Origin of the sequence: Pollutimonas bauzanensis, from assembly GCF_900129885.1 — a bacterium.
GTDB lineage: Bacteria > Pseudomonadota > Gammaproteobacteria > Burkholderiales > Burkholderiaceae_B > Pollutimonas > Pollutimonas bauzanensis.
This window is the reverse complement of record NZ_FQXE01000002.1, coordinates 57,672-287,599: the sequence shown is the minus strand read 5'-3', so window position 1 is coordinate 287,599 and position 229,928 is coordinate 57,672. Positions and strand designations below refer to the sequence as shown.

204 protein-coding genes, 2 tRNA genes, 8 pseudogenes and 2 riboswitches (2 of these 216 cut by a window edge) are annotated in these 229,928 nt (G+C 61.0%); of the genes and pseudogenes, 116 read left to right on the top strand and 98 right to left on the bottom strand.

Translation table 11 applies throughout. The features are described from left to right. Positions 1-1,246: the 3' portion of an argininosuccinate lyase gene (locus tag BUB23_RS04490; RefSeq protein WP_073101903.1), read on the top strand. 257 nt of this gene lie to the left of the window's left edge; 1,246 of the gene's 1,503 nt are visible here — the last part of the coding sequence; the start codon falls outside the window, past its left edge; it ends in the stop codon at positions 1,244-1,246. A 112-nt stretch (positions 1,247-1,358) separates the two neighbouring features. Here the strand turns inward: BUB23_RS04490 and BUB23_RS04485 are convergent, their stop codons facing one another. The 5 genes from BUB23_RS04485 to metC form a co-directional block, all read right to left on the bottom strand. Next, complete coding sequence (locus BUB23_RS04485) at positions 1,359-2,108, bottom strand: amino acid ABC transporter ATP-binding protein (RefSeq protein WP_073101901.1); 750 nt, start codon at positions 2,106-2,108, stop codon at positions 1,359-1,361. Then, a complete protein-coding gene (locus BUB23_RS04480) occupies positions 2,105-3,214 on the bottom strand; it encodes an amino acid ABC transporter permease (RefSeq protein ID WP_073101899.1) in 1,110 nt (369 codons plus the stop codon). The genes BUB23_RS04485 and BUB23_RS04480 overlap by 4 nt, the downstream gene beginning before the upstream one ends. Then, positions 3,211-4,383 carry an amino acid ABC transporter permease gene (locus tag BUB23_RS04475; protein ID WP_073101897.1) on the bottom strand — a complete coding sequence of 391 codons (1,173 nt, stop codon included), beginning with the start codon at positions 4,381-4,383 and terminating at the stop codon, positions 3,211-3,213. The genes BUB23_RS04480 and BUB23_RS04475 overlap by 4 nt, the downstream gene beginning before the upstream one ends. A 41-nt stretch (positions 4,384-4,424) precedes the next feature. Beyond that, a complete protein-coding gene (locus BUB23_RS04470) occupies positions 4,425-5,501 on the bottom strand; it encodes an amino acid ABC transporter substrate-binding protein (protein WP_073101896.1) in 1,077 nt (358 codons plus the stop codon). Between the two features lie 75 nt (positions 5,502-5,576). Then, positions 5,577-6,755 carry a cystathionine beta-lyase gene (metC, locus tag BUB23_RS04465; RefSeq protein WP_073101893.1) on the bottom strand — a complete coding sequence of 393 codons (1,179 nt, stop codon included), beginning with the start codon at positions 6,753-6,755 and terminating at the stop codon, positions 5,577-5,579. 107 nt (positions 6,756-6,862) lie between these two features. Between metC and BUB23_RS04460 the strand changes: the two genes are divergently transcribed. Then, the gene (locus tag BUB23_RS04460) at positions 6,863-7,744 is read left to right on the top strand and encodes a LysR substrate-binding domain-containing protein (protein WP_073101892.1); all 882 of its coding nucleotides are present in this window, start codon (positions 6,863-6,865) and stop codon (positions 7,742-7,744) included. Positions 7,745-7,825: 81 nt separating this feature from the next. On the opposite strand, the gene BUB23_RS04455 is transcribed toward BUB23_RS04460, so the two are convergent. The 4 genes from BUB23_RS04455 to BUB23_RS04440 all read right to left on the bottom strand — a co-directional run bounded on the left by BUB23_RS04455 (position 7,826) and on the right by BUB23_RS04440 (position 11,526). Then, a complete protein-coding gene (locus tag BUB23_RS04455) occupies positions 7,826-8,584 on the bottom strand; it encodes an iron ABC transporter ATP-binding protein (RefSeq protein WP_073101891.1) in 759 nt (252 codons plus the stop codon). Further along, positions 8,581-9,537: an iron chelate uptake ABC transporter family permease subunit gene (locus BUB23_RS04450; RefSeq protein ID WP_073101890.1), complete on the bottom strand. Its 957-nt coding sequence runs from the start codon at positions 9,535-9,537 to the stop codon at positions 8,581-8,583. The genes BUB23_RS04455 and BUB23_RS04450 overlap by 4 nt, the downstream gene beginning before the upstream one ends. Next, positions 9,530-10,498 (bottom strand): ABC transporter permease, encoded by a 969-nt coding sequence (locus BUB23_RS04445; RefSeq protein ID WP_073102168.1) that lies wholly within the window; start codon positions 10,496-10,498, stop codon positions 9,530-9,532. Before BUB23_RS04445 ends, BUB23_RS04450 begins: the two co-directional genes overlap by 8 nt. A gap of 92 nt (positions 10,499-10,590) precedes the next feature. Beyond that, positions 10,591-11,526, bottom strand: coding sequence for a siderophore ABC transporter substrate-binding protein (locus BUB23_RS04440; protein ID WP_073101888.1), 936 nt, complete (start codon positions 11,524-11,526; stop codon positions 10,591-10,593). A gap of 62 nt (positions 11,527-11,588) precedes the next feature. On the opposite strand from BUB23_RS04440, the gene BUB23_RS27550 reads away from it, so the two are divergent. Both BUB23_RS27550 and BUB23_RS27545 read left to right on the top strand, forming a co-directional pair. Beyond that, the gene (locus tag BUB23_RS27550; RefSeq protein ID WP_073101887.1) at positions 11,589-11,789 is read left to right on the top strand and encodes an NAD(P)-dependent oxidoreductase; all 201 of its coding nucleotides are present in this window, start codon (positions 11,589-11,591) and stop codon (positions 11,787-11,789) included. A 33-nt stretch (positions 11,790-11,822) separates the two neighbouring features. Further along, a pseudogene (locus BUB23_RS27545) lies at positions 11,823-12,017 on the top strand (NAD(P)-dependent oxidoreductase); the annotation flags it as partial. Between the two features lie 54 nt (positions 12,018-12,071). On the opposite strand, the gene BUB23_RS04425 reads toward BUB23_RS27545, so the two are convergent. Then, positions 12,072-12,578, bottom strand: coding sequence for a MarR family winged helix-turn-helix transcriptional regulator (locus BUB23_RS04425; protein ID WP_073101886.1), 507 nt, complete (start codon positions 12,576-12,578; stop codon positions 12,072-12,074). Between the two features lie 185 nt (positions 12,579-12,763). Here BUB23_RS04425 and BUB23_RS04420 point away from each other — a divergent pair, with 185 nt between their 5' ends. Both BUB23_RS04420 and BUB23_RS04415 read left to right on the top strand, forming a co-directional pair. Next, on the top strand, positions 12,764-13,696 hold the full coding sequence (locus BUB23_RS04420; RefSeq protein ID WP_245801154.1) for an alpha/beta fold hydrolase: 933 nt from the start codon (positions 12,764-12,766) through the stop codon (positions 13,694-13,696). A 37-nt stretch (positions 13,697-13,733) separates the two neighbouring features. Beyond that, positions 13,734-14,948, top strand: coding sequence for an ABC transporter substrate-binding protein (locus BUB23_RS04415; protein WP_143160880.1), 1,215 nt, complete (start codon positions 13,734-13,736; stop codon positions 14,946-14,948). Between the two features lie 33 nt (positions 14,949-14,981). Here BUB23_RS04415 and BUB23_RS04410 read toward each other — a convergent pair whose 3' ends face one another. The 3 genes from BUB23_RS04410 to BUB23_RS04400 form a co-directional block, all read right to left on the bottom strand. Next, a complete protein-coding gene (locus BUB23_RS04410; protein ID WP_084135729.1) occupies positions 14,982-17,477 on the bottom strand; it encodes a TonB-dependent siderophore receptor in 2,496 nt (831 codons plus the stop codon). Between the two features lie 131 nt (positions 17,478-17,608). Further along, positions 17,609-18,613, bottom strand: coding sequence for a FecR domain-containing protein (locus tag BUB23_RS04405; protein ID WP_073101885.1), 1,005 nt, complete (start codon positions 18,611-18,613; stop codon positions 17,609-17,611). Beyond that, positions 18,606-19,118 carry a sigma-70 family RNA polymerase sigma factor gene (locus tag BUB23_RS04400; protein ID WP_073101884.1) on the bottom strand — a complete coding sequence of 171 codons (513 nt, stop codon included), beginning with the start codon at positions 19,116-19,118 and terminating at the stop codon, positions 18,606-18,608. Before BUB23_RS04400 ends, BUB23_RS04405 begins: the two co-directional genes overlap by 8 nt. Positions 19,119-19,326: 208 nt before the next feature. Here BUB23_RS04400 and BUB23_RS04395 point away from each other — a divergent pair, with 208 nt between their 5' ends. Together BUB23_RS04395 and BUB23_RS04390 are read left to right on the top strand one after the other, a co-directional pair. After that, positions 19,327-20,208, top strand: a complete 882-nt coding sequence (locus tag BUB23_RS04395) for an isocitrate lyase/PEP mutase family protein (protein ID WP_073101883.1) — start codon at positions 19,327-19,329, stop codon at positions 20,206-20,208. Positions 20,209-20,257: 49 nt separating this feature from the next. After that, positions 20,258-21,235, top strand: coding sequence for a Bug family tripartite tricarboxylate transporter substrate binding protein (locus BUB23_RS04390; protein WP_178372264.1), 978 nt, complete (start codon positions 20,258-20,260; stop codon positions 21,233-21,235). A 13-nt stretch (positions 21,236-21,248) separates the two neighbouring features. Here BUB23_RS04390 and BUB23_RS04385 read toward each other — a convergent pair whose 3' ends face one another. From BUB23_RS04385 to BUB23_RS04370, 4 genes are all read right to left on the bottom strand, one after another. Further along, positions 21,249-22,169, bottom strand: a complete 921-nt coding sequence (locus tag BUB23_RS04385) for an NAD(P)-dependent oxidoreductase (RefSeq protein ID WP_073102164.1) — start codon at positions 22,167-22,169, stop codon at positions 21,249-21,251. A 50-nt stretch (positions 22,170-22,219) separates the two neighbouring features. Beyond that, positions 22,220-23,005, bottom strand: a complete 786-nt coding sequence (locus BUB23_RS04380; protein ID WP_073101881.1) for a 3-hydroxybutyrate dehydrogenase — start codon at positions 23,003-23,005, stop codon at positions 22,220-22,222. 27 nt (positions 23,006-23,032) lie between these two features. Further along, complete coding sequence (locus BUB23_RS04375) at positions 23,033-23,854, bottom strand: N-acyl homoserine lactonase family protein (RefSeq protein ID WP_073101880.1); 822 nt, start codon at positions 23,852-23,854, stop codon at positions 23,033-23,035. 113 nt (positions 23,855-23,967) lie between these two features. Further along, a complete protein-coding gene (locus tag BUB23_RS04370; RefSeq protein WP_143160879.1) occupies positions 23,968-24,957 on the bottom strand; it encodes a TRAP transporter substrate-binding protein in 990 nt (329 codons plus the stop codon). A gap of 282 nt (positions 24,958-25,239) precedes the next feature. Here BUB23_RS04370 and BUB23_RS04365 point away from each other — a divergent pair, with 282 nt between their 5' ends. Beyond that, positions 25,240-27,336 carry a TRAP transporter large permease subunit gene (locus BUB23_RS04365; protein ID WP_073101879.1) on the top strand — a complete coding sequence of 699 codons (2,097 nt, stop codon included), beginning with the start codon at positions 25,240-25,242 and terminating at the stop codon, positions 27,334-27,336. Between the two features lie 9 nt (positions 27,337-27,345). Here the strand turns inward: BUB23_RS04365 and BUB23_RS04360 are convergent, their stop codons facing one another. After that, positions 27,346-28,719, bottom strand: coding sequence for an MmgE/PrpD family protein (locus BUB23_RS04360; protein ID WP_073101878.1), 1,374 nt, complete (start codon positions 28,717-28,719; stop codon positions 27,346-27,348). A 155-nt stretch (positions 28,720-28,874) separates the two neighbouring features. Between BUB23_RS04360 and BUB23_RS04355 the strand changes: the two genes are divergently transcribed. The 7 genes from BUB23_RS04355 to nudC all read left to right on the top strand — a co-directional run bounded on the left by BUB23_RS04355 (position 28,875) and on the right by nudC (position 35,318). Continuing rightward, the gene (locus BUB23_RS04355; protein ID WP_073101877.1) at positions 28,875-29,288 is read left to right on the top strand and encodes a carboxymuconolactone decarboxylase family protein; all 414 of its coding nucleotides are present in this window, start codon (positions 28,875-28,877) and stop codon (positions 29,286-29,288) included. Beyond that, positions 29,288-30,202 (top strand): NAD(P)-dependent oxidoreductase, encoded by a 915-nt coding sequence (locus tag BUB23_RS04350; protein ID WP_073101876.1) that lies wholly within the window; start codon positions 29,288-29,290, stop codon positions 30,200-30,202. The genes BUB23_RS04355 and BUB23_RS04350 overlap by 1 nt, the downstream gene beginning before the upstream one ends. 74 nt (positions 30,203-30,276) lie before the next feature. After that, on the top strand, positions 30,277-31,278 hold the full coding sequence (locus BUB23_RS04345; RefSeq protein ID WP_073101875.1) for an ABC transporter substrate-binding protein: 1,002 nt from the start codon (positions 30,277-30,279) through the stop codon (positions 31,276-31,278). Between the two features lie 76 nt (positions 31,279-31,354). After that, complete coding sequence (locus BUB23_RS04340) at positions 31,355-32,143, top strand: ABC transporter ATP-binding protein (protein ID WP_073101874.1); 789 nt, start codon at positions 31,355-31,357, stop codon at positions 32,141-32,143. Beyond that, positions 32,136-33,014 (top strand): ABC transporter permease, encoded by an 879-nt coding sequence (locus BUB23_RS04335; protein WP_084135726.1) that lies wholly within the window; start codon positions 32,136-32,138, stop codon positions 33,012-33,014. The genes BUB23_RS04340 and BUB23_RS04335 overlap by 8 nt, the downstream gene beginning before the upstream one ends. Positions 33,015-33,022: 8 nt before the next feature. After that, on the top strand, positions 33,023-34,396 hold the full coding sequence (locus BUB23_RS04330; RefSeq protein WP_073101872.1) for an MmgE/PrpD family protein: 1,374 nt from the start codon (positions 33,023-33,025) through the stop codon (positions 34,394-34,396). A gap of 145 nt (positions 34,397-34,541) precedes the next feature. Further along, positions 34,542-35,318: an NAD(+) diphosphatase gene (gene nudC / locus BUB23_RS04325; protein ID WP_073101871.1), complete on the top strand. Its 777-nt coding sequence runs from the start codon at positions 34,542-34,544 to the stop codon at positions 35,316-35,318. Positions 35,319-35,369: 51 nt separating this feature from the next. On the opposite strand, the gene BUB23_RS04320 is transcribed toward nudC, so the two are convergent. The 11 genes from BUB23_RS04320 to BUB23_RS04270 form a co-directional block, all read right to left on the bottom strand. Further along, positions 35,370-35,762 (bottom strand): nucleotide pyrophosphohydrolase, encoded by a 393-nt coding sequence (locus tag BUB23_RS04320; RefSeq protein WP_425439521.1) that lies wholly within the window; start codon positions 35,760-35,762, stop codon positions 35,370-35,372. A 54-nt stretch (positions 35,763-35,816) separates the two neighbouring features. Continuing rightward, on the bottom strand, positions 35,817-36,971 hold the full coding sequence (locus tag BUB23_RS04315; RefSeq protein WP_073101870.1) for a Fic family protein: 1,155 nt from the start codon (positions 36,969-36,971) through the stop codon (positions 35,817-35,819). Positions 36,972-37,086: 115 nt separating this feature from the next. Further along, positions 37,087-38,064, bottom strand: coding sequence for a Bug family tripartite tricarboxylate transporter substrate binding protein (locus BUB23_RS04310; protein WP_073101869.1), 978 nt, complete (start codon positions 38,062-38,064; stop codon positions 37,087-37,089). A 21-nt stretch (positions 38,065-38,085) separates the two neighbouring features. Further along, positions 38,086-38,856 carry a 2-keto-4-pentenoate hydratase gene (locus tag BUB23_RS04305; protein ID WP_073101868.1) on the bottom strand — a complete coding sequence of 257 codons (771 nt, stop codon included), beginning with the start codon at positions 38,854-38,856 and terminating at the stop codon, positions 38,086-38,088. Beyond that, a complete protein-coding gene (locus tag BUB23_RS04300) occupies positions 38,853-39,830 on the bottom strand; it encodes an NAD(P)-dependent oxidoreductase (RefSeq protein ID WP_084135724.1) in 978 nt (325 codons plus the stop codon). Before BUB23_RS04300 ends, BUB23_RS04305 begins: the two co-directional genes overlap by 4 nt. 12 nt (positions 39,831-39,842) lie before the next feature. Then, complete coding sequence (locus tag BUB23_RS04295; protein WP_073101867.1) at positions 39,843-41,006, bottom strand: enolase C-terminal domain-like protein; 1,164 nt, start codon at positions 41,004-41,006, stop codon at positions 39,843-39,845. A gap of 14 nt (positions 41,007-41,020) precedes the next feature. Beyond that, a complete protein-coding gene (locus tag BUB23_RS04290; RefSeq protein WP_073101866.1) occupies positions 41,021-42,001 on the bottom strand; it encodes a D-2-hydroxyacid dehydrogenase family protein in 981 nt (326 codons plus the stop codon). A 259-nt stretch (positions 42,002-42,260) separates the two neighbouring features. Then, entirely contained in the window at positions 42,261-42,932 is a 672-nt protein-coding gene (locus BUB23_RS04285) for a GntR family transcriptional regulator (RefSeq protein ID WP_084135722.1), read from the bottom strand. A 244-nt stretch (positions 42,933-43,176) separates the two neighbouring features. Further along, on the bottom strand, positions 43,177-43,326 hold the full coding sequence (locus tag BUB23_RS27775; protein WP_425439520.1) for an HPP family protein: 150 nt from the start codon (positions 43,324-43,326) through the stop codon (positions 43,177-43,179). 69 nt (positions 43,327-43,395) lie between these two features. After that, complete coding sequence (locus BUB23_RS04275; protein ID WP_073101864.1) at positions 43,396-44,595, bottom strand: NAD-dependent formate dehydrogenase; 1,200 nt, start codon at positions 44,593-44,595, stop codon at positions 43,396-43,398. Between the two features lie 139 nt (positions 44,596-44,734). Next, positions 44,735-45,694, bottom strand: a complete 960-nt coding sequence (locus tag BUB23_RS04270; protein WP_073101863.1) for a LysR family transcriptional regulator — start codon at positions 45,692-45,694, stop codon at positions 44,735-44,737. 677 nt (positions 45,695-46,371) lie between these two features. Here BUB23_RS04270 and yghU point away from each other — a divergent pair. Both yghU and BUB23_RS04260 read left to right on the top strand, forming a co-directional pair. Then, positions 46,372-47,247, top strand: coding sequence for a glutathione-dependent disulfide-bond oxidoreductase (gene yghU, locus BUB23_RS04265; protein ID WP_073101862.1), 876 nt, complete (start codon positions 46,372-46,374; stop codon positions 47,245-47,247). A gap of 44 nt (positions 47,248-47,291) precedes the next feature. Next, positions 47,292-48,743: a DUF6880 family protein gene (locus BUB23_RS04260; protein ID WP_143160878.1), complete on the top strand. Its 1,452-nt coding sequence runs from the start codon at positions 47,292-47,294 to the stop codon at positions 48,741-48,743. 279 nt (positions 48,744-49,022) lie between these two features. Here the strand turns inward: BUB23_RS04260 and BUB23_RS04255 are convergent, their stop codons facing one another. The 3 genes from BUB23_RS04255 to BUB23_RS27540 all read right to left on the bottom strand — a co-directional run bounded on the left by BUB23_RS04255 (position 49,023) and on the right by BUB23_RS27540 (position 49,970). Continuing rightward, positions 49,023-49,358, bottom strand: a complete 336-nt coding sequence (locus tag BUB23_RS04255; protein ID WP_073101860.1) for a helix-turn-helix domain-containing protein — start codon at positions 49,356-49,358, stop codon at positions 49,023-49,025. Further along, a complete protein-coding gene (locus BUB23_RS04250; protein ID WP_073101859.1) occupies positions 49,351-49,719 on the bottom strand; it encodes a type II toxin-antitoxin system RelE/ParE family toxin in 369 nt (122 codons plus the stop codon). Before BUB23_RS04250 ends, BUB23_RS04255 begins: the two co-directional genes overlap by 8 nt. Before the next feature lie 128 nt (positions 49,720-49,847). After that, positions 49,848-49,970 (bottom strand): hypothetical protein, encoded by a 123-nt coding sequence (locus BUB23_RS27540; protein WP_281255537.1) that lies wholly within the window; start codon positions 49,968-49,970, stop codon positions 49,848-49,850. 751 nt (positions 49,971-50,721) lie between these two features. Here BUB23_RS27540 and BUB23_RS04245 point away from each other — a divergent pair. After that, positions 50,722-50,970: a type II toxin-antitoxin system RelE/ParE family toxin gene (locus BUB23_RS04245; RefSeq protein ID WP_073101858.1), complete on the top strand. Its 249-nt coding sequence runs from the start codon at positions 50,722-50,724 to the stop codon at positions 50,968-50,970. A gap of 17 nt (positions 50,971-50,987) precedes the next feature. Beyond that, a complete protein-coding gene (locus BUB23_RS04240) occupies positions 50,988-51,278 on the top strand; it encodes an addiction module antidote protein (protein WP_073101857.1) in 291 nt (96 codons plus the stop codon). A 159-nt stretch (positions 51,279-51,437) separates the two neighbouring features. Here BUB23_RS04240 and BUB23_RS04235 read toward each other — a convergent pair whose 3' ends face one another. Together BUB23_RS04235 and BUB23_RS04230 are read right to left on the bottom strand one after the other, a co-directional pair. After that, complete coding sequence (locus tag BUB23_RS04235) at positions 51,438-52,286, bottom strand: DUF2971 domain-containing protein (protein ID WP_073101856.1); 849 nt, start codon at positions 52,284-52,286, stop codon at positions 51,438-51,440. Positions 52,287-52,402: 116 nt separating this feature from the next. Continuing rightward, positions 52,403-53,671: an HNH endonuclease gene (locus BUB23_RS04230; RefSeq protein ID WP_073101855.1), complete on the bottom strand. Its 1,269-nt coding sequence runs from the start codon at positions 53,669-53,671 to the stop codon at positions 52,403-52,405. A gap of 828 nt (positions 53,672-54,499) precedes the next feature. Between BUB23_RS04230 and BUB23_RS04225 the strand changes: the two genes are divergently transcribed. The 6 genes from BUB23_RS04225 to BUB23_RS27655 all read left to right on the top strand — a co-directional run bounded on the left by BUB23_RS04225 (position 54,500) and on the right by BUB23_RS27655 (position 56,405). Next, positions 54,500-54,724: an STN domain-containing protein gene (locus BUB23_RS04225; RefSeq protein WP_073101854.1), complete on the top strand. Its 225-nt coding sequence runs from the start codon at positions 54,500-54,502 to the stop codon at positions 54,722-54,724. Then, the gene (locus BUB23_RS04220) at positions 54,721-55,071 is read left to right on the top strand and encodes a hypothetical protein (protein ID WP_143160877.1); all 351 of its coding nucleotides are present in this window, start codon (positions 54,721-54,723) and stop codon (positions 55,069-55,071) included. Before BUB23_RS04225 ends, BUB23_RS04220 begins: the two co-directional genes overlap by 4 nt. Positions 55,072-55,110: 39 nt before the next feature. Then, the gene (locus BUB23_RS04215) at positions 55,111-55,326 is read left to right on the top strand and encodes a sigma factor-like helix-turn-helix DNA-binding protein (protein WP_073101852.1); all 216 of its coding nucleotides are present in this window, start codon (positions 55,111-55,113) and stop codon (positions 55,324-55,326) included. Between the two features lie 145 nt (positions 55,327-55,471). Further along, a complete protein-coding gene (locus BUB23_RS04210; RefSeq protein ID WP_073101851.1) occupies positions 55,472-55,723 on the top strand; it encodes a type II toxin-antitoxin system prevent-host-death family antitoxin in 252 nt (83 codons plus the stop codon). Beyond that, positions 55,710-56,042, top strand: a complete 333-nt coding sequence (locus BUB23_RS04205) for a type II toxin-antitoxin system RelE family toxin (protein WP_073101850.1) — start codon at positions 55,710-55,712, stop codon at positions 56,040-56,042. Before BUB23_RS04210 ends, BUB23_RS04205 begins: the two co-directional genes overlap by 14 nt. A 243-nt stretch (positions 56,043-56,285) precedes the next feature. Continuing rightward, positions 56,286-56,405, top strand: a complete 120-nt coding sequence (locus BUB23_RS27655) for a DUF2274 domain-containing protein (RefSeq protein ID WP_073101849.1) — start codon at positions 56,286-56,288, stop codon at positions 56,403-56,405. 220 nt (positions 56,406-56,625) lie between these two features. Here BUB23_RS27655 and BUB23_RS04195 read toward each other — a convergent pair whose 3' ends face one another. After that, a complete protein-coding gene (locus tag BUB23_RS04195) occupies positions 56,626-57,525 on the bottom strand; it encodes a LysR family transcriptional regulator (RefSeq protein ID WP_073101848.1) in 900 nt (299 codons plus the stop codon). 90 nt (positions 57,526-57,615) lie between these two features. On the opposite strand from BUB23_RS04195, the gene BUB23_RS04190 reads away from it, so the two are divergent. The 4 genes from BUB23_RS04190 to BUB23_RS04175 are packed head-to-tail and all read left to right on the top strand — an operon-like array spanning position 57,616 to position 60,798. Continuing rightward, a complete protein-coding gene (locus BUB23_RS04190) occupies positions 57,616-58,410 on the top strand; it encodes an SDR family NAD(P)-dependent oxidoreductase (protein WP_073101847.1) in 795 nt (264 codons plus the stop codon). A gap of 16 nt (positions 58,411-58,426) precedes the next feature. Then, positions 58,427-59,245 (top strand): SDR family NAD(P)-dependent oxidoreductase, encoded by an 819-nt coding sequence (locus BUB23_RS04185; RefSeq protein WP_073101846.1) that lies wholly within the window; start codon positions 58,427-58,429, stop codon positions 59,243-59,245. Between the two features lie 21 nt (positions 59,246-59,266). Then, complete coding sequence (locus BUB23_RS04180) at positions 59,267-59,779, top strand: carboxymuconolactone decarboxylase family protein (RefSeq protein WP_073101845.1); 513 nt, start codon at positions 59,267-59,269, stop codon at positions 59,777-59,779. A 47-nt stretch (positions 59,780-59,826) separates the two neighbouring features. Continuing rightward, positions 59,827-60,798 (top strand): Bug family tripartite tricarboxylate transporter substrate binding protein, encoded by a 972-nt coding sequence (locus BUB23_RS04175; RefSeq protein WP_073101844.1) that lies wholly within the window; start codon positions 59,827-59,829, stop codon positions 60,796-60,798. Positions 60,799-60,856: 58 nt separating this feature from the next. Here BUB23_RS04175 and BUB23_RS04170 read toward each other — a convergent pair whose 3' ends face one another. The 6 genes from BUB23_RS04170 to BUB23_RS04145 form a co-directional block, all read right to left on the bottom strand. Continuing rightward, a complete protein-coding gene (locus tag BUB23_RS04170; protein WP_073101843.1) occupies positions 60,857-62,224 on the bottom strand; it encodes an MmgE/PrpD family protein in 1,368 nt (455 codons plus the stop codon). 73 nt (positions 62,225-62,297) lie between these two features. Then, on the bottom strand, positions 62,298-63,488 hold the full coding sequence (locus BUB23_RS04165) for an acyl-CoA dehydrogenase family protein (protein WP_073101842.1): 1,191 nt from the start codon (positions 63,486-63,488) through the stop codon (positions 62,298-62,300). Between the two features lie 122 nt (positions 63,489-63,610). Further along, a complete protein-coding gene (locus tag BUB23_RS04160) occupies positions 63,611-64,579 on the bottom strand; it encodes a hydroxymethylglutaryl-CoA lyase (RefSeq protein ID WP_073101841.1) in 969 nt (322 codons plus the stop codon). A 35-nt stretch (positions 64,580-64,614) separates the two neighbouring features. Next, positions 64,615-65,415: an enoyl-CoA hydratase-related protein gene (locus BUB23_RS04155; RefSeq protein ID WP_073101840.1), complete on the bottom strand. Its 801-nt coding sequence runs from the start codon at positions 65,413-65,415 to the stop codon at positions 64,615-64,617. Next, on the bottom strand, positions 65,412-66,590 hold the full coding sequence (locus BUB23_RS04150) for a CaiB/BaiF CoA transferase family protein (protein WP_073101839.1): 1,179 nt from the start codon (positions 66,588-66,590) through the stop codon (positions 65,412-65,414). The genes BUB23_RS04155 and BUB23_RS04150 overlap by 4 nt, the downstream gene beginning before the upstream one ends. Before the next feature lie 133 nt (positions 66,591-66,723). After that, positions 66,724-67,488 (bottom strand): GntR family transcriptional regulator, encoded by a 765-nt coding sequence (locus BUB23_RS04145; RefSeq protein WP_073101838.1) that lies wholly within the window; start codon positions 67,486-67,488, stop codon positions 66,724-66,726. Positions 67,489-67,742: 254 nt separating this feature from the next. On the opposite strand from BUB23_RS04145, the gene dctP (BUB23_RS04140) reads away from it, so the two are divergent. From dctP (BUB23_RS04140) to BUB23_RS04125, 4 genes are read left to right on the top strand one after another with little or no spacing between them, the layout of a single operon-like run. Then, positions 67,743-68,774 (top strand): TRAP transporter substrate-binding protein DctP, encoded by a 1,032-nt coding sequence (dctP, locus tag BUB23_RS04140; protein ID WP_084135714.1) that lies wholly within the window; start codon positions 67,743-67,745, stop codon positions 68,772-68,774. Between the two features lie 14 nt (positions 68,775-68,788). Next, positions 68,789-69,436, top strand: coding sequence for a TRAP transporter small permease (locus tag BUB23_RS04135; protein WP_178372263.1), 648 nt, complete (start codon positions 68,789-68,791; stop codon positions 69,434-69,436). 1 nt (position 69,437) lies between these two features. Next, positions 69,438-70,724, top strand: coding sequence for a TRAP transporter large permease (locus tag BUB23_RS04130; RefSeq protein WP_073101835.1), 1,287 nt, complete (start codon positions 69,438-69,440; stop codon positions 70,722-70,724). Position 70,725: 1 nt separating this feature from the next. Continuing rightward, entirely contained in the window at positions 70,726-72,303 is a 1,578-nt protein-coding gene (locus tag BUB23_RS04125; RefSeq protein ID WP_073101834.1) for a class I adenylate-forming enzyme family protein, read from the top strand. On the opposite strand, the gene BUB23_RS04120 is transcribed toward BUB23_RS04125, so the two are convergent. Genes BUB23_RS04120 through BUB23_RS04095 form a run of 6 tightly spaced genes read right to left on the bottom strand, consistent with a single transcriptional unit; the run spans position 72,297 to position 78,059 of the window. After that, a complete protein-coding gene (locus BUB23_RS04120) occupies positions 72,297-73,787 on the bottom strand; it encodes a class I adenylate-forming enzyme family protein (RefSeq protein ID WP_073101833.1) in 1,491 nt (496 codons plus the stop codon). The genes BUB23_RS04125 and BUB23_RS04120 overlap by 7 nt on opposite strands. Positions 73,788-73,796: 9 nt before the next feature. Further along, positions 73,797-74,531 (bottom strand): CoA-transferase subunit beta, encoded by a 735-nt coding sequence (locus BUB23_RS04115; protein ID WP_073101832.1) that lies wholly within the window; start codon positions 74,529-74,531, stop codon positions 73,797-73,799. Next, positions 74,528-75,364, bottom strand: coding sequence for a CoA transferase subunit A (locus BUB23_RS04110; protein ID WP_073101831.1), 837 nt, complete (start codon positions 75,362-75,364; stop codon positions 74,528-74,530). Before BUB23_RS04110 ends, BUB23_RS04115 begins: the two co-directional genes overlap by 4 nt. Positions 75,365-75,387: 23 nt before the next feature. Then, a complete protein-coding gene (locus BUB23_RS04105; RefSeq protein ID WP_073101830.1) occupies positions 75,388-76,107 on the bottom strand; it encodes an enoyl-CoA hydratase/isomerase family protein in 720 nt (239 codons plus the stop codon). A 6-nt stretch (positions 76,108-76,113) separates the two neighbouring features. Next, entirely contained in the window at positions 76,114-77,277 is a 1,164-nt protein-coding gene (locus BUB23_RS04100) for a CaiB/BaiF CoA transferase family protein (protein ID WP_073101829.1), read from the bottom strand. An 11-nt stretch (positions 77,278-77,288) separates the two neighbouring features. Further along, positions 77,289-78,059, bottom strand: a complete 771-nt coding sequence (locus tag BUB23_RS04095) for an IclR family transcriptional regulator (RefSeq protein WP_073101828.1) — start codon at positions 78,057-78,059, stop codon at positions 77,289-77,291. A gap of 225 nt (positions 78,060-78,284) precedes the next feature. Between BUB23_RS04095 and BUB23_RS04090 the strand changes: the two genes are divergently transcribed. After that, a complete protein-coding gene (locus tag BUB23_RS04090; RefSeq protein WP_073101827.1) occupies positions 78,285-79,253 on the top strand; it encodes a Bug family tripartite tricarboxylate transporter substrate binding protein in 969 nt (322 codons plus the stop codon). A gap of 162 nt (positions 79,254-79,415) precedes the next feature. Further along, on the top strand, positions 79,416-79,769 hold the full coding sequence (locus tag BUB23_RS04085) for a DUF1428 domain-containing protein (RefSeq protein WP_073101826.1): 354 nt from the start codon (positions 79,416-79,418) through the stop codon (positions 79,767-79,769). Positions 79,770-79,920: 151 nt separating this feature from the next. Here the strand turns inward: BUB23_RS04085 and BUB23_RS04080 are convergent, their stop codons facing one another. Genes BUB23_RS04080 through BUB23_RS04050 form a run of 7 tightly spaced genes read right to left on the bottom strand, consistent with a single transcriptional unit; the run spans position 79,921 to position 86,447 of the window. Further along, positions 79,921-80,667, bottom strand: coding sequence for an enoyl-CoA hydratase/isomerase family protein (locus BUB23_RS04080; RefSeq protein ID WP_073101825.1), 747 nt, complete (start codon positions 80,665-80,667; stop codon positions 79,921-79,923). Further along, positions 80,667-81,899, bottom strand: coding sequence for a CaiB/BaiF CoA transferase family protein (locus tag BUB23_RS04075; RefSeq protein ID WP_073101824.1), 1,233 nt, complete (start codon positions 81,897-81,899; stop codon positions 80,667-80,669). Before BUB23_RS04075 ends, BUB23_RS04080 begins: the two co-directional genes overlap by 1 nt. Then, entirely contained in the window at positions 81,896-82,600 is a 705-nt protein-coding gene (locus tag BUB23_RS04070) for an ABC transporter ATP-binding protein (RefSeq protein WP_073101823.1), read from the bottom strand. Before BUB23_RS04070 ends, BUB23_RS04075 begins: the two co-directional genes overlap by 4 nt. A 1-nt stretch (position 82,601) precedes the next feature. Continuing rightward, positions 82,602-83,360, bottom strand: coding sequence for an ABC transporter ATP-binding protein (locus tag BUB23_RS04065; RefSeq protein WP_073101822.1), 759 nt, complete (start codon positions 83,358-83,360; stop codon positions 82,602-82,604). After that, positions 83,357-84,316: a branched-chain amino acid ABC transporter permease gene (locus BUB23_RS04060; RefSeq protein WP_073101821.1), complete on the bottom strand. Its 960-nt coding sequence runs from the start codon at positions 84,314-84,316 to the stop codon at positions 83,357-83,359. The genes BUB23_RS04065 and BUB23_RS04060 overlap by 4 nt, the downstream gene beginning before the upstream one ends. Continuing rightward, positions 84,316-85,221, bottom strand: coding sequence for a branched-chain amino acid ABC transporter permease (locus BUB23_RS04055; protein ID WP_073101820.1), 906 nt, complete (start codon positions 85,219-85,221; stop codon positions 84,316-84,318). The genes BUB23_RS04060 and BUB23_RS04055 overlap by 1 nt, the downstream gene beginning before the upstream one ends. Before the next feature lie 26 nt (positions 85,222-85,247). Beyond that, positions 85,248-86,447, bottom strand: a complete 1,200-nt coding sequence (locus BUB23_RS04050) for an ABC transporter substrate-binding protein (protein ID WP_245801153.1) — start codon at positions 86,445-86,447, stop codon at positions 85,248-85,250. On the opposite strand from BUB23_RS04050, the gene BUB23_RS26965 reads away from it, so the two are divergent. Together BUB23_RS26965 and BUB23_RS04045 are read left to right on the top strand one after the other, a co-directional pair. Continuing rightward, complete coding sequence (locus tag BUB23_RS26965; protein WP_178372257.1) at positions 86,434-86,739, top strand: hypothetical protein; 306 nt, start codon at positions 86,434-86,436, stop codon at positions 86,737-86,739. The genes BUB23_RS04050 and BUB23_RS26965 overlap by 14 nt on opposite strands. Further along, positions 86,736-88,751 carry a helix-turn-helix domain-containing protein gene (locus tag BUB23_RS04045; protein WP_178372262.1) on the top strand — a complete coding sequence of 672 codons (2,016 nt, stop codon included), beginning with the start codon at positions 86,736-86,738 and terminating at the stop codon, positions 88,749-88,751. The genes BUB23_RS26965 and BUB23_RS04045 overlap by 4 nt, the downstream gene beginning before the upstream one ends. Positions 88,752-88,768: 17 nt before the next feature. Here BUB23_RS04045 and BUB23_RS04040 read toward each other — a convergent pair whose 3' ends face one another. Together BUB23_RS04040 and BUB23_RS04035 are read right to left on the bottom strand one after the other, a co-directional pair. Then, entirely contained in the window at positions 88,769-89,755 is a 987-nt protein-coding gene (locus BUB23_RS04040; RefSeq protein WP_073101817.1) for a Bug family tripartite tricarboxylate transporter substrate binding protein, read from the bottom strand. Between the two features lie 84 nt (positions 89,756-89,839). Further along, on the bottom strand, positions 89,840-90,514 hold the full coding sequence (locus BUB23_RS04035) for an RraA family protein (protein ID WP_073101816.1): 675 nt from the start codon (positions 90,512-90,514) through the stop codon (positions 89,840-89,842). Between the two features lie 173 nt (positions 90,515-90,687). Between BUB23_RS04035 and BUB23_RS04030 the strand changes: the two genes are divergently transcribed. The 8 genes from BUB23_RS04030 (at position 90,688) to BUB23_RS03990 (ending at position 96,651) form a co-directional block, all read left to right on the top strand. Further along, complete coding sequence (locus tag BUB23_RS04030) at positions 90,688-91,647, top strand: LysR substrate-binding domain-containing protein (protein ID WP_178372261.1); 960 nt, start codon at positions 90,688-90,690, stop codon at positions 91,645-91,647. 112 nt (positions 91,648-91,759) lie between these two features. After that, the gene (locus tag BUB23_RS04025) at positions 91,760-92,566 is read left to right on the top strand and encodes an aspartate dehydrogenase (protein ID WP_073101814.1); all 807 of its coding nucleotides are present in this window, start codon (positions 91,760-91,762) and stop codon (positions 92,564-92,566) included. A gap of 44 nt (positions 92,567-92,610) precedes the next feature. After that, positions 92,611-93,396, top strand: coding sequence for an SDR family oxidoreductase (locus BUB23_RS04020; RefSeq protein ID WP_073101813.1), 786 nt, complete (start codon positions 92,611-92,613; stop codon positions 93,394-93,396). Between the two features lie 81 nt (positions 93,397-93,477). Next, positions 93,478-94,086: an HD domain-containing protein gene (locus tag BUB23_RS04015; RefSeq protein WP_073101812.1), complete on the top strand. Its 609-nt coding sequence runs from the start codon at positions 93,478-93,480 to the stop codon at positions 94,084-94,086. Between the two features lie 230 nt (positions 94,087-94,316). Beyond that, entirely contained in the window at positions 94,317-94,904 is a 588-nt protein-coding gene (locus BUB23_RS04010; RefSeq protein ID WP_073101811.1) for a TetR/AcrR family transcriptional regulator, read from the top strand. 179 nt (positions 94,905-95,083) lie between these two features. Continuing rightward, positions 95,084-95,587 carry a hypothetical protein gene (locus BUB23_RS04005; protein WP_073102159.1) on the top strand — a complete coding sequence of 168 codons (504 nt, stop codon included), beginning with the start codon at positions 95,084-95,086 and terminating at the stop codon, positions 95,585-95,587. A 188-nt stretch (positions 95,588-95,775) separates the two neighbouring features. Beyond that, positions 95,776-96,309 carry a nuclear transport factor 2 family protein gene (locus BUB23_RS03995; RefSeq protein ID WP_073101809.1) on the top strand — a complete coding sequence of 178 codons (534 nt, stop codon included), beginning with the start codon at positions 95,776-95,778 and terminating at the stop codon, positions 96,307-96,309. A gap of 39 nt (positions 96,310-96,348) precedes the next feature. Next, on the top strand, positions 96,349-96,651 hold the full coding sequence (locus tag BUB23_RS03990) for a hypothetical protein (RefSeq protein ID WP_073101808.1): 303 nt from the start codon (positions 96,349-96,351) through the stop codon (positions 96,649-96,651). Between the two features lie 15 nt (positions 96,652-96,666). Here the strand turns inward: BUB23_RS03990 and BUB23_RS03985 are convergent, their stop codons facing one another. Further along, a complete protein-coding gene (locus BUB23_RS03985; RefSeq protein WP_073101807.1) occupies positions 96,667-97,500 on the bottom strand; it encodes an oxidoreductase in 834 nt (277 codons plus the stop codon). Between the two features lie 154 nt (positions 97,501-97,654). Between BUB23_RS03985 and BUB23_RS03980 the strand changes: the two genes are divergently transcribed. Continuing rightward, complete coding sequence (locus BUB23_RS03980; RefSeq protein WP_143160876.1) at positions 97,655-98,566, top strand: AraC family transcriptional regulator; 912 nt, start codon at positions 97,655-97,657, stop codon at positions 98,564-98,566. A gap of 115 nt (positions 98,567-98,681) precedes the next feature. Here the strand turns inward: BUB23_RS03980 and map are convergent, their stop codons facing one another. The 4 genes from map to BUB23_RS03960 all read right to left on the bottom strand — a co-directional run bounded on the left by map (position 98,682) and on the right by BUB23_RS03960 (position 100,645). After that, positions 98,682-99,470 carry a type I methionyl aminopeptidase gene (gene map / locus BUB23_RS03975; RefSeq protein WP_073101805.1) on the bottom strand — a complete coding sequence of 263 codons (789 nt, stop codon included), beginning with the start codon at positions 99,468-99,470 and terminating at the stop codon, positions 98,682-98,684. Continuing rightward, a complete protein-coding gene (locus tag BUB23_RS03970) occupies positions 99,467-99,679 on the bottom strand; it encodes a ParD-like family protein (protein ID WP_073102158.1) in 213 nt (70 codons plus the stop codon). Before BUB23_RS03970 ends, map begins: the two co-directional genes overlap by 4 nt. Before the next feature lie 75 nt (positions 99,680-99,754). Continuing rightward, complete coding sequence (locus BUB23_RS03965) at positions 99,755-99,898, bottom strand: hypothetical protein (protein WP_178372260.1); 144 nt, start codon at positions 99,896-99,898, stop codon at positions 99,755-99,757. A gap of 39 nt (positions 99,899-99,937) precedes the next feature. Continuing rightward, positions 99,938-100,645, bottom strand: a complete 708-nt coding sequence (locus BUB23_RS03960) for a TerC family protein (protein WP_073101804.1) — start codon at positions 100,643-100,645, stop codon at positions 99,938-99,940. Between the two features lie 341 nt (positions 100,646-100,986). Between BUB23_RS03960 and BUB23_RS03955 the strand changes: the two genes are divergently transcribed. Together BUB23_RS03955 and BUB23_RS03950 are read left to right on the top strand one after the other, a co-directional pair. Continuing rightward, the gene (locus tag BUB23_RS03955; RefSeq protein WP_073101803.1) at positions 100,987-101,616 is read left to right on the top strand and encodes a tRNA-uridine aminocarboxypropyltransferase; all 630 of its coding nucleotides are present in this window, start codon (positions 100,987-100,989) and stop codon (positions 101,614-101,616) included. Between the two features lie 516 nt (positions 101,617-102,132). Then, a complete protein-coding gene (locus BUB23_RS03950) occupies positions 102,133-102,666 on the top strand; it encodes a hypothetical protein (protein ID WP_143160875.1) in 534 nt (177 codons plus the stop codon). A gap of 271 nt (positions 102,667-102,937) precedes the next feature. On the opposite strand, the gene BUB23_RS27770 is transcribed toward BUB23_RS03950, so the two are convergent. The 5 genes from BUB23_RS27770 to BUB23_RS03925 form a co-directional block, all read right to left on the bottom strand. Then, positions 102,938-103,108, bottom strand: coding sequence for an ATP-binding cassette domain-containing protein (locus BUB23_RS27770; RefSeq protein ID WP_218598864.1), 171 nt, complete (start codon positions 103,106-103,108; stop codon positions 102,938-102,940). Positions 103,109-103,303: 195 nt separating this feature from the next. Then, positions 103,304-104,098: a hypothetical protein gene (locus BUB23_RS03940; protein WP_143160874.1), complete on the bottom strand. Its 795-nt coding sequence runs from the start codon at positions 104,096-104,098 to the stop codon at positions 103,304-103,306. Between the two features lie 513 nt (positions 104,099-104,611). Then, entirely contained in the window at positions 104,612-105,382 is a 771-nt protein-coding gene (locus BUB23_RS03935; protein WP_073101800.1) for a DeoR/GlpR family DNA-binding transcription regulator, read from the bottom strand. A gap of 18 nt (positions 105,383-105,400) precedes the next feature. Beyond that, positions 105,401-106,411 (bottom strand): 4-hydroxythreonine-4-phosphate dehydrogenase PdxA, encoded by a 1,011-nt coding sequence (gene pdxA, locus BUB23_RS03930; protein ID WP_073101799.1) that lies wholly within the window; start codon positions 106,409-106,411, stop codon positions 105,401-105,403. A gap of 18 nt (positions 106,412-106,429) precedes the next feature. After that, positions 106,430-107,662: a four-carbon acid sugar kinase family protein gene (locus BUB23_RS03925; RefSeq protein WP_073101798.1), complete on the bottom strand. Its 1,233-nt coding sequence runs from the start codon at positions 107,660-107,662 to the stop codon at positions 106,430-106,432. A 273-nt stretch (positions 107,663-107,935) separates the two neighbouring features. On the opposite strand from BUB23_RS03925, the gene dctP (BUB23_RS03920) reads away from it, so the two are divergent. From dctP (BUB23_RS03920) to BUB23_RS03905, 4 genes are read left to right on the top strand one after another with little or no spacing between them, the layout of a single operon-like run. Then, positions 107,936-108,937, top strand: coding sequence for a TRAP transporter substrate-binding protein DctP (gene dctP, locus BUB23_RS03920; RefSeq protein ID WP_143160871.1), 1,002 nt, complete (start codon positions 107,936-107,938; stop codon positions 108,935-108,937). Between the two features lie 19 nt (positions 108,938-108,956). After that, positions 108,957-109,517 (top strand): TRAP transporter small permease, encoded by a 561-nt coding sequence (locus tag BUB23_RS03915; protein WP_073101796.1) that lies wholly within the window; start codon positions 108,957-108,959, stop codon positions 109,515-109,517. Beyond that, the gene (locus BUB23_RS03910) at positions 109,514-110,821 is read left to right on the top strand and encodes a TRAP transporter large permease (protein WP_073101795.1); all 1,308 of its coding nucleotides are present in this window, start codon (positions 109,514-109,516) and stop codon (positions 110,819-110,821) included. The genes BUB23_RS03915 and BUB23_RS03910 overlap by 4 nt, the downstream gene beginning before the upstream one ends. Positions 110,822-110,825: 4 nt before the next feature. Then, the gene (locus BUB23_RS03905; protein ID WP_143160870.1) at positions 110,826-111,743 is read left to right on the top strand and encodes an SMP-30/gluconolactonase/LRE family protein; all 918 of its coding nucleotides are present in this window, start codon (positions 110,826-110,828) and stop codon (positions 111,741-111,743) included. Between the two features lie 349 nt (positions 111,744-112,092). Here the strand turns inward: BUB23_RS03905 and BUB23_RS03900 are convergent, their stop codons facing one another. Both BUB23_RS03900 and BUB23_RS03895 read right to left on the bottom strand, forming a co-directional pair. Further along, the gene (locus BUB23_RS03900) at positions 112,093-112,848 is read right to left on the bottom strand and encodes an SDR family oxidoreductase (protein ID WP_073101794.1); all 756 of its coding nucleotides are present in this window, start codon (positions 112,846-112,848) and stop codon (positions 112,093-112,095) included. Positions 112,849-113,399: 551 nt separating this feature from the next. Beyond that, entirely contained in the window at positions 113,400-114,263 is an 864-nt protein-coding gene (locus tag BUB23_RS03895; protein ID WP_073101793.1) for a helix-turn-helix transcriptional regulator, read from the bottom strand. Between the two features lie 156 nt (positions 114,264-114,419). Here BUB23_RS03895 and BUB23_RS27290 point away from each other — a divergent pair, with 156 nt between their 5' ends. The 4 genes and pseudogenes from BUB23_RS27290 to BUB23_RS27910 all read left to right on the top strand — a co-directional run. Further along, entirely contained in the window at positions 114,420-114,875 is a 456-nt protein-coding gene (locus BUB23_RS27290) for a PLP-dependent aminotransferase family protein (protein WP_245801152.1), read from the top strand. A gap of 69 nt (positions 114,876-114,944) precedes the next feature. Beyond that, a complete protein-coding gene (locus tag BUB23_RS03885; protein WP_073101792.1) occupies positions 114,945-116,144 on the top strand; it encodes an MFS transporter in 1,200 nt (399 codons plus the stop codon). Positions 116,145-116,179: 35 nt separating this feature from the next. Beyond that, a pseudogene (locus tag BUB23_RS03880) lies at positions 116,180-116,323 on the top strand (LysR family transcriptional regulator); the annotation flags it as partial. A 218-nt stretch (positions 116,324-116,541) separates the two neighbouring features. Next, positions 116,542-116,958, top strand: a pseudogene (locus BUB23_RS27910) (integrase); the annotation flags it as partial. An 18-nt stretch (positions 116,959-116,976) separates the two neighbouring features. Here the strand turns inward: BUB23_RS27910 and BUB23_RS03870 are convergent. Next, positions 116,977-117,156: pseudogene (locus BUB23_RS03870) on the bottom strand (transposase); the annotation flags it as partial. 83 nt (positions 117,157-117,239) lie between these two features. Between BUB23_RS03870 and BUB23_RS27285 the strand changes: the two are divergent. The 4 genes and pseudogenes from BUB23_RS27285 to BUB23_RS03855 form a co-directional block, all read left to right on the top strand. After that, positions 117,240-117,352 (top strand): annotated as a pseudogene (locus BUB23_RS27285) (DUF2274 domain-containing protein); the annotation flags it as partial. A gap of 258 nt (positions 117,353-117,610) precedes the next feature. Next, positions 117,611-118,429 (top strand): hypothetical protein, encoded by an 819-nt coding sequence (locus tag BUB23_RS03865; protein ID WP_073101791.1) that lies wholly within the window; start codon positions 117,611-117,613, stop codon positions 118,427-118,429. After that, the gene (locus BUB23_RS03860; protein WP_073101790.1) at positions 118,426-119,163 is read left to right on the top strand and encodes a hypothetical protein; all 738 of its coding nucleotides are present in this window, start codon (positions 118,426-118,428) and stop codon (positions 119,161-119,163) included. The genes BUB23_RS03865 and BUB23_RS03860 overlap by 4 nt, the downstream gene beginning before the upstream one ends. A 471-nt stretch (positions 119,164-119,634) precedes the next feature. Continuing rightward, entirely contained in the window at positions 119,635-122,790 is a 3,156-nt protein-coding gene (locus tag BUB23_RS03855; RefSeq protein WP_073101789.1) for an SIR2 family NAD-dependent protein deacylase, read from the top strand. Positions 122,791-123,218: 428 nt separating this feature from the next. Here BUB23_RS03855 and BUB23_RS26610 read toward each other — a convergent pair. Together BUB23_RS26610 and BUB23_RS03845 are read right to left on the bottom strand one after the other, a co-directional pair. Further along, positions 123,219-123,410, bottom strand: a pseudogene (locus tag BUB23_RS26610) (transposase); the annotation flags it as partial. Positions 123,411-123,612: 202 nt separating this feature from the next. Then, a tRNA-Leu gene (locus BUB23_RS03845) sits at positions 123,613-123,697 on the bottom strand. A 267-nt stretch (positions 123,698-123,964) separates the two neighbouring features. Here BUB23_RS03845 and htpG point away from each other — a divergent pair. Continuing rightward, positions 123,965-125,881, top strand: coding sequence for a molecular chaperone HtpG (gene htpG, locus BUB23_RS03840; RefSeq protein WP_073101787.1), 1,917 nt, complete (start codon positions 123,965-123,967; stop codon positions 125,879-125,881). Positions 125,882-126,287: 406 nt separating this feature from the next. Here htpG and ampD read toward each other — a convergent pair whose 3' ends face one another. Genes ampD through BUB23_RS03825 form a run of 3 tightly spaced genes read right to left on the bottom strand, consistent with a single transcriptional unit; the run spans position 126,288 to position 127,973 of the window. After that, positions 126,288-126,869, bottom strand: a complete 582-nt coding sequence (gene ampD / locus BUB23_RS03835; protein ID WP_073101786.1) for a 1,6-anhydro-N-acetylmuramyl-L-alanine amidase AmpD — start codon at positions 126,867-126,869, stop codon at positions 126,288-126,290. Beyond that, positions 126,866-127,129, bottom strand: coding sequence for a PP0621 family protein (locus BUB23_RS03830; protein WP_073101785.1), 264 nt, complete (start codon positions 127,127-127,129; stop codon positions 126,866-126,868). Before BUB23_RS03830 ends, ampD begins: the two co-directional genes overlap by 4 nt. A gap of 1 nt (position 127,130) precedes the next feature. Next, a complete protein-coding gene (locus tag BUB23_RS03825) occupies positions 127,131-127,973 on the bottom strand; it encodes a cytochrome C assembly family protein (RefSeq protein WP_073101784.1) in 843 nt (280 codons plus the stop codon). 99 nt (positions 127,974-128,072) lie between these two features. On the opposite strand from BUB23_RS03825, the gene ffh reads away from it, so the two are divergent. Next, the gene (gene ffh, locus BUB23_RS03820) at positions 128,073-129,488 is read left to right on the top strand and encodes a signal recognition particle protein (protein ID WP_073101783.1); all 1,416 of its coding nucleotides are present in this window, start codon (positions 128,073-128,075) and stop codon (positions 129,486-129,488) included. A gap of 45 nt (positions 129,489-129,533) precedes the next feature. Here ffh and thiS read toward each other — a convergent pair whose 3' ends face one another. The 3 genes from thiS to trmB all read right to left on the bottom strand — a co-directional run bounded on the left by thiS (position 129,534) and on the right by trmB (position 131,580). Beyond that, positions 129,534-129,734 (bottom strand): sulfur carrier protein ThiS, encoded by a 201-nt coding sequence (gene thiS / locus BUB23_RS03815; RefSeq protein WP_073101782.1) that lies wholly within the window; start codon positions 129,732-129,734, stop codon positions 129,534-129,536. 37 nt (positions 129,735-129,771) lie between these two features. Further along, a complete protein-coding gene (gene pip / locus BUB23_RS03810) occupies positions 129,772-130,728 on the bottom strand; it encodes a prolyl aminopeptidase (RefSeq protein ID WP_073101781.1) in 957 nt (318 codons plus the stop codon). Between the two features lie 66 nt (positions 130,729-130,794). Beyond that, positions 130,795-131,580: a tRNA (guanosine(46)-N7)-methyltransferase TrmB gene (gene trmB, locus BUB23_RS03805; RefSeq protein WP_073101780.1), complete on the bottom strand. Its 786-nt coding sequence runs from the start codon at positions 131,578-131,580 to the stop codon at positions 130,795-130,797. Positions 131,581-131,738: 158 nt separating this feature from the next. Between trmB and BUB23_RS03800 the strand changes: the two genes are divergently transcribed. The 5 genes and pseudogenes from BUB23_RS03800 (at position 131,739) to BUB23_RS27280 (ending at position 136,302) form a co-directional block, all read left to right on the top strand. Beyond that, positions 131,739-131,812: transfer RNA gene (locus BUB23_RS03800), tRNA-Gly, on the top strand. 260 nt (positions 131,813-132,072) lie between these two features. After that, positions 132,073-132,222, top strand: a pseudogene (locus BUB23_RS27765) (Arm DNA-binding domain-containing protein); the annotation flags it as partial. A gap of 9 nt (positions 132,223-132,231) precedes the next feature. Continuing rightward, positions 132,232-132,735 (top strand): annotated as a pseudogene (locus tag BUB23_RS03795) (tyrosine-type recombinase/integrase); the annotation flags it as partial. A gap of 517 nt (positions 132,736-133,252) precedes the next feature. Continuing rightward, a complete protein-coding gene (locus tag BUB23_RS03790; protein ID WP_073101778.1) occupies positions 133,253-135,043 on the top strand; it encodes an ATP-dependent nuclease in 1,791 nt (596 codons plus the stop codon). Next, positions 134,929-136,302 (top strand): ATP-binding domain-containing protein, encoded by a 1,374-nt coding sequence (locus BUB23_RS27280; protein ID WP_281255536.1) that lies wholly within the window; start codon positions 134,929-134,931, stop codon positions 136,300-136,302. Before BUB23_RS03790 ends, BUB23_RS27280 begins: the two co-directional genes overlap by 115 nt. A gap of 254 nt (positions 136,303-136,556) precedes the next feature. On the opposite strand, the gene BUB23_RS03780 is transcribed toward BUB23_RS27280, so the two are convergent. Together BUB23_RS03780 and BUB23_RS03775 are read right to left on the bottom strand one after the other, a co-directional pair. Further along, a complete protein-coding gene (locus tag BUB23_RS03780; protein ID WP_073101776.1) occupies positions 136,557-137,759 on the bottom strand; it encodes an MFS transporter in 1,203 nt (400 codons plus the stop codon). Positions 137,760-137,841: 82 nt separating this feature from the next. Then, positions 137,842-138,489, bottom strand: coding sequence for a cysteine hydrolase family protein (locus BUB23_RS03775; protein ID WP_073101775.1), 648 nt, complete (start codon positions 138,487-138,489; stop codon positions 137,842-137,844). A 169-nt stretch (positions 138,490-138,658) separates the two neighbouring features. Between BUB23_RS03775 and BUB23_RS03770 the strand changes: the two genes are divergently transcribed. Continuing rightward, positions 138,659-139,114: a MaoC family dehydratase gene (locus BUB23_RS03770; RefSeq protein ID WP_073102156.1), complete on the top strand. Its 456-nt coding sequence runs from the start codon at positions 138,659-138,661 to the stop codon at positions 139,112-139,114. Next, a complete protein-coding gene (locus BUB23_RS03765; protein WP_073101774.1) occupies positions 139,115-139,735 on the top strand; it encodes a TetR/AcrR family transcriptional regulator in 621 nt (206 codons plus the stop codon). It begins immediately after the preceding gene. A 182-nt stretch (positions 139,736-139,917) separates the two neighbouring features. Here BUB23_RS03765 and BUB23_RS03760 read toward each other — a convergent pair whose 3' ends face one another. Genes BUB23_RS03760 through BUB23_RS03755 form a run of 3 tightly spaced genes read right to left on the bottom strand, consistent with a single transcriptional unit; the run spans position 139,918 to position 141,525 of the window. Continuing rightward, positions 139,918-140,835, bottom strand: coding sequence for a type II toxin-antitoxin system HipA family toxin (locus tag BUB23_RS03760; RefSeq protein WP_245801150.1), 918 nt, complete (start codon positions 140,833-140,835; stop codon positions 139,918-139,920). Next, positions 140,777-141,163 carry a HipA N-terminal domain-containing protein gene (locus tag BUB23_RS27275; protein WP_245801149.1) on the bottom strand — a complete coding sequence of 129 codons (387 nt, stop codon included), beginning with the start codon at positions 141,161-141,163 and terminating at the stop codon, positions 140,777-140,779. The genes BUB23_RS03760 and BUB23_RS27275 overlap by 59 nt, the downstream gene beginning before the upstream one ends. Continuing rightward, positions 141,160-141,525, bottom strand: a complete 366-nt coding sequence (locus BUB23_RS03755; protein ID WP_084135798.1) for a helix-turn-helix domain-containing protein — start codon at positions 141,523-141,525, stop codon at positions 141,160-141,162. The genes BUB23_RS27275 and BUB23_RS03755 overlap by 4 nt, the downstream gene beginning before the upstream one ends. Positions 141,526-141,936: 411 nt before the next feature. Here BUB23_RS03755 and BUB23_RS03750 point away from each other — a divergent pair, with 411 nt between their 5' ends. Genes BUB23_RS03750 through BUB23_RS03740 form a run of 3 tightly spaced genes read left to right on the top strand, consistent with a single transcriptional unit; the run spans position 141,937 to position 161,753 of the window. Continuing rightward, entirely contained in the window at positions 141,937-142,683 is a 747-nt protein-coding gene (locus BUB23_RS03750; RefSeq protein ID WP_073101773.1) for a SapC family protein, read from the top strand. A 49-nt stretch (positions 142,684-142,732) separates the two neighbouring features. Further along, complete coding sequence (locus BUB23_RS03745) at positions 142,733-160,060, top strand: leukotoxin LktA family filamentous adhesin (protein ID WP_084135697.1); 17,328 nt, start codon at positions 142,733-142,735, stop codon at positions 160,058-160,060. Positions 160,061-160,067: 7 nt separating this feature from the next. Beyond that, positions 160,068-161,753: a ShlB/FhaC/HecB family hemolysin secretion/activation protein gene (locus BUB23_RS03740; RefSeq protein WP_073101771.1), complete on the top strand. Its 1,686-nt coding sequence runs from the start codon at positions 160,068-160,070 to the stop codon at positions 161,751-161,753. Positions 161,754-162,345: 592 nt separating this feature from the next. Here BUB23_RS03740 and BUB23_RS03735 read toward each other — a convergent pair. Then, a complete protein-coding gene (locus tag BUB23_RS03735; protein WP_073101770.1) occupies positions 162,346-162,672 on the bottom strand; it encodes a helix-turn-helix domain-containing protein in 327 nt (108 codons plus the stop codon). 157 nt (positions 162,673-162,829) lie between these two features. Then, the gene (locus tag BUB23_RS03730) at positions 162,830-166,441 is read right to left on the bottom strand and encodes an ABC transporter ATP-binding protein/permease (RefSeq protein ID WP_073101769.1); all 3,612 of its coding nucleotides are present in this window, start codon (positions 166,439-166,441) and stop codon (positions 162,830-162,832) included. Positions 166,442-166,661: 220 nt separating this feature from the next. Here BUB23_RS03730 and BUB23_RS03725 point away from each other — a divergent pair, with 220 nt between their 5' ends. Beyond that, positions 166,662-167,255 carry a hypothetical protein gene (locus BUB23_RS03725; protein ID WP_143160868.1) on the top strand — a complete coding sequence of 198 codons (594 nt, stop codon included), beginning with the start codon at positions 166,662-166,664 and terminating at the stop codon, positions 167,253-167,255. 36 nt (positions 167,256-167,291) lie between these two features. Here the strand turns inward: BUB23_RS03725 and BUB23_RS03720 are convergent, their stop codons facing one another. After that, positions 167,292-168,314 carry an LLM class flavin-dependent oxidoreductase gene (locus BUB23_RS03720; protein ID WP_073101767.1) on the bottom strand — a complete coding sequence of 341 codons (1,023 nt, stop codon included), beginning with the start codon at positions 168,312-168,314 and terminating at the stop codon, positions 167,292-167,294. A 230-nt stretch (positions 168,315-168,544) separates the two neighbouring features. Here BUB23_RS03720 and BUB23_RS03715 point away from each other — a divergent pair, with 230 nt between their 5' ends. Both BUB23_RS03715 and BUB23_RS03710 read left to right on the top strand, forming a co-directional pair. Next, a complete protein-coding gene (locus BUB23_RS03715) occupies positions 168,545-168,955 on the top strand; it encodes a DUF2231 domain-containing protein (protein ID WP_342743817.1) in 411 nt (136 codons plus the stop codon). After that, positions 168,948-170,264 carry a PQQ-dependent sugar dehydrogenase gene (locus BUB23_RS03710; protein ID WP_073101765.1) on the top strand — a complete coding sequence of 439 codons (1,317 nt, stop codon included), beginning with the start codon at positions 168,948-168,950 and terminating at the stop codon, positions 170,262-170,264. Before BUB23_RS03715 ends, BUB23_RS03710 begins: the two co-directional genes overlap by 8 nt. Before the next feature lie 21 nt (positions 170,265-170,285). Here the strand turns inward: BUB23_RS03710 and BUB23_RS03705 are convergent, their stop codons facing one another. The 5 genes from BUB23_RS03705 to BUB23_RS03685 are packed head-to-tail and all read right to left on the bottom strand — an operon-like array spanning position 170,286 to position 174,543. Then, positions 170,286-171,368, bottom strand: a complete 1,083-nt coding sequence (locus BUB23_RS03705) for a threonine aldolase family protein (protein ID WP_073101764.1) — start codon at positions 171,366-171,368, stop codon at positions 170,286-170,288. Between the two features lie 12 nt (positions 171,369-171,380). Further along, positions 171,381-172,115 (bottom strand): amino acid ABC transporter ATP-binding protein, encoded by a 735-nt coding sequence (locus tag BUB23_RS03700; RefSeq protein WP_073101763.1) that lies wholly within the window; start codon positions 172,113-172,115, stop codon positions 171,381-171,383. Positions 172,116-172,163: 48 nt separating this feature from the next. Continuing rightward, positions 172,164-172,853 (bottom strand): amino acid ABC transporter permease, encoded by a 690-nt coding sequence (locus BUB23_RS03695; protein WP_073101762.1) that lies wholly within the window; start codon positions 172,851-172,853, stop codon positions 172,164-172,166. Next, positions 172,846-173,622: an amino acid ABC transporter permease gene (locus tag BUB23_RS03690; protein WP_073101761.1), complete on the bottom strand. Its 777-nt coding sequence runs from the start codon at positions 173,620-173,622 to the stop codon at positions 172,846-172,848. The genes BUB23_RS03695 and BUB23_RS03690 overlap by 8 nt, the downstream gene beginning before the upstream one ends. A gap of 9 nt (positions 173,623-173,631) precedes the next feature. After that, the gene (locus BUB23_RS03685) at positions 173,632-174,543 is read right to left on the bottom strand and encodes an amino acid ABC transporter substrate-binding protein (RefSeq protein ID WP_073101760.1); all 912 of its coding nucleotides are present in this window, start codon (positions 174,541-174,543) and stop codon (positions 173,632-173,634) included. A 112-nt stretch (positions 174,544-174,655) separates the two neighbouring features. Here BUB23_RS03685 and BUB23_RS03680 point away from each other — a divergent pair, with 112 nt between their 5' ends. From BUB23_RS03680 to BUB23_RS03665, 4 genes are all read left to right on the top strand, one after another. Then, positions 174,656-175,585, top strand: a complete 930-nt coding sequence (locus BUB23_RS03680) for a LysR substrate-binding domain-containing protein (RefSeq protein WP_143160867.1) — start codon at positions 174,656-174,658, stop codon at positions 175,583-175,585. A gap of 154 nt (positions 175,586-175,739) precedes the next feature. Continuing rightward, on the top strand, positions 175,740-178,199 hold the full coding sequence (locus BUB23_RS03675) for a membrane-bound PQQ-dependent dehydrogenase, glucose/quinate/shikimate family (RefSeq protein ID WP_073101758.1): 2,460 nt from the start codon (positions 175,740-175,742) through the stop codon (positions 178,197-178,199). 267 nt (positions 178,200-178,466) lie between these two features. Next, the gene (locus BUB23_RS03670; RefSeq protein ID WP_073101757.1) at positions 178,467-178,835 is read left to right on the top strand and encodes a type II toxin-antitoxin system prevent-host-death family antitoxin; all 369 of its coding nucleotides are present in this window, start codon (positions 178,467-178,469) and stop codon (positions 178,833-178,835) included. Continuing rightward, positions 178,835-179,482: an ATPase gene (locus tag BUB23_RS03665; protein ID WP_073101756.1), complete on the top strand. Its 648-nt coding sequence runs from the start codon at positions 178,835-178,837 to the stop codon at positions 179,480-179,482. The genes BUB23_RS03670 and BUB23_RS03665 overlap by 1 nt, the downstream gene beginning before the upstream one ends. A 118-nt stretch (positions 179,483-179,600) precedes the next feature. Here the strand turns inward: BUB23_RS03665 and BUB23_RS03655 are convergent, their stop codons facing one another. The 3 genes from BUB23_RS03655 to BUB23_RS03645 form a co-directional block, all read right to left on the bottom strand. Next, on the bottom strand, positions 179,601-180,470 hold the full coding sequence (locus BUB23_RS03655) for a cation diffusion facilitator family transporter (protein WP_084135796.1): 870 nt from the start codon (positions 180,468-180,470) through the stop codon (positions 179,601-179,603). Between the two features lie 60 nt (positions 180,471-180,530). Beyond that, complete coding sequence (gene metG, locus BUB23_RS03650; protein WP_073101754.1) at positions 180,531-182,603, bottom strand: methionine--tRNA ligase; 2,073 nt, start codon at positions 182,601-182,603, stop codon at positions 180,531-180,533. A gap of 295 nt (positions 182,604-182,898) precedes the next feature. Then, on the bottom strand, positions 182,899-183,147 hold the full coding sequence (locus tag BUB23_RS03645; RefSeq protein WP_073101753.1) for a hypothetical protein: 249 nt from the start codon (positions 183,145-183,147) through the stop codon (positions 182,899-182,901). Positions 183,148-183,240: 93 nt separating this feature from the next. On the opposite strand from BUB23_RS03645, the gene apbC reads away from it, so the two are divergent. From apbC to BUB23_RS03545, 20 genes are all read left to right on the top strand, one after another. Further along, the gene (gene apbC, locus BUB23_RS03640) at positions 183,241-184,326 is read left to right on the top strand and encodes an iron-sulfur cluster carrier protein ApbC (protein WP_073101752.1); all 1,086 of its coding nucleotides are present in this window, start codon (positions 183,241-183,243) and stop codon (positions 184,324-184,326) included. A 4-nt stretch (positions 184,327-184,330) separates the two neighbouring features. After that, positions 184,331-186,103 (top strand): autotransporter assembly complex protein TamA, encoded by a 1,773-nt coding sequence (locus tag BUB23_RS03635; protein WP_073101751.1) that lies wholly within the window; start codon positions 184,331-184,333, stop codon positions 186,101-186,103. Further along, the gene (locus BUB23_RS27270) at positions 186,100-189,996 is read left to right on the top strand and encodes a translocation/assembly module TamB domain-containing protein (RefSeq protein WP_073101750.1); all 3,897 of its coding nucleotides are present in this window, start codon (positions 186,100-186,102) and stop codon (positions 189,994-189,996) included. Before BUB23_RS03635 ends, BUB23_RS27270 begins: the two co-directional genes overlap by 4 nt. A gap of 234 nt (positions 189,997-190,230) precedes the next feature. Then, positions 190,231-190,794 carry a dCTP deaminase gene (gene dcd / locus BUB23_RS03625; protein WP_073101749.1) on the top strand — a complete coding sequence of 188 codons (564 nt, stop codon included), beginning with the start codon at positions 190,231-190,233 and terminating at the stop codon, positions 190,792-190,794. Positions 190,795-190,807: 13 nt separating this feature from the next. Next, entirely contained in the window at positions 190,808-193,069 is a 2,262-nt protein-coding gene (locus tag BUB23_RS03620) for an arginine/lysine/ornithine decarboxylase (RefSeq protein ID WP_073101748.1), read from the top strand. Between the two features lie 53 nt (positions 193,070-193,122). Next, on the top strand, positions 193,123-194,382 hold the full coding sequence (locus BUB23_RS03615) for a BaiN/RdsA family NAD(P)/FAD-dependent oxidoreductase (protein WP_143160892.1): 1,260 nt from the start codon (positions 193,123-193,125) through the stop codon (positions 194,380-194,382). Between the two features lie 78 nt (positions 194,383-194,460). Continuing rightward, a riboswitch (glycine riboswitch) is annotated at positions 194,461-194,549 on the top strand. A gap of 22 nt (positions 194,550-194,571) precedes the next feature. Further along, a riboswitch (glycine riboswitch) is annotated at positions 194,572-194,680 on the top strand. Between the two features lie 53 nt (positions 194,681-194,733). Next, positions 194,734-195,828, top strand: a complete 1,095-nt coding sequence (gene gcvT, locus BUB23_RS03610) for a glycine cleavage system aminomethyltransferase GcvT (protein WP_073101746.1) — start codon at positions 194,734-194,736, stop codon at positions 195,826-195,828. Positions 195,829-195,871: 43 nt separating this feature from the next. Then, positions 195,872-196,252, top strand: a complete 381-nt coding sequence (gene gcvH / locus BUB23_RS03605; RefSeq protein WP_073101745.1) for a glycine cleavage system protein GcvH — start codon at positions 195,872-195,874, stop codon at positions 196,250-196,252. 46 nt (positions 196,253-196,298) lie between these two features. Further along, entirely contained in the window at positions 196,299-199,202 is a 2,904-nt protein-coding gene (gene gcvP, locus BUB23_RS03600) for an aminomethyl-transferring glycine dehydrogenase (protein ID WP_073101744.1), read from the top strand. Positions 199,203-199,419: 217 nt separating this feature from the next. Then, a complete protein-coding gene (locus BUB23_RS03595; protein WP_073101743.1) occupies positions 199,420-199,803 on the top strand; it encodes a hypothetical protein in 384 nt (127 codons plus the stop codon). Beyond that, the gene (locus BUB23_RS03590; protein WP_073101742.1) at positions 199,800-200,648 is read left to right on the top strand and encodes an alpha/beta fold hydrolase; all 849 of its coding nucleotides are present in this window, start codon (positions 199,800-199,802) and stop codon (positions 200,646-200,648) included. Before BUB23_RS03595 ends, BUB23_RS03590 begins: the two co-directional genes overlap by 4 nt. A 45-nt stretch (positions 200,649-200,693) precedes the next feature. Beyond that, positions 200,694-201,863 carry an ABC transporter substrate-binding protein gene (locus BUB23_RS03585; RefSeq protein ID WP_073101741.1) on the top strand — a complete coding sequence of 390 codons (1,170 nt, stop codon included), beginning with the start codon at positions 200,694-200,696 and terminating at the stop codon, positions 201,861-201,863. Positions 201,864-201,878: 15 nt separating this feature from the next. Beyond that, positions 201,879-202,748 (top strand): branched-chain amino acid ABC transporter permease, encoded by an 870-nt coding sequence (locus BUB23_RS03580; protein WP_073101740.1) that lies wholly within the window; start codon positions 201,879-201,881, stop codon positions 202,746-202,748. 2 nt (positions 202,749-202,750) lie between these two features. Then, entirely contained in the window at positions 202,751-203,725 is a 975-nt protein-coding gene (locus BUB23_RS03575) for a branched-chain amino acid ABC transporter permease (protein ID WP_073101739.1), read from the top strand. Beyond that, positions 203,722-204,504, top strand: coding sequence for an ABC transporter ATP-binding protein (locus tag BUB23_RS03570; protein ID WP_073101738.1), 783 nt, complete (start codon positions 203,722-203,724; stop codon positions 204,502-204,504). Before BUB23_RS03575 ends, BUB23_RS03570 begins: the two co-directional genes overlap by 4 nt. Beyond that, entirely contained in the window at positions 204,491-205,204 is a 714-nt protein-coding gene (locus BUB23_RS03565; protein WP_073101737.1) for an ABC transporter ATP-binding protein, read from the top strand. Before BUB23_RS03570 ends, BUB23_RS03565 begins: the two co-directional genes overlap by 14 nt. A 67-nt stretch (positions 205,205-205,271) precedes the next feature. Then, complete coding sequence (locus tag BUB23_RS03560) at positions 205,272-206,024, top strand: N-acyl homoserine lactonase family protein (protein WP_073102154.1); 753 nt, start codon at positions 205,272-205,274, stop codon at positions 206,022-206,024. 297 nt (positions 206,025-206,321) lie between these two features. Then, on the top strand, positions 206,322-207,809 hold the full coding sequence (locus BUB23_RS03555) for an aldehyde dehydrogenase (protein ID WP_073101736.1): 1,488 nt from the start codon (positions 206,322-206,324) through the stop codon (positions 207,807-207,809). Positions 207,810-207,833: 24 nt separating this feature from the next. After that, positions 207,834-208,727, top strand: a complete 894-nt coding sequence (locus BUB23_RS03550; protein ID WP_084135690.1) for an NAD(P)-dependent oxidoreductase — start codon at positions 207,834-207,836, stop codon at positions 208,725-208,727. 121 nt (positions 208,728-208,848) lie between these two features. Next, positions 208,849-209,559 carry an IclR family transcriptional regulator gene (locus tag BUB23_RS03545; RefSeq protein WP_073101735.1) on the top strand — a complete coding sequence of 237 codons (711 nt, stop codon included), beginning with the start codon at positions 208,849-208,851 and terminating at the stop codon, positions 209,557-209,559. A 55-nt stretch (positions 209,560-209,614) separates the two neighbouring features. On the opposite strand, the gene aptA is transcribed toward BUB23_RS03545, so the two are convergent. Then, on the bottom strand, positions 209,615-210,940 hold the full coding sequence (gene aptA, locus BUB23_RS03540) for an omega-aminotransferase AptA (RefSeq protein WP_073101734.1): 1,326 nt from the start codon (positions 210,938-210,940) through the stop codon (positions 209,615-209,617). Positions 210,941-211,079: 139 nt separating this feature from the next. Between aptA and BUB23_RS03535 the strand changes: the two genes are divergently transcribed. After that, positions 211,080-212,069 (top strand): cation diffusion facilitator family transporter, encoded by a 990-nt coding sequence (locus tag BUB23_RS03535; RefSeq protein ID WP_073101733.1) that lies wholly within the window; start codon positions 211,080-211,082, stop codon positions 212,067-212,069. Between the two features lie 104 nt (positions 212,070-212,173). After that, entirely contained in the window at positions 212,174-212,734 is a 561-nt protein-coding gene (locus tag BUB23_RS03530) for a DsbA family protein (protein ID WP_073101732.1), read from the top strand. A gap of 27 nt (positions 212,735-212,761) precedes the next feature. Here the strand turns inward: BUB23_RS03530 and BUB23_RS03525 are convergent, their stop codons facing one another. Together BUB23_RS03525 and BUB23_RS03520 are read right to left on the bottom strand one after the other, a co-directional pair. Further along, positions 212,762-213,256 carry a dihydrofolate reductase gene (locus BUB23_RS03525; RefSeq protein WP_073101731.1) on the bottom strand — a complete coding sequence of 165 codons (495 nt, stop codon included), beginning with the start codon at positions 213,254-213,256 and terminating at the stop codon, positions 212,762-212,764. A 49-nt stretch (positions 213,257-213,305) separates the two neighbouring features. After that, positions 213,306-214,229: a LysR family transcriptional regulator gene (locus BUB23_RS03520; RefSeq protein ID WP_073101730.1), complete on the bottom strand. Its 924-nt coding sequence runs from the start codon at positions 214,227-214,229 to the stop codon at positions 213,306-213,308. Between the two features lie 202 nt (positions 214,230-214,431). On the opposite strand from BUB23_RS03520, the gene BUB23_RS03515 reads away from it, so the two are divergent. The 3 genes from BUB23_RS03515 to BUB23_RS03505 all read left to right on the top strand — a co-directional run bounded on the left by BUB23_RS03515 (position 214,432) and on the right by BUB23_RS03505 (position 217,720). After that, positions 214,432-215,427: an HpcH/HpaI aldolase/citrate lyase family protein gene (locus BUB23_RS03515; RefSeq protein ID WP_073101729.1), complete on the top strand. Its 996-nt coding sequence runs from the start codon at positions 214,432-214,434 to the stop codon at positions 215,425-215,427. After that, complete coding sequence (locus BUB23_RS03510) at positions 215,414-216,658, top strand: CaiB/BaiF CoA transferase family protein (protein WP_073101728.1); 1,245 nt, start codon at positions 215,414-215,416, stop codon at positions 216,656-216,658. The genes BUB23_RS03515 and BUB23_RS03510 overlap by 14 nt, the downstream gene beginning before the upstream one ends. Positions 216,659-216,742: 84 nt before the next feature. Further along, positions 216,743-217,720 (top strand): Bug family tripartite tricarboxylate transporter substrate binding protein, encoded by a 978-nt coding sequence (locus BUB23_RS03505; RefSeq protein WP_073101727.1) that lies wholly within the window; start codon positions 216,743-216,745, stop codon positions 217,718-217,720. A gap of 1 nt (position 217,721) precedes the next feature. Here the strand turns inward: BUB23_RS03505 and BUB23_RS03500 are convergent, their stop codons facing one another. Together BUB23_RS03500 and BUB23_RS03495 are read right to left on the bottom strand one after the other, a co-directional pair. Next, entirely contained in the window at positions 217,722-218,516 is a 795-nt protein-coding gene (locus tag BUB23_RS03500) for a thymidylate synthase (RefSeq protein ID WP_073101726.1), read from the bottom strand. A 14-nt stretch (positions 218,517-218,530) separates the two neighbouring features. Then, complete coding sequence (locus BUB23_RS03495; protein WP_073101725.1) at positions 218,531-218,953, bottom strand: OsmC family protein; 423 nt, start codon at positions 218,951-218,953, stop codon at positions 218,531-218,533. A 196-nt stretch (positions 218,954-219,149) separates the two neighbouring features. Between BUB23_RS03495 and BUB23_RS03490 the strand changes: the two genes are divergently transcribed. The 11 genes from BUB23_RS03490 to BUB23_RS03440 all read left to right on the top strand — a co-directional run. Beyond that, on the top strand, positions 219,150-220,817 hold the full coding sequence (locus BUB23_RS03490) for a cbb3-type cytochrome c oxidase subunit I (RefSeq protein ID WP_073101724.1): 1,668 nt from the start codon (positions 219,150-219,152) through the stop codon (positions 220,815-220,817). Positions 220,818-220,819: 2 nt separating this feature from the next. Then, positions 220,820-221,413: a cbb3-type cytochrome c oxidase subunit II gene (locus tag BUB23_RS03485; protein ID WP_073101723.1), complete on the top strand. Its 594-nt coding sequence runs from the start codon at positions 220,820-220,822 to the stop codon at positions 221,411-221,413. A gap of 56 nt (positions 221,414-221,469) precedes the next feature. Continuing rightward, positions 221,470-222,066: a c-type cytochrome gene (locus BUB23_RS03480; RefSeq protein WP_073101722.1), complete on the top strand. Its 597-nt coding sequence runs from the start codon at positions 221,470-221,472 to the stop codon at positions 222,064-222,066. Positions 222,067-222,079: 13 nt separating this feature from the next. Next, the gene (locus BUB23_RS03475) at positions 222,080-222,706 is read left to right on the top strand and encodes an SCO family protein (protein ID WP_073101721.1); all 627 of its coding nucleotides are present in this window, start codon (positions 222,080-222,082) and stop codon (positions 222,704-222,706) included. Continuing rightward, entirely contained in the window at positions 222,703-223,323 is a 621-nt protein-coding gene (locus tag BUB23_RS03470; RefSeq protein ID WP_073101720.1) for a hypothetical protein, read from the top strand. The genes BUB23_RS03475 and BUB23_RS03470 overlap by 4 nt, the downstream gene beginning before the upstream one ends. 105 nt (positions 223,324-223,428) lie before the next feature. Next, positions 223,429-224,124: a 2-polyprenyl-3-methyl-6-methoxy-1,4-benzoquinone monooxygenase gene (gene coq7, locus BUB23_RS03465; protein WP_073101719.1), complete on the top strand. Its 696-nt coding sequence runs from the start codon at positions 223,429-223,431 to the stop codon at positions 224,122-224,124. 711 nt (positions 224,125-224,835) lie between these two features. Then, positions 224,836-225,915 (top strand): MraY family glycosyltransferase, encoded by a 1,080-nt coding sequence (locus BUB23_RS03460; protein ID WP_073101718.1) that lies wholly within the window; start codon positions 224,836-224,838, stop codon positions 225,913-225,915. Positions 225,916-225,969: 54 nt separating this feature from the next. Beyond that, complete coding sequence (gene tviB, locus BUB23_RS03455; RefSeq protein WP_073101717.1) at positions 225,970-227,244, top strand: Vi polysaccharide biosynthesis UDP-N-acetylglucosamine C-6 dehydrogenase TviB; 1,275 nt, start codon at positions 225,970-225,972, stop codon at positions 227,242-227,244. Between the two features lie 23 nt (positions 227,245-227,267). Further along, entirely contained in the window at positions 227,268-228,293 is a 1,026-nt protein-coding gene (locus tag BUB23_RS03450) for an SDR family oxidoreductase (protein ID WP_073101716.1), read from the top strand. 1 nt (position 228,294) lies between these two features. Then, positions 228,295-229,644, top strand: coding sequence for a murein biosynthesis integral membrane protein MurJ (gene murJ, locus BUB23_RS03445; protein WP_073101715.1), 1,350 nt, complete (start codon positions 228,295-228,297; stop codon positions 229,642-229,644). Between the two features lie 52 nt (positions 229,645-229,696). Then, positions 229,697-229,928, top strand: the beginning of a protein-coding gene (locus BUB23_RS03440) for a glycosyltransferase family 4 protein (protein ID WP_073101714.1). 863 nt of this gene lie beyond the right edge of the window; the window shows 232 of its 1,095 coding nt (coding positions 1-232); the start codon lies at positions 229,697-229,699; its stop codon lies off the right edge, out of view.

Below are 229,928 nucleotides of genomic sequence, written 5' to 3'. Positions count from 1 at the left end.
GCTGATAGCCGCGGCCGGGCCTGAAATAACGCTGTTGCACGCGGGCCGCTCCAGCCAGGACATGCATGCCACTTATCGCGCGGCCATCCTGCGGGATGACCTGCTCAGGCTTGCGCAACAGCTGCACAAGACGAGCTCCACATTGGTGGCTCTGGCGGATCGCCACAAGGAAACGATCGTGCCCAATTACACGAATGGCGTTGCGGCGCAGCCCAACAGCTATGGCCATTATCTGCTCGCTCATGCCGCCGGACTGCAACGCGACGCCCAGCGAATACAGGAAAGCTATGCGCGCATAGACCGCTGCGCAATGGGCACCACCGTGCTGAACGGGACGAGCTGGCCGCTCAATCGCCAGCGCATGGCCGATTATCTGGGCTTTTCGGGTATCGTCGACAACGCCTACGATGCGTCCCAGATTGCTTCGATGGAACATCCCGTCGAGGTCGGCGCGGTGGTGACCAGCATCGCATTGCACACCGGCCATTTCGTAGAAGACCTGCTGACGCAGTACGCCCAGCCGCGGCCATGGATATTGCTGGAAGAGGGCGGCGAAAATACCTACGTATCCAGCGCCATGCCGCAAAAGCGCAATCCCGGGCTTCTCAACGATACGCGCAGCAGCGCCTCCACGGCCCTGACGCTCGCATTCGGTCCGGCGATCCAGGCGCACAACATCACGCCGGGCATGTCCGATCCCAAAAGCTCAAAGGCCAATAGCGCGATGGTGGACAGCGCCATCAAGGCGCTGTCGAACTGGGACCATGTCCTGAAGGCGCTGGTCGTGAGCCCCGATCGCGCGCTCGAAGAACTGAATAGCGACTGGACGGCATCGCAGGAGCTGGCGGACGCGTTGATGCGCAATCATGGGCTGCCTTTCCGCATCGGCCATCATTTTGCCTCTGAAGTCGTAAGCTATGCCAGGAAGAACAACATCAAGCCGCTCGAGTTTCCATATGCCGAGGCGCAGCGCATCTATACCGTAACGGTTAAAGACACGGACTACCCGCAGACGCTTCCAATGAGCGAGGCGCAGTTCAAGGAGAACCTGGACCCCGTCATGATAGTCAAGAACCGCAAGACAGTCGGCGGCCCGCAGCCAGCCGAAATGCAGCGCATGATCGCCGCGGCCAACGAGGACCTTGCCGCCCGGCAAAACTGGATCGACAGCCAGCGCGGGAAGATCGCCGCGGCGCTAGGCCAGCTGGATGCGGATTTCGACAAATTGTTGAAGCCCGGGCAGTAGGGCGGCGCAGCGGCTCCGCGTTCAACGATAGGCACTGTTCGCGCATCCGGGAAGGCCCGAAGCCAAAGCGTCGAGGCCGAGGTGTCGGGCGAGCCGCGGCAGGGTCCGCCGGCTAGGACAGAATGCGGCCCAGAAAATCCCGCGTGCGCGGATGCGTCGGGTTTTCAAAGAACGTCTGCGGCGCTCCCCGCTCCAGAATACTGCCCGCATCCATGAATACGATGCTATCGGCCACTTGGCGCGCAAACCCCATTTCGTGGGTCACGCACAGCATGGTCATGCCCTCTTCGGCCAGCGACGTCATCGTATCCAGCACCTCTTTCACCATCTCGGGGTCAAGCGCCGACGTTGGTTCGTCAAAAAGCATGATGCGCGGCGTCATGCAGAGCGAACGGGCGATCGCCACCCGCTGCTGCTGCCCGCCGGATAGCTGGCCGGGGTACTTGCCGGCCTGTTCGGGAATGCGTACCCGCTCCAGGTAGGTCATCGCGATGTCCACGGCCTCGGCGCGCGATTTCCGGCGCACGTGCATAGGAGCCAGGATGCAGTTTTCCAGCACGGTGAGATGGGGGAAAAGATTGAAGTGCTGGAAAACCATGCCGGCTTCGCTGCGGACTTCGTCTATGGTGCGCAGGTCATCGTTCAATGTGATGCCGTTGACGACTATCGTGCCCTGTTCATGGCGCTCGAGGCGATTGATGCAGCGGATCAAGGTAGACTTCCCCGAGCCCGAGGGGCCGCAGATCACGATGCGCTCCCCTTGTCCAATGGAAAGGGAAATGTCGTTTAACGCGTGGAAATCGCCGTACCATTTGTGCATGCCGGAAATATGGATGGCATCAGTGCTGAGCGGTGTCGTCATGCTCGTTTTCCTCTTTGGTAGCGCCGCTCCAGCCACATGGCATAGCGCGACAGGCTGAAACAGATCACAAAGTAGATTGCCGCGATAAAGAAATATGTTTCGGCAAAAGGCGACGGCCAGGCCGGGTCTGTCAGCGCGGCGCGGGCGGCGCTCAGCAGGTCGAACAGGCCGACGATGAACACCAGGCTGGTGTTCTTGACCATGACAATGGCGGTATTGGTCAGCGGTGCGATTACATAACGCAGCGCCTGCGGCAGCACGACCAGGCGCATCATCTTCCACCACGACAGTCCCAGAGCGCGCGAGGCCTCCATCTGGCCGGGCGGAATCGCCTGCAGCCCGCCGCGGACGACTTCTGCCAGATAGGCTGCCGAGAACACGGTGAGCGCCACGCCCGCGCGCAGCAGACTGTCTATGGTGATGCCTGCCGGCAATAGCAGCGGCAACAGGATCGATGCCATAAACAGCAGACTGATGAGCGGCAGGCCCCGTATCAGTTCGATGACGAGCACAGACAGGAAGCGGCAGACCGGCAGGTCGCTGCGGCGTCCCAATGCCAGCACCACTGCGAACGGAAAACCTGCGCCGAGCGCGCATACCGCCAGCAGCAGCGTCACGGGCAAGCCGCCCCATGCGGATGGGGGCACCAGCGCCAGGCCAAGCCAGCGGCCGTGCATCAACGCAATAGCGCCGACGATGCCTGCCACCCAGGCCAGGGCGGTGCCGCGGCGCCAGTGCGACGGACTGAGCGAATACACCGTCATCGCCGCGATGAATATACACACGGCGATGGGCCGCCACTGTTCTTCGGGCGGGTAGATGCCAAACAGAATCAGGCGGAATTTTTCGGCCAGAAATGCCCAGCAGGCGCCGCTTGCCTGCCTGCACACATCTGCCGAACTGCCCGGCCACACCGCATTCAGCAGGCCCCAATCGATTATTCGCCGCAAGGCGTACAGGGCGATCCCCAGGGTCGCCAGCGTGGCGGCGGCGCTGAAAATATCACCGAACAGTTTGTGAGCCAGCGTATCCCTCGGATCGCGCGGCGGCCTGGCCATGGCCATATTGACCGGCGGGATGGCGGTTGAAGTGACTATCGTGCTCATGGCCGCTGCGTCCGTGTGATGCGACGGTTATAGACATTCATGAAGATCGAGATGGCAAGGCTGATGCTCAGGTAGACCGCCATCAGGATGGCGATGCCTTCCACGGCCTGGCCCGTCTGGTTGATGGTGGTCGCGATGACGAATGACAAGTCGGGATAGCCCACCGCCAGCGCCAGCGTCGTATTCTTGATGATGGAAAGAAACTGGGTGGTCATGGGCGGCACGATGACGCGCATGGCCTGCGGCACGATGATCTGGCGCAGCGTCGGCCAGGGGCGCAGGCCCAGCGACCGCGCGGCTTCCCATTGGCCGTTGTCGACCGCGTCGATGCCGCCCCGGATAATCTCGCCTGAAAACGCCGTCGAATAAAGTATCAGACCGATCAGCAGCGATGTGAACTCCGGGGTGAACACGGATCCGCCCACGAAGTTGAATCCCTGGAGCACCGGTTTCTCAATATGCATCTGTATGCCTCCGGCAAGCGCGCCGAAGATCACAATGAAGGCTGCCGCGCTCCACGCGCCGCGGCGCCAGGCGTATCGGGACCCGGAACCCGCCCCCGGTCCGGAACGGACGATACGCCGGCCAAGGGCGGGGCCCGCCATGACTACAAGCAGGGCGACGACTGTGGATGTCCAGAACAGCGCCGTGTTGCCTTCGAGCGATACAGCGGGAAAGAAGAGGCCTCGGATCGAAAGAAAGAACCCGGACACGGGCTCATAGGCCTGGCGCGCGGCCGGCAGATTGAGCGTCAGTACGCTGTACCAGAAAAGCAGCTGCAGTACGAGCGGCGTGTTGCGCATGGCCTCCACGTATACGGCCGCCAGGGCTGACACGAGAGGGTGCCGGCTGCGCCTGGCCAGGGCCAGCAGAAAGCCCAGCACGGTCGATGCGCCGATGACCAGAAGCGAAATGTAGAGCGTGTTGACCAGGCCGACCAGAAAGGCCCGGCCGTAGCTGTCGACCGGCGTATAGGCCAGCAGGCTTTCGGAGATCGGGAAGCGGGCCGTCTCGGCCAGAAAGCCGAAGCCCATGGCGATCCCCCGCGCCGCGAGGTTATGCTGCGCATTCCATACCAGCCAGCCGAGGCCACCCATTACGACGGCAATCGCCGCGCCCTGGAGCAGCCACGCCCGCGCGCGGCTGTCATACCATAGATATCTGAACATGATGTATGCCCTCTGTTGCGCGGACTCGCCTGCCAACCGGATCAATTGAAAACGTACGGGTACATGAGGCCGCCGTCGGTATACAGGCGGTTCAAGCCGCGATCGAGCTTGAGCGGGCTGTCCTTGCCGACGTTGCGTTCAAAAATTTCGCCGTAATTGCCCAGCTGCTTGACAATGTTGTAGGCCCATTTCTCGTCGAGGCCCAAAGCCTGGCCATTGCCTGGCTCGGTGCCCAGGAAGCGCGCGACCCGCGGCGCCGTGCTCTTGAGCATCTCATCGATATTGGCCTGGGTGATGCCCATGGCCTCGGCGGCGATGGGTGCCTGAATGGCGTACTTGACGATATCGAACCAGCGGTCGTCGCCATGGCGCACGGCGGGCGTCAGCGCTTCGCTGTCGCCACTGGCCGGGAAGATGATGTAGTCGTCGGGGTTCGACACCTGCGTGGCCCGCATGGCCGCCAAGGCGGATCCGTCGGTTATGTACGCATCGCATCGGTTCGAGTAGAACGCCTGCCTTGCGGCCGTGGAGTTATCGAACAGCACCAGCTTCAGGTTCAGGTCATACTTGCGCGACAGGTCCGCCACAGTCACTTCATTGGTTGAACCGGATTGCACGCACACCGTTGCGCCCTTCATCTCCTGCGTCTTGGTGACGCCGAGATCCTTGCGCAGCATGAAGGCATCATGTTCATAGTAGTTGGGATAAGTGAAGTTGATGCCGTTCGCATCCCGGCGCAGCGTCCAGCTTGTAGTGCGCGGCAGCACATCGATCTGCCCCGTTTGCAAGGCGGTCAGGCGCTGCTGGCCGGTGAGCGGCACGAACCGCGCCTTGCTTGCGTCGCCCAGTACGGCGATGGCAATTGCGCGGCAGGTATCGGCGTCAAGGCCTTTCCAGACGCCGTTCTTGTCGGGCGCCGAAAAACCCGTGGTGGCGTGGCCGGAACCGCAGATCAGATAGCCGCGGTCCAGTATTGCCTTGACGGTCGGGCTGGCCTTGGCGGCCGCAGCGGCGGGGGCCCCCGCGACCGGAGAGGGCTGCGCCCATAGGCTCGTGGCAGAAAACCCGAGCACAAGAGCGCTGGCGGCTGCTGAGAGTGTTTTGGCGGATAGATACATAGTTGTCTCCTGATTGGATGGTTCCGCGGTGTGTCCCGCGGTCAAATGGCGCGCTCGCTAGATATGCAAGCCGCGCTATGCCGCAATGTCTGCCGAGATCAGCCGCTCCAGCAGGCCCAGCAAGTCTTCACGCAGGTCTTCCGGGTCTTCCAGGCCGATGCTTACGCGCAGAATGACGCTCGAGGCGCTCCAGGTGGACAGGGTTCTGTCCTTCGCAATGGACATCGGGGCGATCAGGCTGTGCGTGCCCCCCCAGGAGGCTCCTATCCTGAACACCCGCAGACCGTTCAGGGCCTGCTCGATCGCCAGGTCGCGCCCGTCCTCGAGCACGATGCTGAAGACGCCGCTGGACCCGGTGAAGTCCCGCTTCCACAGGGCATGGCCCGGGCAGGACGGCAGTCCCGGGTGCAGCATGCATGCCACCGCGGGGTGGGTGGACAGTTCTTCGGCCAGGGCAAGCGCTGTCTTGCCGGCATGGGCCAGGCGCACGCCCATGGTTTCAAGCCCGCGCAACGCGAGAAAGCAGTCATCAGGCGATACGCCCATGCCCAGCATGCGCATGGTGGCCTTCAATCGCCGGTGCATTTCTATCGTGGCAACGGAAACCGAACCCATGAGCAGGTCGGAATGGCCGCCGACGTACTTGGTGATCGCCTCGATGGAGAAATCCGCGCCGTGCGCCAGCGGCTTGAAGTAGAGCGGCGTCGCCCACGTGTTGTCGCAGCCCACCAGGGCGCCTTTCGCTTTGGCCGCGGCGACAATGGCCGGAAGATCCTGGATTTCCATGGTGGTCGATCCCGGCGACTCCACCCATACCAGCCGCGTGTGCTCGTCGATGAGGCCGGCGATGCCCGCGCCTATGCACGGGTCATACACACGATAATGGATACCGAAATCGTTCAGAAAATTCTCTGCGAGCCCCCGCACTGGCGGATAAGCCGTGTCGGGAATAAGCACCGAGTCGCCCGGGCGCAGGACGGTGAGCAGCACGACGGCGATGGCGGCTTGTCCCGAAGGCATCAATGCCGTGCGTACGCCTCCTTCCAGCGCCGTGATGCGCGCCTCGAGCGCGCGGGTGGTGGGGGTGCCATGCAGGCCATAGGTGTAGCCATCGGGGCCCCGCTTGCCCCGTTCCGCATACTGTTGCGCGTTGTCGAACACGATCGTGGAGGCCCTGAAGGTAGGGACTGAAAGGCTGGCGAAGCCAGCATGCTCTATAGGGGGGGTAACAACGCATTGGGTCAATTCACGCATATCTGCTCCTTGCTGATGGAGGCAGTATATGGAGCCGATATGTAAATAACAATGACAAAAACGGTGTACTCTATGCTGAGAATTTATAGGTTGAGAGAAGCTACACAATGAACTTCAGGCAGCTCGAGGCCTTCCAGGCCATCATGAAAACCGGCTCGGCCTCCCTGGCGGCCGAACTTCTTCAACTGACTCAGCCGGCCATCAGCCGCTCCCTGCAGGAGCTGGAAAAAGCTATCGGCTTCGCCCTTTTCGATCGCGTGCGCGGGCGGCTGGTACCCACCGCGGAAGGCCAGCTGTTCTATCGTGATGTCTCGGAATCCTTTATCGGGCTGGACAGCCTGCGCGCCAGCGCGGCCCGCATCCGGGACTTCGGTTCCGGCGAGATCCGCTTGGCGTCCCTTTCAGCGCTTGGCCAGAACCTGGTGCCGCGCGCCCTGGGCCTGTTCTACAAGCAACACCCCGATATCGCGATCACTCTCGAGATCATGTCGTCCTCCGCCGTCCGGGACCGGGTGGCGACGGGACAGTTCGACCTCGGCCTGGCGGCTGACGAGATCGACACGACGGGCGTCGATCACCAGACCTTCTCCACGCCCCGGGCGGTGTGCGCGGTGCCTGCCGGTCATGCGCTTGCGGCGCGCGACGTCATACATGTGCGCGACCTGCACGGCCAACCCTTTATTGCGCTGGCTCCCGAAGACACTACGCGACGCCGCCTCGATGCCTTGCTGGCCGATTCGGGCGTGCAGCCCAAGGTGGTGGTGGAAACGCCTCACTCGGCCACGGTATGCGCGCTGGCTGCAGAAGGCATAGGGATAGGGCTCATCAACCCCTATGGCATTGCCGTCCCGCCAGACCCGCGCGTGCGGATCAAGCCATTCATGCCCGCGCTTCATTTCAAGGCCTTGCTGATATTCCGGCCGGACATGCAGAAGTCCCGCATTGTTCACGCGCTCGTAAAGACGCTGCTCCAGGCGCGCTTATCCTGAGGCCACTGCAAAGCGCATGGCGCCGCGCGCTCCGGCACGCTGTTCTTGCCCGCCGGCAAAGAGAGCGGACCAGGCCGCCGCTCAGGTGTAATGCACGCAGATGCGCTGGCCGTCGAGGTCGTGGATGGCGACATCCAGGCCGTACAGCGCCTTCAGCGTCTGCGGCGTAATGAGCGCCTGTGGCGGTCCTTCGCACAAGACCTTGCCGTCGCGCATGCCGATGATGCAGTCCGAATAGCAGGAGGCGAAATTGATGTCATGCAGCACGACCACGACGGTTTTACCCAATTCATCCGCCGCGCGCCGTAGAACCTTCATGATATCGACGGCGTTTTTCATGTCCAGGCTGTTCAAAGGCTCGTCGAGCAGCACATATTCGGTATCCTGGCACAGGACCATGGCCACGAAAGCGCGCTGGCGCTGGCCGCCCGATAATTCATCCAGGTATCGGCCGGCCAGTCCTTCCAGATTCAGGTACCGGATCGCCTGCTCGACATGTCGTCCATCCTGGACGGTCATGCGCCCGCGGGTATGCGGGTAGCGTCCGAAGGCGACCACGTCTTTGACAGTGAGCCGCAGCGGCAGGTGGTTATCCTGGCGCAGGATGGACAAATGCCTGGCCAATTCCGCGCTGTCGCTGCGGGTAATGTCCAGGCCTCCCACCGTCACGCTTCCGGCGGACATGGGCGCGAGCCGGCTGATCATGGCAAGCAGCGTGGATTTGCCCGCGCCATTGGGGCCCACGATGGATGTCAGGCCGCCGGCGGGAATCCGCAGCGTTACATCGTCCACCACTAAGGTTTGCGCATAGCGCTTGCTGACGCCGGTGACCTCTATCATCGCTGCGCCTTCCGCAGCACCAGGGCGATGAACATCAGGCCGCCGATGAATTCGATCACGACGCTGACGGCGGTATTGAGCTGCAGCACCCGCTCCAGTATGGTCTGGCCGCCCACCAGAAAAATGATGGCCAGCAGCACGGCCGCGGGCACGGTGAAGGTATGCTTGTCGGATTTCATGATCATATAAGCCAGGTTGCTGACGAGCAGTCCAAAGAAGGTCACGGGCCCCACCAGGGCGGTGGAGACCGAAACCAGCACCGCGATGAGAACCAGGGTAAGCATCAATACCTTGCGGTAGGCGACGCCCAGATTGATGGCCGTGTCGCGGCCCAGGGCCAGCACATCGTAGACGCTGCGCAGCCGCCAGCCGATGATGGACACGGCGGCGACCGTCACCGCCGAGACGGCAAAGAGTCCGGTCCGTATGCTGTTGAAACTGGCGAACATGCGGTCCTGCAGAACGATGAACTCGTTGGGGTCGATCAGCCGGATCATGAAGCTGGACAAGCTGCGGAACAGCAGCCCGAATACGATGCCCACCAGCATGACCAAGTGCAGGCTTTGCGCCGCCCCGGAAAAAAGCCACTGGAACAGCAAGCTGGCGAAGGCCGACATGACGGCGACTTCGAACAGGAATTTCCAGGCCGGGCTCCATTCCGCCACGCCGTTCATGCCGAAGGTGAATACCACGATGGCCTGGATGAGGATATACAAGGCGTCGAAACCCATGATAGCCGGTGTCAGGATGCGATTGTGAGTAATGGTCTGGAACAGCACCGAAGAGACCGCGATCGCATAGGCAACCAGCACCATGGCCGCCAGCTTGAGGCCCCGGAACGGAAGCACGAAGGACCATAGTCCGTTGGCGCCCAGGACCATGAAAGCGGTCACCGCGGCGGCGGCCAGCAGTGCCAGAATGGCGAGGCGCGCGGCAGGCGTGAAATCAGGCATAGCGGCTGCGCCTATTCAGCAGCAGATACAGAAACAAGCCGCTGCCAACAATGCCCACGACAGTGCCCAGCGGAATTTCATGAGGGTAATACACGAGGCGGCCGATAATATCGCAAGCCAGCACGAAAATCGCGCCCAGAAAGGCCACCCACGGCAGCGATTTGCGCACATTGTCGCCAAACAGCATGCTGACCACATTGGGCACCAGCAAGCCCAGGAAGGGAATACTGCCCGCCGTGACCACCACGACCGCGCTGATCGCCGACACAATGACCAGGCCCACCACGGTCAGGCGCCGATGATTCAAGCCCAGATTGGTGGTGAACTGTTCTCCCATGCCGGCCACTGTAAAACGGTCGGCCGCCGCATAAGCGGCGCAGGCCAGCAAAAATCCGCCCCACAGCAATTCATAGCGGCCGCGCAGCACGCCGGAGAAGTCGCCGGTGGTCCAGGCGTGCAGCGATTGCATCAAGTCGTGCTGATAGGCGAAGAAAGTGGTAATGGCCTGCACCACGCCGCCCAGCACCAATCCCAGCACCGGGACCAGGAAAGGCGAGCGCAAGGGAATGCGGCGCAGGATCGTCAAAAAAAGCCCTGTTCCGGCCAGCGCGAACGCCGCCGCCACCAGCATCTTGCCGAACACCGGCGTATCGGGAGCGACGAGCGTAACGGCCAGTATGCCCAGGGTGGCGGATTCCACGGTGCCCGCCGTGGACGGTTCGACATAGCGGTTGCGCACCAGCATTTGCATGATCAGGCCGGCGACCGCCATGGATGTGCCGGCGAGCATCAGGGCCAGGGTGCGCGGCAGGCGGCTGATGAGCATGAGCTGCCAGGCTTCGGCGCGCGTCGAAGGGTTCCATAGGCTGGACAGCGTTACATCGCCCACGCCCAGGAACAGGCTGACCGCGCATAGCGCCGCCAACAGTGCGAACAGCAGCAACAGCAGGGCGGGGCGCATCGGCGCCGCGCGCCTGTAAGGCAGGCCGGGCGTGCTCATGCCGGCCGCCAGCCATGCCGGGCGGCGGCCCCGCGGCATAGACATCCGCTCATTTATTGCTGCCCGTCTAGCGCCCGTGAAACCTGCTCGACATTCTGCTGCAGGGCCGTGAGGCCGGCGCTGCCCAGCAAGTACCAGTTCATTGCGTCCAGGTAGACGATCTGGTTCTTCCGCCAGGCGGTGGTCTTGTGCATGAGTTCATTGTCCAGCAGCTGCCGGGCGGACGCGCCCTCCCTGCCTATGGCGGCATCGCGGTCGATCACGAACAGCCATTCCGGATTCGTTTTGTGTATGAACTCGAACGACACTGCCTGCCCGTGGGTGGTGGTGGCCAGGTCGCGCATGGCGGCAGGGACGCCGAAGCCGTCGTGGATCACACCGAAGCGCGAGCCCGGACCGTAGGCGCTGATCTTGCCGCCGACGGTAAGAATCACCAGGCCGGAGCCCGCCTTGGCCGCTTTTTCGCGCAAGACCTGAATCGAATCATCGAGCCGGCCCAGCGCGGCCTCGGCCTGCTCTTGCTTGCCGTAGATGGCCGCCAGCTTGCGGGTGTTGCGCGCCACGCTGCCCGGCAGGTCATTGGCATCCACTGTCAGGTCGATGGTGGGCGCGAGGCGGGCCAGATCGCCGTATTTGGCGCCAGAGCGGCCCCCGACCACGATAAGATCCGGCGATATGGCGTGAACCGCCTCGTAGTCGGGCTCAAATAGCGTTCCCACTTTGGGGTAGGAGTCCTGGGCATAGTCCGACAGGTAATCCGGGAAACGCGCGCCGGCCACAGCCGCCGCCCGCACGCCCAGCGCCTGCATGATATCGAGCGCGGCCAGATCGAAGACCACGGTTTTTTGCGGCTCGGCGGCAATCACTGTCTGACCCTGGGCGTGCCTGACCGTCACTGCGCCGGCGGGCGCGGCGACCGCGGCCGCTGCAAACGCCGCCCCCACGGCCAGCGCCGCTCCCAGGCGGCGCCCAGCCCGCAATACATTCATCGCCAATTCGAAACTCCTTGTTGATGCCACGATCAAAAACAACTAAATGAGAATTATTCCTAATGATAGCCTGTTCAGCTTGTTTTCAGCAAACGAGGCCGGATGAGGCCGTTGCGGCAGGCGGCGCTCCTGGCCTTTTCCGGGCGCCCGGGTCCGGCTTATGGCGCGATGAGACCCGGCACTTGGTTGCGGAGCGGCATTTCCAGCGCATGAAGCCATCGGCGCGCCTGGTCGACGTCTCTCGCGGAGGCGTCGTGGACTAGAGGCTTTGCTCGCCGCGCTGCAAGGAGGCGCATTGTCTGGGCGCCTGCCTGGATGTTTTCGAAACGGAGCCGTTGCCGGCGGATTCGCCGTTCTGGACGCTGCCCAACACCATTGTCACCCCGCATTCCGCAGGGGATTCCGCAGGCCGGGGCAGAAAGTTGACATACCTTTTCATCAGGAACCTGGAAAGGTATGTCGCTGGAGATTCCCTCATCAATGAAAAATAATTGCCAGGAGACCGAAGTTGATTTCCCGCAGCTATAAGTTTTTGATTGCAGCGCTCATCGCTGTTCCCGCCGTCGCGGGGGCCGCTCCAGCGCCAGGGGGCGCGAATTCCAGGCGGGCGCATGCGCGCATAGTTTGCGCAACAAGGTCGCCAGCTGCTCTTGTTCATCGCCGGACAGGCACGCGACCATGTCGCGCTCGCGGGATACCAGCCCGGGCATGAAAAGATCATGCATCTTCCGGCCTTCCCCCGTGATGTACAGGAGCTGCCGGCGCTGGTCGTCCAGGTGTGGTTTCCGGGTGATCAGCTTCTTCTTTTCCAGGGCCGTCACCGCGCGGCTGATATTGGTTTTCAGGTGTCCCGAGAAATCGCAAATGTCAGCGGCGGCGATTCCGTCCCTGAAGTAAAGAAATATCAGAGACAGGATCTCGGAGCGCGTGAGGCCGTACTCGGCCTCGATGGCCCTGAAGGACGGCTCCCTATAGCTGTTGATCATGTATCCCAGCTTATAGGCCATCGGGATCGCCACTCCGTCGAGGATATCGCTCAAATTGTGTGCCATTCTTAACCAAGCATGAGGGTCGGGCATTGAGTATAGCCACCCGGCGGCGGCTCCAGCAATCCGCGAGGCTGGTCCATGGCCGGTGCGATCCGTATCGATGATTCCTGTTGGATTCCTGTTGGACTTCCCTTTGAAAATTAGTTGCATATGATACTAGTTGTGGATAAACTGACTGGTGTCACGATATGAACATATTGCGCGAACAGGGCGCGGAGACATTGACGATGATGTGTTTTTATTCCGGCACGGCGGAGCACCCCGTCTATGTGGACTTTCTGGCGCCTGCGCCCGCGGCCAGGCCCAGGAGGCCTATCGTCATGCTGCACGGCGGTTTCCACACCGGCTCCGCCTATCTTGCGACGCCCGACGGGCGCCAGGGCTGGGCGCCATATTTTGCGCGGCTTGGACACCCCGTCCATGTCGCCGATTGGCCTGGCCACGGCCGGTCGCCGGCAAACCGCAATTTCGCCACGCTGTCCCTGGCCGAAATCGGGGAGTCGCTGGCCGTGCTGGTCGATGAAGTCGGCCCGGCGATCATCATGGCGCATTCCGCCGCAGGCCCCTTGGCGTGGTGGATTGCCGAGAAGCTGCCCGAGCGGGTGGCGGCCATCGTCGGTATCGCCCCAGGCCCGCCGGCCAATATTCAGAAGGCGCTGCCGGACGATCCGCAGGCCATCGAGGCGCTCGGATCCGACGAAAGCCTGGGCTGCCCCGTGTATTCCCCTTTGGGCGCCCCTGTTTATGTCGACATTGATTTTGTCCGTCGATTCTGGGCCAACGGCAGGCGTTTTCCCAAGGACGCTATCGAACCATACGCCAAGTCCATCGTCCCTGAAAGCGCAAAAGTGCTGAATCAGCGTTTCAACATCGGCGGCGCCGGGCTCGGCCTTGCCGGGCCGGACGTCGTGGCGGGACGCCCCATTCTGGTGGTGACCGGTGACAGCGACCCCCGCCATCCCAGGGCGGTGGACGATGCCGTTGCGGCATATTTCGGCGCGGACCGGCTTTGGCTGGCCGACGCGGGCATAAGCGGCAATGGCCATATGTTGATGATGGAAGACAACAGTGAAGAAATTGCCGGGCTGATCGCCCAATGGCTTGCCGGCAAAGGTCTGTAAGTCGGCCGGGCGCCAAAAAAATATACAGGAGACACACATGTTCAAGAAACTGAGTTTGCTCGCCGCCGCGGGCGGCGCCTGCCTTTGCATGCAGGCCCGGGCGCAGCTTAGTGATGATGTCGTCAAGATCGGCGTTTTGACCGACATGGCCGGTGTGACGGCCGACATCACGGGGAAAGGCTCCGTGGTGGCTGCGCAGATGGCTGTCGAGGAGTTCGGCGGGAAGGTCATGGGAAAACCGGTACAGCTCATCTATGGCGACCACCAGCATCGCACCGACCTGGGGGCGTCGATGGCGCGCCAGTGGTACGACAGGGATCAAGTGGACGTCATCGTCGACATACCGAATTCCTCCATCGCGCTGGCCGTGCAGCGCATCGCGATGAGCAGCAAAAAGCTGGTATTGATTTCCGGGGCGGGCACCACGGCCTTGACCAATGATCAGTGTTCACCCTATGGCTTCCACTGGACCTATGACACCTATGCCATGGCTCATGGCACGGCATCGGCCGTCGTCGCCAATGGCGGAAAGTCCTGGTTCATCCTGGCTTCCGATTACGCCTTTGGCGCCCAGCTTGCGCGGGATACCTCGGAAGTGGTGGTCAGCGAAGGCGGAAAAATCCTGGGGTCCGTCAAGCACCCGCTGAACGTCGCCGATTTCGCGTCCTTTCTTCTGCAGGCCCAGTCCTCGGGCGCCCAGGTGATCGGCATTGCGAATGCCGGCAACGACACGATCAATGCCATCAAGCAGGCCGGCGAGTTCGGCATTACGCAAGGCGGCCAGAGCCTGGCGGCGATGATCCTGATGATCAATGATGTGCACAGCCTGGGTCTGGATAAAGCGCAGGGCACCTACCTGACCACCTCCTCCTATTGGGACATGAACGACAAGACACGGGCGTGGTCCAAAACCTTCATGGAGAGAACGGGCGCCATGCCGTCCATGCTGCAAGCCGGGGTCTATGGATCCGTTCTGCATTATCTGAAAGCGGTGGACAAGGCCGGCAGCGATGACGCCGGCAAGGTCGCGGCCGCCATGCGCGCCATGCCGATCAATGACGCGTTCACCGATGGCGCGCGGATACGCGAAGACGGAAGAGTGCTGCGCGACATGTATCTTGCCAAGGTCAAGACGCCGGCGGCATCCAGATATCCGTGGGACTACTTCGAGATTGTCCGCAAGATACCGCTGGATCAAACGGTGATGCCGCTGTCGGAGAGCACCTGCCGGCTGGTGGCAAAGCAGGGGTAGCCGCGGGCGCCGCCAGGTTCGAGGCGCATCCGCCTACCATTGCTTGCGCAGGCCCAGCAGCACCGTCCGGCCCTGCCCATAGAAACATTGCAGCTCGTTCAGGCAGTAGTTTACGTAGTTGCGGTCTGTCAGGTTCGATGCCGTCAGCGAAAGCTTGTACCCGCTCAACTGCGTGCCGGCCCTGCCCAGATCGTAATGGACGCCGGCATCCCACAGTGTGTTGCCCGGCAAGCGTATGGTGGCCGGCGAGTCGGCATAGTTGGCGCCGATGTAGCGCACGCCTGCGCCGACCGATAGCCCATTGAGGAACGCTGCGCCGAATTCGTGGTTGATCCACAGCGAAGCCATGTGGCGCGGGACCCTGGGCAAGGGCAGCCCCTCCAGTGAAAGCCCGGCGGCGCTGGGGTTGGCTTTGGTGATCTCGGAGCGCGTATAGGCGTAAGCGCCGATTATGTCGGTGCCATCCCGGAGCTCGGCCCTGGCCTCGATGTTGATGCCTCGCGATTTCACTTCGCCAGCCTGCGTATTGAAAGAGGCGCGCCCCGGCGTATTGTCGGGCGTCAGCATGTTCTCCTGCGTGAGCTGGAATGCGGATAAGGTAAGGAGAGTCTCCGATCCTTCGGGCTGGTACTTCACGCCCACTTCGACCTGTTTGCCCTTCATGGGCTCGAAAGGCTTGCCTGCGTAGTCGGTGCCGCCGACGGGTTCGAAGGAGGTGGAATAGCTGGCATAAGGCGCTATTCCCGTATCGAACACATAATTGACGCCCAGCCGGCCGGTGAATGCCTCGTCCCGCCTCGGCGTTCCGGTCTGATTCATCCGGTCGGTGGTCTCCGCCTCGGAGCGATCAAAACGCCCGCCCGCCGTGAACACCCAGCCGCCGGCGCGTGCCTGGTCCTGCATGTACAAACCTGTCTGCCGCATGGTCTGGAGCGTGCTCAGGCGCGGTATCAAGTCCGGAATCGCAACGTTGTACACGGGATCGTACAAGTCTATCGACGGAGCCGGGGCTGAGGCAAAGCGATAGTCATCGCGCTGTTTCACATAATCCAGGCCCATGATCAGCGTGTGGTTCAGGGCGCCAGTGGCGAACGGGGCTTGCGCCTGTGTATCGATGCCCAGGATGCTGCCTTTACCCAGCCCTTGCGTGGCCACCCGGCTCAAGCTGCGGCCATCCGCCGCCAAGGCATAGCCGGGCGTGCCGCGCGCGTCGATGTCGACGCTGGTGTAGCGCAGGTTCTGGCGCACCGACCATATGTCATCGAGGCGGTGTTCGAATGCATAGCCGACCGCGTATTGTTCGCGGTCCATCCGCTCGTAGGAGGGTTCGCCGGCGAAGCGCGTGCGCGGCAGCGTGCCGTTGGGGTTGTAGCGCAGCGTGCCGCTGGCAGGCAGGCCCTGGTACTGCGGTATGACTCTATCGCGCTGATAATGGCTGAGCAGGGTCAGCGAGGTGTCCGCCGAAGGGCGCCAGGTAAAGCTGGGGGCGATCAACGTGCGCTTTTCGTTGGAATGGTCGGCCACGCCGTCGCTGCTCTTTACCAGGCCGGTAATGCGATACAGCAGCTTTTCATCGGCATCCAGCGGTCCGGTCGAGTCCAAGGCAAGCTTGCCCGCATCCAGGTTTCCGCCCTGCAGCCACAACTCATGCCGCGGATCGGCCTGCGGCCTGCGGCTCACCATATTCAGGATGCCGCCCGGGCTCGTCTGGCCGAACAGCCCCGAAGAGGGGCCTTGCAGCACCTCGATGCGTTCCAGCATATAGGGATCGAACTGGGGGACCGCAACGCTGTAGGCGCTGAACGGAAGAACGATGCCATCCAGATACTGGCGGACGAACAGGCCCCCGCGCGCCATGACGACATCGTAGCGGCTGTCGGTTCCCCCAAAGGCCGGCAGGACGCCAGACGTATATCCCAAGGCTTGGTTTACCGTCTGCGCGCCTTGCATCTCGACCTGGCCGCGCGTAATCACGCTGATGGTTTGCGGCGCCTCCAGTATTGGCGTATCGGTTTTGGTGGCCGTGGCGCTGCGCCGCGCAACCAGGCCTGATACCGGCCCATACGGATTCTCGCGCTGCGCCTTGACGGTGACCGGAGCCAGGGTGGAGACGTCGGCGCGGTTCAGGGATGAAGGCGGCGCCGCCCGGAGGGAGTAGGCGCCGCTGGGCCCCCGCAGGACTTGCAGCCCTTGCCCCTGCACAATCTGCAGGAATCCGTCCTGTACAGAATATCTTCCATGCAGCCCGGGGCTGTGTTTGCCTTGCGTCAATGCGGACGCGGCCGACAACTCCACACCCGCGCCCTGCGCGAACTGATTGAGCACGGAGCCCAGCGGCCCGGCGGGAATATCGTAGTCGCGTTGTGATTGCGCCTGCTGCCGCGCCTGGGCCCGTGACGGCGGCGCCGCGGTCAGGGTGCCCAGCGCCAGTCCCGCGCACAGCGCTATCCGGACAAGAGGCGGAAGGCGGCGAGCTGCGGCCGTGCGCGGGAGGAGGCGTGGTAGCGTTGGCGCCAAAGGCAAAGCCATGGGAGGGTCCTTTTCTGTTCGGAGTTGATTGTTCTGCTTATTGAGTTCTCCGAACGAAGACGCCTTTCCCTCAAGGCCGTTTCCGCCTATTTTGTAACAGCGCCGCGGCCAGCGGGCAGGCGCCCGGGCGTCTACCTCGCCTGCACGGTGACCCAGTAGCGTGTCCGGTAGGCCAGCTCGACAGGCAGTGCAAGCTTCAGGTTCGCCAGCGCGCGGTCGGTGTCGGCGAGGGGAAACACGCCTGTTATCCGCATATCGGCGACTTCCGGGCTGCAGCGCAGCAGGCCCTGCCGGTAGCGCCCCACCTCGCGCAGAAAGTCCTGCACCCGCATGTTTTCGGCGATGAGCAGCCCTTGCGACCAGGCCAGGTCGCGTTCCAGTGCCGCCCGCCGGGGATGGACATGAGTATCCGAAAAACTGGTGCCTTCGCCCGCATCCAGGCGCAGCGGGGCTTCCAGGGCATGCGCGGGAAGGACCTCGACCGCGCCATGGAACACGGCGACGTGCGATACATCATCGTCCTGGCGCAGCATGAAACGTGTGCCCAGGGCGCGCACCGCCCCCTGGCGGCTGCGCATCGTGAAGGGGCGGGCGGGCGCCGCGGAGTCGCGGCCCGTGGTGACCAGCGCTTCGCCCGAGCGCAGAATCACGTCGCGCGCCGCGCCGTCGAACCGCACATCGATGGCGCTGGCCGTATTGAGCACCACGCGCGTGCCATCGGCCAATACGACCTCCCGGATCTCGCCCACCTTCGTGCTGTAGTCCGACGACAGTATCCGCCAGCTTTCACTATTGCGCGCCGTATGAATGGCGCCCGTGGCAATGGCGGCCAGCCCCAGGACCTGGAGCGCGCGGCGCCGCGACAGGGTGTTCGTGGCGGCGGGGTCCAGAACGCGGGCGGCATGTTGCGGCACATCCTGCAGCTTATCGTCCAGCGCTTGAAGGCGGCGCCAGGCCCGCTCATGATCCGGATGCGCCGCGCGCCATTGAGCGCAGGCGGCGTGTTCCGCCGTGCTGGCATCGTCCGCCCACAGGCGCGCCATCCATTGAGCCGCCTTTTGCACGATGGCCGCGTCGATAGGCGCTTGCGCGGGGCCGCGTTGCACCGGCGCGGTTCGCGCTGCGGGCTTACTCATGGGTGTACAGCGTCTGGTAACAGGCCTGAAGGCCGCGGGCGATATATTTTTCCACCGATGACACCGAAACATTCAGCCGCGACGCGATTTCACGGTAGCTCAAGCCGTCCAGCTTGCAGAGCAGCAGGGCGCGCCGCGTCTTCTCGGGCAGGCGGTGAAGAAGGGCATCGATTTCAATCAGCGCTTCGAGCACCAGCGCGCGGGCTTCTTCGGACGGCGCCTCGGGTTCGGGCAGGAGGCTGAGCGTTTGCAGATAAGCGGCCTCGATGCGGCGCCGGCGATACAGATCGATGAGCAAGCCATTGGCCACCTGGGCAAGGTAGCGCCGCGATTGTTCAGGCTCGGGCGGCTGGCCGCAGGACAGGATGCGCACGTAGGTGTCATGCGCCAGGTCCGCGGCATCGAATGCGTTGCCCAGCTTCTTGCGCAGCCAGCCTCGCAGCCAGCCATGATGATCGCTGTAGAAGGCGGCTATTTTCTGCGACGGAAGGTCGGCGGTGGGCATAGGGCGAGGCGGCCGATAATAATCGATCAATAATGAGAACTAGTCGCATTATAAATTGAAAGATTACCGTTGTCTGTCCGAAGATGCCATCCGCCAGAACCCTGCTTGCATTGCCTATTCGTATACTATACGATTGTATTATTGACTGCTTATCTTGTCGGTCCCTGGCAAGGCGGCGGGCAGGCCTACCAACAATGCAGGAGACAACATGAATCCACGCTCGGTCAAATTCCGGGAACTCTTCAATAATGGCCCATTCGTCTGCATGGGCGCGCATGACGCCGTTACGGCCAAGCTTGCCGAGCAGGCGGGGGCGCCCGCCATCTTCGTCAGCGGTTTCGCGGCGTCCGCCATCATCACCGGCAAGGCGGATATCGGCCTGTTGACCCAGACAGAAATGTTCGAGCATATCCGCCGCATATGCCGGGTCTCCACCGTTCCGGTTTTCGCCGATGCCGACACCGGCTACGGCGGCATCCTGGATGTGCAAAGAACCATGGAACTGTGGGAAGAGGCGGGCGCTTCCTGCCTCCACATCGAAGACCAGGCTTTGCCCAAGAAATGCGGGCACTTCGCTGGCAAGCAATTGATCACGAAACGGGAAATGCAGCTGAAGCTTCGCGCCATGCTGCAGGCGCGGCGCGATCCGAACTTCTTCATCGTGGCGCGCACCGATGCGGTGGCCGTGACCGGCCTGGAGGATGCGCTCGACCGGCTCGAAGCTTACGCGGAGGAGGGCGCCGACGGGCTGTACGTGGATGCCCCGGAAAGCATGGAGCAGTTGCGGGAAATCGGCCGCCGGCTCAAGCCATTGGGCAAGCCCATCCTCTTCAATATGGCCCGTTCCGGCAAAACGCCTTTTCTGTCCTTGAACGAGGTGCATGAACTGGGCTTTTCATTCGCGATTTGCCCGATAGAGCCCATGTTCGCCATGCACAAGGCCGTGAAAGAAATGATGGAGACCTTTATGCGAGAGGGCTGCTCCACGAATGCCATCGCGGACCGGATCACGTCGTTTCAGGACTTCAACCGATTTGTGGGCCTTGAAGAATCCATCGCGACGGAGCGCAGATTCGCCGACGCCGATTGAGGCCCGGGCAATGCTTCATCAACGATTACGTACAAAACAGGAGAGACAAATGAAGTTATCAAGACTGGTCCTGGGCTCATGCCTCATGTTTGTGATGGGAGCGGGCGCGCAGGCCGACGAGACAAAATTTCCGGAAAAACCCGTCGTCGTCATCGTGCCGTATTCACCCGGCGGAGGTAGCGACAATGTATCTCGTGCGATGGCCCGATACCTCACCGAGCAGTGGGGGAAGACTGTCGTGGTGGAGAACAAACCGGGCGCGGACGGCCTGATCGCCACCAATGAAACGATCAGGGCCAAGCCCGATGGCTATACCTTGCTGGTTTCCATCCCCGCCATCGCCATGCTCAAGTACACCAACAAATCGATCAAGACCGACCCGCTGACGCAACTGACGCCAGTGAGCATGATGGCGACCGGCCCGACCGCGATCGTGGTGAAAGGCAAGACCGACATAAAGACGGTGGCGGACTACAAGCGCTACTGCGCCAACGAGGCGAACAACTGCAGCTGGGCCAGCGGCGAGCCGTTCACGCTAATGGTGGGAACCGGCCTGATGTCCGAGCTGGCCTTGACCGGCAAAGTGACCAATGTGCGCTACGCCGGCACTTCCGCGGCGGTAAGCGACGTCATCGGCGGGCACGTCACCTCGCTGGTTACCGGCACGTCTTCGGTCCTGTCGGCCCATAAATCCGGAGACCTCAGAATACTCGCCGTGAGCGCCGACAAACGCCTTGTGGAGCTGCCCGACGTTCCGACCTATGCGGAAGCCGGCCTGGGCGACGTAAAGTTCACCAATAATTGGTACGGCATATTCGCGCCGGCCGGAACGCCGGAACCCATCAAGAAAAAAATCGCCGACGGTTTCAACAAGGCCGCCAATGCTCCCGAAGTCTTGAAAGTGCTGAAGCCTTTGCTGTTGTCGCCGGTGGGCAGTTCGCCGGAAGAGTTTGCCAGGCAGCTGGCGCAGGATCAAAAGGTAATCGATGCGTCGGCCGCATCGGTGTTCAGCGAGAAGGTCAACTAAGCCCGGCGGCCCGTCATTTGGGCGCGGCCGCCTTGCCGCGGACCTCGACTCCCACCTGATCTTCGATCACGCGGATCATTTCGGTCATATCGGCCTGGTAGCCCAGCTTATCGGCCGCGGAATTCAGGAAGGCGCGTACGGATTGCCCGACAGGCATGGGTATGCCCAGGCTGTCCGCCTCTTCCATGCACAGGCGCACATCTTTGGCGGACAAGCCCACGGAAAAGCCGAAATCGAAAGTGCGCGACAGGACGAAATTGGGTATCTTCACTTCAGAGGCGTTGGATCGGCCCGATCCGGCGTTGATCACTTCGGTCATGGTGTCGGCGTCCAGCCCCGCCTTGGCGCCCATCACCAGCGCTTCCGACGTGACGACCAGGGCGGTGACCGAAATCAGATTGTTGATGACTTTCATGGTTTGCGCCATGCCGGGCTCGACGCCGACATAGATCTGCTTGCCCAGATGGTCGAGAATCGGCTGGACCTCTTGAATGCGGTCCTTGTCGCCGGCCACCATCAGGGCGAGCGTGCCCTTCGTCGCTCCGGCCACGCCGCCGCTGACCGGGCAGTCTATGGTGGCGATGGACCGTCCGGCCAGGCCTTGGGCCAGTTTCTTGGCGGCGCCGGGGCCGGTCGTCGACAGGTCGATGACGGTGCGCACGGCGCCGCCTTCTATCAGGCCGTTTTCCCCCAGGCCGACCAAGGCCACTACGTCGGGCGTGGGCAGGGAAATCAGAACGATGGGCGCCTGGTCCGCAACGGCTTTCGGCGAGGCCGCGCGGATCGCGCCCTTGTTCAACAGCGGGGTCAGCGCTTCCTGATTGGCGTCGCAGATGACCAGCTCGTATCCGGCGTCGATCAGGCGGCTGGCAATGGGACCGCCCATTCTTCCTATGCCCACGAAACCCAGCCGCTTGTTTTGTACTTCGCTCATGTATGCTCCTTGCGTTTTCTGATTCGATTTGTTGGTGATCAAGACTGGGCTCATGCGGCCGTCCATCCCCCGTCTATGGGCAAGACGGCGCCGGTGATGTCCCGCCCCGCGTCGCCGCATAGAAAACGGACCATGGCGGCGACGCTTTCCATTGCGACGAACCTGCCGGTGGGCTGGCGCTCGGCCAGGTAATCGCGGGTGGCCTGTTCCTGCGATATGCCCGCTTTGGCCGCGATGCCCGCGATGCGTTCCAGAATGGCCGGCGTGGGAACCGTGCCGGGGCATACCGCATTGCAGGTGATGCCGCTGGCCGCCGTTTCCAGGGCTATGGCGCGGGTCATGCCGATAAGCCCGGTCTTGGTCGTGACGTAGCCTACGCGGTTGACCGCCGCCGATGAGCCATAGACGGAAGACATGTTTATGATGCGCCCCCAGGCGCGCGCCCGCATTCCCGGTATGGCGAGCCTGGAGGTATGGAACGCGGCGGACAGGTTCACGGCGATGGACTCGTCCCAATGCAAGGCAGGCAATTCCTCGGCGGGAGCGAAGTGCCTGACCACGGCATTGTTGACGACGATATCGACATTGCCGAACTGCTGGCGCGCCGCATGCATCAGTTCCTCGATCTGTTCCACGCGGGCAAGATCCGCGCGGCTAAGCAGCACCGTGCGCCCCGATGTCCGGCGCAGCGTGTCGGCGGCGTCCTGCGCCAGGCCTTCCGGTTCCAGTCCGTGAAGCACGATATGGCAGCCGGCCCGGGCCAGGTCTGCGGCAATGGCGTATCCGAGCCCGCGGACGGACCCGGTTATCAGGGCGCATTTGTTTTCAAGCGTCATGGTGGACAGGGCAGGCGCGGCGCCTGCTTATTCGGCGGGGTTGTTGGGAGGCACATCGAGGCGCACCACTTTTCCTTCAGTCTCCGGCGACAGCGCGGGGTAGCGCCGCATGACCTGCGGGTCGTGCCCGGGGATGATATGCCGGGGCGTATCGGCCAGGCTGCGCACCAGCTTGTGGCCTTCCAGCATGTCGCCCACGTTATAGACGGCGGGGAAGGGGATCTGGCGCTCGATGTTGCCGTACAGGTGGGTGGCGTCGGACGCAATGACCACCCATCCGCGCCTGGTCCAGACCCGGACGACCTGCAGGCCCGGCGTATGGCCTCCGACCAGATGCAGCGTCAAGCCTGGCGCCAGTTCCGCGGTGCCGCGATGAAACTCCACCTGGCCCCCATAGAGCTTGCGCACGAAACCGACAATGTCTTCCACATTGAAGGGGTGGCGTAAGGCGGGATGGCACATGCAGCGGCCTGTCGCATAGGCGGGCTCCGCATCCTGGATGTGGAACGTCGCCTTGGGAAACTCGCCCAGCGTGCCGGCGTGGTCGTAATGCAAATGCGTAAGGATGACGTGGTCGACGTTTTCCGCGGCCACGCCTACAAGGGCCAGGCCGTCCTTGACGGGCATGAGCAGCTCGCGCCCGCGTTCCCGGGCCGACTGTTCTTCAAAGCCTGTGTCGATGACGTATACCTCGGCGCCGCGCCGCGCCACCCATACGTAATACTCGAGGTCCGAGTCCGCGTCATGGAAGTCCACGGCGCCTATATAGTTGTCCTGCGCCTTGCGGCCGCCATGGCGCGCATACCTGATGGCGTAGAGTTCGAATGGGGCAATGCCTTGAGCATCCATGGGGTCGTCTCCGTATCGTGTTCATGCGCGGGCCGGCGGGCCGGCCCGCCGGTCATTTCGCAAAGTTTCCGTTCCGGCAGACGGTCCCCGGGGTGAGAACGGCCGGACGCGTTTCAGCCACCCGAGGGTTTTCCAAGAACGGCGCGCACCTTCTCTATATATGCCTTGCCATCGAAGCCGACTTCTTTGGCGCGCTTGTACCATGCGTCGTAGGACGGGCCTATGTACTTGGCCTGCATCAGCCGGTCGCGCTCGGCATCGGGCGCAACCCAGAAGGTCACGCCTTCGGATTCCATTTTCTTCATTGCATTGCCGACGAATTCATCGTAGCGGGAGAATGCCTCTTCCTGGATCTGGGCCATGACGCCCGCGACCTGTTGCTGAACCTCGGGCGGCAGACTGTTCCAGCTGGCCGGATTGGCCAGTATCGCCCAGCCGTTCAGGGGACCGAGGCTCCAGTTTTGCACGTTCTTGGCGAGCCTCCAGTATTCCAGGGCATTGCCCACGCAGGTGGAGGTAAACAGGCCGTCGATCACGCCGCGCTCGAGGGCCGGGTAGATTTCGGGAACGGGCAGGGGAACCGGCTTGCCGCCCAGGGCGTTGACCACCTCCGCGGTTTGTGGATTGTGCACGCGCAGGCGCTTGCCCTTGAAGTCTTCCAGTGTCTTGATGGGTTCTTTCGAGAACAGCTGCTGCGTGCACCAGACGCCGTTGGCCAGCACGATGGCGCCCCACTTTTCCTGCCAGATCTTCTTGGTGTCCTCGAACCAGAAGGCATCCCCGACCTTCTTGTACTCTTGGGCGGTATTGATCAGCCCGGGCAAATTGAATATGCCCATGCGCGGTTCATCGGCGGCCAGGTAGGTGTGCAAGGCGGCGCTCATGTCGACACGGCCTTCGCGGATGGCCGTCGCAATCTGGGCGGGGGGAACGAGCGAATCGCTGACGGTAACCTTGACCTTTCCATTGGTGGCTTTGGCGACGCGTTCCGGCACGGACTGGGTCAGTATTGAATAGCCGTCGCCCGGCGAGACGATGACCGACATCGTCAGGTCGTATTCCTGCGCCGACGCCGGCGACGCTGCGAAAAAAAGGCCGCCCATGCAAAGCGCGGCGCCTGCGAGCTTGCGGACAAATCCCTCCTTGCGAGCCTTTGACAGTGTCCGCGGTACAGCTGGATGCTGATAAGAGCGCTTCATTGTCTTCTCCGTATTGAATTCGTTTTGATTCTGAATGATATGCGGCTGGCGTTGACTGAAGGCCGTGACGGGGCCAGCTATGGGGGCGGGTATAAAAAAAACGAATATTTTTGTCATTCAGTGATTCAATAATACAATATGCTCATAAATAGAGCAACGGCCCACGAGCCCGGCAGACAAGGAGACATGATGATCGCCACGAATTCAAGCGGCAAGGCCATGCCGGACCGCGCGCCGGCAACTGCGGCGCTGTACCCCTTGTCCGGCCATAATGATTTCATCGCGGTTCGCGCCGCCGGCCATTTGGTTCGGGCGGGCGGCGTATTGGCCGGCCTGGCCCTGCTGGCCATGGCGCTGATCATGTGCTTCGAGATCGGTTCCCGTTCACTGTTCAATTCGCCGACTTCCTGGGCGACGGAGATCTCGACCTACCTGCTGGTGGCAGTGGTGTTTCTGGGCCTGGGCGTTGCGCAAAGCAATAACAGCCATGTCCAGGTGGAGCTGTGGGTAGACCGGCTTTCTACCGAAGCCAGGCGCAAGGTGGAGCTCATCTGCCAATGGAGCGGCCTGTTCTTCGTGATGATGTCCGTCTGGCAGATGGCTGCGTTCAATGCCAGGGAATATTTCAATGACACGCGCGACTGGGGGCTGCTGTCGACGCCCCAATGGATACCGCAGTTGCCGGTTTCCGTGGGGCTGCTGGTCTACGCGCTGGCCATTCTCATCGATATATATCGTTTGAAGCCGCCGCCCGGCAATGCGCGCCGCTGGGCGCTGCCGCTATTGGCCCTGGCATTGCTGGCGGCGCTGGTTTCGCTGGGGCGGCATAGCGTGTTGGTGTCCGCCGGCCGTTTTGACTGGGGCACCATTGCCATCGCCGCCTTCATGGTGCTGGGAATGCTGGCCTGGAGCGGGCTGCGCACTGCGCTTCACGTCGTGGTCCTGCTGGGGGCCTTGTCCTTGCTGTATTGGGCGATGCGCGGGCAATCGCTGGCCTTGGTCGGGACATTGCTGGTGGCGTCCATGATATTTCTATTGCTGTTCGGCGTCCGGATAGCCCTTGCGCTGGGGCTGGTCGGAATGTTCGGGGTTTACTTTCTTCTGCCGCGGCCGCAGTTGTCCCTGCTCGCGGAGCGGGCGTGGAGCAGCACCAACACCTTCACGCTGTCGGCGGTGCCGATGTTCATCTTCATGGGCGGATTGCTGCTCAAAAGCGGCATAGTGTCGGGCATGTTCGACTCGCTGGTCCGCTGGTTCGGGCGCACGCCGGGGGGGCTGGCGCATGCCAGCGCCGGCGCGTCGGCCATATTCGCCGCCGTGTCCGGATCGAGCATCGCAACGGCGGCCACGCTGGGCAAAGTGGCGTGCCCCGAAATGATAGAGCGGGGGTACAGCCCCCGTCTTACGTACGGCATTACCGGCGCCGGCGCAACCCTGGGCATTTTGATACCGCCCAGCATTCCCATGATTATCTACGGCACGACGGTCGGAGCGTCCGTGACCCACCTGTTCATGGGCGGTGTGTTGCCCGGACTGTTGCTGATGTTCATGTTCATGCTGACCGCCTTCGTGTGGGCCTTGGGATGGCGCGGTTCGGCTCCCGCCGCGCGCGCCTACACCATGAAGGAGAAGCTCGTCAGCTCGACGGGCATGGTGCCGTTCGTCGCCATCATATTCGTCGTGCTGGGCTCCATGTATGCGGGCATCGCCACGCCGACCGAGGCGGCCGCCATCGGCGCGCTCGCCGCGTATATCCTGTGCCTGGTACGCAAGAAGATCGACGTCCAGGGGCTTTTCGCCGTCGCCCTGGATACCGCCAGGGTGAGCGCGATGCTGCTGCTCATCGTTGTCGGCGCGTCGATTTTCAGCTGGGTATTCGATTACATCCGCTTGCCGCGCGAGATCGTCGCCTTGATTACCCACGCCGGGCTGGACCCGTGGATAGTGGTGGCCTTGATGACGCTGATCTACCTGGTGCTGGGCATGTTCATCGAATCCATCGCCATGATGCTGATGACCCTCCCTGTCACGTTTCCTATTGCGATGGCTCTGGGCATGGACCCGATCTGGTTCGGCATTTTTCTCGTGCTGATGATAGAGATCGGCCTGATCACGCCGCCCATGGGCATGGTGCTGTTCGTCCTGAGCAGCATGAGCGGGAAGGTGACCTTTGTCCAGATTGCATTGGGCGTGCTTCCCTTTGTCGCCGTCATGCTGGTTTTCCTGGTGCTGCTGTATACGTTTCCGGATATCGTGCTGTGGCTTCCGCAACAGATAAAATGACGCGGATGTTCAGGCGGGCGCCGCGGCGAGTTCAGCCAGGCGCCCCATGTCTTTGCCGTCCTCCATGTCCCAGACGGCCCCGATCAGCCGGCCGGCATCGCATCCGGAACGCCCGTAGCGGCACAGGTCGCGCAGCTTGGTTTCCAGTTCGGCATCGGTCAGCGGCCGCTCCAGGGAGCCTCGCGCCACCCGGACGAACTCCTGTTCGGGCGGCTGGTCGTGGAATCGCAGCACCACCTTGGCGCTGTCGATGGAATACGTTTCATCGTCATGGAATCGCACCAGCGGCCCCAGCGCCCGCAGCGCCGGGTCGTTGACGGCTTCGTCCGAGAACGCTTCCAGGCCGGCGGCGCCGCGCAGCAAGGCCACCGGCACGGCATGCTGGGCGCTTACTTGCGATTCGCGTCCCGTCCTGACGTTGGGGCGGTCGGTGCGCTGGCGCAACAGCGGGTGGCTGGTCAGTTCAATGGATGCGATCGCCTCGAGCCGGCGCATGCCGATGCGCGCGGACAGCGCCAGGCAGGCATCCAGGACTGGGTTGAGCACCACGCCGCAGGGATATGGCTTATAGGCGACCTTGCCGATTTCCCATTCCTTGCCCAGCTCCCGGGTCACGGCGTCGAAATCCGGCGCGTCGCCGAAAACCCGGAGAAAGCCGTGAGCGCCTTCCAGCGGCCGGGCCGGCCCATCGAAGTCGTCCTCGGCCAGCAGCGCGGCCAGCATGCCGTTGCGGGCCGCGTTGCCCACGCTCACGCTCTTGGACATGGTGCCCAGGGACTCCACCAGCCCTCCCGCCTGGCAAGCCGCCGAGCCCAGGGCCCAGCGGAGCCGGGCGGGCGTCAGCCGCCGCGTCTTGCCCACGGCCATGGCAGAGCCGAAAACACCGCAGGTGGAGGTAATGTGCCAGCCCTTGTCATAATGAAACGGCGATATGGCAAGGCCGATGCGGCATTGCGCTTCCACGCCAAGAAGAAAGGCCAGCATGAAGTCCTTGCCGGCAACCGGCTGGGTCTGGCTCAACGCGAACAAGGCGGAAGCGACCGGCGCCGTCGGGTGAATGATGGTGGGAATATGCGTGTCGTCGTAGTCATACACATTTGCGCCCATGGCGTTTATTGCGGCGGCGTTGAGCATATCCATGCGTTCGCCCCGGCCTATCAGCGCGGCCGCCGGCCCGGAGGAAAAGCGCGCGTAAGTTCGCACGGCCTTGTCCAAAGTAGGATCGCTGCATCCCGCCAGCGCCACCGCGAAATAATTCAGGACCGACCGTTTTATCTCATGGCGGATGGGGCCGGGGATCTGTTCCCACGAGGCGGCGTGGATAAAGTCGGCGAGAAGGGCGGAGATCGGGCCGCACTGGGTTGTCTGCTTTGCGTTTTTCATGGGTAGGTGGCATTCCGGGGAAAGTTAATCGCTAGCGTGGCAGGAAGATGATACCTGGTCTCAAAAACAATATTGTATGACGATATGATTGACAGATTGATAGTTTGGATATCATACTAGCCACGTATCCCCTCTATTCAGGAGTCAGAAAGACCATGCGTGAAGAATTCAATACAGAGCTGTTTGCCAAAGGCTTGAAAAATCGTCAGGAGGTGCTCGGCGCGGAGCATGTGCAAAAGTCCCTCGATGCGGCGGACGATTTCACTGCCGACATGCAGAAGCTGGTCACCGAATGGTGTTGGGGAGAGCTATGGGGGCGTCCCGGCCTGGATCGGCGCACGCGCAGCATCATCAACCTGTCGATGCTGGCCGCCCTGAACCGGCCGCACGAGATCCGCCTGCACGTGCGCGGCGCGCTCAATAACGGCCTGACCCAGGATGACATCAAAGAAATCTTCCTGCAGGTGGCCATTTATTGCGGCGTGCCGGCAGCCCTGGATGGCATGAAGGTCGCGGCCGAAGTCATCGCGGAAGAAAAAGCCAAGAACGCAAAGGCGGGGGCCAAATAATGGCCTCGACCAAGCCGAGTATCGGCTTCGTGGGCGTGGGCGCCATGGGGGCTCCCATGGCCGGGTGCCTGATCAAGGCCGGCTATCCGCTCGCCGTGTTCGACAGCAACCCCGATCGCACAGCCGCCTTTGCCCGGGGACACGGCGTCGAACCCGCCGCAACGCTTGCCGCCTTGGGCAGGGACGCGGACGTGATCATAACGATTTTGCCCAATAGCGCCATCGTGCGGGACGTGCTGTTCGGCGAGCAAGGCCTTGCTTCCAGCATGCGGCCCGGGACTGTCGTCATCGAGATGACCTCGGGTATTCCAAGCCAGACAGTGGCGTTCAGCGAACGGCTTGCCGCCCAGGGCGTCGTCCTGTTCGACGCGCCGGTCTCGGGCGGGGTGCCACGGGCGCGCACGGGCGAACTGACCATCATGGCCGGCGGCGAAAAGGCCGACATCGATGCCGCGATGCCCATCCTGAATGCGCTGGGCAGCGTCATCAACACAGGGGAAGTGGGCACCGGCCATGCAATGAAGGCGCTCAACAACCTGGTATCGTCCGCCGGGTTTCTTATCGGGGTGGAGGCGCTCATCATCGGGTCGCGCTTCGGCATCGACCCGGAAACCATGGTCGATGTGCTCAACGTTTCGACGGGCATGAACAACAGCACGCAAAAGAAGTTGAAGCAGTACGTGCTTTCGCGCAAGTTCGATTCGGGCTTTGCCATGAGCCTCATGGTCAAGGACCTGACCATCGCCCTGGGTATCGCGCACGAGAACAACGTGAATGCGCCATTCTCGGATCTGTGCCGCAACCTGTGGGCGGGGGCCAATGCGGTCCTGGGGCAGCAGGCCGACCATACCGCCATCGCCTTGCTCAGCGAGCAGCTGGCCGGCATGCAGATCGGCAAACCTCCAAAGCAATAACACTCCGCCTGGTCAGCGGCCCGCGACCGGCGGACAGTTCAGGAGGCGCAGTACCACCACCAAAGGAGAAGACAATGAAGAAGCACGTAACCATGGTTTTACTTGCCGCCGCGGGGCTCATGCCGCTCGGCGCGCACGCGGAAGTCAGCAAGCTCAATATCCCGCTCGGAGCAGGCGGCTTCGGGTTCTTGCCCCTGCACATGATGAAGGAGCACAAGCTTATCGAAAAACATGCCGAGAAGGCCGGCCAAAAAGTCACCATCAACTGGGCCAACATCGGCGGTCCTTCCGTAATGATCGATGCCTTGCTGTCAGGCTCGGCCGATTTCATTTCGGCCGGCCCTCCGTCTTTCCTGCTGCTGTGGGATCGCACCAAGGGCACGGCCAACGTCAAGGGCGTGGCGGCCATCAGCTCCATGCCCATGTACCTGAACGCGCGCGCGCCGCACCTCAAGTCCATCGATGACCTGAAGGAAGGCGACAAAATCGCGGTGACCTCGGTCAAGTCGTCGATCCCGTCCATCGTCATGCAGATGTACGCGGTCGAAAAATACGGCAAGGACCAGGCCTTCCGGTTCGACCCCTATACCGTCAGCATGAACCACGGCGATGCCGCTGCGGCGCTCATATCCGGCGGTGGAAGCATCGCGGCGCATTACGCGTCGTCGCCGCTGGCGGAGCGCGAGATAAAAACGGAAGGCATACGCACGATCCAGAACTCGGACGACGTCATGGGCGGGTCCACCACGTTCACCATGGTGTCCACCACCACCCGCTTTCATGACGACAACCCCAAAGTCTACGCCGCGTTCGTCGCCGCGCTTCAAGAGGCGCAGGACATGATCAAGGCAGACAAAGAAGGCGCGGCCAAAGTGCTCATTGCCTCCATGGGCGGCAGCGGCAAGGTCGAGGACATGGTCGAGATCCTGAACGACCCGTCCCTCAAGTACACGGCCAAGCCAGAGAACGTCATGAAGTACGCGACATTCATGAACGACATCAAGTCCCTCAAGAACCGGCCCGAGAAGATCGAAGAATTATTCTTCCCGGGTCCCGCTGTTTCCGCCGGCAACTGACCGCGAACCCGGCCGCCGCATCCGGTCGCGCCCGGATGCGGCACGCCTCAGAAAGAAAGTTTGGAGACAGTCTTCTATGCGTCCATCCCCAGCACCTTTGCTGTCGGTCCAGGGGGTCACCCTGCGCTATCGCACCAAAGATCACCTCATTACGGCGACCTACCGCGTCAGCTTCGACGTTTACCGCTCCGACCGGTTTGTTATCGTGGGGCCGTCGGGCTGCGGCAAATCCACGCTATTGAAGGCCGTGGGCGGCTATCTGCCCACCGTCGAAGGCCAGATCAGGCTGAACAACCAGGAAATCGCCAGGCCGGGGCCGGATCGTGTCATGGTGTTCCAGGAATTCGATCAGCTTCTGCCCTGGAAGACCGTCAAGGAAAACGTCGTATTCGCGCTGACCGCCAGCGGCCGCCTGGAGCGCAAAGCCGCTGAAGAAAAAGCCATGCACTACATCGACAAAGTCAATCTGTCCGGCTTTGCCGACAGCCTGCCGCATACCCTTTCAGGCGGCATGAAGCAGCGCGTGGCCATAGCCCGCGGCATGGCCATGGAGCCGGAGATCCTGCTGATGGATGAACCTTTCGCGGCGCTGGATGCCCTTACGCGCGCAAAAATGCAGGAGGAGCTCTTGCAGTTGTGGGAAGACACCCGGTTCACCGTGTTGTTCGTCACCCACTCCATTCCCGAGGCGGTCCGTATAGGCAGCCGGATTTTGCTGCTCAGTCCGCATCCCGGCCAGGTAAGGGCCGAGCTCAACAGCGATGGCATCGACGCCAGGGGGCCTGACGGCAAGCTGCTGACGCAGCGCATCGAAGAGCTGCTGTTCCAGGAAAATGCAACGCAGGGGAGAATGGCGCATGTCTGAAGCAATTCCGAATGCCACGGTTTATCGTGAAGAAATCATCAACACCGTCGAGGACAAGGGCTTTGGCATAATCGAAAAGCCGCTGGGTGTCTGGGAACGCCTGCTCGACAACGACCCATTCCGCAAGAGCATCATGCTGCTCGCCCTGGCCATCGTCTGGGAAGCGTATGCCCGGTGGTCCGGCAACCCCTTGCTGTTTCCCACTTTTGTGGCCACGATCCAGGCGTTTTTCTCGGGCATTTTGTCGGGCACGCTGCTGCGCGCGACCTGGACGTCGATCTCCCTGCTGCTGCAAGGATATGCGGCGGGCTTGCTCATCGCCGCGCTGTTCACTGCCTTTGCCAGCGCGACGCGCGTGGGGGCCGATCTGCTGGAAACGCTGACTTCCATGTTCAACCCCTTGCCTTCCATTGCCTTGCTGCCGCTGTCTATGGTCTGGTTCGGGCTGGGCAACGCCAGCATCATTTTCGTGCTCATCCACGCCGTGCTGTGGGCCGTCGCCCTCAACACCCATTCGGGCTTCCGCTCGGTCAGCCCGACCTGGCGCATGGTGGGCCGCAATTACGGCCTGACCCGCATGGGGTATGTATGCAAGATCCTGATCCCCGGCGCATTTCCCAGCATACTCACCGGCATGAAAATAGGCTGGGCCTTTGCGTGGCGCACCCTGATCGCCGCGGAACTCGTGTTCGGCTCCAGCTCCGGCTCGGGCGGCCTGGGCTGGTACATCTTCCAGAACAAGAACATGCTCGACATACCCAACGTATTCGCCGGGCTGCTCACCGTGATCCTGTTCGGCCTGCTGGTGGAAAACCTGATCTTCCGGGTGGTCGAGCGGCGCACCATCGGGCGCTGGGGGATGCAGACCTGAACCGCGACATGACGACTCTTGCCCGGACACTGGCCGAATTCGCGACAGGCACACCCGCCAGCGGCATCCCCGCGGCGGCCATCGAGCGCGCCAAAATGAGCCTGGCCAGCACCATCGCCAGCGCGGCCATGGGCCACGACATAGACTCCGCCCGCATTGTGCGCGGCCTGGAACTGGAAGAGGGCGGCGCCGGGCAGGCCACCGCATGGTTTCACGGAACCCGCCTGCCCCTGACCCGGGCGGTCCGGGTCAACGCCGTAGCCAGCGACGCGGCGGCTTCCGACGACAGCGACCTGCGCAGCATTGCCCATATCGGCACCATCGTTTCCACTACCGCCATCGCTCTGGGCGAGCATATGGGCGCGCCGGGCCGCGATCTTCTGGCCGCCATGGTGCTGGGCTACGAAGTGGCCGGACGCATCGATGAATCGCTTACGCCGGGCCGCATGCAGCGTGGCTTTCATGGCTCGGTGTCGACGGTGTTCGGCGCGGCGGTGACCGCGGGCCGGCTGCTTGGCCTGGACGCGGGCCGCATGGCCCACGCCATCGCGCTTGCCGCCACGTCCATCGGCGGCATGGCCGTTGCCGCCGATACAAGCTGCGCGCGCGAGTACCATGCCGGCAACGCGGCCATGGCGGGCGTACAGGCCGCGCTGGCAGCCCGGCAGGGCTTCCAGGCCGACCTGGCTATTCTTGAAACGCCACGGGGATTCCTTAGCGCGATGAACGGCCAAGCCATGGACGACATCGCGCGGGGCCTGGGTGAAGACTGGGACATCGTCACCGACATGGCCATCAAGCTCATGCCCGGCGCCCATCCGTTTCATGCCACCGCCGAAGCGGCCGCCGATGCGGCCAGCGCCGGCGATGTAAGCCCCGACGACATCGAGCGCGTCACCATTTCCGCGGCGGTGCAATGGACCAATTTCAAAGGCGAGCCGCACCCGCGCAACCTCGTCGATGCCGCGCACAGCCTGGTGTATTTCGTGGCGGCCTCCATCGTCGACCGGGAATTCGGCTGGGATGCCATGACCTTGGCCAAAATGACCGACCCCGTCATCGCCCGCGTCCAGGACAAAATCGTTTTCGATCCATCCCCCGCGCCCTTGCCCGACCGGTTTCCGCATCGCCATGGCGGCAGCGTCGCCATTCTGCTCAAGGACGGCCGCGAATTCTCCAGCACCTGCGTGTCCCCGCGCGGCTCGGGCCCGCGTGGCGCGTGTTGGGATGACATCGACGCCAAGTACCGGCGCCTGGTTCCCATGGCGGGATTGCGGCCGGAGCAGGTGGAGGCCAGCCTGGCGTTGTTGCATGGCTTTGAAGAGCAGGCGGATGCCGGCGCGCTGACCCGCACGCTGACGCGCGAGGCGCCGCGGGCGTAGACTCCTGCCGCGGCATCGGGTATTGGCGCATGCTGGTGTCCGGTTGTTTCTTAGGGCGGGACGGCGTAGAAAAGCAGATAACGGCGGATAACGGTGTGGACGGTTGCGGGAGTATGATGTTTCGCACAGATAATTGGGAGACAACATGAATTTGATTTTCCGGGGCGACGAGCTCCTCTTGTGCGAATCCCGCATCGACTTTCCCGATGCTGATGTCTGCGCCCTCATCGGCCTGGGGGCCGACGCGCTTCAGCCGGTATGGCTTTCCGCCGGCTCCAGCCACCGTACCTGTCATGTCGCGCGCGATGTCGAGGCGCCTTCCGGCTTTGCGTTCCGCAAGCTGCGGGCCGTCATGGCCGAGCTTGGCGAACACGGCGCGCTGGCCAGCCGCGCGTTTCAAGTGGCGGAGTGGGTGCGCACCCACCGTTATTGCGGCGTTTGCGCGACGCCCATGCGCAAGTCGGAAAAAGAACTCTGCTTCCATTGCCCCGCCTGCGGCTTTTCCGCCTACCCGCGCATCTCGCCCGCAATGATGGTGCTCATCAAGCGGGGCGACGAGATCCTGCTGGCGCGCCACGCGACATACGCCACCGCGCGTTACACCGCGCTGGCCGGCTTTGTCGAGGCGGGGGAAAGCATAGAAGAGGCCATCCACCGCGAGGTGCTCGAGGAAGTAGGCCTGCGGGTCAAAGACCTGCGCTATTTCGGCAGCCAGTCATGGCCGTTCCCGCATTCGCTCATGATCGCCTACACCGCCGAGTATGCCGGCGGCGAACTTCGTATCCAGGAGGACGAAATCGCCGATGCGCTCTGGTTCGGCCCTGGCGACGCCTTGCCCGATATTCCCATGGTCGAGTCCATCGCCGGCCGCCTGCTGCGGGCAAATCTGCCGCCGGATGTTGCCAGGCGCGCCTCGGTCTGAGGCGTCGCCGGCATGTCGGTTCGGCATGCCGGTTTGTTGAAGCCGCCCGGATCAGAGTTCGGTGTATTTCTTGTTCGAACCCCTGGCCTTGTCGACAGGGTATTTTTCGGCATTCACTTGAAGCTTGTGCTGCGCCGCTACGTTCAGGTCGACGCCAAGTACGGATGCCAGGCGGACAAGGTAAAGCAGTATATCGGCGAGTTCTTCTTTGACGGCTTGTGAAGTGCCTGGGCTGCCCCCGGCGGCATGCGACTGTTCTTCGGTCATCCATTGGAAAATTTCTGCCAGCTCGCCGACTTCCCCGGTGAGCGCCATGACCAGGTTTTTGGGGGAGTGAAACTGCGCCCACTCGCGCTCAGTGGCAAACTTTTCCAGCGCGGCGGCTAGCGGCGCCACATCAACGAGATGTTCGCCCGATTTTGTTTTACTGGTATTGATCTCCACCGTTCTTCCACGTCAGTATTAGTACGTAGACCATCTTACTTGTTTTTAATAGATTTATTGTTTGAGTTCGGAGTGCGAAACGTGTTCGTGAGTTTCTACGAGATTATTTATTTCGTAGTTGGTGCTACGACCGCTGGCTGCGGATTTTTGCAGTACCCCTCGTTGCACCAGCTCGTTGACATCCCGAAGCGCCGTGTCCGTTGAACACTTCGCCAATGCCGCCCACTTGCTGGTCGTCAGCTTGCCTTCAAAGCCGTCGAGCAGCCGGTCAAGCACTTTAATCTGCCTCTCATTCATGGGAATGGCGGCCACCCGCTGCCAGAATCGCGCTTTGGCAAGCACACGATCCAGCGTTTGATGTGCTTGTTGTACGGCGTAGTGCAAGGTTGCCAAGAACCACGCAAGCCATTCGGTCACGTCCAGACTCCCCTTCTGGGTGCGTTCCAGGATGCCGTAATAAGCTTTGCGTTCACGCTGGATCTGCGCCGAGAGGCTGTAGAAGCGCTGCGATCTGCCATCGGCGCGGGCGAGCAGCAGGTCACCGATGGCGCGGGCAATGCGGCCGTTACCATCATCGAAGGGGTGTAGCGTGACGAACCATAGGTGGCCGATGCCGGCTTTGATCAGCGCTGGCTCTCGGGATGTGCCGTTGAGCCAACTGAGGAACTGCTCCATTTCTGCGTCGAGCCGCCCGGCGGGCGGCGCTTCGTAGTGCACATGCTGACGACCGATGGGACCCGAGACGACCTGCATGGGGCCACCGGCATCGTTGCGCCAGGCGCCTGCCCGGATGCGGCTCATGCCAGAGTAGCCGGTCGGGAACAGGGCCGCATGCCAACCGGACAATCTATCCCTCGAGACCGGCAGATGGGCGTTGCCCGTGGCATCGATCGCCATGTCCACCACGCCTTCTATGTGTCGATCTACAGGCGCCAACGCACCGATATCCACGCCGAGCCGACGCGCCACCGAAGAACGCGCTGAGACCATGTTGAGGAGTTCGCCCTCGATGGCGCTGGTCTGGATTACGTCTTCGGTCAGCGCGGCAAGGCTGGCTTCATTTTGAAGGGCAAGGCCCACATCAGTGAGCCGCCCTATCAACAGACCCTGGGCGCGACTGGCCACAGCCATTGGCTCCGCCAAGGAATTAAGATCGTACTGCCACCGGGGCCAGTGCGGGGATTGCCAAATGTATTCGCCGCTATTCATGCGGTGATTGTGGGGATGATTCACCACAATGTCAATGTCCAGCTCAAATCTTGGCGGCCATGGACCGGTTTGGGCCTGCGTTCAGGGCCGCTGAAATCCTGGCTGCGGAGCGATGTCAGTTGGGTTTGATGCCGGCAGCCTCAACGATCTGGGTCATCTTGGTGATTTCCTGGTCCAGGAATTCCTTGAACTCTGCGGGTGAGCTGGGCGTGGGAATTGCGCCGAGCTTGGTGATCTTCTCGGCCACTTGCGGATCGCGAAGGACGGCCTGGACGCTTTCGGAGATCGTGTCGACGATCTCCGGCGGCGTGCCGGCCGGCGCCATGAGGGCGCTCCAGCCGGAAAGCTCATAGTCCGTGACGCCGCTTTCCGCCAGCGTGCTCACGTCCGGTAATTGCGCAGCGCGGTCGCGGGTGCTGACCGCCGTTGCGCGAACCCTTCCGCCGGCGATGTGCGGCAGGCCCGAAGGCAGCCCCACGAATCCGACGGGTACTGTGCCGCTCATGATGGCAGTGATGATGTCGGAGTCACCCTTGTAGGGCACGGGCGTCAGGTTATCCATGCCGCTGGCCTTGAATTTGAGCCACTGCGCCGCCATGTTGGGCGTGCTCGATGCGCCCGGCCCGCCATAGTAGACGGGTCCGCTGCTTGCGCGAATATAGTCGAGCAGCTGTTTGCCGTTCATCAGATTCAGCTTGGGATCAGTGAGCACGAGCACTGGAAAGATCGCGATCCGGGACAGGGGCGCCAAGTCTTTTTTCAGGTCATAGCCCGCATTGGGAAACAGTGCGGGATGGCTGGACAACACGGACGGCGCCACAAGCAGGGTATAGCCGTCGGCCGGGGCGGCAGCCACCGCCCTAGCGCCTATGATGGCGCTGCCGCCGGGTTTGTTTTCCACGACGACGCTGGTGTTCCAGCGTTTGCCGAGCCCGTCGGCGAGTATGCGCGCCACGATGTCGTTAACGCCTCCGGGCGGGAAAGGAATGATCATCCTGACTGCGTGGTTGGGATAGGTGGCGGGGGCAGCCTGCGTTCCATGTAGAGTGAACAGGGCGGCGGCGGCCAGCAGAATCGAAGGTAGCCTGCGCATGGAATGTCTCCTCGGATTGAATTATTCAGTGAGTGTGTCGACCGACACTGTTCCCAGGCCCTGGATGCTCGCCGTGATCCGCTGCCCGGGCCTGACAAAACGCAGCGGTGTGTAGGTGCCTGTTGTGACGATATGTCCCGCCTTGATGCGTCCCTCTGTGCGCAATGAGTTCGCCAGCACGAGAGCCGGCAGCAGAGGGTTGCCGCACTTGGCGTTTCCGACGCCGGCGCCCAGCTCCTGGCCGTCGGCGCAGATGCGCGCCTGCGCGTGGCCCAGGTCCAGGTCGCGCCAGCGCAGTTCGGGCCGGCCCCTGACCAGTATGCCGAAGGAGGAATGGTCGGCCACCCGGTCCAGCTTGGGCGTTGTGTGGTAGTCGGTGTATCGCGAATCGACGATCTCGATCGCCGGCAGGGCGGTCACCATGTCCGCCAGCTCGTCCTCGCTGTAGGGCTCGCTACGTGGCGGCAGGTCGCGATTGAAAACGAAGGCGACCTCGATCTCCACGCCCAGCAAGGGTACGGCCGAGCTTGCGACTCGGGCGGGACTCGGGAAAATCCTGGATGCGAACATGGCGCCACGCGATGCGCGGCCGTCCTTGTCGACGGCGACCTTCCAGCCTCCCACCGTTTCCCCCAAAGCATGGGTGACGGCGTCCTGAATATCGAGCGCCTGCTCCAGGCTGGCGGGCCGGCCCGCCTCGGGCAGCGCCACGAGACGCACGCCGCTGCGGCGGCTGGCGGCCAGCAGGTCCGCCGATTCCTGGAGGGCTGGGGACAAAGTCGGGATGTTCATGGCGGGAGTTGCGATGAAAATGCAAGTTGACGGGCCGACACGCGCGACAGCGGCTCCTGGCCGTGGGCGTATCGCTGGATATTCTCTGCAATGAAGTCAGCCAGCGCGTCGTGGCTGCCGCCTGCCGCCACATGAGGCGTCAGGATCAGATTCGGCGCGGACCAGAGCGGGTGCCGGGGCGGCAATGGCTCCGGATCGACCACGTCCAGGCCCGCCGCGCCGATCTGCCCGGTGCGCAGGGCGTCATCGAGCGCGAGCGTGTCGACGATCGCGCCGCGCGACACATTGATCAAGATCGGTTTCCGGGCGCAGGCCGCGAAGCGCCGCGCATTGAACAGCCGGGTGGTTGCGGTCGTCAGCGGCAGGGTCAGCACGATGGCGTCCGCCTGGGCCAGCGCATTGTCGATGTCGTCCATCGCAACAGACGCATCGGCCATGGGTTCCGGTCCGCCATTGCGGGTGATGGCGATGATGCGGCACCTCAACGGCCGCAGCAGGGAACCCAGGCTTTGGCCGATGGCGCCGAAGCCCACGATAACCACTGTCGCGCCATGCAGCGAGCGCAGTTTGCCCTTGCGGCTGGCTTCCCAAAGCATGTTGGTCCTGGCCGCAACGAAACTGTCCAGGCCCCGGCCAAGAGCCAGCAGCAGCGACAATGCGTGTTCGGCCACTGTGGGGGCCAGGGCAGCGCTCGCATTGCACAGGATCTGTGTGTCGCGCAGCAGCCCAGGCGGAATCTTTTCGACGCCGGCGTTGAGCAGTTGCAGCCACCGCAGCATTGGCGCGCGGCCTATGCAGGCCAGCGCGTCTTCATCCAGCAGAGGCGTGCCGACGATAAGCGCCTCGGCCGTCTCCAGGGACCGCGCCAATTGACGCCTGTCGTCGATCCAGTCGAACTCGATGCCAGGTATGGTTGCCAGCCGGGCCCGCAGGGCAGGCCGGGATAGCGCAGTGGGCAGCAAGGTGATGCGCATGCTGTGGCCTCCTCAGTTCGGCAACGGCGCCAGCGACGACGGCGAGATTTCGAAGCCGAATCCCGGGGCATCCGAAGGCACCAACTTGCCATTCACCGGAACGGCCGCGCCGGGATACGGCGTGGCCTTTTCCAGGGGCACGCCCGGATCGGAATTCATCCAGTACTCGGCCATCGTTGCCTCGGGCAGCGCAAAGGAGAAATGCTGGGCATAGGGGATATTGCCGCCGGCATGGGGGATGGTCGGAATCCCGGCCGCTTCGCCTATGGCATAGATTTTCAGCGCTTCGGTCAGTCCGCCGCAGATGCGCAGGTCGGGCTGGAATATATCCACGCAATGGCGTCGAGCCATCTCGAAAAAAACATGCCGGCCCTGGTGATCTTCGCCGGTCGCCAGCGGAATCGTCGGGATGGCGGCCTTGATCCTGGCCAGGCCGTCGATATCATGCGGCATCAGGGGCTCTTCGAACCAACTGAGGCGGTATGGGCGCAGGCGCTCCATGACCCGGATCGCATATTCGACATTGAAGGACATCACGGGGTTGTACATAAGTTGCGCCGTCGGACCGACTGTCTCGCGCGCCTTGGCAACCTTTTCCTCGATGATATCGATACCGGCCGGACCTTCGGTGTGGTGCACCGGATTGCTGATTTTGAACGCCTTGAAGCCCAGCTCCATGGACCAGTCAAGGTCGTCGCTGGTGCAATACACATCGATGGATTCGCGCGCGGGTCCTCCCAGCAACTTGTAGACCGGCTGTTCCAGCAGCTTGCCCTTGAGATCCCACAGAGCCAGGTCCAGCGCGCTGCGCACGACAGTGCCCAGCCCCCCTGCGCCAAAGCGCATAGTGGATCGCCACATCAGGTCGTTGATCATTTCGATGGCGAAGCAGTCCCGTCCAATCAGCAACGGTGCGAAGTGTTGCGTGATCAATGGTCCCACCAGATTGGACCAGCGGCAATTGCCCAGTCCATAAGTGCCGTCTTCGGCGGTGACGCGTATCCAGACTTCCTCGAACGACTGTCCAGGAGTGCGGCCGATCGCACGGGGAAATTCGGGATACTTGTGGATGGGAAACGCCCGCCGCGCTGTGTGGTTGTAGCAGGGGCGGCGCGACTGGGATCGGTCCAGAGGCGGCTGCACTAGTGTGAACGGTTCGATGGCAATGATTTTCATGGATTCGATATGTGTCAGTGGCGGCGCGCATTCGGATCGGCGCTAATGACGCGGATGGGGGCGCCGTCAAGAAATGCCAGCACGTTCTCGATGCTTTGCCGGTAGTAGGTCTGCAGCGTCTCGACCGACCCATACCCCAGATGCGGAGTCAGCACGGTGTTGCGCGCGCTGCGGATGGGATCGGCGGGGTCCAGCGGCTCGGTGTCATAGACGTCGATGGCAGCGATGATGCGCTGCGCATTGGTCGCTTCCAGCAGCGCCGCCTGGTCGATCAGGCCTGAACGCGAGGTATTGACCAGCACCGCCCCTTGCTTCATGGCGGCAATCTCGGCGCGGCCGATGAGCCTGCGAGTCTCGTCCGAGAGGACCACATGCAGGGTGACAATGTCCGATGTGCGCAGCAATTCGTCCCGGGAGGCAAAGCGGGCGCCGGCGGCCTGAGCCCGCTCCGGCGTCAGGTTGCGGCTCCACGCGAGAACCTGCATGCCCAGGGCGGCCCCGTAGCCGGCAACGAGCGAGCCGATCCGGCCCAGGCCAATCACCCCCAGCGTCTTGCCCTTTAGCGTGAAGCCGGGCGAGACGCCTTCCTGGAACCGGCCGCCGCGCAGTGCCGCGTCGCCGGCCGGAATGCGGCGCACGGCAGACAGCATGAGCCCAAGCGCAAGCTCCGCCGTGGGCTCGCCGCCGCTGCCGTCCGTACAAGCAATGGTGATGCCGCGCGCCAACAGCGCCGCGAAATCGATCTTGCCGCCTCGCGCCCCAGTGAATGCAAACAGCTGCAGCCTGGGCAGTCGGGAAACCAGCGTAGCGGGAAAGGGCGTGCGTTCACGCATGGCCACAATGATGTCGAATTCAGCCAGGGCCGCGGCAGCCTCGTCTTCGTCGCGGAATGGCGAATGAAAGAACTGCAATGAGGCGCGCGATTCGAGAGGGGCCCAGTCGGCAGCGATCCGGGCAAACCGTTGCCAGTCGTCGAGTATGGCGATACGGGTCATGGGGAAACTCTGCGCGCGAAAATCATGGTGTCTCCTTTAGCGGAATATCGTTGCCGGCAGGCTTGCCGCTCGCCGTGAGGCCAGTCCGAAGTGGCTTCGTCTGCAGTTTAGGGGAAAATTGATATTTGATCAAATTTTTGATTCGTCACCGGAAGTCGGCGAGATTGCGTATGTCGCGCATGAGCAAAGGCGGGGAGGGGGGCTTGCCCAGAGGGGTTGGCAGCCGCGGGCGCTTAGCCCGGCGGCAAGCTCGGGTATGTCAGTCGGGCAACAGTTTCAGCACGTCTTCGCGCGCATGGACGGAATGCTGGCGTGCGATTTCTTCCGCCGCCGCCCCATCGTGAGCGTCGATGGCCGCGACCAGGCTGGCATGTTCCTGCATGATCTGCTTGAGACGGGTTGCCGTGGGTCCGTGGCGCAGGCGGAAGCCAAAGATGAGCTCCCATCCGTGATCGAGCAGGCGCAGGGCATGCGCATTCTCCGCGAACAGCGTAATCTGCCTGTGAAACTGCCGGTTCGCCTGGACCATGGCAGGCAGGTCGCCGCGGGCCGCGGCTTCCGCATAGGCCTCGGCCAGCGCTCGCAGCGCCGCGGCCTGGACAGGAGTGGCTTTTTCGGCGCACCGGCGCGCCAGCAGCCCTTCCAGCGCGCCGCGAACGTCGTATATATCGTCTATGAACTGCCGGTCTACGGGCCGCACCGACGCTCCTTTGTTCGGATGCAGGATGATCAGGCCCTCGGCGCTCAACTGGCCAAGCGCCTCGCGCACCGGCATATGGCTGACGTTGAAACGTTGCGCGATCTCGGCCAGTTTCATGCGCACGCCCGGCTTCATCTTGCCGGCCGCGATCTCGGCTCGTATTCGTTGCTTGAGGCGATTGACCGTCGTGTCGGACAAGTTGTCGGGTGAATCGACAGGCAACGCATCCATTCCGTTCTCATACAGGTTCTGGATTTGCGGCAATTTTTTCAAGGGCGGGAGGCATGTTGTGTTGCGGCAGCATCAAGCTGCGGCCGGCCTGCGATGCATGGCCGGTGCGGACAGTTAGGCAGTTTAGTACATTCAGCTTTGTAAAGCCTCTGAACTGTTATCGCTATTGTCGGGAAAGCGCAACCTCCCATGGGATTGCTGCCCGCGGGAGCATGAACCGTGCGGGTTGCCATCATCAGCATCGTCACCGCGGCGCATGCCGATGCCATGGGAAGCCAAACAGCAGTAAGCAACTTGCGCCAAGCGACGCAATAATCCATGGCTGATGCGAGTGGAACGCCAGCGCGCCAACACCGGCGATTGCGAAGAAGGTTCCCTGGCCAGCCAGCGCCATGCTTCCAGGCCAGGATAGCGCCTTCTTTTCCCCGGTCCGCAAGGGAATGCCGGATATGGGCCGCATGGACTATTTATTGAAGCGGGCGGCTTCCTCCGAACCTCCTGTCGCGTCGCCGGCGCTATAGGAATGCGCCCCGACCCCCGCCAAGTGTCCTCCCTGCACGATCAGGTATTCATCGCGGATCGGGCGATTCTCGAAGTAGCACTCGAGGATTTCGCGCGTCCCCGCCGCATAGCGCGTTTGCGCGGACAGCGTGCTGCCCGAAATATGGGGCGTCATGCCATGGTTGGGCATCGTGCGCCACGGGTGGTCTTTCGGCGCGGGCTGGGGGAACCAGACATCGCCCGCATAGCCAGCCAGTTGCCCGCTTTCCAGTGCCTTCACGATTGCGTTTGTGTCGCACAGCTTGCCGCGGGCCGTATTGATAAGATAAGCGCCGCGCTTGAAATTCGCCAAGGCTTTTTCATCGATCATGTGCTCTGTTTCAGGATGCAGCGGGCAGTTCAACGTAAGCACATCGCAAACCCTGGTCAGGCTTTCCAGGCTGGTGTGGTGGGTCAGGCCCAGCTCTTTTTCCACGGCATCGGGCAGGCGGTGGCGGTCCAGGTAATGCAGCTTGACACCGAAGGGCTTGAGCAGGCGCAGCACTCGCGATCCGATGCGGCCTGCGGCCACCGTGCCGACGTTCATGCCTTCCAGGTCATAGGAGCGCGCCACGCAATCCGCAATATTCCAGCCGCCTTTGACGACCCAGTTATAAGAAGGAATATAGTTCCTGACCAATGAAAGAATCATCATCAGCACGTGTTCCGCAACACTGTGGCTATTGCAATAGGTGACTTCCGTCACTGTGATGCCGCGGTCCATTGCCGCTTGCAAGTCTGTGTGGTCCGAGCCAATACCCGCTGTTATGATCATCTTCAGCTTGGGCGCCTTCGCCATGCGCTCCGCGGTCATGTAGGCCGGCCAGAATGGCTGGGAGATCACAATTTCCGCATCGTGCAATTCACGATCCAGCACACTGTCTTCGCCATCCTTGCTGGAGGTCACGATCAGCTCGTGGCCATTTGATTCCAGGTAGTTGCGCAAGCCCAGTTCTCCTGAAACGCTGCCCAGCAAACTGCCCGGCTCGAAATCGATCGCCCTGGGCGTAGGCAGCGTCTGTCCATTCGGATAGCCGTCGATGTGCGGAAGGCCATCGCGCGGGTAGGATGCGGGATAGCCGGTCACCGGGTCGTCATATAGTACGCATATGATCTTTGCCATGATTGATACCTCCTCTGTGAATGATTTTGATGGTGCGTCTGTCATTGCACCGCCGTGCTTTCGTGGTGCTTGTCGCTACGGCAAAGGGATGGTGGCATAGAACATCTGGTACTTCTAATCGTTTGCGCTGATGACCCGATCAAGCAGGCTTATCGTCATTTCTGACGGCGGCGCCATAATCGAAGATGTCGTATTGACCCAGGCCCGCCACCCGGCTGCGCAGATCCATGCCAAGGAAATGCTCGGTCGCGGCCTTCAGCACCGGGCTGCGCTGCCTCTGCTTGAGCAGAATCAGCCCCACCTCCCGCCGCAGCGTCGGAGACAGCGGCACGGCCGATAGTTCCTGGCGCATTTCCTCCAGGCAAAGAATGCTATGGGGCACGATGCTGCAGAGACCAGCGCAACGCACATGGGCATACAGCGCAAAGATGGAATCCGTTTCTACGACAGGGGCAATGGAAATGCCGAAGCTCTGGAAAAAAGCGTCCACGCTGCGGCGCGCATGCATGTCGGACGTCAGCATGCATAATGGTTGCGCAGCGGCGTCTTGCACGCTGATTTCGCTGCGGCCCTCCAGCAGCGCTTCGTCGCGTGTGATGAAAACATAGTGCTCGGAGAATAAAGAAATGCCATCGAAATTATTGCCGTGGCTGCCGTCAAGATAACTGATGCCCAGGTCCAGCTCAAAGGACTCCAGGCGTTTCAGTATTTCCGTGGTCGAAAGGGAATGCACCTGATGGCGGACCCGCGGCAAATGCCGCACACATTCTTGCGTGAACAGGGGTATCAGGGAAATGGTCGTGGGAATCGCTCCTATGCGCAGCGTGCCTTGCGGGCTGCCCGCTTCCTGGCGTAGTTCCTGCCGCATGCCTTCGCAATCCGCCAGCATGCGCCGGGCCCAGGCCAGCACCTTCTCTCCTTCCGGCGTAAAGCCTTCAAAGCGTTGCCCTCTGCGTACAATAGTCAGTTCCAGTTCCTGTTCTACAGAGCGGATGGCTCCCGACAACGCCGGCTGCGATATATTGCACGCCAGCGCAGCGCGCCCGAAATGTTTTTCGCGGGATAAAGTGACCAAGTAGCCTAATTGTTTAAGTAGCATGCGTAGCCGCCTCCGTTCAGATCTCCTTCGTTATGTTTCTGTATATATAGAGCAATGATAATCAACTCCAAGGATTTCACGAAGCAGTAGTTGCAATCTCCTCTCCCACCCTTGAGGCATGACAAGGCAGGCTGCCCATTGTGACGTCGCGGCGCGGCTATTACTTGTTTTTTGTTTGATCAGTGTTGGCACGGAATTAGATGGCCCGAGGGCCTTCCTTTGGGTATTGCGGCTGTCAAATTCTGGACACGCAATCAATACAAGGCGGCTAATGCGCCCTGGCGCCAAATCGATCCGGCCCGTGTACCGGTCCGCAGGTCCATTAGCAAGCTCTCGCCGAAGCTTGCCCTTGCCCGAGTTTCTTGACGATCTGCGCGCCCGGCGGCAGATCGCCGCCATATTGGTTGACGCTGAAACAAGGTAGGCTGACTATGAAACAAGGTAGGCTGAATAATTGCTTGGGTGGATTGCTAATACAATAGTCATGCAGGCCAGGATATTGGAGTCGGTTCGGGTGTGCCTGTCATCAATTCGTCTATTTAAACAAGGCAGAGAGGTCGTCATTTTCCCGCGTTCGAGCAGCCTGAAATCTTCACCCGTGACGTCCGGCTCCGGTTCGAAATTTCCGGCGAGCGGATTCGGCTACATCTCCCATGAATGCAAGGAGCGTCTCAAGAATGACCGATACACCCGACTATGTGCCGCCAAAAGTCTGGACCTGGAACACCGCGAGCGGCGGCCGCTTCGCGAACATCAACCGCCCAGTGTCGGGGCCTACGCAGGACAAGGAATTGCCGGTCGGGCGCCATCCTCTCCAGCTCTACTCGCTGGCGACGCCGAATGGTGTGAAGGTCACCGTGCTGTTGGAGGAGTTGCTCGGCCTCGGCCATCAGGGCGCGGAGTACGACGCCTGGCTGATCAGGATCGGCGACGGCGATCAATTCGGCAGCGGCTTTGTGGCGGTGAACCCGAACTCCAAGATCCCGGCGCTGGTGGACCGCAGCGGCCCGCAGCCGATCCGGGTCTTCGAATCCGGCGCGATTTTGCTGTACCTGGCCGAGAAGTTCGGGGCTTTCCTGCCGGTCGAGGCCAGCGCCCGCGCCGAATGCCTGTCGTGGCTGTTCTGGCAGATGGGCAGCGCTCCCTACCTGGGAGGCGGCTTCGGCCATTTCTATGCCTACGCTCCTACGAAAATCGAGTATGCGATCGACCGCTACGCAATGGAAACGAAGCGCCAGCTCGATGTGCTCGACAAGCAGCTCGCGGCCCATGAATACGTGTCCGGCAACGAATACACGATCGCCGACATGGCTATCTGGCCCTGGTACGGCGGTCTGGTCAAGGGCTGGCTGTACGAGGCGGCCGAGTTCCTGTCGGTGCAGGATTACAAGCATGTCCAACGCTGGGCGGACGCCATAGGCGAACGCCCGGCCGTTCAGCGCGGAAGAATGGTCAACCGTACCTTCGGCGAACTCTCAAGCCAGCTGCATGAACGCCATGATGCAACTGACTTTGAAATCAGAACGCAGGACAAGTTGACCGACGACAAATAGAGGTCCTTTATAAATTTCGGTCAGGCGCGCGGCAGGCGTCAGCGATGCGCGAGACTGGGAACGCCCAGGTTCCGTCGCACAATGCGTTCCGTTTTAAACTCGCTCATTGGAGTGGCGTGCGACCGCTAGTCAATGATGATGACGCTATGATGGATGACAGGAAAACCAGATTATGCGGCCTGGGCGCCGATGTGCTGGCCGATGCCATATTGGACCTTTCCAGCCAGTATGAAGAGGCCGAAAAACTCGTGGACCGCCTTCTGGCCCCGGCGGATAAGGCGGAATCCCGGATCAAGAGCGAACTCGATGCGCTGAAACGGGAATGCAGGCACTATGATTGGGACTCCGCCAGGGCGCTCGCCACCAAGATTCACATGTTGCTAAGCGATATCGCGTCGTCCATCCACGACGCGCAGACTGGCGCGGATTTGGTGCTTGGGTTCTATGAGACCGATGGTTCTGTGTTCGAGCATTGCGATGATTCAGATGGATACGTCGGCGACGTTTACCGCAACGAGGCGCCTGAACTGTTCGCACGCTATGCAAAAGAATTTCCCGACAGGGCAGGCCTGCTGTCACGGATCAAAGCGTTGATATCGGCTGATGAATACGGTGTGCGCGACAGTATCCTCGATGGTGCGCACGAATGGCTGACCTCGCTGGAAATGCGGTCGCTGGCAGCCGACGGCCTGGCATGCGCCCAGATGGAAAATGATAACTACCGCCGCTTTCGCTGGTTCCACATGGCAGAGACCATGGCTCGCCTGCTGAAGGATGGCGCCTTGTTCGAGCAACTGCGGCGGGCCGCGTCAGATGAACTGGGAGCCGCGGCAAGGACGGATATGGCCGAAGTCTATTTGGCCAGCGGCGACCTCGACAGGGCGCTGCATCATCTGGAACAGGTGGCGCCCGACGACCTCTTCCAGCAGGGGCGGCGCGACGAACTGCGTATGAAAATCTATCAGCAGACGGGCAGGGAAGTGGACGCCCATGCTTTGGCATGGACCATTTTCCATCGCTGCCGAGGCATGACGGCGCTTGAAAATCTACTGAAGGTCATCGGGGCACACCGGCGGGAAGAGGTCATCGCCCAGGAAATCGAGCGCATCCAGGCAAGCCCAACGTTTTCAACCGATGATGCCGATCTTATGGTCCAGACCGGCCATGCGGGCGAATGCGCCCGATATGTCGAGCATCACGCCGCCCAGATCGATGGGCGGAATTATTATTGCCTTCCGACGCTGGCCCATACCCTGCAAACCCACGGGCATCTGCCGGCGGCAACCATTATTTATAGAGCCCTGCTGGTGTCTTTGCTCGAACGCGGCTATACCAAAGCATATCCCCATGGTGCCGGGTATTTGCACCAGCTGCAAATAATGGCGCCTAACATTGTTGATTGGCAAAAGAGGCCGGATCATGCGGCGTTCTGCCAGCATCTGCGCGACAAGCACGGCCGCAAGCGCTCGTTCTGGGCGCAAGTGCAGGGGGCGTGATTACGCTGCGTTTCATGCTCCAGTGGTCGGGTCTTGGCAAGCGCATCGGCCAACGCTATATGACATAAACGATGCGCCATATCATGGCGGTCTCGGGCGGGACCCGGGCATAATATTCGCCATCTCGACTTCTGCCTGAAGATGTCATGAATAACGAGGCGCAGTTTATTCATTTTGCGAAGAAATATCGTGGCAAATTCCGACGTATTGCCGCAGCTACTCGTCGTGAGTTTGAGCCCGATGATGTAGAAGGCGAAGCATGGTGGCTAGACTATCGCCTTAGGCGTGAGTCAACACCAGATGGCCGACTGGCTCCGTCGTTTCGCGCACGCGAATTTCAATGTCATAGCCCAGACGGTTCAGACAGTCCATGAGTTTACGCTCGGAGAAGTTCGAGAATTCTCCGCGCAGCAGGCTCGATACCTTGGGCTGTGTCAGGCCCATCCGGTTTGCTGCCTCGGCCTGGGTTAATCCTTGCTCGCAGATGGCCTTGGCAATCTGAACAGTCAGCCCAGATTTGATCTTGAGCTTGTCGGCGTCGGGCAGGTCCAGATCGGCAAATACATTGCTGGAACCCACCTCGACTTCAATGCCTTCAATGATGCGTTTATTCATTTCTCAACTCCTGCGCGACGATCGCGGCGACCTTCAAGCACTGGCGGATAATCTCCATCTCTGTTTTCGGCGTTTCAATTCCGTATTTACTCTTCTTTTGAAAGACGTGCAAAACAAAGACGGCTTCGGCGAAACGCACGGTGTAGACGGCCCGGTATGTGCCGCCCGTGTCGTTTTCGACAATTTCTAATACACCGGCTCCGCCAAACCCTTTCAGCACCTTTGCTGCTTCGTGTTGTTCGCCGTGTTGGGCGGCATTAAGCGCATGGCCGAAAAACTTGCGTACGGCAATCGGCAGGGCTAACAGATTTTTCTTGCTGCTACCGAGCCAGACTAGCGGCCTTTCTGGGAATGAATTCATGTTCAATATACCATTTCTGGGATGTTTTGAGGAGTAGTGTTCCCTTCGTTTGGGGATTCAGGCTTGTGCTCCGCTTGAACAACACGACGTTTTCGCCAAGCTTGGCATCTTGCCCGCTTGACGGTCGTTCAGGAATCGGCCCCTTGCTGCGCCATTTCCTTGCGCAGGGCCGGAAAGATGGCGCGGTCGTAGCTGCCGCCCTGTTCGTCCTTGGACACACGCAGGTAGAGGCCATCGCTGTCGTTAAGCAAGTATTCCTTGTTGCGTGGAATAGAAGATTGGACTTGTAAGTCGATTAGTAATCACATTGGTGCACCCCCAATAAAACTCAAAGTGCTCCAAGTTTAGGGTACGCCTCGGAGGACACGCAACGTCGGGATCTACTGAAACCGTGTGGAACATCATTGGCTAGGTTTTTAATCTAACCTATTGATTCTAAAATAAATTTAGTGTTATCTGACCTGTCTGAGACAAGCCTCAAGTGGGCCCAGAGACCTTACTGCTGGAAAATTACATTCTGTCTCAATTGGAATCTCATGGTAAATTGTATTCGCATGCCTAGCTAACTGAGGGAGGGCGGCAATGACAATATTGCAAGAAATTCTGGTGTGGACCCAAGGGCTGCCGGCATGGCAAAGCGATGCCGCTTCCCGATTGATCGCTAAACAGGTATTGACGCCGGAGGATCTTGAAGATGTGTGAAAACTCTTCGAGTGAACATTTTCAGGGTTGCTTGAACCCTTGCCGGAATCAGGAAAATAGATTCTGAAGCGATCTGAGAGGTCGAGTCTGAAAGAGAGGCAATTCGATAAACGTTTTCGCACAGCCTCGGTCGGTGGAAGTCACTCGCCCTTCCGCCCGGAACGAAACACGCTGATTCGTCGAAGGCATAGTCGTCCATGATAGTAGGGCGAAGTGCTACCCAGTAAGTATCTTTTAAGATACTATTGTGATAACGCCGAGAATCTATCAGACGGTGGATGGTAGAGCACCGTTGAGTGGTTGACCAATTTGAAGGATGTGCAAGCCCGTGCTCGTATCCGGGCACGGCTGGCGCGTGTCCAAGCTGGCAATTTTGGTGACTGCAGGCCTCTGCGTGATGGTGTGCAGGAACTACGCATCGATCACGGTCCGGGCTACCGCGTCTATTTGAGTCGTCAGGGGCCGGTTGTCGTTCTGCTGCTTTGTGGCAGCGACAAGTCTGGTCAACGCGGGGCGATCAACAGCGCCTTGGCGTATTTAAATGATTAGCGTGAACGAGGTGAACCATGAAAGCACGTGATAAAAGCTACGAAGCATCGACCATCGCGGCAATGCGAAATCCTGTCGAGGCCGCCGCCTATCTGGAAGCGGTTATTGAGTTGGATGATCCGGCGCCCCTACTGGTGGCTTTGCGGCAGATTGCCAAGGCGCATGGCATGGCGGAAGTCGCCCGACGGGCGGAGTTGGGTGAGAAGACGCTATTTCGGGCCTTGTCTGGCAAGGGGAACCCGACGCTTGCAACAGTGTATAAATTACTTCATGCGGTCGGATTGCGTCTTAGCGTGACGCCAGCCTGAACATTATCCTGCACTAGCATCCTACTGGATACCGGCTTCGGCTTGTTTGAGGATCGCCATAATCTGGCTGTCGGTAAATCGGGATTGCTTCATTTCTTGAATTTCCTTGTTGTGGGAAATTCTATTTCGGTTCACTGTGATTTTATGGGGGATTACCATTCAGCGAGTTACTAGCCTGCTACCGACTATCTCGGCTCGAGGCGCGTATCGCTCAACCGCTTGGGTCACCAAATCACGATCCTCCTCTGTGATGTTGGACCCCAAAGTAACGACAAGACTGTCCAGTGCTGCTGCTGTAATTGGTAGATCAATGGACATTATCGCTGGAGGCGGCATAGGGCGGGCTGCGATGGCATTAGCCTCGATAAGGTCATACAGAGCTATCCGATAGTCACTAGGAGATTCTACGTAGCTTAACTGGGGCCCTGCGATCGCCATAAGTACAAACCGATACTCAGCCTGATCTTCCCATGGAGTTGATTTGATGCGCGCCAACTGGGCCCCCCCTACTATGGTCGTACCGTCGGCATTGTTAGATATAAACCTTTTCACATGCGCAGCTGGGTCAGGGACATAGACAACTTTCCCTCCAAAGTCATCCTGTATATTGCCGCTGCAAGGAGACAGCACATAACCGTCACCGAACATGCTAGACACAGAGTACGGTAGTGCTACATCTTTGACCTGAATGCCGAATTTCTTGCCTGCAAACTCACCTCTTCTGCTTTCTCGGTAGAAATCTATATTGACATTCTGAAACTCGAACGGTGGGCTCGGCATTGTGATTCTCACGCCAGCGTGAGCGTCAGCATATCGGTACCATTGGCCAGATTGCTCACTGGCCTTGTGAGTCCAAGAGCTGACAAAGAAATTCCGTGGGTCGATGTGCATGGTCTTAAATGGCATCTCACTTTTATCATCAAGACAGTCCGCACGCGTGAAACGGATTTTTCCGCTTTTAAGGATAAGAGGAAGAGTGGCTGCTTTAGTGTAGTGATGAATATCCATGCGAACTCTTGGCAGTTGAAATAATCATAATTCGGGGACTGACCGCATTTGGCCGATTGTAGCCAAAGACAGATGTCCAAATCCGACCCGGAGCGGACGGTCAGCGAACCGCCTTTTTATACCTTTCTGATTTGCTCTCGGCTCATTTCCAGTGCGATGACCCGATACATATTTCCTGACCCAACCGACTTTACATAGTATTCTTGAATCTCATCGAACCAGAATACTTCAATCTGCCAATTTTCGTCTTTTCGTGATTGGCAAACGCTTCTTTCCAATAGCTGATGAGCAAGAAATGGGTATCTTTCACCATTCTTCTTATATAGAGGAATCTCGGCTTTATCATTTCCTTCGTAACGATACCCCGGAGAATTGACTTCTGGCTCGCCCTTGGCTCTCTCATGTTCGTCGTGAAAGTAATAGCAGAACCTAGTGTGCACCGGTCCCATACATTCGTTTATGAGATCAGGTATGCGAAGCTTGCGAAAGCTTCGACCGTCAATGTCATTCACGCCAATAACGGTTTCAGTGAAGTCCAGAAATTTTCTCTTGGATAGAACAATACCGATAGAGAAAAGGTTGTGGAGCTTAACTAGACACAACAAACCGAACTTAGCGGGGGTTAGCACCAAATAGTGTTTTCTGCTTGAAAGGTCTAAGTAATTGACGAATGGTTCAAAAATTTCTGGTTGCAAGCCAGAACCGATTTTTGCATACTCCTTAGCGCCCTCATAGTTAGCATTTTTCAGAATCTCGGATATTTTTATGGCATCAACATCAGAGAAAAATTCCGGAATTGAGTCAACTGCAAACTCATAGGCGATCTTCAGCAGGCCTATTTTGAATTTAAGAATATCTATTTCCCAACGTCCACCAACTCCGCCAGTCCTTATCTCACGCCGCCGTTCTCCTTTGATGATTGCAGATTCAGGAATTCCCTTACGCGTTACGATTTTCTGAAGAATCCCGTCAATCCTCCCCTCATCTTTCGAGTCCACGGCAATTTCAATGGACTGAACCACTCCGGCATCCTCCGTCAACTTGATGGCCGGGTGATACAGAACTTCTAGCTTCCCTTCCTTATTAATATCCACCCTGGCTTTGACGTCAGGATTCCCTTCTTCTAAAAAAATACCGGAGAAAGGATTGGGAACAATGCCTTTTTTACCTTCTATCTCTTGGGCAAATCTGTACAGCTCTGTCAACTTATGATTAACCAGTGGGGAATCGACTTTCTCGCCCATTTTTGAGTTGCAAGTCTCGCAAACATTGAATATGTGATAGTAGCCGCCCAGAGAATCGGGGATCACGTGTTCATCACTCATATCGTCTTTATCTTTTCGACAGATAATGCACAGCATAAATTCTTCACTCCATTTGTACATGAGGCTTCCATTGACATGATTATGCAATTTTGTATTTCCGAGGGAAGCCTGACAGTTTTTAAGACGCAAACGCCTGAGCATTAGCGATCATGCGGACAGGCCAGCGTCCGTATTGGGGATGACTACTTGACCGGCTGCTCTTGGCCGATAGTACGCGTTGAAAGCTCCAATTTATTCAGCTTTTCCACCAAATCCTCAGCCCTAAGATGGGATACCGCTTCAACATCTGCATAGACTTATGCCTGCTGATCGCCGCAACCTCCTGATCCGATTGCCCCAGGCCTGCCGATAACCGCGCAACAAGTCGCCATGCTGCCACGGGACGCGACGGACTGGATGTCTTGGCCAGCCCTATATAGATAGCACGGTATCTGGGCAAAAAAAAAGCGGTCCCAATGTGCCCGGGGCGATTGGCCCTTCGTTGTTGGCTGACGGCACGAGGGCTGGCAGCGCCAGGATCAGACCCTTCAAAAACGAGGGCTGTCGGAGGAAAGGTAATAGCGATCTGGTCAAGTAAGACGATCGACGCAGGTGTAGAAGCATGAATGTCATAGCCGTGTCATGTAATAAATATATAATATATGCTTGCCACTCCCTTCGGGAAGTCGATTGGGATGAACCGCGCTTCCCGCGATGTATACCGACACCAATAATGCGATGAGTTGATGTGCGACAGCCAGCAGTGATCCAGGCAACAGTCGGTCGTACGGTGATGGCCTGTGTTCTGGCGTGTTTTCTGCTTGCATTGGCGCATCGCGAAGGGGTTGCGCAGCCGTTGCCGACGCACGATCCCGGTGCCGCCGATCTTGTGACTTCGATATTCCAGCAATGCCCCTGAGCGACGCACTGGAGCGTTTTGCGCATCTGACGGGGATTTCGATGGCGGTGGACGTGGTGCACATGTTCCGTCAGGTCTCGCCCGTGCAGGGTCGTATGGCGCCGGATCAGGCGCTGGCGCAGTTGCTGCGTGGCACGGGGTTGAACATGCGCAGCGTGGGGTCAGGGTCGATCCCGCACATCGCCAGTATGCGACGCGATTGCAGGCGATTGTGATCGCCGCCCTGTGCGGGTCGGCCTTGACGCGGCCTGGGGCTTACCGCCTGGCCATGCAATTGCGGGTCGGTAATCAGGGGCAGGTCACGCATTACAAGCGGCTCGACACCTCCGGCAGCCAGGCGCGCGATCAGCGCATCGATCAACTGCTGTCCGGGCTGCGCGTCGGCTCGGCCCCGCCGGCGGGGCTGGCGCAACCCATACTGATCCTGGTCTTGCCTGCCATCGGCCACGTGGCCAGTCCCGGCCCCTACATCCTGCGCATGGCCTATCACCGGGCCATCGACCAGTTGCGCGCGGATACCCGGCACAGCGCCGTGCAATGGGGGGAGGACTCAGCCCTGTAAGACCAGCCCGATCTTGCGCCCGGCCCGGAAGCCATCGCCGTGGGCCGCTCGGTGCTGTCCCTGCTGATCCGCGCCATCGAATGCCTGCCGCGCCAGCGCCGCGCCATTTTTCTGGCCGCGCGCGTGGAGCAGCTTAGCGCCCAGGAAGTGGCCTGTCGCTACGGCGTCACGCCCGCCAAGGTGCGCAACGAACTGCGCAAGGCGCATGCGTATTGCGAGCAGGAATTGCTGCATGCGCATGCGGGCGCGTCGTAGCTCTTCTATGCGTGATTACCAGCGCCTGCGGGTGCCAACACAATGGTTAGCGATCGGAAAAAAATGATTGTTGCTCCTTGATTGATGTCAAATTTAGCGCTATATTTAGAGTTGTATTTGTAGCCTAAAAAAAGGAGTGCGCATCATGGATGCTATTTACGCTGATTTTTCTATCAGCATGTCCGAGTTCAAGAAAAACCCGGCGCAAGTGTTACGCACGGCGGGTGAAAAGCCGGTGGCTGTGCTGAACCATAATCGGCCTGCTTTTTATATGGTGACACCCAAACTATTTGAAGCGCTAGTAGAAGAGCTGGCTGATCGGGATCTCATTGACATCGCACGCCAGCGCCTGGCGCTAAAGGACACCGCCGTCGAGGTGGACCTTGAGCAAATCTGAGGCGATTGCAGGCAACGCAAAATATCGCCTTAAATTCATTCCTGAGGCGCTTGCTGAATGGAATGAGTTAGACGGTAGCGTTAAAGAACCCTTGCGTAAGGCGCTTCGCAAACGTTTGGAGCAGCCTCACATGCCAGGTTCGGAGTTGCACGGCGATCTGCAGCACTGCTACAGAATCAAGCTGCGTAAGCAAGGTTACCGGCTGGTTTACAGCGTGGAAGATGATGCGCTTGTTGTTCTGGTGCTGGCCGTTGACAAACGTGAAGGCCTTGCCGCTTATCGCTCTGCACTCAATCGGCTTTTGACACCACGAAACTAGCGCCTTTTTCCGAGTCACGGTAGTCCCCCTTGAACGATGTTTATCCAAGGTCGGCCTGCGGGTTTCTTACGTACCGTAGAGGGCATCACAGCGATTTCCCCGTGAGACTTCGCTCGGTGCTCCTCTAGTAGCGTGCCGCGTTCGATCGGCTGACCGCACAGCATACAAAACGAGGAAGGCTTTTTGCTGAGTGTGGCGTTTATGGGTGGGGGAGCGTAGGCTCGTGGTTTTTTCTTTTGACGCGTGGATTTAGCTGCCGCACATAGCCGGTTGTATGGGGGGCAGATGGATTCCGTGGCGCTTGTTCCGCATATGTTGGAACGGTTCATGGCGACGGATCGAGGGCTTCGTCGGACGAGATAACAGCCACTGTTTCCATACGGATGTATTGATCGGTGGCTATGTAGAGGATGGTCACCGTGCTGGTGGATCGCAGCGGCCCGCAGCCGATCCGGGTCTTCGAGTCCGGCGCGATTTTTCTGTAGCTGGCCGAGAAGTTATTCCGCAGGCTGCGGCTGAGTGAAGTGTGAGGTAATCATCAACGCCTGTTTTTTTTATTTCCCCCAGACATTATGTACTTAGCCTAGGGCTCTACCCTGTCTTTTCCGAGGGCCAATAATTCAGACAAAGCCAATTGAACCAGCTCTTTTGGCGGAAGGTCCCTCGGAGTAAACATTCCGACCGAGCGCGACAATGCCCCATGCAGCTTTGTCTTGCTGATGCCGATCTGCGATGTATGGTCGAACGAGGATTCAGGCAACAAGGCAATGCCGCAATTGCTTTGCACGAAACGTGCCACGGTATTCAGGTCGCGCAGCGAATAGATCGGCGAGAATGTCTGTGATTCACTTTGAAATGCGGTTTCTGTCAATGCCCTGACATTGGTTCCAGGCGGCATGCTTATAAGCGGTAGGCGAGACAGTTCAGCGACATTCCAATGCTTTATTTCAGGAGTAATGCTGCTGCTGTGAAACAAAACAAATTGTTCGTTGAACAGTTCCTGATATAAAAGGTCTGACGGTCTGTCGCAACCTATCGCCGTTACGGCAATATCGACCTTGCGCAATCGCAGCAAATCCAATACTTCGTTGGCGACAGGATCATAAACCTGAATCCTTGCATCCGGATTGGTCTTCTTCAAATTATGAATCAGCTTGGGAATTAAGGAGGCGGCCAGAGTAGGCAAAGCAGCGATTGCCATCCGGTTGTTTTTCTCTCTCAGCCTCTCGGATATATCGCACATTCCTTGCTCATACATCGCTGTTATATTTTTGGCGGATTGCAGCAGATCCTGTCCGTCCCTGGAAAGTCTTACAACCCGCGTACTTCTTTCGAATAATTGAATGCCGAGAGACTCCTCGATCTCCTTCAGCAACTTGCTTAATGTCGGTTGGGTTACATGGAGAATTTCCGCCGCCTTGTGGAAACTGAGGGTTTCCGCCAATAGCACGAATATCCTGAGCTGTCTGATCGAAAGATTCATTCGTTTTGTCTATCAATAAGTTTTAAATTGGAACTTAACTTCTTCCGCGGGCCCCGTTACTCTTGATTCCAGAAAACTTCTGGAGGTCAAATGTTTCGTCTTAATGGAAAAGTCGCCATCGTAACCGGCTGTGGAACGATCGGTGATGGCTGGGGGAACGGCAAGGCTGCGGCGGCTGTCCTGGCCAGGCAAGGCGCATCAATATACGGCTGCGATCTGAGCATCGAAGCGGCTCAGCAATCCGCCAAAGTCATTAGTGACGAGGGAGGGAAGATTCACGTTCGGCAGTGCGATGTCACAGACTCCCGGCAAGTCGCGGCCCTGGTCAAAGCCTGCATGGATGCCTATGGGCGCATAGACATCCTCGTAAACAATGTTGGCAGATCGGAGCCGGGCGACCCGGTCACCATGTCCGAGGAAACCTGGAATGATCAGTTGCAGGTGAATTTGACTTCCTCATTTCTTTGCTGCAAGCATGTCATCCCCCTGATGCAAGCCGCTGGTGGCGGCTCGATCATCAACATATCATCCATAGCCGGCCTGAGGTATGCGGGAAAGCCCCAGGTGGGATATGCCGCGGCAAAGGCCGCGCTGATGCAGATGACCGCGACCACCGCTGTCATTTACGCAAAAGATGGCATCCGCCTGAATTCTGTCGTGCCGGGCCTGATGTTCACTCCTCTGGTCGAGCGCCTGGCAACTAAATACGCGGGCGGCGATTTCGAAGGCTTTGTTGCCCATCGCCACAATCAAGTGCCCACCGGCAAGATGGGAGACAGCTGGGATGTTGCCAATGCGGTGGCTTTCTTGGCGAGCGACGAAAGCAAATACATCACAGGCCAGCAGTTGATCGTGGACGGCGGCATCACCATGGCTACACGCTAGCCGGCAAGGAAGCAATATGAACAATCCAAGCGCAGGCTCCGGGCGGCTGGCGAATAAAGTGGCGATCATCATGGGGGCTGGCTGCGTTGGCCCTGGATGGGGAAACGGCCGTGCCATTGCCGTCCGATTTGCCCAAGAAGGCGCGACGGTGATCGCGGTAGACAAAAATCCCGAATCGCTTCCGGAGACGTTGGAAATGGCCGGCGGGTCCAGATCCCGCATCGAGCCCCAAATATGCGACGTTACCGATTCAAGTCAGGTCGAAGAATTGATCCAGAAAGTCCTTCAGTCCCACGGAAGGATCGACATCCTCGTCAATAACGTAGGGGCTCCAATTCCAGGCGGGGCTACCGAACTCTCCGAAGATGACTGGCGCAAACAGCTCGAGATCAACCTCTCATCGGTTTTCCTCACATGCAGACAAGTTCTTCCCGTGATGGAAAAGCAAGGGCGCGGCGCGATCGTCAACGTGTCATCGACATCCGGCATACGCTGGACGGGCGCCGCTCAAGTGGGATATGCCGCGGCAAAGGCCGGTGTGATCCAGTACGGGAAAGTTGCCGCCGTCGAATTCGCGAAGAAAGGCATACGCATTAATTCTGTCTTGCCTGGCCAATTGCACACGCCGCTCGTCGATGCATTTCTGGCAAAACAGCAATCACGGGGCGACGTCGAGGCTTTGCTGCAGATACGGCAGAAGCGAATTCCTCTGCCATTCATGGGGGACGGCACCGACACGGCCAATGCGGTTTTGTTCTTGGCGTCGGATGAAGCCCGGTTCATCACCGGAACCGAATTGGTGGTGGATGGCGGCATGAGCGCCCGTTGCGATTAGTTTTGAAAAAGGAAGATAAGCATGGCACGAATCAATTATGCGGATATTACAAATCCAGTCATCAAGCCCCTGGTCGAGCGAATCCAGAATGAGCGCTCGAGCGTACCCAATCTCTACAAAATGCTGCTCAATAGCACGCCTGTGGCTGAAGGCTGGCTCAACTACCTTACCGCCATCCGCCAGAAAAGCGGCCTCTCGCCGAAGATCCGCGAACTTCTGATAATGCGTGTGGCTGTATTGAATAAAGCCGACTACGAATTTGAACAGCACCTTCCCATTGCAATCAAGGAAGGCTGCACACAAGCGCAAGTCGATGGACTGAAAGCGGATGACTTGCGCCTGTTCGATGAACAGGAACGCGCCACGATCCTCTATTGCGATGAAATGACACGCGACATCCGTGTCAAAGACACAACGTTCGCGGCTATCAGGAAATTTTTCAACGACAAGGAAATTGTCGAAATCACGGCGACCATCGCCGCATACAACATGGTTTCCCGTTTCCTGGAGGCCATCCAAGTCGATCACGAATAGCAAGCGCTGGTCAATCACGCAACCACTATAACGATTAGGAGACAACTATGCGTAACTTCATTGGTTCTGCTGCCGCTACCCTTATTATCAGCTTGACGTTCAGCTCACCGGCACCTGCCGACGAGGCCTATCCCGCCAAGCCTATTCAGCTGGTTATTCCATTTGCTCCTGGGGATACCGACACGATGCTGCGCCCTATCACGAACCAGATGGGGCAGTATCTGGGCCACACGATAGTGATGAACTACAAGCCCGGAGCCGGCGGCGGCGTGGGCGCGGGCTTCACGGCATCGTCTCCGGCTGACGGCTACACCATTGTGGGCAGTTCACCTGGCGCAACGGTGATCGTCCCCCTGGCCAACAAAGAGGTTAAATATTCTTTGTCCTCCTTCGAGCCCGTGGCCGGCATCTCGCTCGGCGGAATGATGATAGTCGTCCCGGCCAAGTCGAAATACAAAACGCTGGCCGACGTTGTTGCGGCGGCCAAGGAAAAGCCGGCCTCTATTTCTTACGGTACTTCCGGCGCCCTGGGCATCAGCCACCTTCTGGGCGAGAGCTTCGCGGATGCGGCAAAGATCGAATTGCTGCATATCCCTTTTCAGGGCAGCGCGCCTGCGATTACGGCATTGCTGGGGGGCCATACTGAGATGGCTGTATCGGCGGTAGGCCCCGCCCAGGCCCACATCGAGTCAGGCTCCCTCCGTGCGCTGGCCATCTTCAGCGACAAGCGCCTCTCGGTCTATCCGGACGTTCCGACTTTGCGCGAGCAGGGTTTCGACGTTGGCAGCCCGACCATCTATGGCCTGATGGCGCCGAAAGGCACGCCACCCCAAGTGATCGAAACGATCTACCAAGCCGCCGCGAAGGCGGTGGCGGAACATGGCGCGGAGATCACCGCGGCCATGACTACACTGGGAGCCGAAGTCAGCGTAATGAGCCCCAAGGACTACGGCGACTACCTAAGCAAACAAAACCAGCTATTCACCAAGGCTATCGGTTCCATCAAGGGCAAGCAATAGGCGATAGCCGCAGGGTTGTCGCGCTGCTCAGCATTGCAACCCTCTGCGGCGGCCATTTTCAGACAGTGGTCAGTTCGCTGAAGACTGCTAATTCCCGAATGCTCTTGAGAGTCTCCAGGCTGTTCAGCCGAGTGTACAGCTGGTCGGCATCCAATTCCGCACTTGCGCAACAATCCAGGAATTTGGCTTTAAGCTCATGGTCTTGCAGAGGTAGCAACGCATTTCCCCGCGCAAATCGGATGTCGCCCGATTCGAGCCGTCTGCCATCTTTCAAGGTAATAGTGACCTGATCGCTCAGGGCAAAGACGGGTTCGATGGGGCAACTGGATTCGCTGGTGTGGATGCGCACTTTACCCATGAGTTCACGTACATCGGATCGGCGCACATAATTGTCTGTCAGTTCTGTCAGCCCCACTTTCTGCGAGATCAGGGCGGCCGCCACGGAAAACTCCAGGCTGAACTTCGCTTCCAGTCCGGTTGCCGGAGAATGATTTCGCAACATCGACGCCTGGCTGACTCCGATGGTGGCGTCCACCGTTTCCACGTCGGCCGGCCGGATGCCGTGCTTCTCTACGAGGTCCAGGACTCCGTCAACCACGCGGTGGGTCGAGTAACACATGGGATACTTCTTTATGGAGAGACCGGATTCGAGAATGCGCAGCCGTTCTCCGAGCTCAACAGCGTCGGACAAATCGGCAGCCCCTTTGGGTGAAAGCGCTGCAAGATAACCGGCGTGACGCTCAATCGCGTCCGGTGCGGCAGTGAGGCCGGCGCTGGCCAGCCTTACGGCATCAACGGCGCTGGACGCCGCCCTGCCTGCATGTAGGGGCTTGGTCATCGTGCCGAAGTTGGCCACCAGGCCGCAGGCCATGCTCGCGGCAAGGGAAATGGCATGGCGGCAATGTTCGGGAGATAGCCTGTTAAGCCAGGCCACAGCGCCGGCGGCCCCGACTGTGCCCAGCACCGCGGTGGGATGCCAGCCTTTCAGGTGGTAGGGGTCGGGCTCGCGCCGAGAAAGTTCAGCCCAGATCTCGTAACCCACGAGGTAAGCGCGCATGACATCCGCGCCGCAGGCGTCCAGACGCTCGGCCTCCGCCAAAATGGCGGGTACAAGCACCGTGCTGGGATGGCCGCCCAGCGCCACGTCATCATAGTCGAGCGCGTGGGCGGCGGTACCATTGATGAGTGCCGCATCGTTGCTGGCGACTTGCTCGCCAATGAAAAGCACCTGCGCTTCGCTGGCGCTGGACTGCCGCTGACGTACGAATTCGCGCAAGATTTGGACAACTTCTGTATCGCGCCCCGCAATCATGGTGGCAATCGTGTCAGTGAAGCCGGTCTTGATGACTGCGCTTGCCGAGCCGGGAAGCGTGGCGAAGCCAGGGTTGGAAGCAAAGCGGGAGAGACTGTCTGTCAAGCCGGCCATGGTGAGCTCCTTTGAACAAAACTGAGGTGACGCCGCCCGGTGCGGGGCGACAGTGTTAATGCCTTGCTACTTCCTAATAGGACCTTGGCATACCGAGGATATGTTCTCCGATGTAGGCCAGGATGAGATTCGTTGAGATAGGGGCGATTTGCATCAGCCGGGTTTCCCGCCACTTTCTTTCAACGTCGTATTCACGCGCGTAACCAAAGCCTCCATGGGTTTGCAGGCAGGCCTCGGCCGCATGCCAGGACGCTTCAGAGGCTAGCATCTTCCCCATGTTGGCCGCTGCTCCGCACGGCAGCCCGGCGGCGAACAGGGCGGCGGCCTTGCGCAACATCAGGTCGGCGGCCTCGATCTCGGCATGCGCGCGCGCGATGGGAAACTGTATGCCCTGATTCTGTCCGATGGGACGGTCGAAGACAACTCGCTGGCAGGCATAGTTGGAGGCGGTCTTGATGAACCAGCGGCCATCGCCTAGTGCCTCTGATGAAACCAGGATGCGTTCTGCGTTCATGCCATCCAGGATGTATCGAAAGCCTTTCCCTTCTTCTCCGATGAGGTTCTCAACAGGCACGCGCGCGCCGTCGAAGAAGACCTCGGTCGTGTTGTGGTTGATCATTGCGGCCAAGGGCTTGATTTCCAATCCATTGCCGCGCGTCTCGCGCAGGTCGACCAGGAATACCGACAGGCCCTCTGTTTTCTTGGTGACATCCTCCAAGGGCGTTGTCCTTGCAAGAACCAGCATGAGATCAGAGTGTAGCGCGCGCGACGTCCAAACCTTCTGACCATAAAGCCGATAGCAGTCGCCCTCGCGCACTGCGCGAGTCTTGAGCTTGGTGGTGTCCGTGCCGCTAGTGGGCTCTGTCACGCCGAACGCCTGCAGGCGAAGCGCTCCGCTTGCGATACTCGGCAAGTATTTCTGTTTCTGCTCTTCGCTGCCATGGCGTAGCAAGGTGCCCATGATGTACATCTGCGCATGGCACGCGCCCGCGTTGCAGCCGGAAGCGTGAATTTCTTCGAGGATCACGGCCGCCGCACGTAGCGGCAGGCCAGCTCCACCATACTCTTCTGGAATCAGCGCAGCCAAATAGCCGGCATTGGTGAGCGCCTGGACGAATTCGGTGGGGTAAGCTTCCTCGGCTTCTAGCTGACGCCAATAGGCGCCGGGGTAGTCGGCGCAAATTCGCCTCACGCTTTCGCGAATCTCAAGAAAGTCCTCGCCCAGGGGGACATGGACGTCTTCATACCGGGTTGCGGTGCTCATGAATGCAAGCCTCTCGTCGTGTGATGGGACAGGGTGGAAATCGGCGACCTCTATCGTGTTCCATGGCAGCGCATCGTTGTGGCGTATCCGACGCGCGCCCGAATACCAGCAGGCGCAGCCGGCTACTGGGCGACAAGTTGCCGTTCGGAGTCGGCTTGGCGTTGTGCGGCGCTGCGATAGTTCCGGGGCAGGCCTGCTCGCGCGAGCGCGCCCTGCATGGGAATGTCCGGCAAGGTTTCACTAACGATTTGTCGCACTGCGAGCAGTTTTTCGAGATCGACACCGGTGCGCAGGCCCATGGAATCCAACATGAAGCACAGATCGTCCATAACGATATTTCCTGTGGCGCCCGGCGCAAAAGGACAGCCGCCGATGCCGGCCAGCGACGCATCAAAGCTGCGCACGCCGCAATCGAGGGCGGCGCTTACATTGGCGAGCCCGAGCCCGCGCGTGTCATGGAAGTGGGCTGCGACCGGAAGGTTTCCTACTGCGGCCAGCACCGCCTTGAAGACTTGTCGTACCTGGTTTGGATCGGCATATCCGACGGTGTCGGGTACGACGATCTCGTCCGCCCCCGCTTCGGCGAGCGCCACGGCATACTTGACGACATCATCGACCGGCACCCGGCCCTCATAGGAACAACCCAGCGCAGTAGCCAGGCCGCCCACAATGACAGGGCGGCTTTCCGCCGGTTGTGAGCGGGCGAGAGCGACTATGCGTTTGAAATCGGCCAAAGACTCTTCCCGTTCGCGGCGCACATTCTTCAAATTATGTGTTCGGCTGACCGACATCACGAAGTTCAGCTTGTGTACGCCCAGCTCTATACCGCGTTCCGCGCCGCGCAGATTAGGGATGAGCGCGGCCACGGTGAGGCCGGGAACTTGCAAGGCTTTGACGGTGACTTCTTCCGCATCGGCGAACTGGGGGATGAGTGTCCGCGGCACATAAGAGGTGACCTCGATCTCGGCCACCCCGGCAGCGGCCTCCTGACGGATCCACTCGAGTTTGCGTTCCGTGGGCATGAAGGTGGGATGGATTTGAAGGCCGTCCCTTAGTCCGACTTCGCGAACGAATACGTCTATGTTTTGCATGGTGTCTCCTCGGCTTTTTAGGTTGCGGCGAGGGTTTACCGCCCTTTGAACACGGGCGCGCGCTTCTCGTTGAATGCGCGCACGCCTTCGTAGCGGTCTTCCGTTTCAACGAGATGGTTGTACGCCTCCACCTCGAAACGGTAGGCCGTCTTGATTTCCATCTGCATGCCGTAGCGCACTGACTTCTTCACTTGACGGATCGAGAGCGGCGCGTTCCGGGCAATGGCGCGGGCGGTATCGAACGCGCGGGGCATCAGGTCTGAAGCAGCGCAGACTTCGTTCAGCACACCCCACTCGAGCGCCTGCTTGGCGCTTATGGGCCTGGCGGTCATCAGCATCTCCTTGGCGCGCCGTTCGCCAATGGCGCGTGGCAGGTTCTGTGTTCCTCCTGCCCCGGGCATAATGCCAAGCGAAACTTCAGTGAGCGCAAAGCGCGCTGTATCGACGGCGTAGGCAAAGTCGCAGGACAACGCCATCTCGAAGCCCCCTGCGTAGGCATGGCCGTTGATGGCGCCGATAACAGGCAGAGGAAGGTCGGCAAGCGTCCAGTACTGGCGCTCGAAAAGCTCATGCTGGCGCTGCCATTGTTCGCGCGTCATGCCATTGCGTTCCTTGAGGTCTCCCCCGGCGCAGAAGATCCGATCGCCGGCGCCCGTGAGGATGATGCAGCGGATGTCGCCGGAATCCTCGGTGAGGCGGGTCCATAGATCGAGCAGATCCCGGCCCATTTGTGTGTTGATGGCGTTGGCGACCTGAGGGCGATTGAGCGTGACCACGAGTATGTGCGGCTCGGTGGTGTCGTCGGTCTCCAGCGTTTCGTATGGGGGCAGGCTCATGTTTCGGTACGCTCCATGTTTTTGAATAGGCATTCGGTATGTTCGCCCAAGGCAGGGGGCGCGCCCACAGGCGTGGGCCGCCGGCGGTCGAAACTCAGCGGAAGCCCGAGAAACTTCATGTCGGTGCCGGGGATGCGCTGAAGCAGGTCGAGTGCGGCAGTTTGTGGATGGGCCAGCATCTGGGCGATGTTTTGCACCGGGGAGCAAGGAATGCCGGCCTCGTCCATGCGCGCAACCCAATGCTCGACGGTGCCGGCCATGAAGATTTCGTCGAGCATCCGGTAAAGCGCTGCCTGGTTCGCAACCCGGGATGGATTGTCGATGTAGCGGGGGTCCGACGCCCATTCCGGCCTTCCCAGTTCATTCACAAGCCTTTGGAACAAACCGTCGCTTCCCGCAGCGACCACGATTTCACCGCCATCCTGAGTGGCATAGGCCTTGTACGGGACGATGCTGCTTGCGCCCGACCCTTGCTTAGTCGGCACTTCTCCCGAAATGAGGTACTGGGAAGCCAACAGTGAAACCCAGCATGCCGCTGTTTCGAAAAGAGACACATCCACCGTGCGGCCTCGGCCGGTGAGCTGCCGTTCGTGTAGCGCCGATAGAATGCCGATGACCGCCCACATGCCAGTGCCCATGTCGATGATGGACGGGCCTACACGCACGGAAGCGTTGCCCGGATGCCCGGTGGTACTCATGATGCCGCCGAACGCCTGCATCAGGGGATCGTAGCCAGGCTTGTCGGCAAGGGGGCCGGCGTGCCCAAAAGATCCCATATTGCAGTAGATGAGGCGAGGGTTCAGGCTTGCGAGGCTGTCAGCATCCAGTCCAAGCTTGCTGACTTGCCCGGGGCGAAGATTCTGCAGGACGACATCAGCGTTCTCCGCGATGAACTGTTTGAGCCCCGCACGCTCTTGAGGCGAGCGCAAGTCGCATACGACCGATTCTTTATTGCGGTTCAGCGCCTGGAAAATGCTGGAAGCCCCGTCCACGAAGGGCGGTCCCCATTTCCGGGCGTCGTCTCCGCCTGGCTTCTCGATCTTGATGACGCGGGCACCCAGTTCGCCAAGAATCTGTCCGGCAAAAGGAGCGGCAACGCTATGTCCGAGCTCGACCACCACGAGGCCGGTGAACGGCCTTGCGCTTGGCGTTTCCTTGTTTGCTTGTTCTGGCATGTTGAACGGGCCCGCTATAGCTGCGTTTTAAATGTGCGTACATTAATTGTACGTACACATGGTAGAGGGCATGACGCGGGATGTCAATAACCCGCCGGCGGCCACGGGCGAACCTGGAGAGGCGGGACCGCGGTCAGGCGTCTTTTCTCTTCCCGCCGCGCGTCCAGGAAGTGCGGAGCTCGAATCTCCCGGCCGGGTATAAATTGGACGACACGGCGAGCAGGCGATCGCTTTTGTCCAGATAGGAGCGCTTCAAGTGCAGGGCAGGTCCGCGTGGCTTTAGCCCGAGCAGTCGCGCGGCCGGTGCCGAAAGCAGGGAAGCGGCGATCTCCTGCCGTACGGTGTGGATGGTCTGGCCATACACTTCTTCGAGCATGCTGTAGATGCTGGGATGATTACCCCGCAGTCTCTCGCGAATGCCAGAGAACTCTGGCCGGAGGTAGATCCGGGTGTAGGAAATGGGTATGTCTTTTCCCCTGGCGTAGCGGCGGGCCGTCAGCTCGACCCATTCAGACCCTTCCTCGCATTCGAGCGCGTCGGCGAGGGCGGCGTCGGCGACGATATTGCTGCTTTTGTGCACTTCCACCCGCGTAGTGTGTGTGTACTCGAAAAGCTCCGGCAAGGAGCCGAGGGCCGCCACGTAGACGGGTTTTTCTTTACGAGAGCACACGATGGTGCCAATGCCGGGATGTCTGGAGATCAATCCGTCGTCGGCCAATTTGCGTGACGCTTCGCGCACGGTATGACGGCTTACGCCGTAAATGGAGGTCAGCTCATTTTCGGCGGGCAGAAGGCTGCCCACCGGGTACTTGCCCTGCATGATGTCGTTGAGCAGGCATTTCCGCAGCCATAAATAACGTGGCTGCGAGGGAGGCGCTGTCTTTTTGTTTGTGCTCATTTCGTCGTTCCTGTCTTCCGCTTGATGTATTCAAAGAGATGGTAGTGGCCTGCTTTTCGCGCTTATTGTCGTGTACTCGGTGGCGTGCCGCAACTGCCATGATGCCCTGACTTTTTCTGGCATCCCGCCAATGTCCAAGAAAATTCGCGGACGGTTTCCTTTACAAGAAAATCAAATGTAGGTACATTTAAAAAAAAGCCTGGCCAGCAACATGCCAAGGCACGAATTAATCAAGTCAATTCCAGGAGACAAAGATGAAAATTCGTATGGCGCTGGCCTGCATCGGATATGCAGCCGCATTCACCTCCGTGCTGGCTACAGGCCCGGCATTCGCCCAAGAAAAATTCCGCATCTCGCTCGACACCAATCCAAGTCATGTACGCAACCAGGGTGTAGAGATCTTTGTCGAAGAACTGAAGAAACGGGTGGGCGACAAACTTGCGATCGAGGTTTACCCCAGTGGCCAAGTGTATCGCGACCGGGATGTCCCCAAGGCGCTGCGGCAGAACGCGATCGAGATGGGAGTGCCGGGAACCTGGCAACTCGACGGACTGGTGCCTACCGTCGCGCTCCAGACATTGCCGATGTTTTATGGCGTCGATGCAGATGTCGTGCACACCGTCGTCGACGGCAAACTGGGCGATTTCCTCAACAAGCGTCTGGAAGATCGCCTCAAGGTAAAGGTCCTGGGGAAGTGGTCCGATTTGGGCATGCAGCACTTCTACAGCACCACCAAGGAAATCGCCTCTTACGACGATTTGAAGGGCATGAAAATCCGCTTCTCCGGAGGCACCGCCAACGCCGAGCGGCTCAAATTCCAGCATGTGGTTCCAACCTTGATTCCCTATCCAGATCTTCCTATGGCCATGAGCCAGGGTGTAGTCCAGGGTGTAGCCACTACGCACGAAAGCGCGGCCACTGCAAAGTTGTATGACTCCGGCTTGAAGTATAGCTTCGAGGACAACCAGTTCATGGGCCAGTATGTGCCCATGATCCGCCTGTCGTTCTGGGAAGAACAACCCAAGGAAGTCCAGGACGCCATTCTGCAGTCCTGGGAGATCTCGGTGACGAAGCAACGCGAAATGGCCGCTGCAGCGCAGCAGAAAGCGCGACAGGTTCTGATCGATCACGGCGTGAAGATGGCGCAGCCATCCCCCGAGAGCATCACTGAGATGCGCAAAGCGCTCATGAGCATTCAGTCTCGAGTGGTCAAGGAAATGAAGATAGACCAAGAGACGGTGGACGTCGCGAAAGAGGAGTTGCGCAACGCGAAGGTGGAATTCTAATGTCCAGGAATCACTTGGCGGCCATCCCGCGGCACAAGCTAAACGCTACAGCCATGTCTTCCCAGGCGGGGCCCGACGAAGAGCAGCCTGACCGCCGAGCCGAAGCGCCCTCCGATCGGGGGGATTCCCCCGAGGGCGCTTCGCTTTACGGTGGGCTGGCCGAGAAGGCGGCCGCAGAGCTCGACAAGACCAGTTCCGCATCTCGATTCAAGGTCGAGCAAACCATTGTCGGCCTGCTCGGTCTTGCTACGTTGTCGGTCTGCCTCTATAACATTGTGGTGCGTTTCGTTGCGCCAAGCCTCACGCTCGAGTGGAGCGACGAAGTCCAGGTCTACATCACTGTCTGGGCTATTTTCCTTGTACTGGGCGTCGTCACGGCCGCAGATCGCCATGTCAAGGCCGACCTTTTCGTGGGCATGTTCAGCGGCACCGTTCAAAAGCGGCTGCATATCTTCAGTGATGTGCTTGGCCTGGCGTTTTCTTTGCTGCTTGTCTATTACGGCGCGCTCATCACCTGGCAATCGTACGCTTTTGACGATTTGTCCATCAGTTCGCTGCGTTTCCCGCTATGGATATATATGGCCGCGCTGCCTGTCGGCTTCTCTCTGGCAGCCGTTCATTACGTTTTCCGCATCGTCGGTCACTTTCGCTTGAGGGGCTAACATGAGCGCTCTGTTTCTTGGCTCTTTCCTGGTCCTGCTGGTCTTGGGCGTCCCGATTTACCTGGCGCTCGGGGTGACCGGCGCGGCGCTGTTCAGCGCCGACGGCAGCATGATGTCTTATGCGCAGAAGCTGACTGACGAGCTGAACTCGACGACGCTGCTGGCCGTTCCGTACTTCGTGATTGCCGCCACCTTCATGGAGCGCGGCGGCGTGGCACGGGCGCTTATCGATGCGGCGGCAAGCTGGATAGGACGGGTGCATGGCGGGCTCGGCCTGGTTTCGGTGCTGTCTTGCGCAGTTTTTGCGGCGATGTGCGGGTCCTCGGTGGCAACCGCTATTGCCATGGGCACGATTCTCATACCCGCCATGCACCGAGGGGGCTACAGCCGCTCATTTTCAGCGGGGGTCGTGGGCGCGTCCGGTACGCTCGGGATTTTGATTCCGCCATCACTTGCCTTTGTGGTGTTCGGCGTTCTTTCAGATACGTCCATTCCCCGGCTCTTTCTCGCGGGTGTCATCCCCGGTCTGCTTCAGGTGGCTTTCCTGGGCGCCTACATCGTCTGGTTCAGCCGTCGCAAGGGATATAAGGGAACACAGGGCGTTTCGATGCGCGAGAAGGTCCATCAGACAGTGCTCGCTCTTCCGGCTCTGTCGATTCCCGTCATCGTGCTGGGCGGGCTGTACGGAGGGGTCGTCACCCTGACCGAATCAGCGGCGCTCTCAGCCATTGTCGCGGCGCTGCTTTCGCTATTTGTCTACCGCGGCATCACGGTTTCCCAGGTGCTTCCCTTACTGGCGGAAGGAATCCGCAACGCGGCTTCCATCCTCATCATTGTTGCCGTGGCACTGGCATTCGGACACTGGATCACTGAAAGCGGGATTGCCGCCTGGCTGGTCGCCCTGGTTGAGGAATCGAATATCTCCGGCTGGCAGTTTCTGATCGCCATCAATGTGCTGCTGTTGTTTCTCGGCATGTTTCTCGAGGTGTACTCGGTGATGCTGATCTGCTTGCCGCTGATACTGCCTATGCTCGGTCCGCTGGACATCGATCCTATTCACTTCGCCGTCATCATAGTGGTCAATATGGAAATTGCGCTCCTTACGCCGCCGGTGGGACTGAACCTTTTCGTGATCGCGAATATTTCCAAGACGCCACTGCTCGAGGTTACGCGGGGCACAGCTCCTTTTGTGGTTGTGATGCTCGTGTTGCTCGCCGTCATCACTTATGTACCGTCGGTTTCGCTTTGGCTGCCCCAGGTATGGATGCCCATTAGCGGGGGCGGCTGAAATGAGTTCGATGAATAGTGGCCGGTTCCTATCGCCGGCTATACCTTGGTCACAGGCGCTGCGTACGCTGGCCAGTCGCTTTGGCGGCGCCGCCGCCTTCAACGATGGAGCGAACGTGCTCGGATACGGCGAGCTCAGTGTACGGGCACATGCGCTTGCCCACCTCCTATACGAGCGCGGCATTGGCCACGGAACCGAGGTGGCCACTCTGCTGCCCAACGGCCTGGCCGCGGCCTGGGTGTCTTACGGTTTGAAGTTGGCGGGGCTGGCCGAAACGCCCATGAATTTCGGCTATACCGGTCAGGAGATCGCATGGAGCGCGCGGGTTGCCCGATTCCGCCTGGTGATCACCAATCGCCAGCGGGAAAGTGATGTGCGTGAGCAGAACCTGGATGCGCTACGGGTAGAGGACGTCGCGCCTGCTGATCCCGGCAGGAATTTCGATCCCGTTCCAGCGGACGTGCCAGGCCGGATTCTGTTTACCTCCGGTACGACAGGCTTTCCCAAGGCCGCCGTCTACACCCATGGCCGCCGGTGGGTCGGTGAACAGCTGCTTAAAGCAACCTTGCCATTTGTGCCAAAACGGGGCGAGCGCATTCTGTTGATGACGCCTTTCACTCATGGCGCATCATTGCTGGCGTTTGCCTGGTGCGACTATGGGGGCGAAGTGCTTTTGCTAAATGGCGTGTACGCGGAGCCGATCCGAAATTGGCTGGGCTCCGGCAGTGTATCGGCCATTTTTGCGCCGCCGACCATGTTGGCAAAACTGGCGACCGTGCTCGAGCGCCGCCGGTACCAGGGCGTGCGCTGCGTCTTTACCGGCACACAGCCGCTTACTGCCTCCGTGTACGAGACGGCGGCGGCGATGTTCGGGCCTGTTGTACGAGTCACCTTTGGCAAGACCGAGTGCATCAATCCCATTACCGTGCTCGACGGCCACGAGTCGGCAGAACTGTACTCGCGACTGTTGTCCGGACTCGGCACCTGCGTCGGTTGGCCGGCGCCCGGCGTCGAGGTTCATATAGACGGCAGAGCGGGCGAGCAGGATGATGCAGGCGCCGCCGAGGGCGAGGTCTGGCTGAGAGCCCAGCAGATGTCCAACGGTATGCTTTCCGTAGAGGGATTCACGCCCCATGAACCGCAGGGCTGGCACCGGACGGGCGATCAGGGATACATCGACGCCCAAGGCCGATTGTGGCTGACCGGACGCTTGGCCGACGTCATCAAGACAGGCGGATATCGGGTCAACCCCGACGAAATCGAATGGGTGCTGGCAGAGGGCAGCGCAGCCGGTGGCATAGTCGTCACTTCGATTCCATCGGATTACTGGGGAGAAGTCATTGTTGCGGTCGCTGAAAACCCCGATCCCGGTTGGGAAGATGCCGCGCGCGCATGTGCCCGGAAGCTGTCTCGCCACAAGCAGCCGCGCATCTATGCCATCCTGCGGGATTTTCCGCGCAATGCGCAAGGCAAGGTCAATCGTCGCAAGCTGCGCGAGCTCGTTCTCGCGACCGGTACATATAAAGACGGCCCATATCCAGAGTTGGTGCCGGACCATGAGGTCACTTCAGGTCAGTAGGATGCAGGCAAGGATTTCGCCAGTGCCTTGCGGTCTATCTTGCCGACCGAGTTTTCCGGCAAGGCGTCCACGAAGAAGACGTCTTCCAGATGGTGGATGCGCGACAGGCGCTCGCGCACCAGCGCCTGGATGGCCGCCTTGTCGCATCGCGCGGAATCGGCGGGAACGACAAAAGCGACGGGGACTTCGCCAAGGTCGGGATCGGGGCGGCCTAGGACGCAACAACTGCGCACTTCGGGGCTGGCGCTGATGGCCTGCTCGATGATGGCCGGGGAGATATTTTCGCCGCCACGGATGATGACATCCTTGATCCGGCCTGTGATGTAAAAGTACCCCGCCTCGTCCATGCGTCCGAGATCGCCGGTGCGCAACACCATGTCGGGTGGTTCGAGCACGCCGTCTCCCTGTGTTCCCAGGTAGCCGAGCATCAGGTTCTCGCCTTCGATGCATATTTCGCCATCGATGCCCGGTTCGCGTATGGTGCTGCCATCGCTGGCGCACAGGTAGATGTTCTGGAAGGGCAGGGCCTTGCCGATGGAGCCGATCTTGCGCTGGCCAGGCGGGTTCATGGTGGACGTGCACGTCGCTTCGGACAGGCCGTAGGACACGATCAGCGGCCGCTGCAGCAGCGCTTCGATCTTGACGTGCAGTTCCTGGGTGATGGGCGCCGAACCGCAGCGCGCAAAGCGCAAGGCGGCGAGGCTTTCCGGCGTGAACGACAGTTCGAGCATGCGGGAGTACATCGTGGGCACCCCGGTGATGATGGTGGGGCGATGAAAATCCATCAGCCGCGGCATATCCGTGGCGCGGAAACGGTCTGCCAGCACCACGTGCGCGCCCACCAGCAAAGGGCTGAATAGCTGGTTGTTCAAGCCGTTGGTGTGGTATAGCGGCATGACGTGCAGCAGCTTGTCGAACTGATTCAATTCCGTCAGGGGAATGACGCCCCTGGCGTTATTGAGCAGCCCCCTATGGCTGAGCAGGACGCCCTTGGGCCGGCCGGTGCTTCCGGAAGTGAATAGCAACAGACCCGGATCCTCAGGCTGGATTTCTTCAGACCAGTATGCTTGCGCGGCAGGCAGCGTATCGGCACGCAATACCCGCAAGCCACTCGCAGGCGCTACAACGGCTTCGTTGGCCGCATCGACCAATACGGTGCCGGCGCCGACGGCCTGCAGGCGGTCATGGATCTCCGCGGGTGCCAGCCGGGGTTCGAGCGGGCAGGGGCAGGCGCCTGCCGCCATGAGGCCGAGCAAGGCAAGCACGTTGTCGATGGACCGCTCCATCGACAGCGCCACCAGTTGCCGCGGCTTTACGCCCGCGTGGCGCAGCCGCCCGGCCATACCGCTGACACGCTCGTACAGGGCGCCGTAAGAAAGGGTCGTTTCGCCCTTCGCGTCGGTCAAGGCGGGGCGCGGCGCCCATGCTTCCGAGCGCCAAAGCGATGGGTAGGCGCCCGGCAAACTGGTCTCCTCTTTACGCACGCGTCTCTCCTATCGCAGACTTACGGCGGCATCGCGCTCGAAGGCGCGGTCCGGATCGAGCGCGGCCAGCGCTTGAATTTCGCCTTGTGTGGGCGGCGCGGTCGGTTTGGCCCCTTCGTGATCGAACTGGAAGCCGGTGCGCGCCTTGACTTCATCAAGGCTGGATTGCGGATGCCAGGATTGCAGGGCCAGGCGGTCGTTCTTCTTCACGAATACGGCGATGGGCGTCACGACGCCGTGGAAGCCGCCCCAGGAGGTGCGGAAATCCAGTTGCTCGACAAAGGTACGGGGCGAGTGTTCGGTTCGCCACGTGCACGCGCGCCTTGCGGTGGGCAGCATGACAGCGCCGCCGCCTCCGCCGGGCAGCCGCACTTTGGGTTGATGCCAGTCTCCAATGCAGGAGTTATTGGCATTGCCTTCGCCGTCGATCTGCGCGGCGCCAAGAAAGGTCAGGTCCATCCGGCCGCGGCAGCACAGATCATAGAAGTCTTCATTGGCGAAGATCGAGGCCGTGTGCTCGGCGAGCACAGGGTCAGAGCTTGAGATGGGGATCTTCGAGGGGCGCGGGTCCACGCCGCCGGCCACATTGATATAGATAAAGTCCCACTCGTAGGCTTGTTTGGCCATCAGGCACGCCAGCATGGGCATGGTGGAGTTGACGCCGCTGAAGGTAATCTCGTTGGGCCGGATGAACCGGGCCAGGTTGGTCACGATGTAGGAAAAGGGGGTCCAGTCGGCGCTCATTCAACATGCTCCTGCAAGGCTTCGGGGGCGGTATCGAGATGGGCCTGCAAGGCCTCGGGACCCGGCTTCAGGTACTTTTCGACCGCCGGGTAATCGATCTCGTAATCCGGCCAGCATGATCCCGGCCACGCCCCTTGGGGCACCACAGCATAGGCTTGCACGAGAAAATAAGGGATCAAGGTCACTTCGGGCTGTTGCTCGAAGATCTCGGTGTCGACCACGCGTTCGGCCACGACCAGCACGCGCTTGGCCGAGCGGCTCATGATGCGGTCCCAATGCGAGGTTCCCAACACGCGAACATTGCCGCGGGCGTCGACCTCGTTGGCATGGATCACGGCAAAGTCGGGCTGGATGGCCGGGATTACCCAGACGGGGTCGCCTTTCCCGTAGGGATCGTCCAGTTTCTTCCAGCCGTTGATCTCGATGAGATGGCTGCCATCGATGCCGGCGCAGGGCTGGAAGGGGGTGCCGAAAGCGGCCGCGCGCAGGCCGGCGGTCAGGGTGGCGCATGCATGCTCTTCCAGGCGCAGCGCGCCGGTCTCGACGGCTTTCCGATAGTGGGGCGCCAGTCCGAAATTGCCTTCCATGGCCACGATTCCGGTGCGGGCGCGGGTTGCGACGCCGGCCCGGCACAGCAGGTCGATGTCGTAGCCCGGCGATTGCTTCACGATTTCGAGATCGGATTTTTTCTGACGCACGAGTTCGCGCACCAGGGCGAAGGGGCCCCGATGCAGAAAGCTGCCACCGAGGGCCACCGAGGCGCCGTCGGGAATGAGCGCGGCCAGCGCTTCAATGGACACCTGCTTGTCCAGATTATTGAATCCAGATGACATGTATTTCTCCTAGACAGCGGGGATCATCCCGCCAAGTATTGTCGAATGCGCTGCTTGAACCCCGGCCGGGACGCCGAGCGCGCCAGTGCCGCCATGTCGCTGTCGGCCTCATCTGCATTCAGCGCGGCATACAGGGAGGCGCGCGTGCAGGGATCGAGCGCAACGGCCGCCGATTCCGCGTCCGACAGCAGTCCGGCCCACTCGTTCTCCACGACGGCGGATGTCGCGAAGCCGATGCGCAGGGCCTCGTCGGCGTCGAAAGGCCTGGCGGCGCCCAGGATAGCCATGGCGTTGGCCGCGCCGACGATATTGCGAAATCGCCTCGTGCCCAGCACCAGTCCGAACTTGAGTCCGGGCATGCGGAAGCTGGCATCAGGCGTGCAGTAGCGCAGCTTGCACGCCGCAAACAAATCCACCCCCGCCCCGAAGTTCCTGCCGCGCGCAAGGCCGACGGTAAGAGCCGGAGAGCCCGCCACGAGCTGCAGGAGCGTTTCTATGCGGACCATGCGCAGGACGAGGTCGCCCTCGCTCTGCTCTTCGTAGCCGGTGAAGTCGAAGCCCGCGCTCAGATTCCTGCCCGCCCCGCCGAAAACCAGCAGGGGCGCCCCTTCGCGGTGTGCCGCCTCGACGCCTTCGATGAGTGCCTCCACGATTTCCCGCGAGAGCGCGTTGCGCTTCTCGGGGCGGTCCAGGGTGAAGGTCCAGCGGCTCTGCTGACGGTCGATGATCAATTGCTCGGACATGGGTGGCTACTCTGCGGTTTGTCGTTTCAATAGCTCGGCCAGCACTTCTTCATTATGTTCGCCGAGCGCCGGCGGGCGAAGCCGCAGCTCGGCGCTGCGGGAGTCGAAGCGGACAGGCGAGACGAAAGTGCGGGTGCGCGCGCCGTTCGGCAGTTCGAGGTCCCGCACCCATTCCATGTGCTCGACCTGCGGGTCCGCGAGCACGTCGGAATAATCGTTGATCGGCGCGCACGGCACGCCGGCACCGCGGAAATGTTTCAGCCACGTTTCGGCATCGGCCGCCGCGAAGATTTCTTCCAGTATCTCCCGCAGCGCGTCCTGATTGGCGGCTCTATCGGTCGGATTGACAAAGCGGGCATCCAGGACCAGCTCTTCGCGTTCTACCACCGTGCATACGGCTTTCCATAAGGAGTTGTTGCCGGCCGCCATGCCGAAATAGCCGCCCTCGCACCTGAACACTTGATAGGGGGCGTTGCGAGGGTGCGCCGAGCCGAGCTTGACCGGGTCAATGCCGGTGCCGAAATATTGCGATGTCTGCAAGGCTGCGATGCCCAGGGTCGCGCCCAGCATGGATACATCGATATGCGTGCCTTGCCCGTCAAGCGCTACGCTGCGCAGCGCCGTCGCGATGGAGAAGGCGGCATACAGGCCGGCCGTAAAATCGCAGACGGGAACCCCGCATTTGATCGGCGCGCCCCCGGGTTCGCCCGTGACGCTCATCAGCCCGCTCATGGCCTGAAGAGTCAGGTCGAACCCGCCTTCCTGGCTGCGCGGGCCGCTTTGGCCATATGCCGAAATCGAGCAATAAACCAGGGCCGGGTTTTGCTCGCGCATCGCGGCATAACCCAGCCCCAGGCGGTCCATGACCCCGGGGCGATTGTTTTCAATGAGGACATCGGCCTGCGCGATGAGTCTGGCCGCCACTTGCTGGTCTTGCTCGTTCTTGAGGTTAAGGGCGACTGACCGTTTGTTGCGGTTGAGGGATGCGAAGTTTTCGCTGTAGCCGTCGGTGATCGGCGCCCAACTGCGCAGCGTGTCGCCGCTGCCGGGCTGCTCGATCTTGACGAGGTCCGCCCCCATGTCGGCGAGCAGCATGCCGCAGAACGGCCCCGCGGCCACGTTGCAGATCTCGATGACGCGTATGCCCTTGAGCGTTGACTCTTGTTGCATTGATTCTCCCATCACGCGGCCAGGCCGAAATAGCCGCCGCGATAACCCATGTGCGCGGATAATTCCCGCGCGGTTTGTTGGACGAGGGGCGCGAATTGCGCCATCTTCTGATTGGTGAGCCGCTCGAGCGGACCGGATATGCCCAGCGCGGCGACGACCTTGTCGAGCCCGTTGAAGACCGGCGCCGCGATACCGCCTATGCCGGGGCGCCATTCACCCCGATTCATGGCATAGCCGATACGGGCGATGTCCGCGAGCTCTTGTTTGAGCGCCGAAATCGAGACATGCGTGTTCTCGGTGTGCTTGCGGACGGAATTGCTGTAATGCTCGATGTAGTCGGGCGCCTGGAAGGCGAGCAGCGCCTTTCCGGTGGCGACGGCATAGGCGGGCGCGCGTCCGCCGACCGTGGAGTAGGCGACTAGCGGCTGCGCGCTGTCGATCTTGTCCACGTAGACCACATCCAGATCGTCCAGCACGGACAGGTGCACCGTTTCCCCCGTCTTGCGGGCCAGTTCACGCATGAAGGGCGGGGCCAGCCGGCGAGCGTCCATGCCGGCGAGCTGGCGGGCGCCAAGCTCGAACATTTTCAAGGTGCACCGGTAAGCGCCGGTTTCGGTGTCCCGCCGCAAATAGCCCGCATGGGCCAGCGTTTGCAGAGTCCGATGCGTATTGCTGCGCGTAAGGCCGACCTCTGCCGCGACCTGATCGAGCGTATGGGCCTCGCCGTCGAGCCGGCTGATGGTCTCGAGCACCATCAGGCCTTTCAATAAGGTTTTATCCATTCCGTCCCATCATTTAGGAACCTAAAAATACGCATTCTACACGCCTTATTCTTTTCGGGCGACGGCCTTATTCCATAAATGTCGTAGGGCAATCATCCGTAAGAACCTATGATTCGGTGCAAACACTTATCGCTGTAAGCGCTAAAAACATGCTATATATCCATCCATAAAAAATCAAGGTTTGAGAACTAAATCCTATTATTTAGGAAATCAAGGGAGACATGAATGCCTAATGCCATCACACGATTCCTCGCCGCGGCGGCGCTGGCCGCTACGGCCACCTTGGCGGCCGCTGCGCCTTGGCCCGAGGCGCCTGTGCGAATGATCGTGCCTTATCCGCCGGGCGGGGCGACCGATTTTTCGGCGCGGGTTTATGCCGAGCAGCTCGGCAAGATTCTTGGGACGTCTATCGTCGTCGAAAACAAAGCCGGCGCGGCCGGCGAGATCGGCGCGCAGTCCGTGGCAAGCGCCGCGCCCGATGGCTACACGGTATTGCTCGGCGCTCTGGGCAGCATGGCGATCAACTCGCTGCTGCCCTCCAAGCAGCAGCAATACAAATTCCCCGATGCCTTCGAAGGCGTGTCCATGGCCACATCCACGCCCCTGGCCGTGGTGGTGCGCGCCAGCCTCCCGGTGAAGAACATTCAGGAACTCATTGCCCTGGCCAAAGAGCGCAATGGAGAACTCAGCTTTGCCTCCGCGGGCTATGGTTCCTCGCAGCACATGACGGGAGAGAAATTCCAGCTGGCCACGGGGATCAAGCTGCTGCACGTTCCCTACAAAGGCAGCGGGCCCGCTCTCACCGACCTGATCGGCGGGCAGGTCGACATGGTGTTCGACACCATGCCCACGCTCATGGGGCATGTCCATAACGAGAAGCTGCGCTTCCTGGCCGTCACGACCAAAGAGCGCGCGAAATCCTTGCCCGATGTCCCAACCCTGCAGGAAGAGGGCGTGAAGGATTTCGACGTCAGTACACGGTATGTGCTTCTTGCGCCCAAGGGCACGCCGGAAGCGATACGCGCAAAACTGTACGAAGCCATGAAGCAGGCCGCGCTGGCGCCCTCTGTGCAGAAAGCCATGGCCAGCCAAGGCGCCGATGCGGTACCGAGCGCTCCGGCTGAAACCTATGAGGCGCTTTCAAAAGAGGTCGCCATCTGGAGCGACGTTGTCAAAAACGCCGACCTGAAGTAGGGAAGCCGCCAGCAGCTGCATCGCCGACCCCTACGGCGGCCAGGCTGCCGAGTGGTCGATGGCCATCGCGGCTGCGGGCTCGTCCGAAACATATGGAAAAACAGGGATCAGACTTTCAGGTCTATAGTTTTCATTGCCGTACCCTTTCACAGGAGAACGATAATGAACTATGTAGAAGGATTCGTTGTAGCCGTGCCCGCCGCGAACAAGGAAGCGTACAGAAAGCAAGCCGAGGAGGCGTCACATCTGTTCAAGGAATTCGGCGCGACCCGCTTTGTCGAATGCTGGGGCGACGATGTGCCCGACGGCAAGCTCACGGACTTTCGTGGAGCGGTAAAAGCCAAAGAGGATGAAGTCGTCGTCTTTAGCTGGCTGGAATACCCGTCCAAAGAGGTGCGCGACGCGGCGAACCAGAAAATGATGTCCGACCCGCGCATGAAGGCCATGGGCGAGCAGATGTGCTTCGATGGCAAACGCATGATTTTCGGCGGCTTTGCGCCGATACTGGACGTGTGAAAAGCTGCATGCCCATGGCTCGACTGCGCAGGCACTGGATGTATTGCGTGTTGAGATCAGGAGCAGCCGTCGCAGCGAAGGCTATCGCCCTGGGACGGCGAGTCCCAGTGCCTCTTCCAACCAGCGCGCCAGCGTAACGAGTCTGTCGGCATCAGCGCGCTAGAAAGCGCTGCAGGCCCGCCCTGGCTTCATCGCTGGTGAATGCGCGCTGGCCCAGCTTTGCCTCGCGCGCGAAGGCCTCCTGAAAGGAAAGGTGGCCCAGGGTCAGGGCCGCTTCTTTGATCACGGATATGGCTACCCGGCCCTTCTGGGCGATGCCTTCGGCATATGCCAATGCGACCTGCGCCAGTTCGGCCGCGGGCACGACACGGTTCAGCAGGCCCATTTCCGCCAGCCGGCTGGCCGGAAAGCGCTCCGCGGTCATCATCAGCTCCATCGCGTAGGCATAGGGAATCTGGCGCGTCAGCCGCACCAGCGTGCCGCCCGCGGGCGTGAAGCCCAGCGAGGCTTCGGGCAACGCGAAAATCGCGCTGTCGGCGGCGACGCGAATATCGGCCGCCAGCATGATCTCGAAGCCGCCGCCCATGCACAAGCCATTGATGGCCGCCACCACGGGTTTGTAGAAGCCAGGCTGCTTGATGTGCGCGCCGTCCCATTCGGAAATATCGAAGCGTCCTTCCGCCAATGCGGGTATGGACTCGGTCAGATCCGCCCCCACGCAGAAGGCGCGGTCGCCCGCGCCGGTAAGCAGCACGACGCGCACGCCGTCGTCGTCGTTGGCGCGGACAAAGGCCCGGGCAAGCTGCTCATACATGTCCAGCGTCAGGGCGTTGAGCTTCTCCGGGCGGTCGAAGCAAATATGCGCGATCTGCTTGCGCACCTCATAGCTGATGCTCATCAGATCACTCCCTCCGCGCACAGGCGCCCCAGCTCCCCGGCGCTCAGGCCCGCCCATAGTCTGAATACCAGCGTATTGTGCTCGCCGAAGGAAGGCGCCGCTCCCGAAGCATTGACGGGCGTTTTCGAGAGTTTCATGGGGCTGCCGAACGCTTTCACCTGCACGCCATCCATGACCACGGGCACAAACATCTCCCGCGCGGCCAGGTGGGGATCCTCCACCACTTCGGCCATGGTTTTAATCGGCGTGAGCGGAATCACGTCACCGGCCATGTCCTCCAGCTCGGCCTTGGTCCGATGCGCGCACCATCGCCTGACGATGGGCGCCACACGGCGCTCATAGACCTGCGGATCAAAGCGCTTTTCCATGGTGTCGATCTCGGGGTCCGCGATCAGTCCGGGTTCGCCGAAGATCCTGCATGCCTCGCGCCAGAACTTGTCGGTGTAGGCGCCAAAGAAGACAAACCCGTCCTTGCAGGCAAGCTGGCCATAAGGGCGGACAAAGGGATGATCGTTTCCCAAAGGCTCGGCAACGATTTGATCGACGGTGTAGTTGACCACCGCATGTTCGGTCAGCGTCACCACGGAATCCTGCTGGGCGACATCCACCAGTTGCCCTTCCCCGGTCTGCCTGGCGTGCATGATTGCGGCCAGGGCCGCGATCGTGGCGTAGAAGGATGCCGACAGGTCTCCGATGATCGTGCCCACCCGCACGGGAGGCCGCCCCTTTTCCCCGTTGAAAGACCAGAGCCCGCCGGTTGCCTGCGCGCTGTTGTCATAGGCGGGACGAAGCGAATGGGGGCCCGTCTGCCCGAACCCGCTGATGGAGACATAGACAAGGCGCGGATTTTCTGCTTTCAGCGCCTCATAATCGAGCCCCATTTTCGCCATTGTTCCAGGGCGGAAGTTCTCCACCAGCATGTCGGCCTTGCCGATCAGTTTGCGCAGCAATGCCTGGCCCTGGCTGGTTTTGAGATTGAGGCTGATGCCAAGCTTGTGGCGGTTGTACTGCGCGAAAAAGGCGCTGGCGCGACCATGGTCGCCCTGAACGAAAGGCGGAAAGCTGCGCACGTAGTCGGGCTCCGCCGGGTTCTCGACCTTGATCACGGTAGCGCCCAGGTCGGCCAGCATCATCGTGCAGTACGGCCCGGCCACCACTCGCGTCACATCGATCACAACCAGCCCCCTGAGCGGGCCTTCGCCCAGAGGTAACCCCGCCTCTTCAGCATTCATTCACTTTCTCCCGATTGTGCATGGCCCTTGGGCCATGCTTGTTGATCCGTGGCCACATAGCCCCGCTCGATAAACAGCGTGAGGCTCTGCACACCATCGAGCAGGGATGCGTTCGACTCGGTGATGACCACGCAAAGCTGCGGGTGCGACTGACGCAATGCCCTGAGCGAGTCTCCATATTGCCTGGCCAGTACGGGCGCCAACCCCTGGAATGGTTCGTCCAGCAGAACGAACCGGGTTCCCACCATCAGCGCCCGCGCCAGCGCAACCATCTTGCCCTGGCCGCCCGACAGCGCGGCCCCCGAGCGCGGCAACATGGGCTTGAGCTGCGGCATCGCTGCAAGCACCGCCTCGACCCTTTGCTCGATTTCGCGTCTGGGCACACGCTGCACCTCGCAAGGCAAGGCAATGTTCTGGGCCACGCTCAATGCGGGGAAGATGACCCTGTCCTCGGGCGCGTAGCCGAACCCGGCGGCGGCCCGCAAGTGCGCGGGCTCCGCGCAGAGATCCCGGCCGTCGAGCAGCATGAGGCCCGATGCCGGTTTCACCAGGCCCATGATGCTGCGCAGCAGCGTGGTCTTGCCCGCGCCATTGCGCCCGACCACCGCCACCGTCTCGCCGCCCGGCAGGCTGATGCTCACATTGCGCAGCACCGTATTGCCGCCGAGGTCGACGCGCATGGATTCGATGTGCAAGCTCATCTCAACGCTCCCCCAGCACTTCGCGCCGAATGGCCGGGTCGCTGAAGACAGCCTCGGGCGCGCCATCCGCCGCCACCCGGCCGTCGATCCAGGCCGCCACGCGCGTGGCGTAGGCCAGCACGATGTCGACGTCGTGCTCGACAAACCAACTGGTGACATTGCGCTGGCGCAACGCCGCCATGATGGTGCGCATCACCGCATGCTTGTCCTCCGAGGCGACGCCGCTGGTAGGCTCGTCCATGATCATGAGCCGCGGCTCCAGCATCAGCGCAATGGCCACATCCAGCAGCTTGCGGCGCCCCTCCGGCAGCGCCGCCGCCGGCTCGTTCCGATAGGGCGTCAATTCCACCAGCTCCAGCATTTCCGCAACCGCAGTGCCATTGGCGTTCTGCGCCAGCGGGATCCAGCGGGAAATCTTCCGGTCGCGCGCGACCGATGCCAGTTGCAGGCATTCCTGCACGGTATGCTCGAGAAACAGCTGCGGAAGCTGGAAGGAACGCCCGACCCCCAGCCGGGCAATCTGCCTGGGGCCTTTGAGGGTAATGTCCCGCCCGGCGAATAAGACGGTGCCGCTGCTGGGCTTGATGTAGCCGGTGCAGATGTTGATGAACGTGGTCTTGCCCGCGCCATTGGCGCCGATCACCGCCAGGTGCTCGCCCTGGCGCAAGGTGAAGTCAATGTTGTCCGCAGCGTTGATGGCGCCAAAGCGCAGGGTCAGCCCCCTGGTTTCCAACAGCAGATCGCCCGGGGCGCTGTTCATGATTTCCCGCCCTCCATCCCCTTGTCCAGGCGTGATTGCCGAAACCGCCCGACCAATCCGGAGGGCGCAAAGAAAATCACGATCAGCAAGGTCACGCCCAGCACGATTTGCCAGATATTGGTGAAGTACGCCGCCCCCACCAGCAGAATCAGTTCGAATGCCGCCGCGCCCAGGAATGCGCCGATCGCGTGGTCCGCCCCGCCCAGAATGGCAATAAAGACATATTCGCCGGAACGAAGCCAATAGCCGCCTTCCGGGGTCATCAGGCCTTGAGCGAGCGCAAGCAGGGCGCCGCCGATCCCGACCAGCGCGGATGACAGCACATAGGCCTCCATCAAGGCGGCGCGGGCCGAGAGGCCTATGTATTCAAGCCGGGTTTCGTTGCTGCGTATCGCGACCGCGATCTGGCCCGCGGACGACCTGAAATAGCGCTGCACCGCCCAGCCGCACAACATGGCCAGCACGAGCGCCAGCAGCATCATGCCCCATTCAAACCCGCTGCGATCGAGCGCCATGCCAAACAGGCGGGGCCGGTCAAAGCGCAGGCCGTCCGTTCCGCCCGTCCAGGTATAGAGCTTCCCGGCCAGGGAATAAAACACCATGGAGATGCCCAGATTGAGCATGCCGAAGAAAATTCCGCGATAGCGGGAAACAAAGGCAGCCACCACGGCGCCTGCGATGACGGCGCTCAATACACCCGCTGCCAGCGCCGCCAGCGCATCCGCGCCGGGGAAAGCTCTTACGGTATATGCCGCGCCATACCCGGAGATCAGGGCGTACATGGCATGGCCAAAAGACACCTGCCCCGCCCGCATCAATACCGACAGGCCAAGCGCAGCCATGCCGTAGCTCAGAAAGGTGATGACAGGCATCCTGGTCCATGGCCAGATCCACGCCATCGCCAATATGGCCGCGCATGCGCACCCAAGGCCCAGAATGAAAGCCGAATGCCTCATCAAATCCTCCTGGCCGCGGCCACGGTAAACAGACCGCTGGGCCGCAGCAGCAGGACGACGACCATCATGAGATAAGGCATGACCACTTCAAGCTCCGGGAAGGTATAAATCGCCAACGCGCGGGCCAGTCCTATCAGGATGGACGCAATCAAGGCGCCGGTGATCTGGCCCAGGCCCGCGGTGGCGATCACGGCAAAGGAGGTGACAACCATGTCGGCCGCCACGCCAGGCACGAACGTTGTCATGGGAACCGCCAACGCCCCGCCCACCGCGCCCAGCGCGCCGGCCAGCGCAAATGTCATCAGCCCCACGCGCGCCGCGTCAATGCCCAGCGCAGTTGCCACTTCGCGATGGTGAATGACTGCAACGAGTTTTCGGCCGGCGACGGAATAGCGCAGCAGGCACTGCAGCCCCGCAAAGGAAACCAGCGCGATGCCTGGCACCATCAGCAACTGGTATTTCATGAAGGTCACGCCCAGCAGCTCGATGGTCCCCATGCGGCTGGCCAGCTCGCCCGCGTTGACGGGCGTGGCGCCCCAGATCATGCGCTGCAGGTTCTCGAGAATCATGAAGGCCGCGAACGTCACCAGCAACTGCAGCACCGGGTCGCGATCCTGGAAACGCCGCATGAGGCCTTTTTCAAGCGCCGCGCCCAACACGCCGCCGACCAGCACCGCCGTGCCCAATAGCGCCAATAGCAGAACTGCCGTCGACGCATCGCGAGGCAGCAGCCAGGCCACCACCGTGGCCGCGCTATAGCCGCCGAACGCATAGAAACTGCCATGAGCGACATTGATGACACCGAACACGCCGCAAATCAGCGTCAGCCCCAGCGCGATCATGAATAACAGGCTTGCGTACGACAGCCCGTCGACTGCGGCCAGCAGCAATAAATGGAGATTCATTTCCAGCCCTTCGCGGCAACAGCCAGCTATTTGCCTACACGCTGGATCAGCTTGCTTTGCACCAGATCAGGCCGAAGCGTCTTGACCCATGCGTCCGATATCGCGCCTACGGGCGGCGCCACCAGTTCAGCGGGATAGAACATCAGCTCTCCGACCTGCGGAAACGGATAGTCGGAGCGCTTCTGCGTGACGCCATAGAGCTGCCCCTGCATCGCCTGGCCGTCTTCACGCATCCGTATGGGCCGGGACAAGCCGCGGTATTCCAGCGAGCGCAAGGTGGAAGCCAGCTGCTCGGTGGTCGGCCACTTGCCCGCGTTGGCCTGCAGCGACTTTTTATAGGCTCCCGTAAGGGCCTCGAGCGCCTGGACCATGTGGTAGACCGCAAAGTTCGGATAGGCGCCGGTTTTTTCCTTGAACTTCTTTACGAAATCCCTGGCCTTCGGATCATTGACGAACTCCGGATCGGCAAAGTAGCCATCGCCGACAAAACCCACAAGCACACCCGGCGGCACCGCGCTGCCCAGTCGCTCGAGCGAAGAATCGGCCAGCGGAAGCACGAATTGCGAAGACTTGAGCAGGCCGCGCTGAGACGCCTGGCGCAAGAAGGTATCCAGATCGCCGCCCCAGGCAGTGGACAGCACTACGTCGGGCCGCAAGGCTTGCAGGCGCGTCACTTCAGCGGAAAAGTCGGGCGCGCCGAATTTCGGGAACATCTCGGCGACGATTTTCACATCCGGCTTGAGCGCCAGCAGAGTGTTGCGGAACAAGTCCCAGGAATCGCGGCCCCAGGCATAATCCTGGTTGACCACCGCCAGGGTCTTGAAATCCGGCTTGACCTGGAGCAGATGCAGCACTGCCGCCACCATCTCCAGGGTGCCATTGGGTCCCGTCCTGAAAACATAGCGGTACTTTTTCCCTTCAAGCACCTTTTCCGAAGAGCACTCCCACAGGATATTGATGACCTTCAGATCTTCCGCGACCGGCGCAAGCGCCCCGCAGTAGCCGCTGGAAATGGCGGAGAGCATCGCTTTCTCGCCGGGCTCCTGCGCCAGCCGCCGATACTCCGTCAGGAATTTGTCGGCGCCCTGTCCCTCATCGATCCAGGTCTGCCTGAGCTTGACACCATCAACGCCGCCTTGGGCATTGAAATCTTCGATCCACATGTCGGCCGCGGCCTTGGCCGGCGCCCCCAGCACGGCCGCCGAGCCTGTCATGAAGGTGCTCATCCCAAGCTTGATTTCCGCAGGCCGTTCCGTCTGGGCCAGGGCGCAAGCTGCAACCATCCAAAGACTCAAAACAGCGGCCAAAGGCCTTGTCAAGGTTTTCATCTTGTCTCCTTTATTGGTAATTGATGGAGATGATGAATCCGAAACCGCGCAGCGACAATGTTTAATTTATCCGCTTGAGCGTCATATTTATGTATATTTGTCACGATCCTGGTCCGGCCTAGGGTTTACGATATGGACGAACGAGCCATATGTTCCCGTCGACTTCTTATTGTTTTTACACTCACCATGACAATCGCTCAATCCACCACATCGGCCTCGGCCGATGCGCCATCCACTATTCAAGCCATGGACACCATCCGGTTTCAGGCCGAGTTGTTCGGGCTGCTGCGCAATGGCGCCGGGACTGGGGAATTGCTGCAGCTGCAGAAGCATGGCGAGGAGGTCGTGCGCGAACCGGAGCAACGGCGATTGCTGGCCGAAAGCGTTCAAGCGGCGTTTTCCATCCAGAAACTGCAAGCGATCCAATTGCAGCGCGAGAAGGGCCTGCTGGCGGTACTGGAGACGGCGCAGGATCTCACCGCGATCAGGGACCTGGAACTGGTGCTTCAGGCCATCGTGCGGCGCGCCCGGCAGATTTTCGCTACGGACATAGGCTATCTGACCAACTATGATCGTGTTCGCAACGACTTCTATATCCGCGCCACAGATGGAGCGACCTCCGACCGTTTCAGGAATGTCCGCGTCCCCCCCGAGCACGGCATTTGCGGCCATGTTCTCAAGCACAAGACACCGTATCACTGCACTAATTACATGCAGGACCAAGGCTTCATACATGACAATGGCATCGACCTTGCCATTGCCGAAGAGGGGGTCTGCTCCCTGCTGGGCGCGCCGCTGATGGTCGGCAACCATTGCATAGGCATTCTTTGTGTCTGCGACCGGCAGCCGCGCAGCCATGAGCCATGGGAAATCTCCATGCTGGCGACATTGGCGGCGCAGGCAGCCATTGCCATAGAAAATGCCCGTCTCTTTCAAGAGACACAAGTCGCCCTCCAGCAGGTCAGCCAGGCCAACGCCATGCTGCACCAGCAAACGACCGAGATCGCGGACGCCGCCGAAGCGCATGAGCAGATGACCAAGCTCGCAGCGCGTGGAGGCACGGTCACCGATATCCTGCAAATGGTCGCATCGCTGCTTGGAGGAGAGGTTGCGCTATTGAACGAGGCCGAGCAGCTGAGCTATCACGCGAGCGCGCCGCAGGTCGCCATCGCACCGCCATTGTCCAAGCTGTTTCAGGACATAGCGGTGCAGGACCTCGTGCATAAAGCCTTGACCCAAAGCCGCTTGTCCGGACAATCGCAAACCGTGGAGCCGGCGCCGGGCCTCGTCCTGAAAATCGCCGCCATCACCGGCGCCAATGGCCTGCTGGGCGCAATGTTGATGCTTTCCCGCGGCGCAATCTCCGATACTCAGGTTCGCACCTTCGAACGCGGAGCGCTGGTTGCAGGCGTAGCCCTGCTTTCCGAGGAACGCAGCAAACACGCGCTGAGCAGCCGGAGCATCGCTACGATCCGTTCGCTGGTGACCTGGCAGCAAGAGCCCGCGAGCGTGTTGCAGGCCCTGACCGAACCGCTAGGCCTGGACCTGAACTCTCCCGTGCGCATGATGGTGCTTCATATTGAAAGCAACCATCTGGAATACGCGCTGCGCCGCCTGCGGCCCCGTTTGCCAAGCTCCGCTCTGATGGAGCCGCTCGACGGCCTCATTGTGGCCGTTTACGCCGCCCGCCACGCGGAAGAGACAGAAACGGCAGTCAGGTCTACGCTGATGCAAGGCTCGCGCCTCAGCGTAGTAGGCGTTTGTTCGGACACCATCAGTCAGGTCGACACGCTGCCGCAATGCTTCCGCTCGCTCAAACGATGCATCGACGTGCTTCGCGCCCTGAAGCGCGACAACGAACTGGTTTCCGAACCCCTGTTTTCCATGTATGCGCTGTTGTTCGAGCAGCGCGGCACCAAGGATCTCAACTCATTCATCCAGGCCAGCGTGGGAGAACTCATCTCCCATGACCTGCGCCGCAATACCAATTTATGCGGAACGCTTCTGGCCTACCTGGACGAATCGCAAAGTTTCAAGATTGCCGCGGCCTCTTTGGACATTCACGTCAATACATTGCGCCAGCGGCTCGAGACCATCGATCACCTGCTTGGAAACTGGCGCAACGGCAGCAAAACGCTGGAGATCCACATGGCGTTGCGCATGCACAGCCTCAACGGTTCGATGTCGAGGGTAACGGATTGATCCCCGGCGTTTAAAGACTACTGGGCCGGTATCCCCGCCTTTTGGATCACATCGCCCCAGAGCTTGATCTCGGCGGTGACGAATTCCTTGAACTGCCCGGGCGAGCCGCTGTAGGTGACCAGCCCGCGCTTTTCAAGGTCCTGCTTCACGGCATCGCGCGCAAAGACGCGTTGCAGGGCGTCGCCTATCTTCCTGGCGATCTCGCCGTCCACGCCGGCGGGCGCAAACACCCCGAACCACAGCGTGGCGTCGAAGCCGCCGATGCCTTGTTCATCAAAGGATTTGACGTCGGGCAGCACGGCGGCGCGCTGCAGTGTGGTGACGCCCAGCGCCTTGACGCGACCGGACTCCACATAGGGCAGGGCGGTGGGCAGGGGCTCCAGCAGGAAGTCGATTTGCCCGCCCATCAAGTCGGTCATGGCGGGCGCGCCGCCCCGATAGGGAATATGCACCCACTTTGCGCCGGTGCGCAGCTTGAGCATTTCGGTTTTTATGTGGTGGCTGGTGCCGGCGCCGGCCGAACCGTAGTTGATCGTGCCGGGATCTTTCTTGTCGGCTTCGACCAGTTCGCTCAGGCTGTTCCATTTGGAATTCGACCCGACGACCAGCAGGCTGGTGGCCGAGCCGATGCCGCCGAGGGCCACCAGGTCTTTTTCGGGGGCATAGCCCAGTTTCTTGTACAGGCTGGGCGCGACGGCAACGGTGCTGCTGGCGCCCAGCAGGATGGTATAGCCGTCTGCCGGGCTGCTGGCGGCGGCCATGGTGCCTATGGTGCCGCCCGCGCCTGCCCGGTTCTCCACCACGATGGTGGCGCCCAGTTCTTCGCCCAGGTGGGTGGCGGTCAGCCGCGCCACGGTGTCGTTAATCCCGCCCGCGGGGAAGGGGACTATCATTTTCAGGGCGCGGTCGGGCCACGCGTGGGCAGCGCCGGCAACGCCGAGCGCCAGGGCGATCAGGCCGCCCTTGAGCAGGGTTTTCAGCTGTGTGTTGGATCGTGCTTGCATGTTCTCTGTCTCCTCCGTTGGGTGTGGCTTGGCCGGACCGGCGTCGGCATATGCTTGCCGCTCGCGGTCCGGTCAGGTTTGGGCTCAGACGTGGCCGTATTTTTCAAGGGCTGCCGCCAGCGACATGCCTTCGCTAAGGCTCTGGCGGATGGCGATTTCCTGCTGGGTGAGCCGCTCCGATCTTTCCAGCACTTCCCGCAAAATGGCTTGCGGGATCACCAGGGCGCCGTCGTCGTCGCCCAGGATGAAGTCGCCCGGTTCGACCGCTACGCGCCGGCCTGTGGCGCCTTCCATGTAGACGGGCACATTCCAGGCATTGACTTTCCAGCGGCTGATGGATTGCACCGGAGTGCGAAAGCGGCCGAAGACCGTGAAGCCCAGCGCATTGATCCAACTTGTATCGCGCAGTCCGCCGTCGACGATGGCGCCGACGCTGCCTTTTTCCTTCATGCCGATGGAGATCAGTTCGCCGAAGTAGCAGATGCCGTCCCCGTCGCCCGACCAGACCGATACGTCGCCTTCGGACAGCGCCGCGCAGGCTTTCATTTTGTCGGCGTCGCCGCCGAAGCCGTAGGGCGTCATTTGCCCGCGTATGGTGTAAGCCCAACCCGCCAGGCGCTCCGAGCCGGTCTGGCGCTGGAACGCCGACGCCAGGCCCTGGTCCGGGTAGCCCATTTCATCCAGTACGTCGGCCACGTTGGACGTGTCGACCTTTAGAAATCGTTCGCGGATCGAACTTTTCTCTTCCTTGCTAACCATCGCTTGACTCCTGTTTGCCGTGAACCTCGGCAATGGCCCGATGCCGGGCATTGCTGGTGTGTGTTTCATCTTAGTAAGGAGGGGAAGGGGAGACAAACGATTTAAAGTATGCGAAGCTATTAGCTTTGCTAATGGCAGATTTGCATGCCCCTTGCGGCATTACCCAGGGACCGATGAGCAGACGTCTTCCTCCTTTGCTTGCCACGCGCTATTTCGAAGCGGCGGCCCGGCATCTTTCTTTTACGCAGGCGGCCGAAGAGCTGTTCGTCACACAGGGCGCGATCAGTTTGCAGATCCGCAAGCTGGAAGAGTTCGTGGGGACGCCGCTGTTCATCCGGCATGCGCGCCATATCGAGCTGACCGGCGCGGGCCAGCAGTTCTATGAGGCCTGCCATGTGCTGCTGGAGGGCCTGGAAAAGGCCATGCGCGACCTGACCAGCCCGCAGCATCAGCAAACGCTTACCGTCAGCACCATACCCACGATCGGCACGCTCTGGCTGATGCCCAGGCTGGCGTCGTTCACATCGCGGCACCCCGATATCGAGGTCCGCGTCGTGTCGGACATCCGGCCGGCCGACATGCAGTCCGACAACATCGATGTCGCGCTGCGGGTGGGGAAGCTGCCGGGCCAGCGCTACCCGGAACATTTTCCGGCCGTCAATCTCGTCATGCTGGAAAAATGGACCGACATCGAAGCCGACCTGCTGTTTCACGACGTGATGGTGCCGGTGGCGTCCAAGGCCTGGTGCGACACGCAGCCGGCCATCCGGCATGTGGCCGACTTCAAGACGGCCTCGCTGGTGCATACGGCAAGCCGGCCCCACGCATGGCGGGAGTGGCTGAAGGCCTACGGGGTGGAGTACAAACCGCCGGGGCACGAACCGGAATACGGACATTTTTATATCTCGCTGGGGGCCGCGCAGGACCATAAAGGCATTGCGCTGATTCCCGAAGTCCTGCTGCGCGGCTACCCGGGGCGCAACGAGCTCGATGTTTTGCTGCCCGGCATAGAGCCTGTGCGCAGCGCCGGCGACTACTACCTGCTGACGCGCGCTTCGTCGCCCAAGCGCGCGGCCATACAAAAGTTCCGCGCCTGGGTGCTCGATGAGGTCGAGGCGGCAAGCAGCCATTAGTTGCGCTAATCGCTGCGGCGATAACAAATCGTTTGTTCCTTTTGCATCCCTTTCCTAGAATGATGTTGACCAATTGGACCCAACGATATTTTGTGGAACAGGAATGCGACAGATGGAAGACTTACGTGTAGGGGTGGCCGGCTTTGGCGCCATAGGCCGTTCAATTGCAAGCCAGCTTGCCCAAGGCGTCGAAGGCATACGGCTTGCCGCGGTGGGGGTCAGAAACCCCGACGCCCCGCCTGAGTTCGACTGGCAGGGCCGGACACCGCCCCGGTTCGTGCTGCTGGAAGAGCTGGAGCCGCACTGCGACATCGTGATCGAATGCGCGCCCGCCCACCTGCTGCCCCGCATTGCCACGCCATTCCTGAAGGCGGGGAAGAAAGTCGTCAGCCTGAGCAGCGGAGCGCTGCTGGGGCATCCCGAACTGGTGGACCTGGCCCGGGCGCATAATGGCCAGATTCTCGTGCCGTCGGGCGCGATCCTGGGGCTGGACGCCATACTGGCCGCGGCCGAAGGCACCATCCAGTCGGTCAAGATGACATCGCGCAAGCCGCTCAAGGGGTTCGTGGGCGCGCCCTTCCTGGAAAAGCGGAACATCGACGTCATGAGCCTGAAAGAGCCCACGCTGATCTTCTCGGGCACGGCGCGCGAGGCGGCGTCCGGGTTCCCCGCCAATCTCAACGTGGCCGTCAGCGTGTCGCTGGCCGGTGTGGGGCCCGACAAGACCTTGCTTGAAGTCTGGGCCGATCCCGGGCTGGAACGCAATACCCACCATATCGAGGTGGTGTCCGATTCGGCGCTGCTGTCGATGGAAATCCAGAACATTCCTTCGGAAAACCCCAAGACAGGGCGGATCACGGCCCAGAGCGCGATTGCCCTGCTGCGCAAATTGCGCGCGCCCCTGAGCGTCGGCACCTGACCCATCCTATATATACATCAAGCAAGCAAGAAGGAAGACGGACAATGGAACTCGGATTGAATCAGAAAGTGGCGCTCGTTCATGGCGCCGGAGGCGGGCTGGGTGGCGCGATTGCGCGCGCGCTGGCCGCCGAGGGCGCCACGGTCGTGGTGTGCGACATCAATGAAGACTCCTTGCGGGACACCTGCCGGGACATCGAATCGGCCGGCGGCAAGGCAGTCGGCAAGCAATGGGATCTGGCGCAGATCGACCGTTACGAACAATCGCACCGCGAGGTGGTCGAAACGGTCGGGTCTATCGATATCCTGTGCAACAACACGGGCGGTCCGCCACCCAGCCTGGTGCAGAACGTCGAGCGCGACGTCTGGCTGCGGCATTTCTCCGAAATGGTGTTGTCGGTGGTGACGATGACCGACCTGGTCCTGCCGGGCATGAAAGCGCGCAACTGGGGCCGCATTATCACCAGCGCCTCGTCCGGCGTGGTGGCGCCCATTGCCAATCTGGGCTTGTCCAATTCCTTGCGCAGCGCCCTGGTGGGGTGGTCCAAGACACTGGCGCGCGAAGTGGGGCCGGATGGCGTCACCAGCAATGTATTGGTGCCGGGCCGCATTGCGACCCGGCGTATCGTGGCGCTGGACCAGGCCAAAGCCGCCCGGGAAAACCGCAGCTACGACAGCGTGGTCCAGGAAAGCGTGGGCGCCATACCGGTCAAGCGCTACGGCGACCCCGCAGAATACGGCGCGGCGGCGGCCTTCCTGGCCAGCCGCCAGGCGTCATACATAACCGGGTCCATCATCCGGGTGGACGGCGGCTTGATCGCGAACGTATAGAACCGCTACGCTACATCGGTCCGGGCGCATGGCGCACGCGCCGCCCGCATACTATGTGATCCCTTTTAGACGTAGAAAATCATGCAATTGACGGCATTGGAAAAGCAACTGAGCTTTCTGAGAGAAATAGACCGGTTGAAAACCGTCATACGGCAATCACCGCTGCTTGACCAAAGCCGCAGGGAAAATTCCGCCGAGCATTCCTGGCACTTGGCGATGTACGCCTTGATACTGAGCGAGCATGCCCGCGGGCCTGTGAACACAAATCGGGTCATACAGATGCTTTTGCTGCATGACGTCGTCGAGATAGATGTCGGCGATTTTCCGATTCACGGCGGGTCTTCAAGTGAATTGCAGGCCGAACAAGAATCCAGAGCAGCGGCGCGGTTGTTTGGCTTATTGCCAGAGCCGCAACGCAAGGAATTTCTCAGCCTGTGGCAAGAATTCGAACATGCAGAAACAGAGGACGCGAAGTTCGCGAAAGCGCTCGATCGTTTTCAGCCCCTTCTCATCAATATATTCACCGGCGGAGGGACCTGGACAGAGAACGGCGTTTCACTTGAACAGGTCTTTTCCAGGTATGGTCCTGTCATCAAAAGAGGCGCGCCTGAGCTATGGGCAGTGTGCGAGCGATGGGTAAGCCAGCATTTTTCCGGGCAAGCGGCAGGGATACCGAAGCAAGCGGATTGAGCGCACCGCAGGCATTTCATTGCGTGCTGGCGCCCGGCGATACGTACATATCGGGCCGCGGCCCGCGGCCAATTCATGTTGGATGGAATTCGAAAAATGCTGCTGAAGGGCTTGACAGTCAACCAACCAACTAGTAGATTGGCAACATCGTGCACGCAATGGACAGCGCCCGGCATATTGGGCGAATGTCGTTTTGCATGCGTATTCAACAATCCGAGTGAATTTTTCCTATGAGCGTGGAACTGTCTCCCAGAGCAGTTGAAATTGCTGAGCAAACCAAACTATTGCTCGCCGCTGGCGGTTATAACGGGTTCAGCTATGCCGATGTGTCCGATCGCGTGCATATTGGCAAGGCGAGCATTCATCATCATTTTCCGAGCAAGGCAGAGCTGGTTCAGACCGTGGTCGCGCGACACCGCGAGCAGGCCCGGGAAGGCATGGCCGCCCTCGACCGGCAACTCGATGATCCCCTGGCACGCCTCGAGGCCTACACCGGCTATTGGTCGATGTGTATACGCGAACGTACGATGTCCATCTGCATCTGCGCGATGCTGGCTGCCGAATTGCCCATAATCCCGAAAGAGATCGCGCAGGAGGTGCACGGCTACTTCGAGGACTTGACGGCCTGGCTCGCAACAGTCCTGGAAGAAGGTGCGACAAAGGGGCAATTCAATTTGCGCGACAGTGCTTTCATCGAGGCACAAACCTTTATGTCCACAATTCATGGCGCGATGCTGACCGCGCGGGCCTTCGATAAACCGGAGGTCTTCGAGACCATCTCGCGGGCGGCTATCAGCCAGCTGAGCGCGTCCGCCTGAACGCTTTATCCCGCGAATGGGGAAGCGTTCCATTTTTTTGATTCATCTACCTACCAACTAGTTGATCGTTTAATGTGGATTTCATCGTGGACCTGCAGGCGCATGTCCTTATCCATATCGCCGGCACCGCCGGCATCACATTGACGCAAGTCAGTGTTTTCACAAGGAGTCGTTGTCCTATGCCTCATCCTATTTCCGCCCTGGGCGCCTTTCATACCATCGCAAGCCTGGTGCCGCTTGGCGCGGGACTCTATGGCTTCATCCGCTACCGCAAGATCGATAGCGGCACGCAGTCCGGCAAGGTCTACCTGGCCGGACTGGCGGTGTCGGTGTTCACGTCATTCGCGCTGTCCAGCAACGGCGGCTTCAATGCCGGCCATGCTCTGGGCATCCTGGCGCTGCTAGCGATATCCGGCGCGCTATCGGTTTCACGTATATCCGTCCTGGGGCGCGCGCGGCCATATCTGTCCCAGTTCGGGTTCACATTCAGCTTCTTTCTGCTGTTGGTCCCCGGGATCAATGAAACCCTGACGCGGCTGCCTGTTGCCCATCCCCTTGCGGATGGCCCTGAATCCGACATCGTGCGCGGCACGCTGGCGGCGTGGCTGGGCATCTTTGTGCTGGGATCCGCATTGCAGTTCTGGCGGATCCGTTCGCAACGCAGGAGCGCGCGACCTGTTTAGCACGGCTCCACACCAACTGACTGGGTACAAGCACGCCAAGTATTTGATGCGGCTGGAAGTCGTCTCCGCATTCGACACCTTATGGGGTGGCCGAGGCGGCTATTGGGAAGATCGCGGATATGAGTGGTATGCGGGTATCTGACGCCGCAGGTCAGTCTCAACTTAATGAACATGAAGAGAGGTGAAATATGAGCTCCCCTGACCTGCCCGAACTAGCGCATAGGCTGCGCATTGTCGAGGACAAGCTCGCCATTTACGAGCTTATCGCATCACATCCGCCAAGCGCTGATACTGGCGCTGCCGGATACACGATGTCGGTCTATCGTGAGGACGGCGTGTTCGATCGTGGTCCGGCGTTGGACGGCGCCAAAGGCGCGGCGGAGATCGCGGCGTTCATACAGCGGCCCGAGCATGATGAAGCTATCCGCGGCGGGTTGGCTCACTTCGCCGGCCTGCCTCTTGTCGACTTGCGGGGCGATGTCGCCGTCGTAACTTCCTACCTCATGATTGTTCACGTCGACCATGAGGGCGAACCCCGCGATTTGCCCAACCATGGCGTATCGACGGGATATCGGATCCATCGCGCCGTTGTGAATCGCTGGGAACTCGAACGGTGCGATAGCCGGTGGATCATTAAAAAACGGACGCTTCTGCCTGCCGATGGATCGAACATCCACCAGGAACTGCTACGCAAGGGATTGAACGAGCTGCATTTTCCCTAGCTTGAAGAATTGCAACGAACACTTTAGGAGCACATACATATGCACACCAACACCAATCCCGAGTCCACCGTCCTCTCCAATCCCGGCGCAGCGAGCGGGCCGATGACGCAAGCGTGCAACGTTCCGATAGACCGCCGGCAGGGCCTCGGGGAGTTGGAAAGTATGCTTGACGACGATGAAGCCCTGGAAGGTGTCGAGGCGTGGCTGAACCAGCAGGAACTTGGGATCAATATGGGTTCGCGCGGCTCTGAGATCAACGCTGACATGTTCATGGAGTCGTCGGCGGGCTGGTTGCTACGCCTGGTCCGGCATGCCCGCGCTGCGCTGGCCGCCTGGTCATGACAGCGCTGATCCCCTTCAGTCGTCCGTCGAGACCGTGACAGCCTCCCACGCTCCGATTTCGCTCTCCAGCGCCGACAATTTTTCCCGCACGAGCCGGAGCGCATCGCTACCGAGCAGAAGATGCGCGGGCGGGCGATCCGAAGCAATGGCGGCGAGCATCGCGCGCGCCGCTTTGCGGGGGTCTCCCAATTGCTTGCCGCTTTTCTCCTCGCGGGCTTTGCGAATAGGGTCGAAGATATCGTCATAATCTGAAATCGAGCGGGGCGTGCGCTTCATCGAGCGGCCCGCCCAGTCGGTGCGGAACGAGCCCGGGGCCACGGCAGTCACGGCGATGCCGAAGCGGCCGACCTCCTTGCCTAGCGCCTCTGAAATGCCTTCCAGCGCGAATTTACTCCCGCAGTAATAAGCGATACCGGGCATGGTGATATAAGCGCCCATCGACGTGATATTCAGGATGTGGCCACGTCGGCGCGCGCGCATGAAGGGCAGGACGGCCTTCATCATGGCGACCGCGCCAAATACATTCACATCGAACTGTCGGCGCATTTCCGGCAAAGGGGATTCTTCCATGATGCCCTCGTGCCCGTAGCCGGCATTATTGACCAGGACATCGATGGGGCCCACACTCGCCTCGATTTCCGCCACCACGCGGTCGATGGCGTCGAAGTCGGTGACGTCAAGCGCGCGACCAAAGGCACTATCCGCAGACAAGGACTCGAAATCATGCTTTGCCCGAGCGCTCCTCACAGTGCCTACGACTTTGTGACCTGCCGCCAGCGCTTCTTGCGCGAGTGCGCGGCCCAAGCCGCTGCTGACGCCAGTAATGAGCAGGGTTTTTCCGGATGCCATTGAAGTTTCTCCCATATCTTGATACTGGAGTGCATACTAATCTTATAATCCAGGCTGGATAAGCCATATTTCGCTGATTTTCTTGCATAAAACTATGATCACCGGGTGCGCCTCCATTCGGGATCGGGATCTGCCATCTCGCAGCCAGCAACGCATGGCTGCGCTGCTGCGCGCATTGGCTCCCGAGGAGGGCTACAACCTGACAGCACTGCCGGGCGTTCGCATCCTGCGTTCGAACCGGGCGCTGTCGCGCACGCCGGTTCTGTACGATCCCGGCGTCGTGATCGTATGCCAGGGCCGCAAGCGAGGCTACTTCGGCGATCAGCTCTATCTTTACGACGAGCGTCACTATCTCGCCGTGTCCGTGCCCGTGCCGTTCAGCATGGAAACCGACGCAACGCCAGAGTGTCCGCTGCTGGCACTGTATCTGCACCTTGATTTCACGATAGCCGCCGAACTGGCGGAGCAGATCGACCGCGTAGGCATGGCGGAGCACATGCAGGCGCCTCAGAGCATGATGTCCACGCCGATGGATGATGCGATGCAGGCATCCGTATTGCGCTTCCTCGAGGCGATGCATCGACCGCTTGAAGCCGCTGTGCTGGGCCCAGGGCTGCTGCGCGAACTGTATTTCCGTGTACTCTCCGGAGCCCAGGGAAGCTCGATGAGGCAAGCTTTGGCGATGCGAGGACAGTTCGGCCGGATAGGGAAATCAATACGCCTCATCCATGCCGGCTACACGCAGCACCTGGATGTAGCGCAACTGGCCGAAGAAGCAGGCATGAGCGTTCCAAGCTTCCACAGCCACTTCAAAGCGGTTACGCACGTGTCGCCGATGCAGTACGTGAAGTCGACGCGTCTGCACCAGGCGCGCCTGTTGATGGTGCGCCAGGACCTGACTGCGGAGGCGGCGAGTCACGCCGTGGGTTACACGAGCCCGTCACAATTCAGCAGGGAATTCAAGCGTCTGTTTGGTTTGACGCCGGCGGCGGAGGCGAACCGCATGCGCGAAAGCTTCGCCATCCCGGCGGTATTCCCCGATGCAACTTTTGTCTCGTCGCACTGATCCCGCCGTACTGCGTTTGGCGCGTTTTATGCTGCCATGGCCGCTTTTGTCAACGGCACGCTCTGACCTGCCGCGCGACGACGCATCGATTACTTGATTGGTATGGATGCTGACTCTATGTTGGCGCCTTCATCTTGCTGATCATGCCTGATTCGTCGGGACGTAAGGTCAATACGGATACGCCGGAAGCTGTAACCGCAACGGTGTGCTCGAACTGTGCGGAAAGGGACCCGTCTCTCGTCACAACAGTCCAACCATCGGCCTCAGTTCTTACGCTGCGCCCGCCTTGATTGAGCATAGGCTCGATCGTGAAAACCATGCCCTCACGAAGCGCGAGGCCAGTTCTAGGCTTTCCATAGTGCAGAACCTGTGGTTCCTCGTGCATCTCCCGGCCGATACCGTGTCCAGTATATTCACGCACCACGGAATAGCCATTTCGCTTGGCATGGCGTTCGATCGCATAGCCAACGTCCCCGAGCCGCGCCCCCGGGCGAACCGCCAGTATGCCCTTCCACATGGCTTCGTAGGTGGTCTGGACCAGCCTCCTGGCGGCCAGGTTTACTTCGCCAACGAGATAAGTTTTGCTGGAGTCTGCGATATAGCCGTTCTTTTCGAGCGTGATGTCGAAATTAACGATGTCGCCATTCCGCAGGACTTTGGATTGCGATGGAACGCCATGGCAGACCACATCATTCACTGAAGAATTCAAGGAAAACGCGTAGCCATACTGGCCTTTGCTTGCTGGTCGTGACTGGAGATCGTGGATGATGAATTCCTCGATCATTTCATTGATCTGGAGTGTCGACATGCCGGCGAGTGAGATTTTATCCAATAGCCCGAATGCGGACGCCAGCAGCCGGCCGGATTCGGCGAGCAACGCGAGCTCCTGCGCTTGCTTGATCATGCCTCACTCATAGCCACTGGCTGAGCGGAAACACCCGCGGAACTAAGTTCAAGCTTCATGATTTCATTGAAACTGAGCGTTGGATTGGTCTCGCACAGCATGCCGATCTTGATCCAATAGCCGGCCTGCGCATTGATTGAACGGCACGATACTTTAATGGCTCTGCGCACCTGCTCGTGCAAATCATCATCGATGTTTACGATACCCATCAGTTTCTCCGTATATGATATGTATATGGTCAGTATACTCTCCATATAGAAAAAGGAAAGGGGGGGCCACCTATGCTACGCCGGGAACTCGGTAAAGCATGGCAACAGATCAGTCAGCGGATGAATGGCATCCTCCCGCGCGGGCGCGCCGCGGGTTTCGTCCAGAATCGCATCAATCAAGGTCAGGGCGCGATCGTAGGCCGCCTCATCGGGCGGCAAGGGGCTGCGCGCCCGCCTGCCGCCGTTGCAACGCTGCCGTTATGCCTCGGCCATCGTAGCGCGCTTGCGTTGCGCGAACCAGCGGCCGGCGGCCACGATCAGCAAGGCTCCGATCACTTCCGCAGCGAGCTTCATGCCGCCGGAGGGCTGACCGAACTGCTCGACGATGTAGATGTCGGTAATGAGCATGCCCCCCGCAATCCAGCCCAGCAGCGCCGCGCCGAAGGTGACGACCAATGGGAAGCGATCAATCAGCTTCAGCACCAGGGTGCTGCCCCACACAATGATGGGCACGCTGATGAGCAGGCCGAATATGACCAGGCCCATCTGATGCTCCGGGTCCGCCGACTGAGCCGCGCCGGCAATGGCGATGACGTTGTCCAGGCTCATGACAAAGTCAGCCACGATGATGGTTTTTACAGCGGCGAACACTGAAGCGCCGCCGCTGATATTGCCGTGCGCGTCGTCGTCCGGGATCAACAGTTTGATACCGACCCACAGCAGCAATATAGCGCCTACGATCTTCAGGAACGGCACGGCAAGCAGCGTCATGGCAAAGGCGATAAGCGCAACGCGCAGACCGATGGCGCCAGCCGTGCCCCACAAAATGCCTTGCATGCGCTGCTTGCGCGGCAAGTTCCGGCAGGCCAGCGCGATCACTACCGCATTGTCGCCACCCAGCAATATGTCGATCAGAATAATCTGAAAGACCGCCGCCCAGCTTAGTGTTTGCAAAAATTCAAGCATCAGTTACCCTCTGGATAGAAAAGACATTAGTACAGGGAAACGGATCTGGCCGGTTTTTGAGCCTTGCCCGCATGGCGTCCGGAGCTTGGCCGGCGCGGCGAAGACACAATAAAAATGGCCTGTTCCGTCAGGACACAGGCCACAGCTATTGCTGGAGATTCACCTTGCCCTTGATGGCAAGGTCTTGCTTGCAACATGTGATGTTGCCCGGGCACCGGGCGCTTGCGATGTAATGCAAGACTGCCGTAATGACGATGCGTCGGAAGAAAGCTACTCCCCTTGATAGGCGCTAGTATAAAAGCACCCGGTATAAAGTCAAGCCAGGCAGTATCATCCAAGCCATGTCAGAACAGAAATCTTTATCCCGGCCCCGTTGCGCTCGCTGTCTAAGGCCTATGTCACATTGCCTGTGCGCTCATATAACCGTGGCGCCCAACCGCACGCGGATTCTGATCCTGCAGCATCCCGACGAGCAAAAACACCCGTTGAATACGGCGCGCTTGGCGGTGTTGGGATTGGCGCATGCCGAGTTGTTGGTGGGCGAGCACTTTCCGCAATTGAACGGCATCATTTCAGCGGCAGCCTCCGTGTTCCTGTTGTTTCCGACAAAGAACGCGGCCCTGTCGCAGCCGCTGCTTGCTTCCCGGGCGGGCGAGTCATCGCTGTTGATCGTGCCCGACGGAACATGGCGCAAGGCGCGCAAGATCATGCATGCGAATCCTGTATTGGGCGCTCTGCCGCGCCTGAGCCTGCCTATCGGCGAGCCATCTGAATATCGGGTGCGCAGGGCTCGCGAACCCGCGGCGGTATCCACCATTGAAGCCATCGTTCGTGCGTTGACGGTGCTGGAGCCCGAGCGCGATTTCCAGCCGGTCTTGAAACCGTTCAAGGCGCTTGTCGATCGGCAAATTCAGGCCATGGGGGCGGATCTGTACCGGCGTAATTATTCGGATCGATCGCCTGTGCGCTGATGCAGGTCCATGCGTTGGGCAACAGCCGCACGCCAGAAATAGGTCCCGCTTATAGACAGCGCCACAGTTTTTCTTGAGATCGATATATGCTGCCCGCTCCATCGGGCAGATCAGGCCGTACTGCCGAAGCTTATCCTGGAGAGCATGGCTTGCCCCGGGTCTTTCACCTGCCGACACGGAAGCTCATGGATGAAGCGATGCTCCATGAGCACCTACTCTTTTGGATAGGTGTCAATTTGTGCCTCTGAAGCCCCGGATCGATGGAAATAGCAGTGCGAAGACGCCTCAATTCATAATATCGCTGCAGGTGCAACGGTGTAGCATCAGAAAAAATTCAACCCCATGGAGCTTATAACATGCACAACACCATGTATTTAGTGCATCGAGCCATTCGCTGGGGATCGTCGTTTCCGACTGTATTCGTGAATGGCGACGTTGTGGTCTGGTTTGCTCTTCCCGCTCCATAAATAGGATTTTCAACACTAGCCGAAGGCACCAAGCATTTTAAGGAAAGTCATGAGTTCATCCATTCAATCGATATCGTCTGCCACGCTGCCATCCATTAGCCAAAATAGTAAAAAGGCTCCGACTTCGCGTTTTACTATTCCGGAAATACGCCCCCAACAACAGAATGGTGCAGAATCAACGGTTGTCAATATTTCCACAAAAAGCCAACAAAACTCGACAAGCGTGGCGCTGCAAAACGGCAGCTTCTCGCCGGAGATGATGGCGCATATGAAAGGAAATGATAATCTGGGCAAATACTTGAAAGACGTGGTCTATAACGATGATGCGTCGGATGCCCTCGTGGATTTAACAGACTATATGAACGGAGGCCCGATACGCTACACAAAAACTGGCGAACCGGTTACCGCCGAAAGCGAGGCATATTTCAATAAGACCGGGCAACTGTACAGGTCGCAAAAAATCGCGCTTTACGAGACCGAAATGAAGAAAGGTACAGCTTTGGATGAGATATACCAAAAATTGGCCGATTTGACGGCACAGCAACCAGAGCGATTTCTTGGAATGAAAGGTTATATCGGCTAAGGCAGGGTATGAGCGTGTCAGCGCATTTTTACATGGTTGCTGCGATCTACCGCAGCGAATGATTGCAGTCTGGCTTTGCCGTGAAAAACACGGGCAAACTGGTTGACCTTTTATGCAAGCAATGGGAAATTGCGCCCCGTCAGAACCTGAACCGCTATCCCTAGTAGCGATACAGAGCTTTCTGGAAGTGCATGGCGCCTCCGCGCAGAAGCGGTAGCTTTCAAGAAGTAATTTATCGATCGCCGAGCAGGCTCGGTCAAGGGCTCTCCGACTATAGAGCCCGCGCAATAGCGACACGCTGACGTTGTCCGCCAGACAAGTCAGCGGGCAAGTAATGGGTACGGTCAGACAGTCCTACGCGCTCCAATTGGTTATGCGCAGCCTCGTGCGTTGACCCATGGGAATTGACAATGAAACGTCGTGTAGAACTGGTAGCGAGCACGCACCTGTATCATAGGCATGCGTGATGTCTTGTAATTGAATCAGGTCCTTGCTTGGTTCATCACGGTTGATGTCTTTACCCATGCTTTCGGTTTCCGGGGTCCTTTCCTTCAGGCTCACCATAGCGGTGAATGCTGAGTAGCGTCGGGCATTGCGAAAACAATTGGCAACTTAATCAAGCTTCCAGGTTATTCCATTACGCATTGAAAGACGATTTGAGTGTGGCGTTAGCGTCCTTGCTTTGGCTTATCTGCTTGAAGTCCAGTTCAGCCCCCAGCCCCAATATAGAAGAAAGCTCTTCCAGCGATTCGGAACTGCCGCCAGCGAGAATTCTAGATCGCAGTTGTGCTTCATAATCTGCTGGGAATTGCATGGCCTGATCTATAGCAGGCAAGGACTTATAAAATTTAAGTACATCAAGAAGCGAATCGACAACCTTACCGGTGCGATTGTATTCATCTACTATTTTGGCGCAGAGTATTCTTCTCTGTGCTTCGTCTTGGTCATAGGCCTCGCACCAGGCGGCCCGGCGCTCATTCACTGTGAAGGTGCCGCTCTCGTCGTAAGCGATAAGAGAGAGTTGCTCACGGTTCATGCCCTTGAACGGATTGGGGCCTTCAAGATTGGCGAAAGCGGTTGCTTGCTGTGCACGTGCCAGGTGGAGAGGATCATCGGTCTTGGGGACTTCAGCGTCGTGAATTGTCTTTTTGGCCCAGTAATCGGGCCCGACTATGATGTCAGTGAGGGCCTTGCCCTTCGTTGCAAGCTCCTGACGAGTCATGCTGGTGTCTCTTGCAGCAGCCCGACTCGCCGCCTCGCTCAATTGTTGTGCCAATGATGAAAACGCTACTGTTTGCTTGCCTGGACTAACAGCCTCGTTTGCAGCGTGAACAGGTGCCGGCATACCATCTGCGGCCCGCTGCATGGTGTCGGCTGTGCGCGAATTGCTTCGCGTTTCAGTCATTGGATTCGGAATATTAATGGTAGTCATAGCAAATCATCCACTTGAAACTCTTGCAACGTCTTTTAAATTTAAGCTCTTGACTTTTCGTGCCAAACTCTCGGGTCATAGGTTGATGGTGTATCACATTTGGCATTATTTTGTTATAGGCTGCAGATACTTCACCGTGTGCACACCATGAAGTATCGCTTGAACATTGAATAGCGTAATGGACAAGTTAGGCGCTAACTACTGCATGGTGAACTCAACCGCCCAAGCATGAGTAGTGACGTTGGTGGGGATGTAATCGTTGCCGCGCAAATTGCGCCGCCAGATCCAGTAGCGCTCTTGGTCCAATTGCGCACTAGAGCGGCGAGAAGTCATAGCTGCACAGGTGGCGAGGGTCATTGCTCTCAGCCACCCGTTTGTGTCGCCACCTGCTTACAGGTATCCCGCGCCGTCAACTGAGCATGTGCGTCAGGCCAGTATCCCCTTTGCGCATGGCGTCGCGCTAGGCAGGCTGCTTGCCGATGCGTTCCTGCATGTGGCGCCTGGCATTCAGCATCAAGCGACCAACACCGACACATTTTCCAGTTCTCGGAAGGCGGCCAACTGCTCCGGGCTGGCGTCGGCATCGGTAATCAGCGTCCAGGGCCGGCTTAGTGGCGTCCAGGCTTGCTGGCCGGCGAAGTTCAGCTTCGATGAATCGGCCAGCACGAATACAGCGTCGCCCTGTTCCATCATCTTTTCTTTCAGATACGCTTGATCCTGGCTGGCTTCGCAAAGGCCGCGACTGGCAACAATACCGTCGGCACCCAGAAAGACTTTATCGGCGCTAAGGCGGCCCAGCGCCAGCTCGGCAAGCGGACCCACCGCGCCCATGCTCAATTTGCGTACCTCGCCGCCCAGCATCGTCAAGCGGATGTCAGGATCTTTGGCAAGGATGGTCAGCACTTCGATGTTATTGGTGATTACATGCAGGTCGCCGCGCCCGATGAGCAGTCGCGCCAGCGCGGCGGTCGTTGTGCCGGCGTCCAGGATCAGGGTGTCGCCGTCCTCGATCTGCTGGGCCGCCAGTGCCGCTATGGCTTCCTTTTGCGGCCGCTGAATATGCATGCGCTCGTTCAGCGTATGTTCCTTGCGCTCATGGCTGACGAAGGCGGCACCGCCATAGGTGCGCAGCAATCTGCCTTCGGCGGCCAGTTTATTCAGGTCGCGCCGCGCGGTCGAAACGGACACACCCAGGTGGCGGCTTAATTCGTCGACATCGACAACGTCCTTGTGGACCAGATCTAGGATGCGCTGCTGGCGCTCACGGGTTTTTGACGACGACATGGCTGTATTCCGCTACCTTCATGCTTTGTTTTCAGCGATTTTACCGGCCGCCAGTTCTGTGGCGATACGCAGCGCTTCCAGCATGCTGCGCTCGTCGGCGATCCCTTTGCCGGCAATATCGAAAGCGGTGCCATGGTCGACGGAGGAGCGTATTACCGGAAGCCCGACGGTGACGTTGACACCGCTTTCCAGGCCCATGACCTTCACGGGACTATGTCCTTGATCGTGGTACATCGCAACGACCAGATCGAAGTCTCCGCGCGCGGCCCGGAAGAACAAGGTGTCGGCGGGCAGCGGGCCCTGTACATCGCGCCCCAGCGCCTGCTGCTCCAGGATCGCGGGAATGATTTTCTGCTCTTCTTCGCCGTTGCCGAACAGGCCGTTTTCCCCCGCATGAGGATTGATGCCGCATACGCCAATGCGCGGCTGCGCTATGCCTGCGCTGAGCAGCGTGTTGTACCCCCGCTCTATCGTGCGGCTTACCAGGCCGGGCTCGATCTTGCGGATGGCATCGAGCAGGCCGATATGGGTGGTGACATGTATGACGCGGAGTGTGGGGGCGACGAGCATCATCGATACTTCCGGTGTGCCGGTAAGCTGCGCCAACAGTTCGGTATGCCCCGGATAGATATGCCCGGCCGCATGCAGTGCCTCTTTATTCAGCGGCGCGGTGCAGATGGCGTCGATTTTGTGGCGCATCGCCAATTCGACTGCGCAAGCAATATAGCGATAGGCGGCGTCGCCGCATAAGGCGGAGAGCTCGCCGAAAGGAAGGTCTTTTGGAATCAGGCCGAGGTCCATGCAGTCGACCGTGCCATGTGTGTATGCGGCATCTTCGATTTGCTTGATGGCGCGAAACTGCAGGGGGCTGTCCGTTAGCTGAGCCGCTGTTTGCAGCCGCTCCAGATCGCCGATGACCAGGGGGCGGCAGTTTCGGTACAGGTCTGCGTGGGCCAGGCTTTTGACGATGACTTCCGGGCCGACGCCCGCGGCGTCTCCCATGGTGATGGCAATAATCGGTCGGTGCATAAGAATCCTTTGTAATGTTTAGTGGCGCAGTGCGTCGTAGCAGCGAACCAATGTTTGTGTGTCGCCGAAAGCGCCGGCCTTGGTGATGACCGCCAGCGGCCGCGCGCCGGTGCCCAGCGATATCGGCACGCCTTCTTCGACTTCGCCGGCAAGGCGCAGCGCTGTGATTCCGACGGCGTCGAGTACAGCCCTGGCCGTCTCGCCGCCGGTGGCAATGATGGCGGCCAGCCCGGCCGCATGAGGAGCGATCAGGCGGCCCAGGGCCAGGCACAGCAGCGAGCCTGCGGCGGGGTTCAGGCGACTGTCGCCGCACACGGCTATCATCACATCACCGCTGCGCAAGGCGGCAGTCAAGCTATCGCGCAGCGTGAGCCAATCGGGATGGGCTTCGCCCGCGGCCAGCGTGTCGGAAGAGGCGCTTACAAGCTGCACAGGCCGTTGATCATTCAGTTGCCGGACTTGATTTGCGCTGATATCAGACATGCTGCCCACCACCGTCAGAACCCGGCCGGTTGCCGCCGGCAACGCAATATCGGATGCCTTGCCTGCTTGTATTAGCGTAGCGGCAACATATTCCATCAAGCCGGCGGAGCCGGCCCAGAAGTGTGGCGCAGGCAGCCTGGAGGATGCCCGGGCAATGGCTTGCAGATCGCTGGCTGCTTCGGCGTCGCACACCAGCACCTGCGTCCCCGCGCGGGCGCTTGCCAGGAACTGTTCCCGCAGCGATGCCGTCGACTGGCGAACGCAGGACAGCGGAATACCGACGGCCTGCAAACCTTCGGCGCGCATCATCTGCACGATATCGGCCGTTCCGCTCAAGCCTATGTTTCGCCAGATCTCGGTTTCCGACACGGCAGTGCCGTGTACTTGTTGTTGTCCGGCTACGGTTCGTCGGCCAGTTGCGGGAAATGCAGGTGCCAGGATAGCCATGCCGGCCAGGCGTATCGTGGCGGCGATCTCGGCACCGATGTTGCCCCGCAGGGTAGAGTCCACCTTTTTGTACAGCGGGGTGGACGGTGTGAGATGGCGCCGCAGTATTCGCCGATGGAGATCCGCCGCCAGGGCGGGCCGCAGGTTGCGTGAATTGGCGTCCAGAGCCACGGCCTGCATATTTCCCCCTGCGTTACTGAGGCAGCCCATGCCGGCCAGGGGATTCAGCAGGGCGGACGCCGGCATTCCCAGGCGGCGGCAGGCATTGGCGCAGTCGGCCGCGCCCGTCAAGTCGTCTGCCAGGATCAACAGGGACGTCATGGATGCATCTTCCTTGGCCGCAGATACGGTGAGGTGGGAATCCCATTCAAGGCAGGATATGGCCGCGAGGCCCTGGATGAAAAATTCAAAATTAGGCGTTCTGGTGATAGGTAATGACCGATACGAGCAATTATAGGGCAGGAGTTTAGCGATATGTTCAATTATTGACCGAAACAGTCAAAACTTATTGACACTGGAAAGGCGGTCGTGCGACGATGCGCAAAACGCTATTTGTATAGCGCCATCCCCGAAGATGGCCGCAAGGAGACACGCATGACCATTTCACCCCGCTTGCTATCGCTGGGTGCCGCCGCTGCGGCGCTCACGTTCTCCGCGGCCGTTGCGGCCGCAGACTTCAATTGGAAGTTCTACACTTACTTCGCGCCGAATGACAAGCCGACCTTGTTGCACAAGGCCTTTGCCGAAGATGTCAGCAAGGCCAGCAACGATCGCCTGCGCATCCAGGTTTACGCCTCTGGCGAATTGCCTTACAAGGCATCAGACGTATTGCGTTCCGTGGCACGCAATCAAGTTCAAATCGGCGATGTGGCCTTCGGGTTTGTGGCCGGCGACGTGCCGCAGCTTAATGCGCTGTCGATGCCGTTTTCCTGCACCTCCATCGACAAGTTCTACGACAATGCCGCTCCCAACATGGAAAAGGACATCAACGAAGTGTTGGGCGGCAAATTCAAGACTCAATCCATCATGCAATGGGTGATGCCGCCTCAGCAACTCTGGCTGACCAATCCTGTTTCGGGCATCGATGGGCTGAAGAATCTTAAAGTAAGGGCCTGGAACCGCGAGCAGGTAGATATGATGGCCGCCCTGGGCGGCGCCGGTGTAACGGTTACGCCGGCTGAAGTCATCCCGTCGCTGCAGCGCGGCGTTGTGAATGGCGCCTTTACGGCGGCGGTTCCGGCGCTGGATTGGAAATTCTACGAAGTGACCAAAATGGGCTATATGCTCAACCTTACCCTGGCACACCAGGCCATGGTGGTCAACCAGAAGGCCATGCACGAACTGCCTGGCGACCTGCAGAAACTGCTGCTGGATAAAGCGCAAGAGTGGGCGCCGAAATACCGGGCCGCCATGATCGAGGCCGACCGCGAGGCCCGCAAGCAGCTGCAGGAAAAAGGCATGACGCTCATGGATGTCAGCCCGGCCGACATGGAAAAGCTGCGCGCTGCCACCCAGCCCATAGGCGAGGCGTGGGCGGCCAAGAACGGCCCGATGGCCAGCAAGATGTTGGCCGGTGCCATAGATGCCTGCAAATAAGCACGGCCAACAGGCAGGCATGGCTTCTGTCTTGCACACGCTGGGCAGGTGGCTGGACCAGCTTGGCCAGGGTGCCATCTGGATGGCCGCCTACCTGTTGCTCGCCATGGTCGCATTGATGTGCACCGAGATAGGCACCCGTCTTTTTCTAAAGATGTCCATCCAGATCTCCGAAGAGTACAGCGGCTACTTGTTTACCTGGGTGACGATGGGCGGCTTTCTTTACGCGCAGCGCTCCGATCGCTTGTTGCGTGTGGATGCGCTGCGCAACGTCTTGCCGGTACGCGTGCGCGCGGCCATCGATGGCCTGGCTTCGCTGGCAGGAGCCGCGCTGTCGCTGATTTTGCTGGATGCTACCGCAGACACCTTCTATAGCAGCGTTCTGTTCGGGACCACGTCCATGCAATATTCCGAGACGCCTCTGTATTTACCGCAGGTGATCATGCCTGTCGGCTTTGTCCTGTTGACCATCGCTTTCCTGCATACTGCCGCCATGCAATTGCGGGCTGCCTGCGGACGCGGACCGCTGCCCATCTATCTCCAGCTTCCCGGCGACACCGGCCAGGCGAGGCACGAATGAGCTGGCAACTGGCGCTGACCATCTACGGCATTGTGTTGCTGGCCTGCCTGTCGGGGGGTGTGGGCATAGGAACCAGTATCGGGCTGGTAGGCATTCTCGGGATCACCTTGGTGGCGGGCACAGACCTGTGGCTGTCGCTGGGCGATATCGTTTGGAACACCACCAATAACTTCACGCTCGTTTCCATTCCACTGTTTGTCCTCATGGGCGAAATCATCCTGCGCAGCGGCATTGCGGGTCGCTTCTATTCCGGCGTGGCGATCTTGTTGCGCTGGCTGCCAGGTGGCTTGGCCCAGACCAATATTTTTGGCTGCGCTGTTTTTTCGGCGATTTCCGGGTCTTCGGTCGCCACGGCCATGACGGTAGGATCCGTGGCGATTCCCGAGATGCGCAAGCGCGGCTATGACGACAAGCTTACCTTGGGAACCCTTACGGGCGGTGGCTGTCTGGGCATTTTGATTCCGCCTTCCATTCCCCTGATCGTCTATGCGTCCATGACGCAGGTTTCCCTGCTCGATCTGTTCATGGCGGGCGTGATACCCGGCGTGACGCTTGCCGCGATCTTCATGATTTATGTAGGCATACGGGTAGCGATCACTCCGGCGCTGGCGCCACGCATCGACGTAAAGCCGACACCGAAACAGCTGCTGCGCGCATCGCTCGATTCTTTGCCCGTCATCGGTTTGATTGCGGCCATCATCGGCAGCATGTATTTCGGCATCGTCACGCCGACCGAGGCGGCGGCGCTGGGCTGCTTGTTTGCGCTGATACTGGCGTGCGCCTACAGAGAATTGACCAAAGGCCGCCTGAAGCAAGCCCTGGTCAATGCCGCCATTACCAGCGGTGTTGTCATGTTCATTACCGTCAATGCCCAGATCCTGAATTTCGCGGTCGTCACATCCGGAATTGGAGAAGGACTGGCCAGCAGCCTGGTGGATCTTGGGCTGTCGCCCTTTATGTTCTTCCTGCTGTTGCTGTTCGTCTACCTGGTGGTGGGCATGTTCATTGATGGCTTGTCCATCATGCTGCTAACCGTGCCCTTGTTGTATTCCTCGTTCATGACCATGGGTTTCGACGGGGTATGGACAGGCATCATTATTGTGGTCTTTATCGAACTGGGTGCCTTGACGCCGCCTATGGGCCTGAACCTGTTTGCGGTACAGTCCATAGCCAGCGACGCCAGCCTTGGCAAGGTGGCAATGGCCTCCATGCCTTTTGCGTTGATGATAGTGTTGTTCGCCTTCCTGATGTACTTCTTTCCCGAGATCGCGTTGTGGCTGCCATCGGCCATGAAAGGAGCTTGATCCCATGCTGTTCGAAACGCCGCCTGTTATCCCCACCCGCGTATTCGCCCGCTTGCCAGACGCGCTGCGAAAAAAGGGCGCTGATACGGAGTGGCACCGAAACCAGCCGGGCGCGCTCCCCGAGCATTCATTGCTGGAAGGCCCCGCATTTGATCGCGACGGAACCTTGTGGTGCGTCGACATCCCCTATGGCCGGATTTTCAAGGTATCGCCCTCAGGGGAATTTTCGGTGGCGCTGGAGTACGACGGCGAGCCCAACGGCTTGGCCATCCATCAGGACGGCCGTATTTTTATCGCTGATTACGCGCACGGCATTATGGTGTTCGACCCGCGCAGCGGCAAGCTTAGCCCCTACCTGACGCGCGTCCGGCTCGAACGCCTGAAAGCCGTAAACGACCTTACCTTTGCGGATAACGGCGACCTTTACTTCACCGACCAGGGCCTTACCGGCCTGCACGATCCTACCGGGCGCGTATTCCGCGTGCGGGCCGACGGCCATGTCGATTGCCTGCTGGATAACGTTCCCAGTCCCAACGGCATCGTCCTGGACCCCTCGGGAACCATGCTTTACGTAGCGGTCACCCGTGCCAATGCCATATGGCGGGTCCCGTTGATGAAAGACGGCACCGTGGCGAAGGTCGCGAATTTCATTCAATTGTCGGGCGGCGGCGGGCCCGATGGCTTGGCCATGGACAGCCAGGGCGGACTGGCCGTCGCGCACATCGGGCTGGGCATTGTTTGGTTGTTTGACCGTCGCGGGCTGCCGGTCGGCCGGGTGCAGTCGACACAAGGCGATCACACCACCAACATGGCTTTCGGCGGCCCCGAGGGCAAAACGCTATACATCACCGAATCAGAAAGCGGACAGATTCTGCAGGCGGATATGCCGCAAGCGGGCTTGCGGCTTTATTCGGGGGTTTGATTTTTGAGTTACCTCCAGCCCACCCGACAGCTCGGCGGGGTATGCGTTTTCTTTGCACGACAGCGATGGGAGGCCCAAGGTGGAGCTTTCCGCAGCGTTCGAACCGAATCGACCCATGTTTTCCATTCTGGCTGCTCTATTTCGTTGGCGCACAGCAAAGCGTGCGGCGCCCATGGCGACATTGACCGGGATCGACACAAGGGGGGAAACAGCGGTGTCGACGGGCGGCTTGTAATGATTGACCCGGGCGACAACGGCGAGACAGGCTGGAATGCGAGCGCCTGCATCAAGCACGAGCTTGATGGCATGACCGCGGCCAGGCCGTCATGGACGGGTGGCCTGCCGCGCCTCAGCCCGGGTTCATGGCAGCGAACGTGGCGTCGTAGCAGCCATCGCGTTCAGCCCAGCGACGGGCGAAATCCCGCTCGAGCAGAACCTCGCCGCGTGGTGTATCGCCCGCGTCCAGAATCCGGAGCACCTCAGCCACATAGTCGGTCAGCGGCATGGCCCGCGGGTCGCTGGCTTGTTGCGCGCCGGTGAGTTCGGTCTGCACGTAAGGCGGAGAGAGCTCCAGCACCTCCACCGGGATAGAGCGAAGCTGATGCCTCAGCGACTGCAGCCAGGAATGCAGAAAGGCTTTGCTGGCGCAATAGGTCGGGAAGTCCGCGCGCGGTACGAAGGCCAGGGCAGAGCTGGTGGCAAGGAAGGCCGCATGCGGCTTGCCCTTGATCAGCGGCAGGAGCGCCGCAGCCATGCGCACGACGCCCAGAATGTTCGTCTGCACAATGGCTTCCGCGTCATCGGCGGCCCAGGCATCGGACGCCATGTCTTCGGTGCGCGAAATGCCGGCGTTGGCAAACAGCGCGTTCAGCTCGGGGAAGCGGTCCCGTAGCAGTATGGACAGCCGCGACAACGAAGCCGCGTCGTTGACATCGAGTTGCAGGCCCACAAGGCCAGGCCTGGCTCTCATGATTTCATCCAGCAGGGGCTGGCGGCGGCCCGTGACGATGACGCGGTTGCCGAGGTCGTGCAGGGCCTCGGCCAGCGCGCGGCCAATGCCGCTGGTGCCGCCCGTCACGAGGATGGTGTTTCCGGCGAGTTTCATAAAGTGTATTTCCTGGTAGCTTGGGTTGCTTCGAAGCCGCAACACAGACCAACGGGTTCTTGCTGCCCCCGCCCCCTGGTTCCCGCAAGAAGCGGGCAAGGCGATACCCGTCCGGCCCTGGTCAGCCAAAGACATGCGCGCACGACAGCAAATTGCCGGCAGCAATGCAAAGGCCGTCCGGGAACAGCCGGGGAGAGATGCTGGAGAGCGGGGATCCCGGACAAGCGTGAGCCCGGGAAGACAGAACATGATGTGGTCATCGAAACGGCGCGTCGTGAATCATCGAGAACTGCCCTGCTGGGCTCCTCTCGGCAAAGGACGCGTTGGATGACGGTAACGCCTACGGCAGTGCTTGGGAGCAACTGCGAGAACAAGTCTATATGCCCGCCGAGGCTGGTGTCAAGGCCCTGATTCGTGTTCCAGTCGGGTTTTTCCGCTGTGGTCCAGGCTCAGCAGCCCGGTCCATGAGGGCGGGGGGCTTGCCTATGGTGCTGGAGGATTTCAGATTGTCAGGTCTTGTGCACGATCGCTAGGCATGAAAAGGCGGGAACTCACGGCGCCAGCTCGGTATTCGCCCCGGATTTCAGCCATTGCACGAATCTTTGGTCTTCATCCCTGGCGTCCAAGACCGCGTAGTACACCAACCGCAAATGACGATCTGCATCGATTGTCAGTTCCGTGTACTCGAAGGAAATATGACCCGGTCCTTCGATGAAGAGTCGCCGCAATCCATGATCAGGGCCATGAATATCGTGCTCCTGCCACCATTTTTTGAAGTCCGGGCAAACTTTTTCCAGATCCTTTATCAAGGCGCAAATATCGGGTTCTTGCGTCGCTCTGACGAAGTCCCGCCTGAAATGGGAAAGCAGCTGGAGCGCTTGCTCCTCCCATGGATCAAATAGTGCATGGGTGGCGGGGTCTGTGAACAGCATCCAGAGAAGGTTGCGACGGTCGGGTGCATAGGAGGAAAAATGGAATACGCGGTCGGCCGCTTCATTCCATGCCAGCACATCCCATCGCAGATTGATCACATAGGCGGGGCTCTGCGCCAAGTCACTCATGAGCCGGTGGATCAGGGGAGGGACCACGCACCAGGTTTTGCCAGGTTCGGCTGGCAGGCGCTGTTGGGTTAACAGATAAAGGTATCGGCGTTCAGCCGCATCCAGCTTCAAAACACGCGACAGGCTGTCGAGAAAAGTCGAGGACACGCCGATCTCGCGTCCTTGTTCCAGCCAGGTGTACCAGGTGAGTCCAACTCCGGACAGCGCCGCCACTTCTTCGCGGCGCAGGCCCGGGGTGCGGCGGCGCCCACCGGCGGGCAAGCCCACATCCGTAGGAGCCAATCGCTCGCGGCGACTCTTTAGGAATTCGGCCAATTCCTTCCGTGTGCGCTCCATATTGCGAACAATACTCATTCAATCACTATTGCTAATAGCATAAACAGTTAGATTGTAATACCTAAAATGTGCGCCCACAATGGTCGCAGTTTTCCCCATTCGAGCCACAGTGGGCTTCAAGAGACGTCCGGTAGAGCGTATGGGGTGTGTGATCAAAGCGCAGGAGAAATGACCATGTACCAGCGTTTGCTGAGCGAGAAGCTGAGTGGGTTGAAGGCATCCGGTCAGTACCGGACTTTCGTGACGTTGAATCGGATATGCGGCCAGTATCCACTGGCTCGGCTCGAAGGGGAGGAGCGGCCCGTCGTTGTCTGGTGCAGTAATGACTATCTTGGGATGTCACAGCATCCGGTCGTGCTCGCGGCCATGCATGAGGCCATTGACACCTACGGCGCGGGATCGGGTGGCTCTCGCAACATCGGGGGAACTCACGGGCTTTATGGCCAGTTGGAGCAGAGCTTGGCCGACCCGGCGGCGCCCGTGCTGTCGCTGCTCGACCGGGACCGCGTCAGGCAGGCCATGGACAGGCCGCTTGGCAGTCTGTCGCCCATGTACGACCGCATGGGCATGGAACTGGCCATCGGTCTGAATACCTGGCTTGCTGAGTACGACGTGTCGCTCACCCTCTGAGAGGTCGCCGAGGAGCACACGATCGCCCGCGTACCTTCGCGTTCATCTTTCATTTCCTGGAAAAACATCATGTCTCGTACTCGTAGTGCGAACTCCCCGGTTTATCTCATCGCTCTTGGCGCATTTGCCTTAGGGATGGCCTCCTATGTCACCGCCGGATTGATCCCGATGATCGAGACGGCCTTCTCAGTGCCCGTTGCAATTGCGGCACAACTAGTCACCGCATTCACGCTGGCGTACGGATTAGGATCGCCCATTTTCGTCGCGATGCTGCCGGCCCATCTGCAGCGAGCAGGCTTGCTGTTCGCACTTGGGATATTCGCGCTGGCCAATGCGGCCAGTGCCTTGTCTACCGATTTCACGACGCTCCTGGTCTTCCGCGCCATCGCTGGCATCGGTGCGGGTGTCTACCTTGCCATGGGCATTGCCGCCTCGACCGCACTTTCGCAGCCTGACCAGCGCGGTAAATCCATTGCGGTGATCATGGGAGGTATGGCTAGCGGAACCGTGTTGGGCGTGCCATCGAGCCTGCTACTGGCCGAGCGTCTTGGCTGGGCGTTCGCGCTGTGGCTGGTCGCCGCGCTGGGCGCTATCGCACTGGCGGGTCTGATCTTCCGGCTCCCGCCACTCCCCGCCGTGCGCGCGACCTCGCTTAAGGCCAAGCTGGCGCTGCTCGCGGATCGGCACGTGGTCATCATTCTGCTGGTGTCGTTGCTGGCGGCGGTTGCCAGCCTGGGCATGTATACCTTCATCGCGCCCCTGCTGGCCGCCACATGGCAGGGCGCTTCCCATTCAGTCACGCCATACCTCTGGGTTTGGGGTATTGGCGGCGTGCTCGGCAGTTTTCTGATTGGGCCTCTGGTGGACCGTATCAAGGGCCCGGTGTTGACCTTATGGATCATGATGATCCTGGCTGCGGCGTTGTTCTTGCTGTCGACCGCATCGTCGGCGGGTACCTGGCTGGTAATGCTCCCGATCGTCATTTGGGGTGCGGTAGGTTGGGCGCTCCAGGTTCCCCAGAACAACGAGTTGCTCAAGGCGCGTGAACGGCAAGGCGACGGCAATCTCGCCGTGGCGCTCAACGAATCGGCGCTGTACCTCGGTAGCGCGATTGGGGCGGCGCTGGGTGGTTTGCTGCTGCTTCAACAATGGCCCGCATGGATATTGGCTGGTAGCGCTGGCGGGATTGCTGCAGTCGGGGCGTTGCTGCAGTTACTGAGTCTCCGCAGGGGCGCCTCGGTAGAGTGCTGTGGGGTCAGATCACGCTGATACGCCAACGAGGACTGAGAAAAGGACGAGTCTGGATGGAACTTCGGTATTTACGCTGCTTTCTTGATATTGCTGAAGAGTTGCACTTTTTTGCGCATGCAACTGAGCGGCTGCATATCGAGAAATCACCAATGTCGGGGGCGATCAAGGAGCTGGAAGAAGAGCTGGTCGTAGTGTTGCCCGTTGAGGTTGTTGTTGTACCCGAACCGCTGGCATTGCACGCCTAGTTAAAGCCGTTGCCAACCGGGGCGGACTCCATGATCTCAACCGACCGCCTTCACTAACGCTCGATAATCTCATGGGTACCGACCCGATGGGCTATGCCGGCCTGGAGGACGGAGTGGATTGACATTGGGATCGCATTGTTGCTGGTACCGTGATGCAGCGATAATCACATATCCCCTCTACGACCAATCGGAGGTTTGCCTGCTTACGCAAAATGCTGAACATGGTAGAGGTATGGGGTTATCGTCCCGACGGATCGAATCCTTGCCGTCATGTCCCGATGTATCCCGAGAAAGGCACAACGCGATTCATCACTGATGAAGAGTTGGGGCGCATCTACGAGTATCTGGATCGAGCCGACGCGGAAGGCCTGGAGCATCGGCTGCTGACATTGGGCATTCGCCTGCTGTTTTCGTTTGCTGCCCGAATGTTCGAGATTTGGCTGTTGGAATGGGCATGGGTGGATTTTGAAAATCGCCGCATCGCTTGGCCGGACAGTAAGCCGGGGAAGATGTCCAAGCCCACAGGTGAAGACGCTTATCAGCTTCTTTCGTCGGCCCCACGCATTGAAGGGTCGCCCTATTGTTGCGGATTGCCGGGCCGAGTATTCGAGTTCCTTCATGCGCGTCATCATGGAGGTGTCCATGCCGCCGTATTTGGCGCGCCACTTGTAAAACGAGGCGCTGCTCATGCCGTGCTCGCGGCACAACTCTGGCACGGGCGTACCGGCTTCGGCTTGTTTCAGGATCGCCATGATCTGGCTGTCGGTGAATCGGGATTGCTTCATTGCGAATTTCCTTGTTATGGAAATTCTACCTTCGATCACTGCGGTTTTACGGGGGGATTACCCTTCAACAGCGGGACTTCGCGATGAGTACGACCAAGAAGCTGCAGCTGGGGCCACTGCCTAAGACCGAGATCGTCAAGTTCTCCTTTGCATGTCAAGCGAGCCTGAAACCGGCTTCGTCCGCTACGCCACGCTGTAAGCGCAAACCTGCGACGAGGCAGTTGATGCAGCCACACTGATTGCACCCATACAAAAAAATCGCCTTGGAAACGAAAGTGTGGTGGCTGCATGGAAAAAGCGAAGACGCCCGTAGCGCCTGATCTTCATCGAGCTTGATTCAGGTGCCATTCGAGGGGTAGGCGACGTACGTCTATTCATAAATTGATACTTATAGTATAAGTACCAATTATTGCCAATCTGCTAACCAAGCTTACATGTCTTCTCGGAACCTTCCATGTCGCTCAATTTCGATGCCGTAATAAACACTCCAGAATATTCGGTGGATATGAAGGCCGGACTGACCTCATTGTTAGGGACGTCTGACGCTATCCGATGTATCGCTGAAACCACCCTGACCGGAGAGGTGCCAGAACGCCAATCACATAAAGGAAGCGTAAGAACACAGCTTAAGAATACGTTTTCAGGTTCATATGGGCAGATATTTAGCTTAGAGATCGCCGACGATGGGCTTACGCGAAAATTCAACGCTATAGGGCATCAGGCATTTGCGGAGATTATTTCTTATTATTTTAGCGACGCGATATATGGAGAGCTCAAGCCTTTAAGCGACAAAGCGCAGCGCGTGATAGACAAGCTTGGCGATACTTCTGAGGCTCTGACGGAACAGCTCAGGAAATCCGCTATAAAGAACGCCCACGAGGTCTCAAAATTCAAGCATGAAATAAAGATCAGATATAGAAAAAATAGAGATGATCAAACGATATTAGCCACGTTCAACTCCGACACGGCGAAGACCCTTGAGGCCAAAAAGTCTAAGGAGACCGTTGAACTGACTGCAAGCATTACGAGACTTAACATTCACACGGGTAACGGGCGCCTTCAGATCCAAGGCGAGGAGGAAACAACAGCCTTTGGGTTTGCCTCAAAATATAAAGAGGTAAAAATTGAAGCCAAAAAGATGTTCTCTACGAACCTTGACCATAACAATGGAATCGAGAAGTCGGATTGGAAATATGTGAGAATAATCGCGGCTCCCATAACACTTCGTGATGGCAAAGTAATAAAGTACATTGTGAGTGGATTCTACAAATGATTAATGGGACCCTTTGTGCCGCCGTTTTCGCGATCTTTCTAACTACAGCGGCTTACCTGGTTCATTTTTTCCTTGGGTTAGGCTATAAAATATCTAGCGAGTCCTCTGACTGGGGCCAATTTGGCGACTATTTCGGTGGTGTCCTTAATCCAATTCTAAGCTTTATAGCTATCATTCTGCTCATCAAATCACTGAATTTTCAGAATGAAGCGAATATAAGTCTGAGGGATCAGCTCAAGAACAATGAAAAAGTAGAGATGGTTAGGACCTTCAGTGTGCTCTTCTTTAATGTTATAGTTTCTCAAAAAACTCTACTGAAAGACTTGCAAGTCAACTTAGGGAGCGAAAGTTCCCCAATAGAAGTGACGGGAACCGCGGCCATATTAAAAGTAGAGCGGGAGGTAGAGGACCTCAGGAATCGAGGGGCTGATAATGCCGGAGTAACTCGTTACCTCGAACAAATTGATAACCTTGATCATATATTTGGCATGCTGCGATCTTTCTACGTCGCAGTTAAGCTCGTATCGGACCGGCTAAGCGACGAAAATGGATTCGATATATCAGACAGGCAAAGCCAATATCTCGCCCTCGTCAATCTGACTGATTTTGCACAGATTCGTCTAATCCTAATGGGTATTCAGTTTATGAAATGCCATTATTCTTCCTACATGAAAGGCAATCATGAATTTTTAGAAACGCTAGAAAGCGTCAACTTGCGAACCGATCTTTATTAGTCCAGTATGAATAAATCCATTTTTCAGGAACGGGCAGCGCCGTTATCGCGCGGCGCTGCGTCGTTGTTCCCCGGACGGATACCAAAAAATCCCACGTCTTGTAAAATAGAGTTACCTAAACCAGGGGAGAGCCCATGGCTGAGAAGGGTACGCACGGGGTAGAACCAAATAAAACACTATCCGATGCCGAGCGTAGCCGGCGTGAAGCGGCAGTTAACTACGCACGAGCATCAGTCAGTTTGGAAGGGTTCTCGCTGAGTCCATCGGATGACGAACATGCCTAGCGCTTCATCAATGGGGACATCAGCCTCAACGAATTTGTGCAACTCTGACCTGATGCTTTGGCGTGCCCAAAGCTTAGTCATGACGAAGGAATATTAGGCGTTAGAAGCTGGTGCAGGATAGGCTGTCGCCAGTTTTTGTACTTCATATTGACCCAATGATCTAACATCGCACTGCAGGCGGAAATCAATGCAAAACAAAATTCCCGGACCGATTAAAACAGCAATCGAGTCAGGTAACGCGATTTTATTCTTAGGTGCAGGCGCATCATTTGATGCTTTGGTCGAAGGCAAGGAAACTAGGATTTACGCCACGACACTACGGGACATGCTCGCAGATAAGTTCCTTGGCGGAGCACATAAAAATAAAAATCTATTAACAGTGGCTGACTATGCACGAAATGAAGCCTCTCTTGCAAAGGTACAAAGTTTCGTCCGAGACACATTTCTTCCCCTTAGCCCTGCACCATTCCATTTAAAAATACCCAAATTTCGATGGAAAGCCATCGTAACCACAAACTATGACCTCATCATCGAGCGGGCATATACGGAGTCGTCTGACGCTCTTCAAACTCTTTCTCCTGTCACAAAAGATGGTGAAGAATTAGAGCGCGCCCTAGCAGGGCAAAATAGCGTTCCATATCTGAAACTTCACGGTTCTATCACCAACTACGCCGACACGTCAGTACCAATTGTTCTCGACTCTCAGGAATATGCCAAATTTAAGTACGGTCGCGAAAATTTAGTAAAAGCGTTCACTGAATGGGCGACACAGTGCCCCATTGTATTTTGTGGCTATAGTCTCAGTGATGAGAATATAAAACAAATATTATTTGACATAGGCGACGAAAGCCAAATCCGCGATCCTTATCTATATCTCAACCTTGAGTTTGACGATATTGAACAACGCTATTGGTATGCAAGACGAATCCTTCCCTATACAGGGACATTTTCGGACTTTATTGACGCTATCGACAGCCAAATTCATGAAAAAAATAGGCTGTTAGCGACATTGTTTGACAAAGATAAATTGTCGATTTCAAAGTGGATCCCGTCACACAATCAGCCTTCTGACGCATTAGTACAGTACCTGTATGAGGAACTGCTACATATCGAGCCATTAGCTCCCGCTATGGCAAAGCCTATACCGCGTGATTTCTATAGCGGTCTAGATACGTCATTTTCACCAATTTACGCCGAGTTCGACGTAACTAGAGCAATAACCAACGAAATCCTTAATACAGCAGTCATAAATACTCTAGAAAGCACTGAGCCAAAGCTCTTTGTCATTAAGGGATATGCCGGCTGCGGAAAATCCGTATTAGCTAAGCGAGTCGCAATTGAAACGAGCAAACTACTAGACTCGCCTTTAGTTGTTTGGCTAAAAGAAGGCTCAATAATTCGCAGCCAACAAATCATAGAGCTACAGCAATTAGTAAAATCGCGTCTTTATTTCTTTGTAGACGACGCCATCGAGCAACAAGAAGAACTGACTGCACTGCTTCAGACTCTATTTACAAGAAAAATACGGATTACTGTAATAGCGTGCGGAAGAACCAATGAATTCAATATTTACGGAGAAACACTCAGTAAGAAAATTTCGAAAACCTTCGAACTGCATGACCTAGACGATAGTGAAGTATCTCCCCTACTTGGCAAACTTTCAGAACATAAAATTCTAGGACCACTCGATCAATACACACAGATTGAGCAAAAGCTCTTTATAGAGAAACTATACAGCCAACAGCTTCTAGTCGCGCTTCACGAAATAACTTTTGGTGATAGCTTTGAGAACATTCTAGTAAGTGAATTTGAGAAAATTACGCCACGCGAAGTTCAACAAATCTATCTAGATATTTGTACTCTTCATCAAGCAGAAGTCGGAGTCCGCGCAGGTCTGCTATCAAGAATTAGTGGCGTTGAAATTACAAAACTTAATGATCTGCTGATTGGTCCGTTAGCACGCGTAGTCAGAAGCAATTATGAAAGACGGTACCGAGACATAACCTACCAAAGCCGCCACTCTGAAATCGCAAAACTAGTTTTTTCGTTAGCCATTACTGATCCAAAACAACGTGCTTACCAGCTAATTCGCATTCTTGATAAAATTGATTTAAATTATTCCAGTGACAATAAGTCATTTTTTGAACTTGTCAGAGGGAAGCGTCTAGCGGAACTTTTTGAAGAGAAAAATCTCGCAATCTCAGTATTTGATGCAGCCGATAAAAATGGTGCGCCAGAAGCATTCATTTTTCATCAACGCGCGATCCTTGAAATAAATCATCGCTTGGGAAATCTCGATGTAGCATCAGACTATGTTAAGAAGGCCGAGATCGCAAACCGGGAAACAGGCTACAAAGACTCTAGCATCCAGCATACAAAGGCTAATCTGCTGCGAAAAAAAGCACTCAAAGCAACTACACTTGTAGAGAGAGAAAGATACCGAGCTGATGCGCGAAGCATTTTAAAGCCCCAACTTTCGACCAAAGGAAATTCATATCCTGAGCACCTTCTAGGACAAGTGCTGCTCGATGAACTAAAAGAGTTTTTTACTGCACCAAAAACAGATCCAAAATCTGACTCTACGCAAGACGCCCGTGAGCAATCTATCGTACGTGTCACTTCGGAGCTTTCATCGTTAATTGAGAGCTATCTACTCAAACACCCAGATGATTCTCCTATGACTCTTTTGCGTACGGATTTCCTTAAAACACTCGGAAATCAACCCAAGGCACTAGAAATACTTGAAAGATTTCATGCGAAAAACCCGGATAATATATCAATTTCTAGGGTTTATGGAGATGCACTGGTAACTGGGGGAGGGCAAGGATTAGACGATGGCATAGCCGTATTACGTGGCGCAGTCCTCTCCGCCCCTAGCGATAAAAGTGCCAATCTGTCTTTAGCAAAAGCTTTAATTAAAAAGGATGAATTCGGGAATGCGGAATCCATTCTTTCTTTTCTTAGACGTAGTTTCTCCGACGGAGACAGCCATTACGAGGCTCGCTATTTTTTTGCACGATGCAACCTTCTCTACGGAGACGTCGACAAAGGAAACAATGAATTTAAACAACTTCGCGATGCATATCTAACTGAGAGAGATAGAATTAGCTTTCCCGTCTGCGAGCTAGATGGCCAACCCAAACGTTTTAAAGGGCTAGTTATTACTAGGCAGGCAGGCTATGGGTTTATCAAATGCGCAGAGCTTCGATTTAACACTTTCTTTAAGCGAGGAAAAATTTCGATAGATACTTGGCAATCCATACAAAACCAATCGGAAATCGAATTCCTACTCTACTTCAACTATCGAGGGCCAATCGCAATTGATATACGACCGCAGCAATAAATAGCACAAAACGATTGGGTGAGAAGGAGCACTCTCCAATACTTTGGTCCGCTGGTATTTGCTCGCTGGTTTATGCGGTGGGCTATTATAAGACTATGGCAATTGCGGATTCAGGTGAAGATGACCGCCGATTCCGGTCTATCGTGATCGCTGCGCATTCGATGATGTCACCCGTTCAGATTGTATGTAAGGGCCCGCCCTGTCTTCCAATTACCGACAATTTCAAATGGATATATGATCTAATCAAAGTAAATTCTAGATAATTGGTGTCAACGGCAATTGAATTTTGACCCCTTGGGGGTGCGGACAAAATCTTGGACTACTTGGGGAGTAGTTCATGTATTCGTATGAGGATCGTTTACGTGCAGTAAAGCTGTACTTGAAGCTAGGCCGCCGAATGAATGCCACGTTGCGCCAGCTGGGATATTCCTGGCATTCTCCCCTTCCAACGCTTTGAGCCGTTTGACTTCGTCGGTCTCCATGCTGCCGAACTTCTTGCGCCACGCATAGATCGTCGCCTCGCTCACGCCGTGGCGCTTGGCCACCTCGGCAACGGTGTCTTTGTCGGTCTCGCGCAGGATCCGCACGATCTGCTCGTCGCTGTATCGCGTCTTCTTCATTTGCCTCTCGCTATCGAAGAGGCCATTATCTCAAGTTACCTTGGATCGAAAAAGCCGGGACAGGTCATGAATTACCGCATGAGAGTCTTGGCCCAATGCGGTTGGAATGGTGTAATTAACTGAGTGTAATGAGTGCCCATCCCCCGTTAATGGGGAAGAGCCCAGTATTTGGTGCGTCTTGAACCTGTTTGGAACAAGCAGTTGGTGCCCGGGGCCGGAATCGAACCGGCACGCCTTGCGGCGGGGGATTTTGAGTCCCCTGCGTCTACCAATTTCACCACCCGGGCATTCAAGCAGATCGCCCTGTGTTGCACAGGACGTGGCAGAAAGGCGTAATTATACGCACACTTGAAAATTTCCGCATCGGCCCCATTATGTTGGGACTTCCAGCTTGGCGCCGGCGCTGCCGGGTCGCTGTTTGCGCCGATGTCTTCGTTGCCGCCAGGCGGCGCGAATGGCCGGGCGCCGCTGGCCGGATTTCCTGCGATTTCCCTTGGGGATGATCCAGGGATTTGTTTTTATTGAATAATTATCTTTTTTTGCGTGGTCTAACAATGAGTCAAACTGATACGCCCGTCTCCTCGTCAGAAACCTTGGGCTTTCAAGCCGAAGTGAAGCAGTTGCTGCATCTGATGATTCATTCCCTGTACAGCAACAAAGAAATATTCCTGCGCGAATTGGTCTCGAATGCGTCGGACGCCTGCGACAAGCTGCGTTTCGAGGCGATTGATCATCCCGAGCTTTTCCAGGGTGACACCGATCTGCGAATCCGCGTCGAATTCGACAAGGATCAGCGCACGATCACGATTTCAGATAATGGCATCGGCATGACGCGCGATGAAGCGGTGGACCATCTGGGCACGATCGCCCGTTCGGGCACCCGGGAATTCTTTTCCAAGCTTACTGGCGATAGCCAGAAAGACGCCCAGCTTATCGGCCAGTTCGGGGTGGGCTTTTATTCGGCCTTTATCGTGGCCAAGAAGGTGTCGGTGCTGAGCCGCCGCGCGGGTGTGGCGGAAACGGAAGCCGTGATGTGGGAGTCCGAAGGCGAGGGCGATTTTACGGTGGCGCCGGTGGAGAAGGCGGATCGCGGTACGTCCGTGACCCTGTATCTACGCGATGGCGAGGATGAGTTCCTGAATGGCTGGAAGCTGCGCGAAGTGCTGCGTCATTATTCCGACCATATTTCTCTGCCTATCCAGATGCAGAAGGAGGAGTGGGACGCCGAAAAGGCGGAGCAGGTCAAGAAGAATGAATGGGAGACGGTGAACCAGGCGAGCGCCTTGTGGACGCGGTCCAAGTCGGACATCACGGATGAGCAGTACAAGGAGTTCTACAAGCATATCGCCCACGATTACGATGATCCGCTGGCGTGGACGCACAACCGGGTGGAAGGGCGCAGCGAATATACGCAGCTGCTGTATATCCCCAAGCATGCTCCCATGGATCTCTGGGACCGCGACGGGCGCCGCGGCGTCAAGCTGTATGTGAAGCGTGTCTTCATCATGGATGATGCGGAGCAATTGCTGCCGAATTATCTGCGTTTTGTGCGCGGGGTGATCGATACGGCCGATCTGCCTTTGAATGTGTCGCGGGAAATCCTGCAGGAAAGCCGCGATGTGCGCGTCATCCGCGAGGGTTCGTCCAAGCGCATTCTGTCCTTGCTTGAGGACCTGGCTGAGAACCAGCCGGAGCAGTACGCGGAGTTCTGGACGCAGTTCGGCCAGGTGCTCAAGGAGGGCGCGGGCGAGGACGCGGCGAACAAGGACCGCATCGCCAAGCTGCTGCGCTTTGCGTCGACGCATGGCGATAGCGCGGCGCAGACGGTGTCGTTCGCCGATTATGTGGGGCGCATGAAGGAAGGGCAGGACAAGATTTATTATGTCAGCGGCGAATCGTACGCGGCGGCCAGCAACAGTCCTCACCTCGAGATTTTCCGCAAGAAGGGGCTGGAAGTCCTGGTGCTGTCGGACCGCGTGGATGAATGGATGCTGTCCTATCTGCGCGACTTCGAGGGCAAGGCGCTGACGTCTATCGCCAAGGGCGGGCTGGATCTGGATCAGCTGGCCGACGAGGACGAGAAGAAGCACCAGGCTGAAATCGCCGAAACCTTCAAGCCTCTGGTGGAGCGCCTGAAGACGGCGCTGGGCGAGCGGGTGAAAGAGGTGCGCGTAACGGGCCGCCTGGTGGATTCCCCGGCCTGCGTGGTGGTGGATCAGAATGAGCTCAGCCCGCACCTGATGCGCATGCTGCAGGCGGCGGGGCAGGCGGCGCCGGAGGTCAAGCCTATTCTGGAGATCAATCCGGAACACGCGCTCATCGGCCGCATGCAGGATGCGCCGGAAGCCGATTTCAATGAGTGGGCCTTGCTGCTGCTGGATCAGGCCATGCTGGCCGAAGGCGGCAATCTGGCCGACCCGGCGGCTTTCGTCAAGCGCCTGAACCGGCTGTTGTTGAACGCGGGCGCTTAAGGGCCACGCTTCGCCGCTAATGCGGTCGCCGCTCGCCTGGCGCCTGCATGCCGCTCGGATTCGCCAGGCGCAGAACAGTCCGCAGGGGACTGTTCTGTGTCCGGGCTCTGCCCACCTCGCGGCCTGCATGCCGCTCGGATTCGCCAGGCGCAGAACAGTCCGCAGGGGACTGTTCTGTGTCCGGGCTCATCCCACCTCGCGGCTTGCATGCCGCTCGGATTCGCCAGGCGCAGAACAGTCCGCAGGGGACTGTTCTGTGTCCGGGCTCATCCCAAGGGACGGTTTTTGCCTTGGGGCGGCCCGGCGGCAAAAAGGCCTGTCAAATCAAAAGGTTGAACGGCACTTCTTGAGGGCGCCAACGGCGCGCAATCCGGTATATTCCTCTGCGCCAGTAACAGCCTCGACCCTAAGCCGGCGGCAGTTGCCGCCGGAACCAGCCGTTCTCCCGTCCGAAGCGCTCCCAGTCGAATGAGGGGCCGGGGTCGGTCTTGCGGCCGGGGGCGATGTGCTCGTGGCCCCTGACGGCCCGGAGTGGATGCTGCTGGCGCAGCGCCGGCAGCAGGGCGGCCAGGGCCCGGTACTGTTCCGGGGTGTAGGGCGCGGTGTCCGTGCCTTCCATTTCTATGCCTATCGAGAAGTCGTTGCAGCGCTCGCGCCCGGCGAACGCCGAGACGCCGGCGTGCCAGGCGCGCTTGTAGGTGGAGACGAACTGCACGATGCCGCCGTCGCGGCGCACCAGGAAGTGGGCCGATACCTTGAGGCCGCGCAGGCGCGGCAGCCAGGGATGGGCGTCGTAGTCCAGCCGGTTCAGGAAAAGGTCGACGATTTCCGTGCCGCCGAAGACGCCGGGGGGCAGGCTGATGTTGTGCATGACGAGCAGGAAGGCGTCGTCGCCGGCCGCCCGCGCGTCGTGGTTGGGGGACGGCGCGCGCGTCACGCCGGGATGGGCTTTAAGCCAGCCGTGCCGGTCCAGGACCAGCGCGGTCACTTGCGCACGCCCAGCTTGGCGTGCTCCGTGCTGCACCAGATATGGCCGTTGCTGAGGACGGCTTCCGAGCGGGGCATGTGGATGCCGCAATGTTCGCAGCGGACCATGGGCTCGGCGTGTTCCACCGGCGGCGCGCCGCGCCTGGGCGCCTGTTTGGGCTGGCGGCCGCCGGCCTGGCCTCTTTCGTTCTGGCGGGCCACGATGCGGGCGAGCATCAAGGCGCCGATGATGAGCACCACCCAGAATAATACTTTTCCCACATTAGCCTCGTTGCAGAATGACGTCGAGCACAAAACGGCTGCCGCTGTAGGACAGCAGCAGGAATGCGAAGCCCACCAGGGTCCAGCGCAAGGCGAGGCGCCCGCGCCAGCCGCGCATGTAGCGGCCCAGCAGCAGGATGCCGAAGGTGAACCACGACAGCAGGGTGAAGACGGTTTTGTGGTCCATGGGCGCCAGTTCGCTGGTCAGGCGCATGGACACGATGGCTCCGGTGACGACGGTCAGCGTCAGGATCGCGAAGCCTATCCAGATCAGGCGGAACAGCAGGACTTCCTGCAGCAGCAGGGGAGGCATGGTGTCCAGCGCGCGGCCCAGGATGCTGCGGTTGGATTCCTGTTCTATGGGCTTGTGCAGTTGGCGGTCGAGGGCGGTCATGAGCATGGCCTGCAGGGCGGCGACGGTGATCAGGCCGTAGGCGGTGAGGGCGATGATCAGGTGTACGCGCAGCCATTCGTTATTGGCGTGGGCCACAATATGCCCGTGGGGAAACAGGCCGGCCAGCAGGGCGGCGACGGTGGCCGCGGGGAGTAGAATGAGCAGCAGCCCGTCTATGCGCATGACCAGGTGTTCCAGCCAGAATATGACCATGCCCAGCCAGATGGCGGCCGACAGGGCCAGCGCCCAGCCCAGATGCAGGCTATGCTGTGGAAGTATGGCCTGGGCCAGGGCGATGCCGTGCAGCACGATCGCGCTGGCCAGGCAGACCCGGCGCACTTTGCCGGTGGCGACCTGCGAGCCGCCCTTGCTCAGCGGCCGCCAAAGCGAGATGGCCAGCACGGCGTAAGCCAGTGCGGCCAGCAAGTGAAATACAATGCCTGCAGACATAGTCCCTTGAGTTCTGGTTATACAGTACAGGGCAAGCCCCAACCGGATTATTTTAGTCCGGATACCGAAAGTTCAACTAGTTTAAGCGAAACCATCGTTATGCTCGACAATCTTACTCAACGACTTTCCCGCGTCGTCAAGACCATGCGCGGCCAGGCACGCCTGACCGAGGCCAATACGCAGGATATGCTGCGCGAGGTGCGCATGGCCTTGCTCGAGGCCGACGTGGCGCTGCCCGTGGTGCGCGATTTCATCGCCCGCGTCAAGGAACGCTCGCTGGGCCAGGATGTCGCCGGCAGCCTGAATCCCGGCCAGGCGCTGGTGGGCATAGTCCACAAGGAGCTCACCGCCCTGATGGGGGGCGACCTCGGCGCGGACGCCAGCGAGCTGTCCCTGGCGACGCAGCCGCCCGCCGTGATATTGATGGCGGGCCTGCAGGGGGCCGGCAAGACGACGACGACCGGCAAGCTGGCCAAGTGGCTGAGCGAAGGCGGCCATGTACAGAACGGCAAGAAGACCGGCAAGAAGAAAGTGCTGGTCGTCAGCGCCGACGTGTATCGCCCGGCGGCCATTGAACAGCTCAAGGCGGTGGCGGACCAGGTCAAGGTCGATTTCCTGCCCTCGGACGCGTCGCAGAAGCCGGAAGACATCGCGCGCGCGGCCCTGGACCACGCCAGGCGTCATCACTACGAAGTGCTTATCGTCGACACGGCCGGGCGCCTGGGCATAGACGAAGCCATGATGCGCGAAATCCGCGCCCTGCATGATCTGCTCAAGCCTATCGAAACGCTCTTCGTGGTCGACGCCATGCAGGGACAGGACGCGGTCAATGTGGCGCGGGCTTTTGCCGACGCCTTGCCCTTGACGGGCGTGGTGCTCACCAAGATGGACGGGGATGCGCGCGGCGGGGCGGCCCTGTCGGTGCGCCACGTCACCGGCAAGCCGCTGAAGTTCGTCGGTCTGTCCGAAAAGCTCGACGGCCTGGAGCCCTTCCACCCGGAACGCATGGCGCAGCGCGTGCTGGGCATGGGCGATATCGTGTCGCTGGTGGAGCAGGCGCAAAAGAATATCGACATGGCCGACGCCGAAAAGCTGGCGGCCAAGATGAAGTCGGGCAATCGCTTCGATCTCAACGATTTCCGCGATCAGCTGCAGCAGGTCAAGAAAATGGGCGACATGAGCTCGCTGCTCGAGAAACTGCCGGCCCAGTTCGCCCAGGCGGCGGGCCAGTTGCAGGGCGGCCAGGCGGAAAAGCAGCTGCGCCGCACCGAGGGCATCCTGAATTCGATGACGCCGGCCGAGCGCGCCAAGCCCGAACTGTTGAAGGCGTCGCGCAAGCGCCGCATCGCGGCGGGAGCGGGAGTGGCCGTGCAGGAAGTCAACCGCATGCTGGCGCAGTACGATCAGATGCAGGGCATGATGAAGCAGATGAAGAAGGGCGGCATGGCGAAGATGATGCGCGCCATGGGCGGCCTCAAAGGCATGGGCAAGGGCGGTTTCGGCGGCCTGCGCTAGCGGCCGGCGGGAAGCACGGGGCTGCCCGCACTTCCGGGCGGCAGCCTAGCCGCCCCCCACTGCCACCACGATTTCAATCTCGTCGCCGTCGGCCAGCGCGGTGTCGCCGTGCCGGCTTTTGGGGACGATGTCGCCGTTGGCTTCCACGGCGATGCGCTTGCCCTGGTAGCCCAGGAATGCGATCAGCTCGGCAATGGTATTTACCTGCTCAAGATGCCGAGGTGTGCCATTGAGGGTGATGTTCATATCCAGATCCTGAAAAACAAAAGAAACGCGGCCGCCGTCACAGGACGACTCTAGCGGGGGCGGTGCTGAACCTGTCGGTCGCGGCGATCAGCCTGGCCAGTATTCCGGGTTCGTCGAAGGCGTGGCCGGCGGCGTCGACCAGGTGGAATTCGGCCTGCGGCCAGGCCCTGTGCAGTTCCCAGGCGGTTTTTGCGGGCGTGCAGACGTCGTAGCGGCCCTGGATGATGACCCCCGGAATGGCGTGCAGCAGATGGGCGTTGCGCAGCAGCTGGCCTTCCTCCATGAAGCCATTATGCACAAAATAGTGGTTCTCGATGCGGGCGAAGGCCAGGGCCGAATCATCGGCGGCGTGTTCCAGCAGGTGGGCCGCGTTGGGCAGCAGCGTGATGGTGTGGCTTTCCCATTGGGTCCAGGCCTGCGCCGCTTCCAGCTGGACCTTGCGGTCGTCGCCGGTGAGCCGCTTGCGGTAGGCCGCCATCAGGTCGTGGCGCTCGTTTTCGGGGATGGGCGCCAGATAGTCTTCCCATTGGTCGGGAAAAAGCCACGACGCGCCTTCCTGGTAGAACCAGCGCAGTTCCTCGCGCCGGATCGTGAAGATGCCGCGCACGATGAGTTCGCTGACGCGCCGCGGGTGGGTCTGGGCATAGGCCAGCGCCAGCGTCGAGCCCCAGGAACCGCCGAACACCAGGGCTTTTTCGGTTTGCAGCACTTCCGCGCGCAGGCGTTCCATGTCGGCCACCAGGTCCCAGGTGCTGTTGTTTTCCAGGCTGGCGTGCGGGGTGGACCTGCCGCAGCCGCGCTGATCGAACAGCAGGATGTTGTAGCGTTCCGGGTTGAAAAGCCGCCGGTGGGCCGGAGAGCAGCCGCCGCCGGGGCCGCCATGCAGGAAAATCGCCGGCTTGCCTTCGGGGTTGCCGCAAAGTTCCCAATACACGCGGTGGCCGTCTTCGGTATGCAAAAAGCCTTGGGAATAGGGTTGAATTTCCGGATACACGTCAACATTCCTTATGTCTATGTCGGGCCGGCCACGGGAGGCCGGCTGGTGGTCGGCATCTTGCCATTACTTGCGGGTGAAAATCAGGTCCCAGACGCCGTGCCCCAGGCGCAGGCCGCGCGTCTCGAATTTCGTCTGGGGACGGAAGTCGGGCCGCAGGGCGTAGCCTTCGGACGAGGTGTTGGCCAGGCTGGGCTCGCCGCCCAGCACCGCCAGCATCTGCTCGGCGTAGTTTTCCCAGTCGGTGGCGCAATGGATATAGCCTCCCGGCGCGATGCGGCTGGCCAGCAGCGCGATGAAGGGCGGCTGGATCAGGCGGCGCTTGTGATGGCGGTTCTTGGGCCATGGGTCGGGAAAATAGATGTGCACGCCGGCCAGAGAGTCCGGCGCGATCATGTCGCGGGCGACTTCGACCGCGTCGTGCTGGATGATGCGGATATTGGTCTGGCCGGTTTCTTCGATGAGCTTGAGCATGGCGCCTACGCCCGCATTGAACACCTCGACCCCCAGGAAATTGTCCTCCGGCCGGGCGGCCGCGATTTTCTGGGTGGTTTCGCCCATGCCGAAGCCGATTTCCAGGACGGTGGGCGCGGAGCGCCCGAACGCCTTGGAAAAATCCAGTGTGGCGCGGCGGTAGGGCAGGGACCACTGCGGCAACAGGCGGTCCAGGGCTTCTTTCTGCCCCGGCGTGATGTGGGCGCGCCTGTGCACGAAGCTGCGGATGTGGCTGGTGCCCGATGGCGCGGTGGAGGTGGCGGCATTGCCGGCCGCCGGGGCCGCGCTTGCGGGCGCTTGAAGACCGCCGTCCGGGTCGGACGGCAAGTCGGGATTTTGTGGGGAAGTCATATTCATAGCCATGATTGTAGTGATTGCCGAAAGCTCTTTCACGCGAGGGCGGCAAAAATGTATTCTTGCGCGGCAAGAATGCCAAGGTAGCGCTATAATTCGTCGCCTGCAATTATGGCAGGCGCCAGGCAGGCCGGCGTCATCGCCGCCCGCAGCCGGGGCAGGCGGGTGTATCTCAATGGTAGAGAAGATGCTTCCCAAGCATAAGACGAGGGTTCGATTCCCTTCACCCGCTCCATCCATGGACGGCCAAGGAAAGCCATGGACGCCCATTGAGGGATCAAGTTTTTGATCCAAAAGGGAATTTCCTTCTGAGGGATGTCCACTGACATCCAGGGAAATCCACCTACAGCCACTCCAAATAAGTACATTTTTTAGTCCATCAATAGGGTGGGCTGGCGTACCGCATTGTTGCTGTCAGAGCGCCGCTGGAACAGTCACCATGACTCCTGTCCTGTCTAATCTGGGATTTGGAGTTGAAGCACGGCGCTCACTGATTTGCATGTTCGTAACGCGAAGGCGACAGGGGAAACATACACCTTGGGCGACTACGATGGCTTGTCGCTGTTCGTTTCGGCAAAAGGCAGCAAGGCGTGGCATTTCCGTTACCACTGGCTGGGCAAGCAGTCACGGATGTCCTTGGGCATGTATCCCGAACTAAGACAGCACAAGATGCTGATTCGCAGGAAGTGTGTGCGGGTGGATGACCTGCCTCCGTATATTGTGCCGTTATCGATCCAGGCACAGGCGGTCGTTCGGGAGTTGTTGGATGATTTCAAGCCTGCGCAGAAGTACCTGTTTGCGAGCGTGGTGCGATGGACGAATCGTATGAGTGAAAACACCGTCAACTTTGCGTTGAAGCGCATGGGGTATGACAGGCGGCTCACCGGGCATGGGCTGCGCGCGACGATGTCAACGGCGTTGAATGAGATTGGGTATCCGCGAGTATGGGTAGATGCGCAGTTGTCGCATGCGGATCCGAATCGGATCAGTGCGATTTACAACCACGCCCAGTATGTGGAGCAGGGACGGGTGATGATGCAGGATTGGGCGAATCGGTTGGATTTTCTTGAGCAGAGTGAGGTGGAGGCTGCGAGTCGGCATCTGATTGTGCATTTGCAGGGAGTGTCGGAGATGGCTTGGCAGGGGGATCGAACTCCACAGCGGTTGGGAGCTTATGCGTCACATCCCATGGAGGCTTGTTGGCAACAAGCCATGCTGGGTCCGACGGCGGACAGGAATGTTCGCATTGCTATGCATGCGGGTTCCGACATGGCATGCAGCCTCTGAGGCCTTCGTCTATTATTATTGAGCAGTGTGCTCTTTCTTGAGCGGATCTAGGTTGAGGGCCAAGACTCTCAGTAATGAGAGTCGGCTTCCGGCCAGGAGCCGCCATTGGTGGATCCGATTGAGGCAACGGGCAGTTCCGACTTCGTCCGCAGTTGCAGCGGCGAGAATGGCCTTTGCCCATGCCCGCCCTCGTCTCCTGACTGCGCGTCACGGAGGCCATCGTCGCTGGACTGTTGAGCCGTAGCCGAAGAGCCAAGACAGAAATGTCGCACTAGATCGCACTTGGCGCCAGCTTGTCTCGATAGGAGGCGCTGGAAGTCTCCTAGCAGGTAAGGGCACTTGGCGGACGGGGCTCGTGGTCTGAATACTCACAAAAAGGAAGAGAAGGATGCGAATAGCCAACTTGAGAATCGAGAACTTTCGGGGCGTCAAAAGGGGCTTTGTGCAGTTCGGCAAACATTCAGTTCTTGTCGGAGACAACAACACCGGCAAAACTACCCTGATCGAAGCTTTGACTCTCGTGCTTGGTAGAGATCGCCTTGTTCGCGAACTGACCGAGCATGATTTCTTCGGGTCCAACCCACAGGCAGCTGATAGGATCAAAGTTGTAGCAACGGTCACTGATTTTCCTGGTGACGACCCAGAACAGAGTAGCCAGTGGTTTCGTGATGGGAGAGCGGTTGTCAAATGGCTTGACGAAGCGACAGGCCACGTGCATCCTACACGCAACAACCCTGCCTGGAAGCTGTGCTGTCAGCTCGGCGTTCAAGCGCGCTTCGACCAAGACAGCTTGGCCGTGGAGACCATGCGCTACTTCCATGACCACGATGAACCCATCGATCCGTTCGCTGATGAGGCACCGGCCTCCGTCCCAGGTAAGCTCATACAGGAACTGAGTTTCTATCTCGTGCGCGCGAGCCGGACCTGGGACAAAGTCTTTTCATGGGGGAACGAGCTCTTCAAGCGCACCGTGTTGGCGGCAGCTGCTCAGCCAGCAGATGCACTGCTCGCCGAACGAGACCGCTTGCGGGCACCGGCTCAGCCAATCGATGCTGATCCCGGTATTCAACCGCTGATCCAGAATCTGAACAACGAGCTTGCGCTCTCATTCCCGAATGCTCCGAAAGTCCAGTTGAGGCTCACGAACACCGACAGCCGGTCTGTGATGGAGGCAGTTTCAGCCCACTTTGCTGGAACGGATGGCTTCAGTATTCCTGCTGCGAGACAGGGTAGCGGCCTGGTGTCCATGCAGGGCCTACTACTGCTGCTTGAGCTCGGTCGCGCCCGCGCTGCAAGTGGTGGTGAGTTTCTGATGGCATTGGAGGAGCCGGAAGTTCATCTACCACCGTCTGCGCAGCAGCGGTTGGTTCAACGGATTCAAGCTCTCTCCACCCAAACTTTTGTCACGACCCACTCGCCGCTTGTGGCTAGCATGGCAGATCCGACCTCTGTGCTGATCTTGAAAAAGCACGACGGCGTTCTTTCAGCCGAACCATTCCTGGCAAGCCCGCTTACTGCAACGGCCCCAAACTGGATGCGTAAGTTCTTCCAGCACAGCCGGATTGACGTGCTGAGTTCCCTGATGCAGCCAGCACTCCTCGTTCCAGAGGGCCGTGCCGATTTCCAACTGCTGCGTTGTATCCTCCGGCCGTTGATGATGACCGAAGGATGGATCGAAACAATGAGGCGCCCCTTCGGCATCGAAGTCGGCGTGGTTCCTACAGAAGACGCAAATGTCATCGAAACCCACAGGCTGATGAAGCGCCTCCACAAACGTGTGTGCTGCCTTGTCGACGGCGATGCAGCCGGGCTGGAGTACGTAGATCAACTGCGGCAGGACGCCGAACCGCCCAGCTCAATCATCCGTTGGAACGATGGGGCAATGATTGAGGATGCCGTCGGTTGGATTCTCAATGCGGACGAGGCTACAGTGGTGGCCAAGCTTGCGGAGATATCCCCGCAGCCTCCTACCTCGAGCGCCGATGTCGTGGCGTATCTGAAAGGCAAGAAGATGGACATCATCGCTTATGAAAGTATCACGGAAGCCATCTCTACGACGCCAGCATGTCGAGAGCGGGCAGCAGATATCCTGAGCGGTCTGGCCTGTGCTTGTGCTGGCGACGACGCTACACAGCGGTTTGTTCGTGGAGCCCATGGGGTGTGGGTGTTTCAGCCGTGACGGTCCGCGCGTTTACTGGCGGTGCTGGTTGCGGCAAGACCCACATGCTCATGGAGTCCCTGTCTGCATATCTGGAAGTAACGCCTCTCCAAAGCGGTCAGAAAGTCCTGGCTCTCACTTTCATGCATGGATCTCGTAGGCGCTTGGAAGAGCGTCTGGGGATTCTTCAAAACCTGAAGGGCAAGACGGAATGCACGACCATCGACAGCTTCGCATGGCGTTTGTTCCGGCGTTGGCGTTCGCTTGCCTCCGCTCTCGGCTATTCAAACATCCAACCGAGTGAGTACGAACGCGTATGTGAAGCTGCCAGTGCACTCGCACAGGTCAAGGAGATCCAAAGCTGGGTGGCGGCGACATTTCCTATCCTTGTCGTGGACGAAGCCCAAGACATGACCGTGAATCGCCTCGGCATGGTGGCAGGCCTGGCCAACAGGTTGGAGGTGTTCGTAGCTGCTGACGAGTTTCAATGCTTGAACGAAGAGCTTCGACCCAACCCGGCATGCGCTTGGCTCTCTCAGGTATGCGCCCCTGAAGAACTCACGCAACCCCGTCGGACCAACGTTGATGAGCTGCTCAATGCAGCTAGGGCGATTCGTGCTGGGGAAGCGGCTAAGTCAGAGAAATTCTTCGTGGTAGCGCAGACGTCGACACCACCCTTGGCTGGGGCATGGATCAACTCTAATTTGAGCTGGTACGGCGGAGGCAAGAGTGTTGCGATTATCACACCGACCCTTGGAGCGTTCGCCAAAGGTGCGTTGACCTGGGCTGCTGCCAATAAGACCAAGAGGGGGGCAGGTCCGTACAGCATCGCATGGGAACAGTCAGAGGCTAAAGCTGCAACCGAATACCTCGCCACGATCGAACTTGCGGACCAAGCCGACGGCCCCTCCATCATGGCCGTCCTCGCGGCTGCCGGTGACGCTAGGACAGCCAGGGATGTCACCGAATGGCTGGAGATTCAACGTCGAACCCGGGCGAAGTTGGAGTTCTCAAAGCAAGAGGTCATGAAGTTGGTCGAGCAGTCGTTCTCCCAGCGCCGCCAATCTCGAAGAAGCGAAGTTCGCGGATGGAAGGGGATGACGGTTCACGGTGCCAAAAACCGTGAGTTCGACAACGTCATTGTTCTCTGGCCGGCAGCGGTCGGTGGCAGCGACGACCAGAAGAGGCGTTTGCTCTATAACGCAGTCACACGTGCTAAAGAGCGATGCGTTGTCCTTGTGCAGGCATCTGCCCATATGAGCCGGCCCCCCTTCGCATGAAGCACTGAACCGCCCCACGTTTCGAGGCGTTCGATGAGTCTGATTAAGCAGACGAACGGCAGGATTGGGTCGGTTTCGGCCCTCAGGGTTTGGCTATAACCGGCCCACTGACCTTCGCAACCTTCTATTTGCTGATTTAGCAAAACGTCATATTTATCGGTGCCAAGGCCAACCCGCCTTGGCGCTAGCCATGGAAATCAAAAGCACGATCGCTGCAACAGTACAGGCAGCTAAAGTAAGCCAAGCCTTGCATATCATGTTTGCACCCCTTGAAGGCGAGCCACCGCCTGTTCCCGTATGGGCCAATTCAGCGCGGCGGCCACCACGCTAAGCACGATGGAAATCTGCCAGACCAAGTCGTAGTTCCCGGTCTGATCAAACACATAGCCACCCAGCCATCCGCCAAGGAACGAGCCAATCTGGTGAAAAAGAAATACGATGCCGCCCAACATGGACAGATTACGCACGCCAAACATCGTGGCGATCGTGCCATTGGTCAGCGGTACGGTGGAAAGCCACAGCAAGCCCATGACAATGCCAAAGGCATAGGCCGTCCAGGCGCTTACGGGGAACGTAATGAATAAGGTGATCACTACACCTCGTGCCAGGTACAGCACGCTGAGCAAACGCGGCTTGGAGCGGTATTCGCCCAGCCAACCCGCGATGTAGGTACCGAATACATTGAACAATCCCACCAATGCCAGCACCGTGGTGCCGACCATTACTGGCAAGTTCTTATCGACCAAATAGGCGGGCAGGTGTACGCCTATGAATACCACTTGAAAGCCGCAGACAAAAAAGCCGAAAGCCAATAGCCGAAAGCCCGAATGACTACATGCCTCACGCAGCGCTTCGCCTAGTGTTTGCTTTGGCTCTTTGGAAGCGTGGGGCCGATCTTTGATCATGGCGGCTAGGGGCACCACCAAAGCTGCCATCATGCCAAGTGCGATCAGCGCAGCAGACCAGCCGAGCCACTCGATCAGTCCCAGCGAGCCAGGCAACATGGCGAACTGGCCGAACGAACCGGCCGCTGCCGCGATGCCCATGGCCATGCTACGTTTTTCCGGCGGCACGGCACGGCCGACAACACCGAGAATTACCGAAAACGAGGTTCCCGACAGGCCGATTCCAATTAGCAGTCCTGCGCTCAGGGACAAAGACAGCGCAGAATCCGCAAACCCCATCAACACCAGGCCAACTGTGTACAGGATCCCGCCAATAGCAACTGTTTGTCGCGCGCCAAGCCGATCGGCCAGGGCGCCAGCGAAGGGTTGAGCAACGCCCCATGCCAGGTTCTGCAATGCCATGGCGAAGGCAAACACCTCGCGGCCCCAGCCGAACTCGTTGCTCATCGGCGTGAGAAACAAGCCAAAGCCGTGGCGGATGCCTAACGAAAAGAAAAGCACCAACGAGGCACCCAGCATCAGCCAAAAGCTCTTGCGCCATACAGAAGTCATTGCACGTCCTTGTGATGCTAGGTTGGAACCAGGGTGTGGAAATGGATTGAGAGCGACAGGCCGCTCACAGTGGCGCAGAGACTTAAACGGCCGAAGCGCTGGCCGACGCCGAGGCATTGATCGCGGCTACAAGCTCGGCAGTCGTCAATACTTCATGGGCATACGTCGGCCCGTCGATATCGAGCGCGGCATGGAGCGCTTCATGCGAGCGGGCCGACGTGGCATCGCGCACCAGCGTCACATGAAAGCCCAGTTCCATGCCGATACGCGCTGTAGCTTCCAGGCATGTGTTGGCCAGTAGCCCAACGCAAATGATCTTCTCCTTGCCATAGCGCTTGAGCTGATGCTCCAGGTCGGTGTTGGGAAATCCGCTCGATCCCCAATGCTCGGTCGCCACGATGTCGCCGGGCTGGACCTGGAAGTCGTCATGGAAGGTGCCTCCCCAGGTGTCCTTGGCAAAGGCTTGGCGCTCGGCGGCGCCTAACTGGTAGGGTGACGGATACTTCCAGTTCACGTAGTCGCCCGGCTCCCAACGGTGGTGTGGCACATGGTAGACGGTGATATCGGCTTGCCGCGCCGTCTTGATGATCGTACGCAGGTTCTCGTGCATATTGTTCTCTTTCGCAATGTCTCTGATCCAGGGGAACAACTTTCCGCCCTCACTCAGGAAGTCGTTGTATAGGTCGACGCATAGCAAGGCCGCGATCTTCGGCTCGTAGGGGGTTGTCATTGTTGACTCCTTATTGGTATTACGCCTGCTAGACTCGTGGCAGTGATCTGCCGGCAGGGAAAAGAGTGTCTTTGCTATAATAGATTACGATCATAATCTATTTTGAAGTATGCTTGCAATACCGGCCTGCAAGTACGGGCATCACAGCCACTTCAAGGAGAACCTTGGCATGACGCAGCACGATCCTTTGTTTCTCGACGACCTTGCAGTTGGCGCGGAGTACCGTAGCGCAGAGCAACAACTCGATGTGGAGCAGATCTTCGATTTTGCCCGACAGTTCGACCCCCAGCCTTTCCACCTAGATGAAGAGGCGGCGAAAGACTCCCTATTCCAGGGGCTCGCGGCGAGCGGCTGGCACACCGCGGCGATTACGATGAAGTTGCTCGTGAGCAGTTTTCCGTTAGGCAATGGCGTCATTGGCGCGGGTGGAGAAATCGAGTGGCCTCGGCCTACTCGGCCAGGCGATACCCTTCACGTCGTCAGCAAGATTCTCGACATCGTTCCCTCCCGTTCCAAACCGGATCGCGGTATGGTCACGCTGGAATGTCGCACGGTGAACCAGCACGGCGACACCTGTCAGCGCCTGGTCGCGAAGTTGGTCGTCATGCGTAAGCAGGAGCAGTAGATGGGTAGAGCATCACAAGAGCAAGCCGAGCGCAACCGTGAGCGCGTGGTGGAAACCGCCTGCCGGCTGTTTCGCATGCATGGCGTGGAGAACGTGTCGATTGCGGACATTATGACGGAAGCGGGCCTGACGCCCGGGGGGTTTTACAAGCAGTTTGCATCGAAAGAAGCACTCATCGATGAAGCGTTCGCGCTTGCCTTCAGGCAATCATCTGGATCATGGGAAGCGATCAGAAAGTGCCATGATGCCAACGCGTCTCAGGCGCTTACTGCGCTGGTGCAGCATTACTTCAAGCAACGCCCGCTGGAGCAAAACTGCCCCATGCTAGCGTTCTCTTCACTGGTGAGTAATTTGTCACCGAAAGCTCAAGCTACAGATGTTTACTATGACGGTGTTGAGGAGTTATTCGGTCAATTTCGCGAAGAAGTCCTGAAGGCGCCAAAACAGGGAAGCGCTAAGAAAATGTCGGAGGCTGACGCCCTGACCCTCTTTGCCGCGATGATCGGCACTGGGCTTTTGAGCAGAGCAATCGGCCATACCCCTTGGATTCGCCAGATGCAGTCTGCCGTCCTCAGTGCGCTTCCTGAGGCTGAACTGGGCGCCAAAACCGACACTAAATAACGCTGTATCGACAGACTGCTTAGGGTCCGGTTGATACATTTACGAAAGACCGGCTTCGGCCGATGCCAGCCATTCATCCTGAAGTCGCAGAAATCAGTGTTCGCCGTGGATTCCAAAGGCGTAGGCCTCTCTCTTTTAATAGTTTTGGGGAAACATAGTGATCCGCTATTTTTCTTGTCCTCCTATGTCATGTGCGCCGAGAACGCCCCTGTGGTCAAATCAATATCCGCATTGCTAATACGCATCCGACGAGCAGTATCCTGCCAGTGTTCGACAGCCGCGACTATCTCATCCGCAATTTGCTGGCCTCGCTCATCGTCGAGCCCATAAAAAGCGGCGGTGTTCAACACAGTCTCCAGGCTAGGCCGGTTGTCGATATCATCGATGTTCAAGACATGCTCCGCCTTGTCGATATTCGGATTGACGTCAAACGCTGGTGCGAGTCTCCACCCTATCTTGCCCAGCACAAATCCGTGATTGCGAAGGTGATCATCGCGGTTGCCTACTGCGACGTTGAACGCTACGCGTCGGAATAGTTGTTTCAAATCCGCATCCGCATGCTCGGCATCTCCCTGAGCCCGAATGAACTGCGCCAATTCCAGGTAGCTCGTGCCTTCGCTTTGGGTCTTCCGAAGCAGTGTCATTGCCGAGGCATAGAGGCGTCGCGCACCATTCACGCGATCGAACCTCTGTACGCAGAAAGTGTGGAAGTCGTTGTTGAGCTTGATCAGCCTCGCAGGCGGTACGTCTATCCCGGCTTTTTGGGCGAGCTGGTGAACGGCATACTCCCAGGCGCCAACGTCCCGATCGTCATCCTGGGCGGGGAATTTTCCGATCCAGAGTGAACCGTCCGCCTCCGTAAAGTTGGCCTTCGGTCTTGCACCGCCTAGAGACGCGCCAGGCGCAACGAGCACGGCTAGCCATTTGCGCAGGGCGTCAAGGTCGTCGATGCGCCGGCTGCTGAGCTGATAGGCAACGGCTTCCAGTTCGCGCAGGGTGGTCACCGGCGGCGCGGCCATTTTCTCGTCATCAAGGAACGTTTCAGTGCCTGGGCGGCAAAAGCGCAGGGCGCCTTGGGCGGGTGAGGTCTTGCACGCCAATTAGAAAGTCCCAGGCGTAGAGGGTGCGGGGAGGCCGTTTTTCGTCCTTGGCCTGCAGCGCCTCGCGCCGCTTCATCAGGGTTTGTCCCCAATGGTCGGGCGATGAGTCCAGGAAAATGCCGAAGTTGCCTAGCTCCGGTTTTGGAAAGAAGGGGTGTTCGTCCAGCGAGAGGTCGGGGTCCAGAGCGAAGGCGCGAGGGTCTTGCAGCCAATCGCGTTCGTAATAGAAGCGGATCTGGCCGCGATCGTGGGCGAGTGTGCCGACTAGACGTGCAGGACCGAGGCCATCATTCAACCAGACCTCCAAGGTGTTGTCCTGCGTGCTCATGTGGGTTCCTCATTGTTTGAGGCTGTCGAGGGTTTGACCGCTTTGGCATGAGTGGCCGTGTGGCGCTTGGGAGCTGGTTCAAGCGCCAGGTCCTGCAATTTCCGACCGACCCTATCGTCGGCCCCAAGTTGATTGAGGTCGCCCTCAAGACCAAGCACGGCCAGAACCCGGACATAAGATCCTAGCGTAGCCCCAGGATCACCCGCCTCGACCTTGTACAAGGTGGTTCTGGAAATTCCAGCCCGCTGGGCTACGATGGCATTGCTTAGTTTGCGGCGCTTGCGGGCAAGGCGCAGCCGCTCTCCCAGTGCGGAGAGCAGGCGCTGCTCTTGAGGAAAAATGACCGGCGGTTTGCGTGGCATGTTCTCTATTATGGACAATATAAATTAATTTTGTCCATAATAGCTTCAAATTTGCTTGGCGGCTACAGTTTTCATCCAGGGATGTTTGGGAGGGTCTGAAGGACGCCAGCGACTGGCTCAGGCACTGGGAAGGATTTTGGACCGATCGCCTCGATGACGCGACGCAGGGCAATTCCGGGCAGGCCGAAGGCGGATGGCAATGCCTTCCATGTGCCAACCAAACGCTTTAAGCCGTTCGTCGGATTTGCACAACGATGAGGGCGGAATTTTGCAAAAAAATTGACGGATTTTATTACATGCCTACTTATAATCGTCTCCTCATATATTATGAACCTCAAACATTTGCTGAATCCAGCCGTAACCATGCGGCCCAGGGCAATCGCCGGATGGGAGTAGAACGCTTTGCCGACCATGATTTTTTATGACACGCCCATGGCGCTCAATCGCGAACGCCACCGCCGGCTGAAACTCGATAAACAGGCGGGCGACTATTCTTACGCGCGTCAAACTAATTCCGTGCTGCTTGCCGCCACCGAAATGATAGAAGCCGCCAAGGATTACCCCCTGGTTTTCGTCGGCAAGCCGGGCGGCGATTTTACCGTTGCGGGGCTGGTGGGCCTGCGGGATCGCGAAAACCTTTTTCTGGACGATAGCGGGCAGTGGGCCACAGGCCGCTATCTGCCGGCCTTCGTGCGGCGCTATCCTTTCGTGCTGGCCGAAGAAGACGGCAACCCCAACCTGACGGTCTGCATCGACGAGAAGTTTTCCGGCTTCGGCGAGGAAAAAGGCGAATTGCTGTTCGACCCGGAAGGCAACGAGACCGAACTGCTCAAGAGCCAGGTCGCCTTCCTGCAGTTGTTCCACGCCGAAATGCAGCGGACCCGCGCCTTTGCCGCGCGGCTGGCCGAACTGGACCTGCTGGTGGCCCGGACCATCCGCGTCGAACACGATGGCAGGCAGGAAGTGCTGGACAGCCTATTCGTGATCGATGAACAGAAGCTGCGCGATTTGGACGACGCACAGGCGCTAGGCCTGTATCGCGACGGTTACATGCCATGGATTTATGCGCATCTGCAATCGCTGGGCAACATCGAGCGGCTGGCATTGATTCAGGCGCAATCTCAACCGCAATCGTCGGCATCGCCCGGTATGCGCTAGGCCGTTCCTCTTCATTATTCTTTCTGCGAGCTTCGCCTTGAAACACGCCATGCAACGAACCGCAGTGCTGCGCCCGACCGTTCTTGCCATGAGCCTGGCGGCTCTGTTCGGCTCGGCCTCGGCCGCGCGGGCGGGCGGAATCGTGCCGACGGGGCAGACGGCCACGCAATTGCAGGTCAACGGCGACGTCACCAACATCACGACCGGCACAATCAAGGGCGGCGCCGGCGTCAACGCGTTTTCGCATTTCGACGTCCATCGCGGCCAGACCGCGAACCTGGTCGTGCCCGACGCGGCCAAGGCGCTGCTCAACCTGGTCTACGACGCGCCAGTCAATATCAATGGCACGGTCAACGCGCTGAAGAATGGCCGCGTGGGCGGCAACGTGATCTTCGCCGATCCGCACGGCATGTTGGTGGGTGCGCATGGCGTGTTGAACGTGGGCAGCTTGACCGTGCTGACGCCGACCAAGCGCTTCATGGACGGCGTGATCGACGTCGCGGGCAATGTCAGCGAGGTCGCCGTCAGCCAATTGCTGAGCGGCCAGGTCGAACGCGCGCCCGACTCGGTGATCCATATCGACGGCGTGGTCAACGCGCTGGAAAAAATCAGCCTGCAAGCGGCAAAGGTCAATGTTTCCGGCAAGCTCAAGGCCGGACCTGACGTGCTGCATCAGGCGGCGTTCTATGGTTCGGTCAACACCTCGGACATCAGCCAGGCCGCCGGCATGGTGGTTAGCAACGGTGAGATCGAGATTGTCGGCGATGAGTCGGCGGTGGTTTCCGGCACGCTGGACGTGTCGCGCCGGATGGCGGCGGTGAACACGGTCGATGCGGCGCCCGACTCGAGCGCCTCTGTTGCCGGCGCCGAAAAGCGCGGCAAGATCAGCGTGATGGGCGGCGCGGTGCAACTGACCAAGACCGCGCGTCTGGATGCCAGCGGCCAATTGGGCGGCGGCAGCATACAGGTGGGCATGGCGACCGGCGCGAGCGGCGCCGTCGTGCATGCGCTCGACACCAAGGTCGAGGCGGGGGCTTCGATTGCGGCCGATGCGATCGAGCGTGGCGATGGCGGCGACATCCGCATCTGGGGCGATGCGTCCAATCAGATGCACGGCGATGTCAGCGCGCGGGGCGGCGCATACGCGGGCGACGGCGGTTTCGTCGAAGTCTCGGCCAAGCAAGGGCTGCGCGTCACCGGCAAGGTCAATACGTCGGCCCAGGCCGGACGCGCCGGCATGCTGTTGATCGACCCGGACGATTTGCAGATCGTCGAGGGCGACGCCGGCAGCCAGACCGCCAATTCGATAACCGTGGGATATCTGCAAAGCCTGGGCGACACCAACATCACCCTGGCCGCCGATAAATCGCTGACTGTCGGCGACAGCGCGACGGGCGGCGCGGCCGACGTCGACCTGACCCAATCGTTGCTGACATCCAGCAACAGCCTGACGCTGTCGGCGGCCAGCATTCTCATGAATCAGGGCTCCCAGATCCGCACCGGCGGCGGCAGCGTCGTGATGAAGGGCACGACGATCGAAGTCGGCGCAGGCGCGGCCATCGACACGGTAACGGCCGCGCAAGCCGCCGGGCGCGGGGCCGGCGACATCACTCTGGCGGCCAGCCAGACGAGATCGGTCGCCAGCGACGTGGTGGCATGGGTCACGGCCGACGCCAGCGTGGACGTGTACGGCAGCCTGAAAGGCAACAACGTCAATCTGACGGCCGACGCCAACGCATCGAATTCGAATGCCGACCGCACGCTGACGGGCATCTTCAACAACGTGACGACGATGAACCTTGCTGATAACGACAGCAATCTGAAGTTCAGCACTGTCATTCCCGTATCCCTGATTTTCAATGGCGCGGGCGCGGGGGTTGCCGTCGCGTCGGCCAACGCCTCTGTGACCGTGCATGACGGCGCCAGCATAGCGGCCTTGGGGGATGTGAACCTTGCATCGCACGCGGCCCAGACCTCCTCGATCAAGATGACGCTGGGCGGCAAGAACCAGAATGGCACCGAAGATCTGTCGTTCGCCGCCGCGCTGATCTACAGCTCGCTGGGAGGCGGCGCCACGGCGACCATCGCTTCGGGCGCCGCCGTGGATGTCGGCCGCAATCTGAGCGTGAAGGCCGTCAACGATTCCAAGCTTTCCGCGGTCGTCAAGACCGTCAGCGCGACCGGCAATGCCGGTTTCACCGCGGTCATCGGCACGACCGACCTGAATGTCGCCGCGTCCATCGACAAGGGCGCCGTCATCAACCTGGCGCCAGGGGGCACGGTTGACGTGGTGGCGCGCAACAATGGTTCCTATGCCGTCAGCGCCACTGCCGATACCAGCGGCAGCCCGGATGCGCGCGCCGGCGTTGCGTTCGCGCTGAGCAATCTGGTCGCCAACGTATCGGCCAATCTGGGCGCGGACATCGGCGTTGCGGGGAAGCAGGCCGGCAATGTGCGGGTGCAGGCGGAAAATCTCGTCAGCGCCAATAGCGTCAGCGCTTCGACCGGCGTCAGCAAGGACACGACCAAGATAGACAGTCCCGTGCAGCCTGCCCTGTCGGGCATGAATAACACGTCGCTGGCCAGCTTTCTGTCTGGCGCGACGGCGGCGGCCGGCGCCCCTGCGGATCTGAACGCCGGCTTCAAGCTTGGCGCGGCGGTCGCGATCGGCAACAACGAACTGGGGGCGAGGGCGGGAATCGGCGCGGGCGCCAACATCCAGTCGTCGGGCGATGTGGCCGTGGTCGCGCACTTGGTCGATGCAGGAATAGGCAATAGCGCCACCAGCACGGTCGCGTCGGCCAACGCGGCCGGCGCGCACCCTTCGACCGACGCGTCGATCAGCGCGGCGCTGGCGGTAGGCCAGTATGCGCACACGGCGAGCGCGACGATAGGCGCCGATGCGGGCGTCCAGGCGGCGCACATCGCGGTGGACAGCGCGATCGAAGTGCCATTCAGCTTTCCGCTGCAGGACGAGGTGGACCAGTTCTCGTGGAACAAGCTTTCCAGCTATGGCGCCGTGCTGGGCGCCGTGCAAGGCTTGTTCGCCACGCCGACCAGCGTGTTCACCAGCTATGCCGGCGCCTCCGGCGCCGCCGTGAAAGGGGCGCTGGCCGGCGCGCTGAGTTATTTCAGCGTCGCCAACGACAGCACGGCATGGGTGGGCCAGAATGCGCGGCTGACCACCATCGGAACGACCGACGCATTCAAGGTGAACCTGCAGACCGACGCCGTCGACAAGAACGGCGCGCCTGTCCTGGGGCTGGAGCGCAGTTATGCGAATGCCGTATCGGTAATGGCCAGCAGCGACGCGCAGGCCATTACCGATACGGGCAACATCAACAGCAAGGGCGGCAACGTATCGGTGGGCGGCGCCGGCAATCTGGTCATCTACGCCAACAAGACGCTGGCGGGCGTGGACGACGGGGTGCGCATCGCCACCGCCACGGGCACGGGCGTGAATGTGCGGGCCGACAGTACGGACCGCAGCATTGCGATCGCCCCATCCTCGGGAGCGGGCGCCGATTATGGCGTCAACGGCACCCTGGCATTGACCCAGTATGACAATCAGACCCGGGCCATTGTCAGCAAGTTGGCCACGATAAACGCCGCGTCGCTGACCGTGAATGCCGCCGAACATCTGTTGGTCGTCGGCATCGCCGGTGCGCTGGTGTCCAGCGAAAGCGTAGCCGTGGGCGCCGGTGTGGCCATCAACAGTATTTCGGGCAAAACCGCTGCCGGCATCGGCGATGTGGCGGCGCTGCGGCCCGACGGCATGACTTCGGGCGTCGGCGCGGCCGGCGGAGATGGCGTGACCGCCGACGCCGTGACGGTACGGGGCGAGACCAGCGGCCAGATAATCGCCGTGTCGGCCGCAGGCACCAAGAGCAGCGCCAGCGACACCGAATCCGAACCCGATCCCGTCAAGCAGGGCAAAGCGCCGAGCCAGTTCGACAGCCTGTTCGCCACTGCGGTCACTGCAGCGAATATCGTCGGCGGGCCGCTGAAGTCGTCTCTGAACGCCGCCAAGGACGTGAAAGGGGTCTACGACAAGGTCTCGGGCCTGTTCGAGAAAAAAGACGCGCCGCCGGCCGCCGACAAGAAGATCACGGCCGATTTCGGCCTGACCGTGTCAGGCAGCGTGGCGATGAATACCTCCGCGCTGGCGACCTCGGGCACCATCGACGGGGCGGTCGTCAACACTAGGCGATTGGATGTCACCGCGGGCAACGACACCGATATCGTGGCCGCCAGCGGCTCGTCCGCGCGCGTGCTCGCCGGCGCCAAGGACGAGGGCAATGCCCATTCCAGCGGCGCAATCGCGGGCGCGGTGGCGCTGAGCATCGAAGGCAACTCGACCACAGCCGGCATCGATCACAGTACCGTCAATGGCGCCAACCATGTCGCCATCCAGGCGCTGAACACCGGCCAGCACTATTCGCTGGCGGCTGGCTACGGCAGCAATACCAAGGAGGCGAAGGCTGCGAACGTCGCCGGATCGGTGTCGCTGGCTTCCATCGAGAACAGCGCGTCGGCGTATTTGCGCAACAGCACGGTGCATGGCGACGCATTGGCCGCCAACAACGACGTGACGGTGCTGGCGCTGGACGGCGTCACCTCGTTCGTCGGCGGCGGGGCCATGGTGCGCGGCGGCAGCGCCGGCGCGGGCGTGAGCGTGAGTTACGCATCCTCGGCCAGCACGGTGCTGGCCGAAGTCGACAATAGCATGGTCGATTCGATCAACAGCATGTCAGTGCTGGCGCTGGATCCGACACGCCTGATCACCGCTGCGGCCCAGGTCGCTTCCAATGGCAGCGAGAGCGGCATGGCGGGGGGCGGAAGCTTCGTCTACAACGGCATCGACAACGTGGTCACGGCGCGAATCGGCGGCGGTTCGTCGATCGCGGCAAGCGGCGCGGTCAAGGTTGTGGCGACCGACGATGCCGCCGCCGAAGGCCTGACGGCGCCCGTGGGCCGGACGCCGACGCTGCAGGTCGATGGCCAGGAACTGATCGATTTCAACCAGACCTACGTCGATGGCCAGGGCTTGCCCTCGGGATCGTCCGTATATGGCGTGGCGGGCGCTCTCGAGACGGGGAAAACCGCGATCGGGATTTCTTTCGTGCGTAATTCGCTGCAGACCGTCCACGATGCAAGCATCGCCAACGCAACGGTCAGCGCCGATACGGTGGCTGTGACGGCGGCCGATCATTCCAGCGTGCTGGGCATCTCGGCCGGCGTGGGCGCGGGCACATCGGACGGCGGCTTCGCCGGCATGGGCTCCGGCACCTGGAACACGCTGGGCAACATCACCATCGCCAGCGTGGGCAGTGCTGGCGCGCAGGACGGAACGACGACGATCACGACCAGCTCGGCCGGGCCCGACGCGCTGCTGGTCAAGGCCTATAACGACGGATCGATTTTCGCGCTGGCCGGCAGTGCCGGAGTAGGCAGATCGACGGCCAACACCGCCGGCCTCGCGGTCGCCTGGAATTCCCTGAGCGGGGAGACGACGGCATCGATCAGCAACGCCGCCGTCACCACCGCCGGCTCGAATGCATCCGTACAGGCGCTGGGGCTGCACAGCATCAGCGCAATCGCGGCCAGCCTGGCGATGAGCCCGGGTTCGTTGTCGCTGGGCGGCTCGTTCACGATCAACGATATTTCCGACACGCTGACGGCGTCGGTCGATACCGGCAGCAGCATCAAGGGCGGCCTGACCGTCCGGGCCGGCGACTCGTCGGGCGGCCGCAGCGCCCAGATTACCGCGCTGGCGGGCGGCTTCGGCGTATCGGGCAACGGGACCGCGGTCGGCGCCGGCGTGTCGGTCAATAATATTTCCTCTACCTACCTGGCACGCGTGGCGGCCAGCACGGTCACTTTGTCCGATAAGGCGTCGCTTTCCGTGACTGCCGACAATTCGGCCAGGATTTTCGCCGCCGCGCTGGGCGGCGTGATCGCGCAGGAGTATGCCGCCGGCGCATCGACCACCACGAACAACATCGGCGATACCGTGATGGCGGAAATCGACGGCGTGACCGTGGATCTCGCCGCGCCCGAGGCGGCGACGTCGCTGCGGGTCTCGGCCAACAACAACGCGCTGATCCAGGCGCTGGCCGGCGGCGTGGGCGTCTCCCTGGGCAATGCCGGCCTGGGCGCGGCCGTTGCCGTCAACCGGATCGCGAACGCGGTCACTGCGGCGATCCGCAGCAGCACCATCGATGCGGGCGACGTGCTGGTATCGGCGCAATCGCGCGCCGAGATCGACAGCCTCGCGCTGGGCGTCGCCTCGGCTACGCAGACGGGATCCGCGGCGGGATCGGTGGCCGTCAATCTGATCGACACCACCGTCGACGCGCTGATCGACAACTCGGGCGCGGGCGCGGCAAATTCGCACGTCAAGGCGCGCAGCAACGTCGGCGTACTGGCGGCCAGCCTGGACGCCATCAAGAGCCTGGCCGGCGCGGTCAGCCTGGGCCTGGGCAGCACCTACGTCAGCGGCGGGGCCAGCACGACGGTCAATAACATCAATGGCCACACGCGGGCCGTCATCGCCGGCGCGTCGGTCGACGCGCTGGGCTATGGCGATGGCTTGAGCGTCAACAACGGCCAACTGAAGGACGGCGATGTGTCGCTGGACCTGAGCGGCGTGACCGGCTATGTGGCGCCCACCGCGACGAATAACACGCTGAGCGGCTTCATGGCGCCCGCGGTAGCCGCCGATACCAAGCTAGTGCACGGCGTCGCCGTGAACGCGGCCTCGCAGCGCACGCTCGGCAGCATCTCCGTCACTGGCGCGTTGAACGTCAACCCCGATCCCAATGCGCCGTCGCTGGCCTTGAGCGCAACCACCACGGTCGATTACACCGGCGGCGACACCAGCGCCCTCGTCAAGAACGCCAGCATCAATCAAGGCGCCGGCCTGGCCGGTGACGCTGCCCAGCAGGTCGACATATCGGCCAGCAATCATTCGTACGGCCGGACCATCGTGGGCGCCGGAGCCGGTGCGCTCTGGGGCGGCGCGGGCGCCGCGGTCGGCGTAGAAACCATCGAACTGCAAACCATCGCGCAGATCGCCGACAGCGCGGTCGCCGCGGCCAGCGGCGTTCGCGTGGACGCGCGCTCGACCGCGGGCGCCAGCTTCATCGGCGTCGGCTTCGCGGCCGGCACGGGTGCCTTTGTCGGCACCGGCAGCGTCGTGAATTTCGACGGCAAGACGCTGGCTGCCGTCGACGGCGGCACGATTACAGGCGGCGGTCTGGACGTCAACGCCAACAGCGCGAACCGCGCGCTGCTGATCGCCGGCGGCGCGTCGCTGGGTCCGACCGTCGGGGCCTCCGGTTCTTTCGCCATCGTCAATTCGAATCAGGACACGCGCGCGCGCATCGGCAAGAGCGCGGCCGGCAAGGTCAGCACGGCGGACGTCGGCGGCACGGTCAACGTGCAGGCCGGCTCGAACAGCAACAACAGCCTTTACGCGGCATCGGGAACTCTGAGCGCCAGCTTCGGGCTGGGCCTGGCCGCGGGCGTGGCTGTGATATCGAACACCACATCCGCCAGCATAGAAAATGGCAGCGAAGTCAACGCCGGGGGCAAGGTGACCGTGGCGGCGGCGGACACCGGCGATCTGGCGCTGGGCGGCGGCACCCTGGGCATAGGCCTTTCGGGCGCCGGCGCCGGCGCCACCGCCGCGGTGTCTGTCGTGCGCAGCCAGGTCACGGCTGCGATAGACAACGCCGCGGTGACGGGCAAGGGCGTCGAGGTGGATGCCAGGAACAGCCAGCACGCCGCGCATACGGTGGTGGCGGTCGGGGTGGGCGGCGCGGCCGGCGTATCGGGCACGGTTTCCGTCATACGCGTGGGCACAGGCGACAATGACAGCGCCGATACCGACGACACCGACGTGAACTCGATATTGAGCCGCGCCAACGCGTTCGCGAGCAGCGACAAGGCCGGGGCCACCAATGGCGCCTTGAGCGACGAGGAACTGGCGAGCGTTTCCAGCGCGACGCAGCATGGCATAGGCACGGACCTGCTCAGCGGCGGCGGCAGCGGCAGTGGCTCGGAAAGCGTTGCGATGCGCAGCGGCAAGGCCAATTCGGCGCATGCCTATATTTCCGGAAACAGCCACGTCACGACGACCGGCGCCGGCGATCTGAACGTGGCGGCGACCTCGGCAACCTCGACGACGAACAATGTCGGCGCCATTGGCGGCGGCGGCACGGTGGGCGTCGGCGTCGCGGTCGGCGTCACCCAGGTCTATAACGATGTGGGGGCGGTCATCGGGCCGAACACCCATAGCGATGTCGCGGGCGCGCTGAACGTGGCCGCCGAAGCCAAGGACGGCGCGACCGGCAAGGCGGTCGACACGCTTATCGTCGCCGGCGCGGGCGCCGGGGTGGCCACGGTCGCTGTCAATGTGGGTGTCGGCTGGATTTCCGACAATGTGATCGCCAATGTGGGCGGCGTTGCGAATGTGGACGGCGCGGTTTCGGTCAAGGCCAGCGACAGCACCACACTGGACGCCAGGAACGCCAACGTCTCGATAGGCGGCACGGCGGGTGTGGGCGTTGTCGTGCTGTCGGCGGGCAAGTCGGGCTCGACCTGGGCGGCGCTGAATGCCGACAACCGTCCATCGGCCGTGCTCAATGCCAACTCCGTGGCGGTGGACGCATCGAGCAGCGGCAGGATTTTCACCGCGGTATACGCGGCGTCCGGCGGCCTGTACGGCGCCGTGGGCGTGAACCGCGCCAGCAGTTCAGACTCCATGAACGTCACGGCGTCGATAGGCGACGGTACGATGGTGGGCGCATACGGCGGTGTGACTGTCCAGGCGAGCCGGACACCGCAGGTGGTCGCCGAAGGCTATGGCGTCGGGCTGTCGGGCGGTCTCCAGGTCGGCGCGACCGAGACCGAGGCCAATGTGTCCGGCGCGACCCGCGCCACGGTGGGCAGCAACGCCGTTTTTGGCGGCATCGGGCTGGACGCGGACAATCAACTGACGTTCGGCACGCTGGATGTGATTGCGCGCAATCTGGTCGCCGCCAACAGCTACAGCGCCAGTTCGACCTCCTTTGCTTCCGGTGGCGCGCTGGTGGCCAGCATCAATGGGTCCAGCGCCACGGCCGGCAACACCGGCTCGGTCACGGCCGAGGTGCTGGATAACGTCGTATTGCCCATGAGCGATGTGACGATTTCCGCCGAAGGCAATTCCTCGCAATATGCCAGTGCGTCGGGCGTGTCGGTGGGGGCCCTGGGCGCAGGCGGCAACGTCGCCCGCGCCACCTCCGACACGACGACGACCGCCCGCCTGGGCCAGGGCGCAATCAGCGCTATCCTGGTCGACAGCAACAACCAGGCGCTGGCGGTGCGCGGCGGCGCAATCAAGGTCCTGGCCGCCGGCACGGAAAGCAATACGGCGTGGGCCATCAGCGGGTCGGGCGGCCTGATCGCGGGCGCCGCGGCCGACGCCACTACAACAAGCAGAGGCACGACGACCGCGGAGATAGCGTCCGGCGCCAGCCAATATGCGGCGACGCTGCGCACCGACGGCCTGTTGACCAAGGTTGCGCTGGACTATGGCGTGACGCAGCCGCTGATGGCGGGCGAAGTCGTGGTCGACGCCCGGCACACGGGGCGGTTCTTCAGCCACTCCAATTCGATACAGGGGTCTATCGCGGGTTCCAGCGGCGCGTCGTCCTACGGCGCCGTCAACTACAAGGTCAACGCCAGAATCGGCGACAACGTCCGGCTGCACGCGGCGGACATCGATATCGACGCACTGAACGTGGTCATCGAGAGCGGCACCGAACCCAATGCGGAAGGCGGCAGCGGCGGCGTGTTGGCGGGATCGGGCGTCTCCAGTGTCAACGTCATCGAAACGCAAAGCAATGTGTCGGTCGGCGCGAACAGCGAACTCGCGGTCGTCGGCGACCCCATCACCTCGCCCGGCCGTTTCTCGGCCATCGCGGCCACGCATATCGCGGCCTCGGATCAGACCAGCAGCAGCGGCGGCGGCGCAGTCACGGGCATGTCCAGCGATTCCAAGACCACGGTGACCGCGACCAATACGTTGAAGATCGGCAAGGGCGCCGCGCTGGACAGCGTGGGCGACCTGGACCTGGGCACCTATAGCCTGATCGACGTATCGAACAATTCGTACGCGCATGGCTACGGCCTGGCCGGCGCGTCCAGCGGCAGCGCGGTCAGCACGATCACATCGAATCAAAGCATTCTCGTGGACGACAACGCCACGGTGAACGCCTGGGGCGATCTGAGCATCGCGACCGGCCGCGGCGACCAGGCCGCGTACCAGAACAGCCTCAAGGCCAACGCCATCAACGCGGTGTACTCGGATGGCGCAATCACCGATGCCACGCCTTACGCCCGCGCGATCATCGACAATATCGGCAGTGTGGTGGTGAATGCCGGCGCCAAGCTGACCAGCGTGCGCGACACGCTGCTCGGCGCCTTGGCCGGCGTGGTGAAAACCAACGCGCAGGGCGATGGCCACTATCGCATCGTCGGCATAGGCACTACAAACAGCGACAGCGCGACAAGCGAGTCCGGGTCGCAATCGGTAACGATGAACGGCTCGGCGGTGGCCGGCTCGCGGCATCTGGCCAGCCTGCACATCGATGCGAATGGCAATGTCACCGCGGACAATGTTTCGTACACCGACATGGCATCGTATATGCCGGTAGGCCAGTTGCAAGACCAGATCTCGCGGCTGACGGCATTGTTGGATCAATCCACAGACGAACAAACCAGGCTGGAAATCCGCGGCAGCATCGACGCGCTGACTGCGCTGTCCAATACGCTGCAAGGACGCGGCCTGGCGCCCACCACATCGGTGCAGGCGGTCGAGGTCGGCGATACGATGGCGGCCGCGGGCAACATCGAGGTCAACGCCGGAACATTTTCCGGTTCGGGCAGCCTGTCGGCCTATGGCGGGCCGCAGATACTGCTGACGAACGACAGTTCCAAATTCCTGATCGTCGACAAGCTGTTTATACCGAACGCGACGGGCGGCAATATCAAGTTCACCGGCAGCGCCAAGCCCACGGCGTCCTACCAGGCGAACAACATGCAGCAGGTGGGTCGGGACCAGGCGCCGTCGATCCAGATCGTGAACAACTTCGATGCCGCGCAGTCGTCCGGCGTCGTACCGTCGATCTTTCTGACCGACACGCTGGAAAACCGCGGCGGCTCGCTCTATATCGCCAACAAGTACGGCGACCTGGGCCAGTTCGGCGCGATCAGCGTCAACCAGCAGACGATTCTGCTGCCCAACGGCGCCTATATCGTCGATACGCCGCTGGCTGGCAAATTCCTGGGCGGCGCGCCGGAAAACGAATACGTTTCGTCCGACGGCACTATCTATCAGCTGACGCCCGGGAATCTGCTCGGCGGCGGCATCCTGGGTACAGGCCTGCCCGCGACGGCCAACGAGGCCGTGACCTACGTCGTGAATTACCTGGCCGGCGAGTACGGTTGTGCGGGCCTGAGCTCGGCCGCGTTCAGCGCGTGCCTGGCGGGCAACCCGCCTGCCGGCAACGCCAGCGGCCAGACGGGCACGGGCTATATGTACTTCTACCCTTCGAATTTTGTCAAAGGCGATTACGGCTCGTCCAGCGATTACATCCGCGACTACGGCCCCGACATCAACTTCTATAACGGGCGCTATCAATATCCGACGGTGGGCGTGCGGTCCACGACCAACAACATCCAGACGCTGTCGCCGCAGAATCCGTCGAACACAGTGACCAAGGTGGGAACCACCGCGGTGATCAACGCCAAGTTCATCAATATGAACGGCACGCTGAAGGTTGGCCTGGATACCGATTTTTCGGCCAGCATCGCCCCGGTGATGATCAACGCGGGCGTGGACGCGAACGGCACGCCGGTGTCGGTCGATCTGATCGCGTGTATCGACGACGTGACGTGCCGGCCCTACGCGGCGCAGTATCGCGCCAGCGACGGCACCTACAAATATCCGAGCAACGCCGTGATTGCAAGCGACGACACGCTGATCGACGTCTATTACAATCCCAACACCAAGAAACTGGTGATGGACAACGTCTCCGGCGGCGGCGGTGGGTCCGTGTCGCTGCAAGGCGCGATCATCAACACCAATCCCGGCGGCACTGCCAATATTTCGGTCAGCGACGGCTATGCGCACGTGACCGTTCGCAACGATACGGACACCGCGCTGGTGACGCGCGACATCAACACCGGCAACGGCAACGTTGGCGTCGTCAAGATCACCGACACGCTGAAGACGGACGATGAGGGCCGCGCGCTGACGACATGGTATGTGTACAAGCTGGGCGAAGGCACACAGACCTACACCAGCGCCACGGCCGCCGATTACGCCGGCCTGACGGCGGATGTCAGCAGCGCCGGCAACACCGCGACCTACAATCCCAAGACGGGCGAGCGCTACTGGTGGACATACTCCGCCGAATTGGCGCGCTCGTTCCTGAACGAAAACGGCGCGTCCGGCTATTTCGAAAACAAGGTTGGCGACTGGAGCTTTGTCCCACTGCCGCAGAATCAGCCCAACACCTATGCGGACATCTGGTCGCTGACCTCGGGGCTGATGAATGATCTGTCGTTGAAAGATACCGCGTTCCAGGAGAAGATCACCGGCTCTTCCATCGGCGACACCTACCAGGAAGGCTATTCGGCGAACGGCGCCCTGACGTGGAACTGGTACGTACCCACGCAGGTCAGCATCCAGGCCACCAGCAGCGTCAAGGCCGATTACCCGATCAACATCGCCTTCACCGGCGCCAACACCAGCGGATTGGTCGATATCGCGTCCAAGGGATCGGTGGTCGTTGGCGGGAATATCCGGAACGGCAACGGCCTGACCACAATCGCCGCCACTGGCGCGGGGGCGACCATCACCGCCACCAGCGACGGCTCGATCCAGACCCAGTCGCTGGTCTTGAACGCCGATGCCGGCATCGGCGACATTGCCTCGCCGCTGCGCGCCACCTTGACCCTGCCGGCCGAGGGCGCGCCGAACGCCAACAGCGTCAGCGCGGTCACGCGCACTGGCGACATCGGGCTGTCGCTGGACGGCGCCGATGCGTATCTGTCGCGGATCGCCACGGATGCGGGCAGCGACGTGATGCTGCGCAGCGCCAACAGCATGCTGGCGCTGGACCCGGGCTCCACGCTGCCCGTCGTCAGCGGCCGCAATATCACGCTGGCCAGCGACGACGGCAGCATCGGCGCGCTGAACGCGCCACTGCGGCTGAACGCAATGTCGACCCGCTTGCAGAGCGGCGCGATCGCCGGCGGCATCATTAACGCGGCGGCCTATGGCGACATTGCGCTGACCCAGATCGATGGCGATATGTATATAGGCCACGTCAAATCGGACGATGGCGACGTGAGCCTGGAAGCGCGGCTGGGCTCCATACGCGACGGCCGCGGCATGGCGGCGTCCGACCGCAGTGCGGAACTGGCCGAGGAGTGGGACAAGCTGAATCTGCTGGACAAGCGCACGGGCAGCAGCGCGGACGATATCACCCAGTCAGCCGGCTATGCATCTACCGTGGCGCCTTATCAGGATGGCGTCAACGCGCAGTACGCCAATTACTGGTCACTGTTGGCCATGGGCTCGCTATCGGCCGATGGCGAGGCCTTCACTTTGTCCAGCGACGGCGCGCGCATGATGCAGCCCCAGGCCGACGCGGCGGGCATGACGGTACAGGCGTTTGCGCAGAACCGTTATCAGACGCTGCGCGACTATCTCTCGCAAGCGCTGGACGGCACGGAGCCGGGTTGGCAGAACGGCTACGACCAGAATTTCTCGTATACCGCCAGCGCCGGGCAGATCGATGGCATGACGCGCGGCCAATACTGGACGAGCGACGCGCTGCTCTACTCGATCAATAATGCCGCGCTTGCGCCGGCCAGCGGCTCTGTTACCGTGGTGGACGATGTCAACGTGTCGGGCAAGAAAGTGATCCTGAACGCCGCCAACGCCAGCGCCAGCGTCGGCGAACTGGCCGACGCCGTGCACTTCGATCTGTCGTCGGGCGGAGCGTCCAGCTTGAGCGCCGAACAGAAAGCGGCGCTGGCCGGTGCGAGTTCAGCGGGCGATATCATCAACCAGGTGTTCGAACGCAACGGCGAGGTCGACGCCAGCTGTTCGACGATGGATGCGGCATGCCGCCTGGTTGCGTTCGATGTGAAGCAGACCGCGCCGATATTCGTCAACGTGCTGGGCGGCTTGTCCGCCAGCGCGGGCACCGACATCTACATCCAGGCCAAGGACAGTCTGCCCATTGCCGGGTTGAATGCCGGCCGGGACATCCATCTGACCAGCATGACCGGCATGTCCAACGTCGCGGCCGAAGGCGCCGATGCGATCACCACGGGCAACAACCTGGTGCTGCAGAACGGCGTCGGTTCCATAGGAAGCGCCGATCGCGCCATGAGCCTGGCTATCGGCGGCTTGCTGGAAGCTGCGCGCAGCGGCGACGCCAGTGGCATGGGCGATATGTATTTGTCGGCCCTGCGCGGCGACCTGAGCTTCTACGATCTGTATGCCTCGCGGGTGCTGTCGCTGACGACATCGGATACGGCGCCGGGCATGGGCAATGTGTATAGCCGCAATGCCATCGGCGGCGCCGGCGTGGCGTCGCTGGCCGCGCAGTACCTGCAATTCAATACCACGGGCTCGGTGTACGGCTTCGACCCGTCGCAGCCCTTGCTGGTCAATGTTGGCGGGCCGGCGCAGGCGGGCTACGTCAGTGGCATCGTGGGCGGCGATCTTTATCTGGGCAATGCGTTCCAGCTGGGCGTGGGCCGCAATGCCGTGGATCAGCCGGGCGCCGCCGCATATCTGCCGGCCGAAGGCCTGCGTGTGGGGGGCAATGCGCATCTGGACAGCAGCGGCTCGGGACTGGTGTTCACGGGTGCGGCGCAGGTCGACGGCGATCTGACCGTGGACCACACCACACACGTAGCCTTCGATGCGGCAGGCAGCCTGAAGGTCAACGGAGACATGTCGATCGATGCAGGCAGCATCGCGATGCAGGCCGGCAGCCGCGCCGGCGCGGACGGCTCGGCGACATGGCGCGCCCGCAGCGGCGATATCTCCGTGGCCTACCTGAGCGGCGCCAATGTGGCGCTGACCGCGGCAAATGGCAAGATCCTTGGCGTCAGCGGATCGCCGTTCGGCATGGGCGAAAATGTGTATGCCCGGGATGCGCTGGTGATCAACGGCGGCGCTTCGGGAGCCATGTCCGATGGAAGCGGAATCGGCGGCGAGCCGGGCGGCCGTTTCATCGTCGCGGCCGGCAGCATCGACGCCGCGACGCGCCTGGGCGATATCGCGCTGGGCCTGGTGGCGGCCGGCGATGTTGCCGCGAGCAGCGTGAGCGCGGCCACCCCGGCCGGAACTATCGATATTCTGTCTTCCGTCGACTTCACCGCGCGGCGGCTTGTTTCCAACGGCGGCGCGCAATCAGGCACGGACGGCGACACCGGCAGTGACATCCGCCTGACGGCGACCGGCGCCGCGGCAATGACGTTGAACGACATCAACGCCGGCCGCGACCTCATCGCCACCGCGGCCAACGGCGCAATCCTGGTCGCCGATAACGGCGGCCTCAGGGCCGCGCGCGATGTGCGCCTGACAGTGAGCGACGGCGACTTGCGGGCGGGCACAGGCAGCGCGATCAATGGTGGGCGCGACGCCATTCTTAATATCGGCGGCGCGCTGACCGCTGACAGCATTCTCGCGGGCGGCAGCGCGACATTGAATGCCGGCGGCGCGCTGGCGGCGGCGCGGCTTTCGGCGAACGGCGGCATTATCGTCAACGCCGGCGCAGCCGCGCTGGGACAAGTCTCCACCGCTGCTTTCGCCTCCCTGGCCGCCAAGCGCGGCGGCCTGTCGGTGGACGACCTGAAAACCATCGGCGCTACGGCCATCTTCGCCAGCGGCGATGCCCGCATCGGCACGCTGCAGGTCGGCAACGCCGCCATCGATTCCGACATGACCGCACACGCCGGCGGCGAGCTCTCGATGGGCACGGGCGATATCTGGGGCGGGCTGGATGCGCGCAGCGGATCGCTGGACATCGGCGCCGTCCGTATCCACCGCGGGATGTCCGCCGCCACGGACGGCGATATGCGCATTGGCGCGCTGGACGTCGGCGGCAATCTCAACCTGCAAGCCGGCGGCGCGCTGACCCTGCAGAGCGGCACCGCCGGAGGCGCCGGCACCCTGAGCGCGGCGAACATGCGGCTCGGAACCATGCAGACCGGCGGCGACACCACGCTGACCGCGTCGGGCGATATCGACTATCTGAATCTTCGTAGCGGCGGCAGCATCAACGCACGCCTGGCCGGCGGCCTTTCGGGCGCCGGCGGCGGCGTATTCACCGGCGCCAACGACATCAACGTCACCGCCGGCCAGATCTCTTTCGACACCATGGTGAGCGGCCGCAATACCACGCTGACCGCCGGGGGCGATGTGCGGGCCAATACGCTGGCAACCGAGGGGAGCTTGGCCATCAACAGCGGCGGCTTCGCCGGCCTGGGCGAGGTGAACGTCGGGGGAGCGATGACGCTGGAATCGGCAAGTGGCATGTCGATCCAGCGCGGCACGCTCAATGTTTTCAACATCCGTTCGCGGGGCAACGTGGAATTGGGGGACGTCGGCATCGGCTCGTCGCTGACCGTGCAAGCCGATTCGTTCACCGGCAAACTCAGGCCTACCGCCGGCCGCAGGCTGACCCTGGATGTCACCGGATACGACGCCGGCGAGGGCGGGCATCCCATGGCATCGAACGTCGACCTGAAGATCGACGCCCCCGAGGCCGTGGATTTCACCCGCCTGTGGACCAAGAATGCCATGATCGAGACTAACGCGTATCACAATGGCATCGCCGACGGCTACATCAGCAATGTGATGCGCTATGACACGCCCGCGGGCCGCATCCTGATGAACGGCCGCGACATCACCTCGGTGCCCAATGTCGCCATGCAACTGTACGAGCCTAACCAAAGCTTCTTGCTGGGACAGGACGGCAACCAATTCTATACCAGCGCCCTCGTGACGCAGTTCGGTCCGCATGCACGCAACTCCACGGACTCGCTGGGCGGAAGCCGCGGCGTTACGGTATACGATACCAGTGCGGATCGGGAGATCGGAAGCCAGTTGCCGTGGTTCGCGACCGACAGCCTGCGCTATCTGCGCAAGGTGTTGCACGGCTCGATGCCCACCGGCGTCCATCCCGCCGTGGCGGGCGACCCCGATCGTCCCGAAGACTATCGCGACGGCCGCGGCATCGTCAATACCGTGCGCGATGTCTCCATGGCGGATCCAGCAAGCGAGCCATACGCGCAATGAATCAAGCATGAAGATGGAAAACCGTTCCAGCCGCGCGCACGCGGCATCATCGAAGCCGCGTGCCGCAGCGCTATTGCTGCCGCTGCTGGCCGCCACGGTCATTACGGCTTCCGCCGCGCATGCGCAAGCCGTGCCCGGCGCGATCGACATATTCCCCGACGCCGGCGCGCTGCAGCGCAGTCAGGAAATGCAGCGCGGCTATCTCGAAGAGCGTGTTCCCGCGCCCGAGACGCCCGAGCCCGTGATCCGCGACGAACAGTCCAAGCCTCCCGCGGCAAGTTCGCGCGCCACCGCCAGCTTCGAGCTCAAGCGTCTGGACTTCGATCCCAGCAGCTACTTGAGCGACCAGGACCTGGACGCCATCCGCGCGCGCTATGTGGGCCAGCCCATCAACTACGACGGCTTGCAGATCATCGTGCAGGAGATCAACGCGTTGTATCGCAAGCGCGGCATCCTGACGGCGCGCGCCATCCTGCCGCCGCAGAAAGTCGTCGGCGGGGCCGTGCGCATCGAACTGGTCGAAGGCAGGCTGGGCAAGGTATCCGTCGTCGATAACCGCAACGTCCGTGATTCCTGGCTGGTCAATTGGCTGGAAATCGAGCCCGGCGAACCGCTGGACACCGCCAAGCTCGAACGCCGCATCGAGCTTTTCAACCATAGCAACGACATGCGCCTGGATGCGCGCCTGCGTCCAGGCGCGTCGTTCGGCTACACCGATCTGATGCTGCAAGCCCATCAGCTGCCGCCTTATCAATTGCGCGTATTCGCCGGCAATGAAGGCTCGCGCAGCGTAGGACGCAACCAGGTCGGCCTGGACGGCGCCTGGAACAGTCCGATTGGCATCGGCGACCGGCTCGGCTTGTACTATCTGCATTCCGACGGTTCGGATTCCGCCTCGATCAACTACACGATACCGGTCAACCGGCAGGGCGGCCGCCTGGGCGTGTCTTACAGCGATCTGGATAGCCGCGTCGTATCCGGGCCCTACGAAGATTTCGACGTCAAGGGCCGCGCGCGCAGCGGGCAGATTGTGTTTAGGCAGCCGCTGCTGCAAAAAGGCGCGTGGTGGTTCGACGGCACCCTGGCCGGCGGCGTCAGCAAGAGCACGAACGATATCCTGGGCGCGCGCCTGAGCGAGGAAAAGGTCAAAAGCGCAACGGTGGGCCTGTTCGCCAGCGGTCTGTACGAGGACCGCAGCCTCAGTTTGAGCGTCACCAACAGCAACAACCGCATGGAATCCAGCTTGAGCGGTCATCGCAGCGCCAATATCTGGGCTTTCAACGGTAGCTGGATCGAAAAGGTTTCCGGCGCGCAGTACACGCTCCTGCGGGCCAGCGCTCAGCAGACCAGCGCCAAAATCCTGTCGCCCAGCCTGTTGCTGCAACTGGGGGGCGCAACCACTGTGCGCGGCTACCCCGTCGGCGTGGTGGCGGGCGACAATGGCTACTTCGCCAACCTGGAATGGCACCATCGCATCCGGGGCGACGTCAGCGGCTTTGTGTTCGGCGATACCGGCACAGTGCGCACCGCCGGTACGCCGAACCAGCAGATTTCGTCGCTGGGCGTAGGCCTGGACGCCCGCCTGCTCAAGTCGGTCGACTTCAACATCACCGTGGGCCGGGCGGCCAATATCGTGGTGCCGGATCAGGGCCGCTACGTCATCACCGCCCGCGTGGCCTGGCAGATTTTCTAGCGATTGGCAATATTTGACCTCGCCGAGGCAGCGCAAGCGCATCACGAGAGGGAATCCACATCACGGCAAGGGCCAGTGATACTTTCGATATAGACGGGAGGCTACCGGACTTCAAGCCGGCGCGGCACAGTTTCGGATACCTCGGGGCCTCAGCCGCTGGATGTGCTGTCAGCTTGCGGGCAAAGCGATATCGGTGTACGTCCGCTCCTGGCCGAGGCTGTGTGGAAACGTATTGGCAGCTTGGGCGCATGCAGCGTTCGGCAGGGGAGTACGCCATTGATCATACGCCGTCAGCCACCTTGCCTATGCGTTGTAAAGTCGGATCAGATGATGCTCTGCATCGACAGCCGTCTATACGTTGTAGCCGACCAGACCTGATCCCTTGGCCTGGGAGATCATCGAGCGTGCGTCGGGATCCGTCAGCTCTTCAAGGTTGCGGCTGGGGTCGTGGGCAAGACAGTAACTCTTTTACCTCTTGCAGAGGAGAGCAGCAGTTTCGGCTATCTGTTCATGCTCGAAAGCTGCCGCGAAGTCGTCCAGTTCGTATGCGCGCAGCCCAACACTTGTTGGCGGCTCGGTGCGGCGATCGCCATCACAGCGCTCCCGAAGAGCCGCCGGACTTGCTGCGCACGCGCTTGGGCAAGTTCTCGTCCATCAATGTCAGTCCGATTTCGTCGTTCGGTGTGTCCAGCAGACGCTCGAGCGCCTGGATTTTGCCAAAGACATGCAGGGCTCGGGCGAAGAAATGGATGGGCACCTTGACATCGCCTTTCTCCATTCGGCGCACGGTGGACAGGGACGCGCCCATGCGCTCGGCAAGCGAGGCTTGGGAGATGTGGCGCCGCCTGCGCGCCAGGGAGATGTCGTTGCCGAGTTTCCGGATAGCACGCTCCACGGGCAAAGGAATTGGGTGTTCCATAATTAATGTTCCCCTGAGACACTTAATTAGAGGTTTGTGTTCTCAAGAGAGCAATTATGGCTCATTGCCTGGAGCAGACTCCACAGTGTCGGCAGCTACCATCGAACTGATGCCTAGCCAGGTGTATTCCCGTTTTCCGAACGGGAATACCTTTTTATCAGTCAACGGATTGGATGCGGTTGCTGTTCCGCCGCGCAGCCGTCAGTTGCCGGCCCACCAGATGAGCGTATGCGCCATCCCGCGCCAGCAGCTGCGCATGCGTTCCGTATTCCACGATGCGGCCGGCATCGACGACCGCGATGGCGTCCGCCTGCCGGATAGTCGAGAGGCGGTGGGCTATGATCAGCGTGGTGCGATGGCGCATGAGGCGAGCCAGCGCTTCATGCACCTGCGCCTCGCTGATGGCGTCCAGGTGCGAGGTGGCTTCGTCCAGGATGAGGATGGGCGCGTCGCGCAGGAAGGCGCGTGCAATGGCTATGCGCTGGCGCTGCCCTCCCGACAGGGCCACGCCGCGTTCGCCCACTTTGGTGGCCAGGCCGTCGGGCAAGGCGGCGACAAAATCCGCCAGCACCGCCTGTTCCACCGCCAGCGCCAACTCCGCGGCGCTGGCATTCGGGCGGGCCAGGCGGATATTGTCTTCCAGAGAGCCATTGAGCAGCCATGTATCTTGCGCCACCAGGGCGATGCGGGCATACAGCGCGTCCAGCGTCAGCTCGCGCAGGTCCACGCCGTCGATGCGCACGGCGCCGCGCTGCGGATCCCAGAAACGCAGCAGCATGCTGGCCAGAGTGCTTTTCCCGGCGCCCGATGGGCCGACCACGGCCAGTGTGGCGCCGGCCGCGAGCTCCAGGCTTACGTCCTGCAGCGCGGGGGTGTTCCGGCCAGGGTAGGTGAAGGTCGCGTGCTCGAATGATAAAGGCAGGCCGCTGGCCTGTATGGGCGGCGCTTTGACGCCACCCATGATGGCGACCGGCTCGTCATGCACCGCGCGCAACCGGCGGGTGGAGGCCAGCGTATCGGCCAGCTGGCGGCTGACTTGGGCGATTTCCGATACAGGCAGGAAAGCCGCGACGGACAGCAGTATCAAGAGCGGCAACACGCCGGCCGCCAGCTGTCCTTGCGTTACCCACCATGCGCCGACGGCGGCCACCGAGAGTCCGCCCAGGCCCGTGGCTATTTCCAGCAGCGCGCCCTGGCGCGACAGATCGGCGAGCAGCGCCAATCGCACTTTCTGGTAATCGCGGACCATGGCGAGGAATGTTTCGCGGCGCCGGCCCGTGGCCGAAAACGACACCAGGTCGGGCAGGCCCTGTATGGTCTCGGACAAATTGGCGCTCAGCAGCCCCAGCGCCTGTCTTGCCCTGCTGCCCAGCGCATCGATGCGCGTCCGGCTCAGAATCGGCGAGGCCGCGGCCCACACCAGGAAAGGCAGGAGCGCAAGCAGCAGTGGACTTGCGGCAATGCCCAGGATGAGCAGCACCACCGCCGGCACCAGCACCGCCACGAATGCCGGCGCTACCGTGTGGGCAAAGAAGTACTCCACTGTTTCCACATCCTGCGTGGCCAGGCCGACCAGGTCGCCGGAGCGCCGCCGCAACAGGTATGACGGCGCCAGCGCTTCCAGCTTGTCGTAGAGCGCGATGCGCATTTCCGCCAGCAGGCGGTAGGCGATGGCGTGCGCCAGCCACGACTCGATCCAGTGCAGCGCCGCGGCGGCGATGGCCGCGGCGAACAGCGCAGCCAGCAGGCCGCCGTAGGGTGCGCCGTTCTTGAGCTGGATGATGATGGCCGCGCTCAGCACCGACACGCCGATGAAGGCCGCCACGCGTCCAATGCCGCTGGCCACGGTGATGGCAAAATCGCGGCGCCAGGGACGGATGATGTCGAACAATGTGCCGAACACTTTGCGCATGCCGATCTGCCGCGCGTCGGCCTCCAGCGGGCGCGCTGCGGGACGCTGGCCATCGTCCGCTCCGGCGGCGGCGCCGGCGGCGGCTGCAAGCGGCCGCTCGTCCGCCAGGACGGCGGCCTGCAGCATGCCGCCGTCCTGGGCGCCCATGAGGCGGCGGTACAGCGTGTCGCCCGCCATGAGCGTCGCATGCGCGCCGGTTTCGACGATGCGCCCTCCGTCCAGCACCAGAATGCGGTCGGCATTGATGACACTGGAGAGGCGATGGGCCAGGACCAGCGTAGTGCGGCCGCGGCTCAGGCGATCCAGCGCATCCTGGATTTCGGCCTCGTTCTCGGCATCCACCGAGGACAGCGCTTCGTCCAGGACCAGTACCGGCGTGTCGCGCAGCAGGGCGCGGGCGATCGTGAGCCGCTGACGCTGCCCGCCCGACAACTGCGTGCCGCGTTCGCCCAGCACAGTGCGATAACCTTGCGGCAGGGCCATGATGAATTCATGGGCATTGGCCGCGCGGGCCGCCGCTTCCATCTGCTCGGGCGTGGCATCGGGGCGCGCCAGCAGCAGATTTTCTTCCACCGTGCCGTGGAACAAGGTGCTGTCTTGCGCCACGACCGAAATCTGGGCTCGCACGGCATCGGGATCCAGCGTGCGCAGGTCGGCGCCATCCAGTTCCACCGCGCCGCCCTGCGGATCATGCAGGCGCAGCAACAGCCGCAGCAGCGATGATTTGCCGGCGCCGCTGGGGCCGACTATGCCCACCCGTTCGCCGGGAGCCACCGAAAAACTCAGGCCCGCGTGGGTGGCCAGCCGGCCGCCCGGATAGGAGAATTTCACGTCCTTGAATTCTATCGACAATCCCCCATCGGCGCGCCGCATCCTGGATGCCGCCGCGGCGCCACGCGGCGCTGAACTGCTTGCCTCCAGCAGGGCATGCACGGCGCCGGCCGCCGATTGTCCGACCATGCCGCTATGCATGACTGAGCGCAAGTCGCGCAAAGGGCGGAAAATTTCCGTGCCCGCCATCAGCACCACCAGCAGCGCGGCCAGGGTCATCTCGCCATGCGACACGCGCCATGCCCCCGTCGCCAATGCGGCCGCGGCGCCCAGCGTGATACCCAGATCGGTCAGGAAGCGCGTGGATACTTCGCGGCCCAGCACCTTGAATGTATTGTCGGACAGGGCCCGCGCCCGCGCGGCCAGACGCTCGCCCCAGGCGCGGCTCTGCCCGAAGGCCTTGAGCGTGGGCAGGCCCTGCATGGCATCGAGGAATTCTTCGCCAAACGCCTTGAAGGCCTGCTGCCGTTCTTGCGCGGCGAGCCGGTTGCCCTGATGCGACAGCAGGGGCAGGACCAGTGTGATCAATGCCGCCGCCAGCAGCACCAGCGCCACGGGCCAATCCCACCACGCGATAAAGGCGAAAATCATGACGGGCGCGCAAGCAGCCACGAACAGCTGCGGCAGATAGCGCCCGAAAAATACCTGCAGCTGTTCCACGCCGTCGACCACCGCCAGCATGACGCCGCCCGTGCGCTGGCCGCCGAACCAGGCCGGCCCGAGTTCCACGATCTTGTCGTAGAGCCGGGCGCGCAGGTTCTCCTGGATAAGGGCTGCGTTGCGGTTGGCCAGCGTGTTGAGCGCATGTTCCAGGGCGCCGCGCAGCAGGATGGCCGCCCCCGCGCCGGCCAGCGGCGGCCATAGATCCTGGGCGCCGGCGCCGGCAAACAGCCGCGCCAGGAATTGTCCCAGCAGCGCAAACCGGGCAATTCCGGCGGCGAGTCCCAGCACTCCCAGCAGAGCGCAAAACAGGATGCGCAGCCGTATGCCCTGCGTCATGGCCCAGAGTTTGGCGTCGAAATACATGATGAACCTATGTCTATGTGGTGGGCGGACGGGCGGCCGGCGAGGCCCTGTTTCCGTCCAGCAAAACGCAGTCAGAATAGCCGACCTTGCGCCGTTGTCCAAGCGGGCAAGCGCCTCTGGTTTCACTTATTGCGCTTTTGCTGATAGGCTGTGGGCTCTCTCATACTGTATTGACAGGAGGCCATGGATGGCATATCAACGCACACAGGCGCAAAAGCTTTTGACAGCCGCCGAACTCGAGCTCTTCGATTCCGGCCGAACGACTGAAATCCGCAAATTGAGCAAACCTGAACTGCGCTCCAGGCTGGAACGCAGTCGAAAACTGCGCGACAAGTATCGTGACCTCTATCGCCGCCAACGCCTTGCCGTTCGCCACGCCAGCGGCACTAAAGCCGGTGCCGAAGGGGACGCCAACCGCCGCACCCAAGAGAAAGAAGAAATTCTCGCCGAGTCCGTGGCACGCTTCGAGGCTCGCCTGGCGCAAATCGAAAAGCAGGAAGACCGCGAGTTCGAAAAGGCCCAGAAGGCGGCATCTTCAAAAGTGCCGGCTGTCAAGGTGCTGAAGAAGGCCGTGGCCAAAAAATCGGCGGCCGCCAAGCAGGACGAGACTGTCGCAAAGACGGCCGCATCCAGCCGCGCAGGCAAGGCCTCCAAAGGTAAGGCGGGCGAAGCCAGGGCCGAAAAAAGGAATGTCAGCAAATCCGCCCGCGCCGTTGAGCCTACCGCAGTGACCCAGCAATCCCGGGGCATTGAAATCGGCGCCCATCAACGCTCTCAAGCAAAGAGGTCCCAGGCCAAGCGGGACAGCCGCTAGATCCGGGGTCGACCTGCGGGTTCGCCTTTCACTAGGTCAGCGCCAGCCTAGGCCTGGCGCGACATGGGTCAGGATCGCTTCAATGACATGCGTGTTGTAGTCGACGCCGAGTTGGTTGGGCACGGTCAAAAGCAAGGTGTCGGCTTCGGCAATCGCCTCGTCCTGCGCGAGTTGGGCGATAAGGGTGTCCGGCTCGGCGGCGTAGCTGCGGCCAAAGATCGAACGGGTCTTCTCGTCGATGAAGCTGATCTTGTCGCCTTCCTGGCCGCTGGGCCCGAAATACCCGCGGTCCCGCTCGTCCACCAGAGCGAAGATGCTGCGGCTCACCGACACACGCGGTACTCGTGTGTGGCCAGCCTCCTTCCATGCCGCGCGGTAGGCCCGGATCTGCCGGGCCTGCTGGATATGGAAAGGCTCGCCGGTCTCGTCATCCTTGAGGGTCGAGCTTTGCAAGTTCATGCCCAGCTTCGCGGCCCAGACCGCGGTTGCATTCGAGCTTGCGCCCCACCAGATTCGGTCGCGCAGCCCATCGGAATAAGGTTCGAGGCGCAAGAGGCCGGGCGGGTTCGGGAACATCGGTTGCGGGCTGGGTTGCGCGAAACCCTGGCCCCGCAGCAGATCCAGCAGGACCTCTGTGCGACGCCGTGCCATGTCGGCGGCCGTCTCGCCCTCCGCGGGCTGGTAGCCGAAATGGCGCCAGCCCTCGACCACCTGCTCGGGCGAACCGCGGCTGATGCCGAGCTGCAGTCGTCCGCCCGCAATCAGGTCGGCCGCGCCCGCATCCTCGGCCATGTAGAAGGGGTTTTCGTAGCGCATGTCGATGACGCCGGTGCCGATCTCGATTCGGCTAGTCCTGGCGCCGGCGGCCGCGAGCAAGGGAAAGGGGGAACTGAGCTGACGGGCAAAGTGATGCACGCGGAAATAGGCGCCGTCCGCTCCCAGTTCCTCGGCGGCAACGGCAAGCTCGATGGATTGCAAGAGCGCGTCGGCGGCCGACCGCGTCTGTGACTGGGGCGAGGGCGTCCAATGGCCAAACGATAGGAATCCGATCTTTTTCATGTGAGTGTTTGTCCTTGCATTCTCGGGGACCAGGCTGCGCGTCAACCAAGCAGAAGGCGTCCTGGCCCGGGCCGGCGCCCAAGCCGCGATAAATTGATTATATGGTGTTCACGGGCTGGGGCTTTACGATTGCGCGGGAACAGATTTTGCTGGGGAGTCCGTCGCGCGTATCACCTTTTCATCTAGCGAGAATAGCCATGCCATCTCATGCCCGACCGTCCCGATTCAGGTTGTCGACAGCCATCTTCGACCTGCTTGATCCGATACCCTTCGGTTTTTTTGTTGCCGCGCTGATCTTCGACATCGTCTACGCATACAGCCCTGATGTGTTGTGGGGGAAAGGCGCAGCCTGGCTGATCAGCATAGGATTGCTGTTTGCGATCATCCCGCGGCTCATCAATCTCGCGCATGTGTGGTTCATCAGGAGCCGGCCCGCCGCATACGTCGAGAAGATCGATTTCTGGCTCAATTTGATCGCCATCGCGGCCGCGATCGTCAATGCCTTCGTGCATACCCGGGACGCTTATGCCGTGATTCCCCAAGGCATCTGGCTTTCCGCTTTCACGGTGGTTCTGCTGTCCGTGGGAAAAGTGGTTCTGGCTACGCAGAAGGCCGGCTTCAAGGAGTTTCGCCATGAATAAGACGGCCTTGTGGGGAGTTTCGGTGGTGGTCATGGCGCTTGGCTTAAGCGGGTGCAACGAGGGGGCGAAGGTCGATCCCGAGGAACAGATGGGTCCGAATCCGTCGCTGCCGCAGGCGCGGAATTTCCTGTCTCCGCCCATGCAGGTGCCCGAGGGGGTGGGATGGAAGGACAACGAGGCGCCCAAAGTGGCCGAGGGTCTGAAAATAGAGAAGATCGCCTCCGGCCTTCTGCATCCCCGCCAGCTGTATGTCTTGCCCAACAACGACGTGCTGGTCGTGGAATCGAATGGCCCCGGAACGGAGCCGACGACCACGCCGAAACAGCTTATCGGCGGCATGGTGAAGAGTCGTTCGGGCAAGTCCGGGAAGGGCGGAAACAGGATCACGCTGCTGCGCAAGACAGCGGGCGCGGCCGGGGAATGGGAGAAGCACGTCTTCCTCGAAAACCTGCACTCGCCTTTTGGTATTCAGCTGATCGGCGATACCTTGTATGTCGCCAATACCGACAACATCATGAAGTATCGATACACGCCGGGCGAGACCAGCTTGCAAGCGGCAGGCACCGAGCTCGCGGATCTGCCCGGCACGATAGACCATCATTGGACGAAGGCGTTGTTGGCCAGTCGGGATGGCAGCAAGCTCTATGTCGGCGTTGGCTCCAATAGCAATATCACCGAAAACGGTATGGCCGTGGAATACAGGCGCGCCACTGTGCTGGAAGTCGATGTGGCGAGCGGCGCAAGCCGCATTTTCGCGGCGGGGCTGCGTAATCCCACGGGCATCCAGTGGGAGCCGGAAACCGGGAAGCTTTGGGCCATCGTCAATGAGCGCGATGAAATCGGCGCGGACCTGGTTCCGGATTACCTGACCTCGGTTCAGGAGGGGGGCTTCTACGGCTGGCCCTACAGCTATTTCGGCCAGCATGTCGATCAACGGGTCATGCCCCAGAGGCCGGACCTTGTCGAAAAAGCCATCAAGCCCGATTATGCCTTGAGTTCGCATGTCGCCCCCCTGGGCCTGCTCTTCTATACCGGAAGTGATCTGCCCGAAAAATACCGCGGCGGCGCGTTCATCGGCGAGCATGGCAGTTGGAACCGCTCGCCCCTGAATGGCTACCGGGTGTCTTATGTCGCGTTTGAAAATGGCAAGCCCACCGGTAAAGTGCAGCCGGTCGTCACCGGTTTCGTTTCGGATGACGAGAAAGAACTGCGCGGCGCGCCGGTGGGCCTGGCTCAGGATGCCGACGGAGCCCTGCTGATTGCCGATGATGTGGGCAACACGGTCTGGCGCGTGACGGGCGGGCAGTAATTGCCGCCAGCGCATCCGCGCTTAAGGCAGCGTGGCCGTGACTTGTTTCAATACATCGCGGAACGATTGCACCGCCCGCTCTATGTCGGCATCGCCGATATGGCGGTGGGTGACGCAACGCAAGCGCGTAGCGCCCCACGGCCGTGTCCGCAGGCCGGCGCCTTCCAGCGCCTGCACCCATTGGGCGCTGGTCAGGCCGCTGCGGCTGGTATCGACCTGGACAATATTGGTTTGCGGCACGGTGGCGCTTAGCGGGGATTGCAAACGGTTCAGCGACTCGCTTAATGCACTGGCACGGACATGATCCTCGACGAGGCGGTCGATCATGTGCTGTATGGCATATAAGCCGGCGGCGGCCATGATGCCGGCCTGCCTTTGTGTCCCGCCCAGCATGCGGCGCAGGCTGCGGGCCTTGTCCATGACCGTGCGCGGCCCGACCAGCACGGCGCCGACCGGGGCGCTCAAGCCTTTGGAGAGGCACAACGAAACGGTATCCGTGCAGCGCGCAAGTTCCCGCGGTGCGGCTCCCAGGGCCACGGAGGCATTGAAAAAGCGCGCGCCGTCAAGGTGCACCGCCATGCCCCGCCCGGCCGCCATCTTATGGACCGCCTGCATGTGCTCGAGCGCCAATGGGACTCCCCCGGCGTTGTTGTGCGCGGTTTCCATGGCGACCAGGGAGGTTTTGAGCGGAGCCCTCGGTGTTTGCAGCGCGCTTTCCAGTTCGGATAGATCCATGGCGCCCGCCTGGCCGGGAACGCCCGCGTAAAACAGGCCGGTAAAGGTGGCAGCCCCGCGCTCTGTCCGGTACATGTGCGCGGAAGACTCCATCACGACTTGTTCGTTGCGTTGAGTCTGCGCCAGAACAGCCAATAGGTTTGCCATCGTGCAACTGGGGACAAAGAGGCCGGCGTCCTTGCCGAGCTGGGCTGCGGCCGTGGCTTCCAGTTCAAGTACAGTCGGGTCGCCATCGAGGCCGTCGTCGCCGATGGGCGCGGTCCGCATGCATTCATACATGGCGGCAGTGGGCCGGGTGATAGTGTCGCTGCGCAGGTCGACGGGGGCTGGCGCTCCCGGAAGATCGCTGGGGGATGCGGGAGATGGCATTGGTCCAACCTTTTAATGCTCGAGTATTTTTGAAAGAAAGAGGCGGGTGCGCGGCGCGCGGGCGTTTACGTCGCCGAAGAACTCCGCCTTGGGGCAATCTTCGACAATGCGGCCTTCATCCATGAAAATCACGCGATCGGCCACCCTGCGCGCGAAGCCCATTTCGTGGGTCACGACCATCATGGTCATGCCTTCGCTCGCCAGGTCGGTCATCACGTCCAGCACCTCTTTGACCATTTCCGGATCCAGCGCCGATGTGGGCTCGTCGAACAGCATTACTACCGGGTCCATGGACAAGGCGCGCGCTATCGCCACGCGCTGCTGCTGGCCGCCCGAGAGAGAGCCGGGATGCTTGTCTTTATGCCCGGAAAGGCCCACGCGCTCGAGCAATGTCCATGCTCGCGCCCGGGCATCCTCGCGGCTGCGCTTGAGCACCTTTATTTGGCCCAGGCAAAGGTTTTCAGTCACGGTGAGATGCGGGAAGAGTTCGAAATGCTGGAAGACCATGCCCGCGATCGCGCGCAGGCGCGGCAGATTGGTGCGCGGATCGCCCACGGAAGTGGCGCCTACGGTGATTTCGCCTTTTTCGAAGGGCTCCAGCGCATTGACTGTTTTGATCAGCGTCGACTTGCCCGAACCCGAGGGTCCGCACACGACTACGACCTCGCCTTTGCCGACTTTGGTGGAGCAGTCGTTCAATACCTGAAAGTCGCCATACCATTTGCTGACGTTTTTGATTTCAATCATCGTAAGTTTCCAATCGATTTCAACCGCGCAATCTTGCGGGCAATATAGTCAGCGCACAACGGCAGTGCGCATCTCCAGCCGCTTCACTGCCTGGGATGTCGTCACGCAGATTATCAAGTAGACAAGCGCCACGAACAGATAAAGCTCCACCAGCCGGCCGTCGCGCTGGCCTATCTTGGACGCCGCCCCCAGAAAGTCCGTCAACGACAGGACGTAAACCAGGGACGTATCCTGGAAAAGAATGATGATGCGTGTCAGCAGCGATGGCACCATGTTGCGCACGGCCTGCGGCAACACCACGCTGCGCATGGCCTGTCCTGGAGTGAGGCCTATCGCCATGGCGGCGGCGATCTGGCCGCGAGAAATCGACTGGATGCCCGCGCGCATGATTTCACAGAAGTAGGCGGCCTCGAACATTGTGAAAGTGATAATGGCCGAACGGTATGCGCCCAGCTGCAGCGGCCTTGGCGAACCCACCAGCCAGGCGCCGACATAAGGCATCAAGAAGTAGAACCAGAAGATGACCAATAGCAAAGGAATCGACCGCATGATGTTGACATAGATAGCGGCGGGCACTGACAGCAGCCGAAACGGCGACAGGCGCATCATGGCAAGCACGGTTCCGAGCGCCAGGCCCATGGCCGCGGCAAGCAGGGTCAATGTCACTGTAAACGCCATGCCGGTTTTGAACAGATACGGTATGGCGTTCAGGACGGCGGCAAAGTCGAAGTCATTCATGCGTCATTTCCTTGCGCCACTGGTTGCGCTTCACAGCGGACCCGATCAGCCCTGGAATGGCGACGCGCCGCTCCATGGCGTGCATGCCAAGCACCACGATGCTGTTTATGAGCAGATAGACCACGGTCGCCGCGCTGAATGCCTCAAAAATATGGAAGCTGGATTCCTGCATGGCGCGTGCTTGACCGGTCAGCTCCAGCAGGCCTATCGTCAGCGCAAGCGAGGAGTATTTGATGGCGGCCATGAACTCCGATGTCAACGGAGCGATGACGATGCGCAGCGCCTCGGGCAGAATGATGTAGCGATAGGCCTGCACTTGTGTCAGGCCCAAAGCCGTAGCGGCCTGGAACTGGCCTCGCGGCAAAGATTGAATGCCTGCGCGCACCTGCTCGGCCATGCGGGCCGAACCATAAAAGCTCAGGCACAGCACCGCCGGAATGAACTGGCCCCACGGCTGCGCCATTTGCTTGATGGCCGTGCCCAGATGCACCGGAAGCAGCTCCGGCAATACGAAATACCACAAGAACATCTGCACCAGCAAAGGAATATTCCGGAATATCTCGACGTAGACAGTACCCAATACATTCAGCGGCCGCGACTTGGCAGTACGGAATACCGCCAGTATCGAGCCGAAGAACAGCGCGAACACCCAGGTGCATAATGACAGTGTCAGTGTCCAGCCCGCGCCGATGAAGATTGTTTGCAGGAAGGTATGGACGCCATCCGGCGACATTTCCCAAAATACCTGCCAACTCCAGTCGTAATTCATGCCCCGGGCTTATTCGTAAACCGCGGGGTCGCCGGAATCTGTAGGATGGGCCAGGGCCCGCTTGAGCGCGTCGCTCATGGGGTACTTGAGGTTGATGTGGTGTGGCGGGATGGGCGAATTGAAATACTTTTCGTAGATGGCAGCCACCTTGCCGCTCTTGATGAGATCGAGCACGGCTTCATCCACCACTTTCTTGAATGCCGGATCGTCTTTGGGCTCCATGATTCCGTACGGCGCCATCTCGAGGCTCTTGGTGCCGATCACGAAGTCGTCGGGATTCTTCGACGAAGCGACCGAACCATAGGCCAGGCCGTCGTCGTTGGCCGAGCCGGCCGCGCGGCCCGTTTGTACCATCAGGAAGGTTTCGCCCGTGTCTTTGGCGCCGATGATCTGGATGCCGTAATTGCCTTCGGCGTTGATCTGCGAAATTCGCTTGAATGTCTGGCCGCCCGCTTGCGCGGCGATTGCCTTGCCGCGGAATGAAGACGGGTCGTTGACGTCCACACCGCCGTCCTTGCGGGCCAATAGCACAACCTGCGCCACGAAAGTGGTGGGGGCGAAGGCCACGAATTTGTGGCGGTCGATCTTGTTGGTGGTATTGCCGCATTCAAGATCGATCGTGCCGTTTGCCAGGAGGGGAATGCGCGTGGCCGAGGTGGTCGGATTGTAGCGGACCTGAAGACTGGGCAGGTTCATCGCCGTCTTTATATGCTTTACCACTTCCTCGCAGATTTCCACGGTGTAGCCTACGGGTTTCTGATTGCCGTCCAGGTAGGCAAATGGTACGGAAGTCTCTGGATGCCCAAGGGTGATGGTTCCGGTTTCGCGGATTTTATCCAGACGACTCGCTCCTTCGGCCTGTGCGAGATGGGCGATCGCCGAGAGCGCGACAACGGCGGAAATAGTGGCGAATGTTTTCATTTTCTCCCTTTATGGCCGCGACCGCGGCATGTAATTGTTTCTTGCCGGTAGTATCCCTGAACTGTATAGTTTTTCCCAATACTAGTTAAGTATCCACCTATGCGGAAATGATATGGCGACAAGCAGAATGAATCTGCGGCAGATCGAAGCGTTTCGCGCTGTCATGCTGTCGGGCTCGATGACCGAAGCTGCTCAGCGGATGCATACTTCACAACCGCAAATAAGCCGCTTGATTGCGCAGCTGGAAGCGGTCTCGCAGTTTGCCTTATTCGACCGCAGCGGCAGCCGGCTGACTCCAACCGTCGACGGCATGCGCTTGTTTCAAGAGGTGGAGAAAACGTTTATAGGGCTTTCGGGACTGGAAGCCGCCGCCGCAAGCATCCGTTCGTTCAGCACCGGCCGGCTGAGCGTCGCGGCCATGCCTCGCCTGGCGGGCGGATTGTTGGCGCGGATCGTGGTGCGCTTCAAGGCCGAATATCCCGAGGTGATGGTGTCGATACAGTCCGGCAGCGCCAGCACCGTCCACAGCTGGATCAGCTCCGGGTTCTGCAATACGGGCTTGGCCATGTTGTACAACGAGACGCCTGGCGTGCAGTTCGAGCCTATCGTGAATGCCAGCTGCGTGGCTATCTTGCCGCGCGGCCACCGCCTGGCGAAACTAAAGAAATTGAAACCCGCCGATTTTGCCGCCGAGCCATTCATTTCATTTCCCAGTGGAAGCCCCTTGCGTGAACGGATAGACGGCATCTTCAATGCCGCCCGTGTCGAGCGGCCCATTTCAGCCGAAGCCAGCTTGGGCGCTTCCATCTGCGCATTGGTGGGCGCGGGCCTGGGCGTGAGCCTGATCAATCCCGTGGCGGCCGAGGAAGAGCGTGTCAGGGCAGGTATAGAAATACGCCCATTTTTTCCTGTGGTGCCCGCGGCGATTGGCCTGTTGTACCCGCCTTATCATACGCGGACCCGGCTGGTCCGCGTGTTTGCGCAGTGTGCCCGCGAAGTGGTGCTCGAGGAACTGGGCATGTTCGGGAAACAACGCAAGTAAGCTATCGATCCATGGCTTGTGAAGCGCCGCAACGGCCAAAATCGAATGCCTTTCAGCGCGCTCGAGTTCCGGCCAGGTACAGGAGTTGCTATGCACTGTCGGTTTGAAGAATCCTTCAAGAGGCCGCGGCAACACCAGGAATTCAGGAGTCGTCATGCAACAGAAACAGTCCCGGGGCGCTGGACATGTCCTGCTTTTGCTCTACACCATCATCGCCGCAGTGATCGGCCTGGTCCTTGTTTATCTGGGCTGGCGGCTATTGAGCGTGGGAGGCTCGGCTTATTACGCCGTGATGGGGATCGCGATCCTGATCTTCGCGGGGCTGCTCGCGCTGCACCGCAGGCTGGCGATCTGGGTTTTCGCCGCCATGGCGGTGGCTACGCTGGTCTGGGGCTTGTGGGAGGCCGGCTGGGATGGCTGGGCTCTGGTGCCGCGCTACAACTTGCTGATCGTCATGGGTTTAGTGCTCTGGGCATTGCAGGCGCCTGTGCGCCGGCTGACGACAAGAAACGGAACGACGATCACGCGCATGGCCTACGGCCTGGCGACAGGCGGAATCTCTTTGCTGATGCTCGCCGTCCTCCTGATACCCTTGTTCGACAATCCCTATGTCGAGACGGCGAGCGCGGACAGCGTGTCCAGCCGCCCCCGGCAGAACTATGGCAGCCGCACGATAGACGGGACGAATGGACAAGTCGCCGCCGCCAATGACGCCGGCAGCTGGACGGCGTATGGCGGCTCCAACCTGGCGCAGAAGTTCGCGCCGTCCGGGCAGATCACTCCGGCCAATGCCGGAAAATTGGAGCAAGCGTGGGAATTCCACACCGGGGACATGCCGCCTGAAGGAAGCACGCTGAACTGGGCGGGGGAAAGCACGCCGCTGATGATAGGCCGCACGCTCTATACATGCAGTCCCACGGGGCAGGTGTTTGCGCTCGATGCGGCGACCGGCAAGGAGAAATGGCGCTTCGACCCGAAGACGGACGCAAAGGCCCTGGAAAACAACGGCATTGTGATCTGCCGGGGGGTGTCCTATTACCAGGCGCCGCAAGCCCTGGCGCAATGCGGCGCCCGCATCGTCTGGGGCACGATGGACAGCCGCCTATTGGCGGTCGACGCGCAGACGGGCGAGCCTTGCCGCGATTTTGGCGACAATGGCCAAGTCGACCTGACCGAAGGCATAGGCCCCACCGTGCCCGGCTTTGTCGCGGTCACCTCGCCGCCGGCGATCGTCGATGGCGTCGCGATCGTTGGCCACAAGATATCGGACGGTCAGGATTACCGCGCTCCTTCGGGTGTCGTGCGCGGCTTCGACGCCGTGACCGGAAAAATCCGCTGGGTGTGGGATCTGGCGCGGCCCGGCGTCAATACGCCGCCGGCGGAAGGTGAACAATATCGCTACGGCACACCGAATGTCTGGACCCTCATTTCCGCCGATGAGGGTCTGGGCCTGGTCTATGTCGGCACCGGCAACGCATCGGGCGACTTTTACGGCGCCAAGCGCAGCAAGGAAGACGACGAATTCAATTCGGCCGTCGTCGCGCTCGATGTGAAAACCGGCGCGGTGCGCTGGCACTTCCAGACGGTTCATCACGACATCTGGGATTTCGATATCGGCCCGCAGCCCACGCTGACCGACTGGCAGACGCCTGGCGGCCCGCGTCCGGCGATCATCCAGGCGACGAAATCCGGCATGATCTTTGTGCTGGACCGCGAGACTGGCGCGCCGCTGATGCCGGTGCAGGAGATTCCCGTTCCGACGAAGGCGGGGGTGCCGAACGAGCGTGTCGCGCCCACGCAACCCATTTCTCCGGGGATGCCGAATACAGTGGGCGCTCCGGGAAAGGATTTCGAGACACTCACCGAGGCCAGCACGTGGGGCATTTCGCCCTTCGACCAGGCGCTGTGCCGTATCCACTTCCGCAAAATGCGCTACGAGGGCCTGTTCACGCCGCCGGCGTTGGGGGAAGGCTCTATCGGCTATCCGGGCAATCATGGCGGCATGAACTGGGGCGGCCTGTCGGTGGATCCCGATCGCGGGATCATGGTCATCAACACCGAGCGCTTGCCGTACCAGATATTTCTCATCCCGCGCGACGAGACCAAGGGCGCCAAGTCGATCTTCCAGAATAGCGGCCACAGACCGAAGATCATGCCGCAGATCGGCCTGCCTTACGGCGCGGTGAAGCGCCCATGGATGTCGGGGCTCAACCTTCCGTGCATCGCGCCTCCTTATGGCTACCTCGCGGCAATCGACATGCGCACGCAAGACATCCTGTGGCGCCGCCCCTTGGGCACAGGCTACGATCAGGGGCCGATGGGCATCAAGTCCCATATAAAGCTTGAAATGGGCACGCCCAGCGATAGCGGCGCCATGACCACCGCGGGCGGCGTGACTTTTATCGGCGCGGCCATGGATAATTTCATGCGCGCCTTCGACACCCAGACCGGCAAGCTTCTATGGGAACAAAGGGTCGACGCGGGCACGGGCGCCACGCCTATGAGCTATGAGCTCGACGGGCGTCAATACGTGGTTGCCTATATTGGCGGCAACGGGTCCATGGGCACCAAGATCGGCGATGGCGTGGTCGCCTGGGCGCTTCCCGCGCAATAGCAATCCGAGCGACGCGCCGGCGATACGATTGCCTGTTCGCACTGAGCATCGCCACCATTGCGCCCATTTGCGAAATCAGAATGCGCCCATAAAAGGTCAGGCGCACATGGGATAGAGGAGGAAGGGGCTCCGGGCGCATGTTGCCTGCAGGCGGCTTGATCGAGCGGGATCGGTCTGCCGTTATGGGTAGCTGCTAATAGACGCAGATTACATAAAATACATAAATTAGATAAAATACGCAGAACGATACTTTCTTTGGAGTGGACAATGAACGATACGCCGAGTTCGCGCCCCACGGCATTGGAGCGTTTGACGCGCAATTTGTCTTCGATATCGGCCACACATTTAGTGGCTGGCATGCAGAAGGTCACGCGCGCCGTCATGACTCAGGGCGCCGTGGTCATTACACGGCACGAACAGCCCACGATGGTGCTCATGTCTGTCGATCACTATATGAAGCTGCAGCAGGCGGCCGAGCCGAATCTCGACGCGCTTACGCGGCAGTTCGACGACATGTTCGCCCGCATGCAGGGCGCGCAGGCCGCGCAGGCGATGGCCCAGGCCTTTGATATGACGCCGCGGGAGTTAGGCAAGGCGGCGGTGCATGCTGCCGGCCCTGGCCCGTCCTCGACGTAATGCCGGGTCGCATTTTTGTGCTCGCCGGCGTCAATGGCGCCGGCAAAAGCAGCATTGGCGGCGCTGCGCTGCAGGCACGCGGCGTGTCCTATTACAATCCGGATCTTGCGGCTCGGACGGTGCTGCAGAGCAATCCGGGCATGGCGCTCGAGGCGGCCAACGCACAGGCCTGGCAGCTTGGCCGCGACGGGCTCCAGTGCGCCCTGGGCGAGGGTCTGAATTTCGCGTTCGAGACGACCTTGGGCGCCTCCACGATCACCGACATGCTGCTCGCTGGTGCCAGAGACGGGGCACAGGTCCACATCTGGTATGCGGGACTCTCAAACCCGGACCTGCATATACAGCGGGTAAGAGAGCGGGTAGCGGCCGGTGGGCATGACATCCCCGGGCAAAAGATCCGCGAGCGCTTTGACAGCAGTCGAGCCAATCTGATCAAGTTATTGCCTTGCCCGGCAAGTCTTCGTGTCTACGATAACAGCGTACAAGGTGATCCGAAAAAGGGAGTGCGTCCCCAGCCCGTATTGCTGTTGCACATGCAAGAGGCGCGTATCGTCTCGCACGTCGCACTGAGCGAAGTGCCCGAATGGGCCAAGCCTATCATGGCCGTCGCGTTTGACCGGCCCGCTGCCCCGGACGCGCTGCGATAGCGGGCGGATCGTCTGGAAGTACCCTGTGCATTCCGGCAAGATATTGGGCACGTTGGGACGCTTGTGGGTATGCCTGTCGGGTTTGCTCATTGCCTTATTGCGCGGCGCAGGTGTGTACTTATGGGGGCGGCGAACCGCCGCCCGATTGGCCGGCTGAAGATGCCACCGGATCGAAGTGCGTCGTCACGTCCAGCACGGGTTCGTATTGCATCACGCGTTTTCGCGCTTCGGTGGCAATGGCGTGCCCTTGGGCGATGGTCAGCGCGCCGTCCATTTCCAGGTCGACTTCGACCCAGATCATGTCCCCCAGCTTGCGCGTTTTCATTGCATGTATGCCGTGCACGCCGGGGGTCGAGAGCAGGTGGCCGCGTATGCGTTCGGCGGTGACCTCGTCGACCGCCTGGTCCATCAGGTCGTTGAATGAAACAAAAAAGAACTTCCAGCCCATGCGTATGATCATCAGGCCCACGATCAGCGCGGCCAGCGGGTCGGCCAGGGGAAAGCCGACGAGGTTGGCCAGGATGCCTATGGCTACGACCAGGGACGAGGCGGCGTCCGAGCGGGCATGCCAGGCGTTGGCGGCCAGCATGGACGAGCGCACGCTCTTGGCCACGCCCAGCAGGTAGCGAAACAGGATTTCCTTGGAAACCAGCGCCAGCATGGCCACGGCGAGCGCGATACTGTGCACCTTGGGAATATTCTCGGGGCTTTGCAGCTTGACGAAACTGCTCCACAGCATGCCTATGCCCACCGACAGCAGCAGCGCGCCGATGATGAGCGCTGCGGCCGTTTCGAAGCGCCGGTGCCCGTAAGGGTGGCCGGCATCCGGCGCTTTCTGGCTGTGGCGGTTGGCCACCAGCACGACGCCGTCCGATACCAGGTCGGACAGCGAATGTATGGCGTCGGCCACCAGGGCGGCCGAGTGGGCGAACAGCCCGATCGCCATCTGCGCTATCGTGAGCACGATATTGACGGCGACGCTGACCATGGTGCTGCGATAGCCGGCCACCTGGCGGTCAGGGTCGAAATGTATGCTCACGCCGCGGCCCTAGCTGATGCGCATGCCCGGCTGGGCGCCTGGCCAGGGTTCAAGAATATAGATGCCCGGATCGACCTTGTCGTCGCCGTGGCTGGCGGCCAGCACCATGCCTTCGGATATGCCGAAACGCATTTTGCGCGGCGCCAGGTTGGCGACCAGCACTGTGAGCTTGCCGATCAGGTCGCCGGGCGCATACGAGGCCTTGATGCCCGAAAATACCTGGCGGTGGCGCCCTTCGCCCGCGTCCAGCGTCAGGCGCAGCAATTTGTCCGAGCCTTCCACGGCTTCGCAGTTGACGATATGGGCGATGCGCAGGTCGACCTTGGCGAAGTCCTTGATGTCGATGACGTCGGCAATCGCCTGCCCGCCCGGTATCGCCACCGGGGCGGCCGGCGGTTCGAAAAGATCGTCGAGCATCTTGGGCTCGACCCGCTGCATCAAGTGCTTGAAAGGGGATATCCGCGCGGGCAGCTCGGCGGCGTCGGCCCACAGGTAGCCGCCGGCGGCGCCGAACAGTTCCATCGCGGTCCTGTCGGCCAATACCGGCAATACCGGCGCCAGCATGACGGACAGCGCCTTGAAGCCGGCCAGCGCCCGCGAACAAACGTCTTGCAGCGCGGCCTTCTGCGCGGCGTCCGCGCCGGCTATGCCCTTGGCCATCACCCAGGGCTGGGCCGCGTCGAAAGCCTGGTTGATGTGATCGGCATGCGCCATGATCTGGCGGATGGCGCGGCCATACTCGCGCATCTCGAAGTCGGCCCGCACTTGTTCGGCCACCTGCCCCAGTTCATCCCGCAGCGCCTGGGCATCGCCCAGGTAGGCCAGCTCGCCGCCGAAATGCTTGCTGATGAAATTGGCGGCGCGGCTGGCGATATTGACATACTTGCCGATGAGATCGCTGTTGACCCGCGCGATGAAATCGTCGGGATTGAAGTCCAGGTCTTCGACGTGGGCGTTGAGCTTGGCGGCAATGTAATAGCGCAGCCACTCGGCGTTCATGCCCAGCTCCAGGTAGCGCAGCGGCGAGATCCCGGTGCCGCGGCTCTTGGACATTTTCTCGCCGCTGACGGTGATGAAGCCGTGGACGTGCAAGCTGTCGGGCGTTTTGCGCCCCGAGAATTTCAGCATGGCGGGCCAGAACAGAGCGTGAAAATAGACGATGTCCTTGCCGATGAAATGCACCTGCTCGGTGTCGCTTTCGGGGTCCAGCAGCGCATCGAAATCGATATTGCGCTGACTGCAATACGCTTTCAGCGAGGCGAGGTAGCCCACCGGCGCGTCCAGCCACACGTAGAAGAATTTTCCGGGCGCGTCGGGAATGGGGATGCCGAAATAGGGCTCGTCGCGCGAAATATCCCAGTCGGCCAGATTGGCTTCGCTGTCGGCCGTGCCGGTTCCCAGCCATTCGCGCGTCTTGGCCAGCACTTCGGACTGCAGGCGCTTGTTGCCGCTGGCATTGCTGCCCGTGGTCCACGCCTGCAGAAACTCGACGCAGCGCTGGTCCGACAGCTTGAAGAAGAAATGCTCCGACGATTTGAGCACCGGCGTGGCGTTGGTGAGCGTGGAATAGGGCTCGATGAGTTCGGTGGCCGCATAGACCGCGCCGCAGACTTCGCAGGAATCGCCATATTGATCTTTGGCGTGGCAGCGCGGGCATTCGCCCTTGATGTAGCGGTCCGGCAGGAACATGCCCTTTACCGGGTCGTAGAACTGCTCGATGACGCGCGAGGTGATAAAGCCGGCGGCTTTCAGGCGCCGGTAGATGTCCTGCGACAAGGCCACGTTCTCGGCCGAATCGGTCGAGTGCCAATGGTCGAACTCGATATGGAAACCGTTCAGGTACTGCGGCCGCTCGGCGGCGTAGCGGGCCACCAGCGCCTGCGGCGTGATCCCTTCGCTTTCCGCCTTGAGCATGATGGGCGCGCCGTGCGCGTCGTCGGCGCCCACGAAATGAACGGTATGCCCCGACATTCGCATGGACCTCACCCAGATATCGGCCTGGATGTATTCCATGATGTGGCCGATATGAAATGATCCATTGGCGTAAGGCAGGGCAGTAGTTACAAATAGCGTGCGCGACATGTCTAAACGTTATAAGAAGAAGGGAAAAGCGATTTTAGGGCTTTCCCGAGCAAGCTGCTCGGAAAAGCGCAAGCTTTCCGGGCAAGAGGCTCGGAAAAGCGCAAGCTTCCCGGGCGGAATGCTCGGAAAAGCGGATTAGCGACCGGACAGTGGCGCGCAAAAACGCAAGCCGCCTGGATCACCGGGCGGATTACCCACGCGCGGCGCGGATCAATTGTGATGAATCGTTAAGTTTGGTGTGCGGATTGCCATCTGGAGCCGCCGGCGCACGTATGATGGCCGGGCGGTCCGCCCCTTACGGGATTTCGCGCATTTCGATATCGGTCACATCTTTGTTTTTAAAGATGTTTTTACCGTCGCCCGCCTGGCGGCGATCCGCCCAGTAGGCCTTGACGCCGAAGGGCCGGCCCTTGACCCTGGCTACGACATACAGGATGCCGATGGCGATGGCGGTGGACACCATGAACACGAACGCCATCGCCAGGCCGAAGATGGCCAGGACAAGGAAGAGGATGCCGCGGATAATTTGATTAAATATATTCATCGTGATTATGTAGACCCCTTAGGGGGAAAATAATTCCCTCAATCCGCTATTCTTGAGGCTTCGGTGTAATTTTTCCACGTAAGGCCTATCGATATGAGCTTAAATCCTGACCAAATACTCGCTATGCTGTCCGAGGTGATTGATCCTTATACCCAGAAAAAATTGGCGGTGACCGCGAAAAACTGCGAAATCGGCCTCGAGGGCGGGGAAGCAAGTATCACTGTACCCCTCGGTTATCCATTACACAACGGCCAGGCGGATTTGCGGAAACGAATTGAAACGGCTCTGGGCGCGCAAGGCGTTAACGTACGGGCCTTGCGTTTTACCAGCCAGATCGCCACCCATGCTGTTCAGCCCGGCCTCAAGCCCATGCCCAATATCCGCAATATCATTGCCGTCGCCTCCGGAAAGGGCGGCGTCGGCAAGAGCACCACGGCGGTCAATGTCGCCCTTGCCCTGGCCAGCCAGGGCGCGCGCGTGGGCTTGCTGGACGCCGATATCTACGGCCCCAGCGTGCCCATCATGCTCGGGCTGTCGGGCAAGCCAAAAAGCCTGGATGGCAAGACGATGGAGCCGTTGATGGGCCACGGCCTGCAGGCCAATTCCATAGGCTTTCTGATTGAAGAAGATTCGCCCGCCATCTGGCGCGGCCCCATGGTGACCCAGGCCTTGACGCAGTTGCTGACGCAGACCAACTGGAACGACCTGGATTACCTGATCGTCGACATGCCTCCGGGCACCGGCGATATCGCCCTGACCATGGCGCAGAAGGTGCCGCTCACCGGCGCCATCATTGTCACGACGCCGCAGGACCTGGCCCTGGCCGACGCCCGGCGCGGCCTGCGCATGTTCCAGAAGGTCAACGTGCCGGTCCTGGGCATCGTCGAAAACATGTCGGTACATATTTGTTCCAACTGCGGCCACGCCGAGCCCATTTTCGGCGAGAACGGCGGCCGCAACATGGCCGCTGAATTCAACCTGCCCTGGCTGGGCGCCTTGCCTTTGCAACTGAGCATACGCACCCAGACCGATTCGGGCACTCCCAGCGTCGTGGCCGAGCCCGATGGCGAGCCGGCGCGCGCCTATCATGCCATCGCCGCCGCGCTGGCGGCCAATGTTGCGGCGCTGCCGCGCGACATGGCGGCCAAGATGCCCGGCGTCGTGGCGCGGAAGTCGTAGCTGAATGCGGGCTGGCGTACTCTGCTTGCTGTTGGGGCTGGGCCTTGCGCATGAGGCGTACGCGGCCAAGCCGGAGGTTGTCATCGACCCGGGCGGCGCTTCCGCGGCCGCCCTGCAATCCATCAATAGCGCGATAGAAGCCATTACCCGCCTGGCGGAAGACCAGGACGGCGGGGAAGTGTCGCGGCTGCGCCGGCGCGCGCGCGACGCCACCTTGTCGGCGCTCGAAACGCAAGGTTATTTCGCGCCCAAGGTCACGCTGGAGGTCGGCGAGGACATTCGCGGGGAAACCTGGGACATCATCATCGAGCCGGGCGAGGTCTCGCATGTCGATCAGGTGGATCTGGATTTCAGCGGGCAAATCACCCGGCCCGAGTTCGCCGCGCGGGTGCAGACTTTGAAGAAAGAGTGGCCGCTGGAAAAAGGCATGCCTTTCATCAACGAATCCTGGCACAGCGCCAAGGAGACCTTGCTCGACGGCGTCAGCCGCAAGGATTTCTTCTTCGCCCGCCTGACAGGCAGCCAGGCCACGGTCGACGCGGAAAAGGCCAAGGCCGATCTGTCTGTCGCGGTGGAAAGCGGGCCGCGGGTCCGGTTTGGCAAGTTGACCACCGTCGGGCTGAAACGCGTTCCTCCCGAACTGATAGACCGCTATATTCAATACACCCCCGGCGACCCCTATGACCAGGACAAGCTGGACGACTGGCAGCAGGCGCTGCAGTCCACCTCTTTCTTCCGCGGCGCCTTCGTCACCTTGAATCAGGACCAGACCGAGCAGAAGACCCTGCCCGACGGCGAGCTGGAACTGCCTGTGCGGGTGCAGGTGTCCGAAGCGCCGGCCCGCCGCTTCACGACATCGCTGGGGGTGGACAGCGATAACGGCATCGGGGTCGAGGGCCTGTACCGGCAGAACGTGGTGTTCGGGCAGCCGGTCTGGATAGAAACCGGGGTGGGCATAGACAGGAACCGGCAGCGCGCCTTTTTCGATGTGAACCTGCCGCCGACTCTCAGCGGCTACAAGGATAGCGTGGGCGTGCTGTACGACCATTCCGACATCGAGGGGCTGGACAATTCGCGCCTGGGGCTGGGGTGGAAGCGCAAGCGGGAACGCGAGGCCGGGGGCGGCAGCCGGGTCGGCTATGAAACCCAGTGGGGGCTGATCGCCGCCTACGACAAGACCGATATCAGCGGCGGCGATGCCTTCGAGGTGCCCACGCTGGTCGGCACCTGGCAGTGGCTGCGCCGCGACGTGGACAAGAAGTACGACCCGCGCGAAGGCAACCTGATCGATTTTGGCCTGGGCGCCGGCGTCACCCTGGACAAGGGCGAGCCGTTTTACCGGTCCAGCCTGCGCCTGCAGCAGTGGTGGCCCATGGGCCGGCGCGATGTCCTGACATTGCGCGGCGAGGTGGGCAAAGTCTGGTCGCAGACGGACCGCCTGCCGCAGGATTTCGGTTATCGTACCGGCGGGGCCCGCTCGGTACGCGGCTACCGCTACCAAAGCATAGGGCTGGAAAGCGGCGACGCCGTGGTGGGCGCTCCCGCCCTGGCCGTGGCCAGCGTCGAGTACACCCATTATTTCACAGAGCAGCTGGGCATGAATTTCTTCGTGGATGCCGGCGATGCCGCGCCGTCCTTCGGCCAAATGAAAATGTCGCTGGGCTATGGCGTCGGCCTGGCGGTCCGCACGCCGGCCGGGCCTTTCTTCGTCGATGTGGCTTACGGCCAGCGCGATCACCGCCTGCGTCTGCACTTTTCCCTGGGTATCGCATTTTGAGCACGGTATTGCGCTGGCTGCGCGGAATCCTCATCTGGGCCGGACCCATCATCGTCCTGCTGCTCCTGGTCTGCTGCAGTTTCCTGTACTGGGCGCTGGGCACGCCTTCCGGCAGCCGCTGGGTTCTGGTCACGGCGGCCCAGCAGCTCGACGGCCGGGTCAGCGGCGTTTCGGGGACCATCTGGGACGGCTTGTACGTCGACGATTTCGAGCTCGCCTTGCCGGGCGTTGCCGTCGCGCTGGACGGCCTGCACCTGCAGGCGCGCTGGCCCGAGTTGCTGCACAGGCGCCTGCATGTGCAGGATTTGTCGGCCAACACCATAACCGTGGCGCTGACCAGCACGCCCGGCCAGCCGCCGGGCGAGCCCTTCGAAATGCCCGCGCTGCCCCTGCGGGTGGCCATAGACCGCCTTGCCGTCGATGACTTGATCGTGCGCCAGGACGGCGAACTGCTGCCCTTGAGCATACAGAAGCTGTCCACGTCGCTGGCCCTGACCGAGGAAGGCGGGCAACTGGTGGTCCGGAGCCTGGAACTGGGCCACGAGCAGATGCAAGCGGCTTTCGAGGGCGAGCTCAAGGTGCTGGGCTTGCGGGATCCCTGGCCCATGCAAGCGCATTTCACGACCCGCGCCATCGGCCTTACGGCCGATACGCCCTTGTGCGCGCGCCGTTTCCTGCCGTCGCTGCCAGCCGCGCACAAGGCCGCCGCGGACGCGAAGACTGCCGTCCCGCACAAGGGTTCCACGGACAAGGATTCCACGGACAAGGGTTCGACGGACAAGGGTTCGATGGACAAGGGTTCGACGGACAAGGGTTCGACGGACGCAAAGGCGGCCGCGGCGGCCGAGGGGCGGGAGGCGCCCGCCGAAAACCCGGGTGGCGGCCAGGCGGACGCCGGACAGGCGCAGGAGGAGCCCTGCGCGCTGGACATCGACACCCGCATCGAGGGCAGCCTGGACGCGCTCAAGGTCGCCTTGAAAGGCTCCGGGCAGGGCATGAGCCTGGACGCCCATGCCTCGCTCACCCCGCGCGCCGCCTTTCCGCTCAAGGATGCCGCGCTGGACTTGCAATTGGCGGATGGTTCTTCCCTGCACGGCAATCTGGACTGGGCTTCCTCCCTGGTCGACAACATTGTCCATGACCGCCTGGTGGGGACGCTGCGCAGCGAGAAGCTGGACGTGGGCCAGCTCGTGGGCCCGTCGATACCTCCCGCCGTCATCACCACGGCGGCCGATTTCGATGTGCGGCTGCGCGGCCACAGCGACCTGCTGTCGGCCGACGTGGCCTTGAATTTCGCCGAAGGGTCGCGCTGGAACAAGCAGGCCCTGTCGGGCGCCTTGAAGGCAAGTGTGGTCAACACCGCCGCGCCCGCCGGCGGCGCGGCGCAGGCAGCGGGCACTGGCGTCGACACGGGAACGGGCATGGGTGCGGGAACGGACACAGGAGCAGGAACAGGGGCAGGAACAGGGGCAGGAACAGGGGCAGGAACAGGGGCAGGAACAGGGGCAGGAACAGGGGCAGGAACAGGGTCAGGGACGGCGGCCGCGCCGCTGTGGCAGGGCTTGCAACTGGCCGCCCTGGACATGGACCTGCATCTGGGCAAGAATCATTTGCAGGCCAAGGGCGCCCTGGGCGCCGCCGACACCGGCCTGAAGCTGAACCTGATGGCGCCCGATCTGGCGGCCTTCTGGCCCGGCGTGCCCGGCGGCGGGAGCCTGCAGGGCGATGTGGCCGGTACGCTGGCCAGCCACAAAGCCGATCTGACCGCGCAATACACGCCGGCGGCGAGCCGGCCGCAGGAAGTCGGCAGCGCGCCGGGCAAGGCGCATGTGGCGCTGGCGGGAGGCTGGGGCGCGGGCGTACCCGGGCAGGATGGCGCCGAAGGCTGGCGCGGCACGATATCGGCCCTGGACGCCGACCACGCCGGGCTGGGCCTGCGCTCGGCCGCGCCCGTCAGCGTGAGCTTTCTGCCGGGTGTGGCGGCGCCGGCATGGCAATGGCAGGTCGGCGCCGCCCAGATGGAATTTCTGATGTCCTCGCGGCGGCTGTTCGTGCTCGACCACCGAGGTTCGCGCGGCGGCGCCGGGCGCTGGGAGACCCAGGGCGCCATCGCCAGGCTGCCGATTTCCCCGCGCCTGGTCGCCGATCTGCGCAAAAAATTCAAGCTCCAGGCGAAAGAAGAGGCCGACCGCGGCGGCATAACGATCAAGGCCGACAAGGGCCATGCCCTGTCCGAGATCGTATTGGGCCTCGGCTGGAACCTGAAGTTCGCCGGGGCGCTCGAGGGCGATGCCCATATCGAGCGGCTGTCGGGCGATGTCATGGTTCCGTCCGAGCCGCCGGTTCCCCTGGGGCTGCAGACTTTCAGGCTGGATTTGAACGCCAAGCGCAGCAATGGCTCCACCAGTCGGCTCACGGCCGACCTGAACGTGAAGACCGCGAGAATGGGCCGTGTTTCGGCGACGGCGGCGACGCTTGTCCATGCGACGGCCGGCGGCGGCCTGGCGCTGGACCCCAAAGACAGCAAGACGGCCAAGATCGACGCGGATATCGACGATCTGGGCTGGACCAGCCTGTTCCTGGGCGACGCCATGGAAGTGGGCGGAGCGGTCAGGGCCAATGTGCAGTTGCAAAGCCGGCCCAATGGCGCATGGGACAGCAGCGGCACCATCACCGGGCAGAAGATCCGGTTCATCCGCATCGACGATGGCATCCGCCTGCTTGACGGCACGCTTTCCGCAAGGCTGGACAATGAACGCCTGATCCTCGAGAAGCTGAGCTTCCCGGCGACCTTGCGGGTCACGCCCAAGGAATGGCGCACGGCCGAGTGGGTCAGCACCAATCCGGAGGCCAAGGGCGGCAAGCTGGACATCACGGGCGACTGGAACCTGTTCGAATCGCGCGGCACTGTCGATGTCGACATGTACCGCTACCCGCTATTGCAGCGTTCGGACCGGTACGCCATGGTCACCGGCAAGCTGCGTCTGGCGCTGGAACTGCCCAGGATCGCGATCAGCGGCGCCATCACCGCCGATGCGGGCTGGTTCGATCTTGACATGCTGGGCGGCATTCCGACGGTGGACAGCGATGTGGTGGTTCTGCGGCCGGGCCAGGAAAAGCAGGCGCCGAGCGTGCCGCTGGATCTTTCCATGGAGCTGGACGTCGACCTGGGCAGCCGCTTCTACCTGACGGGCTATGGCGTGAATTCCGGCCTGGTAGGCAATCTGCACATCATGATGAAAGGCGGAAAGCTGACCGGGGTCGGGGCGCTCAGGACCCGCGGCGGCGCCATCGAGACCTATGGCCAGCGCCTGCAGCTGCGCCGCGGCACGATTACCTTCCAGGGCGATATCGCCAGCCCCGTCCTGGACATCGAGGCCTTGCGCACCGGCCTGGCCGTCGAGGCGGGGGTGCGGGTGGCCGGCACGGCCAAGCGGCCGCGCATAGACCTGGTATCGTACCCCGCCGTCAGCGAGATCGAAAAGCTGTCATGGCTGCTGCTGGGCCACGGCGCCGACGAGTCCGGCGGCGACATGGCCCTGCTGTTTTCGGTCGGCACGTCCTTCCTGGGCAGCGGCGAGCCGTTCTACCGCAAATTCGGGGTGGACGAGGTCAGCATCAAGTCGGGCGAACTGGGCAGCGCCGGCAGCATCCTGCCCGCCGAAAGCGTGGTAAGCCGGCTGGACAGCGGCACCAGCGATATCGAACGCAAATTCGTCTCGGTCAGCAAAACCTTGTCCAGCGGCATCACGCTGAGCATCCAGCAGGCCCTGTCCGACACCGGCACAGTGGGCCGGGCGGGCTATCAGCTGGCGCGCGGGCTGACGGCCGAACTGAACGTCGGAACGATAAACGGCCTGGCGCTCGTATACCGCTGGTTCTCGAGGGAGTAGTTTTTTTTGCCGCCGGGCCGCCCCAAGGCAAAAAACACCCCCTTGGGGGATGAGCCCGGACACAGGACAATCCCTGCGGACTGTCCTGTGCCTGGCGAACCCGAGCGGCATGCAGGCCGCGAGGTGGATAGCGAGCCGCGTAAGCGGTGAAGCGTGGGGGCTTTTTTTTGCCGGGCGCGCTACGTGAAGGCGTAAGAGCGATAAAATACGCGCCAATCTAATAAGGTCAGGGCTATGAGCATAAAACATGATGGCTGGATCCGGAGCGTTGCCGCAACCGGCATGATAGAACCCTTCGAACCAGACCAGGTCCGTTCGGTCGACGGTAAACGCATTGTCAGCTACGGCACCAGCAGCTATGGCTACGATGTGCGCTGCGCCGACGAGTTCAAGATTTTTACCAATATCAATTCGACCATCGTCGACCCCAAGGCTTTCGACGAGAAGTCTTTCGTCGATTTCAAGGGCGACGTATGCATCATCCCGCCGAATTCGTTCGCGCTGGCCCGCACCGTGGAGTATTTCCGCATACCCCGGAGTATCCTTACCATTTGCCTGGGCAAAAGCACGTATGCCCGTTGCGGCATTATCGTGAACGTGACCCCCCTGGAGCCCGAATGGGAAGGCCACGTCACGCTGGAATTTTCCAACACCACGCCCCTGCCCGCCAAGATCTACGCTGGCGAAGGTTGTGCACAGATGCTGTTTTTCGAAGGTGACGAGGTTTGCGAAACCTCTTATCGAGATCGCGGCGGCAAATACCAGGGTCAGCTTGGCGTGACCCTGCCTCGCACTTAGCAGGAGCTATTGCATGAAATTCCGTTTCCCCATCGTCATCATCGATGAAGACTACCGCTCCGAAAACGCTTCCGGTTTCGGCATCCGCGCCCTGGCTTCGGCCATAGAAGCCGAAGGCGTCGAGGTATTGGGCGTCACCAGCTATGGCGACCTCAGCTCATTCGCGCAGCAGCAAAGCCGCGCCAGTGCGTTCATCCTGTCGATCGACGATGAGGAATTCGACGTCGATTCGCCCGAGGACGTGGCCAACGCCATCAAGAACCTGCGTTCCTTCATCGGCGAGCTGCGTTTCCGCAATGAAGACATTCCCATCTACCTGTACGGCGAGACGCGCACTTCGCAGCACATCCCCAACGATATCCTGCGCGAACTGCACGGCTTCATCCACATGTTCGAGGACACCCCCGAATTCGTGGCCCGCCACATCATCCGCGAGGCGCGCTCCTATCTCGACGGGCTGGCGCCGCCGTTTTTCCGCGAACTGGTCAAGTACGCGTCCGACGGCTCGTATTCCTGGCACTGCCCCGGCCATTCGGGCGGCGTGGCTTTCCTGAAAAGCCCGGTCGGGCAGATGTTCCACCAGTTCTTCGGCGAAAACATGCTGCGCGCCGACGTCTGCAACGCGGTCGACGAGCTGGGCCAGCTGCTGGACCATACCGGCCCGATCGCCGAGTCCGAACTGAACGCCGCCCGCATCTTTCACGCGGACCATTGCTTCTTCGTGACCAACGGCACTTCCACGTCCAACAAGATCGTCTGGCATGCCAACGTGGCGTCGGACGACGTGGTGGTCATCGACCGCAATTGCCATAAATCGATACTGCACGCGATCACCATGACGGGGGCCATACCGGTGTTCCTGCGGCCTACGCGCAACCACCTGGGCATCATCGGACCCATCCCGCTCGAGGAATTCGAACCGGAAAACATCCGCAAGAAAATCGAGGCCAATCCGTTCGCGCGCAATGCCAAGAACAAGAAGCCGCGCATCCTGACGCTTACCCAAAGCACTTACGACGGGGTCATCTACAACGTCGAAATGATCAAGGAAAAGCTCGGCTCCGAGATCGACACCCTGCATTTCGATGAAGCCTGGCTGCCGCACGCGGCCTTCCACGAGTTCTACAAGGATATGCACGCCATAGGCGAGAACCGGCCGCGCAGCCAGGACGCCATGGTCTTCGCCACGCACTCCACGCACAAGCTGCTGGCCGGCCTGTCCCAGGCCTCGCAGATCATGGTGCAGGATTCGGTCACCCGCAAGCTCGACCGCAACGTTTTCAATGAAGCCTACCTGATGCACACGTCGACCTCGCCGCAATACGCGATCATCGCGTCCTGCGACGTGGCCGCCGCGATGATGGAGCCTCCCGGGGGCACGGCGCTGGTCGAGGAAAGCATTTCCGAGGCGCTGGACTTCCGCCGCGCGATGCGCAAGGTGGAATCGGAATTCGGCAGGAACGACTGGTGGTTCAAGGTATGGGGCCCCAACCGCCTGGTGTCCGACGGCATAGGCAACCGCGACGACTGGCTGCTGGTGTCGGGCGACGAATGGCACGGCTTCGGCGACCTGGCCGAAGACTTCAATATGCTGGACCCCATCAAGGCCACGGTGGTGACGCCGGGGCTGGATATTTCCGGCACATTCGCCGAAACCGGCATTCCGGCGGCGCTGGTGTCGAAATATCTGGCCGAGCACGGCGTGGTGATCGAAAAGACCGGGCTGTATTCCTTCTTCATCCTGTTCACCATAGGCATCACCAAAGGCCGCTGGAACACCTTGCTTACGGCGCTGCAGCAGTTCAAGGACGATTACGACCGCAACCAACCCTTGTGGCGCATATTGCCGGACTTCTGCAAGCAGCATCGCATGTACGAAAAAATGGGCATGGGCGATCTTTGCCAGCAAATCCACGAGACCTATCGCAAATACGATCTCGCGCGCCTGACGACCGAAGTGTATCTGAGCGACATGGTGCCGGCGATGAAGCCGTCCGACGCCTACGCCAAGATGGCCCACCGGGAGGCCGAGCGCGTTTCCATCGATGACCTGGAAGGGCGCGTGACCGGGGTGCTGCTCACGCCCTACCCGCCGGGCATTCCTCTGCTGATACCGGGCGAGCGTTTCAATAGCCGCATCGTCAATTACCTGCGCTTCGCGCGCGAATTCAATGCCAAGTTCCCCGGCTTTGAAACCTATGTCCATGGCCTGGCGCACGATACGGACGCGGCCGGCGCCGACAGGTATTACGTCGACTGCATAAAAGAAGAATAGCGCGCGTGTCCAGCCGTTTCGATGTGGCGGTCATAGGCGCGGGGGCGGCGGGCATGATGGCCGCCGCCGTCGCCGGGCAGCGCGGCCTGCGCGTGGTGCTCGTCGACCATGCCGCGCGGCTGGCGGAAAAGATCCGCATTTCGGGCGGCGGGCGCTGCAACTTCACCAATATCGGCGCGACGCCCGCCAATTTCCTGTCGCAGAACCCGCATTTCTGCCGTTCGGCGCTGGCGGCGTACACGCCGCGCGATTTCATCGATCTCGTCGAAAAGCACGGCATCCGCTGGCACGAAAAGCATCGCGGCCAGTTATTCTGCGACGAGTCGAGCGAGAGCATTATCGCCATGCTCAAGCGCGAATGCGACGAGGGCGGCGTGGCGTGGCGCATGCCTTGTTCGGTGCATGAGATCGCGCGCGACGGGGATGCCTTCCTCCTGCGCACCAGCCAGGGCAATATTTCTGCGCGCCAGCTCGTGATGGCCAGCGGCGGCATGGCGATTCCGCAACTGGGCGCGACGGATTTCGCGCTGGGCATAGCGCGGCAGTTCGGCCTGAAGGTGGTCGAGCCCCGCCCGGCGCTGGTGCCCCTGACTTTCGATGCGCAGGCCTGGCAGCCCTTTGCCGCGCTGAGCGGGGTGGCGCTGGAGGTCATCGTAAAGAACGATGCGGGAAGCGCGGCGCCGGCGGGCGCTGCTGCTACTGCGGCGGCGGCCGGCGCGGGGTCCGGCAAGCGGCGCAATCCGCGGGCCGGCGCGGGGCGGCAGCAGGCGGAGTTCCTGGAGGACCTGCTGTTTACGCACCGCGGCCTGTCAGGGCCGGCGATCCTGCAGATATCCAGCTTCTGGGATCCGGGCGAGGCTATACATGTGGATTTGGCGCCGCATCAGGACCTGGAGCGCGATCTGCTGGCGGCGAAGTCCGGCAGCCGCCAGCAGCTGGGCACGGTGCTGGCGGGCTTGTGGCCCAAGCGCCTGGCGGATCGGTGGCTGGCCAATATCGACGGGATGGGCGAAGACGCCGGGGCGCTGCGCCTGGCCGATGTGCCGGACAAGGCGCTGCGGCGTCTTGCCGGACAGATTCATTGCTGGACGCTGCTGCCTGACGGAACGGCGGGCTACAAGAAAGCGGAAGTGATGCGGGGCGGGGTGGATACGCGCGGGCTCAATCAGAAAACGATGGAGGCGGCCACGGTTCCGGGCCTGTATTTCGTGGGCGAGGCGGTGGATGTGACGGGCTGGCTGGGAGGCTATAACTTCCAGTGGGCATGGGCGTCCGGCGTGGCATGCGGGCGGGCGTTGTCGGCGGCCGTGTAAAGCAAAACAACATGGCCGCCCGCATTATTTCATTTGTCCTTCCGCCGCTTTCGAGTTATTCTTTGCGACTGCTGTCATTTACACAGAGTGGGAGAGTGCCGGGTTCCCGGCCACCGAAGGCGCAATTCGCCCAGAATCGCTCAGGTACCCCGTACCGCTCTTGTATTGCCTGCTTCTTGTAAGCAAGCAAGGCGGCATTCTGGAGAGACTCGCGCGGCCCATACGGACACGCCGCGGGCGCCGAAGGTGAACACCCGCACACGGGCTAACTCTCAGGCAAAAGGACAGAAGGGCGGTGCTGGCCAGCATATTGGTGGCTTACGTCGTTCATTTTCTGACCCTGGAGTCCCCATGTCACCCGCTCTCAAGCATACCCCCCTGCATGCCATCCACATCCAGTCCGGCGCCAAAATGGTCGACTTCGGCGGCTGGGACATGCCCGTCGCCTACGGCTCCCAGCTCGAAGAGCACCACGCCGTGCGCCAGGACGCCGGTATGTTCGACGTATCCCATATGCTCAACGTCGACATCAGCGGCGCGGACGCCGAAGCATTCCTCAAGCGCCTGCTCGCCAACGACGTCAGCAAGCTCACCGTGCCCGGCAAGGCCCTCTATTCCTGCATGCTCAACCCCCAGGGCGGCGTCATCGACGACCTCATCGTCTACTTTTTCAGCGCCGACCGCTGGCGCGTCGTGGTCAACGCGGGCACCGCCGACAAAGATATCGCCTGGATGCAGAAGCTGGCCGGGTCCGAAAAGTTCGATGTGAGCATCACCCCGCGCCGCGACCTGGCCATGGTGGCGGTGCAGGGCCCCAACGCCCGCGCCAGGCTATGGGCCGCCCGCCCCGCCTGGGAACCGGCCACCCATGCCCTCGCGCCCTTTACCGGCGCCTTCGTCGCCGACGACATCCTCGTCGCCCGCACCGGCTATACCGGCGAAGACGGCTTCGAAGTCGTGCTGCCGGCCGGCCAGGCCGCCGCCTTCTGGCGCGACCTGGAACAGAACGGCGTGCGGCCCTGCGGCCTGGGCGCGCGCGACACCTTGCGCCTCGAGGCCGGCATGAACCTGTACGGCCAGGAAATGGACGAGCAGGTCAATCCGCTGCTGGCCGCCCTGGCATGGACCGTCTCGCTCAAAGACCCCGAACGCCGCTTCATCGGCCGCGACGCCCTTGAATCCGCCGTGGTCGACCGCGCGCTGGTCGGCGTCAAGCTGCTGGAGCGCGGCGTCATGCGCGGCCACATGAAAGTGCGCAGCCCGCAGGGCGAGGGCGAACTCACCAGCGGCTCCATGTCGCCCACCATGGGCGCGTCCATAGGCATGGCGCGCGTTCCCCTGGGCTTGCGGCCGGGCGACCGGATCGAGGTGGAAATCCGCGGAAAATGGCTGCCGGCCGAGGTCGTGAAAATGCCATTTGTGCGCAACGGCAAGATTGTTGCTTAATACAGCTTCCACACAACGAATCATTTTTTATACGGGGTTAATCATGAGTCTTCCAAACGACCGCAAATATACGTCTTCGCATGAGTGGGTAAAGGTCGAAGGCGACCTGCTCGCAGTCGGCATTACCGATACCGCGCAAGACCAGCTGGGCGACCTGGTTTTCGTCGGCGACGTGAATCCCGGCGCCGTCCTTGCCAAGGGCGAAACCGCCGGCGTGGTGGAATCCGTCAAGGCGGCTTCCGACATCTACGCGCCTGTCGATGGCGAAATCGTGGCTTTCAACGAAGCGCTCAACGACCAGCCCAATCTTATCAATGAGGCGGCGTTCGACACCTGGATCTTCAAGATCAGGCCCAATGCCATCGCCGACGCCGACGGCCTGCTCGATGCCGATGGCTACGACGCCATCGTCAACGCGGGCTGATTCCCTTTGACGCATTTGCTGCGGACTTGCTCTGTTTAGGTTGATTATGTTGCGTGAACTAGACCCCCATTCCGATTTTATCCCCCGCCATATCGGGCCGGCCGCGGCCGACCAGGCAAAAATGCTGTCGGTCATCGGGGCCGCCGACCTGCAATCCCTGGTTCAGGAAGTCGTGCCTCCCAGCATCCTGAAGCGCGGGGCCTTGAATTTGCCCGCGTCGCGCAGCGAAGCCGACGCGCTGGCGGAGCTCAAGGAAATTGCCGGCCGCAACCAGGTTTTCCGCAACTATATCGGCCAGGGCTACTACGGCACGCACGTGCCTAACGTCATCCTGCGCAACATCCTCGAAAATCCTGCCTGGTATACGGCGTACACGCCCTACCAGCCGGAAATTTCGCAGGGCCGCCTCGAGGCCCTGCTGAACTACCAGACCATGGTGGCCGATCTGACCGGCCTCGATATCGCCAACGCGTCCCTGCTCGACGAAGGCACGGCGGCGGCCGAGGCCATGGGCCTTGCGCGGCGCGGTTCGCGCTCCAAGAGCAAGGTTTTCTTCGCCTCCATCCATTGCCATCCCCAGACCCTGGAAATCCTGCGCACGCGCGCCACCGGCCTTGATATCGAAGTCGTCGTGGGCGACGAGGCGCAAGGCCTGCCGGACTGCTTCGGCGTCTTGCTGCAGTATCCCCACAGCCTTGGCGGCCTGGCCGACTATCGGGCTCTCGCCGCCGCGGCTCACGCGCAGGGCGGGGTCGTGGCGGTCGCCACCGACCTCCTGGCGCTGGCCTTGCTGGCGCCGCCGGGCGAATGGGGCGCGGATATCGCCATCGGTTCGGCGCAGCGCTTTGGCGTGCCTTTGGGTTTTGGCGGTCCGCATGCCGGCTTCATGGCATGCAAGGACGCCTTCAAGCGCAATATGCCGGGCCGCCTGGTGGGCGTCTCCAAAGACAGCCAGGGGGCGCCCGCATTGCGGCTCGCCCTGCAGACCCGCGAGCAGCACATACGCCGCGAAAAGGCCACTTCCAATATCTGCACCGCGCAAGTCCTGCTGGCCGTGATGGCCGGCATGTATGCGGTATGGCACGGCCCCGCCGGCATCAGGCGCATTGCCGAGCGCGTGGCCTGCCTGGCCGCTTTCCTGCGCCAGTCCTTGGGCGAGCTGGGCATAGCGGTGGCGAACCAGCAGTTTTTCGATACGCTGCTGCTCGATACCGGCGCCCATACCCAGGCCATCGTCAAGGCGGCGCAGGCGGCGTCCATCAATCTGCGCCAGGTCAACGGCGCGCAATTGGCCGTGTCGCTCGATGAAACCGTTACGGTGGCCGACCTTCACGCCCTGCTGGGGGTGTTCGCGCAAGCCCTGGGCAAGCCATGGGATGCCGAGGCGCGGCGCGCCTTGCCGGCCGCCCATGGCATTCCCGCGGCGCTATTGCGCCAGTCGCCCATCCTGGCGCATCCGGTCTTCTCGCGCATCCGGTCCGAAACCGATATGTTGCGCTACCTGCGCGGCCTGGCCGACAAGGACCTGGCGCTCGATCGCAGCATGATCCCGCTGGGCTCCTGCACCATGAAGCTGAATGCGACGGCCGAGATGATACCCATCACCTGGCCCGAGTTCAGCAATATGCATCCGTTCGCGCCGGCGTCGCAAAGCCTGGGATACAAAGAGCTCATCGACCGCCTGTCGGGCGCGCTGTGCGAAATCACCGGCTACGACTCGATCAGCCTGCAGCCCAATTCGGGCGCGCAGGGTGAATTCGCCGGCCTGCTGGCGATACGCGGCTATCACCACGCCCATGGCCAGCATCAGCGCGACGTCTGCCTGATTCCCGCCTCGGCGCATGGCACCAACCCCGCCTCGGCGCAAATGGCCGGCATGGAAGTGGTGGTGGTCGCCTCCGATGAAAACGGCAACGTCGACGTGGCCGACCTGAAGGCCAAGATTGCCAAGGTCGGCGACCGCCTGGCCGCCTTGATGATCACCTATCCGTCCACGCATGGGGTGTTCGAGGTCGCCGTCACCGAGATCTGCGCGATGGTGCATGAAGCCGGCGGCCAGGTCTACCTGGACGGGGCCAACATGAATGCCATGGTCGGGCTGGCGCAGCCGGGCAAGTTCGGTTCCGATGTCTCACATCTGAACCTGCACAAGACCTTCTGCATTCCCCACGGCGGCGGCGGCCCGGGCGTGGGCCCGGTCGCCGTGCGCTCGCACCTGGCGCCGTATTTGCCGGGCATCGTGGATGAATCGGGCGGGCTTCCCGCCGGCGCCGCGGTCGGGCCGGTATCGGCCGCGCCTTATGGCTCGGCCGGGATTCTGCCCATTCCGTATCTGTACATAACGCTGATGGGAGCCGAGGGCTTGCTGGCGGCCACCGAGGTCGCCATCCTGAATGCCAACTATATCGCGGCCCGCCTGCAGGCGCATTATCCGATACTGTACGCCGGCCATAATGGCCGCGTGGCGCACGAATGCATCCTGGACATCCGGCCCATCAAGGATGGTTGCGGGATTTCCGCCGAAGACATCGCCAAGCGCCTGGTGGATTACGGCTTCCATGCGCCGACGATGAGCTTCCCGGTGGCGGGCACGCTGATGGTGGAGCCCACTGAATCGGAAGGGCTGGCGGAGCTCGATCGCTTCATCGATGCGATGATCGCGATTCGCGCCGAGATCGCCGCCATCGAAGCCGGCGCCGCGGATGCGCAGGACAATGTGCTCAAGAATGCGCCGCATACCGCGCAGATGCTGCTGGTCGCCGAATGGCACCACGACTACACGCGCGAACAGGCGTCGTATCCGCTGGCCAGCTTGCGGGCCGGCAAGTATTGGCCGCCGGTGGCGCGGGTGGACAATGCCTACGGCGACCGCAATCTGGTTTGTTCCTGCCCGCCGCTCGAGGATTATCTCGCTGAGGCCGATGCGGCCGCGGAGCCGTCGGCGGCATAGCTCCGGCTTTTATTGCAGATGGAAGAAAGCGCCCGCGGCAACGCGGGCGCTTCGCCATTCCGCGGCCGCGCGCCGGGCGCATGCGCCGGTTTCGCGCCCGGCGGCATGCGTATTGTTCGGCGGCGTATTGACATTGCCCATTCGCCGCCTTTAGAATGTTCTTCTAGAAAGAATAAGCGTTCTCTTCAAGAGAATCGATGATTCAGGAGACAAGACCATGACCGGAGTTCATGCGGATGACGGTGCGAGCCTGGCGCGGCATTTCAAGCGCCATGCCTTGTCGTATGCCCGCAGCCGGGCCGTAGAGGCCAGGGTATTGATCCAGTTTGGCGACGCGCGCTTGCTGGTGCGCATCGAGCATGGCCGCGTGGTCGATATAGCGGACAGCATGGCGCCCTTGAGTTCCTGGGATTTCTCCGTGCGGGCGCCGGCCGACGCATGGTCGCGTTTCTGGCGCGCGGTCCCCGCCGCTGGCAGTCACGATATCTTTGCCTTGGCCAGGAACGGCGAGATGGCCATCGAAGGCGATCTTCACCCCTTCATGGCCAACCTGCAATACATGAAGGACTTGCTGGCCATAGGCCGGGAGGCCTGCGCATGAGCGCCGCGCTGGAACCCATCGTGGGCCGCTACGTGTCGTTCGATGTGGCCGGGCGCCGCTGCCGCGTGTATTTCGAAGAGGCCGGTTCGGGCATACCGCTGGTCTGCCTGCACACGGCGGGCGCGGACAACCGCCAATACCGCCATATGCTGTGCGACGAAGCGATCACCTCGCGATTCCGCGTGCTGGCTTTCGACATGCCATGGCACGGCAAGTCCTATCCGCCCGAGGGGTGGCAAGGTTCCGAATATCAGCTCACCACCGAGCTTTATGTGGAAACCATAACCGCCTTCTGCGACGCCCTGGATCTGCGGCGGCCGGCCCTTATCGGCTGTTCCATAGGCGGGCGTATCGTGCTGCAGCTGGCCAACGCGCATTCCGACAGATTCCGCGCGCTCATAGGCGTCGAGGCCGCCGATTACCAGCAGCCCTGGTACGACACATCCTGGCTGCATCGCGGCGACGTGCATGGCGGCGAGGTCTGCGCGGCGCTGGTATCGGGACTCATCGCGCCGCAATCGCCGCCATTGCACCGCCACGAGACCCTCTGGCAATACATGCAGAGCGGGCCCGGCGTCTTTCGCGGCGACCTGTATTTCTACCGGGTGGACAGCGATCTTCGCGGGCGCCTGGATGGCATACGCACCGACATATGCCCCTTGTACCTGTTGACCGGCGAATACGATTTCTCATGCTCGCCCGACGATACGCTGCGCACCGCGCAAGCGATACCGGGCGCGAAAGTCAGCATCATGCGCGAAGTCGGGCACTTTCCCATGAGCGAGAACCCCGGCCAGTTCCGCCATTATTTATTGCCCGTGCTGGACGAAATCTGCTCGTCGTAGACCTTTGCCGCCGGCTCAGGCCGGATCCACTCAGGAGACCTATCCATGAAAACCAAGATCACCATCGGACTGCTGGCCAGCCTGGCCGCCACGCTGTCGGTTTCCGCCCAGGAGGCGGGCACGCTCAAAATCGGCGCCCTGGTCACGCTGTCGGGGGCGGGCGCCGCCTGGGGGCAGGGCATGAGGAATGCCGCCGAAATCGCCGCCGCCCAGGTCAATGAAAAAGGCGGCCTCGAGGTGGGCGGTAAAAAGTATAAGGTCAGCGTCGTCGCCTACGACGACAAGTACCAGGCCAACGAGGCCGTAACCGTGGCCAATCGCCTGGTGTTCGAAGACAAGGTGCAATATATCATCGGGCCTGTCGGTTCGGCTCCCGTCCTGGCCATCCAGCCCATCACAGAGAAGAACAAGGTCATCGTCATCACCCTGGGCTTTACCTCCAGGGCGCTTGAAAAAGACAAGCCGTTCACCTTCCGTCCCAACGTGACCACCGCCGAAGTCTCGCAGCCCCAGATCGACTGGCTGGTCAAGACGCAAGGCATCAAGAAAGTCGGCGCGCTGTTCCCCAACGACGAAACCGGCCAGCAGATCGCCAAAGACCTGAGGGCCGCCTACAAGCATGCCGGCGCGGACCTCGCCGCCACCGAGTTCTTCGAGCGCGATCGCGTCGATTTCGTTCCGCTGCTGACGCGCATGGCGGCGCGCGGCATCGATGCCATCGAACTCGACGGCAACTCCCCGACCACGGCCGGACTGATCGTCAAGCAGGCCCGGGAAATCGGCTTCGCCGGGAAAATCCTGCGCACCGGCGGCCCCGCCACCCAGGAGATCGTCAATGTGGCGGGCGCCGAGGCGGCGCAAGGCATGTTCGTGCATACGCCCATCAATCCGGAGCTGCCCTCCACGAAAGCCTATGCCGAGCGCTATGCCGCCGCCTACAAGCATCCGATGAACGGTTTCAGTCCGGCTTTCTACGATGGCACGAATATGCTGTTCGAGGCCATGCGCCGCGCCGGCACGGTGACCGACACCGACGCCGTGCGCAGGGAAATGGAAAAACTCGCCGATTTTCCCGGCGCGCTGGGCACATTGAACTGGACCGGCCAGCAGGCCTACGGCATCAATCATCAATTGAATGCGCCTTTCTATGTCGCCGAAGTCGTGGGCGGCAAGGAAATCATTCGTGCGAAGTGCACCGTAGCCAGTTGCGAATAACTTAATGGAGCGATCGTGGACTGGAGCATTCTACTGGGGCAGGCGACGGTCAACGGCCTGATCATCGGGCTGTTGTACCTGCTGATGGCGGTGGGCTTCACCCTGGTGTTCGGCGTCATGCGCATGGTGAATTTCGCCCACGGCGAGTTCTACATGCTGGGGGCGTTCGGCGCCTACTTTCTTACCGCGGGCCTGGGAATGGGGTTCCTGCCGGCATTGGCGCTCACGTTCGCCGGGGCGGTGGTGTTTGGCGCGGCGGTGGAGTGGGCCATATTGAAGCCTTTCCGGCACGATGAGCTCAATGGCATGATCGCGACCATAGGCCTGGCGATGATTCTGCAGAACCTCGCGCTGATGTTCTTCGGCCCGGATCCGCTTTCCATGCCGGCGGTGGTGCAGGGCGCCACAAGGCTGGGCAGGATCACGATTCCGACATCGCGCATCTATGTCGTGGTGTTCGCGCTGGCCGTGCTTGCCCTGCTGTATCTCTTTCTGAAGCATTCGCGGCCCGGCCGGGCCTTGCGGGCCGTGGTCGAGGATTTCGAGATCGCTTCGATACAAGGCATACGATCGCGCATCTACTACCCCCTGGGCTTCGGCATAGGCGTGGGGCTGGCGGCCGTGGCGGGAGCGCTCATGGCGCCGCTGTTCTCGGTGTCGCCTTTCGTCGGCGCGGCGCCCTTGCTCAAGGCCTTCATCGTGGTCATCCTGGGCGGGCTGGGCAGCATACCGGGCGCGGCGGTGGCCGGCCTGGCGCTGGGCCTGGTCGAGAGCTACAGCAGCCTGTTCTTCAGCAGCAGCAGCGCCGATATGCTGATCTTCATGATCGTCATCGCCATGCTGGTGCTGCGTCCCAAGGGCCTGCTGGGCCAGGGGGAAGCCTGACGATGACTCCCTACGCCGCTCCCGCCGGCGCGGACATGCGTCCTGACCGGAATATCGCCGCGCTCGCCCTCCTGGCGGCGGTGGCCCTGGCGCCCTGGTTTGCGGGCCAGTTCGCGCTGCACCTGGCGGTGCTGACCGCCCTGAATGTGCTGGTCGTCAACGGCCTGGCGCTGGTCAGCCGCTCGGGCCAGCTTTCGCTGGGCCACGCCGCCTTCATGGCCGTGGGCGCCTATACCGCCGTGCTGGCCGGCAATTATTTCGGCCTGTCGTTCATTGTATCGGCGCTGGCCGGCGCCGCCGCCACGGCCCTGGCGGCCTTTGCGCTGGGCTGGGTCATCCTGCGGCTGCGCGGCGTCTATTTTGTGCTGGTCACCTTCGCCTTCGGCGAATTGGTGCGCCTGGTGCTGCTGGACTTGTCGGACATCACCGGGGGCGCCAACGGCATAGCGGGCATCGCGGCCGCGGAAATCCTGGGCTTCGCCTTCGATACGCGCGCCAGGTTCTACGGCCTGGCCCTGTTCGCGGCGCTGGCATCCAGCTTATTCATGCGCGCCCTGTTTCGCAGGCCCATAGGGCACGCCATCGATTCGATCGCCGATAACGCCGCCTTGGCGGAATCGACGGGGCTGAGCGTGCATCGCCTGCAACTGTTCGCCTTCGTGGCCGGCTGCGCGCTGGCCGCCATCGGAGGCGCGCTGCAGGCGCGGTATATCGGCTATATATCGCCCGAATCGTTCAACACCAGCGTTTCCATAGGCTTCATCATCATGCTGGTCATAGGCGGACGCCAGTCTTCGTGGGGCCCTCTGGTGGGCGCGGTGGTGCTGACGCCCCTGCCCGAACTGTTCCGCGGCGCGGTGCAGACCCAGCATATGTTCTACGGCGCGGCATTGATACTCATACTCAGGTTTCTGCCCGGCGGCCTGGCGCGGCTTCCCGGGCTGCTGCGCAAACTTGCCGGCAGGGAGCGGCCATGAAGCCGGATCTGCTCCATGTGCAGGGCCTGTCGCGCAGGTTCGGCGGGCTGGTGGCCTTGCGCAAGCTAACGTTTTCCGTTGCGCAGGGGGAGATCGTCGGCCTGATCGGCCCCAACGGCGCGGGCAAAACCACGGCGTTCAATGTCATCACCGGCACCATTCCGCCGTCGGCGGGCACGGTGAGGTTCGACGGCCGGGACATTTCCGGCGGGCCGCCCAGCCGGGTGGTTGTGGCGGGGCTGGCGCGCACCTTCCAGTCGGCCTCTACCTATCCCGCGGTGTCGGTGGCCGGAAACGTCTATCGCGGCATGCTTTCCCGCATCGCGGGCTCCACCGTGGGACGGCTGGTCGGGCGCCGAGGCGGCATGCTGGCCGCCGCGCAGGTTCCCGCCGAGATCGATGCCATCCTGCGCGTCACCGATCTGGCATCATGGCGCGATGCGCCGGCCGGCAGCCTGCCTTACGGCCTGCAGAAAAAGCTGGGCATCGCGGTGGCGCTCGCCACGCGGCCGCGCATGCTGCTGCTGGATGAGCCCGCGGCGGGCCTGAATCATGAGGAATGCAATGATCTCGCCCGCCTGTTGCGCCTGCTGCGCGATGAGCATGGGCTCACGCTGCTGCTGGTGGAACACCATATGGCGCTGGTCATGGAGCTGTGCCAGCGCATCGTGGTGCTGGTCCAGGGCGAAAAAATCGCCGAAGGCGCGCCTGAAGACATCCGGCAGAACGCCGCCGTCATAGAAGCCTACCTGGGGGCGCCCGACTATGCCCATGCTTAGCGTGCGGGACCTGACGGTATCGTATGGCCGCCTCGAGGCGGTGCGCGGGGTCAGCTTCTCGGTGGAGGCCGGCCAGATCGTCGCCCTGATCGGTTCCAACGGCGCGGGCAAGAGCACCACGCTCAAGGCGCTTATCGGCCTGGTGCCGCCGGCGTCGGGCCAGATACTGCTGGACGGCCGGGACATCACCAGGGCCGCCCCCGCCGCCCGGGTGCATGCCGGCATCGCGCTGTCGCCCGAGGGCCGGCGGCTGTTCGGCCGCATGTCGGTGCAGGACAATCTGCTGGCCGGCGCCCACGGAGTCGGTTCGCGCGCTGTTGTGCGGCGCATGCTGGATGATATCTACGCCCTGTTCCCGCAGGTGCGCGAAAGGCGTTCGCAATTGGCCGGCTCGCTGTCGGGCGGCGAACAGCAGATGGTGGCCATAGGGCGGGCGCTGATGGCGAACCCGCGCCTGCTGATGCTGGACGAGCCTTCCCTGGGCATTGCGCCGAAAATCGTGGCCGAGATCGCCGGCGCCATCGAGCGCATCAACCGCGAGAAGAATATGGCCATCGTGCTGGTCGAGCAGAACGCCAGGCTCGCGCTGCGCTTGTCGCACAGGGCCTACGCGCTCGAGCATGGCGAGATTATCCGCAGCGGAAAAGGCGCCGAGCTGCTGGCCGATCCGTTTGTTCAAAAAGCTTATCTTGGAGTATGACGCCGTGCCTGAATTGAATACCTCCGTTTTGCCCGAATACGAAATATTCGCCCTGCGCTACGCGCATATGCGGCGCGAGCGCCGCGACAATTTCATAGGCGGCGACCCGCATGACGGCCCCATGCCCATGGACTTCTTCGTCTGGCTGATACGCTGCGGGCAGCGCCTGCTGCTGGTCGATACGGGGTTCAACGCCGCCACCGCCAGGAAGCGCCAGCGCGACATGCTGCGCTGCCCGATCGAGGCCTTGCGCACGCTGGGGGTCGAGGCCGGGGACATCGGCGATGTCATCCTCACCCACTTGCATTACGATCATGCCGGCAACCTGGACAAGCTGCCCAATGCGCGCTTCCATGTGCAGGACGCCGAAGTCGATTACGCCACGGGGCGGTGCATGTGCTTCGAACCCATGCGGCACGCGTATTCCGTGGACGATGTGGTGACCTTGATACGCAATGTATACGAGGACCGCGTGGTGTTCCATGACGGCGACCAGGACATCGCCCCCGGCATCAGCGTGCTGAAAATAGGCGGGCACACCAAGGGCCTGCAGGCGCTGCGGGTACACACCCGGCGCGGCTGGGTGGTGCTGGCGTCCGATGCCTCGCACTACTACGAAAACATGGACAAGCGCCGCCCCTTTCCCATCGTGCACAACGTCGCCGATATGCTGTCGGGCTATGCCCGGCTTGCCGCGGCGGCGGATGGCCCGGACCATATCATTCCGGGCCACGATCCGCGGGTGCTGCGGCAATACCCCGCGCAAGCCGGCGACCCCGATACCGTGGCGCTGCACATGGCGCCCGATCCCGCCGCCTAGCCTGCCGCGGCGCCCGGGGCCGCGCCGCCTTGGGCCACCGCGCCGATCCGCTGTTCGCGTAACGCTGGAAGGGCCATGCTTCTTGGCGGCCGGCGCAGGCCTGGGCGCGCCCCGGACCGGCGCCCGAAAGCCGTATCCGATTGTGTTTCCAGGCCTGTTTTCCTTGACAACGTCACCGGCCTTGTCGATAATAAAATAGAACGATCGGTGCGGTAGACAGAACAAATGTATAATGCCTTCGCTTTTCCCGATAGCGCTATGAAACCAGATCCTCGTATTCAAACCGGAGTAAACAACATGTCGCAGCAGTCGGTTTCCGACCCCAAGCCCTTCCTGATCGACGGCGTATGGATATCCAACCCGACGGAATCATTTGATTCGGTCAATCCCGCAACCGGCGAGCTCAACTACCGCGTGTCCATGGCGACCGCGCTTCACGTCGACGCGGCGGTGGCGTCGGCCAAAAAGGCGGCCGCGCTATCGTCCTGGAAGGACATGCTGCCCCATGTGCGCGCGCAGATCCTGATGCGCATCGCGGCCCTCATCGTGGAGCGGGGCGATGAGCTTGCCCGGCTGCAGATGGTGGAAAACGGCAAGGTCTGGCGCGAATGCACGGCGCAAGCCGGCAGCGCGGCGGCCACCTTCCGCTACTATGCGGCGGTTTGCGAAACGCTGGGCGCCGAAATCACGCCGTCCCGCGGCAATTACCTGTCGATGACCGCCTACGAACCCTATGGCGTCGTCGCCGCCATCACGCCATGGAATTCGCCGCTGACCATGGAAGCGCAGAAGGTCGCCCCGGCCCTTGCCGCCGGCAATGCGGTGATATTGAAGCCGTCCGAGGTGACGCCGTCGGCGGCCCTGCTGCTGGGGGAGATCGCGCTGCAGGCGGGCCTGCCGCCCGGCATCCTGAATGTATTGACCGGAAATGGCGCCATCACCGGCAAAGCCCTGGTGCAGCATCCCGGCGTGCGCATGGTGTCGTTCACCGGCGGTACGGCCAGCGGCCGCGCCATAGGCATGATCGCCGCCGAGCGCCTGATACCGGTCGCGCTTGAACTGGGCGGCAAGTCGCCGCACATTGTCTTCGACGACGCCAATCTCGACGCGGCCGTCGAGAACATCATAGGCGGCATCTTCGAGGGCAGCGGCCAATCCTGCGTGGCGGGCTCCCGGCTGTTCGTGCAGCGCTCGGTCCATGACAGGCTGCTCGGCCTGCTGGTCAAGCGCAGCCAGGCCATCAAGCTGGGCCAGCCCGACGCGGACGGCGCGGAAATGGGCCCGGTATCGAGCTTCGCCCATCGCGCCCGCATAGAGCAATTCATCGAGTCCGCCATTGCCGAGGGCGGCAAGGTCGTGCTCGGCGGCAAGCGCCCCGAAGGCGAGCAGTTCGGGCGCGGCGCGTACTTTCTGCCGACCATACTCGGCGGCCTGAGCAATCAGGCCACCGCCGTGCGCGAAGAAATCTTCGGGCCGGTGCTTTGCGTGCTGCCCTTCGACGATGAAGCCGATCTGATCGCCCAGGCCAATGAAAGCGTCTTCGGCCTGGCTTCGGGCATCTGGACCGCCAATTACCAGCGCGCGTGGCGGGTCGCGCGGGCCCTGGAAACCGGCCTGGTGTGGATCAACACCTACAAGCAGCTGTCGATTTCCACCCCCTTCGGCGGCTTCAAGGATAGCGGCATAGGCCGCGAAAAAGGCGTTACGGGCTTGCGCCTCTACCAGCAGAGCAAAGGCATCTACTGGAGCATGGACCCCGCCAACTTCGCGCCGGCATCCGAATAGCAACATCTGAAAGGACAGACATCCATGGCTACACTGAACACCCTCGGTTTCATCGGCGTCGGCGTGATGGGCGAACCCATCTGCCGCCATCTGGCGACGAAGAGCGGCGCCCGCGTGCTCGCCCATGACCGCGACGACGCGCCCCTGCGGCGCCTGGCGCAGCACAAGGTCATCGCCGCGTCCCTGCGGGAAATCGCCGAACAGGCCGATATCATTTTCATGTCCCTGCCATCCGGGGAAATCGTGCAGAACGTCATACGCGGCGATGGCGACGGCGCCAATGGCCTGCTGGCGCTGTGCCGCGCGGGGCAGCTCATCGTCGACCTGAGCACTTCGCCGGTGGAGCTTAGCCGCCGGCTGGCCGCCGATCTGGCCGGGGCGGGCATTCTGTTCGCCGATACACCCGTCATGCGCACCCGCGCGGCCGCCGAGGCGGGCACCTTGGCCGTGCCGGTGGGCGCCGACGATGCCGTGTTCGCCCGCATCGAGCCGCTGCTGCGCACTTTTGCCGCGGACGTCATCCATGTGGGCGGCATCGGCGCCGGCCAGGTCGTCAAGATACTCAACAACATGGTCCTTTACGAGACCGTCCTTGCCCTGGCGGAAGCGCGGGCGATAGGCACGCGCGCGGGCGTGGACCCGGACCGCCTGTTCGCGGCCATGTCGGTGGGCTCGGCGGACAGCTTTGCGCTGCGCAACCACGGCATGAAGGCGATCGCGCCGCAGAACTTTCCTGAAAAGGCGTTTCCCGTGGTGTATGCGAAAAAGGACCTGCAATACGCCGTGGGGCTGGCCGACCAGGTGGGCGTCGACGCGACGGGCGCGAAAAACCTCATCGCCTGCTTCGACAAGGCCATTGCCGCCGGCCATGGCGATAAATATGCGCCGGCCATCAGCCTGGTTTTCGAAGGAAAGTGATGCTCCGGGCCGGCCCGCCCGGCACGCCCGGCGCGGCCAGGCATGCGCCCTTTGTCCGGCGGGGCGGCGCGCATGGCATAATCATCCATCGTAAATAACCGTTATCAGCAAACCGCCCGCCATGAGTCTTACTTCCGCCCAAGGCGATGATGGGGTCGCCGCCGTAGACCGCGCCCTGGCCATCGTCGATGTCATTGCGCATCGCAGCGACCCTATCACCTTGGCCGATCTGTCGCGGGCCACCGGCTACTATAAAAGCACGTTGCTGCGCCTGATCGCCTCGCTGGAAAAAGCGGCGCTGGTCGTGCGGCGCAGCGATGGCCGCTACGCCCTCGGCCGCTACGCCCACGAGCTCGGGCGCTCTTACGAAGCCGCCTACAGGTTGACCGAAGTCATGCTTCCGGTATTGCAGGACCTCGTCAACCGGGGCAGCGAAAGCGGCTCTTTTCATGTCTATCACGATGCCGGGTCTCGCGTCTGCCTGCTGCGGGTCGATTCGCATCATTCCACCCTGGACCGCATCCGCGTGGGCGACATCCTGCCGCTGGAGCGCGGCGCCGCCGGCAAGCTCATAAAGGCCTATCACGGCACCGGGATGGCCCCGTCCAAAGAACACCTGATCGCGATATCCATGGGCGAGCGCGACCCCAACTGCGCCGCCGTGGCCAGCCCGGTATTCGGGCTGGACAATGAATTCTGCGGGGCGATTTCATTGTCCGGTCCGAAAGAGCGGTTCACGCCGGCGGCGGTCGAGAAGATGTCGAAGATGGTGCAGAAAGCCGCCGCCGGGGCCACTCAGGCCATGGGCGGAAGCTGGCCCAAGGCCGGATGACGTTCCCGGGCGCCTGGCGCTTGCCGCCGGCGGACGGCCGCCGGCCGGGACGGCGTCACGCCGTGGCCTGAAGGACCGCCCCGATTTTCCCGAAAATTTCTTCGATCTGGCTTTCTTCGATGATGAGCGGCGGCGAAATGGCCAGGATGTCGCCGGTATAGCGCAGCATGATCCCCTGGTCGAAGCACTTCCTGAAGACTTCGGCGGCGCGGGCGCCGGGGGCGCCGTCGCGCGGGGCGAGTTCTATGCCCGCCACCATGCCGAGGTTGCGCACATCTATGACGTGGCGCGCCTCTTCAAGCTGGTGGGCGGCGTCTTCGAATTTGGCCGACAGCGCGCGGGCGCGCTGGAACAATTGTTCGCGCTCATAGATTTCCAGGGTGGCGAGAATGGCCGCGGTGGCCAGGGGATGCGCCGAATAGGTGTAGCCGTGGAAGAATTCTATGCCATTGGCGGCCGCGCCGAGTATGGTGTCGTGGACCTCGCGCTTGACCGCGACCGCGCCGGCGGGCACGCTGGCGTTGCTGATGCCCTTGGCCAATGACATCAGGTCGGGGGTGACGCCGAAGTATTCGCTGGCGGTGGCGGCGCCAAGGCGGCCGAAGGCCGTAATGACTTCATCGAAGATCAGCAGGATGCCATGTTTTTCGGTGATGGCGCGCAGTTTTTCAAGATAGCCCTTGGGCGGCACCAGGACGCCGGTCGAGCCGGCCAGCGGCTCGACGATCACCGCCGCGATGGTCGAGGCGTCGTGCAGGGCGACGATGCGCTCGAGCTCGTCGGCGAGGTGTTCGCCCCATGCGGGCTGGCCGCGCGTATGGGCGTTCCTGGACAGGTCGTGCGTATGGGGCAGGTGGTCCACGCCCGGCAGGAGGGCGCCGGAGAAGGCCTTGCGATTGGGCGATATGCCGCCCACCGAAATTCCCCCGAAACCCACGCCGTGGTAGCCGCGCTCGCGGCCGATGAGCCGCGTGCGCTGGCCTTCGCCGCGCGCCCGGTGGTAGGCCAGCGCAATCTTCAGGGCGGTATCGACCGATTCCGAGCCTGAATTGGTGAAGAATATCCTGTCCATCCCGGCGGGCATCATCCTGGTCACGGCGGTGGCGGCCCGGAAGGAATCGCTATGCCCCAGCTGAAAGCTGGGCGCATAGTCCAGTTCCGCGGCCTGGCGCGAAATGGCGTCGATGATTTCGCTGCGCCCATGGCCGGCGTTCACGCACCATAAGCCCGCCGTGCCGTCCAGCACCTGCTTGCCATCCACGGTGGTGTAGTACATGCCCCGCGCCTTGGCGAGCAGGCGCGGCTGTTCCTTGAACTGGCGGTTGGCGGTGAAGGGCATCCACAGGTTGGAGAGATCGGGGATATCGGCTGGACTGGTCATGGCTGCCTCGATGGACGAGAAAATGAATTTAACCCTCAACGGTAAATCATAGCGTAGATGGCCGCGCCCGCCGTCGAACCGCGCCAGGCACGATGCTTGCAGGCATCGTGCCTTGCCGGTTCATGCCTATAGGTGCCCCATGGCCAGAAGTGCCGCCCGCCACGATGCTTCATCCCGCAGTGTCATCTACGTGGCGCTCGCCGGCAACCTGCTGGTCGCAGCCAGCAAATTCATCGCGGCGGCCTGGACCGGCAGCTCGGCAATGCTCAGCGAAGGGGTGCACTCCGTGGTCGATACCGCCAACGAGCTGCTGTTGCTCTACGGTATCCACCGGAGCGCGGCGCGGCCGGACCGCGCCCATCCGCTGGGCTATGGGCGGGAAATCTATTTCTGGAGCTTCATCGTCGGCCTGCTTATCCTGACCTTCGGCGCGGGAGTGTCTGTTTACGAAGGCATCATCCACATACGCCATCCGCATCCGATCGAGAATCCGCTGGTGACTTACCTCGTCCTGGCCGCGGCGGCGCTGTTCGAAGGCACATCCTGGGTTTTCACCCTGCGCAGGTTCAAAGGCGACAAACGGTATGCCGAACTATTCCAGTTGATAGTCCACAGCAAGGACCCGCCCACCTTCATCGTGCTGCTGGAAGACAGCGCGGCCCTTGCCGGGCTGCTGATCGCATTCTTCGGCGTTTATTTGTCGGTGGCGCTGGATGAGCCGGCGCTGGATGGCGCCGCATCCATCCTCATCGGCATCACGCTGGGACTGACGGCCATTCTGGTGGCGCGCGAGACCAAGGGCCTGCTGATCGGCGAGGCGGCCAGCGCCCGCGTGCACGGCTCGATCCTGAGGCTGGCCGAAGAGATGGACGGCGTCGCGCGGGCCAATGGGGTGGTGGCGCTGCAAATGGCCCCGCAGGAAATCATCGTCGCGTTGAGCGTTGAATTCACCGACCCGCTGCGCGTTCCAGAGCTCGAAGCGATAGTGGTGGCGCTAGAAGGCAAGATCCGCGCCGCGCATCCCGAGGTGAGCGCGCTTTTCATCAAGCCGCAAACCCTTGAACGCTACCGGGAAAGCGCCGCCGGCCGCTATGGCGGGCAGGACGAGCAGGCCGGTCCGGCGGACTAGCGGCGGCGGCAGCGGCGGCGAAACTTGACGATCAAAAGAATCCGGCGCAACCTGTTTCAGGGCTATCCTTGCCTATGCCTTCCTGAACCACTGGAGAGACCTCTATGGCCATCCATCCTTCATTTCCCCCCACCCTGGTCCCCGCCGTGGGGAAGCAGGATCACGTCATCGGCGCGCGCCATGCCCAGATCGTCATCGTCGAATACGGCGACTTCGAATGCCCCTCATGCGCCCAGGCCTATCCCTCGGTGAAGATCCTGCTCCAGGACTTCGGCAAGCACATCCGCTACGCATTTCGCCACTTTCCCCTGGTGGAGGCCCATCCGCATGCGGAGCTGGCGGCCGAAGCCGCCGAAGCGGCCGGCGCGCAGAACAAATTCTGGCAGATGCATGACCTGTTGTTCGAGAATCAGGCGCACCTCAAGCCCAAGAATCTGCGGCAATACGCCGCGGATCTTGAATTGGACCTGCTGCGCTACGACGCCGAGATCGGCGATCACATCTATCTGCAGCGCATCCAGGAAAGCCTGGAAAGCGGCCGGGCCAGCGGCGTGCAAGGCTCGCCGGCGTTCTTTCTGGACGGCAGGGTCATCGATGTCTCGTTCGGCATGCATCACCTGTTCGACGCCGTCGCCGCGCTCATCCAGCAGCGCGGGAATGCCTGAACGCCCTGCGCGGGGCAAGGGCCGCGCTTACGCGGGCAGGCGCCGGTACACCACGAAATCGAAGGCGTAGCCGTTTTCCTCGGGCTGCGCCAGCCTTTCGGTTTCGCGCCAGGCGGCCGGGTCCAGGGGCGGAAAGAAAGTGTCCCCATCCACCTGCGCGTGGACTTCGGTGGCCACGATCTCGTCGGCGATGGCCAGGGCATGCCTGAAGATCTGCTCGCCGCCTATGATGCAGACCCGCGGCGCGTCCCGGCAGTCGGCCAGCGCGGCTTCCAGTGTCGGGTATACGGCGGCGCCGCTTGCCTGGTAATGGGGATTGCGGCTGATCACCAGGTTGGGGCGCCCGGGCAAAGGCCGCCCCAATGATTCCCACGTATTGCGGCCCATGACGATGGGCTGGCCCAGCGTCACCCGCTTGAAGTGGGCCAGGTCGGACGGCAGGCGCCAGGGCAGGGCATTGTCGCGGCCTATGGCGCGGTTGTCGGAATAGGCGACAACGAGTTGTATGGTGGGTAAAGACATGCTTGCTTTATTAGATAAATGGTAAATGGCGTTTTTTTATACCGTCCGATTATAAGGACGCGAAAACGGATTCAGCGCCCATCGGGGCCAGTAGCTGGTGCACCATGCGCTGCAACTGACTCGCCGCCGACGTTGGGGAGCGTCCCTTGGCCGTCAGAATGCCCAGTTCCCGCGCCATATTGGGCTCTGTAATGCGCAGGGCGACCAAGTCCTTCCCCAGGTTCTCGTGCAATGCAATGCGCGGCAGCAGAGCGGCACCCATGCCCGAGCGGACCATGGCGATCAGCGTGGAAATCTGCTTTGCTTCGCACCTCATTTGCAGCACGAGGCCCGCGGTTCTCAGGGCTTCGTCCATCATCGGACGCAAGCCGGAGTCGCTCGAGAGCATCAGCGCGGGAAATCTGCTGAATTCAGCCAGTGTCAGCACGCTTTTCTTTGCCTGGGCATAGGTTGCCGGCAGCAGCGCATAGATCTCGTCCCGTAAGACGGGGTCGAATTGGATGTGGGGGGCGATACCATGGGGAGCGGGGCCAATGCTGAAGTCGACATGGCATTTCTCGATGCTTTCCAGCTGCTCGACCAGGGATAGCTCTTGCACATATAGCCTTATGCCCGGGTATTGTCGGGCGAAGCCGGACAGAATCGCCGGTAGACGCGTTGTTGCGACGGTAGGCGAGCATGCGATGGATACCTTGCCTTGCTGCAAGTTGATGGTTTGCTTGAGCTGGAGCAGCCCCTGATCCATTTCCAGGAATGCGCGGCGCACATATGTCAGCAACTGCTCGCCTGTTGAGGTCAATTCCAGCTTGCGGCTGGTTCGATGGAAAAGATGGGTGCCTAGCTGCTCTTCGAGCCGCTTGATTTGCATGCTGATGGCCGGCAACGAGCGGTTGGCCTTTTCGGCAGCCATTCGCAGAGTGCCGCACTCGGCCACGAGCATGAAGGCATTCAGTAACTTGAAATTGATGCTCATGATCCACCTGTCGTCGGCGATAGTTAAGAAAATCTTAACTAAAGTAAATATAAACACATTTTACTTAACTTTCCCGTGTCTATAGTATCGACATTTCAGAAGGGGACGAGCGGCGCCTTGTCCTCGTTTCGTAGCACATGGAACCAGGCGGAGCGCAGGCACATCGCATACACGCGTGCCGCCATTGGCAAGGATCAATCATATGCATGCATCAGCGACTGCCGGAAGCCCCAGAACTCGCCGTTTACAACGGTCTTGTCTGGCGGTGCCGGCCACATCCGAGGTTTTTTTCGAGAAGGCGGCAAAAGGCGAGGCGGACGAGGTTTTCCTGGATCTGGAAGACGCGGTTTCGCCGGGTGAAAAAGAACGGGCGCGCCACTTGGCAATTGCCGCCATCAATGATATCGACTGGCAGGACAAGATTGTGGCGGTCAGGGTGAACGGCCTGGACACCCCTTGGGGCTATAGGGATATCGTGGATGTTGTCGAGCAATGTCCTCGGCTGGATCTGATCATGTTGCCCAAGGCGGGCAGCGCGGCCGACGTGCAGTTTGTGGATACGTTGTTATCCGGCATAGAGCTTGCCATAGGACGCCGCGATCCGATCGGGATCGAGGCCTTGATAGAAAGCGCGATGGGCATGGTGAACGCCGCGAAAATCGCGCAAGCTTCGCCTCGCCTGGAGGCGCTGATTTTCGGCGTAGGCGACTACATGATAGACATGCAGACCTCGGACATGCGGATGGGGAGCCTGAATCAGGACTATGCCGTAGTGAACGATATCGACGGCGCACAGGCCGCGTCGTCGTACTTGGCGAATCATTGGCATTATGCGCAGTCGCGCATTGCGACGGTATGCCGCGCATATGGCTTGCGTCCGATCGATGGGCCTTACACGGATTTTTCCGACATGGCTGGCTACCAGGCGTCGGCATGCCGTGGGCGCGCCTTGGGGTTTGAAGGAAAATGGGCGATTCATCCTTCGCAAGTCGCACAGGCAAACACGGCCTTTACGCCTTCCGCCCAGCGGGTTTCGTGGGCGGCACGTGTGGCGCAGGCAATGGACGATGCCGTCGGACAGGGGCGTGGCGCCATTAACCTGGACGGGGAATTGATAGACATGGCGCACGTCAAGCTGGCGGCCAATATTCGTCGCCGGGCGGCCCTGGCCGCGGGGAACCCGAATGAAAGCGCCTGATTCCTTCATCCCCGGCTCGCCGGAAAGCGCGCCCCCTTCGCTGCCACTGGCCGGAATCAAGGTGATCGATCTGGCCACCTTCATTGCGGGCCCGTTTTGCGCCAGCATGCTGGCGGAATTCGGGGCGGAAGTCATCAAGGTGGAGGAGCCCGGAAAAGGAGACCCGCTGAGGCGCTTCGGCAAGCGTTCCGAATGCGGGGATTCGCTGACATGGCTTAGCGAGGCGCGCAATCGGAAGTCCATTACGCTGAATCTGCGCAGCGCCGAAGGGGCTGGGTTGCTAAAGCGCCTGGTTGCGACAGCCGATGTGCTCATTGAAAATTTTCGTCCGGGAACACTGGAGAAATGGGGCCTGGGCTACGATGAGCTTTCTCGTGCCAATCCCGGTCTTGTCATGCTTAGAGTCAGCGGATATGGCCAGACCGGCCCATTGCGTTCCTTGCCGGGCTTCGCCCGGATCGCGCATGCTTTCGGCGGCCTGGCGCATATGGCGCGCGAGCCTGGCGGTGTCCCGGTTATTCCGGGTTCCACTTCGCTGGCGGACTATTCATCGGGCTTGTATGGCGCGCTTGGTGTCATGGTGGCGCTGCGGGAACGTGATAAAAGCGGCATTGGTCAAGTGGTGGACGTCGCGCTGTTTGAATCGATCTTTCGCATGATGGATGAAATGGTTCCGGCATTTGACCGCTATGGCCTGGTGCGCGAGCCGTTAGGGGCTGACACGGTCAATATCGTGCCGCATAGCCATTATCTGAGCGGGGATGGGAAGTGGCTGGCAATCGCATGCTCGAATGACAAAATGTTCGAACGGCTTTGCGTGGCGATGGGGCGGCAGGATCTGATTGGCGATCCTCGGTATGCAACGATTCCCGAGCGTGACCGCAGGCGTGGCGAAGTCAACGCCTTGGTGGCTGAATGGGTGGACGGCCGGACCGCATTGCAGGTTCTGGAGCAATGCAGGCAAGGCGAAGTGCCATGCAGCTTGCTATACAACATTGCCGATATCTTCCAGGAAGAGCAGTACGAAGCCAGGCAGGCCATCGTGTCGGTGGAGGACGGCCGCGCGGGCGCTCTGAAAGTTCCCGGGATCGTTCCAAAACTGTCCCGGACGCCGGGACGGGTGGAATCCCTGGGGCCCGCGCTGGGTGCTCATAATTTCGCGGTCTACCAGGAAGCCATGGGCATCAGCGCCCAGGAGGTGGCCAGACTGATCGACGAGGGGGTTATCTAAGGGAGGCGCAAGACATTCGCTAGGAGTTGCGCTTGCGGCGCAGGACACATGCTATTTAAAAAAAACTAATTCAAGGAGACATTCATGACTAGATTGCATTTGATGGTATTGGCCGTTGGAGCGTCGATGGCGTTGATGATGACGGGTGCAAGGGCTGCCGATAGCTTCCCCTCTCGTTCTATCACACTGGTTGTGCCCTCGCAGCCCGGCGGTTCGATTGATTTCCTGGCCCGCCTTCTTTCCGAGCCTTTGTCCAAGTCTTTAGGCGTGCCTGTGGTGATAGACAACAAGGCCGGGGCATCCGGAAATATCGGCAATGCGCTGGTTGCAAGGGCGCGCCCCGATGGTTATACGCTACTGTTTGCGTACAACGGCTTTCTGGTCGCCAATCCGCATCTTTTCAAGACGGCGGCCACCGACCCGGTCAATGACTTGACGCCGATCAGCATGGTGTCGCGAGCACCGCAGGTACTGGTGGCGTCCAAGCAGGTGCCGGCCAATACCGTGCAGGAGCTGATTTCATATGCGCGGCAGCATCCGGGTGAGCTGAATTACGCATCGTCGGGCAATGGTTCGGTTCCGCATCTGGCGGGCGAGCTTTTCAAGAAGCTGGCCGGAGTGGATATCGTACATATTCCCTACAAGGGTGCGGGCGGGGCGGTCGTCGACTTGATCTCTAACCAGGTGAATATCTACTTGACCAGTCCCGCAGGAGTCATGGGGCAGATCAAGGCGGGGCAGATCAAAGCCTTGGCAGTGACTGGAAAAAATCGCCTTGCCACGATTCCGGATGTCCCGACCGCGCAGGAGGCCGGCTTGGAAAACTTCGAACTGGATTCCTGGTTTGCCCTATACGCGCCTGCGAATACGCCGGAAGCTCTGCGGGAACGTTTGAGCGTCGAGGTCGGCAAAGTTCTGCAGGATCCGGAGATCCAGAAGCGGGCGTTGGCGGCGGGGATGGCATTGGAGCATTCATCGCCTCAAGAACTGGGGGCCTACACGAAGACCCAGTTGGTCTACTGGGGCGAGGTCATACGTGATGCCGGCCTGACTGCACAGTAGCTTAAACGGCGACGGGCGCCTTGATGTGCGGGTGCGATTCGTAGCCGACGATTTCGAAGTCCTCGTAGCGGTAGTCGAATAGCGACTCGGGCTTGCGCTTGATATTGAGGGCGGGGTAGGGGTAAGGCTCGCGCGACAATTGCAGCGCCACCTGCTCCATGTGGTTGCTGTACAAATGGCAGTCGCCGCCCGTCCAGATGAAATCGCCCACGTCGAGGTCGCACTGCTGCGCCACCATATGGGTAAGCAGGGCATAGCTGGCAATGTTGAAGGGCACGCCCAGGAAGATATCCGCGCTGCGCTGGTACAACTGGCAGGACAGCTTGCCGTCGGCGACGTAGAACTGGAAGAAGGCGTGGCAGGGCGGCAGCGCCATATTGGGGATGTCGGCCACGTTCCAGGCCGAAACGATCAGCCGGCGGGAATCGGGGTTGCGCCGGATCTGCTCTACGACTTGCGAAATCTGGTCGATATGCCCGCCGCCGGGCGTGGGCCAGGAGCGCCACTGCACGCCATACACCGGGCCGAGGTCGCCATCCGGGCCGGCCCATTCGTTCCAGATGGTGACGCCCTGCTCCTGCAGCCAGCGCACATTGGAATCGCCGCGCAGAAACCAGAGCAGCTCGATGAAGATGCTTTTGGTATGCAGCTTCTTGGTGGTGATCAGCGGAAAACCCCGGGACAGGTCAAAGCGCATCTGGTGGCCGAAAACCGACCGTGTGCCGGTGCCGGTCCTGTCGGTTTTTATCTGGCCATGTTCATAGACATGGCGCATGAAGTCTTCGTACTGATGCATGGGTGGGCAGTCTTCTAGGCGTCGGTGATCGTAACGGAGTGCGTGATGGCGGCCGTCTTGGCCAGCATGGCCGAGGCCGAGCAGTATTTCTCGTGCGACAGCTGGACGGCGCGCTCCACGGCGGCCGCGGGCAGGGCCTTGCCCGCGACCGCGAAGGCGAAGTGGATCTTGGTGAACACTTTGGGATCGGTCTCCGCCCGCTCGGCCGTCAGTTTAACCTGGCAGCCGGTCACGGCATGGCGCCCGCGTTTCAGTATGAGGACCACATCGTAGGCCGCGCAGCCGCCCGCGCCGCTGAGCAGCATTTCCATGGGCCGCGGCGCAAGATTATGGCCGCCGCCGTCGGGCGCGCCGTCCATCGCGGCGACATGGCCGCTGCCCGTGCGGGCGACAAACAGCATTCCTTCCGGGCCGCCCCAGTCAATAGTGCATTCCATGCTAATTAATTCCTGCTTTCATTTGAAGCATTAATCATTACCGATCCCGGGGCAAAGCGCAACGTCGGCTCGAGGGTCGCCGCTGCGCGGCGCAGTGGCGCGGCGCTTCATTACCCACAATCGACCTAGGGCAATGCGCGGTTTCTTGATGTGTGTCAGATATTATCCAGTGGTTTATATCGTAGACCGACATGCCATGAATACCCTCGCCATATTGCTTTTGACATTTATCCTGTCGGTCACCGGTCTGTTCGTTTTTATCTGGTCGTTGCGCAAGCATCTGTTCGACGACAATCCCGCCGCCGCCAACGTCATTTTCTCGGAAGGCGAAATCGGCAAAGTGGAAGAGCCCGCGGCCACCGCGGCCCAGCGCCTGGCCCTGCAAAGCGCGGTGGACGCCACCCACGCCCCCGCGGCCGACCCGGCGCGCGACGCGCGCATGGGCATCGAACTGGCCGAACGGGTCCAGGCCGACCGGTCGACGGCTTACGTGACCTTCGTGTTTCTCGCCTGTGCCGTGGTCTGGCTGATTTTTGCCTCGACCGCGGGGCTGATCAGCTCCATCAAGCTGCACGAACCGGATTTCCTGACCCAATACGCCTGGCTGACCTTCGGGCGGCTGCGGACCCTGCACCTGAACGCGGTCGCCTACGGCTGGGCGCCCATGGTGGCTTTCGGCATCGCCATCTGGACCTTGCCGCGCCTGCTCAAGACGCCGCTGATGGGCGGGCGCTTCGCCCTCCTGGGGGCCATGCTGTGGAACGCCGCGCTGATCGCCGGGCTGGGCAGCATCGCCGCCGGCTTCAACGATGGCCTGGAATGGCTGGAAATCCCGTGGCAGATCGATATCCTGTTCGTCATCGGCGGCGCCCTGATCGGCCTGCCCCTGGTCTTCACCCTGCAGAACCGCAAGGTCGGGCACCTGTATGTGTCCATCTGGTACATGGGCGCGGCGCTTTTCTGGTTCCCGATACTGTTTTTGGTGGGCAATATCCCCGGCGTGCATTTCGGCGTGGAGCAGGCCACCATGAACTGGTGGTTCGGGCATAACGTCCTGGGGCTGTTCTACACGCCTATCGCCCTGGCCAGCGTTTATTACTTCCTGCCCAAGATCATCGGCCGCCCGATACAGTCCTACAACCTTTCCTTGCTGGGCTTCTGGGCGCTGGCCTTCTTCTATGGCCAGGTCGGCGGCCATCATTTGATAGGCGGGCCGGTGCCCGGCTGGCTGATTACGCTGTCCATCGTGCAAAGCGTCATGATGGTGGTGCCGGTGCTGGCCTTCTCGGTAAACCAGCACATGACCATGCGCCATCATTTCAAGACGCTGATCTACTCGCCTACGCTGCGCTTCATCGTGCTGGGCGGCATGATGTACACGCTCAGTTCCGTGCAGGGTTCGCTGGAAGCCCTGCGCAGCGTCAATACCGTCACCCATTTCACGCATTTCACCGTTGCGCACGCCCATCTTGGCTTGTACGGTTTCTTTTCGCTGGTGATGTTCGGCGCCATTTATTTCGTCATGCCGCGCGTCATGTCCTGGGAATGGCCCTACCCGAAACTGATCGCGCTGCACTTCTGGCTGGTCGTGGTGGGTTTCGGCATCTATTTCGTCGGCCTGACCATAGGCGGCTGGCTGCAAGGCGTGGCCATGCTCGACGCGTCGCGCCCCTTCATGGAGTCGGTGCGCCTGACCATTCCTTATCTCGAGTCCAGATCCGTGGGCGGCGCCCTGATGACGCTGGGCCACCTGGTTTTCGCCGCGCATTTCTTCGCGATGGCCTTGCGCTATGGCCCGCGGCGGGTAGGCCCGGCCCTGTTCCACAAGCCGGCGGCGCTGCTCGCCGCGATGGCGGAGGCCTGACCATGGAAAGCGAATACAAATTATTGGGAGGCGCCATGGTCACTCTGGCGCTGGCGACCGCCACGCTGGTGGTCGTTCCTTACCTCCAGCTATCGGATCTGCCGCCATCCGAAGGGCTCAAGCCCTATACCTCGCAGCAATTGCGGGGGCGCGAGGTGTATATCAAGAACGGCTGCGTCTACTGCCATACCCAGCAGCCGCGCGCGCAGGCCCAGGCGCCCGATTTCAAGCGCGGCTGGGGGCGGGCGCCGGTGGCCGGCGACTATTTTTACGACAGGCCGCATTTGCTGGGCACCATGCGCACCGGCCCCGACTTGCTGAATATCGGCGCGCGCCAGCCCAGCGCCGACTGGAACCTGGGCCACCTGTATCAGCCGCGCGCCTACACGCCGGGCAGCATCATGCCTTCCTATCCCTTTCTGTTCGAGGTCAAGGACAAGGCGGAGGCCGGCGACAAGCTGGTCAACCTTCCTCCCGGCTATGCGCCGGTGGGGCAGCAGGTAGTGGCCAGACCCGAGGCGCTCGACCTGGTGGCGTATTTGCTGGCGCTCGACCGCACTTACCCGGTCAAGGCGCCGCCCGATTCCTCCAAATAGCGAGCGGGGCAGGGCGCCCGGACGCCGGGCGCGGCAAGGACACGTTGGAGAACAGGATGTCGGACAGATCGAAGAAAATTCAGGCCCAGCAGCGCGAAATGCCGGAGCCCTATGAGGGCAGCCGGCCTATCCCATGGCTGGTCATCACCATCGTGGGCGCGCTCTTCGCCTTTGCCATCGCCTATATGTGGGCCACTTATCAAAACAACCCGCCCGCCTACGGCGATCGCCGGACCGCGGCCGATTTCAAGGTCGCCGCTCCCGTCCCGGGCGCGATGGTGGATGGCGCCCAGATCTATACCGCCCAGTGCCTGGCCTGCCATCAAGCCACCGGCCTGGGCCTGCCGGGGGTGTTCCCGCCCTTGGCCGGGTCCGAATGGGTGACCGGCAAGGAGTCGCTTGCGATCCAGATAGTGCTGCACGGCATTGCCGGCGACCTGACGGTGGGCGGCAATCATTACAACGGCCAGATGCCCACCTTCAAGGACAAGCTGGACGATGCCGAGATCGCGGCCGTCGTCAGCCATATACGCGAAAACTTCGGCAATGCGGCCGGCAAGGTCGACGCCGCGACAGTCAAGGCCGAGCGCGCGGCCAGCGCCGCTCACGGCCAGCCATGGAACGGCGATGCCGAGCTGCAGGCCATGAAGTGAGGGCGGGCCGGGCATGAGACTATTGGCGGCTATTCTGCTGGTTTGCGGCCTGGGGCTGGGCGCCATTTGCCTGCAGACCGACGGCTTTACGGTGCTGACCACGGAGGCGGCCCGCCGGGCGGATGTCTTGCGCCATCCGCGCGCCGTGCCGGACAGCCCGCTGCGCGGCGGCAGCGGCGCCAGCACCACGCTTTTGCGCAACTTGCGCTCGGACGGCCGGGTCGCCATCGTCAATTTCATGTACACGCGCTGTTTCTCGATCTGCTTGGCGATGGGCGCGCAATTCCAGCAGTTGCAGGCGCAGATACAAGGGCGGGGACTGGCCGGCAAGGTACGGCTGCTGAGCATCAGTTTCGACCAGGCCGATACGCCGGAACTGCTGTCGCGGTACGAGCGGCGCATGGCAGCGGACCCCGTCATCTGGCAGTCGATGGCGATAGCGGGCGCCGGCCCGAGGCTGGCCTTGCTGGACGCCTTCGGCATCGTGGTGGTGCCCGCCGCCTGGGGACAGTACGAGCACAACGCCGCCTACCATATCGTTACGCCCGGGGGGCGGCTGGTCCGCATCGTGGACATGGATGATACGCAGTCACTGCTCGACTATGCCGCGGCCCAGGCCGGAAAAGAGGGGCGCTCATGAATGCCGCCTGGCTGTCCCGCCCCGCCGCCGCGCGGCGCTATGCCCTTGCCAGCGCCATACTGCTGCTGGGCGCGATCGTATTCAGGCGGTGGCTGACCGGCGCCATGGCCACGCACATGCTGGCCCATATACCGATGATCCTGCTCGCCGGCGTGTTCGCCGCCATGGCCTGCCTGGCCGCGGCCAGGCGCAGCACGTCCTGGCGCCGGCCAGCGGCGCTGGCCCTGTATCGGAAATATAATGAACACGGTGTGCCGGGACTGCTGCTGGTTTCATTCGTCCTGGCGTATTGGATGATACCCAGATCGCTCGACCATGTTCTGCTGTCCGCGACGGCCGGCTGCCTGAAATTCCTGGGCCTGTTTATTGCTGGAATGGTGTTGTTCGATGCGCTGGGACGGGCCGACAAGGTGATAAAGCTGTTCTTCCTGGGTAATTTTTCCTGGATGACGGCCATTGCCGGGCTGCTTTACCAGGATAATCCCGAACGCCTGTGCAATTTTTATTTGCTGGGCGACCAGGAACTGGCCGGCCGGGCGTTGGTCACACTGGCGGTGGCGCTGCCGTTGGCATGGCTGTGGGCCGAACGCCGGCACAGCCGCCGTCTGCGAAAATGAGCCGCAGGCCTCCTTGTTGTATGTTTTTTGCCGCCGGGCCGCCCCAAGGCAGCGAGCCGCGCAAGCGATGAAGCGTGGGGGCTTTTTTGTACGTTGAGGATATTAATGGTCAAGCAAAATGCATTACCCGGAGCTTCTGTTTTCCCGCGCCGCCTGGGCAGGGTGGATGGCTTGCTGTCCGAATTGGGGCGCGCCATGCAGGTGCTGGACGGTTCCGCGCGCGCGGGACGCGCCTATCCCGCCGGCAAGCAGGACCACGCCGTGGCCGGGGGTTCGGCCGAAGGGCTGACGCCCGCCGAGCAAAAGCATGCCGCCGGGCTTATGCGGGTTAACCATGTAGGCGAAATCTGCGCCCAGGCTTTGTATCGCGGGCAGGCTTTGTTTTGCGGCGACGCAGCAATACAGAATCTGCTGCGCAAGGCGGCCAACGAGGAAGTGGACCACCTGGTATGGTGCCGCCAGCGCCTGACGGAATTGGGCAGCCGGCCCAGCCTTTTGAATCCGCTCTGGTATGCCGGTTCATTTTCCCTGGGCGTGGCGGCCAGCCGGGCAGGCATAGCCAGAAACCTGGGCTTCATGGCCGAAACCGAGAGCCAGGTGGAGCAGCACCTGAATCAGCACCTGACCGACCTGCCGCCGGGCGACTTGCGGTCGCGCAGCATAGTCGAGCAAATGCGCGACGACGAAATCGGCCATCGCATGACTGCCGAGAACAACGGCGCGAAAAAACTTGGCAAGCCGGCGCGGCTGCTGATGCGCGCCATGTCCAAGGTAATGACGGTGACGGCCTATCGTATTTAGCTTGATTTGTGGTTTATTTGTAACGAAACAAGGGGCGCAAGGGTTAATACGGGATTGCTTTCGCGCCTTTTTTAGAGGGGGAAGTCTTAAAAAAACCACAAAAATGCCCGCCTGATGTTTTTTTGCTTATTTATCTTGCATTGCACAAAAGATCGCTATACACTTTGGTTATCGGATGTCGAAACGTGATTGCAGAGGGAAAACCCCCGGTCACGCGGTCTCAAGCCAAAAGCTTTAGCAGCCCGACATGCCCCAGTTGTCTCCTCCACCCTCCTCCTTTGGTGGATTTAGCCCAAGATCGCAAGATCTTGGGCTTTTTTTTGCCTTGGGGCTGCCCGGCGGGGCGGCGCCCGGACATAAGACGGTCCCTGCGGACTCTGCGCCAGGCTAGCCCGGGCGGCATGCAGGCCGCAAGGTGGATAGCGAACCGCGTAAGCGGCGCATGGGGCATTTTTTGCTTTCTGGCCTATGGCCTTATTTCCATTTTTGTGTAATGTTTCGTCTGCGTGGCGCCGGGTATGGATTTTCCTTCGGCGAGCCAGCCTCGCCGGCCGCGGTAACATTTCTTGTTGCATTTATTTTGCGAGCCGAGCCCAAGCTGTTACAGAAACGTCCGATAATGATGATGCTTATTTTGCTTTTGGGGATTGTGTGATTTCGCCTCACCTTTGGGGATCTTTTACCTGGTTTTACATCTGTATCGTGGCGTTCATGGTGGGCGGCCTGATTGTCGCTTCCGAACGCTGGCATGGGGCATTTACCGGTGACACCGATATGAAAAAGCCGCAGGCTTCCCATACGCGCGCGACGCCGCGGGTAGGCGGCCTGGCAGTGCTGGCGGGAACCCTGGCCGGCCTGCTCGTCCTGGGGCCCAGCAATATGACGCTGACGTGGCTGTGGCCGGTCCTGTTCATCGCCGCCATGCCCGTTTTCGTGGCCGGGCTGCTCGAGGACATCACCAAGGACGTGGGCTCGGGCAAGCGGCTGCTGGCCGCCTTCATCTCGGCCGCCATCGCCTGGTGGCTGCTGGGCGGCGTGGCGCGGGTCGGCCTGGGCTGGGCCGACTGGATACTCTCTTTCTGGCCCATCTCTTTATTGTTCACCATGGTCGCCGTCGGAGGCTGTACGCATGCCTTGAACATCGTGGACGGCATGAACGGTCTGGCTGGCATGATCGCCACGCTGATGGCGCTTTCGCTGGCCCTGGTCGCCTTGCAGGTGCAGGACATACCCATTTTCCTGATCGCGGCGGCATTGGCCTCGGCCACTCTGGGTTTCCTGGTCTGGAACTTCCCCTTCGGCAGGGTCTTCCTGGGCGACGGGGGCGCCTACTTCCTGGGTTTCATGCTGGCCGAGCTGGCGGTGCAACTGGTGGTGCGCAACCCCAGCGTTTCGCCCTTTTACGCCCTCGCCGTGCTGTTCTATCCGGTTTTCGAAACCCTGTTTTCCATCTGGCGCCGCCGCTTCAAGCGCGGCGTGCCCGTCGACCAGCCCGACGCCCTGCACCTGCATCAATTGGTATTCCGGCGTCTGGTGCGCGTCACGTTCAGCCGCGACAGCCGCCATGCGGTGCCGGCGCTGTGCAATGCCATGGCCTCGCCCTACCTATGGGTGCTGGCCCTGATCGGCCTGGTGCCGGCCACTATATTCTGGGACAACGCCTGGGCGCTATGCGCCAGCCTGGCGGTGTTCTGCTGGGTGTACATCTGGCTGTATTCGCGCCTGGTGTCATGGCGCCGCCCGGCATGGCTGCTATTGCCTTCGCTGGGCCGCGACAATCGCCGCAAATAGGCCTCTTCATAAGATTCGTCTTCTTTCTTTACGCATATTGCCTGGGAGAACAAGTTGGAAATTCAAGATGTGAAACTTGCCGTAGTTGGTTTGGGCTACGTGGGCCTGCCTCTGGCGGTCGAGTTCGGTAAAAAGCGCCAGGTCCTGGGGTTCGACATCAATGCCCGCCGGATATCCGAACTGAAGGACGGACAGGACCACACGCTGGAGGTCGACGCCCAGGAGCTTGCCGAAGCCACCCATTTGCGCTTCACCGGCGAACCGACCCACCTGGCCGAAGCCAATGTATTCATCGTGACCGTGCCCACGCCCATCGATGAATACAAGCAGCCGGACCTGACGCCGCTGGTGCGCGCCAGCGAAACCATAGGCAAGGTGCTCAAGCGCGGCGACATCGTGATTTACGAATCCACGGTTTATCCGGGCGCGACCGAGGAAGAATGCGTGCCCGTGCTCGAACGCATCTCGGGCTTGCGCTTCAACCAGGATTTTTTCGCGGGCTACAGCCCGGAACGCATCAATCCGGGCGACAAGGCGCACCGCGTATCGACGATCAAGAAGGTCACTTCCGGCTCGACGCCGGAAATCGCCGACCTGGTCGACGCGCTGTATGGCCAGATCATCGTCGCCGGCACGCACAAGGCGCCGTCCATACGCGTGGCCGAGGCCGCCAAGGTCATTGAAAACACCCAGCGCGATGTCAATATCGCGCTGATCAATGAACTGGCCCTGATTTTCAATAAAATGGGCATCGATACCCAGGCCGTCCTGGAAGCGGCGGGCACCAAGTGGAATTTCCTGCCGTTCCGGCCGGGCCTGGTGGGCGGGCACTGCATAGGCGTGGATCCCTACTACCTCACGCACAAGGCCCAGTCTATCGGCTATCACCCGGAAATCATCCTGGCGGGGCGCCGGCTGAACGATTCCATGGGCGGCTATGTGGTGTCGCAACTGGTCAAGCTCATGACCAAGCGGCGCATCCAGGTGCAGGGTTCCAAGGTGCTGGTCATGGGCCTGGCCTTCAAGGAAAACTGCCCCGACCTGCGCAATACCCGCATCGTGGACATCGTCAGCGAGCTGGGCGAATACAACATCGAAGTCGATGTCTACGATCCCTGGGTCGATCCGGAAGCGGCCATGCATGAATATAGCATCGCGCCGGTTGCAAGCCTCGAGGCAGGAGCCTACGATGGAATCATTCTCGCAGTGTCGCACCAGCAGTTCGTGGCGATGGGCTGCGAGGCGATACGCGCCCTGGGCAAGCCCGAGCACGTTCTCTATGATCTTAAATATGTATTGACTGCCGACGAATCCGATCTGCGGCTGTAATTCAGAAAGTTGAAAGGCATTATATGAGTACTCGTTATCAGGAAGTGGCTGCAAACCTGCAGTCGGAACCCAAAGTGTGGCTGGTTACCGGGTGCGCGGGCTTCATCGGTTCCAACCTGCTGGAAACACTGTTGCAGATGGGCCAGAAAGTGGTCGGCCTGGACAACTTCGCGACCGGCCACCAGTACAACCTCGACGAAGTCCAGAAAACCGTCACCCCGCAGCAATGGGAGAATTTCAGCTTCCAGGAAGGCGATATCCGCGACCTGGACGCTTGCCGCAAGGCGGTGTCGGGCGTCGATTATGTGCTGCACCAGGCGGCGCTGGGTTCCGTGCCGCGTTCCCTGCAGGACCCCATCACCACCAACGCCGTGAACATCAACGGTTTCCTGAACATGCTGGTGGCGGCGCGCGACGAGAAAGTCCAGTCCTTCGTCTACGCGGCATCCAGCTCGACCTACGGCGATCACGAAGCCCTGCCCAAGGTCGAGGAACGCATTGGCCGCCCCTTGTCGCCTTATGCGGTGACCAAGTACGTGAACGAACTGTACGCCGATGTCTTCACCCGCGCCTACGGCTTCGGCAGCGTGGGCTTGCGCTATTTCAATGTCTTCGGCAAGCGCCAGGACCCCAACGGCGCCTACGCGGCCGTGATCCCCAAATGGGTGGCCGCCATGATACGCGGCGAAGACGTCGTCGTGAATGGCGACGGCGAAACCAGCCGCGACTTCTGCTTTATCGACAACGTCGTGCAGGCCAATATCCTGGCGGCCCTGGCGCAGCCGGACGGGGTCAACCAAGTCTACAACGTGGCTTTCAACGCCCGCACCAGCCTCAACGAGCTGTTCGAATACCTGGCCAAGGCCCTGGGCAATAACGGCATCGTCTACGACAAGCCGCCGGTCTACAGCGAATTCCGCGCCGGCGACGTGCGCCATTCGCAAGCCGATATCAGCAAGGCCAAGCAATTGCTGGGCTATGAGCCTATGCACAATATCGTGCAGGGCCTGGAAGTTTCCATGCCCTGGTATACGCAGTTCTTGCGTTAGCTTGAAAACCTTAAAGCAGCGACTTTCCGGCCTGCACTCCGACCACAGACGCATCGCGCAAGGCGCGATGCGTGTGGCCTTTTTTTTGTTGCTGGGCAAAGCGGCCGGCGCTTTCAAGGAAATGGCGGTGGCCTACCGCTACGGGGTGAGCGACGTCGTGGATGCCTACCAGTTCACCATGACCATGGCGAACTGGCTGCCTATCACCATCGTCGGCGCCTTGTCGGTGGTGCTGATACCCGTGCTGGTGCGCACCCGCTACGAGGACCGCGCCAGCCGCGCGCGTTTTCTCGGAGAATTGCAGGGCTGGGTGATAGCGGCGGGCACGGTGCTTGCGGTGCTGACCTACGCGGCCTGGCCGTGGGTGCTGGATTTCGCGGGGCAGGGGCTGCCCGCCGAGGCGCGCCGCATGAGCGAGCAGCTGACCCTGGCGTTCGCCCCGGCGGCCCTGTTCACCCTGATGACGGGCATCAGCGCGGCGCGGTTGCGGGCGCACGAGCGGCATATCAACACCTTGCTCGACAGCGTGCCGGCGGTGGTCATATTGGCCTGGGTCATGCTGGCGGCCACGGCCGGGGATGTGGGGCCGCTGCTGTGGGGCACGCTGGCCGGCTACCTGATCCAGTCGGTATGGCTGCTCTGGCTGGCGGCCAAGGCCGACGGCATGTGGGGCAGGCCCAGGCTGAGCCTGGCTTCCCACCAGTGGCCCGACCTGGTCAAGGCGGCCGGCGTGATGCTGATAGGGCAGGTGGCCATGAGTTTCGTCGGGCCGATAGACCAGTATACGGCGGCCAATCTGGGCGCCAATGCCAACGCCACGCTGGGCTATGCGAGCCGGCTGTTGTCCCTGCTGCTGGGAATAGGCGCGGCGTCCGTGGGGCGCGCGGCCCTGCCCGTGCTGGCCGATATACACGGGCGCGGCGACCCCGGGCGGGCGCGGTCCACGGCGCTCAAGTGGTCGGTGCTGATGCTGCTGGGCGGCGCCGCCGTGACATTGGCCGGCTGGGTGCTGGCGCCGTGGGGCGTCAGCCTGCTGTTCGAGCGCGGCGCTTTCACTGCGCAGAATACCCAGACGGTGGCCCATGTGCTGCGCTGGGGTCTGTTGCAATTGCCGTTTTATTTTGGCGTGCTGATACTGGTCCAGTTGCTGGCCAGCCAGAATCGCTACCGGATCATGGCCATGATAGCCGTGGCCAATTTTGTCCTGAAGGCGATCATGAATCAGGTACTGGCCCCCGTCATGGGGCCCGCGGGGATCATGCTGGCGACCAGCATGATGTATGCCTTGTCGTATGCCTGCTATGTCGTGGTGGCCTTGCGTCCCGCCCCTTTGGCGAAGACGTCCAGTTAGTTTTTCAGATACAGGTATTGTCTTGAGTTCTTTGCGTTTTCAACCCCACCTGATGATAGTCATCCATTCCTTGAGTGGCGGGGGGGCCGAGCGGGTGGCGGCCGATTTGAGCGCCTACTGGGTGCAGCGCGGCTACAAGGTCACGCTGGTCACCCAGGCCGACGCCGGCACGGACGTATATCCCCTGCACGCGGCGGTCAAGCGCTATGCCTTGGGGACGGCCGCTTTCAGCACCGGCAGGCTGAGCGCCGCCATCGCGAACCTGCGGCGCGTGTGGGCCCTGC

Bases quoted from the DNA above. Each gene is read 5' to 3' on its own strand.
- BUB23_RS03790 (WP_073101778.1), top strand. From the start codon at position 133,253: ATGCGAATAGCCAACTTGAGAATCGAGAACTTTCGGGGCGTCAAAAGG.
- BUB23_RS04015 (WP_073101812.1), top strand. From the start codon at position 93,478: ATGCAATTGACGGCATTGGAAAAGCAACTGAGCTTTCTGAGAGAAATA.
- BUB23_RS26965 (WP_178372257.1), top strand. From the start codon at position 86,434: ATGAAGGTGCTCATCCCAAGCTTGATTTCCGCAGGCCGTTCCGTCTGG.
- BUB23_RS04105 (WP_073101830.1), bottom strand. From the start codon at position 76,107: ATGTCCGAGCAATTGATCATCGACCGTCAGCAGAGCCGCTGGACCTTC.
- BUB23_RS03615 (WP_143160892.1), top strand. From the start codon at position 193,123: ATGATGGCCGCCGCCGTCGCCGGGCAGCGCGGCCTGCGCGTGGTGCTC.
- BUB23_RS03550 (WP_084135690.1), top strand. From the start codon at position 207,834: ATGGCTACACTGAACACCCTCGGTTTCATCGGCGTCGGCGTGATGGGC.
- BUB23_RS04085 (WP_073101826.1), top strand. From the start codon at position 79,416: ATGAACTATGTAGAAGGATTCGTTGTAGCCGTGCCCGCCGCGAACAAG.
- BUB23_RS04425 (WP_073101886.1), bottom strand. From the start codon at position 12,578: ATGGCACACAATTTGAGCGATATCCTCGACGGAGTGGCGATCCCGATG.
- BUB23_RS04260 (WP_143160878.1), top strand. From the start codon at position 47,292: ATGCGCGAGACTGGGAACGCCCAGGTTCCGTCGCACAATGCGTTCCGT.
- BUB23_RS03575 (WP_073101739.1), top strand. From the start codon at position 202,751: ATGACTCCCTACGCCGCTCCCGCCGGCGCGGACATGCGTCCTGACCGG.
- BUB23_RS03910 (WP_073101795.1), top strand. From the start codon at position 109,514: ATGAGCTGGCAACTGGCGCTGACCATCTACGGCATTGTGTTGCTGGCC.
- BUB23_RS03885 (WP_073101792.1), top strand. From the start codon at position 114,945: ATGTCTCGTACTCGTAGTGCGAACTCCCCGGTTTATCTCATCGCTCTT.
- BUB23_RS04155 (WP_073101840.1), bottom strand. From the start codon at position 65,415: ATGAGCCTGCCCCCATACGAAACGCTGGAGACCGACGACACCACCGAG.
- BUB23_RS03730 (WP_073101769.1), bottom strand. From the start codon at position 166,441: ATGTATTTCGACGCCAAACTCTGGGCCATGACGCAGGGCATACGGCTG.
- BUB23_RS03515 (WP_073101729.1), top strand. From the start codon at position 214,432: ATGCATGCATCAGCGACTGCCGGAAGCCCCAGAACTCGCCGTTTACAA.
- BUB23_RS04250 (WP_073101859.1), bottom strand. From the start codon at position 49,719: ATGAATTCATTCCCAGAAAGGCCGCTAGTCTGGCTCGGTAGCAGCAAG.
- thiS (WP_073101782.1), bottom strand. From the start codon at position 129,734: ATGAACATCACCCTCAATGGCACACCTCGGCATCTTGAGCAGGTAAAT.
- BUB23_RS03765 (WP_073101774.1), top strand. From the start codon at position 139,115: ATGGGTAGAGCATCACAAGAGCAAGCCGAGCGCAACCGTGAGCGCGTG.
- dcd (WP_073101749.1), top strand. From the start codon at position 190,231: ATGAGCATAAAACATGATGGCTGGATCCGGAGCGTTGCCGCAACCGGC.
- BUB23_RS04370 (WP_143160879.1), bottom strand. From the start codon at position 24,957: ATGGGCGGCCTTTTTTTCGCAGCGTCGCCGGCGTCGGCGCAGGAATAC.
- BUB23_RS03480 (WP_073101722.1), top strand. From the start codon at position 221,470: ATGTCGGACAGATCGAAGAAAATTCAGGCCCAGCAGCGCGAAATGCCG.
- BUB23_RS03500 (WP_073101726.1), bottom strand. From the start codon at position 218,516: ATGCATCAGTACGAAGACTTCATGCGCCATGTCTATGAACATGGCCAG.
- BUB23_RS03530 (WP_073101732.1), top strand. From the start codon at position 212,174: ATGGCCATCCATCCTTCATTTCCCCCCACCCTGGTCCCCGCCGTGGGG.
- BUB23_RS04080 (WP_073101825.1), bottom strand. From the start codon at position 80,667: ATGAGCATCAGCTATGAGGTGCGCAAGCAGATCGCGCATATTTGCTTC.
- BUB23_RS04350 (WP_073101876.1), top strand. From the start codon at position 29,288: ATGGCCTCGACCAAGCCGAGTATCGGCTTCGTGGGCGTGGGCGCCATG.
- BUB23_RS27775 (WP_425439520.1), bottom strand. From the start codon at position 43,326: ATGGCGCTGGCTGGCCAGGGAACCTTCTTCGCAATCGCCGGTGTTGGC.
- BUB23_RS04005 (WP_073102159.1), top strand. From the start codon at position 95,084: ATGCCTCATCCTATTTCCGCCCTGGGCGCCTTTCATACCATCGCAAGC.
- BUB23_RS03940 (WP_143160874.1), bottom strand. From the start codon at position 104,098: ATGACTACCATTAATATTCCGAATCCAATGACTGAAACGCGAAGCAAT.
- BUB23_RS03775 (WP_073101775.1), bottom strand. From the start codon at position 138,489: ATGACAACCCCCTACGAGCCGAAGATCGCGGCCTTGCTATGCGTCGAC.
- BUB23_RS04385 (WP_073102164.1), bottom strand. From the start codon at position 22,169: ATGAGCGAAGTACAAAACAAGCGGCTGGGTTTCGTGGGCATAGGAAGA.
- BUB23_RS04210 (WP_073101851.1), top strand. From the start codon at position 55,472: ATGGATGCTATTTACGCTGATTTTTCTATCAGCATGTCCGAGTTCAAG.
- BUB23_RS04300 (WP_084135724.1), bottom strand. From the start codon at position 39,830: ATGCGCATCACCTTGCTGCCCACTGCGCTATCCCGGCCTGCCCTGCGG.
- BUB23_RS03960 (WP_073101804.1), bottom strand. From the start codon at position 100,645: ATGCTTGAATTTTTGCAAACACTAAGCTGGGCGGCGGTCTTTCAGATT.
- BUB23_RS03450 (WP_073101716.1), top strand. From the start codon at position 227,268: ATGAGTACTCGTTATCAGGAAGTGGCTGCAAACCTGCAGTCGGAACCC.
- gcvT (WP_073101746.1), top strand. From the start codon at position 194,734: ATGTCACCCGCTCTCAAGCATACCCCCCTGCATGCCATCCACATCCAG.
- BUB23_RS04055 (WP_073101820.1), bottom strand. From the start codon at position 85,221: ATGAATCTCCATTTATTGCTGCTGGCCGCAGTCGACGGGCTGTCGTAC.
- BUB23_RS03635 (WP_073101751.1), top strand. From the start codon at position 184,331: ATGCGGGCTGGCGTACTCTGCTTGCTGTTGGGGCTGGGCCTTGCGCAT.
- BUB23_RS04475 (WP_073101897.1), bottom strand. From the start codon at position 4,383: ATGTTCAGATATCTATGGTATGACAGCCGCGCGCGGGCGTGGCTGCTC.
- BUB23_RS04065 (WP_073101822.1), bottom strand. From the start codon at position 83,360: ATGAACAGCGCCCCGGGCGATCTGCTGTTGGAAACCAGGGGGCTGACC.
- BUB23_RS03570 (WP_073101738.1), top strand. From the start codon at position 203,722: ATGAAGCCGGATCTGCTCCATGTGCAGGGCCTGTCGCGCAGGTTCGGC.
- BUB23_RS04365 (WP_073101879.1), top strand. From the start codon at position 25,240: ATGATGATCGCCACGAATTCAAGCGGCAAGGCCATGCCGGACCGCGCG.
- BUB23_RS04025 (WP_073101814.1), top strand. From the start codon at position 91,760: ATGGAAGACTTACGTGTAGGGGTGGCCGGCTTTGGCGCCATAGGCCGT.
- BUB23_RS03620 (WP_073101748.1), top strand. From the start codon at position 190,808: ATGAAATTCCGTTTCCCCATCGTCATCATCGATGAAGACTACCGCTCC.
- BUB23_RS04175 (WP_073101844.1), top strand. From the start codon at position 59,827: ATGCGTAACTTCATTGGTTCTGCTGCCGCTACCCTTATTATCAGCTTG.
- BUB23_RS03655 (WP_084135796.1), bottom strand. From the start codon at position 180,470: ATGGTCAGCGTCGCCGTCAATATCGTGCTCACGATAGCGCAGATGGCG.
- BUB23_RS04050 (WP_245801153.1), bottom strand. From the start codon at position 86,447: ATGAGCACCTTCATGACAGGCTCGGCGGCCGTGCTGGGGGCGCCGGCC.
- BUB23_RS03780 (WP_073101776.1), bottom strand. From the start codon at position 137,759: ATGACTTCTGTATGGCGCAAGAGCTTTTGGCTGATGCTGGGTGCCTCG.
- BUB23_RS03855 (WP_073101789.1), top strand. From the start codon at position 119,635: ATGCAAAACAAAATTCCCGGACCGATTAAAACAGCAATCGAGTCAGGT.
- BUB23_RS03755 (WP_084135798.1), bottom strand. From the start codon at position 141,525: ATGCCACGCAAACCGCCGGTCATTTTTCCTCAAGAGCAGCGCCTGCTC.
- ffh (WP_073101783.1), top strand. From the start codon at position 128,073: ATGCTCGACAATCTTACTCAACGACTTTCCCGCGTCGTCAAGACCATG.
- BUB23_RS03735 (WP_073101770.1), bottom strand. From the start codon at position 162,672: ATGGAACACCCAATTCCTTTGCCCGTGGAGCGTGCTATCCGGAAACTC.
- BUB23_RS04150 (WP_073101839.1), bottom strand. From the start codon at position 66,590: ATGCCAGAACAAGCAAACAAGGAAACGCCAAGCGCAAGGCCGTTCACC.
- apbC (WP_073101752.1), top strand. From the start codon at position 183,241: ATGAGCTTAAATCCTGACCAAATACTCGCTATGCTGTCCGAGGTGATT.
- BUB23_RS03670 (WP_073101757.1), top strand. From the start codon at position 178,467: ATGAACGATACGCCGAGTTCGCGCCCCACGGCATTGGAGCGTTTGACG.
- BUB23_RS04305 (WP_073101868.1), bottom strand. From the start codon at position 38,856: ATGAACATCCCGACTTTGTCCCCAGCCCTCCAGGAATCGGCGGACCTG.
- BUB23_RS04450 (WP_073101890.1), bottom strand. From the start codon at position 9,537: ATGCCTGATTTCACGCCTGCCGCGCGCCTCGCCATTCTGGCACTGCTG.
- BUB23_RS04380 (WP_073101881.1), bottom strand. From the start codon at position 23,005: ATGACGCTTGAAAACAAATGCGCCCTGATAACCGGGTCCGTCCGCGGG.
- BUB23_RS04125 (WP_073101834.1), top strand. From the start codon at position 70,726: ATGAGTTCGATGAATAGTGGCCGGTTCCTATCGCCGGCTATACCTTGG.
- BUB23_RS04045 (WP_178372262.1), top strand. From the start codon at position 86,736: ATGACAATCGCTCAATCCACCACATCGGCCTCGGCCGATGCGCCATCC.
- BUB23_RS03685 (WP_073101760.1), bottom strand. From the start codon at position 174,543: ATGAAAACATTCGCCACTATTTCCGCCGTTGTCGCGCTCTCGGCGATC.
- htpG (WP_073101787.1), top strand. From the start codon at position 123,965: ATGAGTCAAACTGATACGCCCGTCTCCTCGTCAGAAACCTTGGGCTTT.
- BUB23_RS03770 (WP_073102156.1), top strand. From the start codon at position 138,659: ATGACGCAGCACGATCCTTTGTTTCTCGACGACCTTGCAGTTGGCGCG.
- BUB23_RS04340 (WP_073101874.1), top strand. From the start codon at position 31,355: ATGCGTCCATCCCCAGCACCTTTGCTGTCGGTCCAGGGGGTCACCCTG.
- BUB23_RS03825 (WP_073101784.1), bottom strand. From the start codon at position 127,973: ATGTCTGCAGGCATTGTATTTCACTTGCTGGCCGCACTGGCTTACGCC.
- BUB23_RS04030 (WP_178372261.1), top strand. From the start codon at position 90,688: ATGAGCAGACGTCTTCCTCCTTTGCTTGCCACGCGCTATTTCGAAGCG.
- BUB23_RS04070 (WP_073101823.1), bottom strand. From the start codon at position 82,600: ATGAGCTTGCACATCGAATCCATGCGCGTCGACCTCGGCGGCAATACG.
- gcvP (WP_073101744.1), top strand. From the start codon at position 196,299: ATGTTGCGTGAACTAGACCCCCATTCCGATTTTATCCCCCGCCATATC.
- BUB23_RS03710 (WP_073101765.1), top strand. From the start codon at position 168,948: ATGAATAAGACGGCCTTGTGGGGAGTTTCGGTGGTGGTCATGGCGCTT.
- BUB23_RS03675 (WP_073101758.1), top strand. From the start codon at position 175,740: ATGCAACAGAAACAGTCCCGGGGCGCTGGACATGTCCTGCTTTTGCTC.
- metC (WP_073101893.1), bottom strand. From the start codon at position 6,755: ATGCGTGAATTGACCCAATGCGTTGTTACCCCCCCTATAGAGCATGCT.
- BUB23_RS03460 (WP_073101718.1), top strand. From the start codon at position 224,836: ATGGTGGGCGGCCTGATTGTCGCTTCCGAACGCTGGCATGGGGCATTT.
- metG (WP_073101754.1), bottom strand. From the start codon at position 182,603: ATGTCGCGCACGCTATTTGTAACTACTGCCCTGCCTTACGCCAATGGA.
- BUB23_RS03470 (WP_073101720.1), top strand. From the start codon at position 222,703: ATGAATGCCGCCTGGCTGTCCCGCCCCGCCGCCGCGCGGCGCTATGCC.
- BUB23_RS04020 (WP_073101813.1), top strand. From the start codon at position 92,611: ATGGAACTCGGATTGAATCAGAAAGTGGCGCTCGTTCATGGCGCCGGA.
- BUB23_RS03990 (WP_073101808.1), top strand. From the start codon at position 96,349: ATGCACACCAACACCAATCCCGAGTCCACCGTCCTCTCCAATCCCGGC.
- BUB23_RS03745 (WP_084135697.1), top strand. From the start codon at position 142,733: ATGCAACGAACCGCAGTGCTGCGCCCGACCGTTCTTGCCATGAGCCTG.
- BUB23_RS04060 (WP_073101821.1), bottom strand. From the start codon at position 84,316: ATGAGGCATTCGGCTTTCATTCTGGGCCTTGGGTGCGCATGCGCGGCC.
- BUB23_RS04010 (WP_073101811.1), top strand. From the start codon at position 94,317: ATGAGCGTGGAACTGTCTCCCAGAGCAGTTGAAATTGCTGAGCAAACC.
- BUB23_RS03560 (WP_073102154.1), top strand. From the start codon at position 205,272: ATGCGGCGCGAGCGCCGCGACAATTTCATAGGCGGCGACCCGCATGAC.
- BUB23_RS04035 (WP_073101816.1), bottom strand. From the start codon at position 90,514: ATGGTTAGCAAGGAAGAGAAAAGTTCGATCCGCGAACGATTTCTAAAG.
- BUB23_RS04460 (WP_073101892.1), top strand. From the start codon at position 6,863: ATGAACTTCAGGCAGCTCGAGGCCTTCCAGGCCATCATGAAAACCGGC.
- BUB23_RS27290 (WP_245801152.1), top strand. From the start codon at position 114,420: ATGTACCAGCGTTTGCTGAGCGAGAAGCTGAGTGGGTTGAAGGCATCC.
- BUB23_RS04315 (WP_073101870.1), bottom strand. From the start codon at position 36,971: ATGAATAGCGGCGAATACATTTGGCAATCCCCGCACTGGCCCCGGTGG.
- BUB23_RS03985 (WP_073101807.1), bottom strand. From the start codon at position 97,500: ATGGCATCCGGAAAAACCCTGCTCATTACTGGCGTCAGCAGCGGCTTG.
- BUB23_RS04090 (WP_073101827.1), top strand. From the start codon at position 78,285: ATGCCTAATGCCATCACACGATTCCTCGCCGCGGCGGCGCTGGCCGCT.
- BUB23_RS03740 (WP_073101771.1), top strand. From the start codon at position 160,068: ATGAAGATGGAAAACCGTTCCAGCCGCGCGCACGCGGCATCATCGAAG.
- BUB23_RS03590 (WP_073101742.1), top strand. From the start codon at position 199,800: ATGAGCGCCGCGCTGGAACCCATCGTGGGCCGCTACGTGTCGTTCGAT.
- BUB23_RS03700 (WP_073101763.1), bottom strand. From the start codon at position 172,115: ATGATTGAAATCAAAAACGTCAGCAAATGGTATGGCGACTTTCAGGTA.
- BUB23_RS04100 (WP_073101829.1), bottom strand. From the start codon at position 77,277: ATGCAACAAGAGTCAACGCTCAAGGGCATACGCGTCATCGAGATCTGC.
- pdxA (WP_073101799.1), bottom strand. From the start codon at position 106,411: ATGCACCGACCGATTATTGCCATCACCATGGGAGACGCCGCGGGCGTC.
- BUB23_RS04470 (WP_073101896.1), bottom strand. From the start codon at position 5,501: ATGTATCTATCCGCCAAAACACTCTCAGCAGCCGCCAGCGCTCTTGTG.
- BUB23_RS03485 (WP_073101723.1), top strand. From the start codon at position 220,820: ATGGAAAGCGAATACAAATTATTGGGAGGCGCCATGGTCACTCTGGCG.
- BUB23_RS03720 (WP_073101767.1), bottom strand. From the start codon at position 168,314: ATGAAAAAGATCGGATTCCTATCGTTTGGCCATTGGACGCCCTCGCCC.
- BUB23_RS04275 (WP_073101864.1), bottom strand. From the start codon at position 44,595: ATGGCAAAGATCATATGCGTACTATATGACGACCCGGTGACCGGCTAT.
- BUB23_RS04160 (WP_073101841.1), bottom strand. From the start codon at position 64,579: ATGCAAAACATAGACGTATTCGTTCGCGAAGTCGGACTAAGGGACGGC.
- BUB23_RS03750 (WP_073101773.1), top strand. From the start codon at position 141,937: ATGATTTTTTATGACACGCCCATGGCGCTCAATCGCGAACGCCACCGC.
- BUB23_RS03995 (WP_073101809.1), top strand. From the start codon at position 95,776: ATGAGCTCCCCTGACCTGCCCGAACTAGCGCATAGGCTGCGCATTGTC.
- BUB23_RS04095 (WP_073101828.1), bottom strand. From the start codon at position 78,059: ATGGATAAAACCTTATTGAAAGGCCTGATGGTGCTCGAGACCATCAGC.
- BUB23_RS04335 (WP_084135726.1), top strand. From the start codon at position 32,136: ATGTCTGAAGCAATTCCGAATGCCACGGTTTATCGTGAAGAAATCATC.
- BUB23_RS04420 (WP_245801154.1), top strand. From the start codon at position 12,764: ATGAACATATTGCGCGAACAGGGCGCGGAGACATTGACGATGATGTGT.
- BUB23_RS04295 (WP_073101867.1), bottom strand. From the start codon at position 41,006: ATGAAAATCATTGCCATCGAACCGTTCACACTAGTGCAGCCGCCTCTG.
- BUB23_RS04225 (WP_073101854.1), top strand. From the start codon at position 54,500: ATGCCCCTGAGCGACGCACTGGAGCGTTTTGCGCATCTGACGGGGATT.
- BUB23_RS04480 (WP_073101899.1), bottom strand. From the start codon at position 3,214: ATGAGCACGATAGTCACTTCAACCGCCATCCCGCCGGTCAATATGGCC.
- BUB23_RS04290 (WP_073101866.1), bottom strand. From the start codon at position 42,001: ATGACCCGTATCGCCATACTCGACGACTGGCAACGGTTTGCCCGGATC.
- aptA (WP_073101734.1), bottom strand. From the start codon at position 210,940: ATGACCAGTCCAGCCGATATCCCCGATCTCTCCAACCTGTGGATGCCC.
- nudC (WP_073101871.1), top strand. From the start codon at position 34,542: ATGAATTTGATTTTCCGGGGCGACGAGCTCCTCTTGTGCGAATCCCGC.
- BUB23_RS27280 (WP_281255536.1), top strand. From the start codon at position 134,929: ATGTCGAGAGCGGGCAGCAGATATCCTGAGCGGTCTGGCCTGTGCTTG.
- BUB23_RS03935 (WP_073101800.1), bottom strand. From the start codon at position 105,382: ATGTCGTCGTCAAAAACCCGTGAGCGCCAGCAGCGCATCCTAGATCTG.
- BUB23_RS03645 (WP_073101753.1), bottom strand. From the start codon at position 183,147: ATGAATATATTTAATCAAATTATCCGCGGCATCCTCTTCCTTGTCCTG.
- BUB23_RS04310 (WP_073101869.1), bottom strand. From the start codon at position 38,064: ATGCGCAGGCTACCTTCGATTCTGCTGGCCGCCGCCGCCCTGTTCACT.
- BUB23_RS04110 (WP_073101831.1), bottom strand. From the start codon at position 75,364: ATGTCATCTGGATTCAATAATCTGGACAAGCAGGTGTCCATTGAAGCG.
- BUB23_RS03695 (WP_073101762.1), bottom strand. From the start codon at position 172,853: ATGAATGACTTCGACTTTGCCGCCGTCCTGAACGCCATACCGTATCTG.
- BUB23_RS03505 (WP_073101727.1), top strand. From the start codon at position 216,743: ATGACTAGATTGCATTTGATGGTATTGGCCGTTGGAGCGTCGATGGCG.
- BUB23_RS04485 (WP_073101901.1), bottom strand. From the start codon at position 2,108: ATGACGACACCGCTCAGCACTGATGCCATCCATATTTCCGGCATGCAC.
- BUB23_RS03510 (WP_073101728.1), top strand. From the start codon at position 215,414: ATGAAAGCGCCTGATTCCTTCATCCCCGGCTCGCCGGAAAGCGCGCCC.
- BUB23_RS04445 (WP_073102168.1), bottom strand. From the start codon at position 10,498: ATGCGCCCCGCCCTGCTGTTGCTGCTGTTCGCACTGTTGGCGGCGCTA.
- BUB23_RS04040 (WP_073101817.1), bottom strand. From the start codon at position 89,755: ATGCAAGCACGATCCAACACACAGCTGAAAACCCTGCTCAAGGGCGGC.
- dctP (WP_084135714.1), top strand. From the start codon at position 67,743: ATGAAAATTCGTATGGCGCTGGCCTGCATCGGATATGCAGCCGCATTC.
- BUB23_RS03895 (WP_073101793.1), bottom strand. From the start codon at position 114,263: ATGAGTATTGTTCGCAATATGGAGCGCACACGGAAGGAATTGGCCGAA.
- BUB23_RS03955 (WP_073101803.1), top strand. From the start codon at position 100,987: ATGTCAGAACAGAAATCTTTATCCCGGCCCCGTTGCGCTCGCTGTCTA.
- BUB23_RS03915 (WP_073101796.1), top strand. From the start codon at position 108,957: ATGGCTTCTGTCTTGCACACGCTGGGCAGGTGGCTGGACCAGCTTGGC.
- BUB23_RS04330 (WP_073101872.1), top strand. From the start codon at position 33,023: ATGACGACTCTTGCCCGGACACTGGCCGAATTCGCGACAGGCACACCC.
- BUB23_RS03970 (WP_073102158.1), bottom strand. From the start codon at position 99,679: ATGGGTATCGTAAACATCGATGATGATTTGCACGAGCAGGTGCGCAGA.
- BUB23_RS04115 (WP_073101832.1), bottom strand. From the start codon at position 74,531: ATGAGCGCCGACTGGACCCCCTTTTCCTACATCGTGACCAACCTGGCC.
- BUB23_RS03900 (WP_073101794.1), bottom strand. From the start codon at position 112,848: ATGAAACTCGCCGGAAACACCATCCTCGTGACGGGCGGCACCAGCGGC.
- BUB23_RS04285 (WP_084135722.1), bottom strand. From the start codon at position 42,932: ATGGATGCGTTGCCTGTCGATTCACCCGACAACTTGTCCGACACGACG.
- BUB23_RS03490 (WP_073101724.1), top strand. From the start codon at position 219,150: ATGAATACCCTCGCCATATTGCTTTTGACATTTATCCTGTCGGTCACC.
- BUB23_RS03690 (WP_073101761.1), bottom strand. From the start codon at position 173,622: ATGAATTACGACTGGAGTTGGCAGGTATTTTGGGAAATGTCGCCGGAT.
- BUB23_RS04405 (WP_073101885.1), bottom strand. From the start codon at position 18,613: ATGAGTAAGCCCGCAGCGCGAACCGCGCCGGTGCAACGCGGCCCCGCG.
- BUB23_RS04230 (WP_073101855.1), bottom strand. From the start codon at position 53,671: ATGTACAAATGGAGTGAAGAATTTATGCTGTGCATTATCTGTCGAAAA.
- BUB23_RS27275 (WP_245801149.1), bottom strand. From the start codon at position 141,163: ATGAGCACGCAGGACAACACCTTGGAGGTCTGGTTGAATGATGGCCTC.
- BUB23_RS04190 (WP_073101847.1), top strand. From the start codon at position 57,616: ATGTTTCGTCTTAATGGAAAAGTCGCCATCGTAACCGGCTGTGGAACG.
- coq7 (WP_073101719.1), top strand. From the start codon at position 223,429: ATGGTCAAGCAAAATGCATTACCCGGAGCTTCTGTTTTCCCGCGCCGC.
- BUB23_RS04185 (WP_073101846.1), top strand. From the start codon at position 58,427: ATGAACAATCCAAGCGCAGGCTCCGGGCGGCTGGCGAATAAAGTGGCG.
- BUB23_RS03475 (WP_073101721.1), top strand. From the start codon at position 222,080: ATGAGACTATTGGCGGCTATTCTGCTGGTTTGCGGCCTGGGGCTGGGC.
- BUB23_RS04165 (WP_073101842.1), bottom strand. From the start codon at position 63,488: ATGAGCACCGCAACCCGGTATGAAGACGTCCATGTCCCCCTGGGCGAG.
- BUB23_RS03925 (WP_073101798.1), bottom strand. From the start codon at position 107,662: ATGACGTCCCTGTTGATCCTGGCAGACGACTTGACGGGCGCGGCCGAC.
- BUB23_RS03525 (WP_073101731.1), bottom strand. From the start codon at position 213,256: ATGTCTTTACCCACCATACAACTCGTTGTCGCCTATTCCGACAACCGC.
- BUB23_RS03585 (WP_073101741.1), top strand. From the start codon at position 200,694: ATGAAAACCAAGATCACCATCGGACTGCTGGCCAGCCTGGCCGCCACG.
- BUB23_RS04270 (WP_073101863.1), bottom strand. From the start codon at position 45,694: ATGCTACTTAAACAATTAGGCTACTTGGTCACTTTATCCCGCGAAAAA.
- BUB23_RS03665 (WP_073101756.1), top strand. From the start codon at position 178,835: ATGCCGGGTCGCATTTTTGTGCTCGCCGGCGTCAATGGCGCCGGCAAA.
- BUB23_RS27550 (WP_073101887.1), top strand. From the start codon at position 11,589: ATGATAGCCTGTTCAGCTTGTTTTCAGCAAACGAGGCCGGATGAGGCC.
- BUB23_RS04130 (WP_073101835.1), top strand. From the start codon at position 69,438: ATGAGCGCTCTGTTTCTTGGCTCTTTCCTGGTCCTGCTGGTCTTGGGC.
- BUB23_RS03905 (WP_143160870.1), top strand. From the start codon at position 110,826: ATGCTGTTCGAAACGCCGCCTGTTATCCCCACCCGCGTATTCGCCCGC.
- BUB23_RS04355 (WP_073101877.1), top strand. From the start codon at position 28,875: ATGCGTGAAGAATTCAATACAGAGCTGTTTGCCAAAGGCTTGAAAAAT.
- BUB23_RS04235 (WP_073101856.1), bottom strand. From the start codon at position 52,286: ATGGATATTCATCACTACACTAAAGCAGCCACTCTTCCTCTTATCCTT.
- BUB23_RS04440 (WP_073101888.1), bottom strand. From the start codon at position 11,526: ATGAATGTATTGCGGGCTGGGCGCCGCCTGGGAGCGGCGCTGGCCGTG.
- BUB23_RS04255 (WP_073101860.1), bottom strand. From the start codon at position 49,358: ATGAATAAACGCATCATTGAAGGCATTGAAGTCGAGGTGGGTTCCAGC.
- BUB23_RS04400 (WP_073101884.1), bottom strand. From the start codon at position 19,118: ATGCCCACCGCCGACCTTCCGTCGCAGAAAATAGCCGCCTTCTACAGC.
- BUB23_RS03565 (WP_073101737.1), top strand. From the start codon at position 204,491: ATGCCCATGCTTAGCGTGCGGGACCTGACGGTATCGTATGGCCGCCTC.
- BUB23_RS03980 (WP_143160876.1), top strand. From the start codon at position 97,655: ATGGCTGCGCTGCTGCGCGCATTGGCTCCCGAGGAGGGCTACAACCTG.
- BUB23_RS03865 (WP_073101791.1), top strand. From the start codon at position 117,611: ATGTCGCTCAATTTCGATGCCGTAATAAACACTCCAGAATATTCGGTG.
- BUB23_RS04170 (WP_073101843.1), bottom strand. From the start codon at position 62,224: ATGGCCGGCTTGACAGACAGTCTCTCCCGCTTTGCTTCCAACCCTGGC.
- BUB23_RS03535 (WP_073101733.1), top strand. From the start codon at position 211,080: ATGGCCAGAAGTGCCGCCCGCCACGATGCTTCATCCCGCAGTGTCATC.
- BUB23_RS03950 (WP_143160875.1), top strand. From the start codon at position 102,133: ATGAGTTCATCCATTCAATCGATATCGTCTGCCACGCTGCCATCCATT.
- BUB23_RS04410 (WP_084135729.1), bottom strand. From the start codon at position 17,477: ATGGCTTTGCCTTTGGCGCCAACGCTACCACGCCTCCTCCCGCGCACG.
- BUB23_RS04345 (WP_073101875.1), top strand. From the start codon at position 30,277: ATGAAGAAGCACGTAACCATGGTTTTACTTGCCGCCGCGGGGCTCATG.
- BUB23_RS04395 (WP_073101883.1), top strand. From the start codon at position 19,327: ATGAATCCACGCTCGGTCAAATTCCGGGAACTCTTCAATAATGGCCCA.
- BUB23_RS03595 (WP_073101743.1), top strand. From the start codon at position 199,420: ATGACCGGAGTTCATGCGGATGACGGTGCGAGCCTGGCGCGGCATTTC.
- BUB23_RS03495 (WP_073101725.1), bottom strand. From the start codon at position 218,953: ATGGAATGCACTATTGACTGGGGCGGCCCGGAAGGAATGCTGTTTGTC.
- BUB23_RS04415 (WP_143160880.1), top strand. From the start codon at position 13,734: ATGTTCAAGAAACTGAGTTTGCTCGCCGCCGCGGGCGGCGCCTGCCTT.
- yghU (WP_073101862.1), top strand. From the start codon at position 46,372: ATGACCGATACACCCGACTATGTGCCGCCAAAAGTCTGGACCTGGAAC.
- BUB23_RS03680 (WP_143160867.1), top strand. From the start codon at position 174,656: ATGGCGACAAGCAGAATGAATCTGCGGCAGATCGAAGCGTTTCGCGCT.
- BUB23_RS04180 (WP_073101845.1), top strand. From the start codon at position 59,267: ATGGCACGAATCAATTATGCGGATATTACAAATCCAGTCATCAAGCCC.
- BUB23_RS03705 (WP_073101764.1), bottom strand. From the start codon at position 171,368: ATGCCATCTCCCGCATCCCCCAGCGATCTTCCGGGAGCGCCAGCCCCC.
- BUB23_RS04075 (WP_073101824.1), bottom strand. From the start codon at position 81,899: ATGAATGCTGAAGAGGCGGGGTTACCTCTGGGCGAAGGCCCGCTCAGG.
- BUB23_RS03860 (WP_073101790.1), top strand. From the start codon at position 118,426: ATGATTAATGGGACCCTTTGTGCCGCCGTTTTCGCGATCTTTCTAACT.
- BUB23_RS03555 (WP_073101736.1), top strand. From the start codon at position 206,322: ATGTCGCAGCAGTCGGTTTCCGACCCCAAGCCCTTCCTGATCGACGGC.
- gcvH (WP_073101745.1), top strand. From the start codon at position 195,872: ATGAGTCTTCCAAACGACCGCAAATATACGTCTTCGCATGAGTGGGTA.
- BUB23_RS04390 (WP_178372264.1), top strand. From the start codon at position 20,258: ATGAAGTTATCAAGACTGGTCCTGGGCTCATGCCTCATGTTTGTGATG.
- dctP (WP_143160871.1), top strand. From the start codon at position 107,936: ATGACCATTTCACCCCGCTTGCTATCGCTGGGTGCCGCCGCTGCGGCG.
- BUB23_RS03545 (WP_073101735.1), top strand. From the start codon at position 208,849: ATGAGTCTTACTTCCGCCCAAGGCGATGATGGGGTCGCCGCCGTAGAC.
- BUB23_RS04455 (WP_073101891.1), bottom strand. From the start codon at position 8,584: ATGATAGAGGTCACCGGCGTCAGCAAGCGCTATGCGCAAACCTTAGTG.
- BUB23_RS04360 (WP_073101878.1), bottom strand. From the start codon at position 28,719: ATGAAAAACGCAAAGCAGACAACCCAGTGCGGCCCGATCTCCGCCCTT.
- BUB23_RS04240 (WP_073101857.1), top strand. From the start codon at position 50,988: ATGAAAGCACGTGATAAAAGCTACGAAGCATCGACCATCGCGGCAATG.
- trmB (WP_073101780.1), bottom strand. From the start codon at position 131,580: ATGAATATGACTTCCCCACAAAATCCCGACTTGCCGTCCGACCCGGAC.
- BUB23_RS03520 (WP_073101730.1), bottom strand. From the start codon at position 214,229: ATGAGCATCAATTTCAAGTTACTGAATGCCTTCATGCTCGTGGCCGAG.
- BUB23_RS04145 (WP_073101838.1), bottom strand. From the start codon at position 67,488: ATGAGCACAAACAAAAAGACAGCGCCTCCCTCGCAGCCACGTTATTTA.
- map (WP_073101805.1), bottom strand. From the start codon at position 99,470: ATGATCAAGCAAGCGCAGGAGCTCGCGTTGCTCGCCGAATCCGGCCGG.
- BUB23_RS04195 (WP_073101848.1), bottom strand. From the start codon at position 57,525: ATGAATCTTTCGATCAGACAGCTCAGGATATTCGTGCTATTGGCGGAA.
- BUB23_RS04375 (WP_073101880.1), bottom strand. From the start codon at position 23,854: ATGGATGCTCAAGGCATTGCCCCATTCGAACTCTACGCCATCAGGTAT.